This window comes from Rhizobium sp. 10N427 (genome assembly GCF_056394605.1).
Genome location: NZ_JBFTID010000005.1, coordinates 221,544 through 406,354 on the forward strand (window position 1 = coordinate 221,544; position 184,811 = coordinate 406,354).

A 184,811-nucleotide genomic window follows, 5' to 3' on the forward strand; every position below is an offset into this window, starting at 1 on the left:
CTGATCGACATCGGCGAGGCCGAGCTGAAAGCATTGGATGAGATCGCCCGCGAGGAAAAGGTTTCCCGCGCATCGTTGATCCGCGAGGCTGTGGACGACTTCCTGAAACGCCGCGACCGGCTGAAGGATGAGGAGGCCTTCGGTCTCTGGGGCGATCAGGCTGCCGATGGTTTGGCCTACCAGGAAAAGCTTCGCAGCGAATGGTGAAGGCGCTCTTCGACACCAACATCCTGATCGATTATTTGAACGCGGTGCCGGAGGCCCGTGATGAACTATTGCGCTATGAGCAGCAGGCAATCAGCATCATCACCTGGATGGAGGTTTTGATCGGCGCCCGGCCCGAACACGCAACCGCCACTCGCGGCTTCCTGAACAGCTTCGATGTCATAGCGCTTGACGGCAGCATCGCCGAAAGCGCCGTCGCACTCCGCCAGAAGCATCGCATCAAGCTGCCCGACGCCATCATTTGGGCCAGCGCAGACGTTCACGCCATGCTGCTCGTTACCCGCAACACCAAGGATTTCCCGGCAGGCAATCCGGGCATTCGCGTGCCTTACCAGCGCTAGCGCAGGCTTGAAAGCAGCACAGTTTGAGAGCATCATGCATCGCAATTGCAACGCATGGAGCGAGCCATGAAAACCGCAACACTGCCATCCCTTCGCGTCGACCCCGAGCTGCGGGCAGCCGCCGAGAGCGTGTTGAAGGAGGGGGAGACCCTTTCGGCGCTGATGGAAGATTCACTGCGGCGTCAGGTTCACTATCGCAAGACGCAGGCGGAGTTTATCGCGCGGGGGCTGGCGTCGCTGGCCGAGGCCGAACGGACGGGCATCTACTATAGCGCCGAGGAGGTTCTCGGTGAGCTGAAGGACATGCTCGATGCCAAGCGCTCTGGAAAGCCTTCCGCTTGAGCTACAAGGTTCGGCTTACCGCAAAAGCCCGAGCCGATCTGAAGCGTCTCTACGCCTATATGTTGGATAGAGACGAAGAAGCCGCCATGCGAGCGCTACAGACCATAACATCTTCCATGGGCGTCATCGAAGAGTTTCCCTTTTCATGCCGCAAGGCACCCGGCGAAAACTCTCTGTTGCGCGAACTATTGGTGCCGTTTGGATCAGCGGGTTACATTATCCTGTTCAGGATCGATAACAGCAAAACAGTCACGGTAGCCGCCATCCGCCACCAGCGCGAAGACGACTACCACTGACCGTCTATCGGTCGCTCACTTCCCAGCGCGGATTGATCCACGGCTCTTGATTGGAACGGGGCAAGGGCTGCTTTCCGAGAATATGATCGGCCGCCTTTTCGCCGGTCATGATCGACGGGCCGTTGAGGTTGCCGTAGGTCACATGTGGGAAGATCGACGAGTCGGCGACGCGCAGGTTGTCGACGCCGATGACGCGGGTTTCCGGGTCGACGACGGCAAGCGGGTCGTCCTTGGCGCCCATCCGGCAGGTGCCGCAGGGGTGGTAGGCACTTTCCAGGTGCTCGCGCAGGAAGGCGTCGATTTCATCATCGGTCTGCACGCTCTCGCCCGGCTGGATCTCCGGGCCGCGATACTGGTCGAAGGCCTGCTGGCCGAAGATCTCGCGGGTCAGCCGCACGCAATGGCGGAACTTTTCCCAGTCTTCCTGATGGCTCATATAGTTGAAGCGGATGACCGGATCGGCCTTCGGATCGGAGGAGCGCAGCGTGACGTTGCCGCGCGATTTCGACAGGTTGAAGCCGACATGCACCTGGAAGCCATGGCTCTTGGCCGCCGCCTTGCCGTCATAGCTGATGGCCACAGGCAGGAAATGATACTGGATATCGGGCTGCTTGATGCCCGGGCCTGAGCGCAGGAAGGCGCAGGCCTCGAACTGGTTGGACGTGCCCAGGCCCGACTTGGTGAACATCCACTGCGCGCCTGCAACCCCCTGCCAGAACCACGGAAGCCAGGAATAGAGCGACACCGGCTTGGTCGAGACCTGCTGGAAATAGAATTCCATATGATCCTGCAGATTGGCGCCGACGCCGGGCCGGTCGGCCTTCACCGCGATGCCCATCTCCTGCAAATGCGCGCCGGGGCCGATGCCAGAGAGCATCAGCAGCTTCGGCGAATTGAAGGACGAGGCCGAGACGATCACCTCGCGGTTCGCCTTGATCACCTCGACATTACCGCCGCGCTCGATCTCGACGCCGGTGGCCCGGCCGTTCTCGATCACCACCGTGCGGGCGAGACCATAGACCAGCTTGACGTTCGGCCGCTTCAGCGCCGGCTTCAGATAGGCCGATGCAGCCGACCAGCGGCGGCCCTGGAAGATCGTCTGTTCCATCAGCCCGAAGCCTTCCTGCTTCGAGCCGTTGTAATCCTCCGTCGTCTCGAAGCCTGCCTGCTTGCCGGCCTCGACGAAGGCCTGGAACAGCGGGTTGCGGAACACGCCGCGCTGCACATGCAGCGGCCCATCGGTCCCACGCCAGCCTTCCTCGCCGCCATGGCTGTGTTCCATGCGCTTGAAGTAGGGGAGAACGTCGGCATAGGCCCATCCGCGGGCGCCGAGTTCTTCCCAGCGGTTGTAGTCTTCGGCATGACCGCGGACATAGACCATGCCGTTGATCGACGAGGAGCCACCGATCACCTTGCCGCGCGGCGCGGTGATGCGCCGGTTGTTGAGATTGGGTTCCGGCTCGGAGAGATAGCCCCAGTTATACCGCTTCATGCTCATCGGCCAGGCAAGCGCTGCCGGCATTTGGATGAACGGCCCGAAATCCGATCCGCCGGCCTCGATGACGATAACGGTATTCTTGCCGTCCTCCGAGAGACGGTAGGCAAGTGCGGAGCCTGCCGAGCCGGAGCCGATGATGACGAAATCTGCTTGCATTGGATCTCTCTTGTCCATTCTTCCGGGCGGCCCCCTCATCCGGCTGCCGCCACCTTCTCCCTGAGGGGAGAAGGGATGTGCCGCCGCCGTCTCGTGTCCTCTTCTCCCCAGCGGGGAGAAGGTGCCCGTAGGGTGGATGAGGGGGCTACACGGTCAAGCGGGAGAGGGGTCTTTATCTCAAAGTCTCAATAAGGCGCCTGCACCGGCCCCATGCCGACATAGACGGTCTTCAGTTCGGAATAGTGCTCCAGCGCCGCTGCCGAGTTCTCGCGGCCAAAGCCCGATTGCTTGGAGCCGCCGAAGGGGATTTCGACCGGGCAGAGATTGTAGGTGTTGATCCACAGCGTCCCAGCTTCCAGCTGGTCGACCACGCGGTGGGCGCGGGTCATGTCAGCGGTGAAGACACCGCCGGAGAGGCCGAATTCGGTGGCGTTGGCGCGGGGAATGACCTCGGCCTCGTCGTCGAAATCGAGCACGCACATCACAGGCCCGAAGATCTCCTCGCGTGCGATCGTCATCCCGTCGGTGACATCGGCAAACACGGTCGGCTGCACGTAGTAGCCTTCGCCCGCCAAATTGTTCGGAATGCCGCCGCCGGTGAGCAGCGTCGCGCCCTCGGCCTTGCCCTTCTCGATATAGGCAAGCACCTTTTCGCGCTGCGCCCAGGAGACCATCGGGCCGATCTGCGTCGCCTCGTCCATCGGGTCGCCGATTGCCATGGCCTCGGTGCGGCTCTTCAGCCGCTTCAGGAACTCGCCCTTGATCTTCTTCTGCACGAAGACGCGGGTGCCGTTGGAGCAGACCTGGCCAGTCGAATAGAAATTGCCGAGCATTGCGCCGCCGATGGCGCTGTCGATATCGGCGTCATCGAAGACGATCAGCGGCGACTTGCCGCCAAGCTCCATCGTCACATGCTTGAGATGGCTTGCCGCCGCAGCCGCGACGCGGCGGCCTGTCGGCACAGAGCCGGTCAGCGAAACCTTGGCGACATCAGGGTGGTTGACCAGCAGCGGGCCGGTCTCGCGGTCACCCTGGATGACGTTGTAGAGCCCCTTGGGAAGGCCGGCCTCATGCAGGATCTCGGCGATAGCAAGCGCGCCGAGCGGCGTGTTTTCCGACGGCTTGAAGACCATGGCGTTGCCCGCGATCAGCGCGGGCGCGCCCTTCCAGCAGGCGATCTGCTGCGGGTAGTTCCAGGCACCGATGCCGACGCAGACGCCGAGCGGCACGCGCTTGGTATAGGCGAAGTCGCCGCCGAGCGGGATATAGGAGCCGTTGAGCGCCGTTGCCGCGATGCCGCCGAAGAACTCGAAGCTGTCGGCGCCGGAGGTCGGGTCGGCGACGATGGTTTCCTGGATCGGCTTGCCGGTGTCGAGCGTCTCGAGTTCGGAGAGCTCGCGGTTGCGCTCGCGCATGATGTCGGCCGCCCGCTTCAGGATGCGGCCACGCGCCGTCGGGCTCATCGCTGCCCATTCAGGCTGGGCGCGCTTGGCCGCGGCGATTGCCTTCTCGACGATCGCAGGCGTTGCCGCATGCAGCCGGGCGATCACTTCGCCGGTCGCCGGATAGATGCTCTCGATCACGCTGCCCGCGTCATCCTCGACATATTCGCCGTCGATGAAGTGCGATGCTTTCGGCTGGGCTTTCATGGTCTATCCTTTGTACGGTTGGCTGCTGCAGAAACGAGAGCACCTCATTTCTAGAGCAGGAAATCTTTGCGCTCGTGGCCCCCTCATCCGGCCCTGCGGGCCACCTTCTCCCCGCGGGGGGAAGGGAGGTTTGCCGCAACCGTCGACGTCCCCTCTCCCCCGCGGGGAGAGGGCAGGGTGAGGGGGCTCCGGGCGCTGGTATCAACGAGATGCAGAAGGGAGGCATTCGATGTCATCGCTCCATCCCCTTCAATTGCATCGTCACATAATCCTCCGTCAGCCCGATCGAAGCCTCGATACTGATCGGTGCCGATTTCAGACTTTGGCGGATATAGAGCCCGTCGATCATCGCCGCAGCGCCTTCGGCAATGCGTTCTGCGGCATCGGCGGCACAGAGCGGCTTCAGATTGGCGAGCAGGTTGGAGCGCAGCCGCCGCGCATAGATCACGAGGAACCGGCGCGTCTCCTCGGAGCTTTGCGCTTCGGCATAGAAGGCGAGCCAGGCGGCGATCGTCTCCGGCGCGAACTGATCGGCCTGGAAGCTGACGCGGATCACTGCGGAGAGTTTTTCACGCGGCGTAGCGGCCGCCTTCAGCGCTGTCACCGCGTCGTTGCGCAACTGGCGTAGAAGCGAGCGGACCGTCTCGATCAGCAGCTGTTCCTTGCTGCCGAAATAGTGGTGGGCAAGGGCGGGGGACACACCAGCCTGCCGGGCGATTTCGGACATGGTGACGGTCAGCGAACCGTGATCCCCGATCACGCGCAACGCGGCATCGACAAGCGCCTTGCGGCGCACGGGTTCCATTCCAACCTTCGGCATGATGTCCAGCTTTCCAGATTGCTAGCACCTTATTTTTGATTGACTGACCAATCAATAAAAATCTTTCGTGCTCCCGCCTCGAAACACAGCCCTTTCCGGATTGCAATTCTGCAGCATATCAACCGGAACAGGAGGTGCGTCATGGCAAGCGTCTTGGGAATGCCGTCTTCGTCCCTGCAGCCGAAATGGATGTGGTTCGCCGGGCTCGGCGTGTTGCTGATGATCTGCGGCCTCATCGCCTTCGCAAACCTGTTTGTCGCCACCGTCGCTTCGGTCTATTATGTCGGCATGCTGATGCTGGCAGGCGGCATCGTCTATCTCGCCCATGCCTTTCAGGTGCGGGGCTGGGATCACATTCTCTTCTGGGTTCTGAGCGGCCTGCTCTATGTGCTGGCCGGCGTCTTCGCCTTCATCAACCCGATCCTGGCCTCGGCGGCGCTGACGCTGTTTCTTGCCGTCGCCCTCATCATCGCCGGGGTCTTCCGCGTCTTCATCGGCCGCCGAATGAAACCGGTGAAGGGCTGGGGCTGGATCGTCGCCAGCGGCGTTGTCACCGCGCTTGCCGGCTTCGTCATCGCCCTCGGCTGGCCGGTCAACAGCCTCTGGATCCTCGGGCTCTTCCTCGCTGCCGACCTTTTGCTGCAGGGCTCCACCATGCTCGCTTTCGGCCTGGCGCTGCGGCGGAGTTTATGACCGTAATCCACAGGCCCGATCACGGATTATTTCTTTTTTTGACAAGCATATGACGCAGGTCTAAAATTAACGTATACCAAGGCAGCGGCGATTGGACAGCCGGTAAGAATGCCAAGAATGGTCATGCGTCCCCCGTTGGGCAGGTTCTGCCCGGCAAAACGAAGGGAGGAATTTCATGCCGATGGTCACAGTTTCCATATCACCGGTACAGGCAGCAGGCATCCGTGATGCCGTCGATAGCGGCGGTTATGCATCGAGCAGCGAAGTCGTCCGCGAGGCCTTGCGTCTATGGGATGCCGCCCGCAAGCTCGGCGAATACAAGGACGAAATTCTCGATGGCGAAGGCCATGCGGGGAGCGGCCGCTGCGTGGCCGACATGTTCGCGGATCACGAAGCGGTCCGCCGCCGGTCTGCATAGCTAAACGGCTGATAAAATAAGAGAAAGCTGAAATGTTTTGTGGGCGCCACGGGCGCCTGCAGCTTTCACAAAAGTTTCACATTGGCGAAAGGGTTCGTTGACCCTTCTCCTCCATCTTCGCTGCGAAAAACAAGAATTCACAGTGGAGAATGGCATGTCTTTGACTGCCGCCGTCGAGCCCGGCGTCGTTCGCCGCTATGCCAGCGATCAGATCGTGACGCTTGCAAAGCTCGTCGTAGAAAACGCCTTCCAACCGATCGTCGAGGCTGGCACCGGCACCGTATTCGGTTACGAATCCCTCATGCGCGGGCAGGAGCGCATCGGCTTCGATTCCCCGATAGAAATCCTCGACGAGGCCTTTCGCGCCAATCAGCTGCTGCCGCTGGAGCAGATGGTCGCCAGCCGTGCGCTCGCCAAGTTCGCCACCCTCGGCAACTACGCCACCTCGACACTCTTCCTCAATCTCGATGTCCGCCTGATCCCGCATGGCGACCGGCTGATCGAAAACCTGCTGCAGCAGTTGAAGGCTGCAAACCTGCCACCGTCCTCCGTCTGTTTCGAGTTTTCCGAGCGTTTCGACAACACCAGCGTGCCGGAATTCGAGGCGCTGGTGTCCAAGCTGCGCCGCACCGGTTTCAAGCTGGCGATCGACGATTTCGGCGTTGGCCACGGCGAGATGAAGCTTCTGTGCGACTATGCCGTCGACTACTTGAAGATTGACCGGCATTTCGTCGCCGATATCGACAGCAAGCCGCGCAAGCGCCATCTCCTGAAGAACATTGTCAACATCGCCCATGTTCTCGGCACCCGCGTCATCGCCGAGGGCATCGAGACCGAAGCCGAATTTCTGGCTTGCCGCGAATATGGCGTCGATCTCGTCCAGGGCTGGTTCATCGCCCGCCCGACCACGCACATTTCCGAGCTCGTTCCGGCCTTCCCCCATCTGCAGGATCTCGGCAAGAGCAAGCGCAACACCCAGTCGCTCGACGAAATCCTGATCCGCAAGCAGATCGAAATGCTGCCGACGGTGTTCGAAAACGACAGCATCGATACGGTCTTCGAACTCTTCCGCCGCAATCCGCGCCAGGCCTTTTTCCCGGTACTGAACGCCAATGGCGAGCCGCGCGGCATCATCCACGAGCATCATCTCAAGCAGTATATTTACCATCCGTTCGGTCGCGATCTGCTGAAGAACAAGATGTACGAACGCACCATCTCGCAATTCGTCGAGATCGCCCCGATCGTCAGCCTCGACAGCGATGCCGAACGGCTGATGTCGATCTTCGCCAATATGGAAGGCAGCAACTGCCTGATCCTGACGGACAACATGCGCTATGCCGGTGTCGTCTCCGCCGCATCGCTGATCAAGGTGATCAACGAGAAGCAGCTGAAGATTGCCCAGGACCAGAACCCGCTGACCGGCCTGCCGGGCAACCACGCGATCCGCGATTTCATGCGCCAGTCCGGCCGCGACGGCGATGACGTCAGGCATTTCTGCTATTGCGACTTCGACAATTTCAAACCGTTCAACGATGCCTACGGCTTCCATCTCGGCGACCACGCGATCTCGCTGTTTGCCGCCTTGATGCGCCGCTATTTCTTCGCCGAACGCCACTTCCTCGGCCATGTCGGCGGCGACGATTTCTTCATCGGCGTTGTCGGCTGGACCCAGGCCGAGCTTCGCGAAATCCTCGATCGGCTGATCAGCGATTTTCATGAGGACGTGCTGGCCCTCTATTCGGATCAGGACCGCGCCAAGGGCAGCATCCGCGGCCACGACCGCTCCGGCGCCGAGGCGCTGTTCCCGCTGATGCGCTGCTCGATCGGCGTGCTGGAATTGCCCGACGGCCTCGTCATCGACGACATCAACCGCGTCGGCACCGAGATCGCCCAGGTCAAGGCGCATGCCAAGGAAAGCATCGACGGTCTGGTCTTCAATCATCTGGGCGAGGCGAATTGACGCCTTTGCCACTTCCCGCCTTTCCAAGGCGGCAGGGCTGAATTATCTCCTGTGCTTTCGGAATGAGGAGACCGGATATGCCCCTGCCGTCGACCATGCGTTACGTCGATCTTCCAACCTTCGGCGCCCCCGAGGCGATGAAGATCGCCAGCGGTCCGCTGCCGGTTCCGGGCGAGGGGCAGATCCTGGTGAAGACGCTGGCCATCGGCGTCAACCGCCCTGACGTGGCGCAGCGCCAGGGCACCTATCCGGCGCCGAAGGGCGCCAGCCCGATCCTTGGCCTCGAGCTTGCAGGCGAAGTCGCCGCCATCGGCCCCGGCGTCTCGGGCTACACTGTCGGCCACAAGGTCTGCGGTCTTGCCAATGGCGGCGCCTATGCAGAATATTGCCTGCTTCCGGCCGGTCAGGCGCTACCATTCCCGAAGGGTTACGATGCCGTCAAGGCCGCCGCCCTGCCGGAAACCTTCTTCACCGTCTGGGCCAATCTCTTCCAGATGGCGGGCCTGACGGAAGGCGAAAGCGTCCTCATCCATGGCGGCTCCAGCGGTATCGGCACGACGGCAATCCAGCTCGCCAAGGCGTTCGGGGCCACGGTCTATGCGACCGCCGGTTCGGCCGATAAATGCGACGCCTGCGTCAAGCTCGGCGCGACGAGAGCGATCAACTACAAGACCGAGGATTTCGCTGAAGTCATCAAGGCGGAAACCGCGGGCGAGGGCGTCGATATCGTCCTGGACATGATCGGTGCCGCCTATTTCGAGAAGAACATCGCCTCGCTGGCGAAAGACGGCTGCCTGTCGATCATCGCCTTCCTCGGCGGTGCGGTGGCTGAAAAGGTCAACCTGACGCCCATCATGGTCAAGCGCCTGACGGTCACGGGCTCGACCATGCGCCCGCGCACCGCCGAAGAGAAGCGCGCCATCCGCGACGATCTGCTCTCCCAGGTCTGGCCGCTGCTTGAAGCCGGGACGGTCTCCCCGGTCATTGACAAGGTTTTTGCGTTCGACGACTTCATCGAAGCGCATCGGCTGATGGAGACGAGCTCTCACATTGGCAAGATCATGCTGAAGGTCTGAGTGTCACCCGACTGGTGTCATGCTCGGGCCTGCATTTGCACCGGCTGACCTAGTGGTTCGCTAGATCCTTGGGACAAGCCCGAGGATGACGAAGTTGGGTTGGGCGCTCTCGCTGTAGGCGGAGACGATATCATCTGGCCGTCATCCTCGGGCTTGTCCCGAGGATCCAACGACCCCCTACTTCACCTGCAGATATTCAGCCGAGGATGGCCGCGAGAGGCTCAGGCCGCCTTGTCCCGCAACGACAGCGCCGTGATCACCGTCACAATCCCCGGCAAAGCCATCGCAGCGTAAAGCCAGTGCGCCGCCGCAATATCGCCTGCGATCCCACCGGGGTGAACCAGCCCAGTGCTGTTGGCGATGACCCCGGCGATCGCCGCGCCGAAGGCGCTGCCAAGCGATTGCACGGTGGAGATTGCCGCGGACGCCTTGTCCTGTTCGGAATTCTGCACCAGCTGCAGCACCTTGGTCACCAGATGCGCCCAGCCGAGACCGACGCCGAAGCCCATCATCAGCATCGCGAAGGCCGCCGGAGCGAGGATCACGATCTCGGCCGTCTGGTTTTCGCGCGCCAGAAGCAGCGCCAGGGCTGCCGTCGAGAGTGCCTCAATCACGCATCCGGCGATGATCGCCTTGATGGCGGCCGGGCCCTTGAGATTGCCGCTGAAGAAGGCGGCAAAGGTCCAGCCGAGCGCCACCAGCGCCGTCAGATAGCCGGAGATCAGCGGCGTCACGCCATGCAGCGCCTGCAGGAAATAGGGAATGTAGATGTCGCTGGTCAGCACGATCAGCAGCGTGAACATGGTGAGATAGACGCGCGCCACCGGCTTGCTGAGCGTCACCGCGCCGGTGGGCAGCAGCCGTGTCCGCCCCTGCCGCTCGATGACCAGCATCAGCGCGATGGCGATGACGGCGAGAGCGACGAACACCGCCTTGCCGCCGGTCTGTTCCAGCGTTCCGGCAATGCTGACGAGGAGCACCGCGCCGATCAGAAGGCCGATCTGCACGAAGGGTATGCGTCCCTCGGCACGATCATCCGTTGCCTTCGGCAGCAGCCACGGCGCCAGCACGGCCATCAGCACGCCGAGCGGCACCAGGACGATAAAGGCATGCCGCCAATTGCTGCCATCGGCAAACAATCCCCCGGCGCTCGGACCAAGCAGCGTCGCGACACCCCAGATCGCCGCATACAGCGTCGAAGCCTTGGGCCAGAGCGGCTCAGGAAAGGCAAAGCGCACGAAGGCATAGGCAAGCGCTGCCAGAATCCCGGCGCCATAGCCCTGGATCGTCCGTCCCACGAGCACGACTTCCATCACCGGTGCGGCGGCGCAGACGAGGCTGCCCGCGCCGAACAGCACGGCGCCGAACACATAGGCAATCCTGAGCCCCATGCCGCGCGGCCGCATCGCTACCGAGATCGAGCCGAGCACTGCCGCCGCGACATAGAGCGTCGTTACCCAAGAGAGCAGCGGCAGCCCGCCGATATCGCGCACGATCGACGGCGCGATCGTCGCCATGATGTAACTCTCGACCGCATAGAGCGTCACACCGCCGCCGAGCATCAGCGTGGCCGGAAGCAGGCGAGGGGTGAAAAGCTGGAGGACGGAGGATTTGGGCGCGGCGCCCTGTTCGATGCTGGTCATGCCTGTATGCCTTGATGTGTTTTCCCTGGCGGAAGATTATTTTCCAATTTATAAGTTGGAAAATTGCATGCTTGTGTTATTAAAACAAGCGTGGACTTGGAAAAATAAATGCGCCAATCGCCTGCCAACCGTATCCTGCTTCTGCTCAAGACCGAAGGCCCGCAGCTCGGCCCTGCCGTCGGCGGCCATCTCGGCATTTCCGCCGAGGCCGCCCGCCAGCAGCTGACCAAGCTCGCCGAAGAAGGGCTCACCGAGCCGGTGAGCGAACCGTCGTCCGGCCGCGGTCGCCCGAAACAGCTCTGGCAGCTCACCGCCGCCGGCCATCAAACCTTTCCGGATGGCCATGCCGAACTCACTGCAAGCCTGCTTGCCAGCATCGCCGAAAAGCTCGGCCCCGCCGCGCTCGACACCGTCATATCGGCCCGCGAAACCGAGACGCTCGCCCGCTACCGGCAGGACGTTTCGGCTCCAGCGCTTGCCGACCGCGTCAGCCAGCTCGCTGCCATCAGAAGCCGCGAGGGCTACATGGCCGACAGCTGGCAGGAGGAGGACGGCTCCTTCATGCTGGTCGAAAACCACTGCCCGATCTGCGCTGCCGCCACCGTCTGCGCCGGCTTCTGCCGCTCCGAGCTCGAAACCTTCCGCAGCGTGCTTGGCGCCCAAGTCGAGCGCTCCGAACATATCCTGCTCGGCGCCCGCCGCTGCGCTTACCGGATATCGGTCTAGGCTGCGCTCAGCTGCCGCTTGCCACTTTCCAGCACCAGCAGGAAGGCGATCGCCCCGAGCCCGGCAAGGGCGGCGATCTGCGCCGTCCCCGAATAATCCGTCAGCGTCGTGCCGATCGCGAAGATCGTTGCGGCAACACCATTGCTGATGAAGACGCTGACCGAGATCAGCGAGCTGCCGAGCCCCGGCCGGTCGGCGATCAGGTCCTGCAGATAGGTGATCGGTACGCTAAGGATGGCGGCTGCCCCACAGGCATTGATCAGAACCAGCGAATAGATATGCCACGGCGCCGAGGCAAACCCCGCCAGCGTCAGGTAGAGACAGTAGATCAGGCTGCCCGCGGCCAGGATATGGACATTGCGGAAGCGCTTCTGCAGCGCGCCCCACATCATCATGAACGGCATTTCCAGGAAGGCGACGAGGCCCGCCATGAAGCCGACATCGACCACCGTGCCACCGGCCGGATGGGTGATGATCAGCGGCGACAGCATGGTGTTCAGCCGCTGCAAGCCGAGCAGCAGCGACATGGCGATGATGCGCTTGAGGATATAGGGCTGGGCGATCCGCTTCAGCGACGGCAGGAAACCCGGCGCATCGGCGAGCGGCCCCGACGATTTCGGCGTCTTCCCCGCAAAGAAGAAATACAGGCAGAAGCAGGTGAGGCTTGCCGCCCCGGCAATCCCATAGGCCGGCGTCATCGACTGCGCGGTCGCCAGGTAAAGCCCGATCACCCCCGGCGCCAGCGCCCAGGATCCCGAATAGAGCGCCCGAACCGTCGAGGAGATAGATCCTGCCAATCCCCGATCCATCGTGTTGGTCGTCGCGCGGATGCTGGCAAACAGGATCGAATAGGTGGAATTGCTCGCCGGGATCAGCAGCAGCACGCAGAGAATGAACACCGGCGCGGTATGAAAGACAAAGACCGAGCCGAAGCCGATCATGCCGCAGACAGATAACGCCAGCACCAGCGGCCGCCGGTCGGCCATCCGGTCCGACCATATCCCCAGCGTCAGGCTGGTCGCCACATTGGCCAGCGCCGAGAAGAACACCAGCGCCGAATAGGCGCCGTCGCTCATCCCAAGCTCGTTGATGCCGATGATCGACTGATAAGGCAGCGTCGAAGCATAGGTGAAGGCGAGCGCCACCAGTGTGACGGCCGGAATGCGGATTTTCGGTTCGCGGAGGATGACGGAGAAGGCAGAGGGCATGACTGTGATTCCTGATGCGCTACCTCTAATCCTGCCTGCTGCCATCGAAAAACGATTGTTTGTGATACGAGGCTCAAGTTGTGTGATGGGCTGCGACGGTGCGTGATTGAATCACTTCAGCGCCGAATCCATCAAAACGAGGCTATCCCCGGTGCTGGTGACCAGTCAGTCCATGCTGGTGATAGTCGTCGAGCCGAATGAACAGATATGTGAAAACCGAACGCATTCCGTCTCGCGCATTGCTCAAAACGACGCTCAATACCATTAGAATGGCTCCGAGCACTGCAAGCTCAGCCGCGATGATCAACAGAGCCAGAGGGCTTCTGAAAAGTATGCTCTTGGTTGCCGAGTTCAGATACCCATCAAACATTTCGGGGATGCCTTTTCCCACCTTCTCGACCGCGTCCAGCATCTCGTTGTCTCTATCAGAGAAAAGTGACGCGATACCGAGGAAAGGCAGGGCAACTGCCACCAGCCAAGGGGCGAAGCCACGTGAGCTCATGTAATCCTCCTTTGCAAGGAAGGATTTGACCTCGTCAGGAGTGGCTTCGTTAACGAGAAGCTTCTTCGCAAAAGATAGAGCTTCCAATCTCTTCGCTTCCGCATGGCGGCGAAGGATCGAAGTCACGAAAAAATACGCGACTATAATTGCGGTCGCTAAGATGATTAGGTTGGTGTCAGTCATTGATCATCTCGGTTCTTGAGAAAATCCTCTTCGCGCTTCCGCGCATAGCGATGCGGTTCCAAGATTAATATATAGAATGCAAACGCAATTATCATCAGGCAAGCCGTCATCACGGCCCAGTTTGAGATAAAGAACGCGTAAGCGGTTAAGAGAATTGCGAATAAGTAGTCTAGGTATCCCTTGTCGCGCATATCGCGATAGGCAGCTGGAATGTCATTATAGCCACCTGCCAAGCCTGCGATCACTAGGTATAAACTCCAGACGGGAAATACGACAAACCACCATATCCACCGTAAAACCGACACTGCCGCTTCCCTCCCAGCGCCGCGACCTCACAACTTTCCTGCTGCATTTTTAGAATGCTCCGATTGCCTCCTGCTGCGGAGCGTCTGGATGCACGCGGGATAATTGTGGAAGCTATACGTTAATCGCAGCCAGGGTGTAAAGATCGCCATCCGATCGCGCAATTTTATCAGCGGTCACGCATATTTATCTGCGCCATCCCTCAGATCCCAACCCGTCCGAACGCCGGAACCTTCACCCCCGGATTGGCGATATCGACGCCCGCCACCAGTCCCATGAAATGCACCTCGAAGCCGCTGCGCACGCCAGCCGCAAAGCCGATCAGGCCATAGAGCGTCGCATGCATGTCGCGTCCGTCAGGGTCGATCTCGAAGAAGCGCCCGTCGGTCAGGAAATCCCGGCCGACGGCATCGGGGGGCAGCACGGTGCCGAGTTGCGGCACGGCTCGAAGTACATGGGCGACGAAGCTGTTGGAGTTCGGGCCCGGATAGATCCGGTAATCGCCGGTCGCGGCAAACGGATAGGACTGGATCGCCGCCTCGACAGCCGGGATCAGGGCTGCCGCTTCCGGCCCCTTCAGCGCCCGTACGATATGAGGCGTGTTTGAGTACCAGTAGGCATCCGGCTGATAATTGTTGCGGCGGATCGGCGAGCCCCACCCGACCTTGTCGTAGCGGTTATAGGCCTCGTCGCCTGTCCCTTTCGTGACGATCCACGAATGGCTGGCCACAGCACCCTTCATCCCGCCGGTCGCCGCCGAAAGGATGTAGATCGCCGCCTCGCCATCGGCATCCGCTTTGGGCAGTACGCCCGATGACGTCCACTTCGCCTCGCGCCAGCTCTTCGGCCGCTCCTTCAGCGCCCACCATCCGGCCGAAGCCAGCGCCGGAAGCAGGTAGATGACGAGTATCGCCAGAAACAGCCGCTTCAAAAACCGCATAGTCGCCAAAGCCCCCGAACAGCACCGATAGGACGATATTCCCGATCATGATGACGCAATTGCGCCTGACGGCGGGCTGAAAGGCGTTGCTTTATCGGCGGACGGCGCTATGCCTTCAGCATCCCTGTCAACCACCCGGAATATCCCCCATGTCCAATCCCGTCACCGTCGAAGTCACCCGTGGTTCGCTCGTCGAAAGCCGTCATCGCGGCATGGTGGTTGCGGTCGATGGCGATGGCAAGGTGGTGTTTTCGCTGGGTGATGCGGATGCCGCCGTTTTCCCGCGTTCTGCCTGCAAGGCGATGCAGGCGCTGCCGCTGGTCGAAAGCGGTGCTGCCGATGCCTTTGGGTTCGGTAACAAGGAGCTGTCACTGTCCTGCGCCTCGCATTACGGCGAGGATGCACATGTGGCGCTGGCGGCCTCTATGCTGGCGCGCGCCGGGCGCGATGAAAGCGTGCTCGAATGCGGCACGCACTGGTCGTCCAATCAGGATACGCTGATCCATCAGGCCCGCACGCTCGACAAGCCGAACCCGCTGCACAACAATTGCTCCGGCAAGCATTCTGGCTTCGTCTGCACCTGTGTTCATCAGGGTGTCGAGCTGAAGGGCTATGTCGGCTACGATCATCCGCTGCAGCAACAAATCCGCGGCACGATGGAAAGCCTGACGGGCGCCGTGCTCGCCCATGACAATTGCGGCATCGACGGCTGCGCCATCCCGACCTATGCCGTGCCGCTGAAGCGGCTTGCCCATGGTTTCGCGAAGATGACGACGGGCAATGGTCTCGAGCCGATCCGCGCCAAGGCTTCGAAGCGGTTAATGGAGGCCTGCATGGCCGAGCCCTTCTATGTCTCCGGGACCGGCGGCACCTGCACGGCGCTGATGCAGATCGCCCCCGGCAAGATTTTCGCCAAGACCGGCGCCGAGGGCGTCTTCTGCGCCACGCTTCCGGAGCAGGGAATTGCTGTCGCGCTGAAATGCGAGGACGGCACGACGCGCGCCGCCGAAGCCATGATCGCCGCCACGCTCGCCCGGTTTTTCGAGAAGGGCGGCGAAACGCACGCGGCCTTGATGGCGATTGCCACCCGGCCGATCCACATTCGCAATGGCGCAGTGGTGGGCGAGGTGCGCGCCACGGCTGCGTTCGCCTGATCATCCGTGCCGTTGCGGCACATCAGCCCTACAAAAATCAGCAAATACTAATATGGATTAAACCAATTCCGGCGACGGCGCGTGCGGCCGCCGGGATTTGTCCTACAATGGCGCGGCTTTCGAAACGTGGGGTTTCGATCTCGATGCCATGAGGGCAGGATATGTTTGCAGGCCGCTACATCTGGTGGATGCTGATCGCTGTGGCGATCTTCCTGTTCTTCTCCATGTGCTTCGATTACGTCACCTGGATCGTCGTCGCTGTCTCCGGCTGCGCTGAAGTCGCCGGCTCCTGCGGGCCGATCGTCGTCAGCATGTCGGGCGCCATGAAACCTGCCGGCATGGGCCTGGCGAGCCTGATCATGGTGATCTGCACCGTGGGGCGGCTGCGCTATCTGCGGTGCGGATGGGGTTGGGCCGCAGCGGCACTCGTCTGGTTCTATGCCTCGACCGCCTTTCCCGGAATCCTTGCTGCCGGCTGGACTGGCCAGCTGCGACCGGAAATGGTGGCAGAAAGCCTGCCTGCCGCCTTCCTGTTCATCAATGTGCTCTGCGCCTATCTGGCGATCCCCTTCGAGGAAGGGCGCACCGTTCCGTTCGGCGAATGGCGGTGGCTGCGCGCGCTTCTCTGGTTCTGCGCCGCCTATGGCACGCTGACTGCTTTCGCCGAAACGCCGGGCTTCGGCGCCGCGCCCGCCCGCTTCATCGGCATGCCCTGGCTCGCTGAGACGCTCGCCGGGGCGCAGGCGCCGCTGGAAGCGGTGCTTGATCTCGGCACCGGCAGCATGGTCCCTGCCTACGCGGTGCTGGCGATGTTCGCTGCCGGGCTTGGCGCGACGCTGCTACCGCAGGATGCGGCGGTCCTGCGCGAGCGCCTGCTGGAGCCGTTCACGCTTCGAGGATCGCGCCGTTGAGCGCGCGGTAGGGCGCCAGCCGCTCCTCGCCGATCCCTTCGGGGACGATCATTCCGGAGACGTCGCCGATGCCGAGCACAGGGCAGGGCGAGGCGCGGTCGAGCTTGTCTTCCGTCAGCATCACATAGGTCTCCACCGAACAGCGGGCGATATGCCGCTTGATCGCCGCCTCCTCGAAATCGCCGGTCGACAGTCCGTGCACGGGATGGGCGGCGGTAACCCCGAGAAAGAAGATGTCGGGCCGGAGCTGCGCGATCGCACTCATCGCGGCTGCCCCCGTTGCCACCATCGAATGCTTGTAAAGCCGCCCGCCGGTCAGGATCACCTCGGCCGTCGGGTGATGCTCCAGCTCGGCGGCGATCGTCGGGCTGTGGGTCGCGACCGTGAAGGCGATGTCGCGCGGCAGCCGCCTGGCGATCTCCGCCGTCGTCGTGCCGCCGTCGAGAAAGATCATCTGCCCGGCCTTCACCATCGCAGCCGCAAAAGCGCCGAGCCGCTGCTTGGTCTCCGAAGCAACCGCGCGCCGGGCCGAAAGATCAGGCAGATCGGGCGAAACCGGTAGCGCTCCGCCATGCACCCGCCTCAACAATCCTTCGCCCGCCATCTCCCTGAGGTCACGGCGGATCGTGTCCTCGGACAGCGAGAACTCCTCGGCAACTCGCTTGGCAATCACCTGGCCGTCCCGGCGCAGGATATCGAGGATCAGGGATTTGCGTTGTGTGGTCAGCATTGTCCTGCACGAAAATTTACGAAACTCCGCGATAATGCCCATTACGACTCGACATGCAAGCAATTTCGCGCATTATCGTGAAATCCCGTGCATGATGCCGGGAGTTGTGGAGTTTGGTCATGTTGATTTTGATTGCCGGTCCCTACCGGTCGGGAACGGGCGACGACCCGGTGAAAATGGCGACGAACCTGAAGGCATTGGAAGCGCCGTCCTATGTGCTGTTTAAGGCGGGCCATGTGCCGATGATCGGCGAATGGGTGGCGCTGCCGGTCTGGAATGCTGCGGGCGGCACGACGATCGGCGATGCGCTGCACGAGGAAATCTTCTATCCCGTCGCCCATCGTCTGCTTGAGCTTTGCGAGGGCGTGCTGCGCCTTCCCGGCGCATCCAAGGGCGCCGATAACGACGTACGGATTGCCCGGGAGCGGGGCATTCCCGTCTGGCACCGGCTCGAGGATGTGCCGGGCTGCGCTGCGGCGGCGTGACCCGGTTGCCCCTCATCCCAGCGACAAGGATGGGGTGAGGGCGCATTTCGAATGCGTCCAATTTCCCCATGGCTGCCCCCGCGCCGCCGCGATATATCATCTCCCCAAAAGGGAGATCACCATGCTGACATTCTATTTCGGCCAGGGTACCTGCGCGCTGGCGACGCTGATTGCGCTGGAAGAAGCGGGCCTTGCCTATGAGCCGAGAAAGCTCAGCCTCAAGGACGGCGAGCAGCGCTCGCCTGAGTACCTGCAGATCAATCCGAAGGGCCGGGTTCCAGCACTGGTCACCGATCGCGGCGTGCTGACCGAAGGCGTTGCCATCCTTGCCTATATCGCCCAAATCGCGCCGCAGGCAAAGTTGGCGCCTGTTGACGATCCCTTCGAATTCGCCCGCATGCAGGCCTTCAACAGCTATATCGCTTCGACCGTGCACGTGAACCATGCGCATAGCCGCCGCGGCAGCCGCTGGGCCGATGATCCCGCCGCCATTGCGGCCATGGCCGCCAAGGTGCCGCAGACCATGGCTGAGAGCTTCCAGATGATCGAAGACAAGATGCTCGAAGGCCCCTGGGTGATGGGCGGACAATATAGCGTGGCCGATCCCTATCTCTTCACCATGGCCAGGTGGCTGCCCGGCGACGGTGTGGACATGGCGCGGTTCCCCAAGGTCTCCGCTCATCATGCGCGGATGCTGGAGCGTCCGGCGGTCAGGGCGGCGCTGGCTGCCGATCAGGCCTGACGGCTGAAGGTGGCCGCGAGCCTCTTTGGCGCCCGGAACAGCCAGGCATTGATCAGCCGCTGCCGCAATTCGCCGTCGCCGATATTGGCGGCGCGTACCGGCAGCGACGGCCATCCCCTGTAATGGTCCGTCTGGAAATAGATCTCCGGCGCCATCTCGATCAGGTGCTCCTTGTCGGGAATGGCTATCGACAGCACCAGGGTGTCGTTGCTCTTCACCGAAACGAAGGCCTTGCCCGCGACCTTGAGGGCAGGGTTGCCAAAGGACGTGCTTTCTTCCACGCCCAGCAATCCCGCTTCGGCTGCAAGCCGGATCAGGCGGTTAAAGAGGCTGTCCATTGTGTCGGCCGTCATGGCTGCTCCCTATCCGCGGGTCACCGTGCCCGGAGCCCGTCAGATTGCCTGAAGCACTAGATGGGGCACACGCTCGTCCCTTCCTAATGCCACAACTGCAGCCAAAACTCACGCACACCTTGAAAGCCGTGGCAGCTCGTAGCGTGTCGGCTGCGGCGCCGGGAAGGTTGACGGGAGATCGGCGAGTTCGCGCTGAGACATCGCGGCAATCGCGCGATCGGCGGCCGGCTCGTTGATCTCCCGTTCGTGCTTGGAGTCTCTGTCGCTCCAGAAAAACTTCAGCAATGACATGGCTTGCCTCACTTTCTCTATTGCCGGCTTCTCACGATAGCATGCTTGGGAGGCGCTGCTTATGTTGAGGTCCGGTACAAGTTATGCCCCGAGTATCGGCCTCAGCTGTCCTCATTTCAATTGAGTTTACCCGCAGTTCGCTATAGAAAAACTATATGCGAAATCTGAACTCCGTTCATCTGAATGGCCTGCGCGCGCTGGAGGCAGTTGGTCGTCTCGGCTCGCTACAGCTGGCGGCCGATGAGCTCGGTGTCTCCGTTGGTGCCGTCAGCCAGCAGGTGATCAAGGCCGAGGCGCAGCTGGATCAGTTGATCTTCGAGCGCACGCCTAAGGGCATGGTGGTGACAGAGGCCGGTGCGCCGGTGCTGGCGGCGCTGAGCGAAGGGCTGTCGCGCCTCTCCGAAGCCGTGTCGATGGCGCAGAAGACGGACGAGACGACGCTGACGATTTCGGTGGCGCCGGTCTTTGCGGCGCGATGGCTGGTCTACCGCATCGATCGCTTCGCCGAACAGTTCCCCGATATCAACCTGCGGATCGACGCCACGACCAAGCTCGTCAATCCGGCGGCCTCGGATGTCGATCTCGGTATCCGCGTTGGCAATGGCCAGTGGCCCGGCGTCAGGGCCGAATTGCTGCTGGAGCAGGAGGTGTTTCCGGTCTGCGCGCCACGCATTGCCGAAGGCCTTCGTGAGCCGCGCGATATCCTGGAGGTTCCGGCCATCATCGACGGCAAGGCGATGTTCACCTGGGAAGTCTGGATGCGTGAAGCGGGTCTCTCGGGCTCGACGCTGACGACACGCCATGTCTTCAACGACGCCTCGCTCTGCCTCGATGCCGCCATGGCGGGGCAGGGCGTGATGCTCGCCTGGCAGACGCTGGCGGGCTATTCGCTGCAGGCCGGGCAGCTGGTCGCCCCGTTCGGCATCCGCGCCAGGACCGGCTTCGGCCACTATTTCATCACTGCGGAAGGAACGCGCGAACCGAAAAAGGTTCGCGCCTTCAAGGATTGGATCCGCTCCGAAATGCGGGAAACACTGGCGCTGTTTGCCTGATCAGACAGGCTCGTTGGTGCGCCCGGCCTGCATCTTCAGGTAAGCCGGCCGCGACTGGCAGCGCTTGATCCAGGCGTCGATATTGGGACGCACATCGAAGAGCGCCTGCTCGCTCTGCGCATAGCGCAGCACTTCGGCGACGTTGAGGTCGGCTGCCGTGAAGCGATCAGCCGCAATCCATTCCCGCCCGGTAAGATGCTGTTCGAGCACGTCGAGCGGCCGCTTCAGCTGGCGTGATGCTACCGCGATCACCGACTTGCCGCCTTCGGTTTTCTCCAGCGCATTGTCATAGGTCTTGACGAGCTGAATGGTTTGCACCTCGACCTCGGATGCGGCCCAGATGGTCCACATGTTGATCAGCGCATCTTCCTCCAGCGTCTTCGGCGCCAGCGGGCCGCCATGCTTCTTGGCGAGATATTCGGTGATCGCCAGCGACTCGTGCATGACAAGATCGCCGTCCTTGATGCTCGGGATCAGCGCCATCGGATTGATGGCGAGAAATTCCGGCGAGCGCGTGTTCAGCGGTGCGCCCGCCGCTGCCGGGTCGGCAAGCCGGTGAGACTGCAGCACCGGGATGTATTCGAATGGAATGCCGAGCTCCTCGGCCATCCAATAGACGCGCGATGCGCGGGAGCGGTAAACGCCGTAGATCTTCAGCATGTCGATGTCCCCTGATTTGCTGCCGCGAAACTACGGTCGCCCCGGCGCGCCGGGAAGGGGGTGTCCCTGATGAATCGATGAAAGCTTGTGATGGATGTCAGAGGACACGATTGCGCTCGACCGTCAGATGCGGATAGGCACTGCCGTCCGATTGTGTCAGATCGCCCGAAACCTTCTTTTCCCAGGCATAACCGAACACCGCCCCGTCTTTCATGGCTTCGAAGATGTTGTCGGTGATCACCGCCGTTCCCGCACCATCCGCCACCGACACCGCGCAGCCAACGGCCGATTGCCGGATGACGTTTCCGGTGACCACCAGATTGCGCAAATATGGTCCCCAGCCGAGTTGCAGGGCCCAGTAGGGCGCGCCCTCGATGACGTTGCCCGAGATGACCGTATCCGCCTCGGCGGCGATGCCGGTGCCGAAAGCGACATCGGGCTTGTAGGGACCCTTGAGCGTCAGGTTGCGCACCACGTTGCCGGTGATGCTGACCAGCCGCCCGCCCTCGTTGAAATTGGCGATCGAGATGCCGTTCGCGGCACCATCGACAAGATTGCCTGACACCACCGCCCCCTGAAAGGCGAATTCGACATAGATGGCCGTCTCGCCGGAGCGTAGGCACTGATTGGCGCTGATCTGCACGTTGTCGCCAGAATTGGCGCGGATGGCGGTAAAAGCGCAGTCGGAAATATGGTTGTTGGCGATCATCACCCCACCGGCACGGAAGACGTTGATGCCGTTGCCGTTTTCTCCTGTGCCGCCGTCATCGGCGCGGATGCGGGCAATGCGGTTGCCCGTCACCACGCTGTTGTCCTCGCCCTTGTCGTATCGGTGCACGAGAATGCCGCCATTGCCGCAATCGCCAACGGTATTGCCGTCGATGGTCAGCCCCGTCGAATTGACGGCGAAGATGCCTGCCTGCCCGGCACCGGAAAAGCGTGAGCGCTCGACCCGCCCGGCGCAGCCTTCCAGCCGCAGGCCATGCTTGGCCCCGCCCCGGAATTCGCAATTGTCGATCGAGAGCGCGCTGATCCCGGTGAGCTGCACCATCCCGCCGTTCAGCTCGCCGCTGGTGCCGCCGTCGCTCTCGATGACGATGCCTGACAGTTCGATGCGCGCGGCACCCGCGGCTGAATTCACCGATCCCCGGTGCAGGATGCGCGAGGCGCCGGATACGCCGGCTATCCGCGTCCCGTCAGGCAGCATCAGGTTTGTCGCCTTGTAGGTGCCGGGCGGCAGGTAGAGCGGTGCGCCGCTTCTCGCCGCCTCGTCGATCATCGCCTGCAGGCTGCCCTTCGGCAGACTTGAAGCGTCGAGCGCGCCGCGCAGCGCTGGTGCTTTGCTGGCCGCCGAGGCGCGGCTTGCGGAAATCAGGGCAAGGCTGGATACGAAGAGCCCAAGTATAGCCCGGCGGTTGTACATGTCAGACCTTTCGCGCGTTGCCCCTGAAACAGATATCGGCGCATTGGCGCATGCCTGTTTTTGGCACAAAAACCTTGCGCTGTAGTAACCGGGGCGCCGAATGCCAAACTCTTGCGGGTAATTATTTGGCGCCCGTTCACCTTTCCATTTAAGCAAGCCGAAGGAAATCCCGGTTAGCTTGCCCATAGTTTCAATTGTCACTTTTCAAGCGCACCGGCGCCAGGCCGGCCGGAGTGTCGTCATGAATGAAATGAGTGCCACGCAATGGCAGTCTGACGGCGAGCTGGCAGAAGAGACGAGGCGGCTGGTCGCTGCGACGGAAACCATGATGGCCGCCAACGCCCGCCATCACTCCGATGGCATCGAGAACCTGCGTCTCAAGGCGATCGTCCACGAGCTTCCCGATTTTCTCTACGTCAAGGATCGCGACAGCCGTTTCGTCTTTGCCAATGCCGTCGTTGCACGCAGCCACAATTTCGACAATGCCGCCGACATCGCCGGCAAGCGCGACTTCGATCTCTTCGATTTCGATCTTGCCCGCAAATACTTCGATGTCGAGCAGGAGATCATGTCGACGGGCGTCCCGGCACTGGACATGGAGGAAATCATTCCCGTGGCCGGTGGCAAGCCCATGTGCCGCCTGACCTCGAAGATCCCGCTGCGCAACGATCGCGGCGAGGTTGTCGGCCTGATCGGCGTTTCTCGCGATATTACCGAGCGCAAGCGCCAGGAAGACCTCCGCCGCGGCCAGTCGGCGCTCCTGGAAATGATCGCCCGCAACGAGCCGCTGGAAATGATCCTGGAAGCACTGGTGCTGCTGGTCGAGGCGGAGCTTGACGGGATTGCCGGCTCGATCCTGCTTCTCGATCGTGACGGTACGCGTCTCCTGCATGGTGCTGCACCCAGCATGCCCGGCGCCTATAGCAGGCTGATCGACGGCACCCCGATCGGCCCCAAGGTCGGCTCCTGCGGCACGGCCGCCTGGCGCGGCAAGCCGGTCATCGTCTCCGATGTGACTGTTGATCCGCTCTGGGAGGATTTCCGTGGCGTGGCCGCCGAATTCGGACTCCGTTCCTGCTGGTCGGCGCCGGTCCTGACCTCGCAGAACAATGTGCTCGGCACCTTCGCGCTCTATTCGAACACCGTCCGCGAGCCGACCGCCCACGAGATGGAGATGGTGGCGCTCGCCACCCACATCGCCGGCATCGCCATCGAGCGCAAGCGCGGCGACGAGCGCATCTATTTCATGGCTCATCACGACGATCTGACGGGCCTGCCGAACCGTGCCTTCCTGAAGGAGCGCATGGCCAAGACGCTGTTTCAGGCCGGGCGCAACAACCGCAAGGTCACCGTCGCCTATATCGACCTCGATAATTTCAAGGACATCAACGACAGCCGCGGCCATGCCGCAGGCGACGAGGTGCTGAAGGAGCTGGCCGCGCGCATGGCCAATTGCGTCCGCGCCTCCGACATGGTTGTCCGCCTCGGCGGCGACGAATTCCTTGTCGTGCTCGTCCACCAGTCCAGCCACGACGCTGGTATCCTGCGCCGCCTTCGGGAGCTGCAGAAGGCCATCACCCGGCCGGTATCGCTGGATGGCGAGGAGCTGCTGGTCACCAGCAGCATCGGTGTGGCGGCCTTTCCCTCGGGCGGCAGTACGCCCGAAGAGCTGCTCGCCAATGCCGATCAGGCGATGTACCGCGCCAAGGAACTCGGCCGCAACACGCTGCAATATCATAGCGGCGACGGTGAAAACGCCGTCGATATTCCGCTCAGCGAAGAAGAGGAGCTGCGCCAGGCGATCGTCGGCGATCAGCTGCGTCTGCACTATCAGCTGCAGGTCGAGGTCGCCTCTGGCCGAACCGCCGGGCTTGAGGCGCTGGTGCGCTGGCAGCATCCGCAGCGCGGCCTGGTGCCGCCCGGCAATTTCATCCCGCTCGCCGAAGAAACCGGGCTGATCATCCAGCTTGGTCTCTGGGTTCTGAACGAGGCTTGCCGCCAGGCCCGCGACTGGCAGGATCAGGGGCTGAATCCGGTCACCGTCGCCGTCAACGTTTCTGCCAGGCAGTTCGCTGATCCCGACTTTGCCTGCCATGTCCATGAGGCGCTGGAGCGCCACCGCCTCGATCCGCGCTGGCTGGAGCTCGAACTAACGGAGAGCACCGTCATGCAGGATGTCGACAAGGCACTCGGCATCATGGCGCGCCTGCACCGGCTCGGCGTACGCCTGTCGATCGACGATTTCGGCTCCGGCTATTCCAGCCTCGCGGCCCTGAAGACCTTCCCCTTCGACCGCCTGAAGATGGACCGCTCGCTGGTGGAAGCGCTCCCGGCCGACAAGACCGCCGTCGCCATCGCCTCCGCCGTCATCTCGCTCGCCAAGACCCTGAAGCTCACAGTCGTCGCCGAAGGTGTCGAAAGCGACGCCCAGCTGGAATTCTTGCGATGGGCGAAGTGCGAGGAGGCCCAGGGCTACAGGTTTGCCAAGCCGCTGCCTGTCGATGAGGTGGTGAAGCTCTTGAAATAGGCGGCATCCGGCCAATTTCTGGCTGCCTCTGGCTCTTCGCATCATTCCCGCTATCTTCAAGCGGATGATGCGACCCGACGCCTTGCTGTATCCGGCCCCCGAAGGCCTTTTCTGCCCGGAGGGCGGATTCTATATCGATCCCGTCCGGCCGGTCGATCGGGCGCTCGTCACCCACGGACATTCCGATCACGCACGGCCCGGCCACCGCCATGTGCTGGCGACGCGCCAGACGCTCGATATCATGCGGCTGCGCTATGGCGACGATTTCGCCGGCAGCGAACAGGCCGCCGCCTTCGGCGAGGAGATCGACGTCAACGGCGTCAAGGTGAGCTTCCATCCGGCAGGGCATGTGCTCGGATCAGCGCAGATTGCCGTCGAGAAGAATGGCACCCGCATCGTTGCCTCCGGTGACTACAAGCGCCGCCCGGACCCGACCTGCGCCCCCTACGAGCCTGTTGCCTGCGACGTCTTCATCACCGAGGCGACCTTCGGCCTGCCGGTCTTCCACCATCCCGACCCCATGGATGAAATCCGCAAGGTCTTCGCCTCGCTCCGCCAGTTTCCGGAGCGTACCCATCTGATCGGCGCCTATGCGCTCGGCAAGGCGCAGCGCGTCATCCGCCTGTTGCGCGATGCCGGATATGATCAACCCATCTATATCCACGGCGCCATGGAGCGGCTCTGCGCCTATTACCAGGGGCAGGGGATCGACCTCGGCGAACTGCTTCCCGCCACCGTCGAAGGCCGCGACAAGTCCGCCTTCAAGGGCGCCATCGTCGTCGGCCCGTCGTCTGCCTTCGCCGACCGCTGGGCGCGCCGCTTCCACGAACCGCTCCCGGCCTTCGCTTCGGGCTGGATGATGGTGCGCCAGCGCGCCAAGCAGAACGGCGTCGAACTGCCGCTCGTCATCTCCGACCATTGCGATTGGCCGGAACTGACCGAAACGATCACAGAGCTGCACCCTGCGGAAGTCTGGGTGACGCATGGGCGCGAGGAGGCGCTGGTGCGCTGGTGCGAGTTGCAGGGCGTGAAAGCCCGGCCGCTGCATCTGGTGGGCTATGAGGACGAGGGGGATTGATGGTGGAGCTTATGTCCGCCGGCCATCGCGCCCCGCCAGCCCCCCTCTGCCCTGCCGGGCATCTCCCCCACAGGTGGGGAGATTGGCTGGGCGCAGCCGCTCGCCCTAAATTGATTGTTTGGGGAGAATCCAACCACTTGCCGATCTCCCCCCTTGAGGGGGAGATGCCCGGCAGGGCAGAGGGGGGTAACCCACGGCACCTCTGCGAGGTGGCCCCATGAAACCCTTCGCCGACCTCCTCGACCGGCTGGTCCTCACCCCCTCGCGCAACGGCAAGCTCAAACTCCTCACCGATTACTTCCGCGACACGCCCGATCCCGACCGCGGCTACGGTCTCGCCGCCATCGCCGGTACGCTGGAGGTCCGCAACGTCAAGCCCGCCATGCTCCGCGAACTGGTGCTGGAGCGCATGGACGAGGTGTTGTTTCGCTATTCCTACGACTATGTCGGCGATCTCGCCGAAACCATTTCGCTGGTCTGGGATAACGAAAAGGACATCGAGCGCTCCGCGCTCGCCCAGCCTCGCCTCGGCGAAGTGATCAGCCAGATGAATGCGCTGGGACGCACCGAAGTCCGCAGCTATGTCCGTGATCTCCTCGACCGGCTGGATTCTTCCGGCCGCTTCGCCTTCATCAAGCTCGCCACCGGCGCCTTGCGCATCGGCGTCTCGGCCCGCCTCGCCAAACAGGCGCTCGCCGAGCTTGGGGCAAAGGACGTCACCGAGATCGAGACCCTCTGGCACGGCCTCGAGCCGCCCTACGAATCGCTTTTCGAATGGCTGGAAGGCAAGGGCGGCAAGCCGATCCTGGCAACGCCGGCGATCTTCCATTCCGTCATGCTGGCCAATCCCGTCGAGGAAGGCGATCTGACCAATCTCGACCCCAAGGATTACGCCGCGGAATGGAAATGGGACGGCATCCGCGTCCAGCTGTCGCGTGCCGGCGAGACGCGAAAGATCTATTCCCGCTCCGGCGACGACATTTCAGGCGCCTTTCCCGATATATTGGACTCGATCAGCTTCAACGGCGTGGTCGATGGCGAACTCCTGGTCGGCGGCACGGCGCGTTCCAACAATCCGACCCGCACCTTCTCCGACCTGCAGCAGCGGCTGAACCGCAAGACCGTCTCGGGCAAGATGCTGGAAGAATATCCGGCCTTCATCCGCGCCTATGACTTGCTTTTCGATGGCGAGGAGGACGTGCGTGGGAATATCTACACCGAGCGCCGGGATCGCCTCTCTGAGATCATCGAACAGGCGCCGCACGACCGGTTCGACCTCTCGCCGCTGGTTGATTTCACGACCTGGGACGAGCTCGACGAGTTGCGCTCCACGCCGCCCGATCCCGTCATCGAAGGCGTGATGATCAAGCGCCGCGACAGCATCTACCAGGCTGGCCGTATGAAGGGGCCGTGGTTCAAGTGGAAGCGCAACCCCTACAATGTCGATGCCGTGCTGATGTATGCGCAGCGCGGCCACGGCAAGCGCTCCAGCTATTATTCCGATTTCACCTTCGGCGTCTGGGCCGAGATGCCTGATGGAGAGCAGCTGGTACCCGTCGGCAAGGCCTATTTCGGCTTCACCGACCAGGAACTCGAAGTGCTGGACAAGTTCGTGCGCAACAACACGACCGAACGTTTCGGCCCCGTCCGCGCCGTGCGGGCCGACAAGGAGTTCGGCTTCGTGGTCGAGGTCGCCTTCGAGGGCATCAACCGTTCGACCCGCCACAAATCCGGCGTCGCCATGCGCTTCCCGCGTATCTCCCGCCTGCGTCCGGACAAGCCGAGTTATGAGGCCGACCGTCTGGAAACGCTGGTGGCGATGATCGATGCGAAGGCGGCGGAATAGCGGCTGTGCGCAAAATGCCGCAGGATCACATTTTCAACACAATGTGTATTGGCCGCAACAGAGTTTGCAGGCACATTTTGAGGGCCGGGTACATAGAGTGCTGAACAATGACCGATGACCAGAATGCCTTCTTCCGTCAGCGCCGCTCGGTTCTTGCGGGTCTTGCTGGAAGCCTGCTGCTGCCGGGGATGGCCCGCGCTTTCGATGTTCCCCTGAAGCCGAAGCTGATCGCGCACGACTACGCCAAGGTGCGAACCCATTTCCGCACCAAGCTGCTGCAGAAGGGACCGGCCCCGGACAAATACGAAAACCTCGTTGCCCCCGCAGATGGCGATCAGATCTTCTACCGCTCGGGCGCCGGCAGCGAACTTGAGCTCGTCGCCTGGGTCAGCAAATACAAGCGCACCCGCCAGCCGAAACCCGCCGTGCTCTTCCTCCACGGCGGCAATGCCATGGGCATGGGCCACTGGAACCTGATGAAGCCCTATATGGATGCCGGTTTCGTGGTGATGATGCCCTCGGTGCGCGGTGAAAACGGCCAGATGGGCAATTTCTCCGGCTTCTACGACGAAGTGGACGACGTTCTCGCCGCCGCCGATCGCATGGCGCATCTGCCGGGTGTCGATCAGAATCGCCTCTTCATCGCCGGCCACAGCATCGGCGGCACGCTGACCATGCTGGCTTCGATGTCCACCCACAAGTTCCGCGCCGCAGCCCCGATCTCCGGCAATCCGGACGCCTTCCGTTTCTTCAACCGCTACCCGCAGGACATTCGTTTCGACGACAGCAACGAGCGCGAATTCGAGGTTCGCACGGCGCTCTGCTATGCCGAAAGCTTCAAATGCCCGCTGCGCGTCATGCACGGCACCGAGGAAGACCACTTCAACGACCGCGCCGACCTGCTCGCCCGCCGCGCGCGCCGCGCCGGCATCCGCATCGAAACCGATACGGTGGCCGGCAACCACACATCCGCACTCCCGGCCGAGATCGCCCAGAGCATCCATTTCTTCCAGGGCGTGGCAGCGTAAGGGCACCCCGACACCAGCTTCACGCCAGCCGCAAATGCCATCCTCCCGGCAGATATGTTTCTCTGCCGATTTCGATAAGGGTGGATTTATGGAATTCTTGCGCCGGGTGCTCCCTCTTGCCGGGCTTGCTGTTGCTGCCATGTCTCTTGCCGGCTGCAACGTGCTGATCCCCGATACCGGCGCCACCGATCCCGCCCGTTTCGTCCAGGAGACCGCGCCGGTCTTCTATCAGCCGGGCACCAATCCCAATCGCGTCCGCCCAATCGATGCGCCGGTGCCGCAGAGACCCGGCGTTCCGGCGACGATCTACAATCAGAGCTACGGCATCCCCGGCCGGACCTTGGGCGCCGCCGATCCGGGCGTCACCTACGGCATCCCAAGTGCTGCATCCAGCCGGACCTACGGCCTGCCGGTCAGCAATCCGGTGAGCGTCGCGATGTATGCCGAAAAGCAGGATGGCGATTTCCGGCTGCCGGCAATTCCCGTCAGCCGCGTCAGTTCCGAGTACCTGCGCCAGGAAGTCGATTATCCGAGCAACGAGAAGCCCGGGACGATCGTCGTCGATACCCGGACCAAGCACCTCTATCTTATCGAGCCCAATGGCAAGGCCATGCGCTACGGCGTCGGTCTCGGCCGCGAGGGCTATGCCTGGTCGGGCCGTGGTGTGATCCAGTGGAAGCAGAAATGGCCGCGCTGGACGCCGCCCGATGAAATGGTTCAGCGCCAGCCGGACGTGCGCTCCTTCTCCGCCGAGAACGGCGGCATGAACCCCGGCCTCGGCAATCCGCTCGGCGCCCGCGCCATGTATATCTTCCATGACGGCAAGGACACGCTCTACCGTATCCACGGCACGCCCGAATGGCAGTCGATCGGCAAGGCCACCTCGTCGGGCTGCGTGCGCATGCTGAACCAGGATGTCGTTGATCTCTACGACCGGGTTTCCGCCAAGGCTGAGATCGTTGTGATGTAGCAGCGCAACAGCGCCACCGATATCGTGCGCTCACTGCTGGACAAGACTTCGTGAAGCTATGGTTTATTTAGCTGGGGCCGATAGATTTCTGAGAGACGTTCATTGCGTCGAATGAATCAAACGGGGACCGGCCTGCCGTTACGGGCCGGTTCCGCGTCAGAAGGAAGTCCCTCCCAGGCCATGAGCTTCGAAAACCCCATTTCCCGCCGCAGCTTTCTGTCTTTCTCGGCATTGACCGCGGCCTCCGCGCTTGCCGGCTGCGCATCCACATCCAGCGCCCCGGGCGTTCAGCCCGTCGCCTTCCGCGTTCCCAGGCTCTTCCAGACGACGCCGGCTCCCACCGATGCCGAACTGGAAGTCATGTATGGTCCGATCGAAGATGGCGGCTTCCTGATCCCGCCGGTGCCTTACAAGCAGATCGATCCGCGCTTCTATCGCCAGCAGGTCATCGACCCCACCGGCCAGGCGCCGGGTACGATCGTCGTCGATACGCCCTCGCGCTTCCTCTATGTCGTCCAGCCGGGCGGCACGGCAATGCGCTATGGCGTCGGTATCGGCCGCGAGGGCTTTGCCTGGTCCGGCAACGGCGTCATCCAGTGGAAGCAGAAATGGCCGCGCTGGAAGCCACCGAATGAGATGGTCGCCCGCCAGCCGGAGCTCACCAAATATTCGATCGCCAATGGCGGTATGGAGCCGGGCCTCAAGAACCCGCTCGGCGCCCGCGCGCTCTACATCTTCTCCAATGGCGAAGACTCGCTCTACCGCCTGCACGGCAATCCCGACTGGCGTTCGATCGGCAAGGCCGTATCCTCCGGCTGCGTCCGCCTGCTGAACCAGGACATCATCGACCTCTACGACCGCGTTCCCCAGAAGAGCCCGATCGTCGTCTGGCAGTAGGCCAAACGGTCGAAGCGCAAGCGCAAAGCTGGCGCGATAGACTTTAAAAGGCACCCCACAAGGGTGCCTTTTTCTTTGGGCCCACCCACATCTCCCTCATTCCTGTGCCTGTCACAAGAATCCAGCCACCGCGCGTCCGCGCGGTGAATGATCCCCGTTTCCCATTGAGAGTCTCCTGCGCCCCAAGACTGGGGCGCACCGGATTTCTGTGACGAGCACAGGAATGAGGGTGGTCTGATGACGCCGTGTCTACAAAAAAGCTCCCAAAACGGGAGCTTTTTCAATCGTTCGCCTCAACCACCCGAACGCAACGGCCCAAGATTGAGCGATGCGCTGTTATATGCCGGGCGCGGCGTCGGCAGGACGACGCGGGTTGGCGGGGTCAGCACATCGGCGGCGGGCTGCAGCGATGGTGGCTGTAGGGTCTGGGGCGCCGGCTGTGCCTGGAATTGCATCTGCATTTGCGATGCCTGCGGCAGCGAACCTGTGGAGGCGGGCTGGACGGCCAAGGCGGGTGCGGCCTCGCCGGGCATTGCGGCCGGAACCGGACCGGTTTCCGGCAGCAGGATTTCGAACGGCGCCGGTGAATCCGGATCAGCGGAGGCAACCTGCGTATAGGCGACCTGTGTCGAGGATGGCTGCGGCGCGCCGACGGCGGGGGCTGCAGGGGCAGGCTGCGCCGCAGCCGTGTACTGCTCGACGCCGGCGAACTGGACGGCGCCGGAGCGCTGGTCGTTCGCGACGTAATTCATCGCCACTTCATAGGACGGCATCGGGGCGGGCGTCTGCAATTCGCCGTCGCGGCCACGCTTCTCGTAGAAGACGTTGCCGCCGGCAGCCGTCACGTAGTGCATGTTGCCGTAGGGGAATTTCAGGCCTTCGGTGTGGAAGAACATCGCTTCCTTTACGCCCGGATGGCGGGCGCCGCGCAGAATGTCGTCGGCGGCGGCATCAAGCTGCGGCTCGGCAACCGGCTCGACCGTGCGGGTCAGGACGCCGGGTGCGAACTGCTTCTTCTGTCCGACGACGCCGCAGATGGAATCGGAATAGGCCTGCGAGGTCAGCCGGTTCATGACGACCGTACCGACAGCGAGATAGCCGTTGCGATCCGAATGTTCGGATTCGAAATACATTGCGCGCTTCAGGCACTCGCGGTCCTTGGCGGTGTAATTATAGGTGACCTTGCCTGGAGTGGCGGCAACGGTCTTCGCCTTTGGCGTCGCTTTGGCATCGAGCGCATCCGGCTCGTTGGCCGTGCTGCAACCCGTGACGGCCAGTCCTGCGATGAAAATCGCGGAGATGGTTTTGCCCCTCAACGGCAGTGCCTCCCAGTTTTTTCGGTCCAGCCCCAAATCACTCGGCGAGACTTTGTACCTCACGTTACCGATTATGCCAAACACATTTCGTGAACGGCCATTTAACCCAGCTTGGCAAAGAAGTGGTTAAGCCGCCGCTTTCGAGATGCTCATCGTGCATCCGGATGCCTCAAGCGCCGCTGAAGCCACCTCGATTAACAGTTTGCGGAACCATACGGCGCGCCCATCCGCCTGATCGACGCGGCGGTAGAGCATGGTCACGGGATCGGCCGGAAGGTCGAAGGGGAGGCGCGAGATCGACAGCCCATGCAGCTGCGCCATGCAGCGGGCAATCGCTTCTGGAACGGTGGCAATCGCCGGCATCGCTTTCAGCGCCGTCGGCAGCGCCGACAAGCGCGGCACGCTGGCGGCAATCGTCCGCTTCTCGCCGATCCGCGTCAGGGCGATATCCAGATTGGTGGCCGTATCGCCGCTTTCGTAGGAGATGACGATATGCGGATTGCCGGTGAAATCGGCGAGCCCCAGCGGCGCCTTCAGACGCAGCTGCAGTGGGTCGTAGATCGACATCGAGCATTGTTCGAAGAGCGGTTCGCGGACATGCCAGGAGGCCGGCTCGTCATGTACGGCGACACTGAAGTCGAAAGCGCCGTCATCGAGCAACCGTGCGGCTTCGCGCTTTTCGGATGCGACACCGATCAGTCTTGCATTCGGCGCCAGCTGCCGCAGCCGCGCGGCCAGCGGGCCGAAGAAGGCGGTCTCGAGATTGTCGCACATGCTGATGCGGAATTCGCCGTCGTAAAGCGCCGGGTCGAAGGCATCGGGCGGACGGATGGCCTTTTCGATACAGGTCAACGCCTCCTCGACGGCAGGCGCGATGGCAAGGGCGCGCGGCGTCGGCTGCAGCCCGCGCCCGACGCGCACGAAAAGCTCGTCGCCCAAAGCCTCGCGCAGCCGCTTCAGCGCTGCCGAAAGACCCGGCTGCCCGAGCAGCAGGCGCTCGGCGGCGCGGCTGACATTGCGCTCCTGCATCAGCACCGAGAAGGCGACGAGCAGGTTCAGGTCGATCTTTCGAAGGGTCGAATCATTTATCATCGTCAGTAATACCTGGCATGGGTACTATCAATTTGCAATAGGATCAGGACGTGTACATTTTCTCGTTCCCTGCCGCTTTCTCCCAAACCGCGGCAGCCGAAAGGAACGATTTCGATGACACTCTCCCAATCCAGAAGCGGGGCAGGGCTGGCATTGCTGCTGCTCTGTGCCGCGAATTTCCTCGATGCCATGGACGTCTCGACTATCGGCGTCGCGCTTCCCGCCATCCAGGCTGAACTCGGAATGCCCGCCACCTCGCTGCAATGGGCCGTTAGCGCCTATGTGCTCGGCTATGGCGGCTTCCTGCTGCTCGGCGGGCGCGTTGCCGATGTCTTCGGTCACCGCCGCGTCTTCCTGTGGTCGCTTGCCGTCTTCGCGGCCGCCAGCATTGCCGGCGGCTTCGTGGACAGCGGTCCGACACTGATCGCCGCCCGCCTGATCAAGGGCATCGCCGCCGCCTTCACTGCGCCCGCCGCCCTTGCGCTGCTGCTCTCCGTCTTCGGCGAGGGGGCGGCCCGCGCCAAGGCGCTCGGCGTCTTCGCGTCAACGGGGGCAACCGGCTTCGTGCTCGGCATGGTGCTTGGCGGTGCCGCCACCATCATCAGCTGGCGGGCGACGCTGGTCATGGGCGCGCCTGTCGCCATCCTCGCCCTGATCGCCGCGCCCTATGTTCTGCCGCGTGACGTCAAGCTCGGCGGCAAGCGTCCGTCCTTCGACTGGGCTGGAGCACTGACCATCACCCCCGGCCTGCTGCTCTTCGTCTTCGGCATCACCAATGCCGCTGCCGAGGGCTGGAACGCCCTGCCGACCTGGGGTTCCCTGTTGGCCGCGGTGCTTTTGATCGGCCTCTTCCTGGTGGTCGAATCCCGGCATCATGATCCGATGGTGCCGCTCGGTATCTTCCGCAAGGCGAAGCTCAGCCACGCCAACCTGCTGGCGGCGCTCTTCCAGGGCGTCTATGTCGGCTTCCAGTTCATCGCCACGCTCTATTATCAGGATGAACTCGGCTGGTCGGCTTTCGTCACGGGCTTCTGCTTCGCCTTCGGCGGCGTCTGCGTCATGTTCCTCGCACCGCGCTTCGCAACCATCGCCCAGAACCGCGGCACGACGGGCCTGATGACGCTGGGTGTCGCGCTGCAGGCATCGAGCTATATCTTCTGGGTGCTGGCCGCCGGCCACGTCAATCCGGTGCTGCTCGTCGCCCTGTCGCAGATCCCGCTCGGCGTCGGCTATGCCATGACCTACCCGTCGGTGCAGGTCGCGGCTCTCTCGGATGTCGAGGAAGACAAGTCTGGCCTCGCCTCCGGCCTGCTCTTCGCCGCCTTCCAGATCGGCGGCGGCATCGTTCTCGCGGCCGCCTCCGCCATCTTCAGCGCCGCCCCGTCGATGGGCTACGACGCCTACACCGCAGGTGTCACCTTCGTCGCCATCCTCTCGGTGCTGGTGGTCCTCTTCGCAGCACTCGGCCCGCGCGGTTCGCGCACGCCGGTCCAGGCCGCCTATCAGGCCGCCGAGTAAAGCACTCCGGCCCGCGCTATTGGCGCGGGTCTCCCTATGCTGCCGATCTGACCGAATCGATCGCCTGCAGCTCGCGTGTCAGGCTCTCGCTGGACGAGACGAGATCGAAGGTCACCTGCATGTTCATGAACCACTTCGGATCGACATTCAGATATTTGCCAAGCCGCAACGCCATCGGCGCCGTGATGTTGAGGCCGCCGTGGCAGACCCGATTGAGCTGACTGCGCGCAATGCCGGTCGCCTTGGCGGCGGCATAAACACTGATGCCCATAGGCTCCAGGAATTCTTCCTTGAGCACGATCCCCGGGTGGGGAAGAGGAATTTCTCTCGCCATGTCAGGGTTCCTTTCGCCCGCGCGGCGTTAATCCGCCTCGTTCAGATTCGACCGCAGACCCTGGAGCAGGGTGCGGATCTCCGCCATCTCCTCAAGCGTGCAGCCGATCGCCTGGCCGATCGAGCCCATGATCGTATCGACCTCGCCGCGCATCGCATCGCCCTTCGGCGTCAGCGACACCAGAACCTGGCGTTCGTCGCGTACGTCGCGGGTGCGCTTGATCAGGCCGTTCTGCTCCAGGCGTTTCAGCAGCGGCGAAAGCGTGCCGGAATCGAGGTCGAGCTTTTCGCCGATCGTCTTCACCGGCAGTTCGGCCTTGTCCCACAGCACCAGCATCACGAGATATTGCGGATAGGTCAGGCCCACCTTGTCGAGGATCGGCTTGTAGGCGCGGGTAAAGGCATGCGCCGTCGAATAGACCGCGAAACAGAGCTGCCGTTCCAGCTTCTTTTCCTCTGCCGGTATTTTCATTGTCTCTGCCGTCCGCGCTGTCATGATCCTGTTCCTTCGAGGCGCGATTGTCCTCTTTTCAGATTCCGAATGCAATTTGCAAAATTCACTTGCGTACAATTTAATTGCGCATTATATAAATCGCAACCCCAACGCAAAGGAGACTGACATGCCTATTCTCTACACGACCCAAGCATCCGCCACCGGTGGCCGCGCAGGCCGCGCCGTTTCCGATAACGGCGTTCTCGACGTCACGCTCACCGTTCCGAAGGAACTCGGCGGCGACGGCGCAACCGGCACCAATCCCGAACAGCTCTTCGCAGCCGGCTACTCGGCCTGCTTCCTGGGCGCCCTGAAATTTGTCGCAGGCCAGCAGAAGGTCAAGATTCCTGAAGACACGACTGTATCCGCCAAGGTCGGTATCGGCCCGCGCGAAGACGGCGGCGGCTTCGGCATCGAAGTGGCCCTGACGGTCAACATCCCGGGCCTCGACAAGGCTGAAGCCGAAAAGCTCGCAGCCGCTGCCCATATCGTCTGCCCCTACAGCCACGCGCTGCGCACCTCGACCGAAGTTCCGGTCACGGTTGCCTGATTGAGTTTCTCTTCTACCCGAGGGGAGAAGAGAAGCCTGAGGAACGCCTCCACGTGTTCCCTCATTCCTGTGACAGGCACAGGGATGAGGGCGGAGAGTTGGTTTGCCTCCCTGTGCACAAACCACATCTTTTCATATGAAATAAAGTCGCTATATTCTTTCTAAGGAAAGGATATCCGATGCCCGTACCATCGCCCGCTCAAGCGCGCTCCACCCAGGAAGCCGCCGTCATCACCAAGGCCGCGGTCAACGCCGCAGATCGCCTCGGCATCAGCGCCCGCACGCTGTCCGCCGTTCTCGGTGTCTCGGAAGCCACCGTATCGCGCATGAAACGGCAGGATCACCTGCTGGAGCGCAGCAGCAAATCCTTCGAACTCGCCATTCTTCTCGTCCGCCTGTTCCGCTCGCTCGACGCCATCGCCGGCGGCGATGAGTCGGTTGCCAGGCATTGGTTGCGCAACGCCAACACGGCGCTTGGCGCCACCCCGCTCGAAAAGATCGTCAGCATTTCAGGTTTGACCGATGTCCTTGCCTATCTGGACGCCCGCCGCGCTGTCGTCTGAACTGCGCGCCGTCTCCGGCCGCTTCTGGCGACTGGTGGAGGCGCAGCATCAGATATCGACGCTGAAACTCGTCGATACGCTGGAGGAGCAGGCGCTTCTCGAGAATCTGCTGGAAGAGAGCAAGCCGGCGCTGCCGCCAGAATGCGTGGGGCTGGATTATCTGCTGGCGACACCGTTCCGATACGGCGCCGTCTATCCGCATGGCTCGCGCTTCCGGCGGGCAGGGCGGACGCTGGGTGTGTTTTATGCCTCGGAGAAGGTGGAGACGGCGCTCTCGGAAATGGCCTTCTACCGGCTGCTGTTCTACGCAGATTCGCCCGCCACGCCGCTCCCCGCCAATGCCGCCGAATACACCGCCTTTGCCGCGCCCGTCGCGACATCCGCAGCGCTCGACCTGACGCTCCCGCCGTTCGATCGCGACCGGGCGATATGGACCGATCCTCTGAACTACGAAGCATGCCAAGCGCTTGCCGAGGCCGCCCGCGCGGCGGATACGGAGGCCATCCTCTATGAATCCGTCCGCGATCCGCGCCATGGCCGCAATCTGGCGCTTTTGACCGCCAAGGCCTTCAGCGCCCGCGAACCCGCCGAACGGCAGACATGGCGCATCCGGCTATCGGCATCGGGCATTCAGGCTCTGTGTGAATTTCCAAAACAGCGCATTGGCTTTGCGCGCAGCGATTTCGGTGGCGATCCGCGCATCGCAAGCTGATCAGCAAAGTGCCAGCAGCATACTGCGCAGGCCGTCGCCATTGGCGCCTGGCAGCTTGTCTTCCAGTGCGGCATGGGTGCTCTGCCAGATCGGCACGGCAGCGGCCAGTACGGATTTTCCCTCGGCCGTGAGGCTGAGCAGCCGCGAGCGCTTGTCTTTGGCGCCGGGCGTTACATTTACCCATCCACGGCGCTGCAGTGGTTTCAGCGCGGCCGTCAGCGTCGTCTGGTCCATGGCGAGCAGGTTGGCGACCGGCCCCATCGGCGGCGGCTCCGGCCGGTTGAGCGACATCATCAGCGAGAACTGCCCGTTGGTGAGCCCGACAGGACGAAGCGCCTCGTCGAACAGCCGCGCCAAGGCCCGCGCCGCGCGCTGCACATGCAGGCACAGGCAGGTATCGCGCACCAGGAGCGTCGTGGAATAGGGAATCTCGACAGAATTTGACATGGCCAAATTCTATTGATATCAATGTATTTAGTCAAGCAAAGCAGAACGAAATGCCGGTCCTTGCCGGCCGCGCCGGAGGAGGGCGTGCGATCATGCAGAATGCTGTCGTTTCCCGCGAAGAATGGCTCGAGACCCGCCGCGCGTTTCTGGCCAAGGAAAAGGCCCATACCCGCCAGCGTGATGCGCTGCGCGCCGAGCGCCAGGCGCTCCCCTGGGTGAAGGTCGATAAAAACTACGTCTTCGACACGCCGGATGGCAAAAAGTCGCTTGCCGACCTCTTCGAAGGCCGCAGCCAGCTGATGATCTATCATTTCATGATGGGGCCGGAATGGGAGGCAGGCTGCCCGGGCTGCTCTTTCCTGTCCGATCATATCGACGGCACGCTGCCGCATCTCAACAATCACGACGTCACCTGGGTGGCGGTCTCCCGCGCGCCGGTCGACAAGATCGAAGCCTACAAAAAGCGCATGGGCTGGAAATTCCCCTGGGTCTCTTCCGTCGGGAATGATTTCAACTTCGACTACCACGTCTCCTTCACGCCCGAGCATCTGAAGAAGGACAAGGTCTTCTACAACTTCACCGAGATGAAGCCCGAGGACGCCAATGACGAACTGCCGGGCATGAGCGCCTTCTACAAGAACGAGAAGGGCGAGATCTTCCACACGTACTCGAACTATGCCCGCGGCGGCGAAGAGGTGCTGGGCACGCTGATGATCCTCGACTACGCGCCGAAGGGCCGCAATGAGGACAGCACCATGAGCTTCGTCAAGCGTCACGACGAATACGAGGATGCGAAGACGCAGTCCTGCTGTCACTGAGATCTGCAAACATCAGCCGAGGGAGGAAGGATGATGGAACCTGCAAAAGCGATCGAGGAGCAACGTTTCCTCGAAAAGCTCGTCGGCACCTGGAACGTCACGTCCGACGACATCAAAGAAAACGGGCAATGGACAGAGGTCGTCCGCTCGCTTCACGGCGCCTGGTTCGTGGCCGAAGGAAACGGCCAGATGCCTGACGGCAGTGGCGCCGCAACGACGGTGCTGACCCTCGGCTACTCGCCTTCGAAGGGCAAATATGTCGGCACCTGGATCGGCTCGATGATGGACCATATGTGGGTCTATGAGGGCGAAGTCTCGCCCGATGGCAAGGTGCTCAGCCTCTATACGCGCGGTCCCGATTGCATGGGCGGCGGTGGTGAACAGGATTACCGCGAACAGATCTCCTTCATCGACGCCGACCACCGCACCTTCGCCTCCTCGGCGAAACAGCCCGACGGCAGCTGGAAGCAACTCATGGAAGCGCGCTACGCACGCAAGCCGTGATCGCGGCGTCCCCATCAGGGCGCCAGACGGAAATGACATCCGATACTCTTGAAAGGGAAAGATCATGGCTTCGAATACGCATGGCAAGTTCATCTGGTGCGAGCTGATGACGCCCGATACCGCCGCCGCCGCGAAGTTCTACGGCTCGGTCAACGGCTGGACAACCAAGGAAATGCCCATGGGAGACATGGGTGTCTATACGATCTTCGAGGCCAACGGCCGCGGCGTCGGCGGCATGATGACCTTTCCGGCAGAGCTCGAGGGGCAGGGCATTCCGCCCAACTGGACGGGTTACGTCGCCGTCGATGACGTCGATCAGTCCGCCCGCGACTTTGCCGCCCATGGCGGCAGCGTCCGCCGCCCGCCCGAGGATATCCCGACTGTCGGCCGCTTCGCCGTCGTCGCCGATCCGAGCGGCGCCGTGCTTTGCATCATGACGCCGCTGCCGATGGAAAACGACGATGGCTGGGAGCCGGAAATGGGGACGCCAGGTCATGTCGGCTGGCACGAATTGATGTCCGGCGACTGGCAGCAGGCCTTCGATTTCTATGAAAAGATCTTCGGCTGGACCAAGGACCACGACTTCGACATGGGCGAGATGGGCACCTACCGCATCTTCGCCGAGCACGGAAAACAGACCGGCGGCATGATGACCAAGCCTGCCGACGTGCCGATGACGTACTGGGCCTATTACTTCAACGTGCCGGAGATCGACAGCGCCGTCGAGCGGGTAAACGCAGGCGGCGGCAAGATCGTCTTCGGTCCGATGGAGGTTCCGGGTGGCAGCTGGGTGGTCAATGGCATCGATCCGCAGGGCGCATTTTTCTGCCTCGCCGCGCCCCGGCGCTGAGCTCTGAAAACAGGGTGTCCGGCAGCCCCGGACAGCCCCGAATCGCGCCCTTCAAGGTTAACGGCGGCCCCTGAAAAACCGGGCCGCCGTTAACCGTTTTGGGGTCGAAAACCCCTTGCTACTTCCTTAATTTTATTCAAATTTTAGCGTTCTCACCCCAAAAGGCCGTTCCAAGGTTAACCGTCCCTGAACATTTTTGGGTGGAAGCATAATCGGCTATATCTTGGTGGTTAAGGAAGTATTGCAATTAGACCTCCCGCGTAATTGATTGCACCTCAATTGTTCATTGGGGTAAAGTCATGTCTATCGAAGATCTGCGTAATTCGAACGTCGACGGCGAGCACGCTTCTCACGAGATGATCTCGGACGTTCACGAAATTGCAGGACGCGAAGAGGCCAAGCTTCCTGAGGTCGAGCGTGTCGAGCTTGCCCAGGCGCAGAGCTCGCAGACAACAGATCAGACACCGGCCGGCGAACAGTCGCCGAAGACCGACCGCGTCGAAGCCGCCCCGCCGGCTCCGCAGGCCGCCGCCAACCCGAATGAAGTTGTTCCGGATCAGAACAACGTCGCCCACCTCGCGGCCAACGTCTCGCTCGACGACATCCGCATCGAGGGTGCCAATCTGGTACTGGTCCAGCCCGACGGCACCGAGATCGTCATCATCAACGGCGCAGCCCACGTCCCGACCTTCCTGATCGGCGAAGTCGAACTGCCGCGCGACACCGTCATCGCCGCGCTGAACGACAGCCACATCAACGTTGCCGCCGGCCCGGATGGCGGCGACAGCGCCTCGGCCGCAGCCCCGAGCTCCGGCGCGGAATTCCAGGATACCACGCCGGGTGGTGACGACGCGCCGACGGAACTGGCGGCATTGCTGGCTGATACGCAGCAGCTAGATGGTGGTCCCGCTGGTGGCGAAGAACTTCGTATCAACCATGCGCCGACGATCGAGCTCATGGAGTCGGGTCTCTATATCGACACTGAGAACGATGATGAGTTCAAGCCGATAGAGGGCTTTGTACCTGGCCACGACCTCGACCGGAACGATGCGTTACGCTATGGCGTCGAGGGTGGGCAGCCGCTCGCAGGCGATCCGAAATACGATATCGTCAAGGTCGGCACCTATGGTGAGCTGCGCCTCAACAGCGCCACCGGCGCCTACGTTTTCACGCCCAACGACGCTGCGATCGAAGGCCTGAAGGACCATCAGGCCGAAAGCTTCACCTTCACCATCACCGACAAGGCCGGCGCATCGGGCACACAGGTCTGGACCGTCGAAGTCAACGGCGTTAACGACACGGCGTCCATTTCGGGCAATGCAACGGGTTCGGTTGTCGAAGATGGTAAGCCTGGTTCGCAGGGATCTGAGGGCTCGGAAGGCAACATGGCGCTCCGCGTCGAAGCGAACGATGGCAAGATTTCCGCCGAAGGCCAGCTGACCGTCAGCGACCGTGATACCGGCGACGACCACTTCCAGACCCCGGCTTCCGAGGCGCTCGCCGGCAAGTACGGCAACTTCTCCTTCGATCCCGCCACCGGCAAGTGGAGCTATGTGCTCAACAACGACACGGCTGCCGTTCAGGGGTTGAGAGCTGGCGATGCAGTTCATGAGACGCTGACCGTCACGTCGGCCGACGGCACGGCGACGCAGGTCATCGACGTTACAGTTTTCGGGACCAACGACGCGCCGGTGATTGCCGGCGGTACGAATCCGGCCGCGCTCGCCGAGCTTGCCGACGCGTCGCACCAGGATATCGGCGGCGTAACCGGCACGCTGACCGTCACCGATGCCGATGTCGGCGATAACCTGACGGGCTCTGTCACCGGCGAGGCGACGGCTCAGCTGAATGGCGGCGCGCTGCCGGAAGGCGTCGATGTCAAGGCACTGATCGCTTCCGGTGCAATCAGCTTCAACTCGGTCACGACGGATGGCGGCAGCAAGACGCTGACCTGGACCTATGACCCCAAGGAAGCCAATCTTGACTGGCTGTCCGCAGGTGAGACGCTGACGATCACCTACAATGCGCAGGTCAACGACGGCCACGGCAATGTCGGCACGCAGCCGATCACGGTCACCATCACCGGCACCAACGATGCGCCGGTTGTTGCAGCTGGTGTTTCGGCTTCGATCACCGAACAGGCCGGTCAGACGTTTTCGACGGCTTATGATACCGCCCATCTGACGATCGGCTTTACCGATGCTGACCTTAGCAACACCGGCCACACCGCGCAGGTCGCCGGCGTTACGGCGTCCGGCGTCACGAATGGTCTGCTGACCAGCAACTTCGGAAACGCGGTTCTTGAGAACCTGTTGAAGATCGATAGTGTCAGCAAGGCTTCGGGCTCGGATCAGGGCAGCGTTTCCGCAACCTTCCAGGCGCGCGACCTGGCATTCGACTATCTCGGCGTTGGTGAGAAGCTGACGCTGACCTACACGATCCAGGTCAACGACGGCGCTGGCGGCGTTACCAACCAGACGGTCGATGTCGTCATCACCGGCACCAACGACGCTCCGGTTCTCTCGACAGGCCTGTTCGGTCTCGGCAGCTTCGGCTTTGTTGATGAAGCCAATAACACCACCGGCTCGACCAAGCTCGACACAACTAAGGGCACGCTTTATTTTGCTGACGCGGATCTGAGCGATACGCATCATGACGCATCGGTAACAGGTGTTGTGGCGTCCGGTGATACCGCCGGTCTCGACCTGACAAAGCTGACCGGCTTCATGCAGACGTCGGTGCAGAACGGTGCCAACATCGGCACGCTGGATTGGAAATTCGCTGCTGCCGACAAGACTTTCGACTACCTTGGTGCCAGGGATCAGCTGAAGCTGACCTACACCATTCAGATTTCGGATGGCCATGGCGGCACCGACACGCAGACCGTGACGATCATCGTCGATGGTTCCAATGACAAGCCCGTAATTACCGGCTTCTCGAACCCAGTTGCCATTGTCGAAGCGGTCGATGCATCCCACCAGAATATCGGCGGCGTCACCGGCACTCTGACGGTGTCCGATGCCGATATCGGCGACACGCTCACGGGTTCCGTAAAGGGAGCAGCGACCGCTGTCTTCAACGGCGGCACGATCCCGAACAATGTCGATGTCTCGGCTCTGATTGCCAAGAGTGCAATCAGCTTCAACTCGGTCACGACGGATGGCGGCGCCAAGACGCTGACCTGGACCTATGACCCGGCCGCCGCCAATCTTGACTGGCTGCCGGCGGGCAAGACGCTGACGATCACCTACAATGCCCAGGTCAACGACGGCTACGGCAATGTCGGCACGCAGCCGATCACCATCACCATCACCGGCACCAACGACAAGCCGGTCATCGATGGCACGCATGCAACCGGCTCGGTCGTCGAAGACGGCTTCAATGCTAACGGCGGACATGTCGGCCAGAGCACGATCTCCGACACGCTGGTCAAGTCCGACGCGGACGCCGACGACAACGCCACCAACGATCATTGGGCCATTCTGGTCAGCAAGCAGGGCGGCACGTCTGAAGTTCTGAACACCAATGGCAAATACGGTACGTTCTCGGTCGATCAAAACGGCAAGTGGACCTATGCGCTCGACGACGATCGCCAGGCGACTCAAGAGCTCAATCTCAACCAGAAGGTAACCGAAACCTTCACAGTACAGGTTACCGACAGCCACGGCGCGACTGCCACGCAGCAGGTCGTCGTCACGATCACCGGCTCTAACGACAAACCGGTCATTTCGGGTGGCGACACGCGCGCGACTGTGATCGAGGCGGGTATCGGGGCTAACGGTCAATATACGGCAGGAGATGCCAGCGAAAGCGGCACGCTCAAGAAGTACGACGTTGATGACGAGGACGACGCCAGCAACGACACGTGGTCGGTTGCCGTTCCAGGCCATCCCACTCCGGGCGACGTCACGTCGGTTAGCGGCGTCTACGGCTCGTTCTCTGTCAATCAGGACGGCAAGTGGACCTACAACCTGAACAACAGCCTCACAGCGACGCAGGCCTTGGGACGTGGTCAAACAGCGCAGGAAGTCTTTTACGTTCAAGTAAAGGATACCCATGGCGCCACTGCGACCGAAGTCGTCAGAATCACGGTCGTTGGCACCAATGATGCACCGGTCGGCGCAGCCGACGCCTATACCGTTTCGGAGGATGGCAAGCTTACGGTTGAGAAGAGCAGCGGCGTTCTGGCAAACGACACGGACGTAGAGAACAACGCTCTGACCGCCGTCCTCGTTTCCGGTCCCGCTCACGGCACTCTGACCTTCAAGCCCGACGGCTCGTTCGTCTATACCCCGACCACCAATTATCATGGCGACGACAGCTTCACCTACAAGCCGAACGACGGCATGACGAACGGCGAACCAGTCGTCGTCAAGATCACAGTCGGCTCTGTCGAAGACCACGTCTTCACCGATGGTAGCGAAACCCGCGACTTGACCAAGTTCTCGGCCGATCAGACCATGACCAGCCCGAACAATCCCTATTTCGAGGATGGCAACTACCTCAACGCCAAGGATGGCGATGACACCGTTTATCTGCCGAACGCCAGCAATGGTCTCGGACAAAAATACGCCGATCTCTATGCCGCAGGCGGCACCTTCAATGGCGGCGCCGGCAACGACAAGATTTACGGTGGCGATCTCGACGATCGCATCGCAGGCGGCGCCGGCAACGATCTGATCGATGGCGGCAGCAACTCGGCCGTCGGCTTCACCCGTCCGGATGCTCCGGTTTCGGGCGGCGCTACGGCGATCCTGGCATCCGCGCATGGCGGCGATACGGCCGATTATTCCGCTGTCGCGACCGGCATTATCGCAAACCTTGGCGACAGCGCGGCCAACTGGCCGGTGACGATCGGCGCACATGCCGCCTCGGGTGACGGCAACGATACGCTGACGAATATCGAAAATGTAACGGGCGGTGCTGGAGACGACGTTATCTTCGGTGACAACAACGCCAACATTCTTATCGGTGGCGCCGGCTCGGACACGCTGATCGGCGGCGGCGGCAACGACCTGCTCTATGGCGGCGACGACAATGTCGCGGACGGCCTCTATGCAGGCGCCGGTGACGATGTTCTGATCCTCGGCAATGGCGGCGGTACGGCCAAGGGCGAGGCCGGCAACGACCTGATCTATGGCGGCACCGGCAACGATTACCTCTACGGTGACGACGACGGCCCGCATGACGCATCGACCGACGGCAACGACATTATTTTTGCCGGTGCCGGTAACGACTACATCCAGGGCAACGGCGGCGACGACAAGCTCTATGGCGAAGACGGTGACGACACGATCGTCGGCGGAGCGGGCGATGACATCATCGACGGCGGCGCTGGAAACGACACCATTCTTTATGCGCTGGGCGACGGTGCCGACGTCATTGATGGTGGCACCGGCAGCGATACACTGAAGTTCACGACGCCGGATGGCGGTCCGACGCTGATCGAATATATCAAGGCGGTTGATAACAAGCTGCTGATCGCTGCAACCGACAGCACCGATGCAAATCTTCCTCAGGAAAAAGTGCTGACCGCAACGAATGTTGAAACCCTCGATATCGATGTGAAGGGCTACAACTGGCTGGTATTCGGCCATGAGGGCTCCGATCTGAAATCCGCAGGTGTCGACACCGTCAAGATTACCGGTGACGATAACGGCAACAGCGTTTTCTTTGCTGAGGTCAGCTCAGCTACCGCGCTGCAGGCTAATCTGAATGGCGGCGACGATCTTTTCGTTTCCGGAGGTCAGGCTGCAACGCAGCAAGTGGACGGCGGCAGCGGCGTCGATACGTTCGATTTCCGCCAGATCAGCGAGCAGCTGAACATTGACCTTGAAAGTGGCGTCGCCACCCGGTCTTCGCTCAACGGCCAGAATCTGATTGCGACTGACAAGATTACCAACTTCGAAAATGTCGATGGCAGCATCGGCAATGACACGATCCGCGGCACCTCGGGCGCCAACGTTATCGACGGTGGCTCTGGCAACGACGTCATTGAAGGCCGCGGCGGTGCCGACCAGCTTTATGGTGGTGACGGCAACGATCGTATCACGGCGGGCAGCGAGCTGATCGCTAACGGCGGCTTCAACGGTCCTGTTCAGGTCATGGTCGGCAGCGATGGACCAGTTGATCTGGGCCTCGGATGGAAAGTGGAAAGCGGTAGCGTCGATCTACTGTTTACCAACGGTGAGATCCTCAACGCAAAGTTCCCGGCGGGTGTAAATGCCGTCGATATGCAGGGTGTTTCGGCCGGCAAAATCGATCAGACATTTGCGACTGTTGCCGGTCAGACCTATACGATCAGCTTCCTGCAGGCGACCAACCCGGATCTTCTCAAGACCAATTCCGGGACGACGTCCGAAGTGACTGTCAACGTCCACAATGCCAATGGCACGCTGGATGCTTCGCAGCCCTTCGTGGACTATGCCAAGGACGGCATCGATTGGACGACCGTTGGCGGGACATTTGTCGAGCGCACGATCACCTTCACGGCGACGAGCAATTCGACGACGATCGAATTCGCCGCTGGCGGCAACACGCCTTATGGTTCGCTGATTGCCGAAGTCTCCGTGACGCAGTCCGGTTCACCGGCAGCAGGCGCGACGCTTGATGGCGGTGCCGGCAATGACATCATCACCGGCGGTTCCGGCGACGATACGATTTTCGGCGGCACAGGCGATGACCTAATCCGCGGTGGTGAGGGCAACGATACGATCGACGGCGGCGACGGCGACGATTTCATCTCTGGCGGCAAGGGCAACGACACGCTGCGCGGCGGTGCCGGCAACGACATCTTCTCGCTCGGTGCAGATATTGCCGATGCCACAGGCTATGGCGATCGCACGATCGACCTTGGAAACGGTCACTCTGAAACCTACTCGATCAGTGGTCTGGCCGGCACAGGCGATGCCGTCGATGGCGGTAGTGGCTACGACACGATCGTGCTCGACGCCGGCGGCGCCAACGGCTTCGTGCTTGATGCTTCCTATAACGGCACGCCGAACTTCGCGCATGTCGAGGCAATCAGCGGTACCGGCGGCAATGACATCATCCTGATGAACGCCAACTATACGAGCGACGTTCAGGGCGGGGGCATCACCATTGACGGCGGTGCCGGCAACGACATCATCCAGGGTGGAGCAGGCAACGATACGCTGATCGGCGGCATCGGCAATGACCTGATCTCCGGCCTCGGCGGCGACGACACGATCTCCGGCGGCGCTGGCGACGACCGTCTCTACGGTGGTGCCGGTAACGATACGATCAGTGGTGGCGACGGTAACGACTTCATCTCCGGCGGAACCGGCAACGACACGCTTTCGGGCGGTGCCGGCAACGACACTTTCTCCTACAGCACTGGCGACGGCACCGATAAGGTCGATGGCGGCGACGGCAACGACACGCTGCATATCGCAGGCAGCGACACAGGTTCGACCTTCAACATCAACGCAGTGTCGATCGGTGGCGTAAACAATCTCGCGGTCAATATCGAAGCGGGCTCGACGGCCAACGCGGCAACGGCCGGCAATTACGAAGTTGCCACGACCAATGTCGAAGAGTGGGTCATCGATGGCGGCAAGGGTAACGACACCTTCGTCGTCAGCGGCGACCTCTCGGGCACCGGGCTGGCGACCTCGACGATCACCATCAATGGTGGTGCGGGCAATGACTTGATCGTGCTTGACCGCGGTGCAAACAACGCAAATCGCGTTGTCGTGGATGGTGGCAACAACAGCGATGTCGGCGACTCTGTAAAGCTGGACTTCAAGTACACTGAAATCACGCATGTCGTTGCCACGGTTCACGGCTTCGAGATCACCCATAACGGCGTCACCGATGTCTTCACCAACATCGAGAACTTCCAGTTCTCCGATGGCGTTACTCAGACTTACGCTGAGCTCGTTGCTCCTCCTGAGGCGCCGGTCCTGACCGTCATTGACGATCAGCTGCCAAAGGTCGGCGACGTGGCGAATGCCGGCGCCACTAACGACCAGACGCCGACGATCCACATCGCTCTCGCAAATACGGGTGCGCTGGCTGGTGACAGCGTTCAGCTTTATGACAAGGGCCTGCCTGTCGGTGCAGCGCATGTGCTGACCGCCGCAGAAATCAGCCAGGGCTATGCGGAAATCACGACCGGCACTCTGCCGGAAGGAAGCCACAGCTTCACGGCTGCGATCAGCGATCTGTTCAACCACACCGGCGCAACATCAGATGCGTTTGCAATCACGGTTGATATCACGCCTCCGGCAGTCTCGATCGTGACGATCGAGGGCGGCAATGACGTGATCAACGCCAGCGAGGCGCTGAATGGCATCGCCATTTCGGGTCAGGCCGAGATCGGCTCGACCCTGAAGGTAAACGGTGCCGACGTCACGGTTGGTGCCGACGGTCACTGGACGACTTCGATCGTACCGACGGTGCAGGGCGCGCTGACGGTCACGGCGATTGCGACGGACGCGGCTGGCAACAGCTCGACGGCTACTCACAACCTGACGATCGACACCATCGCTCCGGCGGTCTCCATCGTGACGATCGAGGGCGGCAATGATGTGATCAACGCTAGCGAGGCTGCCAACGGCATCCAGGTTTCCGGCAATGCTGAAGCTGGCTCTACGCTGACAGTGAATGGGGCGGCCGTGGTCGTCGATTCGAACGGTCACTGGACAACATCCATTACCCCCACCGGCCAGGGTCCGCTGACGGTCACGGCCATCGCAACAGATGCCGCTGGAAACAGCTCGACGGCAACGCATCAGTTGTCGGTTGATACGGTGGCGCCGACCGCAACGATCGTGTTTGCCGACAATAACCTTACGATCGGCGAAACATCGAAGGTCACGATCACCTTTAGTGAGGCTGTTACCGGTTTCACCAATGATGATCTGACTGTCGAAAACGGTTTGCTGAGCAACGTTACGTCCAACGATAACGGCAAGACCTGGACTGCGACCTTCACGCCAACGGTCAATATGTCGGATGCAGTGAATGTCATCACTCTTGCCGCGGGCGGGGTGACTGATGCAGCTGGCAACACCAACGCACAGACGCAGTCCGACAACTATGTCGTAAACACCGTTCCGCCCAACACTGCTCCGGTTGGCGGCGACGACCACGTCATCACGAACATGTCGTCCGTGGCGATCCCAGATTGGGCGCTTCTGCTCAACGATAAGGACGCAGATGGCGACAGTCTGACCATCACCTCTGCTGGAAACCCGTATGAGGGGTCGGTCACGCATTCACCCGAAAATGCCACGACTACGTTTGTCGATGGTGGACGATATTACGGAGGAAGCTTCGAGTATGTCGTCACCGACGGGACGACGCCTGGAAGCGCCACCGTAAGCGTTGAGACAAATCTGTCCAATTGGCTGGTGGGCACGAACAGTGGCGACATCATCATCGGTGGCAGCGACTATACCACGATCTATGCAGGCGGCGGCAACGACGTCTTGATCGGCGGCGGCGGTAACGATTATCTGAGGGGAGGCACGGGGGATGACGTCTACGCCTTTGGCCTCAATGACGGCAATGACCTGATCGTCGAAGAGGGCGGCACCGACAGGATTCTGATCGCCGCCAACGGTCAGGCACTGGCCTCGCTGGTCGCATATGACAGCAGCACCGCTCAGGGGAAGGGCGATCTCGTGATCGCCCTGGGCAACAACAGCATCACTGTACAGGACCATTTTGAAGGGGGCGACGACAAGGTTGAATCGATTTCCTTCGATGGCGCGACCGTCAACGGCTACAATCTCGGAACCGGAAGCTATGCGATCAGCAGCCAGGATCCCAGCAGCGCAGGCGGCTACCGGACGATTGACCTCTCGTCATCCACCGTCAACAACCTGATCGCAGGAGAATCCGGTGCTGCCGACGCCATCACGGGCGGCAAGGGCAGCGATCTGATCTTCGGGGCGGGAGGGGACGACAGGCTGGATGGCGGCAAGGGCGACGACTACCTCGTCGGCGATGCGGGCAACGACATCGTCAACGGCGGCGACGGCAACGACACGATCGTCTACACGATCGGCGACGGTGTCGACACGATCGACGGTGGTGCGGGCAATGACAGGCTCGTCATACTCGGCACCGGCGCCAGCGAAAATCTGAGTGTCGTCGTTACCAACAACACGATTACGACCCTTGCGGGCGGTTCGGTTGCCGGCATCGAGACCGTGACGCTTGCCCTCGACGGCGGTATCGACACGCTGAGCTATGGAACGACGAGCCAGGGTGTGGTGGTCGATCTCTCGGCCGGTACGGCGACAGGCTTTGCGTCGATCACCGGTGTGGACAATATTGTCGGCGGTGCTGGCAACGATGTTCTGACCGGCGATGCCAACGCAAACAGCATTAGCGGCGGTGGCGGCGACGACATCATCGTCGGCGCGCAGAACGATACCCTGCTCGACGGTGGTATCGGCAACGACACGCTGCAAGTCGGCTCGAACTTCACCGCTTCGTCCGACGGACAGATCGCTAACATCGAGACTGTGACGATGACGTCGGCTTCGACGCTGAACCTGTCCAACCAGAGCGAAGGCTTCACGATCAACGGTTCGAGCGGAAACGACACGATTGCTGGCGGCTCCGGCAAGGACACGATCCTCGGTGGTGACGGCAATGACACGGTCACCGGCGGCAAGGGTGCAGACATCCTGACCGGCGGAGCTGGGAGCGACATCTTTAAGTTTGCTGCCGGTGACTCGACGATCAGTCTCGGTGGCTCGAAGATGGCTGGAACGATTTCAGGCTACGATGTTGTTACCGATTTCAAACCAGGATCAACGCAGGGCCTCTCAGACAGGATCGCCTATACGAACGCATCTGTTTCGACTTCTGTCGGTGGCAATGACTCAGACTTGCAGCTACATACGGGCTATAAGGTTTCAAGCGGTTCCGTATCTGGCGGCGTCGCCACGTTCGTGGATGCTCACGGCAGCACCGTGTCGCTGACATCGATTACTGATGTCGCCGCCGTTGTAGATTTCCTACAAGGTAACAATATCGGCGGGACGGGTTCGACCGTTGCATTCAATGCGACGATCGACGGGATTGCTCATACATTCCTGTTCACGCAGGGCTCAACCACGGGGTCCAGCGACAGCAACGACGTGCTGGTCGATCTCAAGTATGTCACGGCAACGGGTATCACTGCCAGCAACGGCCAATTGACGGTTGCGGGTTCCTCGGCCATCGACCCCATCATCCTCGACCTCGATCACAACGGCGTCGCGCTGACCTCGCTCGATCACGGCGTGCAGTTCGACATCAATGCCGATGGTCACAAGGATCAGATTGCCTGGACGGCCGGTAGCGATGGCATTCTGGCGCTGGATGTGGATGGCAATGGCAAGATCGACAATGGTAGCGAGATCTTCTCGCCGCACTTTGCCGGCGGCAATTATGCCACGGGTCTCGCGGCTCTCGCGACGCTCGATACCAACCACGATGGCAAGATCGATGCGGCCGATGAGGCTTTCTCGAAGCTCACCATCTGGCAGGATCTGAACCATAATGGCCTGACCGATGCCGGCGAGCTTTCGAGCCTTGCCGATCAGCATATCACCAGCATCTCGCTCGATGCTGCTGCGTCCAACACGTCGATCAACGGTCAGACGATCCTCTCGGAAGGCAGCTACTCGACGGCGGATGGCGGTCATGGCAGCTTCGTCGAAGTCGCCTTCGACACCACGCTCGGCGGCAGCGAAGACGGCGCGCATGCCTACTCGCTGATCGGCAGCAGCGGCGACGACGTTCTCTCGGGTGCCGGCGGCATGTACACGCTAACCGGTGGGGCAGGGGCCGACACCTTCGTCCTCGACGCCGACGCTCTGAAGGATGTCAAGCTTGCCGACGTGATCACCGATTACAAGGCAGGCGAAGGCGATACGCTCGATGTCTCCAAGCTGCTCGACAGCCTGCTCGGTCACCAAGCGACGGAAGCCGAAGCCCTTGCCAGCGTCAAGACGACGGTCAGCGGCTCGGATACGGTCGTCAGCGTCAACGCAAATGGTGGCTGGCACGATGTGGCGGTTCTTCAGAACGCCACTGAAGCCGTCAAAATCCTGTTCGACGACAAGCACGATACGACGACCGCCCCGCACGTCGGCTAAGCCGTCGTCACCTCAAACAATCGAAAAGGCGCGAGAGCGCCTTTTCTGCTTTCAGGCAGCCGGCAATCTCCCGATCGCGATCGGCTCGTCCTCGCCGCCGGCCTCCATGGCGAGCTCGCCCGCCATCTGCCGGATACGGTTGAATTCTGCCGGGCCGTCGAAGATTGCGCCGCCGAGTTTCAGGTCGATCGAGAGCGGGTTCTCGTCGGCGGCGAAGGCGGCCGCCGCCACCCGTTCGCGGATGCGGTTGGCGATATCGAGGGCGCTTTCGGGCGCGGCACCCGGCAGGAAGATGCCGAGCTCGTTGGTCGCAAGCCTTGCCACCAGGTCGCCGCTGCGCACCGAGGACTGGATGATCGCCGCCAGCGACTGCATCACCGTATCGGCCCATTGCGGCCCGTAGCGGCGGCTGATGGCATCCAGCGGATCGACGACGGCGGCGATCATGATGCCGCCTGTGTCGGTCGAGATTCGCTTGCGCCGGTCGATGTAATGCTCGACGGATGCGGCAAAAGCAGTGCCATTCAGAGCCCCCGTCGTGGCGTCGTGGCGGGCGGTGTAATTAATCCGTTCGTGTAGCTTCCGGATTTCACCATTTTTGATCCCGATTGCGGCAAGCAGCGGAAATGCAACAAACAAAGAAATTGAGCATGTACTGATTAAACCTACCAAAAATGGTTGGTCCGGCAGAAGAAGGTTTAAGATAAGTAAAGCACCAACGGACCCGGCGAGGCATCCCAATGCACCTGTTGTGGCCGTCCATAGAGCTCTTACTGTTGCTTGGGAGTAACTCTTTCGGAAATTCATGGTGCGCAATGTCCGTTGAAAAACGTACAATGAGCTAATCAGCTGCGGGAGAATCCGGGATTAAAAAATCCTGTAAAATTGTTCCTTTAGTAGCTGATCCCTGTGAATTAACTGTCTTCGGAAGATTGTCCTGCACTGCAGTTGGAGTGTGGAAATGTTGGTGATACTTGTTTGCTGAAGAACATCTTCGGTATATGGGTTTCGCCCGGAGAATCTCAGATGTTGAGGGGCATCAGTCTTGTTTAAAGGCAAAAGAATTTTTGCGGCTCTGTCCGCCACCGTTGCTTTCAGCTTCGCGTTTTCGATGAATGCCGATGCAATGACCTTGCAGCAGGCCGTCGAGAAGACGATGAAGACGAACCCGCAAATCTTGCAGGCTGCAAAAGATCGCGAAGCCGTGGAGTTTGAGCTCCGCCAGGCGCGGGGTCTTTACTTGCCGTCGGTCGATCTGGAGGCCGGTGCCGGCCGCCGCAGACTGTCCAATTCCAGCACAGGGACGCTGACCTCCGACCACGATTACTTGTCGCCGGGCGAAGTTGGTTTGACGGTTACTCAGACATTGTTCGACGGCGGTGCCCGCCGTTCGCAGGTCGAGCAGCAGGCTGCTCGCGTCGATGGCGCTTCCTTCCGCGTTCTCGAGCGTTCCGAAGCGCTGGCCCTCGAAGTCACTCAGGATTATCTCGAATACATCCTGCAGGGTCAGATCGTGAAGGCCGCGCAGGACAACGTCGGCTTCCACAGCCAGATCCTCGGCAATATCGAGCAGAGCATCAAGGGCGGCACGCTGACCGATGCCGACCGTCTTCAGGGCGTCGAGCGTCAGCAGGCTGCTGCAGCCCGTCTGCAGGAAGCCAAGGAAGAGCTGGAAGCCACCCGCATCCGCTTCCTCCAGGCCGTCGGCGAGCCGATCACCAATGCCTCAACCCCGCCGTCGGTTGCCAAGTTCCTGCCGAAGACGTTGAATGACGCCGTCTTCATCGCCGCCAAGAACAGCCCGCGCATCTACTCGGCCAATGCCGATATCGATGCGGCTGACGCCAGCGTGCGTGGCGCCCGCGCCAACTACCTGCCGAAGGTCGATCTCGAAGGCACCGCCCGCGTCGGCGATGACATCGACGGCGACGACGGCAACACCAACGACTATCAGGTCCGCGTCGTTGCCCGCTGGAACCTTTATCGCGGCGGCATCGATACCGCCCGCGAGCAGGAGCAGATCCGCCGCGCCGGTGAACAGCGTTATGCGCTGGCCCAGGTGCAGCGCGAAGTCGAGCAGTCCGTCCGTTCCGCCTGGAACGAGCGCGTCAGCCGCGGCACGCTTGCCGGCATCCTCGGCAAGCAGGCGCAGACCAACGCCCAGCTCGTATCATCCTACCGTCAGCAGTTCGGTGTCGGCCAGCGTTCGCTGCTCGACGTGCTTGACGCGCAGAACACCAATTTCAACACCAGAGTTCTGGCAGACACGGCGCGCGTTGCCTCGCTGTTTGCCGAGTACAAGATCCTGGCTGCCTCCGGCAATCTGCTTCAGACGATGAAGCTGCGGCCGGTCGAGCAGTCCAAGGCTTATGCGCGGGAAGAGTTTGTTGTCCCCGCGGGCGTCGCAAATCCGGGTTATGTCGAGCTGCAGTCTACGCAGAAGGCCGGCATGCCTCTGGATCTTCTGGCGCCAATTCGACAGCAGTAGTCGAAACGGCAATGGAACAATGCTGAACGTAGCGCTCGAGACTTCCAGCGGGACCCCGCTGCAGACATTCAAAGCCGCTTTTAAATCCGTGGCTGCGTTCTATGGCCGTCCCAGTTCCGATACGGTGCTCTTCTCCGGACTTCCGGATGAAGTCACCGAGTCGCTGGAGCTGGACGACATCGAGCAGATCGCCGAACGGATCGGGCTGCAGGTCATCAGGCATGAAGAGCGCGATTGCCGCTCGGGCAATTTCGATTGTCCTGCGATCGTCGCCTTTGCCGATGGCGGCGTGCTGCCGCTGCTCGAAGTCGCCGAAGACGGCTCCTATATCACCGACGTCGTGCCCATCGCCGGCCAGCCGATCCGGCTGACGCGCCAGGAGCTTGCGAGCCTCCAGCCGCAAGCCGCCTTTGCCTTCACGCTCTATTATCAGAACGCCTCGGAAGAGGCGCTCGTCGGCAATGCCGTCGAGATCGAGAAGCGCCATTGGCTGTCGAGCACGCTGGCGCCGTACTGGCGCACCTATGTCCGCGTCATGGTCGCAGCGCTGTTCATCAATCTCATTGCGCTCGGCTCGCCGCTGTTCACGATGAACGTTTATGACCGGGTCCTGCCGAACAAGGCGATCCCGACGCTCTGGGTTCTCTCGGCCGGCATTTCGCTCGCCTATCTCTTCGATTTCCTGTTGAAGACAGCGCGTTCGTCACTGATCGATTATGCCGGCCGTAAGGCCGACCTGCGTCTGTCGCAGATGATCTTCGATAAGGTGCTGAACTCGACGCTCGCCTCGCGGCCGATGTCGACTGGCGAATATGCCAACCGTGTCACGCAATATGAGTTCGTCCGCGAATTCTTCACCTCGAACACCATCGGCGTCCTGATCGACAGCCTGTTCGTGTTCATCTTCCTGTTCGTCATCTACCTCATTTCCGGCTGGCTCGTCGTCATTCCGGCTGTTGCCTTCGTCGCCTCCGTTGTCATCGGCCTCTGGGCGCAGGCGGCGATCGGCAAGCGCATGGCAACCGCCGCCAACGAGGCATCGCGCCGCCAGTCGCTGCTGGTCGAAACCATCTCGACCATCGAGACGCTGAAGAGCCTGCGTGCCGAAGCCACCATGCTGCGCCGCTGGCAGGAGCTGACGAAATATTCGAGCCGCACCAGCGAAGAGATCAAGCACGTCTCGACCAATGCCATCAACCTGACGATGCTGATCCAGCAGATGGTCAGCGTCCTGATCGTCATTGCCGGCACCTATGAATTCTCCGAGGGCCGCATCGCCATGGGCGCCATTGTCGCCACCGTGATGCTGGCGAGCCGCGCCGGTGCCCCGCTCGGGCAGATCGCCATGACGCTGGCCCGCTTCCGCCAGGCCACCATGTCGCTGCGCATCCTCGACAAGATCATGGAACAGCCGGACGACCGGCCCTCGACCGTTGGTTTCGTCAACCGGCAGATCACTCAGGGCAGCTTCAGCTTCCAGAATGTCGCATTCCAGTATCCGGGCTCGGATCACCCTGTTATCAACGGCCTGTCCTTCAATGTCCGCCCGGGCGAGAAGATCGGCATCATCGGCCGCATCGGCTCCGGCAAGACGACGCTCGGGCGCCTGCTCGATGGTCTGTTTGCGCCTGCATCCGGCCGCGTGCTGATCGACGGCGTCGATGTCCGCCAGTATCACATGGCGGAAGTCCGCTCGGCAGTTGCGGTTGCCGGCCAGTCGTCGGATCTGTTCTCCGGCACGGTCAAGGAAAACCTGTTGATCGGCCGGGCCGACGCGACGGATGAAGAGCTGCTCGAAGTCGCCCGCATCACCGGCGTCGATGAATTCGTCGGCAATCATCCGCGCGGTTTCGACATGCCGGTCGGAGAGCGCGGCACCAATCTGTCCAGCGGCCAGAAGCAGGCGCTGACCATTGCCCGCCTGCTGCTTACCAAGCCGAAGATCGTCTTCCTCGACGAGCCGTCGGGCGCCATGGACCTTGCCACCGAACGTCACCTGATTTCGCGGCTGTCGAGCGCTTTCGGTGCCGAAACCACGCTGCTGATCGCCACGCATCGCCATAGCATGCTGGAGCTGGTCGACCGCCTGATCGTCATCGACAAGGGCAAGATCATCGCCGATGGCCCGAAGCAGGCCGTCATCCAGGCCATGCAGCAGCGCCGGCCGGGAGCATGAACATGAGCCGCACGCACATCGACAATCCGCCGCTCTTCGCCCGCGCCATCCTGGCCCTCTGCGCCCTTTTGATCGCCAGCTTCCTGGCATGGGCAGCCTTTGCCAGCATCGATGAGATCGCCCGCGGCGAGGGCAAGGTCATTCCGGTCTCGAAGACCCAAATCATCCAGTCGTCGGAACCCGGCGTCGTCCAGCAGATCGCCGTCACCCTGGGCCAGATCGTTCGCAAGGGCGACCTTCTGGTGCAGCTCGACAATACGACGACCACTTCGACGCTCGGCGAATCCGTTGCCAAGGCGCGTGCGCTTGGCGCCAAGGTCGCCCGCCTGAAGCTTGAGGAAGCCGGTCTTTACGACACCAAGTTCATCTGCCCGGACGAAATCCTGACCGTTGCCAAGCCCGTCTGCGACAACGAGGAAAGCCTGTTCGCCGCCGATCGCGCCAGCTACGAAAACAAGCTCGGCGTTCTCCAGGAGCGGGTCAAGCAGCGCGAGAACGAGCTGAACGAGGCGCATGCCAATATCGCCCGTCTGACCGACAATATCGACGGCGCCCAGCGCCAGTACAACCTGATCAAGCCGCTGAGCGACAAGAAGCTCGTCGCTCAGACCGAGATGCTGAAGGTCGAACGCGACCTGACGGATCAGCAGGGCCAGCTCAAGGTTTATCAGGAAAGCATCGATCGCCTCGAAGCCGCCGTTCAGGAAGCCAAGCTGCAGGTCGGTGATCTGGCGCTGGAGCTGCGCCAGCAGGCGCTGACCGAAAAGGCGACGACGCTCGCCGAACTCTCGGTCGTCGATGAAACCATCCGCGGCGCGTCCGATCGCGTCAAGCGCACCGATATCCGCTCGCCCGTCGATGGCATCGTCAACACGCTCGAGGTCAATACGATCGGCGCCTATGTCGATCCGGGCCGGGTCATTGCCGGCGTTGTTCCGACTGCCGATACGCTTTTGATCGAAGCCAAGATCTCGCCGCGGGACGTCGCATTCGTGCGCCGCGGCCAGCCTGCCGTCGTAAAGGTCACCGCCTACGATTTCTCGATCTTCGGCGGCCTCGAAGGCGTTGTCGAGAACATCTCGGCAGACAGCCTCGTCGAGAAGGAAAAGGGCGACACCTACTACCTGGTGCAGGTCAAGACCGACAAGTCTGAGCTGGAGCGCAACGGCAAGTCCTATCCGATCATGCCCGGCATGGTCGCCTCGGTCGAAATCATGACCGGCAACAAGACCGTGCTTAGCTATCTCCTGAAGCCGATCAACAAGGCGCGCTCGGAAGCGCTGACGGAGCGCTGAGAATGCTGATCAGCAAGGCTGCCGCAACCGATCTGACGAGCGCCGAGCCGCTCGACGATGCGCTGCCTGTCATCGGCGCCGATGAGATCGAGCCGAAGTTCCGCGCCGTTGCCGGCCGGGGCGGAGAGCGCCGCGGGATCCGTCTGGAACGCATCTATTGGGATGGTCTCGGTCGCATGTCGTCGGCGGGCAAGATGACGACGGCCGATCTCGTGCATCATACGGCCGCCCAGATGCCGGAGACCGGCAATCTCGCCTCGCTGCTCCGCGTCCTCAGCTTCAAATGGGCGCTGAAGCGGCTTGATACGGTCGAGGATGTGTCCTCGATGGCCAATTTGAATGCGCTGATCCAGGCCTCGCCGTCGCCGACGATCCTTCTCACGCTGGAGAAGAAGATCCAGCTGTTCAACGACGCCTTCCTGTCGATGCTGCGCCACCGCCTGCCGATGGGCGATGCGGCGCAATTGACGAAGAGCCTGCGCTTTTCGATCGATACGCAGATCGAGGAAGCCATGGCGACGCTCGCCATGAACAAGGGCAAGACCCTGAATACCGGCTTCACCATCGCTGCGGGTTCGCAGACGATGAAGGGCCAGATCAATCTGGCTCTTGCGCCGACCCATGAAAAGCCGATGCTGGTCGGCTATATCTCCCGCTACTGAGAAATTTCAGCCGCCCGTCTTCGGCGCGATCGTCAGCGCCGAGCCATAGGCGCCGCGCATATCCGTTGCTTCGGCCGGATTGCGGTCGTCGGCCTTGTGCAGCAGCGTCGCGCTGTAACCCTCCGCATGCGTGCCCTCGATCAACGTCACGTCGGCATTCCCCGGATTGTCGGAGCGTTCGAACCACTCGACGCTGTGATGCAGGAAGTTCATCTCGAAGGCGCGGTTGGTGACGCCGTGGCCTACAATGATGGCCGTGTCGTTGCCGCCGCCAATATCGTGCATCACGGTCAGCAGGAAAAGCCGCACCCGCTGCGCCACATCGGCCCGGCTTTCTCCATCGGGAGGCCGCGCATAGAACTTGCCGCTGTTGTTGCGCAGCCGCGCCCATTTCTCGAATTCTTCGGGAAATTTCCGCCGCTGCTCGGCGCGGTCGTAGATCTCGGTAAACAGCCCAAAATCCTGCTCGCGCAGCAGATAATCCTCATGCACGTCGCCGACAGCGCCCTCTGGAAGAGCCTCGATGACCGCATCCATCGTCTGGCGCGTGCGCAGATAGGGGGAATACCAGATGCTGGCCCGTGGGGCGGCATCCGGCAGCGCCGCCAGATAGGCCGCAATGCCGCGCCCGGCCGCCAGCGCCTGCCGGTAGCCCCATTCCGTCAGCGGAACATTGTGATCGCCGAACTGCCGGTAGGCGCCTTCGCTGATATTGCCAAGGGATTCGCCGTGTCGAACGAGAAAGATGCGCATGTCGGCCTGCATGTAATGAGTGTCGGCGCATCATGACGGGGGTGGGGGCGGGGTGCAATCAGGAAACTTTGCGTTTGCGGCCCCCTCATCCGCCCTTCGGGCACCTTCTCCCCGAGGGGAGAAGGGATATCCTGAGCTCTACGCCAACTTCCCCTCTCCCCTGGGGGGGAGGGTAGGGTGAGGGGGCTCCGGGCGCGCTGCATTCAAGAAGATCGCCCGCATCAAAAAAAGCCGGCCCACGCGGCCGGCTCTTGTACTCCGCTCGAAATCGCCAGGCTCAGTAGGGGACACCTTCGCCTGGAGCGACCTTTTCGAGCGGCATAGCGGATGCCACCTGCTTGTTGCCGGCCTTGACGCCGTGGAGATAGCCCTTGCCAGCGTTGATCGAGTACAGCGGCTGGTAGTCGGGCAGACGGTTGTCGGTCAGAACCTGGTCTCGCATGTTGTCGAGGATAAAGAAGTTGCCGTTGACCGCGACCGACAGAACGGCGTGGTAGAAATGGCGCTTCTGGTCGAAGAGAACGACGATCGACATGTCCTTCATGTCGACGCCCTCAGCCTTCAGCGCCGCCATTTTCAGGATCGCGAAATCTTCGCAGTCGCCCTGCTGGCGTGACAGCGTCTCGGATGGCGTCGCCCAGTAATCGGCCACCTGATAGGTCTCGATGTCCTTGCGGTAGCGGATGGCGTGGTTGACGGCGGCGTTGACGGTGTTCAGCTTGTCGCGGATCGACGCCTGCGCGGTCTGGCCAAGCGCCGTCTTGATCACCTGCGCTGCATTGGTGCAGCCCTTGGTGCCGCAGGTGATGGCCGCGCCGCTCTGCATTTCGGCAAGCGACGGCGCAAAGCGCTTCAGTGCCGCCAGCCGCTTGAAGGGAATGGTGACCGAGCCGAAGACCGCTTCGTTGGAGGCGGTAAGCTTTGCCGGCTTGTCGGGTCTGATCGATGCCGTGATCTCCGGAGAGGCAACCTGTTGCGGCCGTGCAATGGCGGCAAGATCAATGCGTTGAACGGTGCCCGCAACGCCTACAAACGCCGTCTTCGCCAGACTATAAAGGCCGGATATACTTGCGGTCTCCGCAAGAGAAAGTGCAGTATTGGCAGAGATCACGCTCGCGTGAGACGTCAGGGAAATCTGCGCTGTGGGTATTTCAGTGGCGTTCGACGGTGCGGTGCCAAGAAACGATGCGAAAGATGCGAAAGTAAAAGCTGCAAGTATTTTTGATTTTGTGTTGCGCTTCATCGGATTTTCTCTCTCTGTTTGAGAGGAATGTACCGATGAGCTATAAATATGCCGTGTGTAAGCTTGGAAAACGCAAGTATAAATATTCCGGTCAAAGACGCATAAAACTTTAGCGTTCACGTCAACCAAGTTTGGGGGAATGGTTTGATTTTCGCGCCCGCACGGTGCAGAAATGAGCGCATTCTAAAAAGGCCGCAAACGGCCGCGACATCGCATCCTCGGGGGAAACAGTGACGCCGCATTTGAATTCGAAGATCGCGCGCCTGCATGGTTTACGCAACGGGGTCTTGAAGACGCCTGCTGCCATCAGCCGCGTCGTTCCCGCCCTTGTGCTGATCGCCGGCGGCTTGCTGGCCGGTTGCCAGGCGGATGGCGACAGTCTGTCGAACAGCGTCAAGAACACCGATATCAAGGCGCCCTCCAGCACCGTCGAGGAAAGCTTCGGCGAAACCGGCACGGAGATCACCCTGCTGCTGCCGAAGGGCTCCACTGGCCTTTACGAGGGCGAGGCGCGCGATATCCGCGATGGCGCAGCGCTCGGCGTCGGCGAAGTCGGCAACGGGCAGGTCTTCGTCAAGGTTGTCGACGTCTCCGGCGGCCCGGCATCGGTTGCCGCTGCCGTTTCGGCCGCCAAGGCGCGCAATTCCGCCCTCCTCGTCAGCTTCGCGCCGCAGGCGACCACCGCTGCCGTCGCAGCTATCCCTTCGGCCGAGCGCCTGCCGCTGATCAATCTCGGTGCGCCGGTCCCGGCAACGTCGGGCAATGTCTACAACTTCACCTCCGACGAGGTGGACAGTGCCGTCGAAGGCGCCCGCACATCCGTCTCCGGCGGCCACAAGAAGGTCTTCGTTTTCGCCACCACGGAGCTGACGGCGATCGGCGAAGCCCGCATCGCCGATGGCGTGCGCGCTTCAGGCGGTACCTATCTTGGTTCGGCCCGCTATGCGCTTTCGGATGCCTCGGCCGCCGATGCTGTGACCAGGAGCAAGGCGCAGATGCAGGGCGCCGACACCATCGTCGTGCTGGGCAAATCCACTATCGTCACCACGGTTGCCGGTGCGATCAAGGCTGCGGGCTTCACCAACATCACACTTGTCGGCACCAGCGGCTGGCCGCAGCAGGCCTATACCAGCCCGGCTGTATCAGGTGCGCTGATCGCGATGGTTGATCCGGAAGGTGCCTCGATGATATCGGAGCGCTACCAGCGCCATTATCGGCGTCCACTGACGGCCAATGCGGCCTATGGCTATGATGCGGTGGCAATCGCCTCGGGCATCATCCGCACCAAGGATCCGAAGGCTCTGACGGCCGAAAACCTGACCAGCAAGACGGGCTTCCGCGGCATCACCGGGCTCTTCCGCCTGAATGTCTCAGGCGGCGTCGAACGCAAGCTCAGCCTCTTCACCATCACCGGCGGCAAGCCGAACCTGTTCGTGGCGGCGCCGAAGGCCTTTTGAGGCCATCGGGTCGCTGGCTCGATAAATCAATGCCTGGCGAGTGCCAGGCCGGACGTGTCAAAGGCCGCCGCCGCGGCCATCAGGATGCGCTGCTGGGCGGCGAGCAGGAACATGTAGCCTGCGAGCTCGACGGTTTCCTCAAACACTTCGGGCACGCCGACAAAGGCGTCGAGCGACATTCCCATATGGCGCTCGGCCGCCGTCATCAGGATCAGCGACAGGCCGGCCATCACCAGTTCGAGCGCCGGAAACTGCCGCGCCTTCATCACCGGATCCAGCAATCGCCAGAGCTTGAAACGTGCCGTCACCGTCAGCGTCACCAGCACCAGCAGGATGACGAGCGGCTTTACGGCCGGGTTGAACCAGAGCAGCTTGCCGGAAAATTCCGGCCCGTCCTCTGACATGCCGGATGGCGGATAGAACACCGCACCCCAGCTGATTTCACGTCCCAGGCAGATGATCCAGACCGGTACGAGCGCCAGCCAGAGCCATTTCCATGGCGCCTGGCTGCGGCTCGCCAGTACGATCGCCTGAACGGTGCCGATGGCGAGAACGAGATTGTCGAGGAGCTCGAGCGGTGCGTTTTCCCAACTCCACCAGGCCGGCAGAACGAAAGACAGCGGATATGCCAGGAGGAAAAAGGCGAAGGCCACGAGCCGGAAGGGCAGGGCGGTAGTCATTTCATCTGTACCTCTTCAAGGGAGAGGGTTTTATGAAATAAATATGACTATCGCAATCAAATATGCCCCCCATCAACAGTTAAGGATGAGGGCAGATCGTGTGGGAGAGCCTCGTCTTCCCTAGAGCGGCAGCGGCGCCTCGGGGTTTACCAGACCCGCCTTGCGCAGATCACGCCAGAACTCCGCCGGGATCGTCTCGTTCAATGCCGCCCCGTCCTCGGCGATGCGTTCGGGCTTGCTGGCGCCGGGGATCACGGCGGCGACGGCCGGATGTGCCAGCGAGAACTGCAGGCCCGCAGCCTTTATGCTGATGCCGTGGCGGTCAGCCAGCGCCTTGATCCGCGCCACCTTGTCGAGGATTACGGGCGTTGCCGGCGCATATTCGAAATTCGGCCCGCCGACCAGTGCGCCCGAGCTGTAGGGGCCACCGGCGACGATGCCGAGACCGCGCTCGGCGACCAGAGGCATCACCCGCTGCAGCGCCCGGTCATGGTCGAGCAGCGTGTAGCGCCCGGCCAGCAGAAAGCCATCGGGCCGCGGTGTATCCAGACCCAGCAGCAATTCGATCGGCTCGACACGGTTGACGCCGAGGCCCCAGGCCTTGATCACGCCCTCGTCGCGCAGCCGGTCAAGCGCCCTGAAGGCGCCCTTGCGGGCGGTCTCGAAGACGTCGAGCCACTCGTCGCCATAAAAATCCTGAGCGACGTCATGCACGAAGGCGATATCGATGCGGTCTGTCTTCAGCCGCTTCAGGCTGTCCTCGATCGAGCGCAACGTTGCATCTTCCGAGTAGTCGTTGACGATCTTGTTCGGCCGCCCGTATTTGAACACGTCTCCCTTCTCGCCGAGATCGCGGGCGCTGACATCCTCGATCTCGTCGAGGATCACCCGGCCGACCTTGGTGCTGATCACATATTGATCGCGCGGTTTGGCCGCCAGCGCCTCGCCCATGCGGATCTCCGCAAGACCAGCGCCGTAAAAGGGCGCATTGTCGAAATAGCGGATACCGTCATTCCAGGCGGCTTCGACGGTCGAAAGCGCTTCGGCTTCCGGAATATCGCGAAACATGTTGCCGAGCGGGGCGGCGCCGAAGCCGAGCTTGCTCCGCAGGATGTTCTTGAGTGCCATTGATCTGTCCTCTACAGTGTTTGGTGTCAGCCGATATCGGCCGCGTCGAGAACGAGCGCGGTGCGTTCGGCGAGATCGTTGATCTTCGCGAGATAGGCCTTGAAATGCGGGGTCTGGCGGTGGGCGGCCACCGCTTCATTGTCCTGATAGAGTTCATCGAGCACAAAACGCGTGGCATCTGCCTGATCGCGCCAGATATCCCAGCGCAGGTTGCCCGGCTCCGCCCGGCAGGTGGGTGCCATGCCGGACAGAAGCGCTTCGAGTTCGCCTGCCTTGCCAGGCCGGGCGGCGAGGATTGCCATGATCTTCACGGAATGCGGCATGGCTATCGTCCTTCGTTTCAGGCGGCCGTTGCGCGGTTCAGCGCCTCGACCAGCTTGGCGGCAAGCGGATGATCCGAACGTGGGTTCTGGCCGGTGATCAGTTCGCGATCGACGACGACATTCGGTTCGAAATCGATGTCACCGGTCGTCACGTTGCCCCCGGCAATCTGCAGCGCATCGACCACGTTGAAATAGAGCTTGGCGTGCAAAATGTAGTCCTCGACAACCTTTTCTTCGCTATTGGAGAAGACGGTCATGTTGTACCCGGCATATTGCCAGCCCTTGGCCCATTCTGCCGCCTTTTCAGGCGCGCCGGCAATTAGCGCCGCGCGGAATTCGCGGGCATTCGGCATGGCCGAGGCGACAGCGATCGGACCATGGCAGAGCAAGGCGGTCGGCTTGGCCTTCTCGTGGAAGTGGCGCAGGATTTCGCCGAGATCGGCATCCTGCATCAGATCGACCCCAGGCGCCTGGCCGCCGGGCACGAAGACGCCGGCATAGCCGTCCAGACCCTCGGCGATAACCGCTGCCAAGGTCTTCACCTCGTTCATCGACGGATCCGCGGCATAGAAGGCCTTTGCCTTGCGGTATGCCGCCTCGTCGCCGCCGAAGTGATCCACCTTGTCGGAGACCTCGTCGATATGCGGCTTGGTGCCGTTAGGGGTGGCGAGCACGACATCGTAACCGGCAGCAATCACCGCCATCACCGGAATCACGGTCTCATTCAGATACTGGCCGGTGGCGCCGCTGCGGCCGCCCTTGGTTTCGATGCGCGTTGCGTTCGAACCCACGACGAGAACTTTACCCTTGCTCATTGTCATCTCCTTGGCCTCTGGCCTCGTTTCGATGACTGGATGATGCTCTCTGATGACGTATTTCGGAAATTTATTTGTTCTATTCCAGATATTCACATGGCATTATAACTGAATGCGATATGACCTGAATCTGATGCCGGTGTTCCTGGCGCTCATGGATGAGCGCAACGTCACCCGCGCCGCCGAACGGCTGGGCATCACCCAGCCGGCGCTGTCCAATGCGCTGAACCGCCTGCGCGACACGCTGCGCGATCCACTGTTCATCCGCGAGCGCTACGGCATGCGCCCGACGCAGCTCGCCGAAGAGATGGCGCCGGTGGTTCGCACCGCGCTGGCGCAGTTCGACGAGCTGATCCTCGGCCAGCAACAGTTCGATCCGGCAGAAGCCTCAAGGCTCTTCACGCTTGCGCCAAACAGCTATGCCGAATTCGTGCTGATGCCGGAGGTCGTCGCCCGCCTGCGAGCGCGCGCCGACGGCATCAAGCTCCGCCTCATCCCCTTCGGCAGCGATCTCGCCGAAACCGGCGCGGTATCAGGATCGACCGAGATGGTGATCGGCCGCATCACCGATCCGCCCGACAATATCGTCGTGCAGCACCTGATGGACGATGGCCTCGCCTGCGTCGTCCGCGCCGGCCATCCCGATATCGGCGACAGTATCTCGAAAGAACAATACGAGCGGCTGAAACACGTCAACGTCCTGCCGCCGGGGCGTCTGCGCGCCGGCCTTTTCCAGGCGCTGGAACAGCGCGGCCTGCGCCGCGAGGTGGCCGTCTCCGTCACCCATTTTCTTGCCGTGCCCGAGATGATCGCGGCGACCGACTATTGCACCACGCTGCCCAGCCAGATCTGCCGGCGGCTCGCCCGCGACCCCCGCCTGAAAATCCTGCCCGCTCCCGCCGATCTCGGCACCTTCCCCGTCGAGATCGCCTGGCACGTCCGCTACCGCCACGACCCCGCCCACCGCTGGCTGCGTTCGCTGATAGCGGAAGTGGCGAAGGAGATTGGCGAAGACGCTTGAAGCGCCCGGGCCCTTAATCCGACCAGGGATCGTCCTGCAGCGCCACGCCGTCCTGCAAGCTGTGCAGGATGGCGATCAGCCGTGGGGCGAGCTCACGGATTTCGCTCAGATGGATGGCGGTCAGCCGCTTCAGCGCCGATTCCGCCTTTGCGGTCAGCGCCAAGGTCTGGCGGCGCTTGTCGTTCGGGTCGGCGTTGCGCGACACATAACCGGCGGCGACCAGCCGGCCGACCAGTTCAGTTGCCGAATGCGGGGCGATCAGCAGCCGCTCGGCAAGCAGGCCGACCGACATCGCTTCCTCGCCGCGATGGCCCTTGATCGCCAGCAGCGCCTGATGCTGCTGTGCCGGCAAACCTTCCTCGTGGGCGGCCGAGGCGCTGAAATCCATGAACTGGCGCAGCGTATAGCGCAGGTTGGACAGTGCCTCGTAATCGGCATCCGTCAGATCGTCTATCGGCTTCCTGGCCATCAATCCCCTGCCGTCATTCGCTTGCCACCGGCAAGATCATTGCATCCATGCCGCCATCTCCATTCGCCGGTGATCCTGCAGCGCCCGCAGCGCCTGCATCAGCTCCGGCGCCATTTCCCGGATCTCATAAAGATGGGCAGGCGTCAGCCGACGCAATAGCTCTTCCGCCTGATCTGTCAATCGAACAACGGTGCGGCGCTTCGGCTTGGTGGCGATCGTCAGAAAGCCGCGGTCTCTCAATCCTTCGGTCAGCTCCCTGGCTGCGGCAGGCGCCAGAAACAGTGCATCCGCCAGGTTGGAAACGCTCATTTCGCCATCGATCCCCAGCCCCTTGATGGCGAGAAGCGCCTGATGTTCCGGCGGCGCAAGGCCGAGCCGGCTGGCTGCATCGGCGCTGAACTGGCGGAATTTGCGGATCCGGTATCTCAGGTTGGCAAGCGCCTCATATTCGATCTCCGAAAGGCTTTCTTTGGGCATCGGCCTGCTCCTCAAAGCATGACTTGATTTATATCGTAATACGATATATTTCGCGCTTCATTGCCAGCCTGTCAACAGGAACCCCTATGTCCTCACAAAACACCCACCGGCCGCATGATTTCATGGGCGGCCTTTCCCGGCGCGAGGCCGGAGACTTCACCACCGACAAGCGCGTCATCGCCCTGATCGGCATGGCGTTGATCGTCGGCACCGGCGGCGCCCTTGCTGCCTGGGTGCTGGTCAGCCTCATTTCGCTGGTCACCAACCTCGTCTGGTTCGGCCGCTTCAGCATCCATGCCGTTTCATTGGCAACGGCGCCGCGCTCGATCTGGATGGTCGTTATCCCGGTTCTCGGTGGTCTCGTCATCGGGCTGATGGCCCGTTTCGGATCGGAAAAGATCCGTGGCCACGGTATCCCTGAGGCGATCGAGGCGATCCTGATCGGCGGCAGCCGGATGTCGCCGAGAGTGGCGATCCTGAAGCCGATTTCCTCGGCGATCTCGATCGGAACCGGCGGCCCATTTGGCGCCGAAGGCCCGATCATCATGACCGGCGGGGCGATCGGTTCGCTGTTTGCCCAATGCTTTCACCTGAGTTCGGCCGAGCGCAAGACGCTGCTGGTGGCCGGTGCCGCGGCGGGGATGACCGCGATCTTCGGTTCGCCGATCGCCGCCATCATGCTCGCCGTCGAACTGCTGCTGTTCGAATGGAAGCCGCGCAGCTTCATTCCGGTTGCCGTCGCCGCCTGCGTGTCGATCTGCTGGCGCCCGTTCCTGTTCGAGGCAGGGCCGCTCTTTCCGAAACAGTTCCACATGGATCTCCCCTGGTGGGGCATCCTGCTCTGCGCCGGCATGGGCATTCTCTCCGGCCTGCAGTCCGGCATCCTGACGACGCTGCTTTACAAGATCGAGGACCTCTTCGAAGCGCTGCCCATCCATTGGATGTGGTGCCCGGCACTCGGCGGGCTGATCATCGGCCTCGGTGGCATGATCGAACCGCGCGTCCTCGGCGTCGGTTACGACATCATCGACGGTCTGCTGAACAGCAGCCTGCTGCCGCAGGCCGTGCTCACCATCCTGCTGGTCAAGGCGGCTATCTGGCTCGTGGCGCTCTCATCGGGTACATCGGGCGGCGTGCTGGCGCCGCTGTTGATTTTCGGCGGCGCGCTCGGTTGGCTTGTCGGGCTTGTCCTGCCCGGCGATCCCGGCTTCTGGGCGCTGCTCGGCATGGCGGCGATGATGGGCGGCACGATGCGCGCGCCGCTGACCGGCACCTTCTTCGCCGTCGAACTGACCGGCGATGTCCAGGCGTTGCTGCCGCTGCTGGCGGCAACCGTGGCGGCCTATGCTGTCACCGTTCTCCTGCTGCGCCGCTCGATCCTCACCGAAAAGATCGCCCGCCGCGGCCAGCATATCACCCGCGAATATGGCATCGACCCCTTCGAATTCGCCCGCGCCCGCGACATCATGATCTCCAGGGTCGATAGCCTGAGGGCTGATATGACCGCGGGAGAGGCGATCGACCTCTTCACCACGCAGCCGAAGACGCACCGCGTCTATCCTGTCGTCGATGACCTCGGCATCCTCAAGGGTCTGATGTCGCGCGGTGACGCTCTGCGCTGGCAGCAGGAACACGTTGAGAGCAGCCAGCCGCTCGCCGATCTGGTCTCCGACGGTTCCGTGCCGCTCGCTCACCCCGATGACACGGCCGGCTATGTTGCCGATCTGATGCTGGCAACCGATGCCGGACGCATCCCGATCGTCGACCCCGAGAGCGGCCAGCTCGTCGGCCTCATCGCCCGCAAGGATCTGCTGCGCCTGCGCCATTCGCTCCGGGCAAGCGAAACGGAACGGCAACCGTATTTTGGGCCGGGAGCGAAAGCGCTGCCATAGCATTCTTGCGCAGCCGTGGCATCGATACGCGGCGGCTGCGCTGTATTCCTGAGGGCGTCTGCAGACTGCGAGACCGTCAGCTGGCGGTTGACAGCGCGAACCCGCTGAGATCGGCCGCCATCAGTACGATGTGCTTGTTTGGCTTCTGGTCGGCTCCCCGCGCGTAGATCCGCCGCCGCGTCGGGAAGATGATCCCGCCGAACGGCTGGTGATCATAGAGGTAGTGGGCGGCCGTGCCACCTCCGGCAATATCCACCGAATAGTCATGCCTGCGGATCAGGCCGTTGGCATCGAAATAGAGCACCTGTTCCGAAGAGTGCGTGACGTAGGATTGCGGGAACGTGACCTTGACCGCTCGCCAGGTTTCGTCGCCCTCGTTCCAAGGCGAAATCTCCTCGAGGCGGATGTCGCCGCTGAGCAGGGAGAAAGGCAGGGTCAGGTAGGTCCACAGCGCATATCCGGCGAAGTAGGCAAGCTGTGCCGCAGACCACGGGTGATCGGGCTCGAAAGAACCGCGGGGATCGTGGAGCTCTTCCAGCAGCTGACCTGCGGTGCTCGCGACAGCCGTGCGGTGGGGCTCGAAGATGCCGGTCTGATCAGGCGAAAGGAATGGCGAGAACACCGCGTGCTGCCGCTGCGTCTCGATCGTCACCCGCGTTGGCGACTTCGCAAATGCCGCCTGTCCTCTCTGCTGTAGCGCAAGTCCGCCCGGAACAAGGTCTGCGGAGATCTGGCTGATATCGTTCCACCGTTCCAGCCCGCCATGGGCGTCGATGGACGATCGTATAAGGTCGAGCATGTCATGTCCTCAGTTTGTTGAAACAGCAGCCTGCCCGCGGCAGGCCGCCTTTTATGGGCGGACGCTTACTGCCAGACCGGCAGGTGCTTCTCGACGAATTCGGCAACACTCTGCGGTCGGCGGCCGCTGATCGTCTCGACGACGTTGTTCGTCCCGGCCATCAGCCCGCGCTCATGCATTCCCGCAATCGCCTGGACGTGCTGGGTTAGGAACGGAATATCCTGGCCGGTAACCTCGCGGACCCACTGCTCGCCGCTGATCTTCTCGTAGCGCACCTCTTTGCCGAGTCCCCGGCTGATGATCCCGGCAATCTCCGGCGGCGTCAGTTCGTCGGGCCCAAAGAGTTCGTAGGTCTGCCCCTGATGACCAACGGGATTGGCGAGGATGGCGGCGATGACGGCACCCTGATCCTCGGCCGAGATCGGTGCAAAGCGCCCTGTCGTGCCGAAGGCGACCGCATAGCGGCCTTGGCGGATCATATTGCGCATGTAGAACAACCACTCGTTGAAGGCAGTCGGATGCAGATGCGCGACAGCTGTGCCCGCCCGGTCCAACACCTGTTCGGCCAGCCAATGCTGCAGAGCCGATTCACTCTCGGCATCCGGGCGGGCGGTCTTCTGGGACATGTTGACGATGAATTCTGCGTCCGCCTCCAGCGCTGCCTGGGCGAAATGCGTGGTTGCCTGCACCAGGCCGGGCCGCATCGGATAGACGAAATAGGCCCGCTTGATACCGCGGAAAGCACGCTGCACCGCGCGGAAATCCAGCAGGTCGCCGGCGACGATTTCGGCGCCGCGTGCAGCTAGGTCAGCCGACCGGGCGTCGTTCTTGTGAACCAGAGCTCGCACGGCAAAGCCCTGCTGCAGCAGTAGTTTCGCCGCAACGCTGCCGGTGGCGCCAGTGGCGCCGCCGATGAGGATGGTGGAGTTCATGGACGGCGTCTCCTGCACTTACTTGCCCTGGATCAGCAGACCGAGCGGTGCCAGCGGCCCGACCGGGATCAGTTCGAAGGTCATGAAGCCACCTTCGGTCAGTGGAAGCGCATCGACCGCGGCCTTTGCCTGGTCCGCGGTGTCGACATTCATGAGAAAGATTACGCCGGGACGATCCTGGCGGAACCAGAACTGCTCGATCTTGCCCTCGAGATAAAGCTTCAGGGTGTCGGGGACCTCTTTGGGCATGATCTGCTGCTGTTGCTCCGGTGTCGGAGCCGTCGTGATCGATCCGATCGCGAGTATTTTCATGGCTGATCTCCTTGATGGCCGCCACATGCGGCGATGGGAGGTCTAGCTCCCAAGCAGGCAGGATGGTATCGTCGTAAATGCCAACTTTGAGGTCATTTACGCCATGCGGATTTCCGTTCTCGCGCTCGACGATGTTTTCGATACCGGCCTGACGGTGACGCTCGATGCCTTGAAGCTCGCCAACAAATTCGCCGCGCAGATGATGGGTGGCGCGCCGCTTTTCGAGGTCACCGTTGTCGGCGTGCGCAGGAAGGTTCGCTCCGGCCTCGGGCTCACTATTCCTGTCCAGGCTATCAAGCCGGAGCTCAAGCCCGACTGGGTGATCATTCCGGCTCTGGCCACAGGAACGCCCGAGCAGCTGATACCGGCACTTGGCCGCGCCGACATGGTGCTCGCCAAGAAGCAGCTTCTACGGTGGCATCAGGAAGGCGCGCAGCTGGCCGCTTCCTGCATCGGAACCTTCTATCTGGCTGAAGCTGGGCTTCTCGACAACAGGGAAGCGACGACGACCTGGTGGCTCGCACCGCTATTCCGGCAGCGCTACCCGAATGTCCGCCTCGACGAGAGCCGAATGCTCGTGCCGACCGATATCGGCGTGACCGCCGGAGCGGCGATGGGCCATCTCGATCTGTCGCTGTGGCTGATCCGAAAGGCCAGCCCCGAGCTCGCCAATGTCGTCTCGCGCTATCTGATGGCCGATATCCGCTCCTCGCAGGCGCCCTATATCATTCCCAATCACCTGGCGCAGGCCGACCCGCTGATCCTGCGTTTCGAGCGCTGGGCACGCGATCATCTAAAAGGCGGCTTTTCGCTACAAGAGGCCGCAGCAGCCCTGGCGACCAGTGCGCGCTCGCTGCAGCGCCGCTGCCAAGCCGTGCTCGGAAAGTCACCGCTCGACTATTTTCAAGATCTGCGCGTCGAGCGCGCCCAATCGCTGCTACACGGCAGTGGTCTCGATATCGACGCCATCGCTGCCGAGGTCGGCTATGTCGATGGCGCGACCCTGCGAGCGCTGCTGCGCCAGCGTCTCGGCCGCGGCGTCCGCGACCTCAGAGCAGATTTGCGATGATCTGAGGCCGCTTCTCTGCGCAAATGCGTCATCTGCCTTCCGCGGCCGCGGCAAAGAATCCTTCGGGGCTCTCCACCTCGACCAGCCGCTTCCGCTCGATCTGCCAGAAGCGGTTGCCGGTGGCGCGCACGAAGCTGCGGTCGTGGGAGACCAGCAGGCAGCTTGCCTGATGCGCCATCAGCTCTGTCTCCAGCGCTTCCTGACCGTCGATATCCAGATGGTTGGTCGGCTCGTCCAAGAGGTAGAAGTTCGGCTCGGTCAGCCTCAGCACCAGCATGCCGAGCCGCGCCTTCTGGCCGCCGGAAAGGCGGCCGACCGGCTTTGCCTGCATGTCGATCGTCATCCCGGCACCGGCGAGCAGCGAGCGGGCCCGCTGATCGCCGATATCGAAGCGGCGGATGATCGTCTCCATCGGTGTATCGGCATCTTTGAGATCGGCGAGCGCCTGATCGGCATAGCCGAGGACCAGCGAGGGCGTTGCCTTGATGCCGTCGAATGTGGCTTCGGGAGCACCGATCGCCTTGCGCAGCATGGCGATGAACCGTGATTTTCCGGCCCCGTTTTCGCCAAGCAGCACGATCCTGTCGCCCTGGCAGATGAACTGCTTGCCGGTCCTGAACAGCATCGTGCCATCCGGTGTGCGCACCTCGGCATCATCTAGGGTAACGAGCACCTTGGCGTGGGTGCCGCGATTGCCGAGCTTGATGGCGCCGGCAGAGCGTTCCAGATGCGCAGGCTTTGCCGCGTCCTCCAGCTTGTCGGCCCGCTGCTTCAATTGCTTGGTCTTGACGACCAGCAGATCGCTGCCGGAGTTGATGCCGATATTGTTGAGTTTGGCCGCCTGCTTGCGCAGCCGCTCGGCCGTCTTCATGTCGCGCTCGTAGCGCTTCGCATCGGCGGCATCCGCCTCGTCGAGTGCTGCGCGCGCCTGCGAATAGGGAAGCGAGAAGAGCTGCGAATTCTCCGGCCGCAGAAACAGCGTGCGGTTGGCGACGGCATCGAGAAAGGCGCGGTCGTGGCTCGCCAGAATGACGGGCACGTCGCGGGGCAGGGCGTTCAGCCAGTTTTCCATCAGCGCGATCTTGCCGAGATCGAGATGGTTGGTCGGCTCGTCGAGCATCAGCACGTCGGGTTCCGTCACCCAGACGCGCGCCAGCATCGCCAGCCGCTGCCAGCCGCCGCTGAGCGCATTGAGTGGCCGCTGCCGGAATTCCTCCGGCACGTCGAGCGATTCAAGCACCACATCGACACGCCAGCTTTCGGTCTCTGCCTGTTCGGGCGATAGAGCATCGAGCACTGCGTGGTAGAAGCTGTGGCCGAAGAGGGCGGGTGGCACGTTCTGCTCGACATAGCCGACGGTCAGCCCGCGCGCCTTGGTGATCTCGCCTTCAGTCGCCTCCAGGGCGCCGGCGATGCAGCGGAACAGCGTCGATTTCCCGCGCCCGTTGGCGGCCACCAGGCCGATGCGGTCGCCGGCATTGACGACGAGGTTCAGCTTCGAAAATAGCGGCTGCGACAGCACGATGCCGAGATTGCGTATATTGATCAGTGTCATGGTCGGTCTCTGGTCTTTGCCGCATGGCGCAGTCATCGAGGGCATCGGCCATCATCGATGAACGCACTGTAGCGGCGGATAGGAATATCGGCAGCACGAATCCCATGGGACAGATGCTGCGGGCCACGAAGGGCAGACCAGGAAGAGGTGTCGCGAGAAACGGTCTCTGGTCAGCCCTGCAAACGCATTTGCAGGGCGTTGACGGGGCCACGCTGCCGGTAATACCGGAAATAGAAATTCTGCACGTGACCCTCCTTTCTCTTTGAACGAGTGTCGATTGGATAGCATCACGCGGGCCGCGGCGCAACCGCACGCTGCGGTCCCGGTCTTGCCGCGGCCGGCCGGCTGCTATAAGCGCCGGTCTCATATTGAAATTCCTTTGAGGAGACGCGCCGATGGCTGCCGATGACGACTATGTTTATGACGAAGCTTCAGGCGAATGGCGCCCGGCATCCGAGATGGCCGCTGCTGCCGCCAAGGCCAGTGAAGTCCGTGATGCAGCCGGTAACCTGCTGCAGGACGGCGACAGCGTCACGCTGATCAAGGATCTGAAGGTCAAGGGCGCCGGGCAGACGTTGAAGCAGGGGACGGTAATCCGCTCGATCCGGCTGACGGACAATCCAGAAGAGATCGATTGCAAGCACGATGCGATCAAGGGGTTGGTGCTGCGAACGGAGTTTGTGCGGAAGCGGTGAGGGGCTATCGGCGGAGTGCGTGGGCGCCCCCCTCTGTCCTGCCGGACATCTCCCCCTCAAGGAGGAAGATTGGCTGGGAGCCGCTGCTCGGGCTTCGAAAACTAAGCGGTGCGACCTCCACACGCGTTCCCTCATTCCTGTGCTTGTCACAGGAATCCAGCCACCGCGCGTCCGCGCGGTGAATGACTCGTTTGCCTTTTGAAGAAGTCTCCCGCGCCCCAGGACTGGGGCGCACTGGATTCCTGTGACAAGCACAGGAATGAGGAGGGTGTGGGCACCGACCGCCCCGACCTCGACCTTGTAAGCGAGGAGCAGAGGGGGGTAAACCCCACCCGCCAATGCCGAAGCGTTAGCGCTTCAAACTCCCCAAGATCCCCCGCACCAGCGCCCGGCCGACCTGCGTCGCAACCGTCCGCGCCACGCTCTTCATCGCCGCTTCCACCACCGTCTCGCGCTGGTATCCCGAACGGCCGCGACCCTGGCCGCTCTGCTTGTTGTCGTCATCGCCGCCGCCGAAGCCCGGCAGGCTCCAGCCGGAGGTGGTGCCGGCCTCGGTCGGCTGTGCCTCCTGCGCCTGCTTGGCAGCCTCGGATTCGGCTGCCTTCTTGGCGCGGGCGGCGAGGATTTCGAAGGCGGATTCGCGGTCGAGGTCCTCGTCATAGACACCGAGAACCGGGCTGTGATCCATCACCTGCTGGCGCTCGGCATCGGTCAGCGGGCCGACGCGGCCGGATGGCGGGCGGATCAGCGTGCGTTCGACGATCGACGGCGCGCCCTTGGCCTCCAGCGTCGAGACCAGCGCCTCGCCGGTGCCGAGCGTGGTGATCACGGTGGCGCAGTCGAAGGCCGGGTTCGGACGGAAGGTGTCAGCCGCCGTCTTCACCGCCTTCTGCTCGCGCGGCGAATAGGCGCGCAGCGCATGCTGTACGCGGTTGCCGAGCTGGGCCAGAACCGTTTCCGGCACGTCGAGCGGGTTCTGCGTCACGAAATAGACGCCGACGCCCTTGGAGCGGATCAGGCGGACCACCTGCTCGACACGCTCGGTCAGCACCTTCGGTGCGTCGTTGAAGAGCAGATGCGCCTCGTCGAAGAAGAACACCAGCTTCGGCTTGTCGGGGTCGCCGACTTCAGGGAGCTCCTCGAAGAGCTCGGAGAGCAGCCAGAGCAGGAAGGTGGCGTAAAGCCTGGGGTTCATCATCAGCTTGTCGGCGGCGAGCACCGAAATCTGGCCGTAGCCGCGATTGTCGGTGCGCATGATGTCGGAAATCTTCAGCGCCGGTTCGCCGAAGAAATGTTCCGCGCCCTGCTGCTCCAGAACCAGCATGGCGCGCTGGATCGAGCCGACGGAGGTCTTGGAAATCAGCCCGAACTGGTTGGACAGCTCGCTGGCATTCTCGGCCATGTAGTTCAGCAGCGCCGAGAAATCCTTGAGGTCGAGCAGCGGCAGCCCGGCCTTGTCGGCGATTTTGAAGGCGATGTTGATGACGCCCTCCTGCGGCTCGGAGGCATCCATCAGCCGTGCCAGCAACAGCGGCCCCATCTCGGCGATCGTGGTGCGGACGCGGTGGCCCTTCTCGCCGAAGAGATCCCAGAAGATCACCGGGAAGAGATCATATTCGTAATCGGTAAAGCCGATCTGCTCGGCGCGCTTGGTGAGAAAATCCTTCGCTTCGCCACTGGCGGCGATGCCCGAAAGGTCGCCCTTGATGTCGCCGCAGAAAACGGGAACGCCGGCCTTCGAGAAGCCTTCGGCCAGCACCTGCAGCGTCACCGTCTTGCCGGTGCCGGTGGCGCCGGTGACGAGGCCGTGGCGGTTGCCGAATTTCAGGTCGAGATATTCCGGCTTGTTGATGCTATCGTCAGGATTGCGGCTGGCGCCGATGAAAATCTTGCCGTCTTCGAGCATTGCGAATTCTCCCTTGGGCCAAGGCCGCCGCTAGAGCTGGAATGCGAAGATCAGCCGCATTCATTCTCCTATAGTGTACCTGTTATAAGCAGGGAGTGTGATACCGGCAACTGTTTGCATTAAAAGCAATTCTGGACAAAGTGCCGCCTTGCGAAAGGCCGCTTGAGTTGCCGGAGAAAGTCGATTAACGTTGACGTTAACGTCAAATAAAAGGAGGCCTGACGATGAATGAAGTTGTGACCCAGATCGCTGACCGCGTGGGCATCTCGCCCGACCTCGCCGAAAAGGCGCTCGGCATGATGCTCGGTTTCCTGCAGCGCGAGGCCGATGACGGCCCGGTTGCCAAGATGATCGAAGCGATCCCCGGCGGTTCCGATCTCGTGGCCCAGTTCAACGGCGAAGGCGCCAGCGGCGGCGGTCTGCTCGGCGGGCTGATGAGCGCGCTCGGCGGCGGTGGCGGCATCATGGGCCTCGGACAGCAGCTGATGAGCGAAGGCCTCGGCATGGGCGAAATCACCGCGCTCGCCAAGGAAACGATCGGCATCGCGAAGCAATATGCCGGCGAGGAAGTCGTCGATCAGGTCGTCGCTTCCGTTCCGGGCCTCAGCCAGTTCGTCTGAGACGAAGGTCATTTTGGAAATCGAAGCCTCGCGCCCTGGCGCGGGGCTTTTTGTTTGTGCCGCAGCCTCAGGATCGCCGCGGCAATCCGAGCACGTCCTGCATGTCATATTCGCCCGGCGCCCGGCCGGCGGCGAAGCGGGCCGCAGCCAATGCGCCGCGCGCAAACATGCCGCGATCAAGTGCGGAATGCGAGATCGTCACCACTTCCTCGGCGGCGGCAAAGAGAACGCTGTGTTCCCCGACGATCCCGCCACCCCTGACGACCGAAAAGCCGATCTCGCCAACCGGACGCTCGCCGGTGATGCCGTCCAGGCCGCGGCGCTCGACCGATGCCAGCGGCACGCCACGGCCCTCTGCAGCGGCGTCCCCCAGCATCAGCGCCGTGCCGGATGGCGCGTCGATCTTCCGCCGGTGATGGGCTTCCAGAATCTCGATGTCCCAGGCTTCGGCCGGCAGGGCAGCCGCCGCCTGGGCGACGAGGCCGAGAAGCATGTTGAGGCCGATCGAGAAATTGCCCGAGCGGACGATCGCAATCCGGTCTGCCGCCTTGCGGATCCGGGCAAGCTCCTCCGGCTCGAACCCCGTCGCCCCGATCACCAGGGCCGGCCCGTTTCTTGCGGCACAGAGTTCAGCCAGTTCGGCGGCAGCAGGTGCCGTCGAGAAATCCACGATCACATCGGCCGCTTCGATCGCCGCCGACCGGTCGATCAGGCCGTCGCCGCTGCTGCCCTGACGCCCGAAACTGCCGGCATGCAGGAATGCTGGATCACCGGAGAGCGCCGAAACGATCGCCTGGCCCATCCGGCCCTGCGCGCCGCCGACGGCAATTTTGAGAGGTGAGGTCAAGGCGTCTCCATTTCATGGGATTTGCGGCAGGTCGGGGGTACCGCATACCGTTTTCCGTGGGCGGCGCAAGCCTTGGCGGACAACGCCGTTTTGGGGGAGCGAAGCGTGGCGTGCAGCGGTGGGCTTTTGGGTGGTGACCGCCTGTATCCGTGCCCCCCTCATCCGGCCCTACCGGGCCACCTTCTCCCCGAGGGGAGAAGGGGTGCCGGCGCGAACTTCTCCACTCCCCTTCGCCCCAGCGGGGAGAAGGTGGCCCGACAGGGCCGGATGAGGGGGCCGCGGGCCGCAGCTTCCACCGTCAACGTTCAGAAAAAGCATTGCATTTTCAAGCGCATCCCCGCTCTTCATCGCATCCGGCTCAAACGCGTTGAATCACTTTCTTCACAACACCCCCATCCGCCCGCGCCAAGCCCCGGAATGACACAGCCACAGGCCCGCTTAACCTCACATTTCCAATCGCCAAATATTGATCGCCAGACGCCGCTGACGCAGGGAACAAAACCACCCCGTCGGCTGTTTCAGCCGCGATGATCACACCGGAAGGATAACGATCATGCGCAGGCTCATTTCAATCACATCCATAGTGCTTCTCATTGCAGCCCCGGCCTTTGCCCAGTCGAGCATGGGTGTCGATACCAACGGCCGTTTCGATGGCAGCCCGCCTCCCGGCACGTCGCCGGCCTATGACGCGCAGCAGAGCGGCCTGGAAATACCGCTCGACCCGATTGAAACCGGTGGCATCGCCATCCTGCGCCCGTCGAGCTGGAGAGCGCCGTGCGAGCGCGACAGCACGCATCAGACGCGCCGCGACGGCACCGTCAACGCGGCCTGCCCGGACCGCACAAACTAAGGCTGGCGGCCCGCTTGTTCAGCACCCGCCCGCAGCTTTGCGGGCGGAATGACTGCGTTTGCGCCTAAGCCAAAATCGCCCGCGGCTCCAGGAACGCCTCGAGCCCGAAGGTTCCGAACTCGCGGCCCATGCCCGACTGCTTGAAGCCGCCGAAGGGCGCAAGCGGCTCGTGCGGCGCGCCGTTGATCACCACGCGGCCTGATTCCATCTGCTCGGCGACCCGCCTGGCGCGATCGATGTCGCTGGAATGGATATAGGCCTGCAGCCCATAGCTCGTGTCGTTGGCAATGCGGATGGCATCCGCCTCGTCCTTGTAGGGGATGACCGAGAGCACCGGCCCGAAGATTTCCTCGCGGGCGATGCGCATGCCGTTATGCACATTGGCAAAGATCGTCGGGCGCACGAACCAGCCCCGCTCGATGCCTTCAGGCCGCCCGCTGCCGCCGGTGAGAATCTCGGCACCTTCCTCCTCGCCAAGCCGGATATAGGATTGCACCCGGTCATACTGCTTCTGGCTCACCATCGGCCCGATCTGGACTGTGGGATCATCTGGCTTGCCAGTCTTGATCGCTTCAATGCCCGATTTCAGCCGCGGCAGGATCTCGGGCATCAGGCTTTCCGGCACAAGAATGCGGGTGCCGGCGACGCAGGCCTGGCCGCTGTTCATGAGCCCCATCATCAGCACGGCCGGAATGGCGCTGTCGAGATCGGCATCGTCGAGAATGATGTTCGGTCCCTTGCCGCCGAGTTCCAGCGTCACGCGCTTCATCGTCTCGGCGCCGGAACGCAGTATCTGTTTGCCGACGGCGGTCGAGCCGGTGAAGCTCACCTTGGCGATGTCAGGATGGCTGCTGAACTCGGCGCCGACGACATCGCCGCGGCCGTTGACGATGTTGAACACGCCCTTCGGCAGGCCCGCCTCATGCAGGCATTCGGTGATCAGCTGCGTCTGGATCGCGCTCATCTCGCTCGGTTTGATGACGACGGTAGAGCCCGCAGCCAGCGCGGTGGCCAGCTTGGCGCAGATGAAACCGTAGTTGCTGTTCCACGGGGTGATAGCTGCCACGACGCCCAGCGGCTGCATGGTCACCTCGGCGCGGCCGATCGTGCGGGTGAAGTCGTAAGTCTCCAGCACTTCCGCCATCTTCAGGAATGCCGAGGCAGCGTAGGGCACCGAAAACCCGGTGAAATATTGCGGGGCGCCGTATTCTTCAGCCATCGCCGCGGTCATCTCTTCTGCGCGGGCGGAAACGGCAGCGGCCAGACGCTGCAGCATCTCGATCCGCTCTTCCTTGCTGGTGCGCGAGAAAGCCGGGAAGGCGCGCTTGGCGGCGCCGATCGCGGCGCGCGCATCCTCGCGGTTGCCGAGCCTGACGGTGCCGATCTTCTCCTCGGTCGAAGGATTGAAGAGCTCGGCGGTTTCCTCGCCCTGAGGCGTCACGAAGGCGCCGTCGATGTAGACCTGAGTAATGTTGCGCATCGCTTTTCTCCTTTGTGCGATACGCCCTATCTGGCATTGGCCGATTGATCTGATAAGCTGCTCAATAACGGACGAGCTGATAAGGAGATCAGGACAATGATGCGCGGCACGCTGGCGGAGCTGGAAGCGGTCATCGCCGTCGCTGCCAAGGGCGGCTTCCGCGCCGCTGCCCGCGATCTATCTATTTCCTCCTCGGCTCTCAGCCAGCAGATCGCCACGCTGGAAGCAAGGCTGGGCGTCCGCCTCTTCAACCGCACGACCCGCAGCGTCACGCTGTCCTCTGCCGGCGAGCAGTTCGTCGCCGAAGTGACCCCGGCGCTATCGGCCATCCGCCGCGCCATCGACCAGGCCGACGAACACCGCTCCGAGCCTTCGGGCACGCTGAGGATCAACACCTCCGTCGGTGCCGCCCGGATGATCCTGGCGCCGCTCGCCCTCGAATATCTGAGGCGCTACCCGGCCATGCAGCTCGAAATCGTCACCGAAGGCGCGCTTGTCGATGTCAACGCGAAGGGCTTCGACGCCGGTATCCGCATCCTGGAATCCGTGCCACCGGATATGATCTCCGTGCCGATCAACCGTTTCATCCGCCCTGTCATCGCCGGCTCACCCGGCTATTTCGAAGAAAAGGGCATCCCCAAGACGCCTGCCGATCTCGAAACCCACCGCTGCATCCGCGCCCGCATGGCAAGCGGCACCATTTACCGCTGGGAGTTCGAGCGGCGCGGCGAAGCCTTCACCATGGAGGTCCCGGGCACGCTGATGCTCGACGAAAGCGACCTCATCCTGCGCGCTGCGAGAGAAGGGGCGGGCCTTGCGTACCTCAACGAATGGCAGGTCGGCGAAGACCTGGCGGCCGGCCGCCTGGTCCGCGTGCTTGAGGACTGGACGGCGCCCTATCCGGGGCTGTGCCTCTATTATCCCGGACGGCGGCATATTCCGGCCAAGCTCAGGGCGTTTGTCGAACTGGTCAGGGAAGTCAGATGGGATTGAGGGTCAATCCGCCGTGGCCCCCGATGGCGCTGTTTTCAGAGGCGGTTTTATCAAGGCCATCACCCTTGCGATAAGGGGCGAAAGGAAGGCCTTTATCAGCTTCTGCGCCTCGCCGATCAGTCCGCAGCCGAGTGTGCTCAAGAGGACCACCGGGACAAAGGAGCGAATATCCAACGGGCCCATTTTCGAAATCTGATGGGCAACGATGATGATGACGGTCTGGTGGGCCACATAGTAGGTCATCATCGATCTGTTCAGGAATGCGATCACGCGGTTGGGGCGGTTGGCGATCCTGCCGGCAAAGCCCAGCAATGCGATGATGGCGCACCATTGGAATATCGATCTGGCAATCCGCACCAGCACCACGACGGCATCCGGCCAATCTTCCCGCGGAACGGCAACGACAGCTGCCGCGACGACCAGAAAAGAGATGATGGCAAGAGCGCCGCCAAGCCATCTCTGCCGGTCGACTTCGCGCCAGAACGTCGACTCCTCCATCAGCAGCGAGCCAGGTACAGCCATAGTCTCGAGGCGGAAAGCAGGATGATCGGGATCAGGAAGAGGTTTACGCCTCGGAGCGAATTTGCGAGTGCGGACGGGAGGTTCGGCCAGACCCTCTGAAGGTAAGGCCAGAGAAACGACCAGGCGAAGACATAGATCCAGAGATAGGCCAGGAACCAGAGGTGCTCGAGCGTTAGGCCGGAGACCATGAAGGCTTTCCAGAACTCCCAATAGGAGAGGCCGGGAAAAGGATTGAACTCCGAAAGATAGATTTGCGGCGGGACAACAAGAAGAACGCCGAACGTGAAGGGCAACAGCAATTGCCGCGTTCGCGTCCCGCGGATGTCACTGACGGACCGGTTGCGCAGAAGCGACCGCGTGACGAGCCCCGAGATGAAGAAAAGCAGGCTCATCCGCCACGGATGAGAGGCGGCGGCAATCAGATCGACCAGCCGGCTGCCGTCGATAGAATTGAGCAGCCATGTTCTCGTCCCATAGGCGAGACTTGTATGATAGATAATCAGCGTGCCGAAACACAGGACGCGCAATGCGTCGAGATCGTGGCGCCGCCCGCCCGATTTGATGTCCGTCATGATTGTTTGCCCCAACCTAGGCAATGCAATCATAGGAATGTTTATTAGATCTTAATTTTTCTTCTCAGGTTGCATCGAGCGCCCGCAAATCGCAATTTTTTGCGGCAACCTGAGATATGTGCGCCGGAAATTCGGCTTCGCCGGGCATCCGAACTTCGCGACCGTTGTGTAGGGCAGCCGTCACCGCTTCAGGTCGACCCGGACTTCCCGCTGACACCATCGGTGGATGGCGTAGCATTTCGCGCCGCTTCCTTGAAATATTGGGAAACCGTCAGACGTAGTGCCCTGGCATCGTCAGCTGAAATTCCATGCGGTTCGTAGGTGACATCGGCCACGTCGCGTTTCGAAAAATAGCCGTAGAACATCAAGGCCGAGAGATAGCTGCCATAGATCGATGGATGGTTGCAGTCGTCGTAAAGGGTGAAAGGCTGAGGGCGGCTCTGCAGGTCTTCCCATACGAGCCCGACATTGACCAGATCGACCCCGGTTGATGCCGCAAGGCGGGCATGCTGTTCCTGAATATTGCGGTGCATGTTGGCATAGCCGGCAGGTGAAATCCCGGTTGCCGATTTCGGCATGCCTTCGTTGTCCTTGCACTGATCGGTATAGCGCCAGGTCACGAACATCGCAGGCCTGGACCCTTTGCCTTGCGCTTCCCGGATCAGATCGGCGGCGACATCCCAGGTGTCGCCGGAGCGCTCGGCGCTGTATTGATCGCTGCTCAGCACCTGCAACACGACATGATCCCAGCGCCGTGCCAGCAAAGCCTGCGTATTAGGGTCGTCCATATGGGTCTTCAGACTGACGCCCGGCTCGGCATCCATGACGATCTCAAGCTTGTTGGGATAGCCCGCGGAGTCGGCAATCGAACGCACCATGTCAGGCATGTGGTGATAAAAGGTCCGGCTGTTGCCGATGAACAGCGCCGTCTCCTGCGGCCGCTTGTCAAAGATATCGGCGGCGTCGCGCACATAGCCGCTGAATGGCGGCAGGAAGACCAGTGAGCCGAGTAAAATTACAAACAGGGTGCCTGCCCGAGCGAGTTTAAACAACATGTGTCCTCATGGCCGTCGCGGTGCCCTATGAGGTAGCCATCGATACGTAAAGGATGGGTTGAATAAACTGCGTGATTTTTAGGGCTGCGGGTTTTGGGATGTCGGAAACGCGTCAGCGCCGGTTGGATCTATGGCGTAAGAGCCTTCCACCAGCCCAGCCGGCAATAACGGCCCCGCCCAGGATCGTTCCTGCCGCCGCGAAGAACACTGCCATCGCCGGCACCATATCGGCCCAGAGACCGCCGAGCGCCATACCTGCCGCTCCGCCTGCTGTCAGCATAGCATTGAGGAGTGCCTGACCTTCCGATGTCCGGCCGGGCGGCAGTGCCTGATCGATCATCTGCTGCATGACGAGCAGACCGGGCGAGATGAAGATCCCGGCGAGCGCGAGAATGGGAAGAAGCAGAAACGGCGGGGAGGCCAGCCACAGGCTGAGGCCTGTGGCAGCCAGCCCAAGACCGAAGCCGGAAAGCGACGCGGCAAGCAGCCGATGACCGGCAAGGCGCCATTTCCGCGCGCCGAAGAACAATCCGCCGCCGATGCTGCCGATGGCAACTGCCGCAAACATCAGGCCGAGCATCAGGCCATGGGTCGAGATCGCTTGGGCTGCGGAGGTCAGGGCAACATCCATCTGCCCAAAGCCGACAGACATGGCTGCTGCAACGAGTGCGATGAGCAGCACGCCGGGCTGCAGAACAACGGCCCGTGCCGCGCCTGCCGTCGGCGTATCGGGCTTCTCGCCGCTGGCTTGGCCCGCTGGAGAGAAGGAATAGCCAACCCCGCCTGCCGCAAGCAGGATGCAGGTGGCAATGACGGGAAGCGCCGGGCCACCGCCATATAGGCCCGCGACGACCAAGGGCCCGAGCACGAAAAGCGTCTCCACGGCCACTGCATCGAGGGCATAGGCAGGTGCCAGCAGCCCCGAGCTTTCCGGCACCAGCTGCCGCCAGGCAACGCGCATTGCTGGCGTTATCGGCGGGAAAAACAGGCCAACGCCGAGCGCCAATCCGGCGATAATAGGAAGCCCCCATTCCATCTGCGTGCCGGTCAACGCCAGGGCAAGAAATGCCGCCGATATCACGGATGTCCCGCCGATGATCGGCCGGTGCGGACCTCTATCGAGCGCGCGGCCCCAGAACGGCACGGACGAGGCGCTGCCGAGCGCGAAAGCTCCGGAGACGGCGCCGCCATGCGCGTAGGAGCCGGTTGCCGCCTCGACGAGGATCAGCAGGCTGAGCGGAACCATGGCGATCGGCAACCGGGCGATGAAAGCCGCGATATAGGACCAGCGGGCGGCGGATATCGTGAGGATGGCAAGATATGCGTTCACGGCTCAGGCCACGCCGGTGGTTTCGCATCAACTGTCATCCTGCTCACAAATCCATCCCCCAGAATCGGTGCGTCGCCACCTATACAAACGGCGCCGGAACGAAATGGCAACGCTTCCGCTGATAGGCTGGCCGTTGGCGGCACGCAAGTGGGCAGGATCGAATGGCGGACATCGCTTCGCCGAAAGGGTTTAAGGGCAATGTTCAATCGCGTGATAATCTATGCGGCCGATATCGAGGCAACCGCCAGCTTTTACGAAACGCACTTTCAGTTCACCGTTCGCAGGCTTGAAGGTGACAGGATTGTCGAGCTCACTCCGAACTCGGGTGGTGGGTCGATCTTGCTTCATCCGGCGGCCAAGGGGCAGCGGCGCGGGCAGTCCATCGTAAAGCTGGTGTTCGATGTGCAGGATGTTAGCGCGTTTTGCGGCGAATGCGTAGCGAAAGGGTTGACGTTCGGTCCCGTTCACGTCGCCGACGGCTATGAATTTGCCAATGCCAAAGACCCCTGCGGCAATTCGATTTCCGTATCCAGCCGGGCATACCGCTCGCCTTTGCCGGATGCCTCTAGTTCGCTTATCCGCAAAGGGCTGAAAGCGGAGCGTTGACGCCTCACTCCGGGGGCGCCACCCTCTCAAACAAATGCTCATACATCACCACCAGACCCCACTCATCCACCCTTAGATCGGCCTCGAACCCGATCGAGTTACCAAGATCGACATAGCGCACCCGCCCGGGACCCTGCCTGTCGTAGCGCTGCCTGGAGCGGTGCACCATCATCGCCGGGCCGTCGATAAAGGCGGTGTCGAGGGTCAGGGTGGCGCCTGAGGTTTCCGGGGTGCGGCGGATCGGGAAGGTGTTGCAGAAGGGGGTGACGGAGAGGTCGGGTTCGTCGGCGCCGTCGAGATCGGGGCGGCGAAGGCCGTCGACCGTCCAGCCGCCGGGCACGCGCTCCAGCGTCAGCCTCCGGTGGTCGCGGCCGTTCCAGCGCTCGACGGCCACCGATTGCGCGCTCCAGCTGGCGTCCAGCCGCCAGTGATGGTCGAGCCGGAAGCCGCCGTCTTCGAGACAGAGGACCGTGGAGGATGCCGTGACGCTTTCCTCGCCGACCGACAGGGCGAGACGCTCGAAACCTTCGATATCGGTACGGCGCCAGAACAGGACGGATTTTTCCATGCGAGAGCCTCCCTTACGCGCGTGAATGCGCCTTGCGGAGATCGTGCAGAGGGGGCGTCAGCCGAACTCCCGGCCCTGTGGCCGGGCACAACCTAGCATTTTTACGGCCGCCGTTGAACCATCCGGTTATGAAGGCTTCGCCACGGCGCCGATCTGGTGCCAGTGGCGGTTGTCGCGCTCGATGAGCTCGTCGGCGCAGGCAGGCCCCATCGTTCCCGGCGCATAGGCTTCCGGCTCGCCCTCCTTGGCCCAGAGGTCGAGGAAGGGCTGGACGGCCGCCCATCCGGCCTCGATGCCGTCGGCGCGCTGGAATAGCGTCTGGTCGCCGATCATCAGGTCGTAGATCAGCGATTCGTAGCCGGTCATCTTGCCGATATCGAATTTGTCGGCGTAGCGGAAATCGAGCGAGACGGGCACGGTATCGACCGAAAGGCCGGGGGACTTGATGGAGATTTCCATGCTCATGCCCTCATCCGGCTGCACCTGGATCACCAGCCGGTTCGGCGGCAGGCGGCGCGTCACGTCGGTCTCGCGGAACTGCGCGAAGGGAACCGGCTGGAAGGTGACGACGATCTCGGTATCGCGTGCCGTCATCGCCTTGCCGGTGCGGAGATAAAAGGGGACGCCGGCCCAGCGCCAGGTATCGGCATAGAGTTTCAGCGCCACGAAGGTCTCGGTCTTGCTATCGGGCGCCACCTGCGGCGTGTCGTGGTAGGCGGTGATATCGGCGCCGTTGAGCTTGCCCGCGGTATAGACGCCGCGCACGCCATGGGTCTTGGCTTCCTCGGGCGTATAGACCCGCAGCGCCTTCAGAACCTTGCTCTTCTCGTTGCGGATCGCCTCGGCGTCAAAACTGTTCGGCGGCTCCATGGCGATCATCGCGAGCAGCTGGAAGAGATGGTTCGGCACCATGTCGCGCAGCGCGCCCGTCGCATCGTAGAAGGCGCCGCGGCTGCCGACATCAACGATCTCGGCCGCGGTGATCTGCACGTTGTCGATATAGCGGTTGTTCCACAGCGCCTCGATCATCATGTTGGCAAAGCGCGCCGTCATCAGGTTCTGCACCGTTTCCTTGCCGAGGAAATGGTCGAGCCGGTAGACCTGGTTTTCCGAGACCTTGGCGAGGATCTGCGCATTCAGCGCCTTCGCCGAGGCAAGGTCGGTGCCGAAGGGCTTTTCGATGGCGATGCGCCGGAAGCTGTTGTCGCCTTCCGTGGTCAGCTTGTTGGCGGCAAGACGCTCGACGATCTCGCCGAAGAAGCGCGGCGGAACAGCGAGGTAGAAGGCGGCATTGCCATCAAGCCGCTTGCCGATCTCGCCATAGATTTCGTCCTTGGTGAAATCCCCGGAGAGGTAGGAGATGCGGCTGCGCAGCTTCAGCCAGGCCTCGTCCTTCGACAGCGGCTGGTCGCCGCCGAGGCCGGAGAGAAACTCGTCCAGCTTGCCCCGCAGCATCTCGTCATCGCCGGGATCGATGCCGATCCCGAGAATATGAAGATCGTCGCCGACAAGGCGGCTGCGCGTCAGGTTGATGATCGCGGGAATGAGCAGGCGCCGCGTCAGGTCGCCCGTGGCGCCGAAGATCACAAGCGTGGCGGGCGGGGTGGGCACGGCATCGGTCATGGCGGTCTCGCTCCTTGCGTATGGCAGCGAATATAAGCGAGGGGGCGCCGGGAGCAAGCGGGACGGCGTGACGCAGAGTGCGCTGGCCGCCCGGCATGTCAGGCGCCCTGCGGCGCAGGCGCCAGGATGCCCTGCTCGACAGCCAGCGTGATCAGCCGCGCGCTGAGTTCGCCCAGCCTATCGGATGCCACGCCGATCGGCAGCATGCGCCGTTCGACGCTTGCTGCCGTCACTCCGGCCGAACCCCAGGTGCCGCCCTCGGTGAAGAAATTGTGTAGCAGCGGCTGCATCCGGTCCATGGCATTGGCAAAGCGCGACTCCGCCGTAGCCTTCGCCTCGAACTCGTCCCATAGCGCCCGGAATTCCTTCGCCTGATCCTCAGGCAGCAGCGCGAAGATCCGCTCGGCTGCCTTCAGCTCCCGATCCGCCTGACTGGCGGCAAGCACGGTGTCATAGGCGAATGTATCGCCGGCATCGATCTCGACGATATCGTGGATCAGCAGCATCTTCAGGACGCGCAGAAGCTCGACCTTCTCGCGCGAATGCTCCGAAAGCACCATCGCCATCAGCGCCAGCTGCCAGGTGTGCTCGGCATCATTCTCGACGCGCGAGCGATCCAGAAGCGGCGTCCTGCGTAGTACCGTCTTCAGCTTCTCGACCTCGAGAATGAAGGCCAGTTGCTCCATCAGCCGGCGATTGCCGAGAAAGCCTTCGAGATAATCGGCGGTGATCTGTTGGCGCATGTCAAACTCCTCATGCTGCGAGACGGCAAGGCGGGCGGGTGAGGCCGCCGGTGGCGTAGCATCGAACCCCGGCAAGCGCCATATCGCGATGTCGGGACTGGAGAAATCCGCAGCGCTCCTTATGTCATTCCCGACGGCAACAAGCGGGGAGGAAACGCGACATGGCCAAGAACACCATCTGCCTCTGGTATAACGGCGACGCCGAGGAGGCCGCAGGCTTCTACGCCGCGACCTTTCCCGACAGCGCCGTCACGGCTGTCGTCCGGGCGCCAGGCGATTATCCCGATGGCAAGCAGGGCGATGTGCTGGTCGTCGAATTCACCGTTGCAGGCGTCGCCTGCATCGGCCTCAACGGCGGCCCGGCCTTTCCGCAGAGCGAAGCCTTTTCCTTCCAGATCGCGACCGAAACCCAGGAAGAAACCGACCGCTACTGGAACGCGATCGTCGGCAATGGCGGCAAGGAAAGCGAATGCGGCTGGTGCAAGGACAAGTGGGGCCTCTCCTGGCAGATCACCCCACGCGTGCTGAGCGAGGCTCTGAAAGCCTCTCCCGCCGAAGCCAAGCGCGCCTTCGACGCGATGATGACGATGCGGAAGATCGACATTGCGGCGATCGAGGCCGCGCGGCGGGGGTGAAGGAATAGCAGCCTGTTTGAACAACCCACCGAACCTTGATATGATTTAATCGTATCAAGGAGGCCGGGATGCGGACCACGCAAGCATTGAGCATCACATTGCCGGTTGAAATGGCCCAGATGGTCAAGGACAAAGTGTCATCCGGCGAGTATGCCAGCGAAAGCGAGGTCATTCGTGCCGGTCTGCGTGCCCTGAACGCCCAAAATGCCGCGATCGACAGATGGTTGCAGGAAGAGGTGCTGCCGGCGATCGATGCGCATGACGCCGATCCGGGCCACGCGATCCCCATCGCAGAGACGCGCAAGCGCCTTCAATCCTTCATGGACGCTGAACTTTCAGCCAAGCCCGCTGCCGAATGAAATACAGGGTCGCTTTCGATCCACGGGCCGAAGCGGACTTGCAGCAGATCTATCTTTATCTGGCGTATTTGGCCGGTCACCGGATCGCCAGCGCTTACATCAATCAGATCATCGACTACTGCCAGGAATTCGAGACGTTTCCTGAGCGTGGCCGCCGTCTCGACCATATGAGGCCAGGTCTGCGCACAGTCGGTTTCAAAAGGAAGGCGACGATCGCCTTCCTTGTCCGGGCGGACAGCGTTACAATGCTGCGCATCTTCAATCACGGCAGAAATGCCGTACTGGATGATGATGGTGAACCGTCAGCGGGCTGATCAGCCCTTCACCGCCACCATGAAAATCCGCGGGAAGCGCAGCAGCACGCGGCCGTCGGCCATTTTCGGATGGGCCTTTTCGATGCGTTCCAGGTAATCGGCCAGAAACGCCTCGCGGTTCTCTTCGCCGGCTTGGGCGAGATAGGGCATCAGTCCGGTGCCCTTAAGCCATTCGACGATCGCAGCCGCATCCGCCATCGGGTGGTTGTAGATCGTGTGCCAGATATCGACGCGAGCAGCCTTGGCAGAAAGCCGGCTGTAATAGGTCGAAGCCGGCGGCAGCGGCTTGCGGCGCACGCTCTTCTTCTCGAAATTGGCCTTCCACGGCCCGGCATGGGCGGTGTCCTCCATCGCCAGATGCGTCGGCTCGGAGAGATTGTCGGGCATCTGCACGGCCAGCACGCCGCCCGGCGCCAATCCGTCCATCAGCCGGTCGAAGATGTCGAGATGATCGGGCAGCCATTGGAAGACGGCATTGGCAAACAGCAGGTCGGTCTCGCCCGAAGGCTGCCAGGTGGACAGATCGGCCTTTTCAAAGTGCGTCTGCGGCAAGCGCTTGCGCGCCGCCTCCAGCATGTTGTCGTCGCTGTCGAGACCGGAGACGTTGTTCGCACCATAACGATCGACGATCAGTTCGGTGGAATTGCCGGGTCCGCAGCCGAGGTCGATGGCGTTTTTGACGGATGCCAGCGGCACCTGCGCCAGGAGATCGCGCGCCGGGCGCGTCCGTTCATCCTCGAATTTGACGTATTGGATGGCAGACCATGCCATGGCGGAACCTCCTGCTGATATGTCTTTGCGCGGAGCGCCGATCAGTGCGCCGCGGGCCATCTCTATCAGCAATCCGGAGCCGCTTATACGCGCGCTGCGATGACAAACCAGTGAACATCAGTCAAAAAAGGCGCCCTTTACCGGCGCCTTTCGAGATGCTCAGGCAGCCCGAATCCGCGTGCTTCCGCTATTGGCTGCCGCACCCATCCGCTGTGCTGCCACCGGTGAGCCGGAGGCTTCCGCCGGAGCCGCAAGCTGGCCTGCCGCATCGCTGTCGATGATCGCCGAAAACGCCGCTGCCGTGGCCCCGTCGTTGCAATAGCCATGCGCCTGGCCGGCCGAAATATGAAGGATGTCGCCTGCAGAAACCGCGATCTCCTCGCGGCCCTGATCCGTCATCCGCCAGACCGTCAACCGGCCCTCGATGATGCGCAGCACCTGTTCGCTGCCGATCGTTTGCGCGGTGCCGGAAACACCGGCGGGCACGCTGACATCGACGATGCTCAGCCATGCGCCCTGCAGGCGCACCGTGCGTTCGATGCGCTCGGCAGCGACGAAAAACACCTTGGAGCCCGTCTGAGCAAAGGTTTTGACACTGGAGTTGGACATTAACGTCCCTTTCATTCTTTTTCTTGCGGCAGCCCGTTAGACCTTCGCAGCCGGTTTGGCAACCTCCGAGATGTCGCGGACAACAGTCGCGAAGCGATCGGCGATCTCTGCCAGCGCTGTGCGCTGCACCGTTTCGGCCGGGATGACGCCGCCCAGCGAATCCGGCAGATCGCGGGTCGCCGTGGCCGATGCGACGACGGTCGCCTGCAGCCCGAGGTCGAGGGCAGCCCGTGCGGTGGCCCCGATGCACATATGCGTCATGAAGCCCACGAGGATCAGTTCCGTTCGGCCGGTATCCCCAGCAATCGCGGCTAGGGTCGCCTGGAGTTCGGTTCCGGCAAAGGCGTTGGGCAGCGTCTTCGAAATGATCGGCTCACCGTCGGCAGGCGTCAGCGCAGACATGATGCCGGCGCCATGCGAACCGGCTGCAAACAGCCAGCTGTCGGCTCCTGACAGGTGGACGACATGAACAACCGGAACACCGTCAGCGCGGGCCTTGCCAAGCAGGCTCTGGATTTCCTTGGCGGCCCCGGCGACGCCTGAAAGCGGCAGGCTGCCGTCTGCATAGTCATTTTGCGCATCGATGATGACGAGAACTGCTTTCGTCCAGTCGGCCGCTTTCGCGGTGACGCCGGAGCGCTGAAGAAGGGTGAAGGGAGCCATGCGTTCATCTCCTGTTTTACAGATGGAGAATGATGTAACGCCTTTCCGTGTGACCGAATATTCGCTAATTATTCGCAATGGCTGAGCAAAAACGCACAGATATCGATTGGGAAGATCTCCGCTTCTTCTCGGCGCTCGCCAGGCATCGCAGCCTGTCGGCGGCGGCCCGCGCATTGAAGGTCAACCATGCCACCGTTGCGCGCCGGATATCCGCGCTCGAGTTGAGCCTCGGCGCGCAGCTCTTCGAACGCCGCCCCGATGGATATGTGCTGACGGCGCAGGGGCAATCGATATCGGCAGAGACTGCGGCGATGGCGTCGGCAGCCTCTGCGATCCGTGACCGAGTCGTCTCGCCGGAGGGGCCGGGCGGACGCGTACGGCTGACGACCATCCGTTCGGTTGCCGATCTGCTTCTCGCGCCAAATCTCGGCCAGATCCTTGATGGACTTCCGGGCATCGAGCTCGAAATCCTGACGGATGTTCGCGTCCACAGCCTTGCACATCGCGAGGCCGATATCGCGTTGCGTCTCGGCCGCCCGAAGGACAGCGACCTGACCGGCAAGCGCGTTGCCACCATCACGCACGGCTTCTACGCCAGTGCGGCGATGGCTGCCCGCTGGCGGGCAGGCGAGGCCGTGCCCTTGATCGGCTTCGATCTCGACAGCGAGCAGTTGATCGCCGAGGCGAGATGGCTCGAAACGCACTATGCGCATCATTCCTATTCGGTGCGCTCCGGCAGCACCATCACGCAGGCGGTTGCCGCCGCAAACGGCATGGGCGTCGTCATGCTGCAACGCTTTCAGGCGAGGGAATATCCGTCGCTCGTCGAGATTGATTTCGGCGCTGTCATGCCGGGCCGCGAGCTCTGGATGCTGGCGCCATCGGGCCTCATGGGCGTGCCAAGGGTCAGCGCCGTCTGGGAGCGTCTGGCCATCCTGTTTGCGGGCCTTGGCGATCTCTAGCGCTTCTTCTCCGCCTTGATCCGCTTCACCACCATATCCAGCACGGCGCTGTTGCCGGTGATGAACCGCTCGGCCACGACCTTCAGCTGCTCGATATTCGTCGTGCTGGCATCGTCCAGATCGTCGTTGGCGCCCTGAAGCGCGCCGTCGATGCGGAAATAGGCAAGGGTCTCGGGCTTGGCAAAGCTCATGTCGGTCGAGCCTTCGGCATTCAGCCTGGCGCCCTTGGGGTTCAGCAGCTTGTTCGCCTGATAGGCCGCCGTGCTTGCCTGTCCCTGCATCAGCACGGAGATGAGCGGCGTGCCGTTCTGCGGGTTGATCCAGCCGAAGGCACCCCAGTTCTTGGCCTGCTGATAGGGGATCTTGCGGTTCTGCCGCCCGGTGCCGAGCGACAGCACGACGAAGCTGTCATCCGCCGCCTGCCAGAGTTTTCGCGCTTCGACATAGGCTGCCAGCACCGGATCGTTGGCAAACACGCCGCCATCGATCAGCGGGATCTTTCTTTGCGCGTCGCCGGCCGGCTTGCCGAGGTTCTCGACCAGCGCCGGCTCGAAATAGGTGGGTGCGGCAGAGGAGCCGCGCGCCGCTTCCCAGAAACGGAACTTGGCGTTCTCCATATCGCAATTGGTCATGAACACGGCTTCGCGCTGGTGAATGTCATAGCCGGTGATCAGCACCTTCGTCAGTCCGTCGGCAATCAGCGTGTTGGCCCCGAGACGGGCCTGGAGCTTCTCCTCCAGCGCCGTCGCATCGTAGCGCTCCTCCTGCCATCCGCCGATATTGAGGATGCGGGCGATGATTTTGGAATAGAAGATATCCTGGCCTTCGTCGGCATAGAGCTTGACGAGATCGGCAGGCGTGCAGGCGGCGATCTTCTTGTTCTTCGGGTTCGGGCAGGTCAGCCCGGCGGCGATGATGGCGCCGGTCGAGGTACCGCCGATCAGGTCAAAGGCCTCATGCATGGCCAGGTCCTTCAGGCGCTTGGCAAGCTCGGCGATCACAAGTGCAGGAATGAGGCCGCGGATGCCGCCCCCATCGATCGATAGAATAAAACGAACCGTCATGTTCCCCTCCGCTCCGAAATCATTCCGGGCGGCAGGGATTATGCTTCATGTATTATAAATTGCAACTCGAATAAATACACCAATAAATAGTTAACGATTGCGCTTCGACTGTGCCGTTGCGGCACGCCTAGAATTGCGTGATCACGCTGATACCGAGCCCCTCAGATCGTTCCATCGCGGTAAGGGCGGGCACGGCATCGGCGAGGCTGATCCGCTTGCCGATAAGCTTCTGCGGCGCGATCTTGCCGGCCGAAAGCATCGCCAGCATCGCGTCATAGCGCCAGGCCTGCATGCCGTGGCTGCCGTAGATCTCCAGCTCGTGGCCGATCACCTGCGCCATCGGGATCTGAGGCGTCGAGTGATCGCCGAGCATCAGGCCGATCTGCACATGCCGTCCGCGGCGCCGCAGGTTCTTGATCGAGTTGAAGCAGGTGACGGGGTGGCCGAGCGCATCGATGGAGACATGCGCGCCGCCCTTGGTGATCTCGCGCACCGCCTCGGGCACGTCGCCCACCGTGGCCGCATTGATCGTCGCCACCGCGCCGCATTCGCGCGCAAAGGCGAGCTTCTCGTCGGAGATATCGATAGCGATCGGATTGGCGCCGAGGGCCGCCGCGATCATGATGGCCGAAAGGCCGACGCCGCCGCAGCCGTGGATCGCGATCCACTCGCCGGGTCCGGTGCGGGCCTGATCGGCCACGGCCCGGAACGAGGTGGCGAAGCGGCAGCCGAGGCTGGCGGCCGTCGCATCGTCGATCGTTTCAGGCAGATGCACGAGGTTGGTCTCGGCATAGTCGATCGCCACATATTCGGCGAACGAGCCCCAATGGGTGAAACCCGGCTGGAACTGGTTCGGGCAGACCTGCTGGTTGCCGGAATGGCACTCGCCGCAATGGCCGCAGCCCGAGACGAAGGGCACGGTCACCCGGTCGCCGACCTTGAAACGCATCACGCCCTTGCCTGTGGCGACGATCTTGCCGGCCAGCTCGTGGCCCGGCACATGCGGCAGGCGGATATCGGGGTCGTGCCCCATCCACCCATGCCAGTCGCTGCGGCAAAGCCCGGTGGCGCCGACGGCGATGACGACGCCGTCTTCCGAGGGTGAGGGATCGGCCACGGTCCGGATCTCCGGCAGCTTGCCGAAGGCGTCGTAATACATGGCTTTCATAGTGCTCTCCCGCGTTCGAATCCGGCCCTATGATGGCACGGCGCGCGCCTCGCTTTCCATCATTTTTGCTGATCGATCCATCGCATCGGCGTGAAGGGCGAAGACGGAATGTTGCGGCGGGCAAAGCGCATGCGCCATTTTCTTGCGTCCGCTTTTTGAGCGATAGTTTCTCCTTGACCCCGCCAGTTTGGAAGGATTTTGCTTCTGCAACTTGTTTGAGGAGAAGAAAAATGGCCGTCAACACAGCGCCCCGTTCCACCACCTGGACCTATGTCGATGGCGAGTGGCTGACCGGAAATCCGCCGCTGATCGGCCCGACCTCGCATGCCATGTGGCTCGGCTCCACCGTCTTCGACGGCGCCCGCTGGTTTGATGGCATCGCGCCTGATCTCGACCAGCACTGCCAGCGCATCAACCGCTCGGCCGTCAACATGGGCCTGAAGCCGACCAAGACGCCCGAGGAAATCGAGGCGCTCGCCTGGGAGGGCATCAAGAAGTTCGACGGCAAGACGCCGATCTATATCAAGCCGATGTACTGGGCCGAGCATGGTGCGCCCTTCAGCGTCGTCACCGCCGATCCGGAATCGACCCGTTTCGTGCTCTGCCTCTTCGAAGCGCCGATGGGCGGCCATGGCGGCTCGTCGATCACGGTCTCGCCCTTCCGCCGCCCGACACCGGAGACGGCGATGACCGAGGCCAAGGCGGGCTCGCTCTACCCGAATTCCGGCCGCGCCATCGCCGAAGCCCGCTCGCGCGGCTTCGACAACGCGCTGATGCGCGATACAAACGGCAATGTCGTCGAGACGGCTTCCTCGAACGTCTTCATGGTCAAGGATGGCGTGGTGTTCACCCCGGTCGCCAACCGCACCTTCCTCGCCGGTATCACCCGCGCCCGCGTCATCGGCCTGCTCCGCCAGGCGGGTTTCGATGTCCGCGAGACAACGCTCTCGGTCGAAGACTTCATGAATGCCGACGAGATATTCACCTCGGGCAACTACTCCAAGGTCGTCGGCGTCGTCAGGCTCGATGGCCGTGATTTTCAGGAAGGCCCGGTCACGCGCAAGGCGCTGGAGCTGTATATGAACTGGGCTTATGGGCGGACGGCGAGCGGGGAGTAACGCCCGCTCCACCCTCAACGGCGCGCAGTCACACCGTCAGCATCCGCGCACGCTCATCCTGCGTGATTCCATAATCCTTGCAGGGCAGGCCGTCCGAAACCTCGTCACTGAGAAACGTCATCCCGAGCTTTTCGGCCACCTTGATCGACGCATCGTTGCCCGCGAAGATGTTGGCGACGATGCGTGGCAGGTTCAGCGTTTCGAAGCCGTGATCGAGCACCGGGCGGGCGGCTTCCGTCGCGTAGCCCTGGCCCCAGGCGTGGCGGTTCAGCCGCCAGCCGATTTCGATGTCGGGGCCGATCGTGTCGTAGGGGATCAGCATCACCCAGCCGAGAAACTGCTTCGGAGCGGTCTTGGCAAAGATCGACCAGTAGCCGAGGCCTTCGCCGAAATCGCTTTCCATGCGGTTGATGACGAAGCGCCTGTGCGCGTCCGGATCGGCCCAGGGGCCGGGGATATAGCGCGTCACCTCGGGGTCGCGGTCCATCGCCATACAGTCATCGAGATCGGCCAGCGTCCGCGGACGCAAAATGAGACGGTCGGTGACGAATATCTGCTGCAAGCGCTTCTCCCGTTGCATGCGGTTCCGTTCTGAAACGCAATCATAGCGCCGGGAGTTGCAAACGATAGTCTCAGTTTTCGTCTTTTGGCTTCACAATCCACGTGAAGACCGCACCGGCGGCAAGCAGGACACAGGTTCCCAGGAACACCGAGGGCATGCCGATATGGCCGCCGACGAAACCGCCGAGCACCGGCCCGGCCACCTGGCCGACATATTGCGATGAGACTGAGAGGCCGAGAATGCTGCCTGCCGCGCTGTCGGGCACGCTGTGGCGGATCACCGCCGAGATGCATGGCAGCAACCCGCCGAGCGCGATCCCCATCAGGAAGCGCAGGATGATCAGCTGCCAGGCGCTGGTGACGAAGGCCTGCGGGATCAGCAGAACCGCGGCCACCGCCAGCGCGCCTGCAATCACCGGCCAGTGGCCGATGCGGTCGGCGAGCTTTCCGAGCCGCGAGGCGGAGAGGATGCTGCCGAGCGCCGCTGCCGACATGACAACGCCTGCGATCATCGTCACGCTTGACTGATCCGCAACCAGATCGGCGACATAGACGGTGATGATCGGCTCGATCGACATGTTGGCGAGCATCAGCAGCATGCCGGTCAGAAGCATGGCGATGACGGGGCCCTTGTCGGGGATCGAGCGCCAGCCGCCGCTGGCCTTGGCGGCCTGCTTGCGGGCGGGGGACTTTTCTTCCTTGATCAGAAAAGCGGTGCCGAGGAACGCCAGGAAGATGAAGGCACCGGCGGCCAGAAATGTGCCGCGGATGCCGATCAGCGGCGGCAGCGCTCCGCCGATCAGCGGACCGACAAGATTGCCGGCCATAATGCCTGACGAGAGCATACCGAGCGCCCAGGCAGAGCGATCCTTCGGCGTCTGCGTCGCCACCAGCACCATCGAACCCGAGGAATAGCCACCGGCCAGGCCGACGAACAGCCTGAGCGCTACCAGCTGCCAGACGTCCCCCGCCATGCCCATCAGCGAAATGGCGATCGTCATGCCCAGACTGGCGCGCACCAGCATCAGCTTGCGCCCATAGATATCGCCGAGCCTGCCCCACAGCGGCGCCACGAACGCGGCGGCAAAGAAGGTCGCGCCATAGGCAATACCCGACCACTGGACGATCGCCGCATGATCGGGGACGCCGAGCTCCTCGACATAGAGCGGCAGGAAGGGAAGCAGCAGCGTCATCGCCACGATCGTCGTGAACGAGCCGATCAGCGAGACGGCGAGGTTGCGTTTCCAGTAAACGGACCCGGCCGCGGCGTCGGCTGCGTTCATCGGGGTGTCGGCCATATCAGGGGTTCTCTATGCGTCTTCGGAAGTCTTGGGGCGCGGGCAGCCTACGCCCGGCTTATCCCGGTGCCAAGGACGGATAGCGCCCGAACCGTCGGCTCATTTGCGGCTTTCACTGGTTTCCGCTATAAACTGATTGCAAATCGCAATCGGAAAAGAGGAGGAGGTTTGCGATGAGTGTGACGGACGATCGAGAGCAGATGATCCGCGCCCTGTTCGCCGCCTATCTCGAAGGCCGCCGGGATATCGTCGGCGCGATGCTGTCGGATGATTTCACCTTTTCCAGCCCGCGAGACGATCATATCGGCCGCGCCGCCTATTTCGACCGCTGCTGGCCAGAGCCGCCTGCCTTCCGCGCCATCGAGATCGAGTACCTCACCGTCTCCGGCGACGAAGCCGCCATCCGCTATCGTGCCGTCAAAAACGACAGCGCCGCCTTCCGCAACATGGAAAGCTTCCGCTTCAAGAGCGGGAAGATCGTCTCGGTCGATGTGTATTTCGGACGTGAGGCCAATGATCGATGACGACGAATACTGCGATCGCCGGCCGTTTTTCAGATCTTGCCTGGGGACAATTCACGGCTGGCAGGACCGGTTCCGAAAGCGCCGGGGCCGCCGTGCCATCCTCATCCTGTCCATTAACGGGAAAAACACGTGGGTTTAACCATGTTGCTTAGCCTTTGATTCATCCTCCCAGAGCAGTTTGCGGCCGGGGTGGCTGGGAACCAACCTCGAAGGATCGGAAGCTATGACCTATGCACTTGTGCTCTTCTCGGCCGTGACGGCGATCGTGGTGTCGATTTCGGCGATCGGCACGGCGCCGGCGCCAAACAGCAAGTGGCCGGAAATCCACCCGGAAAAGACCTCCAGACTGGTGCAGGCGCACCGGCCCTGATCCGCCACATTTTGCATGAACGGCGGGTTCATCGCCGGTTCAGGGCAGGGGGCTAAATCTCTCGCCTGGCTGGATTTTTGGAGAACCGCAATGAAGATCATCACGCTGGCAGCAGCGCTCGTTATCGGAGGCCTTTCGGCACTGTCAGCCGAAGCGATGCCGGTTGCGCCGCTTGCCGTGGACAATGCCGCCGCATCCGATGTGACCAAGGTGGATTACGCCTGCGGCCGCGGCTGGCACATGACCCGCTGGGGCGAATGCCGCCGCAACGACTACCGCCGCTATGCACCGCCGGTCCGCTACTGGCACCGTCCCCCGCCGCCGCGCTGGGGCTGGGGCGGCGGCTGGGAACGCCCGCGTCCCTATTACCGCGACCGTGATCGCGGCTGGGATGGCGGCGGCCGTTACGACCGCTACTGAGCGATAGTAAAGCGAATAGCAAACCGGGGCAGAGGCCCCGGTTTTTTGTTTTCGTAGCTCAGCGACGCTTCGGCGATTGATCTCTGTTGATGACAACCGGCGTTTAGTGTATCTCATAAATGAGGTACGTACGTCATTTCGGAACTCAACTGGAACGCGGGAGGCAGGACAGTGGAAACATTCAATCCAAAGCCGGAATTTGCCATCAGAGACGAAGAGGCACTTCGGGGCCTGTTCGAGCCGACCCATGCTCTCGCCATACAGAAGTGCCAAAACACGCTGGGCAGGCACGCGCAGGAATTTATCCGCCGCTCGCCGTTCCTCTGCATCGGCACACAGAGTTCGAATGGCAGCGCCGATGTCAGCCCGCGCGGCGACCCTGCCGGTTTCGTCAAGATATTGGATGAGCGCACCTTGGCGATACCGGACCGTCCGGGCAACAATCGCCTCGATACGCTGGTCAATATTCTGGCCAATCCAAATGTCGGATTGCTGTTCATCATCCCGGGGTTTGACGACACTTTGCGGGTGAACGGGACTGCCACTCTCTCGCGAGACCCCGGCCTGCTTGAGCGCATGCGTGTCAACGATCGTGTGCCGAAGCTCGCAATCTTGGTCACTATCAGCGAAGCCTTCATGCATTGCGCAAAGGCGTTCCGTCGCTCCCATCTGTGGAACCCCGAGCACTTCCAGGACCGCAGCGGAATGCCCTCGCTGGTGAAGATCATTCTGGACGAAACGACCGGGGCTCCTGCCGACGCGTCGGCAATGCGCAAGATCGATGACGATCTCGAAGCCGACTACAAGAGGACGCTCTACTAGCGCCGGGACATTCTGGCGGGCCGCGGCCTCGAGGTCACTTCACCTTCGCGGCAGCCGCGCTGACCTTTTCAGGGGTTGTCACCAGCGCGAATTCCTTCATCTCGGCGGGCTTCAGGTAATAGAGCCGGTCCGGCGGGGTTTCCATCGCGTGGATCCAGAGGCCAGGCTTGATGCCCATGGCGTCGAGATGGCGGGTGACATCGGCGGTGGTGCGCTGCGCATCCGACATGGCACGCTCGGGCGACAACTTTTCTTTCGTGCCGTTGAAGACCTGATGCACGCCGATCACCGCGCCGTCATCGGCGCTGCGGCTGACGCCACCGTAAAGAATGATCGGGCAGGAGGAGGCGCAGAGCGCGCCTTTCGCCACCGTTGTGCCGATCTTCCGCTCGCGGATCAGCTTCGACATGGCGAGCGCATCGCCGACCGCGCCGCCCGGCGAATCCAACGATACCGTCTTCACATATTCGCCACGCGCCTCGATCTCCTTTTGGAAACGGCCGGCGGCGCCGTATTCGATCGCGCCGCGCGCCAGCAGAATGCCGCCTGGTTGAAGCTCGAATGTCATCGGCTGCTTCAGCAGCTCGGCGCTGGTGGTGATCTCGGCAGGCGGGTTTTCAGGCTCGCCATCGGTCAGCGCTGGCGGCAGAACGGGCATGCTGTCAGGGGCGGCGGGATCGAAGACCGGCAGCGTGGCATTGGCGATGCTGAGATCGCGGAAATCGATCACCAGAAAGGCGACCGCGGCGGCGATCAGCGCATGCAGCACCAGCCGCGGCAGCGTCGAGTCGTCGGTGGCAAGCAGCCTGCGCTTTATCTGCTCGCCTGCCGCTTCGATCTTCATGTCTGCGGACCCTTGCGCGGTGGCTTGCCCGGCAGGTCGAGGCTGGTGACGTTGGAGGGTTCTGGCTCATGTTCCCCGGCAGCATGCGCTTCGGACGCCGCTTCGGCATGCCCATCCGCCTTCGCCGCGGCCTTGGCTTCCGCCCGGGCAACGACGGCCTCGATATCGATGCCGCGCGCCTGCAGCGCCCGCTGAACCTCGATTGCCTTAAGAAGCTCGGCGGCGGTGATCCGCTCGGCAAAGGGCATGCTCTGCTCCTGCCGCCGCAGGGCACCGTGGGCGACCGACAGCATCAGCACCAGCACGCCGGGCAGAAGGTCGATCGAGATTGCGCCCGCCCAACTGGGGATGAAGTCCGAGGCATAGCGCAGCACGGCTTCGGCCGAAGACAGCGGCACGAAGCGCCGCTCGCCGACAGGCTCGCGAGCGAGGATCTGGTCGGCAGCCTGGGACAGCACTTTCGATTGCGCGGCGACGGAGGAGCGGATCGTCTCCATCACCTGATCCTGCCGATTGGCGAGATCGACCTCGCGGCCATCGGCGACAGGGGCGATGAAGCCGAGCGACAGGTCCTCGGCGGCGCGCTTGACGGAGGGTGCGATCGAGGTCTGCTCCAGCGAGGTGATGACGCCGGTCAGCGTCACGACTTCGGCTGCGAACTGGTCAGCGCGCTCGTCGATGGCACCGGGCGCCGAAACCAGCGTGCGCATGGTTTCCAGATGCTTGCGCCCGTCATCGAAAAGAGTGGTGACGCGCTCGCGCGAGGCATTGATGTTGTTCTGCAGTTCGGTCAGCTGCGAGGCCATCTGTGACAGGAGCTGCACGACGCTGCCGGCACCCGTGGTGCCGGTCAGCGCGCCGGTCTCGCGCTCCTGATCGGCAAGCCGCTGGAAGCGTTCCTGCGTGCGCTGGATATCGGGCAGCAGGCTTTGCGCCGCCAGCGCATTCTGGTGCGCCCGGTCGAGATCGCCGGTGTAGTCCTCCAGCGTTTCGGCCAGATGCTGTTCGAGTGCTGCCGAACCCGCAAGAGCTGCCGCGTTCAGCCAGCTCGCCATGGCGATGATCATCGCGCAGCCGAGCGCCATGATGCAGAGCAGAGCCGTGCGCGCCGCCACCGTCGTCACATGCGGGTAGAAGCGGGCGAGATAGGTCCAGAAGGCATAGATCGCCACCGAAACCGCAGCCGAATAGATCAGCGCCGCAAAGAAGGTGGAGGTCGGCGAACCGTCGAGCAGGCTGCGCACGCCGAGATAGGTATAGACGCCGGATGCGAGCGCCAGAACCGCCAGCGCAAAGCGCGTCATCGTTTCCACGGCTTCGATGCCGTCGTGCAGGCGGTGAGATGCGCCAAGCGCCATGATATTCCTCCGGCTGGTATCCTCTTAAGAAACCCTTAAAATCCCGGCGAAAACAAGGCCTTCAAAATGAGCGGGCGCTTACTCCGCTGGCGGTACCCGCGCTGGCTCGCCGGAGAATTCCCGCTCACCGCCAAAGCTATCGCCCGAAGAGCGTAGCGACTTCTCGGAGATGTCGATCAGCGGCGAGAAGGTGGCTGCCGGCATGCGCACATCCTCGGGCTCGTCGAACGCAGCAGGTGAAGACCTGTCACCGCGGGCGACCTCCAGCTGGCCGTTCAGGATGGCGCGTTCGGCGCGCAGCTGGCGGATCTCGGATTTGGCGATCTCCAGGCTGGTGCGCAGCTGGCCGATTTCGTGGCGGTCGCTGTCCATGCGGGTGTCGAGATCGCGCCGCATGGCGTCGGCTTCCCGGTCGCGGCGCGTGCGCAGGCTTTCCGCCTCGCGCAGCTTCACCGTCAGTTCGTTATTATAGGCGGAAAGCTCGCGGCGGGCGGTCTCGCTCTCGGTTCCGCTCATGCGGGCGCGGCGCAGCTCTTCCTCGACGCGCTCGGCGCGCGAGATGGTGGCCGCGAGTTCCGATTTCAGCCGCTTCATCTCGCCGCGCGCCGATTGCAGTTCCTCATCGGTCATCTTGTTGCGGCCGTTCGCGGTGATCAAAAGCTTCTCGACCAGCTCGGCTTTGGAGCCGACGGCGTCGCTCTTGGTCGTCAGGTGGGCAATCTCGAGTGCCGAAGAGGTGGTGACCGTATGCAGCTCGACCTCGGCGCGCTTGTGGCGCTCCTCGACCAGCGACAGTTCCTGCTTCAGGCTGGCGACGGCCGTCTGCAGGTTGGAAACCAGCGCTTCCTGCGCCATCAGATTGCTCTTCAGGTGACCGCGCTCTTCCGTCAGCCGCGCGATGTCGCGGGCCTGCACGGCGCTTTCGCGGCGCGACGTTTCGGTCAGCAACTGGTGTGCCGTCGTTTCCAGATCGAGCTTTTCACGCGTGGCGGACAGTTCGCGGCTGCGGCTGTCGAGCTCCTGCTGCGCGCGCTTCAGAAGCATCGAGGCTTCGTCGAACTGCATGATCCGTCCGGCAAGCTCGCGCTCGGCGTCGAGCAGCCGCGTCTCGATGATCGAAAATTCCTCGCAGGTGATGCCGTGGACGTTCTGCAGCTTGGTCAGCTCTTCGCGCACCGCTTCGATCTCGATGCGGAATTGGCCGTTGGCGGTGCGGATGTCCTTGTTCTCGGCGGCAAGCCGCGCATTGTCCTCGTCGGCCTTGCGTCTCGCGCCGCTCTCGTAGTCGAGCAGCGAGCTGATGCGGGCGCATTCGGCCTGCAGCCGTCCGGTCTCGGAAAGCGAATGGTCATGGGCGCCGAGAAGCGTGGTCACGCGGTCCTGCAAAGCGGAAAGCCCCGCTATCAGCTCCTTGGAATTGCGCTGGTTTTCCTCAAGCACCGATCCGAAGGCCTGGAACTCGTTGATCTCGGGCATCTGGTAGGGCTGCGGCGCCGTTGCCTGGGGCGTCATCGGCTGTTCTGTGATGGAGGCCGGCCGGTAGGCCTGGCTGTTCGTGCGGATATCCGTCTTGCCCGGCTCGTCGCCCCGGCGGAAAAAACTCATGACCATCACTCGCGCCCCAAAAGATCGATGTCAAAATGCAGTTTCGAATTATCAATTCACGCTAATTAAGTTCGTCCTATCAAAGGTTGCTCTAACGATCTTTGCCCGGATAACTTGTGGCGCATCTAGGACCGCAAACCCGCCGCCTGTCAAAGCACCGTTCGATGAAATCAACAGTTTTTTAAGATTTGGACGGGCAGCGAGCGCTGCTTATTCTTCCGGCAGCAGGTTCAGCTTGTCGGTCTGCAGCTCGCTGCCGATCTCGGCGGCCTTCGACTGCTTGTCATAGACGCAGATATGGGTGACGAAGCCGTTGGCGCCCTTGGGCCGGCCGGTCACCAGCGCCAGTCCGTAATGTTCGCTGCCGAAGGGATCGACGACGGCGCGTGCCTCGTCGATCGAGACGGTGGCGGCCGCCTTGCACTTGGCTTCGACGTCGGCGGCAAAATCCTTCCAGGCGTCGTCGGAGGAGGCGAGAGCGCTGCCGGCGCACAGCGGCAGCAGAAGGGAGACGGAAAGGCGGATTTTATTCCTCTGCATCAGGGGCCTCGTTCGGTTCGCTGTGGCGTATCGTTCGGGTTTGTCTGCGCATCATCGGTGATTTTACCCCTCAAAGCCAAGCCCGCAATCAAGGCAATTTTTCCTCTGAGGCTGCCTTTTTTGATGTTTCCGCCGTTGCCACTGGCAGGTTCCGCTCCTATGTTCCGCCTCACCTGCCGATCACGCAACCCATTGCCAAGAGGAGACTTACCATGGCTTTTGAATTGCCCGCACTCCCGTACGACTACGAAGCGCTTTCGCCTTTCATGTCGAAGGAAACGCTGGAGTACCACCACGACAAGCACCACAAGGCTTATGTCGACAACGGCAACAAGCTCGCGGCTGAAGCAGGTCTGGCCGATCTCTCGCTCGAAGAAATCGTCAAGAAGTCGTTCGGCACCAACGCCGGCCTCTTCAACAATGCTGCCCAGCATTACAACCACGTCCATTTCTGGAAGTGGATGAAGAAGGGCGGCGGCGGCAACAAGCTGCCGGGCAAGCTCGAAGCGGCCTTCAACTCCGATCTCGGCGGCTATGACAAGTTCAAGGCTGATTTCGCCAATGCCGGCGCCACGCAGTTCGGCTCCGGCTGGGCCTGGGTTTCCGTCAAGAACGGCAAGCTCGAAATCTCCAAGACCCCGAACGGCGAAAACCCGCTCGTCCACGGCGCTACCCCCATCCTCGGCGTCGACGTCTGGGAACACTCCTATTACATCGACTACCGCAACGCCCGCCCGAAGTATCTCGAAGCCTTCGTCGACAGCCTGATCAACTGGGACTACGTCCTGGAGCGCTACGAAGAAGCCACGAAGTAATCGGTTCGAAGCGAACGGATTTGAAGACACCCGGTGCGAAAGCGCCGGGTGTTTTTGTTTGCGCAAGGTGCGCCCGCCGCGGCGGGCGTCAGCGCTCCGGACAGGATTTTCTGTTTCCGCGCCCGCGAACATGCTGGAGCCGCTTGCAATTTTCCGCGAATAGGCTGCTAGCTAGGGTTTCAACAGGAGGAGCAAATTATGGCCAAGGGTCAGGTTCGCAGCAACAAAGAGACACGCAAGCCGAAGAAGGACAAAGTGGCAGCCAAGGCCCCTCCCGCTCTCGGCTCGCAGGTGAAGTCGAGCGAAAGCGACGTCAAGAAGAAGTAATTGGCGCAGAGCGACGCCAATCATCATCGCTGCCGTCGCTGACGGCAGCGATGTTCGCGCGCGCAAAGCCCGCGCCCCGCAGAACATTGCGATCTCTACGGAAGATCCGGCATATCCAACCGCACCAGCGATGGTGCGGCGGGCAATCGTCACGCCCGGCCGGCGACTCACACGCAGCAATTCCTTTACATTTCGTCCTACCGGCACGACGGAGGGTCTCCCGGTGCTTTCCCGCTGCCCGGCATCCGGACCTTTTTTGGTATTTGGTTAAATGACCGCCCGGCGCGATGCGCCATTTCGAAACTGATTAAAGTTTTTAATCATGTTCTGAATGAGGCTGTGCGGCATCAGGTTGCAGGCGATTCTAGCGCATAAATTGCGCTAAAAAAGCAACTTTTTGTAAAGTTCGCACTGAATTGCAACCTTATTGACAGGTGCTTTCCGGCTTGCTCGAAAGCTGTCCGGCCGCCCGTTTTGCGCGGCGGCATGCACAGTATTTCCTTTTTAAGCAATTGAAAAAGCAGGGTGAGCTTTTAACAATGATGACGAACATCACATACCGGTCTAACGCCGGATCCACGGCGCGGCGCCTTCTGGAAACCTCGGCGCTGACGCTGGTCTTCTCCGCCGGATTGCTCGCTGCCGGAATGGGCGCGGCACGCGCGGATAGCATCGATAACGGCTATGGCAGCAGCCATCCGATCAATATCATCTATCCACAAATGGGCGAAGGCCGTAGCGCCGGCATCAGCGGCAATGGAAAGGTTGTCGTCGGTCAAATAGTTACCAACGACTTGGCCGCGCCGCATGCCTTCACTTGGGGAATCAACGATGAATGGACGTTTCTGGATGGGCTTCCCATCGTATCGTTCGTGTCGACGGTTTCGTACACCACGGCTCTCGCCGTCAACTATGATGGCTCGGTCATCGTCGGCACGTCTTCAGAGGGCGGCGGCCGGCAACATGCCGTACGCTGGACGAACGGCACTCCTGAAGAACTCACTGGTGTAACCGATGCGGTCAATACGGTCGCAACCGGCCTCAGCCGAACCGGCTCTGTGATCGTCGGATACTCCGAATTTGATAGCAGTCCCAGCACCAGCCAGGGCATTCGTTGGGAGGGTACCGACATGCGGACTCTCGCCGGACTGAATGGCAGCGAGATGTCGAAAGCATTTGGCGTGAGCGGTGATGGTAGCGTCATTGTTGGTGAAGCCCAAGATGGCAACAATCCCGGCAACAGGTATGCCGTGCGATGGACCGACCAAGGCACAGAGGTCCACGATCTTGGCAGTTTGCTCAGCGGAAACGGAGTGTGGTCCACTGCATCCGCTGTCAGCAGCAATGGTTCTGTTATCGTCGGTTCCTTTGGGCAGGACTCGGGCACCACTCACGCCTTCCGGTGGACTGCCCAAGGCACGGCGGATATCGACAACCGTGGCAGCGAGGCTTATTCCGTTGCCAATGCCGTCAGCGGCGACGGGTCGGTGATCGTCGGTCAGCTTCGGCAAGGGGCCGCCGATCGCGCGTTCCGGTGGGCCAATGGTCAAATGCAAACAGTCGAGGATTGGCTTGAAGACAATGGTGTCGAGCTCGGTGGCAGTGATTTCACCACGACTGCGACCGGCGTTTCCGAAGATGGCAAGGTAATCGTCGGCGATGCCGAGAACGGCCATATGTTCATTGCCCGTGCAATCACTTCGGGCGACACCGACACGCCCGGCACCACCTCCGGCATCATCGACGTCCAGCAGTACAACACCACCCTCGTTGCCAAGCCCTCCGCACAGGTCGGTCTCGGCTATGCCAACACCGTCCTCCAGGGTGCACATGGCGAGCCGATGCGCGATCTGCTCGGTCTCGGCCAGCGCTCCGTCGCCTTCACCTCCGACATCGGCTATGACGACAGCCGCGTTTCGAACGGCGGCGTCGGCATCGGCGACGTGACCTTCGGTTACGGTCTTGCGGAAGGCGTCACCGCCCGCTTTGCCGGTGGCGGTCTCTACACCAAGCAGGATATCGAGACCGGCGGCGACTTCCATCAGGCAGCCTTCTACATGTCGCCCGAAGCCACCATCGCGCTCGGCAGCAGCAACGTCTATGCGACGATCGGCGGCTACTATTCGACTGGCCGGATGAACATCCACCGCGGCTATATGAATGGCGCGGCGATGGACTTCTCGCATGGCGAAACCGACGTCGATACCTACGGCGCCAAGATCCGCTTCGACTGGTTGAACGCGGCGACGATCGCAGGCACCAAGCTGACGCCCTATGCCAGCCTGACCTACGCTCACTCGCATATGGACGGCTACACGGAAGAGGGCGGCTCCTTCCCGTCGGCCTTCGATTCCGTCAACGACCACTCGACGGTCGCCCGCATCGGCGTCGACTTCATTCATGACGTGACGGACACCGTCCGCCTGACGGCCCGCGCCGAAGCCGACTACCGCTTCGAGAAGACCACGGCCGGCACCAGCGGCCAGATCGTCGGCCTCTCGGCCTTCGAATTCGACGGCGAAGACGTCAAGCAGCTCTGGCTGCGCGGCGCCATCGGCACCGAGTTCGACGTCGCAGGCGGCACCGCCTCCCTCGGCATCAACGTCACCACCGAAGGCGACGATCCGAACGTCTGGCTGCGCTCCGGCTGGAACGTCAAGTTCTGATCATTGCCTCGATAGTCCTGAAAAGACACACCCGGCGTCATCGGCGCCGGGTGTTCTCGTTTGCGGCTGCACGCGATAAGCGCCGCGCCGCCGGACCATTTTTGGGCACAAGCCTAAAAGCGGCGCCTTGGCGCTGGTCAATCCAAATTGCGTTAATGCTAAAGCGCTATGGCTTGTTGCCCCAATTTCCAAAGAGGACACTACCCATGAAAATCTTGCTTGCAGGCGTCGTTCTGGCCGCATTGCTGCCCGGCATCAGCCAGGCCAAGACGCTTGAATTTCCAAGCGACGCGCCGATCGCCGAAATTGCCATCCCCGACGCCTGGAACCCTGAAGAGACCGATACCGGCATCCAGGCGACCTCGGCAGACTCCGCCATCTATCTCTCGATCGACATTGCCGACGAGAAGACGACCGACAAGGTCATCGACGATGCCGTCGCCTTCCTTGAAAAGAACGGCGTCAAGATCGACGGTTCGACCCAGAAGAAGTCCGATGAGCAGATCAACGGCATGGACATGACCAATTTCGACTGGACCGGCAAGGACGACGACGGCGCCGTCAATGTCGGCCTGTCGCTGCTGTCGCCGAAAGCCGGAAAGCTCCTGGTCATCACCTATTGGGGCTCCCAGGGCACCCAGGAAGCGCATGCTTCCGAACTGCAGGGTATCATCAGCTCGCTGAAGGCTGCTGAGTAAGTGCGACAGGCGGATGCTTCTCTATGGAGCATCCGCCTGTTCCAGACGGCATCAGGCAACCGCCTGAAACGGCATCGCCTTGATCTCGGTGACATCCCGCTTCGGTGGCGTGCCGAAGGTGCGGGCATATTCGCGGCTGAATTGCGAGGCGCTTTCATAGCCCACTTCATAGGCCGCCGTCGCAACGCTGGCGCCATCCGCCACCATCAGCCGCCGCGCTTCGAGCAGGCGCAGGTTCTTCTGGTATTGCAGCGGCGTCATCGCCGTCATCTCCTTGAAATGCTGATGGAAGGACGAAGGGCTCATGCGGGCTGCTGCCGCCAGCTGCTCGATGCGCATGGGCGTTGTGAAATTGTCGCGCAGCAGGTTGATGGCATCGGTCATCCGCCTTGCGTGGCTGCCGGGCAGTGCCAGCTTGCAGACCTCGCGGCCGTTAGGCCCCGTCAGCAGCCAGTAGCAGATCTCGCGCATGATCGCCGGATAGAGCACCGGGATCGCCTTCGGCGTCTCCGTCAGCCGCACGAGGCGCAGCACGCAATCGGCCAGCACACCGTCGAAGTCCTGCACGAAGACACCGGCAGCACCTTCGCCCGCCGGACGCGGCGGCTCTTCCATCGCCTCCATCACCTCGCGCAGGATCGCCACGTCGAAATCGATGTTGAGGCCGATATAGGGCGCCTCCTTGCTGGCTTGGGTTATCTGCCCCAGCGCCGGCACTTCGAAGGTCACCACCAGCGACTGCATCTCGTGGTAATCGAACACCCGGTCGCCGACCATGATCTGCTTGGCGCCCTGCACGACGACGCAGATCGTCGGCCGGTAGATCATGTGGCGCGGCATGACAGGCTGGCCGACGCGCGAGACGGAGAGGGCAGGGACCGGCGTCTGGAAGCGCCCCTCGGCATCTCCCGCGAGCCGGTCGATATAATCGAGAATGGCATGTCTCAAGGGTGTCAGCATGGAAAGAAACTCCTTGCCTGAAGGTATGCGCCACAGAGGCGCCTCCCGCAACTGGCTTGGAGGAATAGGCAAGAAATTCGAGAGTTCCGGCATCAACAGAAAGCCGTTTCGGGCCTACCGTCAGAGCATCCCATCCAACAGAGGAATGCGAAGATGTCCAGCGAAACGCAAGTGAATTCAAAGCACAAGATCGCAATCGTCACCGGCGGCAGCCGCGGTCTCGGCCGCAACACGATCGTCAACCTGGCAAGGCGCGGCGTCGATGTGATCTTCACCTACCGTGCAAATCGGGCAGAAGCCGATGCGGCCGTTGCCGAGATCGAAGGGCTGGGCGCCAGGGCTTTCGCCTTCCAGCTCGACACCGGCCGCATAAGCGATTTCGATGCCTTCGTCGAACAGGTGAAGGAGGTGCTGCAAACGCTTGGAACCGATCGGTTCGACTACCTCGTCAACAATGCCGGCAACAGCTATCACGCGCCGATATCAGAGACGACCGAAGAGGCCTTCGACGAGCTCGTCAACATCCATTTCAAGGGCGTCTATTTCCTGACGCAGAAGCTGCTGCCGCTGATGAATGACGGCGGCCGGATCATCAATATTTCCAGCGGCCTTGCCCGCTTCACGGTGCCCGGTATTTCCGCCTATGCCTCGGTGAAGGGCGCCATCGAGGTCTTCACCCGCTATCTAGCTAGGGAACTCGGCCCGCGCCGCATCACCGCCAACACGGTGGCTCCCGGCGCCGTCCAGACCGATTTCAGCGGCGGCGTCGTCCGCGACAACCCAACCTATAACAAGATGGTCTCCGACACGACGGCGCTCGGCCGCCCCGGCCTGCCCGACGATCTCGGCCCGATGATCGCCTCGCTTCTCTCTGACGACAACCGCTGGGTCAACGGCCAGCGCATCGAAGTCTCCGGCGGCGCTAATCTCTGAGGCATCAACGCGCGTGGCTGTGGCCAGCCACTCAGCCGCGCGCCGCCCACAGCAGCCCGCGCCGCAGGATCTCGCGCATATGCGGATGCTCGTATTCGGCCGCCACATGGCCGAGGGCCGAATAGAAGACGCGGCCCTGTCCGAAATGCCGCTTGAAGACGACGGGCATCACCACGTTGCGCGCCGCCTCGTCATGTTCGCCGCTGAAGGTCGTCGTCGCCAGCACTTCGACGGTCGGGTCGTAGTGCAGGTAATATTGCTCAGAGCGATAGTCGAAGTCGGGAATGCCCTCGACGACCGGATCGTTCTGCCTGGTGATGTTGACGCGGAAGTCGATGATATTTCCGGGGTGCGAAACCCAGGTGACGCCGGAGACATAGCGGAAGGGCGCGCTTTCCTTGAAGGAGGTTGCCAATGCCCCATGCGGCCCGCCAAGCCCCAGCCCGCCGCGCACCGCCTCGACCAGCGCATCGGCATGCGCCTTTTCCAGCTTCTCACCGGTGATGATGGGCACCAGCAGGTCGGCCTTGGCGATATCGGGTGAGCCGAAGATGCCGAGATCGCCCGTTACTTCAGTGGAAAAGCCGTTCTTCCGCAGGATGTCGCCGACAACGCCAGCGCATTCCTCCGGCTCGTGACCCTTCCATCCGCCCCAGACGACGATTGCCTTGCGCATTCCTCCGCTCCCATGCTGATTCCTCAAAATCTCAGGGCAACATAGGGCGAAGATCGTCTGATGTCAGGCCGGAGGATTGGCCCAGCCGCGCATCCATTCCTCGCGCAGCCGGTCGCCGTCGCCGCGGAAGAAGGCCGCAGCGCTCTCGCAATGCTCCACACGGTCGCTGCGGAAATTGCGGATCGCCCTGCGCAGCTCGCACCAGCCGACGATATTGGCGTATTGAGAATAATAGATCAGCGCGATCGGCCGGATGATGCGCTCGGTCGCGCGGCCCAGTTCGTCGCGATAGTCGAGCGACAGTTTCTCCTCGTCGCGGATCGCCCGCCTGACCATGCCGAGATCGAAACCGGCAGGCGGCTGCGCCACCGAGCCCCAGGCATAGAGCGCCTTGTTCTCCATCGCCTGCCGGAGCGGACCGGGAACGGCACCCGATATCTTCTGGTTCACCCGCCGCGCCGCCTGTTTCAGCTCGTTGTCGCCGGTGCGATCGAGAAGCGCGAGCGACAGCACGATCGCCTCCATCTCCTCGATCGAAAACATCAGCGGCGGCAGGTCGAAACCTGGGCGCATGATATAGCCGATGCCGCGCCCGCCCTCGATCGGCACGCGCATCGCCTGGAGGGCAGCGATATCGCGGTAGATCGACCGGACCGTTACCTCCAGCTGGTCGGCCATCGCCTGTGCCGTCATCGGCTTCTTCGAAAGCCGGAGGATCTGGATGATCTCGAAAAGCCGCGATGCCTTGCGCATTTTGCCCGCTCGTTGAAACGCTCCTGACAATACACTGTCAGTTGCCCTTCCGTATAGCCATTGCTTATCGGGTTGAAATCAAAGGCGGAGAGCGAAATTCTGCCGCCAAACAGCAAACGGGCAACTGACATGACATATAGCGAAAACCTCTGGCTCTATTTCACGCTTCTCTTTGGCATCATCATCGTGCCCGGCATGGACATGCTCTTCGTGCTCGCCAACTCGCTGACCGGCGGCCGGGCACGGGGCATGGCGGCAACGGCGGGCATCATGGCGGGCGGGGCAGTGCATTCGCTCTACGGCGCGATCGGCGTCGGCATTCTCGCCAGCCTGCTGCCATCGCTCTTCGCGCCGCTGCTTTTCATCGGCGCCGCCTACATGGTCTGGATCGGTTTCACGCTGATCCGCAGCTCGATCACCGTCAACGAGGTCGGCGATGGTGCCGTGCGCACCGATTGGCGGGCCTTCCGCCAGGGCGCCATCACCTGCCTGATCAATCCCAAGGCCTATCTCTTTATGCTCGCCGTCTATCCGCAATTCCTGAAGCCGGTCTACGGGCCGATCTGGGTGCAGGGCGTGATCATGGGCCTGATGACGCTCGCCACCCAGTTCGCCATCTACGGCGCCGTCGCCTTCACCGCCGACCGCAGCCGCACCCTGCTGATCGCCAATCCCGGCGTCACCATCATGGTCGGCCGTGTCGCCGGAGCACTGCTGATCATCGTCGCGGTCCTGACAGCGTGGCACGGCTGGGAAACGGAAGTGCAATTCTCCGGCGCCGGCAATTGAGCTATGATCTGATTCTGGCGCGGCCCGTGCCTCCCCCCTCCGAAGGGAAAGTATCGATCATGCAGGGCATCTGATCATCGAACCCACTGTCCGGGCACGACGCATAAGGAGGGAATGCAGCCATTGCCCGTATCAGGAGGTTTATGATGAAACTGTCTGCACCTGTCTATCGCCTGAAACGAAAGGCAAAGCTCCTATCCCGCGAAGAGAACATTCCCCTGCACGAAGCACTCGACCGGATCGCCGCCAGGGAAGGCTTTTCGGGCTGGAGCCTGTTATCCGCGCGATTGGCGGAGGCCATGCCGGCAAGCGAACTCTTCGCCCGCCTCAGCCCCGGTGATCTCGTTCTCCTCGGCGCGCGTCCCGGCCACGGCAAGACGCTGATAAGCCTGGAGCTTGCCGTCGAGGCGATGAAAGCGGGCCACCGCAGTGCCTTCTTCACGCTGGAATATACGGAGAGGGACGTCCTCGACCGCTTCCGCATGATCGGTGCCGATTGGGAGCGCTACAAGGCGCTCTTCGAGTTCGATACGTCGGAGGCGATCAGCGCCGACTACATCGCCGGCCGCCTGTCATCCGCCGCGCGTGGCACGCTCGTGGTTATCGACTACCTGCAGATCCTCGACCAGCGGCGGGACAAGCCGGATCTGATGACGCAGGTGCGGACGCTGAAGGCTTTCGCGCAGGAAAGAGGCCTCATCATCGTCTTCATCTCGCAGATCGACCGCTCCTACGATCCGGCGGTGAAGCCGTGCCCTGATATGACGAATATCCGGCTGCCGAACCCGCTGGATCTCAGCCTGTTCGACAAGGCGTGCTTCGTAAACAACGGGGCGATCGAGTTCCGGGCGGCTTAGCACTATCTCCCTATGTGCCCGCAGCCCCCTCATCCGCCCTGCGGGCACCTTCTCTCCCCGCCTGGGAGAAGGGGACACGAGACGGCGCGGGAACTCCCTTCTCCCCTCGGGGAGAAGGTGGCGGCAGCCGGATGAGGGGGCCACCGATGCCAACGTCGCGCAATTTCGCTAGCTCCCTACCAATTTGAAATCCCTGTCATATCACCCAATTGTTACTTCGCGGCCCGGAGAAACTTGCCATCATGCGGCCGCGAATAAGAGGCGCCGGGATTCTAAGCCCTCGGTATCCAAGAGGAGTCTGCAATATGAAATTCAAAGTGATAGCGGCGGCCGTCATGGTTGCCGGAATGGCGGCCACGGCGGTCTTCGCTCAGGACGGCACGCATGAAGCGCGTGAAGCCATGATGAAGAAGATCGGCGGTTCCGTCGGCGCCATGTCGGCCATTGCCAAGGGCGAAAAGCCCTACGATGCCGAAGCCATCAAGGCGGCGCTGACCACCATTTCGGAAACCGCCAAGGCGTTTCCCGAGCAGTTCAAGCCCGGCACCGAGCAAGGCGACAAGGAAGCCAGCCCGAAGATCTGGGAAAACATGGCGGACTTCAAGGCGCGTGCCGACAAGCTCAGCACCGACGCCGATACGATCCTCGCCCAGCTTCCGGCAGATTCCGCCGGTGTCGGTGGTGCGCTGAAGACCCTCGGCGCCAATTGCGGCGGCTGTCATCAGGCCTACCGCCTGAAGGAATAGCGGTAGGTCTTTCCCATCCTTGAAGCTTTCGGTCCGTTCCCGTCTTGCCGCGGGTGCGGGCCGGTTTATGTTTAGATGCAGTGATTGCAAAAAGGGGAGCGGCAGATGGTCCGCAGGTTCATCCGGTTCTTGCTCTGTCTGATCGGCGTCGCCGTTCTCGGTGGCGCCGTTTTCTATTTCATCACCGCGCCCAATCCGCTGCCCGAGAGCCACTGGGCCGGTCTCGGCGAAGCTGATCTCAAGAATGGCGAAATGGTCTTCTGGGCAGGCGGCTGCGTCAGCTGTCATGCGGCACCCGGTTCGCAGGGCAATGCCAAGCTCGCGCTCGCGGGCGGTCTGGCACTGAAGAGCCCCTTCGGAACCTTCCACGTTCCCAATATCTCCCCGGATGAGAAGGCCGGTATCGGCGCCTGGACGCTGGCGCAATTCGGCAATGCCATGAAGCGCGGCGTCGGCCCGCAGGGTCAGCATCTCTATCCGTCCTTCCCTTACGGCTCCTATGCGCGCATCAGCGACAAGGATGTCGTCGACCTCTTCGGCTACATCAAGACCCTGCCGAAAAGCGAAAACGTCGCGCCGCCGCACGAGCTGCCGTTCCCCTACAATATCCGCCTGGCGCTCGGCGGCTGGAAGTTCCTGTATTTCAACGATCAGCCCCGCGTCGTGCTCGCCAATGCCGACGACAAGCTGAGGCGCGGCCAATATCTCGTCGAGGGCCCCGGCCATTGCGGCGAATGCCACACCCCGCGCGACGCGCTGGGCGGCTTCAAGCCCGACATGTGGCTGGCAGGCGCCCCGAACCCCGAAGGCGAGGGACGCATTCCCAACATCACCCCGGGCGGCCAGGATGTCGGCAACTGGAGCGAGGCCGACATCGCCAACTACCTCGAAACCGGCTTCACCCCCGACTTCGACTCCGCCGGCGGCTCGATGACCGAAGTCCAGCAGAACATCGCGCATCTGCCGAAGAGCGACATCGAGGCGATCGCCGCCTATCTGAAGGCAGTGCCGAAGCGGTGATGCTTGCAAAAAATGCTAGCACCGCTTATCTTGCCACGGGATGAATGGGCGCCACAAACGGACATTGCAGTCAGTCTTTCGCGATCCGGTGTCCGGCTCGATCGTGTGGGATGACATCGAAAGGCTGTTGCTGGCTGCCGGTTGCGTCATCGTCGAAGGAAGCGGCTCGCGCGTGCGGTTCGAAAAGGACGGCAAACTGGCTTTCTTCCATCGCCCGCATCCGGAAAAGGAAGCCAAGCGCTACCAAGTGAGGGATGCCAGGCGCTTCCTGCAGTCATTGGGAGTTGAGCCATGAATGTGATGAGTTACAAGGGTTATGCTGCGCGCATCGAATTCGATGCCGAAGATGAAATCTTCTTCGGCAATATCGCCGGAATTTCCGATGTCATCGGCTTCCATGCCAACACTGTCGAGGACCTGAAAAGCGCCTTTCACGAGGCCGTCGACGACTATCTCGAGACCTGCCGCAAGATCGGCAAGGAGCCGCAGAAGAGTTTCTCCGGCAAGATGATGTTCCGCGTCGATCCGGATGTGCACGCCCGCGCCGCAAGGGCGGCCGAATTGGCAGGCAAGAGCCTGAACCAGTGGGCGGAAGAGGTGTTGGCGAGCGCCGCGGATAAGTCTGCGGCGTGATTCTGTTATTGGACGTCAAGACGTGTCTCAACTTCCCTTGTTCTCGTGACGGGCACAGAAATTAGTGCAGTGAGACAGCACGCAGCCTACATCCCCAGCTGCCTCTCAATCGCCGCCTTGTCGATCACCGACCAGACTTCACGCACCTTTTCATCTTCGAACCGGTAGAACACGTTCTCCGGAAAGCTGAGGCGCCGGCCGTTGACCGGTAGTCCCATGAATATCCCAACGGGCGTGCAATCGAAGGCCAGGCGGGCGGCAATATAAGGCGGATCGGCGGCGAGCAGTTCGATGGTAAAGCGAAGGTCGGGGATTTCGCGATAGTCGTTCTCCAGCATGGCGCGATAGCCGGCCACGCCGAACGGTCGGCCATTGTGTTGGGCATCGGGATGGACGAAGGCGTCGAGCTGCGGCCAATCCTGTGCATTCAGGCAGTCGATGTATTGGCGGTAAATCTCTTCCAGCTTGTCTTTTGTCACAGCGGTGCCATTCCTTGTCTGTCGCCAACTCTCTCCGATCGAGTTAATCCGAAAGGAGTATAGAGGTTCCACATCTTTCCCGTGCGTGGTGCTGCCCGGAAGAGGTTGCAGATGAATATGCAGTCGCGCCATGGTTATATTTAAGTTTAAAAAGTATTATTCCATCCAGAGAGAACAAATAAATGCCGCATTGCAGCACAATTGTTTCCGTGCTGCCCGATGCTTGCCGCCTTGGCGAGATCTCATCCGTGACTGACTGAAGAACGCTCTGGTCTTCTGTAAGAAAAGGATAGTTGAATGCACGGCATATCTGTCTCCCGGAATAATGATCTTGAAGCCGTCGCCCGCAAAGGCGGCAAGCTGCGCCGCATGGCGGTGCGCATCCCGACCTATCTTGCCGATGTCAGGGAGAACCCGGCCTGGCTGCCGATGTTCCTGCTGGCGCGCACCATTCCGGGCCGCCGCGCCCATTGGCTGACGGCAAGGCGCGTCAATGACGGGGAACAGGCGCTGCCGTCGATGTTCGAGGGAGCCGATGTGGAAACTGTCGTTGCCAGCCTCAGGGGCGAGGGGCTGTTCTCGGGGCTCGTGCTGCCGGAGGGCATTCATCGGCAGATCGCGCGCTTTGCTGCGGAGACGCCGTGCTTCGGCAATTTCGATCGCCGCATGGAATTCCTGGCGCCTGAGCACCGCGATGCCGAGAAACGCTTCGGCCGCCCGCTGCTCAGCGGTCACCATTTCGAGCGGGCTCTCGATTGCGATGCCGTGCTTGCTGTCCAGCGCGATCCGCTGCTGTCGGCGGTCGCGAGGCAATATCTCGGCGCCCAGGCGCAGCTGATCACCACCCGCATCTGGTGGAGCTTCCCGACCGAAGCCAGCGAAGCCGATCGCAGCCTCGCCTCGCTCGACAAATATCACTTCGATCTAGACGACTGGCGGATGCTGAAGTTCTTCTTCTATCTCGTCGATGTCGATGAGGGCACCGGCCCGCATGTCTATGTCAGGGGCAGCCACAGAAGGCGTAGCGTCAGGCATCAGCTGACCCTGCTGGTCGGTCATCCGGCGGACGAAATCCTGGATTACTATGGCAGCGATAGCGCCGTGACGCTGACCGGCAAGGCCGGGCAGGGCTTCGTCGAGGATCCCTTCGGCTTCCACATGGGCACAGTGCCTGTCACCGCGCCCCGGTTGATGATGGAGGTCGGCTTCGGCGTCTCCAAGCCATCCCGGCGCCGCTTCCACGGCGAGCCGGTGATCCGCTGAAACGCCGGAAGGCGCTCAGGCGAGCGCCTGCATATAGCGCATGCCGGTCACCGGGCGCGCTGTGAAATCCATGTACTGGTAGAAACGATGGGCCTGGATATTGCCGGTCGCGGCGCTGACCGAAAGGTAGTCGCAGCCGGCGCCCTTTGCCGTCTCGCGGGCGCGGTTGACGAGGTGCTGGCCGATGCCGTGGCCGCGATGGCCGTCGCGAACGAAGAGATGGTGCAGATCCATGCCGCGCTTGCCTTCCTGGGCGCGATAGAGCGGGCAGAGGATCGCGTAGCCGATCAGACCTTCATCGGTTTCCGCCACCAGCGCGGTGATCCACGGCACGGTGCCGAACAGGTCACGCTCCAGCTGTTCCATCGTCGATGCCGAGGCATCGCCATGGTGGATGGCAAGCAGGTTGATCATGTCGTTGAGTTCGGGCAGATCGCGCGGCTTGGCCGTGCGGATGGTCACCACCGGCGGGCGGATCAGCGAAATTTCACTGTCTTCGATTTCAATCATGGCCTTCGCGTCCTTGTGTGTTTCTGCCGTCAGGACGCTGCTGATACAACAAAGCCGCCTGACGGCGGCTTGTTGACAATATGATCTGTCGGGCCGCCCTCTAGAGGTACAGCCAAAAGTACGAGCGGTTGATGTGCGCGTTCTGGATCATGAAATGATAGATTCTCCAGAACGGAAACTTTGTCAATGGCACTTCGGGCAGCCTTTGGAGGTATGCCTGCAATTAGCAGAAGGCATAGATCAGCCCGGCGATTGCCGCGATGCAGATCACCGTCAGCGCCCCGCGCTCGATCCGCCCACTCATCGCGGCCACCATGCGGCAAGCGATGAAAGGCTGAAGATCAAGACGACAAGCGCCATGATCGCGCACCATCCAAGGATCCGGCGGACGGCTGGTGGAGTGCGCAGCAGATAGGTTTTCAACCCGGCCGGCGGCCGCGCCATGGGCTCAGCGGACGTCACATCCGGCCGTTCGTTTTCCGTATTCGCCATATGGGCGACCTCGCAATGCAGCTCAATGTCAGCCGTTGCATCCCCATGAAAGCGCGCCGGAGTGGATGCTACACCGGCAACCCTGTTCTGGCTTTTGCATTTGACATGTCGGCGAAGATAACCGCGCACCAGACGCTTCGCGAATTGCAGGAGCGCGCGCGTGGATGGCCAAGGCAAGTTTGACAAAAGCTATGGATGCAAAGGTCCTCGCAACGATCCCGCGACGGATTCTCTCACCAAGTGGCCCTGATGAAAAACGAGAAGATTTTTGTTACCCGACCCAGCTTGCCGCCACTGGAAGAATTCATTCCATCGCTGGAGAAGATATGGGACAGCAAGATCCTGACGAATGGCGGGCCTTTCCACCAGGAGCTTGAAGAGCGCCTCGCGGAACATCTTGGCGTCGGGTATGTGAGCCTGTTTGCCAATGGCACGATGGCCTTGCTGACCGCGCTTCAGGCATTGCGCATCACCGGCGAGGTGATCACCACTCCGTATTCGTTCGTCGCCACCTCGCACTCGCTTCTGTGGAACGGCATCCAGCCTGTCTTCGTCGATATCGACCCGGTCACGCTCAACATCGATCCGGCACGCATCGAAGGCGCCATCACCCAGCACACGACGGCGATCATGCCGGTTCATTGCTACGGCCATCCCTGCGATGTCGATGCGATTCAGCGCATCGCCGACAACTACAATCTCAAGGTCATCTATGACGCCGCCCATGCGTTCGGCGTCAAAGACCATCGCGGCAGCGTCCTGAACTATGGCGACCTTTCTGTCGTCAGCTTCCACGCGACCAAGGTCTTCAACACGTTCGAGGGCGGCGCCATCGTCTCTCCCGACGCCAAGACCAAGGCACGAATCGACAATCTGAAGAATTTCGGCCATGTCGGCGAAGTGACCGTCGTGGCACCCGGCACGAACGGAAAGATGAGCGAATTCAATGCAGCGCTCGGCGTTCTGCAGCTGAAATATGTCGATGTCGCAATCGAGGCCCGTTCCCGGATCGATGCCGCCTATCGCGAACAGCTTGCAGGCATCAAGGGCATCCATTGCCTTGGCGCATCAACGGAAACTGTCGCCAACTATTCCTATTTCCCGGTCCTCATCCGTCCGGATTTCCCGATGTCGCGTGATGATGTCTACGACCGGCTCAAGGATCTCGGCATTCATGCGCGCCGCTATTTCTACCCGCTGATCTCAAGCTATCCGATGTATCGCAGCCTGCCATCCGCCGGCACCGGCAATCTTCCGGTTGCGACGGAAGCTGCGTCCCAGGTGCTGTGCCTGCCGATCTACCCGGATCTGGAAATGGCGACGGTGGAGAAGATCACCGATTTCCTGCGTTCGGCGTAACCGCTAGCCTCTGTCCAGCATCGCCTTCTCATGGTCGAGAAAGGCGCGGCTGCGTGGCTTCAGGGGGCGGGCCGGATTGCCGGCATAGATCATGAATGGGTCGAGGTTCTTGTTGACGAGTGCCATCGCGCCGGCAGCAGCGCCTTCGCCGATCGTCACGCCGGGAAGAACGACCGCGCCGTTGCCGATGATCGCATGGCGGCCGATCGTCACCCCCTTGGAAATGACGTTGGTGAAATCGGCAGGAACCGTCGGGTTGGTCAGCCATTCGCCGCTGTAGTCGTCGCTTCGGGCATAGATCGAAACGCGTGCCGACAATCCACTGAAGCTCTGCATGGTGATCCGCGCTTCACCCTTGCCGCCATGCAGAGTGCAGTGGCTGGCGATGTGGATATAGTCCTGCAGCACGATCTCGCCGCTGAGAATGGTGAAGTCGTCGATCCGCACGTGATCCCCTAGGCTGATTGCCGGGGCGCCGTAGATGCGGGCAAATCTGCTGACCTTGCAGTTCTTGCCGAACGCTTTCAGGCCCAGCGCATGCAGCTCGTCATGTGACAAAAAGCTATCGGTCATCGCAAATATCCCCATCCCGATCGTCAGATCCAACTTGCCATTATGTCTAACCGATTCGACGCGCGGCTGCGGCATACCCGTGGGATTTCGCATTTTTGCATGACATTCGAATCGGCTAGTGTCGAAGCTGTAGGCCATGCAGCGCCGGGCTTTTGCGGCTCGCATGCGGGTTCAAAGTGAAATTCATCATGGCTGCCGAAATCCGGTTTCGGCCTTAATTTGAGAGCGAAGTCATTCATGAAATTTGTTGCGCTTATCGGACTGATAGACGAGGCCGACTGCATCGGCACTTGCATCGACTATCACCTTGCGATCGGCTTCGACCATATTGTCGTCACCGATATCGGATCGACGGACGGCAGTATCGAGATCGTCAAGGATCGCATCGCGGCCACCTCGCGCGTCTCCCTGTTGCACGCGGGCCTCGATCTCCGCAGCACCAACTGGCCCGGACGGATGCTGGAATTTGCCGTTACCGAGCTCAAGCCCGACTATGTGGCGCATATCGATCCCGATGAATTCTGGATCCCCTATGGCGGAACGCTGGCGTCGCTGCGCGATCCCGGCCAGGCCGATGTGATGAGCGTGCGGCGTTACAATGCCGTCCAGAATGTCGACGAGGTCGTCAACGGCCGCCAGCTCGATCCGGCGCGGTTCCGCGAGCAGATCGTCTATATCGAACGCGCTCCTGTCGATGCTAACAGCCCGATCGGCACGCCGATCTATTCCGGCGCTATCGGCCCCAAGGTCATGCACCGGGGTGTCGGCGCGCAGCTTTCACTCGGCCATCACTCCGTTGCCAGCCCGCAGCTGAAGACGCAGGTTGTTCCGGAAGATCTTCTGATCCTTCATTTTCCGATCTCGAGCTATGCCAAGTTCGAGCAGAAATACCGGAATGCGGCCGCGACGCTTGCGGCAAATCCGCAAATGCACCCGACCGCCGCCTGGCATTGGCGCCGCTTGGCCAAGGCGATCGAGCAAGGCACGCTCGACGAAGAATATCGCCACCAGCTCTTCAACACGGAGCAGATCGAACGCCTTTCGGCATTGGGCCGGGTCGGTCCTCTGGAAGGCGTGTTCGCCCGTCGCGCATAGCTGACGCTCTGCACTGCCGGCGGCCTGTCATCCGGGCCGCCGCTTGTGATCATCACAGGTCAGGCAATGCACAACGCCCGCCCGCACAGCTGTCCTCCAGGTCTGCAGGCAACGTCGTCGCGACCGGAATGGGCGCCGCCAGCGCCATGGCGATCCGGGCGCCGACAGCCATGTCGTCTTCGACACCGAAGGCGTGATGCAGGATGGTGCCGTCGCGGCTGATGAGCACGGAGGAGGGCGTGCCGCGCAGTCCATAGCGGCGCATCGTCACCGGAATGTCCGACTGGCCGTCGGCCAGGTCGACGCCGATCGGCGAGGTCAGGCGGTATTCATGGATAAATGCTTTCAGCGTCACCGGGGTCATCGCCTCGTGATGCTCGAAGACGGTGTGCAGGCCGATGACCTGCAGATCCGTGTGGCCGAAGAGCCGTTCGATCCGGCGCACCTGTGGCAGGCTTTCGGCAACGCAGCCCGGGCAGAGCAGCTGGAAGCTGTGGAGATAGATCACCCTGCCGCACAGGCCCTCGAGGGTGAGCGGCGTTTCGGTATTGAACCATTGGCTGACGGCGAGTTCCGGCGCCTTGATGGCCGTTTCGTTCGGCATTGCTTTGATCCTTTCGTGAGCCGGCCGGCCCCGGCGCGGTTGCAAACGGCGCATTGAGGGGAGTAAGGCTGGGCGGCTTTCTCTTTTCCATTTGCCTGGAGAGAGGAACATGCCGGTCCGCCGATGGCAGTTGGCGGACCGGCGCCTCCGTTTACTTGGCGGGCATCACCTTGCCGGGAAGGCTGAGATTTCCCGAGGCGACCTTGAAGACGTTGTCGACGCAGAGCAGCGGCGAATGCAGGTTGCCGTTGATCTTCAGTCCGGCCGTGACGCCGTCATAGGACGCGCCCTTGATGCCGCCGATCAGCGACAGCGGGATGGTGACATCGACGGTATCGCCCTTGAGCGCGGTCGGATAATCCGGGCTGTCGATCAAAAGCGGCACGCCGGGCCAGGTGGCCGGCAGCTTCGGCTTGCTGCCTTCAGGAATGTCGCTGACCTTCAGCCCGCCGGCGCAGGCCTTGTCCTCGTTCAGCACCACCCAGTGCGGATGCCAGACGGAGCGGTTCTGCTTGCCATAGGCGGCATCGTCGAAATCCGGATGGAAGGTGACGGCAAGCGCGACGATGCCCTTGTCCTTGTCGAAGCCGATATCGCCGCTGTTGAGCGAGGTCGGCCAGACATAGGCATAGACGCCGGATCCTTCGAACTTGCCCGTTGCGGCGGGCTTCTCGCTGCCTGCCTCGCCGCGCACGCGGGTCGAAAAGATGGCGCTATCCCCGGTGGTGGTGATCCGCGTCTCCACGATGTCGAACGCGGCCTTCACCGTCTCGTCGGGCTTTGCATCGACGGAGTGGGCGGTGGCTAAATTCGGCGCAAGCGCGAGCGTTCCGGCGATCAGCGCGCCGCTCAGTATAGGCTTTAACATGGTCATTTCCTTTTCTGTTCCTGTTTGCCTGGAGAGGTCTGCCTATCCCTTTTGAAAGGCGTCCCAGGTGGCAGCCCGGGTTGCCGGATCGGCAGTTTCATGTTCGCGGCAATCGACGCGGAAATCGCGCTGACCGAAGGCCGCATTCACGAAGTCGCAATGATGCGGCTTGGCCGCGTCATCGTGCTGGTAGGGGCGGAAATAGCGGCAGGTGGCGCACATGCGCTGCACCGGTATCGCCTCGGCCTCCTGGAGATGCCGGATCATCTTGACGATCGACATCAGCAAATCTTCCTGTTCCTCAGCGGGCAGCGTGCGTGCCGCCGCCGCAGCCGATCCCTCGGCCGCACTCGCCTCGGCCAGGATCGCGCGTCCCGCGGCTGTCACCGCCACTGCGGCCGCGCGCTTGTCTCCGGCCGCCGCCGCCTTTTCGGCATAGCCCTTGCGCTCCAGCGCCGCGATCGAATCCGTCGCCGTCGGCTGAGAGACGCCGAGATGGACGGCGATCTCCTTGACCCGCACCGGCTGGTCGCGCCCGGCGAGGTAATCGAGGATCGCCAGCTGCGTCGGCTTCAGGCCGGTGGCTTCGGCGCGCGTCCAGTCGTCGCTGCGCATCGCCACGGCCAGGCGCGCAAGCCCTTCGCTGATGCGATGTGAGATCGGGGTCGGGTCCAGAGGTGTTTCCATGATGCTTATATATAGGAGTCCTATATAAATTCAAGATGTGCCTGCGTCAGCTTGGCTCTTTCGTGAAAGCTCAGGCAATGATAGGGTACCCCCCTATATTAAATCGAGAACAGAGATGTCCCACACCCAGCACCAGAAAAAGAAGTTGATCGCCCGTATCAGCCGCCTGAAGGGCCAGCTCGATGCCGTCGAGCGGGCATTGGAGGCCGAGCGGCCCTGCGGCGATATCCTGCAGCTGCTGGCCTCGATCCGCGGCGCGCTGAACGGGCTGACCGGCGAAGTGCTGGACGATCACCTGCACGAACACGTCCTGCACGCCGCCGATGAGAAGGCGCGGGCGGAAGCCGTCGAAGAGATTTCGGAAGTGCTGCGGACCTATATCCGCTAGAGACCTGAGGACTGCGCAATGACTGCGAACACGCTTGAACATGACCACATTTTCCTGGGCGCCGATCACGACCGCAACGAACGCCGCATCTGGCTGGTGATCGCGCTCACGGCCGTCATGATGGCTGTCGAGATCGGGGCGGGGACCTATTACGGGTCGATGGCGCTGGTCGCCGATGGCTGGCACATGTCCACCCATGCCAGCGCGCTGCTGATCTCGGCCTGCGCCTATCTCTATGCCCGCAGGCAGGCGCATAATCCGCGCTTCACCTTCGGCACCGGCAAGCTCGGCGATCTCGCCGGTTTCGCCAGCGCCATCATCCTCGCCATCATTGCCCTGCTGATGGCCTGGGAAAGTTTTCTGCGTATCACCCATCCGGTGCCGATCAGCTTCTCGCAGGCGATCGGCGTTGCCGTTGCCGGTCTCGGCGTCAATCTCGTCAGCGCCTGGCTGCTGAGAGGCGAGGGGCATCATCATGGCCACGCGCACGACCACGGCCATCATCACGGCGATCACGCCCACCACGGTAACCACGGCGCCGACAACAACATGCGCGCCGCCTATATCCACGTCATCGCCGATGCGCTGACCTCGGTGCTTGCCATTGCCGCACTCGCGCTTGGCAGTGTCTATGGCTGGCTGTGGCTCGATCCGCTGATGGGCATCGTCGGTGGCGTGATCATCGCCCAATGGTCCTTCGGCCTGATGAAATCCTCCGGCCGCGTGCTGCTCGATGCGATGGAGGAGAACGAGGATCTGCCCGGCGACATTCGCAAGCTGATCGAAACCGGCGGCGACCGCATCACCGACCTGCATGTCTGGCAGGTCGGCCCCGGCCACCACGCGGCAATCGTCGCCCTCGTCAGCCCCGATCCGCAGCCGCCGGAAACCTACAAGGCTAAGCTTCAGGCGCTCGGCGAATTGTCGCATGTGACCGTCGAGGTCAGCCGCGCAAGGGCTGCAGCCTGATAACTTTATCGAGGCGGCGGGATCGCGCCACAATCGCTCCTTAATTCTGTCCTCCGGTGATTCTGCCGGAGGATTTCATGCCCATTGCCCTGTCCCGCCGGAGCCTGCTCGTCAGCTCTGCGCTTCTCTATCCCTCGCTCATGCTGGCGCCGCCCGCGCGTGCCGATGACGATGATGTCGATCAGCAGCTGGCGGCATTGGAAAAGCGCACCGGCGGCCGTCTCGGCGTCTCGGTCATGGACACCGGCACCAATGTCAGCTTCTCCAACCGCGAGACGGAACGCTTCCCGCTACTCAGCACCTTCAAGGTTCTGGCCGCGGGCATGGTGCTCGCCCGGGTTGACGGCGGCGACGAAAACCTGGAGCGCCGAGTCACCTACGATCAGGACAAGCTCGTCACCTATTCGCCCGAGACGGAAAAGCATGTCGGCGCCGAAGGCATGACCGTCGGCGAGCTCTGCAAGGCGGCGATCACGCTCAGCGACAACACTGCCGGCAACCTGCTTCTCGACAGTCTCGGCGGTCCCGAGGCGCTGACCAAATGGCTGCGCTCCATCGGCGACACGTTGAGCCGTCTGGACCGCATCGAGACCGAGCTCAACGAAGCGAAGAAGGATGATCCGCGCGACACGACGACGCCGGATGCGATGCTCGATACGCTAGGCAACCTGGCGCTTGGCACGGTGCTCTCGGAGCCCTCGCGCCAACAGCTGATCGACTGGATGATCGCCAACACCACGGGCGCTGCGCGCCTGCGGACCGGCCTGCCGGAAGAGTGGAAAGTGGGCGACAAGACCGGCACAGGCAGCAACGGCTCCGCCGCCGATATCGCCATCATCTGGCCTGAGGAAAGCGCCTCGCCAATCCTCGTCGCTGTCTATGTCGCCGAGGCGACGGCTCCGGTGTCCGAACTCAACGATGTCTTTGCCGAGGTCGCCAAGCTCGCCGCCGGCATGCTGCAATAATAAAATAATCAAACCCCATCAAAGAGATCGGGCGGAGATGTGAATCTCCGCCCGATCTCTTTGAATCAGAATCTGAAGTCTGAAAGCGGCGCCTACTTGGTCTCGGAACCGCTCTCGGAGGCGCCCTGTGGCACGTCGGCCACCGCCGTCTTGCCATCGTCGTCGATGCCCGTCAGCTGCTGCTTGATCGCATCGGCGATCTGCTTTTCGATCGCCGTCCGCGCATCCGGATCCATCCCCTTGAGGCTCTCCTCGCTCAGGCCCATCTGGTCGAGAATGCTCTTGCGGATTTTCTCCGCCGGCGTCATGTCGGCGTAATCGTGAAATTCCTGCAGCAGCGCATCGTGCTTCTGCTTGGCCTCGATATCGGCCTGGCTCTCTTCCTTGATCGTCGTATCCGGCGCGCTCTGCATCGACCACATCACGCTGGAAATCGACGGCGCCGTATAACTCGGCGCCATCCCGCCACCGGTCTCCCGCCCGCTGCTTTCCACCTGCAGCGGCGCACCCTGCTGCTGCTGCTTGGCGCGCTGGTCGCTGGAAAGATTATAGGGATTGAAAAGGCTTAGAACACTGCCACCGATTTCCATGAAAAGGACTCCCTTGAATATTGCGGGAACCATCGGTGCCGAAGCCTGCGCGAAGCTGGATCTGCTTATTTAAGGTTGTGGATTTGAGGTTGCTAGGCCGACCCTAAAGCTCTCCCCAGCGGGGAGAGGGTAGGGTGAGGGGGCTCCAGGCACCACGGTTGCTCTACGGCAACGTATACCCGATCACATAGTCCCCCGCCTTCGTGCCCACCGAGCCATGCCCGCCGGCAACCATCACCACATACTGCTTGTTGTCTGATGTCGTATAGGTCATCGGCGTTGCCTGGCCACCCGCTGGCAGGCGGGCCTGCCAGAGCTGCGTGCCGCTGGTGACGTCATAGGCGCGCAGGTAGTTATCGACGGCGGCACCGAGGAACGCGACGCCGCCCTTGGTCATCATCGGCCCGCCGATGCCGGGAACGCCGAGCTTGAAGGGCAGCGGCAGCGGCGTCATGTCGTGCACCGTGCCGTTCTTGTGCATGTAGGCGATCTTGCCGGTGCGCAGATCCACGCCGGCGACATAGCCCCATGGCGGCGCCTGGCAGGGAATGCCGAGCGGCCCGAGGAACGGGCCCATGAACACGCCGTAGGGCGCGCCGTCATTGCGGTTCAGGCCCTGCTCGCTGCCCTTTTCGTCCTGCCCCTTCGGCGGAATATCGGCAGCCGGAACGAGCCTGGAGGTGAAGGCCAGATAGGTCGGCATGCCGAACAGGATCTGCCGTTCCGGATCGACCGCGACCGAGCCCCAGTTGAACGTACCGAAATTGCCGGGATAGACGATCGTGCCCTGCAGAGACGGCGGCGTGTAGCGGCCCTCATACTTGTAGCGGTGGAACTCGATGCGGCAGGCCAGCTGGTCGAACAGCGAGATGCCCCACATGTTTTTTTCCTGCAGCGGATCGGGCGAGAAGGTCAGGTCCGAGATCGGCTGGGTCGGCGCCGTCTTGTCCTCCGGGATCGCCCCGCCGGGCGCCGGGATCTCCTTGAACGGGATGATCGCCTCGCCGGTGCGCCGGTCGAGCACATAAAGATCGCCCTGTTTGGTCGGCGCCACCAGCGCCGGCACGACCGAACCGTCAGGCTTCGTCATGTCGAACAGCACCGGCTGGGCCGGGACGTCCATGTCCCAGAGGTCGTGATGGACGAACTGCTGCACCCATTTCAGCTGCCCGCTATTGATGTCGAGCGCCACCACCGAGGAGGAGAATTTCTCGACATTGGCGCTTCTGCCCATGCCGAGCTGGTCGGGTACCTGGTTGCCCAGCGGGATATAGACCATGCCGAGGCCTTCATCGACCGAGAGCACCGACCAGCTGTTCGGCGAATTCGTCGTATAGGTCTGCCCCTCGGGCAGCGGCGTGGTGACGTCAGGATTGCCGGAATCCCAGTTCCAGAGCAGGGCGCCGGTATTGATGTCGAAGGCGCGGATGACGCCGGATTGCTCCTGCGTCGAGTAGTTGTCGTTCACCGCCCCGCCGATGATCAGCTTGTTGCCGACGGCAACAGGCGGCGAGGTGGAGTAATAATAGCCGGCCGGATTGTATTTCATGCCGGTCTGCAGATGCAGCGTGCCCTTGTCGGCAAAGCTCTCGCAGACCTTGCCGTTGGCGGCATCGAGCGCGATCAGCCGGGCATCGGAGGTCGGCAGATAGACGCGGTCAACGCAGGGCTGGCCTGATACCGTGGCATTGTCGTGATAGTAGGTCACACCGCGGCAGGTCTGGTGCTGGCGGTCGGGGTTCATGCCGGAATTGGCGTCGAACTTCCATTTCTCCTTGCCGGTCTTGGCGTCGAGCGCGATCGCCCAGTTATGCGGCGTGCAGATATAGAGCGTGTCGCCCACTTTCAGCGGCGTCACCTGATAGGTCGTCTCGCCGACATCGTCAGGCCGCTTCACGTCGCCGGTCTGGTATCGCCAGACTTCCTTCAGGTCCTTGACGTTGGTGGCATTGATCTGGTCGAGCGGCGAATAGCGCTGGCCGAAGGGCGTGCGGCCATATTGATGCCATTCGCCGTCAGGCACGTCGCCTCCGAGGGGCGGAGCGGCCGCCACGACATCCTTGGGCAGGTCGCCCGAAAGATCATGAGGATCGGTGGTCATCGAGTAACCGGCGACCAGGATGGCGATGATGACGGGGACGCCGAGCGGCCAGGGATTGGTGCTGTAGACGGCGCCGGTCGGGCTCTTGAAGCCGAGCGGACGGCGGATCCAGGGCGTCAGCAGCCAGAGACCGAGCAGAATGATCAGCCCGCCGCGCGGTCCGAGCTGCCACCAGTCGAAGCCGACTTCCCAGACGGCCCAGATCAGCGCCGCGACGACGAGCGCCGCATAGACCCAGAGCGCCACCGGTTTGCGCATGAGGAGCAGCACGGCGGTGATGATGAACATCAGCCCCGCGAACAGATAGAAGATGCTGCCGCCGAGGATGACGAGCCAGAGCCCGCCGCCGCCAAGCGCGAGGCCGATGAGAAGGAAGAGGATGGAGGTTATGGCGATCGCCATCAAAAGTGTCTCCCGCTGAAAGCCGCCTCCGGGGGGCGGAGCGCGGGCAGGTTCCCGAGGGGGCTCGGGTCGAATTGAGAAAGCGCTTGCGGCCCGCTCCCTAGGGCGCCGCCACAAGCATTCTCAACCACATAGAGCGAGACCCTTGCCTTTCAACCGCCACAATTGCCGCAGTCTGCGCAGGGCAGCCATGCGTCAAACGGGCTGCTGGCGGCGCGCTGCAAAGGCGTCGTTAAAGGCAGCTCACCTGACCGACGGCCTGATAGGCAGCCAAAGTGCAGGCGATCCATCCGAGGGTGAGTATCGTCACATGGCAGGAGGCTGCGAAATATCTGCTTTGCCGAAAGGCCGGAAGAAAGATCGCTGCCGGAACGACGATCAGTCCGTAGCCTGCAAGCAGCATCATGATCCATCCCAGCGGCGGGATGTAGATCGGGAAAATCTGCCAGCAATTCGCGAACTTGTAGGGACCGGCCGTGAGATAGGCGGTGATCGCCAGAGACGCCCATAGCAGGATGTGGGCCGACCACAAAAACCACATCCAGAACTGTCTCATTGCCGCTTCCCGACAGCATGATCGAAGATAGATCCGTCTGCTTATGGCAGTCTTGCCGAAAGACGCAACCAGTCGTGGCAGATTTAGGAAGGGATGATTAATAGAGGCGCGCCTTTCCCTGCCGCGGCGACATCTATAGGCGTCAATGTCGCATTGCGATTTCCAGATCGTGCCGCTATCAGAACCAGGCCTGAGGGCAGGGGTCACATGAAATATCTTGGCAGCAGATTCGAGCAGTGGGCGGTGCGCATTCTATGCGCCATCGCGCTCGTGTCCGTCGGCTTTGCCCATCAGGTGCCTGCCGCCGCGCAGTCCGGCCCCACCGACTATTCCGCCTATGCGCTGCCGGATGGGACGCTGCCGACGCTCTGCGTCACGGTTACCGATGAGACCGGCAAGAGCCAGCATGGCGCCGATCACAATCACGACTGCGAAGCCTGCCGCATCAGTGCCGCGGCGATGCTGCCGTCTCCCGCCGATCTGTCGGGTGCGCCGCTCGGCTATGCCGTTGCCGAAGCCACGCCGCTGGGCGCCGCCGTATTCCACCGCGATCCGTTCCCGCCGAATACCGGGCCGAGAGCCCCGCCCGCAGATCCAGCGACTGCCTGAACCCGCGCCCCGGCTGTGCAGCCAGGCGTGCTTCGCTTTCGGCTGCGCCGCTGACGCCAGCCATCGATCTGGAACTGTCTCATGTCTTCAATCACCTCCACTGAACCGGTGGAGAGCGCCGTTTCAGGCGTCTCGCTCTATCGTGCCATCTGGCGCTGGCATTTCTTCGCCGGCCTGCTCGCCGTTCCCTTCATGCTCAATCTGGCGATCACCGGTTCGCTCTATCTGTTCAAGGACGAGATCAACGATACGGTCTTCGCCTATCGCTATGACGTCACGCCCGCGGGCCAGCCGCTTTCGCCGCAGGCGTTGAGCGATATCGCTGCATCGGCCGTGCCCGGATCGAAGGCCACCACCTATCGCGACCCGGCCACGCCCGAGCGCTCGGCCATCGTCACCGTCGCGGCGGACGATCGGTCGACGCTTGTTTTCGTCAATCCCTATGACGGTAAGGTGCTGGACACGGTCGGCACGACGGAAGAGTTCAACACCGTCGTCAAGCACATCCACAGCCTGGCCTATTTCGGCGGCGCGGCCAACCGGCTGGTCGAGATCGCCGGCGGCTTTGCCATGGTGCTCGTGCTGACAGGCATCTATCTCTGGTGGCCGCGCCGCCAGACGGGCGGCGTGGTCAGCGTCCGCGGCACGCCGTCGCGCCGGGTCTTCTGGCGCGATCTGCATGCCGTGACCGGCGCCTTCGCCGGGCTGCTGATCTTCTTCCTGGCGGCAACGGGCATGCCCTGGTCGGGCTATTGGGGCGCCAATGTCCAGTCGTTCCTCGGCAGCCACGGGATGGGCTATCCGGCCCAGCTCTGGGACGACGTGCCGAAATCGGCGAAAGTGACCGAGGATATCCTGCCGAAGGTCGGCTGGACCGTCGAGAAGGCGCCGGTGCCGCTGTCCGATATCGCCGCCGCTCAATCGAAGCCGCCGATCGGTCTCGACCGCGCCGTCGAGATCGCCAAGGCTGCGGGCATGACGCCGGGCTTCGATATGGCGATCCCCTCGAACGAGGCGGGCGTCTATACCGCCGCCATCTTCCCCGACGATCTCTCCCGCGAGCGCACCCTCCATATCGACCAATATTCCGGCAAGCCGCTGGTCGATATCAGCTATGGCACCTATCCCTTCCTCGGCAAGGCGATCGAATGGGGCATCAACGTCCATCAGGGGCAGGAATGGGGCCGGTTCAACCAGTTTCTGATGCTCGCCACGTGTCTCGCGATCATCCTTTCCTGCGTCACCGCCGTCATAATGTGGTGGAAGCGCCGCCCGGCCGGCCGCGTCGGCGTGCCGCCGCAGCCGCCGCAGCGCTCGGTCTATATCGGTCTCTGGGTGATCGCCGTCATCTTCGGCATCGCCTTCCCGCTGACCGGCCTCGCGATCCTTTCCATGATCGCCTTCGACCAGCTTGTCATCCGCTTCGTGCCGCCGCTCCGGCGCGCCTTTTCGTGAGGGAGATCATCATGAAGCCAGTCTTGATCCTGATCACCGCCGCTCTCTCCCTGTCCGCGCCGATGACGTCTGACGCTGCGATGATGCAGATGCCCGATGGCACGACGATGGACATGCCGATGGATCAACCGCCATCCGGCGATCCGCAGCAGCTGATCTCCGATGTGCTCAGAACCATGTTCGAACCCCCCGACAAACCGCTCGCCATCGGCCCGGTCACGGTCCACGGCCTCTGGGCGATCGCCGGCTGGCAACAGGACGGCCGCGGCGGCCGCATCCTGTTGCAGAACGGCGAGCATGGCTGGCGTCCGCTGCTCTGCAGCGGCGATGCGATCCGGGAGGCCGATGCGCTTGCGAAAGCCGGTGTCCCCGCCGATGTGGCAACGGCACTGGCGGCGGCTGTCAAGGATGCTGAGGCACATGCTGACCCGAAAGCCTTGCAGGCCTTCGCCAGCTTTGAGGGAACGGTGACACTCGGTGCGGCCACTGCGTCAGCCGCACATGCAGGTCACGAAGGTCACGGCAAGTAGGGTAGGTCAGAACGCTTATTGTCCCTTCTCCCCCTCGGGGAGAAGGTGCCCGAAGGGCGGATGAGGGGGCTCCAAGCCGCAGCCTTACCGGAAGACTACGTCCCGCAAAACGTCTGCAGCACCCGCTCTTCCAGCTTCGGCGGATCCATATAGGCCGCAAACCCCGGCTGATCCTGATACGGCTTGGCGAGCACCTGAACCAGCGCCTCGAACAGCGAGAAATCCCCGTCGTCCATCGCGGCATTGATCGCCTGCTCGATCCGGTGGTTGCGCGGAATGAAGGCCGGGTTGACCGAAAGCATCGCACTGCTGCGTTCCTCCGCCGTCTGCGGATCGCGGCTGAGCCGCTCGCGCCAGCCCACCAGCCAGCCCATCGCCTCGCCGATGCCGTCGAATGTCGAGAGAAACTCACCCTCGGCAGCCTCGTCACCGGCAAGTGCCGAGAGACGCCGGAAGGTTAGCGTGAAATCCGCCTGTCCGGCCTGCATGGCCGCCAAGAGCGCCTGGACCAGCGTCAGATCGCCGTCCTCCTCGGACACAAGCCCGATCTTCTTGCGCATGCCATCGAGCCAATGCGCCTGGAACCGCGCGCCGTAACCCTTGATCACGGTATTGGCGAGATCGACGGCCTTGTCCTGATCTTCGTCGAACAGCGGGATCAGCGTCTCGCCGAGCCGCGCCAGGTTCCACTGGCCGATGCCCGGCTGGTTGGCATAGGCATAGCGGCCCTGCTGGTCGATCGAGGAGAACACCGTGCCGGGATCATAGGCATCCATGAAGGCGCAGGGCCCGAAATCGATCGTCTCGCCCGAAACCGTCATGTTGTCGGTGTTCATCACCCCATGAATGAAGCCGACATGCAGCCAGCGAGCAATCAGCCCCGCCTGCCGCTCGGCAATCGCTTCGAACAGTGCCAGATAGCGATTGTCCGCCCCGGTTACGTCGGGATAGTGCCGCTCGATCACATGGTCGGAAAGCGCCCTGACGCCATCGGTATCGCCGCGGGCGGCGAAGAACTGGAAGGTGCCGACGCGGATATGGCTCGCCGCCACGCGCGTGAACACGGCACCCGGCAGCACCCGCTCGCGGTAGACAGGCTCACCGGTCGAAACCGCAGCCAGCGCCCGCGTCGCCGGAATGCCGAGCGCATACATCGCCTCGCTGACGATATATTCGCGCAGCACCGGGCCGATCGCCGCGCGGCCATCGCCGCGGCGCGAAAACGGCGTCTGCCCCGCGCCCTTCAGCTGGATGTCGCGGCGCTTGCCGTTGCGGTCCACCACCTCGCCAAGCAGGATCGCCCGGCCATCGCCGAGCTGCGGGTTGAACTGGCCGAACTGATGCCCGGAATAGGCCATCGCCAGGGGATCGGCACCTTCAGGCACGAGATTGCCCGAAAAGATCGCAGCCCCATCCCGTTTCAGCACCTCGACATCAAGCCCGAGTTCCGCCGCCAAGGGCTCATTGAGCTTGATCAGCCAGGGCTCGGCGACCTGCGACGGCATCTGCCGCGCAAAGAAATGCGAGGGCAGCCGGGCATAGCTGTTATCGAACGGGAATGCGGCGCCATCGGGCGCGGTCTTTGAAGGTGCGGAGCTCATAGGGAATAGGTAGGGCCGGGCCGGGGGAGGCGCAAGCTGCTTCTATTGTTGGCGTTAGGCCGGCACATAGGTGAGCCGCACCACCTCGCCTGCAATCCGCTCATGCGCCGCCAGCCTCAGCGGCGGCCGCGCCCCGGCAAAGAACGGCCGCCCGTGCCCGAGCACGACCGGATGCACGTAGAGCCGGTATTCATCGATCAGCCCGCTTGCCGCAAGACTACCCGCCAGCACCGGCCCCGCGATCGTCATCTCCCCCTCAAGCTCCGCCTTCAGCCCGGCAATCGTCGCCACGACATTGCCGCTGATCAAAGTGGCATTCGGCCCGACCTCCGTCAGCGTCCGCGACACCACCCATTTCGGCAGTCTCCTCCACGCCGCCGCAAACGCCCGGCGCGCCTCGTCCCAGCCTTCCTGATCATCGTCCCAGTAGCCCATCAGCCCGTACATCGTCCGCCCATAGACAGTGGCGCTCAGCTCCTCGGTCCGCTTCACCCAATGCTGAAACAACGGCTCCGGCGCCATCCTGTCATGATCGACATAGCCGTCAACCGACTGGTTCATTTCAAAGACAAGCTTCGCCATGCTGAAAACCTCCACCTTGGGTGGAGTGTAGCGGGAAAGGGTGGCGGGTGGAATGAGGAGCCAACCAAGACATCGGCGCCCGCGATTACGCCACCCTCCTGCACCCTCCCAAGTAGCCATTCGGTTACTTCATGCCAGCATTGTCTAAAATGCATGCCTTTGCCACATTTGCGGGCGTATACACGGTGTTATCTCCCTTGTGGCATCATGCCATTTCACATCTGCGGCCCTGTCGTCCTTCCATGGCTTCGCCGCGTCTTTGCGAGTGATCCCTGCTGATGCCGGATCAGATATTTCACCCCGTTCGCACCGAGCGGGCTGCCCCGAATTTTCGCACGATCGCGCTGATCGTCGCGAGCGCAATGCTGATGGAAAACGTCGATGCCACGGTGCTGGCAACGGCGCTGCCGACCATGGCGCGCGATTTCGGCGTCGATGCGCCGTCGATGAGTATCGCGCTCACCTCCTATCTGCTGAGCCTGGCGATCTTCATCCCCGCCAGCGGCCGCATGGCCGACCGCTTCGGCTCGCGCACCGTCTTCCGCTCGGCGATTGCCGTCTTCGTGGCCGGGTCGATCGCCTGCGCGCTGGCGCCGAATCTCTTCCTGCTGGTCGTGGCCCGCCTCATTCAGGGTGCCGGCGGCGCCATGATGATGCCGGTCGGCCGTCTGGTCTTGATGCGCAGCGTCGCCCGCAAGGACATGGTCAACGCCATGTCGTGGCTGTTGATCCCGGCGCTGATCGGCCCGATCGTCGGCCCGCCGCTCGGCGGCTTCATCGTCACCTATCTCGACTGGCGCTGGATCTTCTACATCAACGTGCCGATCGGCATCGTCGGCTTCATCCTCGTGTCGATCTTCATCGACGAGGTGAAGGGCAAGGCGATCGGCCCCTTCGATACGGTTGGCTTCATACTGTCAGGCATCTCGCTCGGCTCGCTGCTCTTCGGCTTCGAAATGTCGAGCCGTGAAGGCGAGGCCTCGATGGCGGTATTCCTGATTGCCATCGGCCTGCTGTTCGGCATCGGCTATCTCCGCCATGCCCGCAAGCACCCGTCGCCGATCATGGATTTCTCGCTGATGAAGGTGCCGACCTTCGGCACCTCGGTCATCGCTGGTTCGCTGACGCGCATCACGCAAGGGGCGCAGCCTTTCCTGCTGCCGCTGCTCTTCCAGGTCGGTTTCGGCATGTCGGCGGCCACCGCCGGGCAGATCGTCATCGCCACCGCGATCGGTTCGATGGCGATGAAGCCGCTGTCGGGTCCGGTCTTCCGCCGCCTCGGCTTCCGCAACAGCCTGATCATCAACGGCCTGCTCGGCACTTTGGGCTATGGCCTCTGTGCCGCCTTCAGCCCGGCATGGCCCGTCGGCGTCATGTTCGCGGTGCTGACGCTCAGCGCCTTCTTCCTGTCGTTCCAGTTCATGGCCTACAATACGATCGCCTATGACGAGATCAGCCATGAGCGCATGAGCTCGGCCACCAGCTTCTACACCACCTTCCAGCAGCTGATGCTGTCGCTCGGCATCTGCATCGGCGCGCTGGCGCTGCATGCCTCGATGACCGCGACAGGCAGCGAGCAGCCGAAACTGCACGATTTCTCCGCCGCCTTCATCGTCGTCACCATCATCTCGCTCGCCGCCACCGTCTGGAACCTGCGCTTCACGCCGAATGCCGGTTCGGAGATCAGCGGTCACCGCCGCAAGGATGCGGTGGCGAGCGCCGAGCATTGAAAGCGGCGCAGACAAGCGCCGCCTTATTGCGTATAGGGTGATCGAAAATCACCGCAACGCAGTCCACCCATGCTCAGACACACCAAGACCCAGATAGACGCCGGGATCGTCGACCGCGCCGCGGCGCTGTTTGCCCGGCATGACTTCGCCCATACTTCGCTGCAGCAGATCGCCGATGCGGTCGGTTATTCCAAGGCCGGGCTGCTGCATCACTTTCCGAGCAAGCAGGCGATCTACGATGCGGTCATCGCCGCTCTGCGCACCCATATGGAAGAGCTGCTGGAGGGCGTCAAGGCGCTGCCTGCCGGCATCGAACGGGACCGTGCCGTCATTGAGGCCTCGATCGATTTCGCCTTCGAGCGCCCGGGCATTTCGGCATTCGGCAATCGCATCGCCATCAGCCCGGACCCTGCCAACGAGACGCTGAATGCGATCGGCTTCCTGATGTACGAAGCGCTGTCGATCGATCTTCAGAACCTGCAGATGGAGCGGCTGGTGCGCGTCACCAGCGCCTTTGCCGGGCTTGGCATCACCGCAGGGATCGCCGAGCAGAGCAAGCTGTCGAAGGAATGGCGCGGCCTGATCATCGACGCGGCCATGGACGCGCTCGGCCACTGAAAAGACCCGGGCCGCAGAGCGACCCGGGCAGATTTTGTTCTTGAAGAGCGGGCTTTACCAGCGCGAGCGCGGCCGATGCCGGTGGTCCCAATCCTTGCGGTCGTCTTTGGCCGCCTGCGAGATCGCGTAGGCGCCAACCGCACCGGCGGCAACGCCCACCGCCACGGCCGCCGCCGCTTCATCCGATTTTCGCTGGTTCTCGGCATAGACGTTTCGCGTGCAGCGTTCGTGCTGCCACGATCCCGGCTGCATGCCGCTATCGGCGCAGGTCACATAGGCGCTGTCCATCGATTGCCGGGGCGATTGGCATCCGGAGATCAGGAGCGTGGCGGCAAGCGTCAGTATCACGGTCGTCTTCATCTGCATTTAGGGTCCTTTCGGGCATGCGCCATCGGCTGCGCAACATGCGCATTGATGGCGTCGGGTGCGTGGGGAGTTTGGAGGGCTAGAGGAGGCGCGGGATGATGTAGATCGCTTCGAATACCTCGTAGATCGCCCCAACCAGCAGGGCGGCGATGACGGCGGCATAGATCCGCACCGTCGAGACGACGCCCGCTTTATAGGCTTCCCAGTTGGAGCTCAGGCGATAGCGGTCGAACCGCAGAAACGTGCGGCCATGCACATATGCGGCAAAGCCGGCGAGCACATAGGCCTGCCCCTCGATGAAGAGCGTCAGCGCATGCGGGATCAGCATCGCCGGATGCGGACCGACGGGCGCAAACATGATGCCCCAAAGAATGCCGCGCTGAAGCACCGCCAGAATGCCGATGAACGGAATGATCAGCGACGGCACGGTGGTCATGAACACCGCCACCGCAAGGTTGACCGCGAATGTCAGCCCGATGGCGAGCACGATATTCCTGCTGGCATAAGCATCCGCAACCGATCTCAGAATGCCGGGCTTCAGATAGGCCTGGTCGATATCCGGTTTGAAATAGCCCTGCAGTTCAGGCGCCAGCAGCGTCAGCGCCATGGCGAGTACAAAAAGCCCGTAGAAGGCGGCATTGAGCAGGAAATAGGCCCGCCGGTGTCGCCGGATGATCGATATGGGTTCGCTGAGAAGTTTCATGATGGGTCCAGAAATGTGTGAGGTCAAAGGCTCGCCGTCACCAGATCGATGCACGCGGCATCGATCTGGTGTTTCAAACCGAATCGGTAGATATTCGACCATTGTGGTCTAGTTTTGGAAAAGCTCATTGTCAACCGCAGCCTGAATGCCGCGGGCGGGGTGTGGCTGCTAAGCCGGAAGCGGTAAAAGCCGGGCGCAATCCGCGCCCGGTTCTCTCCTTCGCTATTCGCTTGCGCCTTGCTCTTAATCGCAGCCCGAGCGCCGCCCATGCGGGCCGATGCCGATATCGCGGAGCAGGTGGCTGTCGAGGGCCTCGAAGGGCGTCAGACCGGCATCGGCGAATTGCCGGGCCTTGCTCCTGGTCTTCGGCCAGACGGGGTGGTGCAGGATCATCCGCAGCAGCCGCTTCGGCCGCAGCTTCTTGCGCAGCGTCGTCATCGCGTTACCCTCCTTACGCACTCATTGCCTGCGGCAGGCAGGCCTCGCAGATCGCCGCGACATGCCGGTGATCGGTGCCGCAGCAGCCGCCGAGCACCTTCAGCTGCGGCATGGCAGACAGGAGCAGCCGGTAGCGCCGCCCCAGATCGGCGGGGTCGCCGGCATCCAGCGTCTCGCTGCCATCGAGTTCCGCGTGGCTCATGGTGGAGGCATTGGCGCGGATGCCGCCGATCCGCTTCGCCCAGGCGCTGCCGGGATCGAGCGCCGCCTCGAAATGCAGGGGATGGGCGCAGTTGATCATGTAATAGGCCGGCACCCCATCGGTTGCCGCATCGGCCGTTTCGATCGCCTCCTGAATGCTCTTTCCGGTCACCAGCCGCCCGTCGGTCTCGACGGTGAAGGAGATCGCAGACGGCATCCCGTGTGCCTTGGCGGCCCGGATGATGCCGATCGCCTCGTCGATATTGGTCAGCGTGAACGCGCTCACCATGTCGGCCTCGGTTCCGGCGAAGGCAGAGATCTGCTCGCTGTGATAATCCTCCGCTTCGGCGGCGCTCATTGCGCCGGCCTTGTAGCCGTCACCGCGCGGGCCGATCGAGCCGCTGAGCACGACAGGCAGGTTCGGCCGCTGGTAATCCTTCCGCAATGCAACGACCAGAGCCATCGCCGCCTCGTTGGCGGCTTTCAGCCCGGCGCTGGAATAGCCGAGCTTCCCACCCCAGTCGCGATTGGCACGCCATGTCGCGCTGTCGAGCACGAACCCGGTGCCATGGCGCCGGGCAAGATCGAGATAGCGCCTGTAATAGTGGCGCAGCTTGCTGCGGCCGGCTTCCGTCTCCAGGAGCACGAAGGCTGCAAAATGCGGCAGCTCCACACCCTCGTGGAAGATCAGCGTCGTCTCCAGCCCGCCGTCGGTAATGTAGGCACCGCCGCCAAGCTGCGGCAGTTTCCGTCTGTATTGTGCCATTGAAAAACCCACCCCTACACAGCCCGGCGCCACCTGATCTGGTGTCCGGCCGATAGATTTCTCGCGCTTAATCGCATGCGAAACTAGACGACTTGCGGTATACTTCCTGCGGGCCGGGAATATTGCCTATTGAAATCATGATCTTGCTTGCGTTTTTGAAGGCGCGGCCGCAGCCCCGAGATGGCTTCGGCAACTGAAAACTGTACCGGCGGTACAGGAGGGAGCATGAAAAAGGGCGCCGAAACACGCACGCGCATTCTCGATGTCGCTGAAGCCGCCGTGCTGCAGAAGGGTTTCGGCGGCACCTCGATCGAGGAGCTGATCGCCGAGACCGGCATCACCAAGAGCGGTTTCTTCTACCATTTCCGCGACAAGAACGAGCTCGCGAAGGCGCTGCTCAACCGCTACATCGAAAACGACGAGCGCATCTATGACGAGATTTTCAGCCGCGCCCGCGAGCTGACCGACGATCCGCTGCAGTCCTTCCTGCTCGGCCTGAAGCTTCTCTCCGAACTGCTGGCCGATCTGCCGAACGGTCATCCCGGCTGTCTGGTCGCCACCGTCTGCTACTACGAGCGCATCTTCGACCGCGAGATACAGGAGACCAACCGCAACGCCGTGCTCGCCTGGCGCCGCCGCTTCGGCCAGATGTTTGCAGAGATCATGGCGGTCTATACGCCCCGCGAACCACTGGAGGTCGACCAGCTGGCCGACATGGTCTCCACCGTGCTCGAAGGCGGCATCGTGCTGTCCAAGGCGCTGAAGGAGCCGAACAGCCTCGCCGAACAGATCCTCGTGCTGCGCTCCTTCGTCAAGCTGCTGTTCCAGCCGCAGGCAGGCGCTACCTACCGGCAGTGATGCTGCAGGCAAGCCGTCTCCCAGTCCATTGACAGCGCACCGGGCGCACGCCAAGGATGAGCTCTCTCCCGGAGCTATTGATGCTGATTTCCGAAGCCCTTGCCCTTGGTTCCGCGACGTGTATCGCGCTGAGCTCGATGTTCATCAACGAGCTGAACGGCCGGGTGCCGCTGATGCAGCTCGCCCGCTGGCAGCTGACCGCAGCGTTCCTGATGACGGCAACAGCAGCCACGGTCGCCGGTGGCTGGGCGACGCTGGGCGGCTGGCAGTTCATGGCGCTTACCGCATCCGGCGTTTTCGGCATCGCGATTGCCAGCACCACCTATTTCGCGGCCATCTATACCGCCGGTCCACGGGTGACGGCGCTGCTGTTTTCGCTGACCTCGCCCTTTGCGCTCGCCATGGGATATGTCGCGCTCGGCGAAACGATCAGCCTGCTGCAGGCAACGGGCGTCGTGCTTATCCTGACCGGCATCTTGATCGCCATCGCCGCGCGCCGCCGCCGACCGCCGCCGATGATTCCGCTGGCCGATGGTGAGCCGATCGAGGCTCCAGCACCGCAGGAGCGCACGTCACTGACAGGCATCGTGCTGGGTGTCGTCACTGCCTTCGGCCAGGCGCTCGGCAGTCTTTTCGCTCGTCCGGCCATGGCAGCCGGCGTCGAGCCCTTTGCGGCAATGGCCGTGCGCGCAGGCATCGCCGTCATCTTCTTCTGGGCGTTGCTCGCCCTGCCGGTCATCCGCCGCCAGTCCGGCGCGCTGCGCAGGAAGGATGTGTCCCTCGCTGTTGTTTCCGCCTTCTTCGGCACCGCGCTCGGCATGTCGCTGCTGCTCGCAGCCCTGAAGACCGGCAGCGTCGGTATCGTCTCGACGCTGTCGTCGATGACGCCGATCGTCATCCTGCCGATGGTGTGGCTCCGAAGCGGAAAGATGCCGCATGCCTATGCCTGGGCGGGGGCCGCGCTGGCGATCGCCGGGACGGCGCTCGTCAGCCTCGGATAGTCACGAATCCGGTATCAGCGGATCCTCCACCAGATAGAATTCCGCCACCGGCGTCACATCGGTGACGAAGAAGCCGAAACTGGTCGCAACGCCGGGGTCGGAATGGCCGTCATCGAAGCGCAGCCGGTCGAAGCTTTCGAACTGGTTCTGGAAATGCGCGTAGCGGTCGGAGGAGAAGAAATCCGGATTGGGATTGGTCTGGCCGAAGGACAGGCCGTCGTAGAAATCGCTCGGCTTGCCGCGGATCTCCTCGAGTTCGAATTCGAAGCCGATCCAGGCAAGCTTGCTCTGGTTCACCGCCGAGATCTTCATGTGGAACGAGTTCTGCCGCAGCGTATCGAGACTGGCGGCATTGGCGGCGCGGATCACCAGCGTCACCGGCTCGGTCGATGTGAGCGCCTCGGTGATCTCGATCGGATCGGCGCTCGTGCCCTTTCCTTTGATCGACAGGATCCGGAAGCCGCCGAGCTCGTCGGAAAAGGAGAAGTCGCCGGCATACCAGCGGCCGTCGTCGGCCGGACCGGCGCTGACGAGCGCCAGTGAAAGCAGCGCAGCCAGGATCCGCCAGTGACGCCCCATCGCTCTCTCCTGCGCTGAGTATCGCATTGACGCGGCAAATCTCAAAATCATCGTCGGGGCGAACCGCCTGGCGTCAAGGACGGCTTGGCGCCGGAGCCGGAGGCGGCTAGCAAGGGCAGGGGGATGGGGGAGCCGCCGATGAGCCTGGAAATCGCAATTCTGTTGTTTGCCGCAGGCATTGCCGGCGGCGTCATCAATGCGCTGGCGGGTGGCGCCACACTCTTGACCTTTCCGGCAATGCTGGCCTCGGGCCTGCCACCGATCACCGCCAACGCCTCGAATGCGGTGGCCATCGTCCCTGGCCATCTGTTGGCCGTGCTTGCCGATCACCGGAAGCTGCAGCCGTTCGATCTCAAGCTCGGCCTCTCGGTTCTGGTCTGCCTCATCGGCGGCATCCTTGGCGCGCTGCTGCTGCTGGCGCTGCCGGAGCGGCTCTTCGTGCTGCCGGTGCCCGCGCTGATCGGCGCCGCCACGCTGCTTTTCCTGTTTTCACCGCGCATCGCGGCCTGGGCTGAAAGGCGCCGCGGCGGCAGCAAGCCATCACAACTCGCAAGCTCCACGGTGCTGGCATTCGCGTCGATCTACGGCGGCTTCTTCGGCGCCGGTCTCGGCGTCATCCTGACGGCTGTTCTGGCCATCGGCGACCCCAACGATATCCGCCGCGTCAAGGCGCTGAAGAACCTGCTCGCCACCGCCGTCAGCATCGCCGCCGTGACGATCTTCATCCTGCAGGGCGCCGTCCGCTGGCCACAGACGCTGACGATGCTCTTTGGCGCGTTGTTAGGCGGCTATCTCGGCGGCTATTTGGTCCGTATCTTGCCGGGATCCGTTGTCCGGTGGTTCGTGATCGTCACCGGCGCCGTCATGACGGTGGTCTACGCCATGAAATACTGGATGTAAGCGGCTGGCTCATCGCCGTAAATACCGCTCCATTTACGCCCGTGTTACTGTAACGTACTTACCGCCGCACCGGCTTTGCGGAAGGGTGCATTTCCACCATTCAGGAGATGCGCGATGCCTGGACAAACCTTCCTGCAATTGAGACCGCTTCTGTCTGCCGCCGCCGTGGCACTGGCCGTCGTGACCGTGCCGCATCCGGCCTTCGCCGCCGAAGCTGTCACGGTCGATAATTTCGTCAGGGCCGAGAGCGACCTCTATTTCAACAACATCGTCAAGGATGGCGGTTTCGGCAAGCTGATCCATCGCCGTGAACCCGCCGATATCGACAAGCAGACGGTCATCCGTCTGAACCGCGATACGCTCTATACCTCGGCGGTCTTCGATCTCGACGCCGGGCCGGTGACCATCACTCTGCCGGATGCCGGCGGGCGGTTCATGTCGCTCTTTGCCGTCAGCGAAGATCACTATATCCCGGTTGTGTCCTATCAGGGCGCCAGCACCTTCACCAAGGAGCAGGTCGGCACCCGCTATGTGATCGCCGGCATCCGGACCTTCGTCAATCCGGCCGACCCCAAGGATGTCGAAGCGGTCCACGCGCTGCAGGATGCGATCAAGGCCGAGCAGCCGGGCGGCCCCGGCAAGTTCGCGATCCCGCAATGGGATCCGGTGAGCCAGAAGAAGGTGCGCGATGCGCTGCTGGTGCTGGCATCGACAATGCCCAATTTCAACAAGGCGTTCGGCGCCAGGGACGCGGTCGATCCCATCCGCCATCTGGTGGCCAGCGCCGCTGCCTGGGGCGGCAATCCCGACAAGGACGCCACCTATCTCAACATCACGCCGCCGAAGAATGACGGCAAGACCGTCTACAAAATCACCGTCAAGGACGTTCCCGTCGACGGCTTCTGGTCGGTCAGCCTCTATGACGCCAAGGGCTACTACAAGAAGAACAAATACGGCGCCTATGCGCTGAACGACGTCACCGCGAAGAAGAGTGCCGACGGTTCGATCGCCATCCAGTTCGGCGGCTGCGACGGCAAGATCGAAAACTGCCTGCCGACGACGCCAGGCTGGAACTACACCGTCCGCCTCTACCGCCCGCAACAGGCGATCCTTGACGGGTCATGGAAATTTCCCGAGCCGCAGCCGGTGAAGTGACTGTTCCGCAAAAAGGGGAGGGTGTCATGCATCTGACAAAACGTGAATTCACCAAGGGCATGGTTGCGGCCGCAGGGCTGGCGGGTCTCGGACCGGCCGTTGCGTTTGCCGCCGAAGTGAGCGCCGCCGAAGCCCGCGCCATCGCCAAGGAGGCCTATATCTACGGCTTCCCGATGGTCGACAGCTACCGCATCCAGCATGCCTATTTCGTCGATACTCAAAATCCGGAATACAAGGGGCCGTGGAATCATCTGGTCAATATCCCGCGGGTCTACACCCCTGCCGACACCGCGGTGCAGACGCCGAATTCCGATACGCCCTATTCGATGCTCGGCCTGGACCTTCGCGCCGAGCCGGTGGTGCTGACCGTGCCGCCGATCGAAAAGGACCGCTATTTCAGCATCCAGCTGATCGATGCCTATACCTTCAATTTCGACTATATCGGCAGCCGCGCCACCGGAAACGGCGGCGGCAGCTTCCTGATCGCCGGGCCGGACTGGAAGGGCGAGACGCCGAACGGCATCGAGAAGGTGATGCGCTCGGAAACCCAGCTGCTGCTGGCCGTCTACCGCACGCAGCTGTTCAATCCCGCTGATCTCGACAACGTCAAGAAGATCCAGGCCGCCTACAAGGCGGAGCCGCTGTCGAAATTCCTCGGCAAGCCGGCACCGGCTGCAGCGCCGGCCATCGACTTCGCCAAGCCGCTCACCCCCGATGGCGAGAAGACCTCGCTCGCGTTCTTCGGCATCCTCAATTTCATCCTGCAGTTCTGCCCCGCCGATCCGTCCGAAACGGCGCTGATGCAGCGCTTTGCAAGCATCGGCATCGGTGGCGGCAAGCCGTTCGACCCGGCGAAGCTGACGCCGGACATGAAAACGGCCTTCGAGCAGGGCAGGGCCGACGCCTGGGCGGATATCGAGGGCTTGCGCAGACGCTTCGATACCGGCGAAGTCACCTCGGGCGACGTGTTCGGCACCCGCGCCTACCTGAAGAACAACTATCTCTACCGGATGACGGCAGCTGTTCTCGGCATCTACGGCAACTCCAAACAGGAAGCCATCTACCCGGCCTACGCCGTCGATGCCGAAGGCAACAAGCTCGACGGCGCCAACAAATACACCGTGCGTTTCGCCAAACGCGAACTGCCGCCGGTCAACGCCTTCTGGTCGCTGACCATGTACAAGCTGCCCGAGAGCCTGCTCGTCGCCAATCCGATCGACCGCTACCTGTTGAATTCGCCGATGCTGCCGGATTTCGTCAAGGATGCCGATGGCGGGCTGACCTTCTACGTCCAGACCGAATCCCCCGGCAAGGACAAGGAACCGAACTGGCTGCCGGCACCCAAGGGCCCCTTCGTGATCGCGACGCGGCTCTACTGGCCGAAGCCGGACGCGCTGGACGGCAAGTGGAAACAGCCGCCGATGACCAAGGTGACGTAGGCGCGAATGGTGGGTTCAGGCATTCGAGCTTAGCCCGGATCGTCCATCTCCGCCGCCATCTCCAAGAGCTTGCGCACGGTATTGATATTGCGCGAGGTTCCGGCCTTCAGCGCCGCAAGCTTGAGCTTCGATTTCCCTGATCCGATGGGGTAGTGCACATAGATCTCGTGGCCGGAGATCACCGCCTCTTCGCCGTCAGGCGCCACCATGCTTTCGAGCGCGTTTTTGGGCGCGGCTTCGGCCAGGAAATGCACCAGCACGAAGCTCGGCTTGGCATCGGGGAAGGGCGCGTTCCCGGCGACCATTTCCATCTGCCTGCGGCTGCGGATCATCACGCCCGGTTTCTTGCCGAGCCGCTTGCCCAGCGCCTCGTCGAGTTTCTCGCCCGCGGCCTTTTCGCTGTCACCTGAGTGGAAGACGACATTGCCGCTCTGGATATAGGTTTTCACATCCTCGAACCCCAGCCCCTCACAGATCGCCTTCAACTCGGCCATCGGCAAGGCGCCGGTGCCGCCGACATTGATGGCGCGGAGCAGGGCGATGTAGACGGGCATGGGCTTTTTCCCTCGTGAATGCTGCGGCCCGGCCGGCCCCCCTCTGCCCTGCCGGGCATCTCCCCCACAGGTGGGGAGATTGGCTGGGGGCGGCCGCTCGTTCCAACTTCTATTGTTTGGGGAGATGCCAGCCACGGGTCGATCTCCCCCCCTTGTGGGGGAGATGCCCGGCAGGGCAGAGGGGGGTAACCCACCCTCCGAAGCCCTACATCTTCCCCGCAACCTTGATCGCAAACGCATACTCGAACGCGATCTCCTCCAGCCGCTGGAAGCGCCCGGACGCGCCGCCGTGACCGGCATCCATATTGGTCTTCATCAGGATCGGCGCGTCGCCGGTCGTCTTCTCACGCAGCTTCGCCACCCATTTCGCCGGTTCCCAATAGGTCACCCGCGGGTCCGTCAACCCGCCGAGTGCCAGCAGCGGCGGGTAGGCTTTCTCGCCGACATTGTCGTAGGGCGAATAGGCGGCGATCTGCTCGTATTCTTCCTGGCTGTCGATCGGGTTGCCCCATTCCGGCCATTCCGGCGGCGTCAGCGGCAGCGTGTCGTCGAGCATGGTGTTCAGCACATCGACAAAGGGAACGGCGGCGATGATGCCGGCGAATTTTTCCGGCGCCATGTTGGCGATCGCCCCCATCAGCATGCCGCCCGCCGATCCGCCCTCGGCGATGATGTTCGCGTAGGATGTGAACTTCTGTTGATTCAGATAGTCGGCAGCTGCGATGAAGTCCTTGAACGTATTGGTCTTCTTTTCCATCTTGCCGTCTTCATACCAGGCAAAGCCCTTGTCCTTGCCGCCGCGGATATGGGCGATGGCATAGACGAAGCCGCGGTCGGCGAGCGACAGGCAATTGGTGTTGAACCCGGCCGGAATGGTGATGCCATAGGCGCCGTAGCCATAGAGCAGACAGGGCGCCGAGCCATCGAGCACGGTGTCCTTGCGGTAGAGCAGGGTGACCGGCACCGTCTCACCGTCCCAGGCGGGCGCAAAGACGCGGCGGGTGACGTAGTCATCAGGGTTATGGCCCGATGGCACTTCCTGGGTCTTGAGCAGTGTGCGCTCGCGCGTCACCATGTTGTAATCGTAGAGCTGGGAAGGCGTCGTCATCGACGAATAGGAGAAGCGGATGACGTCAGTATCATATTCGGCAGCCCCTGAGAGGCCGAGCGAATAGGCCTCCTCGGCAAAGGCGATCGCGTGTTCCTCGCCGGTCGCCCGGTCGCGGATCATGATCTGCGGCAGGCCGTCCTTGCGCTCCAGCCAGAGCAGATGGCGGGCATAGGCCATGTGATTGATGATGAGCGTGCCCGGCTTGTGCGGCACCACTTCGCGCCAGTTGTCCTTGCCCGGTGCATTGACCGGCGCCTCGACGATCTTGAAATCCTTGGCATCGCCGTCATTGGTCAGAATGTAGAAGACGTCGCCGCCCTCGGTCAGCGTATATTCGATGCCTTCCTCGCGCTCGGCAACGATGACAGGCTCGGCCGTCAGGTCCTTGGTCGAGAGCAGCCGGTACTCGGAGGTCTCGTGATCGTGGATGTCGATATAGATGAAATCGTCGAGCAGCGAGCCGCCGACGCCCATGAAGAAACCTGCATCCGGCTCTTCGTAAACCAGCCGGTCGTCGCTCTGTGGCGTGCCGATGATGTGGTGATAGACCTTCGAGGGGCGATGGTTTTCATCCAGCGCCGAATAGAAGAAGCTCTTGCCATCGGGCGCCCAGACGCCGCCGCCGCCGGTATTCTCGATCACATCGGAGAGGTCTTCGCCGGTCGCGAGATCGCGCACCTTCAGCGTGAAGAACTCCGAACCCTTATCGTCATAGCCCCAGATGCCGCGATTGTGATCGGTGGAGTGATCGAGCCCGCCGAGGCGGAAATAGCTCTTGCCCGCCGCCTCCTTGTCGCCGTCGAGCAGCACGGTGCGGATCGCCTCGTCCTTGGTGTCGCCGTCGCGCGGAATTCGGAAATAGCGCGGCTGCTCGCCGCCGGTCACGAAGAAGGTGCCATAGGCATAGGCGCCGTCCTTCATCGGCACAGAACTGTCGTCTTCCTTGATGCGGCCGCGCATCTCGCCAAACAGCACCTTCTGCAACGGCTTGGTATCTTCCATCGCCGCGTTCATATAGGCGTTTTCGGCCTCCAGATGCTTGCGGATCTCGGGGTCGAGGATACTGGGATCCTTGAACATCGCCTGCCAGTTATCGGCGCGCAGCCAGGCGTAATCGTCTGTCCTGGTGATGCCGTGGCGCGTATCGGAAAGCGGCTTCTTGGCAGCAGCGGGCGGGGTCGGCAGGTTCTTGAAAACGGACAAATGAAAAGCTCCGGATCGGTATTGCGGTGGGGAAGAGATAGAGGTGCTGCGGGACGCAATCAAGCGCCGCGCAAGCCGTCGTGGATAAGCTGCGGCTAAATCGAAGTGTTCCTCACGTTGCCTTGATGTCACCACATTGTTTAAGAAAGTCCGCTAGCATCGCGCGGAACCTGCGCCTTGCCAGATGGAGATGACGGGGGCGTCTGGCTGAGGCTTGTTCCGGATTGAGCAGATAGAGGGATTATTCCTACATGCCGAAATGCCTGGTCCTGTCCGTATCGCTTCTCAGCCTTGCCTCCTCCGCCTATGCCGTCGATCCCGCCATCAAGAAGCAGCTTGAAAAGCTCGATCCGGCCACCCGCCTCGAACAGAGCTGCGATACCGAGGCGATGAGCCGCATCAACAAGGACAAGACCGGCTTCAACCCCGACAAGGTGATTGCCTACACTTTCAAGGATCCGGTTCCGAGCGACGACCGCCTGGTGGCACCTGGCGCCGTCTTCCGCAGCAAGGGCGTCTGGTACCATCTCTCCTATACCTGCATCACCGGCCCGCAGCATATCAACGTCCGCGAACTTCAGTACGAGATCGGCGACAAGGTGCCGAAGGAGAGCTGGACGAAGTATTACCTCTACGATTGAGGCCTCTCGGCTTGATCGGTTGATCAGGCGAGCTTCGGCGGTACCTTGCCCTGATCGATGATCGCCATCTCGGCGATCTGCCGCAGCGTCGTCGCTGCATATCTCTCCAGAAGCTCTTTCTCGGCCGCCGCATGCGCCATCTGCAGCACGGAATTCGAGGCGCGCTCGACAGGGCAGGAGGGGTGATCGCGCGAGAGCGGCGCCGGCAGGATCGCGCCCTCGTTCAGCGCCCGCTGGATATCCAGCACCGTCACCTCGTCGAGCGATCTGACCAGCTTCCAGCCACCACCGCGCCCGCCTTCCGATTCCACGATCCCATGGTCGCGCAGCGCCCCCAGCGTCCGGCGCACGACGACGGGATTGGTGTTAAGCATCTGGCTGATCCGTTCCGACGTCTCCCGGCCGCCGAGCAGGCCCATATGCACCAGCACATGCAGCATCCGGGCAAGCCGGCCATCGGTCTTCATCGCGAACCTTTCCGCAACAATTATTGTTACGCTATCTTGACGGTGCCGGTTATCTGTAACAGATATTGTTACGGATAAAAGGAGCACGCATGCTGCGCCGCCAGTTTCTACTCGCCGCACCGGCTCTGGTTATCTCAGTTTCCGGCGCCAAGGCAACAAATCAGGAGCCCATCATGAATGACACACTCATCGACACCAGGACGATCAGCATGGGTATCCTCGAGGCGGGCTCCGGGCCGCTCGTGCTGCTGTGCCACGGATTTCCGGAAACCAAGCATGCCTGGCGCCATCAGGTCGCAGATCTCGCAAAGGCCGGATATCGCGCCGTGGCACCGGATATGCGCGGCTACGGCAAGACCGCGGCACCCGGCCGCGCCGATCAATATACCGTCTTCCACGCCGTCGGCGATCTGATCGCGCTGATGGATGCGCTCGGCGAAGAGAAGGCGGTGATCGCCGGTCACGATTGGGGCGCGACGATCGCCTGGCAGGCGGCGCTGCTGCGCCCCGACAGGTTCAGGGCCGTCGTTGCCCTCAGCGTGCCGATGATGGGCCTGCCGCCGGTGCCGCCGTCGAAGATCTTTCCGGAGAATGACGAGGCGCTGTTCTACACGCTCTATTTCCAGCAGCCGGGTGCGGCTGATGCCGAATTCGGCCGCGACCCCGCGCTGACGCTCCGCAAGATCATCCACGCGGCAAGCGGCGAGGCGGGTCCCAGAAAGCCCGGCGACGGCACGCCAAATCCTTTTTCGATGGTCAGCCGCAAAACCGGCCTGCTCGCCGATCTGCCCGATCCCGCAGAGCTTCCCGCCTGGCTGCCGCCCACAGAGTTCGAAAGACTGGTCGCTGACTTCAAAGCATCAGGCTTCACCGGCGGCCTCAACTACTACCGCAATCTCGACCGCAACTGGGAACTCCAGCAGGCCAATGCCGGCCAGACCGTCACCATCCCCGCACTGTTTATGACCGGCGAACGCGACCCCGGCCTCGCCATTCCCGGCATGGACAAGATCATATCCGCCATGCCCGCGCTGGTGCCGCAGCTGCGCGGCTCGCATATTATTCCCGGCGCCGGTCATTGGCTTCAGCAGGAGCGCCCCGCCGAGGTCTCGGAACGGATGATCGCCTTCCTTCAGCAGCTCTGAACGCTCCTAGCGATCCACCAGCACCGAGCATTTCGCATGCCGCACCACGCGGTCCGCTGTCGCGCCGATGAAATAGTTGGAGAAATCGGGGATGTGCGAGGCGACGATGATCAGGTCGGCGCTGTGGGTTTCTGCCGCGGCGAGAATGCCGTTGGCGGGCGGCCCGCGGCCGATCTCGACGCTGGCCGGAATGCCGGTCTTCAGCCGCAGCGCTTCCAGCCGCGCCTTGCCGTCCTTGATGGCGTTCTCGACCAGCTCGACCGGCAGATCGATCGCCACATAGGTCGGGATGTCCTCGACGACATTGAGCAGGATGATCTCGCCGCCCTCGTCGAGCAGCGTCGCAGCCTTGCGAAACGACTTCTCGCCGCGGTCGATGGCACCGATTTCGATGGGAACCAGGATTTTCTTGTACATGTCTTTCGTCCTTATGAGATGCATCCAACCTATCGGAGGAAACATAAGGCGCTTTGACGCGGATCAAGCACCGCCTCTCCAGCGTCAACAGATGCTGAACGATTTATCCGCAAGAACGCATCTTCTGCGAACAATCGGAATGCGCCATATAGAATGCAAGTACAGCAGCCGAGGGGACCATGAGATCATGAACCGGCGAACATTCCTCGAGCTTGCCACACGCGGCGCCTTCGCCGCCACCGCCGGTGCAGCGTCGCAACTGATGGCAGGAGACAGATCGATGACAACAGAGACTTCCTACGCGCTGACGCGCCCTGCCCATGTCGGCCATTCGCATCTGGTCGTGAAGGACCTGGCCGCCGTTTCCGGTTTCTACCAGTCGATGCTCGGCCTCAAGGTCATCGAAAAGACCGCGAGCGGCGAAGTGCTCGGCGTATCGGGCCTGCCGCTGCTCACGCTGACAACGGACGGCAACGCGCAAACTGCGCCGCGTAATGCCGCCGGCCTGTTCCACACCGCTTTCCTGATGCCTGACCGCACCGAGCTTGCCCGCTGGCTGCGCCACGCCGCGCATAACAATGTCGTACTCGAAGGCGCGTCCGATCACCTCGTCAGCGAGGCGATCTATCTCTCCGACCCCGAAGGCAACGGCATCGAGATCTATGCCGACCGCCCGCATGACGTCTGGAAATTCCACCAAGACGGCCAGGTGGAAATGGCAACCAACCGCCTCGATCTGCAGGCGCTCTATGACAGCGCCCCTCAGGACACCTGGGACGGCATGGCAGACGGCACCGCGATCGGCCACATCCATCTGCAGGTCGGCAATATCCCGGAAGCCGACACCTTCTACCGCGACGTTCTCGGCCTGAAGATCATGGCCCGCTATCCCGGCGCCAGCTTCTTCGCCACCGGCGGCTACCACCACCACGTCGCCGCCAACATCTGGAACAGCCGCGGCGCCGGCACCCGAAGCCAGAACATGACCGGCCTCTCCGACTACTCGCTGCATTTCAACGACAAGGCAGCACTGGAAACAGCCAAGACCGCGCTGCAAAAGCTCGAGATCAAGACCGAAGCCCGCGACGGCGGCGTCTTCCTCAGGGATCCCTGGGGGATTGGTCTGACGCTAACGGCGTGAGCGGACACGTCCAATTCGTTGCAATTGCCGCCGATACGACTAGCTTTCCCCTTGCGCCGCGCTCTTCCGCGGCGCCGAGCCGAGGAGGAAGCGACCCATGTGCCGCAACATCAAGCCCCTGTTCAACTTCGACCCGCCGGCAACGGAGGCGGAAATCCATGATGCGGCGCTGCAGTTCGTGCGCAAGCTGAGCGGCACCAACAAGCCCTCGAAGCGCAACGAGGCCGCCTTCGATCACGCGGTCCTGGCGATCGCCAAATGTGCGGCGGAATTGCTGACGTCGCTGGAGACCTCGCAACCGCCCCGCGACCGCGAGGAAGAGGCGGCCAAGGCAAAGGCGCGTTCGGCGCTCAGGTTTGCCTGAGGAACTGCCGCTCTGGAAAGATCGTTCCAGGCGCTGCCTTGCTGCAGCATAACGATGCTTGAACACCTGCTAACGCAGCGCTAGGGATCGGTTGACATCCCTCATGCAGCAAGACCCTCCCTCATGTTTCCCTTTTCAGAAGCCGACCCGATCCGTCACTCCAGCCCCGTGCCTGAAAGCTCGGAGGTGGTGATCGTCGGTGGCGGGGTGATCGGCGTTTCGACGGCGCTTTTCCTCGCCGCGCGTAATATCCAGGTCACGCTTCTGGAAAAGGGGCGCATCGCCGCCGAGCAGTCGTCGCGCAACTGGGGCTGGATCCGCAAGCAGGGGCGCGATGCCGACGAATTGCCGATCGTGATGGAAGCCTGCCGTCTCTGGCAGCAGCTGGCGGAAGAATGCGGCGAGGATATCGGCCTCCGCCAGACAGGCGTCACCTATCTGGCCCGCACCGACAAGGACATGGCGAAATTTGCGCGGTTCATGCAGCTCGCCGCCGCCCATGATCTCGATACCCGCCTTCTCGATGGCGCAGAGGTCGCGGCCAGGATCGGCGGCATGGCGCGCACCTATGCCGGCGCGATGACAACGCCGTCGGATATGCGCGCCGAGCCCTGGCTTGCGGTGCCTGCGCTGGCGCGGTTGGCCGCCCGCAAGGGTGTCCGGATCATCGAGAATTGCGCGGTTCGCGCGCTCGATATCACTGCCGGCCGGGTTGCGGGCGTCTGGACCGAAGGCGGCAGGATCGCGACCACCAATGTGTTGGTGGCGGGCGGCGCCTGGTCGTCGCTGTTTCTCAGAAAACATGGCATCTCGATCCCGCAGCTCAGCGTCCGCGCCACGGTTGCCGCAACCGAGCCCTTGCCGGAATTCCACGCCGGTGCAGCGATCGAGAATGACATCGCCTTCCGCCGCAGGCAGGATGGCGGCTATACGCTGGCCCCGGGCGGCAGCAACCTGCTGTTTGTCGGCCCCGATGCCTTCCGTCATGCCCCTAAATATCTTCCGGCGCTGATCGATCACCCCTTCGGCACCCGCTATCTCCCGGCGGCCCCTTCAGGTTCCCCCGACAGCTGGTCGACGCCGCGCGACTGGACGCCCGAGACGACAAGCCCGTTCGAGCGCATGCGCGTCCTCAATCCGGCGCCCGGTCAATCCGATCTGGCCTCGATCAGGCGCGGCTTCGAAAACCTGTTTCCGCAGCTCGGAGAATTGCGCCTGAAAACCACATGGGCAGGCATGATCGATGCCATGCCCGACGTCGTCCCGATCGTCGATCGCGTCAGCGCCATCGCCGGTCTCTTCGTCGCCACCGGCATGAGCGGCCACGGCTTCGGCATCGGCCCGGGCATCGGGCGCGTCATGTCGGATCTGATCCAGGGCAACGCGACGGGCCACAACCTCAACCGCTTCCGCCTGTCGCGCTTCTCCGACGGCAGCCCGATAAGGCTTGGTCCGGCGATCTGAGGCGCCGTCAGCTACTCCGCCGCCACCGCCATCGCCCGCGTATCGTTCCGGTAAAACTTCGGCGCCCGGCCGGTCACGCGCTTGAAGGCGTTGGAGAAGGCGCTTTCCGAGGTATAGCCGAGCGAGCGGGCAAGCGTTGCCACCTGCACGTCGTCTTCTCTCAGCGAGCGTTCGGCCAGCCGCATGCGCCATTCGGTGAGATAGGCAAGCGGCGCGATACCGGCCACTTGCTTGAAATAGACGGCGAAGGTGGTACGCGACATGGCGGCGGCGGCGGCAAGCTCTTCCAGCTGCCAGGCGCGGCCGGGCTCGGCATGCATCAGGCGCACGGCCGGGGCGATGCGGCGGTCGCTGACGGCGCGCAAAAGGCCGGAGGCCAGCGGACCACCGTCATCCAGATGGGCGCGGAGCAGCTGCACGAACATCAGCTGTGCCAACTGCGCCGAGGCGACCGAGCCGCCCGGCAGATCGGCGGTCTGCTCCGAAACGATCTGCGCCACCACCCATTGCAGCACGGCTGCCTGCGGCGATCCGGCTTTCGCATGGATGAAGGGCGGCATGACATCGGTTAGAAGCGCGCCGCGCTCCGGATCGAGACCGGCATGGCCGCCGACGATCTCCACTTCCTTGGCGTCGCCGATATGCTTGACCCGGCCGATATAGGTGGCGAAGAGCGGTTTGGCCTCCACAGGCGTCAGCGAAAGATCGGTGCAGAGCACGAAGTCTCGGGTGGTGACCAGGAACGTGTCGCCCGCTTCCAGCCGCACTGGCCCGGCGCCGCCCTCGACGTCCAGCCAGCAGCTGCCCTTCAGCACCGCATAGAACTTGATCTGCTGTGGCCGGAACTGCAGCGACCACTGACCACCGATGGTGAAGCCGCCCGATATGACGGACTGGGCATTGGTGAGGGTCAGCAGGTCGGAAAAGGGATCGTTCGACATTTTTGAATTCTCGCGCATGTAATCGGAATTTACAAGTATTTGAAATTCGGCGCGCCGGGCGCAGTCTCCGGAGGCAATCACGAATGGAGAATGCATCATGAGCCTCAAGACACGTAAACTCGGCACTCAGGGCCTCGAAGTCTCGGCGATCGGCCTCGGCTGCATGCCGATGAGCCAGTCCTATGGACCGGCCGACCAGGACGAGGCGATCCGCACGCTGCACCGCTCGATCGATCTCGGCTGCACCTTTTTCGACACTGCCGAAGTCTATGGTCCGCACACCAATGAAGACCTGCTCGGCCGCGCCTTCAAGGGCCGCCGCAGCGAGGTGACGATCGGCACCAAGTTCGGCTTCAAGATCGTCGAGGGCAAGCAGCGGGGCGCGGAAACCACCAGCCGTCCGGAAGACATCCGCAAGGCGGTCGAGGGATCGCTGAAGCGGCTGCAGACCGATCATATCGATCTGCTCTACCAGCACCGCGTCGATCGCAATGTGCCGATGGAAGACGTCGCAGGCACCGTCGGCGAGCTGGTGAAGGAAGGCAAGGTCAAGTATTTCGGCCTGTCGGAAGCCGGTATTGCCAATATCCGCAAGGCGCATGCGGTGTTCCCGGTTTCGGCGCTGCAGAGCGAATATTCGCTCTGGGAGCGCAATCTGGAGCCGGAGATCATCCCGGTGCTGCGCGAACTCGGCATCGGTCTCGTGCCGTTCTCGCCGCTCGGCCGCGGTTTCCTGACCGGCAAGGTAATGCGCGCCGAGGAATATCCGGAGAATGACCACCGCCGCAACGACCCGCGCTATCAGGGCGCCAACTTCGACGAGAACGTCAAGGCCGCGGAGATCGTCCATGCGGTCGCCCGCGATCACAATGCAACGCCCGGCCAGATCGCGCTCGCCTGGCTGCTGCATCAGGGCGACGACGTGGTGCCGATCCCCGGCACCAAGCGCCAGAGCTATCTGGAGGAAAATGTCGGCGCCGCCGCCATTGCGCTGAGTGCCGCCGACCTCGCAAGCCTCGACGCTGCACTTGCGCCGGAAAAGGTCTCCGGCGAGCGCTACGCCTCGTGGATCATGGCGACGGTCGATCGGTAAGCGCGCTCACGCGGCCTGAACCTTTCTGAGGCCGATGCTTGCTGCGATCGCCAGTTCGGCGATCGCAGCGGCAAGCAGGATGCCGAGGAAGACCTCGCGGCCGAGATGGACGAGCACCCAGCCGCCGATAACAGGGAAGCCGAAGATGCCGGTGAAGTAGGACATCACGAACCAGGTGAGCGCCGCATGGCGGTAGCGCGGTTCGGTGTTGTTCACCGCCCAGGTCTGGATCACCGAATAGACCAGGCCATAGCCGATGCCGGTCAGAATGGCTGAAAGAATCTGGAAGGCCGGGTGGATGCCGGTGCCGAACATGGCGGCGACGCCGAGGCACATGGAGGTCAGCAGCGCCGTTGCAAGCTGCGCCTGCGGCAGCGCTGCCAGCAAGCGGGCAAGCAGCAGCCGGGCGGCAACCACGGTGACGGCATAGACGGCAAAGAAAGTTGCCGCATCGGCGGAGGTTCCTTCCACCAGCGACGACTGGAAGGTCAGCAGGCCGGAGAAGACGCATGCGCCGAGCGCCACCATCAGGATCGGCCGGACGGAAGCGCTGCGGCCGATCACGCCGATATTGCGCACCCAGGGGCGAAGTCCCGCCGTTCGCGGCCCGCCGGGCGCCATCGAGCCGAAGACCCAGAGCAGCATAGAAGCCGCAAGGCAGGCGGCACCCACCAGCATGAAGGTCGCCTCGACCGAGAGCCCCACCTGCCGCAGCATGAGATTGAGAATGACCGGGCCGCCACCGATGCCCGCCATCTGGAAGGCGCCGAAGCGGGTAAACCAGAAGCCGCGATCGGCATCGGTAACCCGCTCGGACAGCGCCATCGGCGCGCCGATATAAAACATTCCCCAGCCAAGCCCGATGAAGAAACCTGAGACCAGCGGCAGACCAAGGCCGCCGCCCGCCGCAAAGGCGAGCAGCAGGAAGCCGAAGGCGACGGAGCAGGTGGCGATAGCGCTCATCCGCGCGGCATCGATCCGGCCCGAAAGCCAGCCGACCAGCGGCACGCCGGTAAAGGTGCCGGCCATCGCCGCACCCAGCGTCAGCCCGGTATCGACATCGCTGCCGCCATGGGCGCGGTAGTAGGCCGAAAACAGGAAGGTGGCGCCATAGCCTGCCGCAGCAAGCATGGTGCCGGTGAACAGAAAGGGGGCAGCAGAGGGACGCATCTGAAATCTCGGGCATGGTTGAAAGTGGCCTGATAAAAAGGAATAATGGCAAACATATCCAGAGCCACTTCGAGTCAGCCATGCAAGCCACTTCGCCCCGCCAGACCAGCGCCCGCACACTCCGCCGCGAAAGTGCTGCGGCCGGTTTCTTGCCTGATATCGATACGTCCTCGCCGGTTCCGGCAGTCCGCCAGCTTTACCTGCAGCTGCGCGACAGCATCGTCGCGGGAACGCTGCAGACGGACCACCGGCTGCCCTCGACCCGCACGGCATCATCGGAATGGTCGCTGTCGCGCGGGCTGATCGCCGAGGCCTACGAGATGCTGATCGCCGAAGGCTATGCGGAGGGACGGCATGGCTCGGGCACCTACGTCGCCTCCGGCCTGCCGCCGATGCCATCAGGAAGCGGCACCGCGCGGGAGATGGCCGATAACAGCGCCCGGCGCGGCATCTCCACCGCCGCGCGGATGGCGATGCGCACCGATCTGGCACCGCCCGCCCAGGTCGCCTTCGCCACCGGCCGGGTGATCCACGACGCGCGCACCGCCGGTCTGCTAAAGCGGCTTGCCCATCGCCATATCGATTATGCCAGCGACCGCTACCGAGATCCGCAGGGCGAGCTCTCGCTGAGACAGGCGGTGTCGGCCCATCTCGCCGCCTCGCGCGGCGTGCGCTGCCATCCCGGCCAGATCTTCATCACATCAGGCACCCAGCAGGCGCTGGATTTCGCCATCCGCGTTCTCGTTTCCCCCGGCGAAACCGTGATGATCGAAGATCCCTGCTATCCGCCGGCACGGCTCGCTTTTCTGTTGAACGGTGCTGCGATATCCGGCCTGCCGGTCGACGGCGAAGGGCTGATCACCGAGAAACTGTCTCTCTACGATGGCCAGCCGCCGGCGGCGATCTACGTCACGCCGTCGCATCAATATCCCTCAGGCTCGGCCCTGCCGCTGGCGAGGCGTCTGGAATTGCTGGCCTTCGCCCAGGCCCGCGGCAGCTGGATCATCGAGGACGATTACGACAGCGAGTTCCGCTATGACGGCCACCCGATCGCCTCGCTGCAGGGCCTCGATGCGACGCGCCGGGTGATTTATGCCGGTACTTTCAGCAAGGCGCTGCTGCCAGGCTTCCGCGTTGGCTATCTGATCGTGCCTGACGATCTCGTTGCCGCCTTCAGGGCCGTCCGCCCGATCATCGACCGCTTCCCGGCACCGCTCCACCAGCTCGTCGTCGCCGATTTCCTCAACGAGGGCTATTTCCCGGCGCATCTGCGCCGCCTGCGCGAAAGCCACCGCGCCGCCCGCGACAATCTCGCATTCCTGCTGAAGGCGCGGCTCTCCGATCACCTGATCGCCCCGGTCCCCGAACAGGGCATCCACTTCACCGTCTCCAGCACCGGCACATGGCGAGATGACCGCGCGCTGGCCGAAGCCGCCCTGAAGGGTGGCGTGGTCGTCATCCCCGTTTCGCCGATGCGCATCTCCGCCTCGCCGGAACCGCGGCTGCTGCTGGGCTTTTCGGGGCTGACGGCCGAAGAGGCGGATGTGGCAGTGGGGAGGCTGGGGAGGGTGTTGGAGAGGGTGGCGGGGTAAAATTAGCAGCATTTCGCGTTGGCAGCCGGGCTCGACAGCAAGGCGTCAACTCTCTTTCGCGTTGACAAAGCACAGCGCTCCGGGCGAGTGAAGAGCACCTCAAAGTTCAACCGGTGTTTTCATGCTGCCCTTGCATTCTCTTGGCGAGCGCATCGTTGTGCTCGGCCCCTCCAATGCGGGAAAGTCAACTCTGGCGGTTGCCCTGTCAGCAAAACTCGGCATCCCCGCCATTCACCTCGACCAGCTTCATCATCTACCGAACACCGATTGGCAGCCGCGCCCGGAGCCGGAATTCGCCGCGCTGCATGATGCGGCAATTCTTGGGGAGCGCTGGATCATGGAGGGCAATTATACGCGCCTCATGCAGCAACGCTTTGCCCGCGCCACCGGCGCCATCCTGATCACCTCGAACCACTGGCGCCGCTTCGCCCTCTATCTCAGGCGCACGCTTGTCAATCGCGCCGGGCGCGCTGGCCATCTTGAAGGCGCCAAGGACAGCCTCAAATGGGAAATGGTTCATTGGATTCTGGTCAAGACCCGAGATAGCGGCGCGCGATATTCAAGAATGCTCGAGACATCGAGCCTGCCGGTGATCGAATGCCGCACCGCCCGAGCGCTTAATGATCTTTACCGCCAGTGGGATCTGCCCACGCGCCGCTAGGCCGCTCAGTGGTATGTCGCAGTGGCAGTGGCAGGGGCAAGTACGCTCGTCAGAAAATCCCGGAGAACCGGGGTCAGCTGTTCGCGGGGGATCTGATGCCCGCATTCGAACCGGTGCAGCGCCATGGGCACCCGCGCCTGCGAAAGCGCGGCCGCGAACGTCTCGGCCTGCTCGATCGGCGCCCGGTCGTCGTATTGGCCATGCAGAAGCAATGTTTCCGCACGAATCTCGTGTGCGTGATAAAGCGCGGAGCGCTCCAGGAACGCCTCGTCCGAAGTGCCAGCCTCCCGGATGATCGCCTGCTGCAGGCCCGGAGCGCTGTTTTGGTAGGCTTCTTTGAGATCGTAGACGCCGCCCGACAGGATGAGAGCCCTCAGGTCGGCCACCTGCGCGGCGACCATCGCTGACGCAACAGCGCCGCGGCTGTTGCCATAGAGGACGATGCGGGCCGGATCGACGGTCGGTTGCGCCTTGAGGAAGTCGAGGGCCGCGATAATCGCCCGCTGGGTCGCCGGTCCGCAGAAATCCGCCGGTCCGTCCGATGCGCCGAAGCCCGGCTGCGATACGGACGCCGCCGTCACGTTCAGGCGTGAGGAGAACCGCAGCAGCGTTCCGTTGTCGGCAGCCTCCTTGGCCCCCAGCAGCATTCCGCCCTGATTGCCGTGGACGAAAAGGATGGCCCCCCGTGGCGCGCCAACCGGTCCTCCCGCCTGGAAAAGCTCGACGGAGGCGCCGTCGCCGCGATCGATCACATGCCGCTCTACCGCCGCCATCCCTTCACCTGTCCCGCCAGATACGTTCAAAATTTCTTCTTCAGGAAATATCGCCGTCAACGCATCGTCAACATGACAGGCGAGGCAATGGTGCTGCCGATATTACCAAACTTTCAGACTCGACTTGCGCGATTCTTTCTGCAACTTTAACGCTAAGGGTGGGGCGTATGGAAGAGATCACCAATCTACAATTCAACAGATTTCTGAGAGCCAAGGCTCCCGAGAAGCCATGTCCGGAATGTGGCATCAATTCCTGGAGCACCGCTGCCAATGGCGATATGCCGGATGCCCCGATCGAGAAGCTGTTCATTCCCTTCGGCGGCGGCGATCAGGCGACGGCTGTTGCGGCTTTGCTGTGCAAGAACTGCGGATACATAAAACTCTTCTATCGCCACACCATCAGCAAATGGATCGAGGTCAATGGCTGATATTATCCGTCTGAACGCCGAAATCGCTCATCATCATCCGTCAGCCTTGAAGTCCGGCGGCGGCGATGGCACATTTGACGGCATGGAAGCTCGGGTAACACGTCTTGAAGACGACATGACGGAGATGAAGGGTGACCTGAAATCTCTGCTGAAATCGTCTGCGGAGATCAAGGGCAAGATCGACAATCTTCCGTCCGCATACGAGTTCGGGCAATTGAAAGGCCGCGTGGATAGTCTGCCGACGACCGCAAAGCTCGCTTCGCTGCTCGCTGTCTTTGTCGCGGCAATCGCGCTGGTCAACAATTGGGCGGCAATCAAAGCCGTTCTGTTCAGATAAGATCGGATTTCTCGAAAGCTGCGGCGGTGCCCGCAAGGTCGCCGCTTGCTCCCTGCCGTGGGCGCAGAACCCTGAAACGTGTCCGCTCAGCCACACCCGCGCACCCACCCTTCTCCCCCAAGGAACCGAATCCCCCAATCCGCGTTGTCGTCGCGAAGCGCTGGGCTTTCGGGGAACATGGGATATGGGCATCGCCAACGGCATAAAGAAGCATGCGAAGAAGATCGCCATCGGCGAGCGGCGCACCAGCGCCTGGGCCGAAAAGCTTTCGGCGGCCACCGAAGAGATGCAGCAGGCGCCGGTGCGCCGCGTCGAGAAGGATGGTCTCGATGTTAGCATGGCCTGGGCGATCATCGGTATCTTCGGCATTCTCGGGCTTGCCGCCGTCTATCAGATGTCGCTGATCCTGATCCCGCTGACGCTCGCCATTGTCGTCGGCATGATCTTGGGCATGCTCGCCGAAAAGCTGAGCAAGCTCGGCGTGCCCCGCATCACCAATGCGGTGATCCTGTCGAGTGCGGTGGCGCTTGTCATCTTCCTGGTCGCCAATGCATTGGCCGGGCCGGTCGGCACCCTGATGAACGAGGGGCCCGCCTTCGTCGAGAAGACCATCGACAGGCTGATGCCCTATCTCGAGAAAGTCCGCTGGCTGCATATCACGCCCGAGACCTTCCAGAGCGGCCCGATGTCGGCCGACAAGCTGCTCGAAAACACCGGCAACGTCCTGCATGTCGTCACCGCGAACCTGACGCCGGCGCTGGTGCAGGGGCTGATCTTCTTTGCCGCGCTGCTGCTCTTCCTCGTCGGCCGCGTCAATCTGCGCAAGACGATCATCATGACCTTTCGCAGCCGGCCGCAGCGCCTTGCCGCCATCCGCGTCATCAGCTCGGTCGAGCAGGTGCTCGGCTTTTATTTCGCCACCGCCGCCATCATCTATGCCGGCCTCGGGGTGATCATGACGGTGATCGCCTGGGCGGGCGGGCTGTCGGTCCCCATCCTCTGGGGCTTCTTCGCCTTCCTCTCCAGCTTCATTCCCTATCTCGGCATCACCATGATGACCTTCGCCATCGCCGTTGCTGGTATCCTGACCCATGACAGCATGCTGTTCGCGCTGCTGCCGGCGGCCGCCTTCTTCATCGTCCACCTGTTGATGGAAAACCTGATCTTCCCTGCGGTCATGGGCCGTCGCCTCGAGATCAATCCCTTCGTCGTTTTCCTCGCCATCATCTTCTGGACCTGGATGTGGGGCGCCGTCGGTGCCATGCTGGCGCTGCCGCTGTCGCTGATCGTCATGACCATCGTCGATGAACTGTTCATCGAAGAGCGCGTCACGCCACAGCTGCCGAAGTGAGGGGAGACGATGATGGCAAACGGCATCGAATTCGACCCTGCAAGCCAGGACGATCTGCGCAGCGGCCGCAGCCCGTGGGGCAGGGGCGGGCGCCGCCCGGCCTTTGAGCCGCTGACACAGAGTTTCAAAGCCGATGCGCTGGTCATCGGCGGCGGCATCACCGGAGCGCTGGCGGCCGAGCATCTGACGGCCCGCGGCCTGTCGGTCGTCGTCATCGACAAGGAAGAGCCGGGCCTCGGCTCGACGGCGGCAAGTACCGCCATGCTGCAATGGGAAATCGACAGCACGCTTTCGGAGCTCGAGCATTATTACGGCTTCGAGCGGGCGGCCGGCATGTACCGCCGCAGCGCGGCTGCCGTCTCCGGCCTTGCCAAGCTCGTCGCCACCCATGCGCTACCCTGCCAGTTCCAGCCGAGGCAGACGCTGTTTCTGGCGCAGAACCATGAGAGCGCCCGCGATCTCCATGAGGAGCGCCAGCTGCGCCGCCGCGCCGGTCTGCCGGGCGTCTATCTGGAACATTGCGATCTCCTGACCCAGTTCGAACTCGACCGCGATGGGGCAATCCTGTCGCCGGGCTCCGCCGAGGCCGACCCGCTGCTGCTCGCCTGGAGCCTCCTCGATATCGCCATCGCCCGCGGCGCCATGCTGGTGAAGGGCACCGTGGAGCGGCTGCATAGCGAAGGCGGCAAGGTGACGGCCGAGCTCGACGGCCCCTTCGTCATCGAGGCCGATACCGCGGTGCTGGCGACGGGTTATACGATGCCTGGCATTGACATGCCCAAGCTGCATCGCTCCACCTCCAGCTTTGCGATCGCCACCGAGCCGCAGGATCCGGCAACCCTCTGGCGCGGTGAAACGCTGATCTGGGAGGATGCCGACCCCTATCTCTACATGCGCACCACGGCGGACCACCGCATCGTTGCCGGCGGCGAGGACGACGCCACCACCGATCCCGACAGGCGCGATTCCAAGCTCGCCGCAAAGGCGCAGGCGATCCGCGAGAAGATGAAGCGGCTCTGGCCGCAGGCCAATGCGGAAATCGCCACCGCCTGGTGCGGCACCTTCGGTGAGACCGCGGATGGCCTGCCGCTGATCGGCCCGGTGCCCCGCATGCCGAATGTCTACGCCGCCTACGGCTACGGCGGCAACGGCATCACCTTCTCCTTCCTCGCCGCCCAGATGGTCGGCGCCATGGTGGCCGGCATCCACCGCGACTGGTTCGACGACTACGCACTGGACCGCGACGGGCCGGGATTCCGGGGTGTCAGGGCTGGGGAGCGTGGGGTGGAGACGGTGCTGCGGTAGGGGCGGGCGTTGTGCTCGGGGCTTGCAGGGCACAACGCCGTTGGAAGGCCTCAGCGACTAATTCGTCGTCTTGTCATCCCCAAGCCCCTCGGCATCCTCCAGCCGTACGAACTCCACGCCCTTCGCCTTCAAATCCACGATCGCCTTGGCGACCCCGGCGCCGGCGGCATGCGTCGGCTGGTTGATATGCGAGATCACCACGTCGCCGTCCTTGGCAGAACTGATCCGCTTTTCGGTGATCGCCGTTCCCAGCAGCGAGCCGCCGTCGCCATTTACCGAGTAGCCAGCGATCTTGTAGCCCATGGCGCGGATCTGGGCGATTGCGGAGAGATCGTATTTCGCCGTCGAGCCGCGGAACCAGTGCGGCGCGGCAATGCCTGCTGCCAGCATCGCGTCGGCGCCACCCTGCACCTCCTGGTGCACCGCCTCAGGAGATCCGGCCGCGGCAATGCCATAGATCAACGCCGGCTTGTCGACGGCCGGAATATGGTTCTGGCCGTGGTTCTCGAGCTCGAACAGATCGGGATTCTGCAGGAAGATCGAAAGCGCCTGCGGATTGTGCTTCAGCCAGCGTGCCGTGACGAAGATCGTCGCCGGAATGCGTTCGGAAACCAGCGTCGAGATGATCCGGTCATCCGCCTTGCCCATGCAGGCATCGAAGGTCAGCGCGATCCGCGGACGCCCGGGAACCCCTGAGCGCACCACATGCAGCTGCGGTTCGACAAGCTTCGGCCCCTTGGGTTTCGCCACCGGCGCGGCGGCGGCAGGTGCGGTGGGCAGAGCAGGAAGCTCGGCCGCAGAGGCAGCGGAAAGGCAGGCTGCAAGCAGCGGAGCGGCGAGAAGAATGCGGATCATGGGAACTGTTTTCAACGATATCGATGAAGGAATTCTAAGCCTTCGGGCAGAAGGCGGCGATGCGGCCTCTTGCCGCTCGTCTCTTCCGGCCGTGCCTATAGCCGGAAATCCGCGCCCTGCCATCCCCGGCTTCACGAAGTTTTACCGCCTACTGCCTTAGTGTCGGTTGCGCCGCTCTCTGTTCGATGCGAGCATTGCGGCCGATGAAAAACGGGTGTGCATGATGGCCGAGTTCAACGGGATCCGCTGGGCTTACGACAAATACGAACTGATCGCCGACGGCATCGTCCACGGTGTCGGGCTGGCGCTGGCGCTGGTCGGCGCCACCGTGCTGATCTTCTATGCGACGCTGTGGAGCAGCCATGGCGAGCTGGCTGCCGCCTGGGTCTATGGCGTCGGTCTGGTCATGACCATCGGCATCTCCTTCACCTACAATGCCTGGCCGGTGTCGCGCACCAAATGGTTCCTGCGCCGCTTCGATCACTCGTCGATCTTCGTGCTGATCGCCGCCACCTACACGCCGTTCCTCGAAAAGGGCTCCGACGATCCGCTGCTCTTTGCCATGCTGATCGGCATCTGGGCGGTCGCCATCGCCGGGATCGTGCTGAAATGCGTCTTTCCCGGGCGCTATGACCGGCTGGCGATCCTGCTTTATCTGGCGATGGGCTGGAGCGGCGTGCTGGTCGCAGAGCCTGTCGCCTCGCGCATTCCCTTCGCTTCCATGCTTCTGATCGTCATCGGCGGCCTGATCTATTCGGCGGGCGTCATCTTCCATGTCTGGGAAAAGCTGCGCTTTCAGAACGCCATCTGGCACGGCTTCGTCGTTGCCGCCGCCGCCGTGCATTACTCGGCCGTACTCACCTGCTTCAGCATGAGCGCCTCCAATCTCTGATCAGTGGCAGTGCGGTGGCCCCGCGAGCGTCTTGACCAGGTGCGAGACGGTCGGGTCATAGATCTTCGCTTGGGATTTCGGATATTCAAGCGTGAAATAACCGCCGGCGCCCTGGCAGAGCGAGACCGCCCGCACATAGAGGATGCGGTCCTTGCGGGTGCCTGAATAGCTCATCCAGTCCTTGGCCGATTTCTCGTAGGTGATCGTCCAGCCCTCGTCCTTTTCCGATTGCTTCCGGTTGGCGACGTCCTCGCCGAGCGTGCCTTCGGTCACGGTGGAGCCGAACACCAGCAGGGTCGCCTTGCCATCCTTCGATTGCAGCGTGATGCCATCGCCATTGTCAGCCTCGCTGACGGTGCGGAAATCGCCGGGCAGATCGATGACATAGCCGAAACGCGGATTGGCATAGGGCTTCCAGCCGTCAGCAAGGGCAGGCGCCGCTGCAAGCAGCAGCGGAAGAACGAAGAATAGACGCATGAAGGCTCCCTCACAGATCGCCGCAGACTAGCGCAAACCGCAATCCCAGTCGCGGCAAATCTCCGGGTTTACATCCCCGGAATGCCAGCGTATCGGTCCTGCAATATCCGCCGGAATGGAACATGATATGACCGACGCCGTCACCCTTCGCGACGCCACCGAAGCCGACCTTGCTGCGATCCGCAACATCTACAACCACGCGGTCGAGCACACGACGGCGATCTGGAACGAGACGGTCGTCGATCTCGCAAACCGCGTCGAATGGTTCAATGCCCGCAAGGCGAGAGGCTTTCCGGTGCTGGTCGCCGAACGCAACGGCCGGATCGCCGGCTATGCCTCCTATGGCGATTGGCGCGCCTTCGACGGTTTCCGCCACACGGTCGAGCATTCCGTCTATGTCGAGAAGGACAATCAAGGCGCGGGCATCGGCAAGCTGTTGATGCAGGCGCTGATCAAGCGCGCCTCCGAAAACGGCATCCACGTGATGATCGCCGGGATCGAAGCCAACAACACCGCCTCGATCGCCCTCCACGAAAAGCTCGGCTTCCGCAACGGCGGCACCTTCAGGGAAGTCGGCAAGAAGTTCGGCCGCTGGCTGGATTTGACGTTTATGGAATTGCGGGTGCCGGAGTGAGTCCGAAAAAGACCGATTAGACGGTTTTCCCAACCTCGCCGCGTCATGCACGTCAGTAGACGAGCCGCAGCGCTCGTCGTCGAGCGCCTGCGCCGCTGATCACCCCTCCGGCTCGAACACCATCGCATGCCCATTGATGCAATACCGCAGCCCTGTCGGCGGCGGGCCGTCGGGGAAGACGTGGCCGAGATGGGCGTCGCAATTGGTGCAGCGGATTTCGGTGCGCACCATGCCATAGGACGTATCGCGATACTCGCTCACCGCTTCAGGCGAAACCGCCTCGAAATAGCTCGGCCAGCCGCATCCGGCGTCGAATTTGGTGTCGGAGCGGAACAGCGGCTCATTACAGCAGATGCAGCGGTAGAGGCCGGTCTCGAACCGGTCCCAGTAGGGGCCGGTAAAGGCGCGTTCGGTGCCGTGCTGCCGCGTGATGCGGTATTGCTCCGGCGTCAGCTGCGCTTTCCATTCGTCGTCGGTCTTATCGATCTTCAAACTGTCGGTGTCGGACATGGGGGCTTGCTCCTTCGGCGCCGGAGAAGACAAATTTCGACCCGCGGAATGTGGATCGGAAATCGGGCCGGATCAAGGGTAGCCTGAAAAGCTTAGTCCCTATTGCAGGTTTGCGGCTGGCCGCTCCCGCGCCTATTCTGTCGGGTAACGGCGCAACAGGGGGATCTGGAGGTGCTGACCGTTATCTTCGTCATTGCCTATGCCGCTGCCGCTGCGGTCTGCATGGCCGCCACCTCGCTGGAGGGCTGGGTGAACCATGACCGCTTCGGCCCCTGGCGGATCGCCGGGCTGGCTGCCTGCCTGTTCTGGCCGCTGGTTCTTCTGTTGCCGCTGATCCATGCCGCTGCCGGGCCGCGCTTTGCCTGTGCACCCATCCCGAAAAGGCTTGAGGCCCGCCGCCGATTGACCTAAATCTTGGCGACGCACCCGGTTTTTCCGGAATTTTCTAGGGTTCTGGCAAGGGGAGGGCGCATGGGCGATGTCACGGCTTTGACATTCCTTGCCTTGTGCCTGCCGCTCATCGGCGCTGCCGCCGCACCGCTTGCCGTCCGCATCTTCGGCGCCAAAGCCGCCTGGCCGCTGGCGCTCTTTCCGCTGCTCTCCTTCCTGCATTTCACCCGCTTCCTGCCCGAAATCGCCGCCGGCGAAGTCGCGACCGGCGGCTATGTCTGGGTGCCGAGCTACAATTTGAGCTTCTCCTGGTTTCTGGATGGTCTGTCGCTGACCTTCGCGCTGCTGATCACAGGCATCGGCACGCTGATCGTGCTTTATGCCGGGGGGTACCTGAAGGGCCATAGAGATCAGGGCCGATTCTTTTCCTTCATCTTCCTGTTCATGGGCTCGATGCTGGGTCTCGTCGTGTCCGACAGCTTCCTGATGCTCTTCATCTTCTGGGAGCTGACCTCGATCACCTCGTTCCTGTTGATCGGCTTCGACCACGAGCGCGAGGCAGCCCGGCGCGCGGCGCTTCAGGCGCTCGTCGTCACCGGCGGCGGCGGGCTCTGCCTACTGGCGGGGCTCCTGTTCATCTGGAACATCACCGGCGTCACCCAGCTGTCGCTGATCATGGAAGCCGGCGATCTGATGCGCCAGAGCCCGTTCTATCTGGCAACGCTGCTCCTCGTGCTTGGCGGCGCCTTCACCAAGTCGGCGCAGTTTCCCTTTCACTTCTGGCTGCCGAATGCCATGGAGGCGCCGACCCCGGTTTCGGCCTACCTGCACTCGGCAACTATGGTGAAGGCAGGCGTCTATCTGCTGCTCCGCCTCCATCCGCTGCTGGGTGAAACGCCCGCCTGGGAAATCCTGCTGCCGTTCTTCGGCGGCATGACGCTGGTCACCGGATCGGCGCTCGCCATACGCCAGACCGATCTGAAGCTGAAGCTCGCCTATACGACGGTCGCCTCGCTCGGCCTCCTGGTGCTGCTCACCGGCTTCGGTTCGGAATATGCGATCGAGGCGGCGGTGCTCTATCTGGTCGCCCATTCGCTGTTCAAGGGCGCGCTGTTCATGGTCGCCGGCATTCTCGATCACGAGACCGGCACCCGCGATGTGACCCGCCTCAGCGGTCTCGGACCGGCTATGCCACTCACCTGCGCCGCAGCCCTTGCCGCTGCGATTTCGATGGCCGGGCTGCCGCCCTTCTTCGGCTTCCTCGCCAAGGAAGAGATCTATGCCGCGCTTGCGCTCGGCGATCTGCGCTCCATTGTCTTCACCTCGGTTGCGATCTTCGGCAATGCGCTGATGTTTGCGATTGCCTTCGCCGTCGGCCTCAAGCCGTTCATCGGCACGCCCGTTACCACGCCGAAGATCGCCCATGAGGCGCCGCTGCTGCTCTGGCTCGGCCCGGCGCTTCTGGCGCTGCTCGGCCTTGCCGCGGCGATCTTCGCGCCTGCCGTGCACCGCTACATCTCCATCCCCATGGCCTCGGCGATCGAGCACCGGCCGGTGGAGGTCACCATCTCGCTGCTGCCGCATATCGGCGTGCCCCTGCTTTTGTCGGTGGTCACCATCGCGCTCGGCATCGTTATCTATTGGCAGCTCGACCGCTGCCGCCGATGGACGGATGCCCTCTTCCGCGCTGCCGGGCCGGGGCCGGACTGGTATTTCGATCTTTTCATCTCAGGTCTTGTGCGCCTCTCGCATCGCATCACCCGGCTGCTGCAGCCGGGAAAGCTCGAAATCTACGTCACCACCACCTTCGTGCTGCTGGCGGCGATCTTGCTGGTGCCGCTCTATGTCTATGGCGAATGGCCACAGGCGATCGTCTGGCCGCGCGACGTGCGCCTTTATGAATGGGCGGTGTTCTTTCTTGCTGCAGCGGGGCTCGGCGCCGTGCTGGTGGCGCGCGACCGGCTGACGGCGATTGCCGCGCTCGGCATCCAGGGCCTCTCCGTGGCGCTGATCTTCCTGCTCTTCGGCGCCCCTGACCTCGCCTTCACCCAGTTCATGGTCGAGACATTGAGTGTGGTCATCCTGGCGCTGGTGATGACCCGGCTCAGGCTCTCGCCCGCCGACCGGCGCCCGCCCGGCCAGCGTTTTGCCGATGCGGCGATCGCGCTCGCCTGCGGTGCGGGGCTGACGCTGCTCCTGATCCGCGCTACCGCGGGGCCATTCGATGCGACGCTCTCCGATTTCTTCAACACCTATTCGAAGACCATCGCCCACGGCGCCAATGTCGTGAACGTCATCATCGTCGATTTCCGCGGCACCGACACGCTCGGCGAAATCGCCGTCGTCGCCGTCGCCGCCCTGGCGATCATCGCCCTGATCGGCATGCGGGCAGGCGGCGTCCGGCCACTGCCGAAGCGGCCGGGGAGGGAGACGTGATGGTGGTGCTAGTTTTTCCCTTCTCCCCTCGGGGAGAAGGTGGCCCGAAGGGCCGGATGAGGGGGCTACACGGTAAGGCCGTGCCCAGCTTCACCAATCGCTTCGAGCCCGCGGCCCCCTCATCCGCCCTGCCGGGCACCTTCTCCCCGCGGGGGAGAAGGGAAGGCGAGGGCACCCGCCCATGAACACCCTGATCTTCCGGACCATCGCCCCCTTCCTCACGGCCCTGATGCTGCTCTTTTCCGTCTTCATCCTGCTGCGCGGCCACAACGAGCCCGGCGGCGGTTTCATCGGCGGGTTGATCGCGGCTTCCGCGCTGGCGATCTATGGCATCGCCAATGGCGTGCCGGCCGTGCGCCGCGCCATCCGTATCCACCCGCTGGCAATCGCCGGTGCCGGACTGCTGATGTCCACGGCTGCCGGGCTGATATCCATCGCCGCCGCCGTCCCCTTCATGACCGGGCTCTGGATCTATCCAACCATCCTCGGTCTGGAAGTGCCGCTCTCGTCTGTCATGCTCTTCGATATCGGCGTCTATTTCGTCGTGCTCGGCGCCATCACCGCCATCGCTCTGGCGCTGGAAGAAAGGGAGGACGACTGATGGAGCCGCTTGTCGCCATTCTCTCAGGCCTGTTTTTCTCGGCCGCGATCTATCTGATGCTGTCGAAATTCTCGATCCGCATCATGCTCGGCATCGCCATCCTCGGAAACGGCGTCAACCTTTTGCTGTTCACCGCCGGACGCCTGACCCGCGAGGTGCCGCCGATCATCCCTGCCGGTCTCGACACCCTTCCTGCGGGGGCCGCCAATCCGCTGCCGCAGGCCCTCATCCTGACGGCGATCGTCATCTCCTTCTCCTTCCTCGCCTTCCTGCTGGTGCTGACCTACCGCGCCTACCAGGACACCGGCACCGACAATACCGACGAGATGCGGCTGGCCGAGCCGCGCGACGAGCCGGTTCCGCCGGTGGGGTATTGAGGATGGGTGTTGTGCGCGTGGCTACCCCCCTCTGCCCTGCCGGGCATCTCCCCCTCAAGGAGGGAGATTGGCTGGCTGCATCCGCTCGTGCCTCTCTCAGCGAGCCGAAATTGGCGATGTCGCTTGAAGATGATATAGGGAGCCCACCACTCGTGTTCTCCCCCCTTGAGGGGGAGATGCCCGGCAGGGCAGAGGGGGGTACCCCACCCGTAACGCCCACAGCTGAGGCCACACCCTCGACACTCAAGGGAGCCACTACCTAGATGGCCACCCCCACCACCACCCTCGACCTCTCCACCGCCATGCTCACCGCCCCCGTTCCGGCGGCCCATTGGCTGGTCATTCTCCCGGTCGCCCTCTGCATCGTCCTCGGCGCCCTGCTGCTGACGCTACGGTCCCGCATCCATCTCCATGCCCCGATCGCCATCGCCGGCCTGACGGCTCTCGTCGTCATCGATGCACTGCTCCTGCAGAAGGTCATCGCCGAAGGCCCGGTCACCATGGTGATGGGCCGCTGGCTGCCGCCGTTCGGCATTGCCTTCACCGCCGACCTCTTCGGCGTGCTGATGGCGCTGGCGGGGGCGATCGCGGCGCTGGCGGCAAGTCTCTATGCGCTGTCCGATACCGATGCCGGGCATCGCCGCTTCGGCTTCTTCCCGCTGCTGCTTCTGCTCATGGCCGGGGTCAGCGGCGCCTTCCTGACCGGCGATGTCTTCAATCTCTACGTCTGGTTCGAGGTGCTGCTGATCTCCTCCTTCGGCCTGCTGGTCCTGGGTTCCGAGCGCAGGCAGATCGACGGAGCGATGAAATATGCGGTGCTGAACCTGATCGCCACCACGCTGTTCCTCGTGGCCGTCGGCTATCTCTATGCCATCTTCGGCACGCTCAACATGGCCGATATCGCCGAAAAGGCCGCCGGCCTGCGCGACGGCGCGCCGCTGATGACGCTGGCAGCTCTTTTCCTGTTTGCCTTCGCCATGAAGGCCGCCGCCTTTCCGGTCAATTTCTGGCTACCCGCCTCCTATCACACGCCGCGAACCGTCGTGTCGGCGCTGTTTGCCGGCCTGCTCACCAAGGTCGGCATCTACGCGCTGATCCGCGTGATGATCATGCTGATGCCGGTCGAGCGCGAGGAGTTCAGCCTGCTGATCGCCATTCTCGGTGCCGCCACCGTCCTGTCGGGTGCACTGGGCGCGCTGGCCGAGAGCGATATCCGCCGTGTGCTTGGTTATACCGTCATCTCCGGCATCGGCAGCATGCTTATCGGCATCTCGATCGGTACGCCCGGTGGCGTCAGCGGCGCGATCTTCTATGCGCTACAGTCGATCGTGCTGATGACTGCGCTCTATCTGGCAGCCGGTATTGCCGGGCGCCTCGGTGGCAGCTTCTCGCTGGTGTCGCTTGGCGGCCTCTACCGCGCAAACGGCTGGTTTGCAGCCGTCTCGCTGATGCTGTTCTTCGCCGCATCCGGCCTGCCGCCCTTTTCCGGCTTCTGGCCGAAGCTGATGCTGGTCAAGGCCTCGCTCGATGTCGGCGCTTGGTGGTTGGCGGCAGCCTTGCTGACCGGCGGCTTCCTGTCGACGATCTGCTTCGGCCGCCTCTTCCTGCTCGCCTACTGGCGTCCGGCAGCGGCTCCGCTTGCACCAGTGGCGGTCGGCTGGACCGCCGCCGCGCCGCTGATTGCACTGACGGCGCTCGTCACGCTCTTCGGCGTGCTGCCGGAGCAGCTGCTGTCGCTGACGCAGCAGGCCGCCGAAAACCTTGCCGATCCGACCGCCTATATCCATTCGGTCTTCCCGGAGGCTCGCACACCATGATCGCCTTCGTCTTCAACCTGCTGCTCGCCATTGCCTGGGCCGCTGTATCGGGCAGCGCTTCGCTGCACAATCTGCTGCTCGGCTTCGTGCTCGGCGCTGCCGTTCTCGCGGTTGTCCGCGAACCCTTCGGCGGCAGCGGCTATCTGCGCCGCTTCTGGCTGGTTCTGTCGCTGGCTCTGCTCTTCCTGCGGGAGCTCGCACTGTCCGCCTCGGCGGTGGCGCTGACGGTGCTGCGGCCGAAGATGCGGATACAGCCCGGTATCTTCGCCTTTCCGCTGACCGTCGATCGCGATTTCGAGATCACCCTGCTCGCCAACCTGATCACGCTGACGCCCGGCACGCTGTCGGTCGATGTCAGCGACGACCGCAAGACGCTCTATGTCCATGCGCTCGACTGTTCCGATCCGAAGGCGGCCCGCAAGGCGATTGCCGAAGGCTTCGAGCGCAAGATCATGGAGGCCTTCCGGTGATCGAGCCCGCCGTCATCATCCAGCTTGCGGCCGATGCGGCACTGGCCGTGCTTGGTCTGTCGTTGCTGCTCACCGCCTGGCGCATCGCCGCCGGGCCGACCTTGCCCGACAGGATCGCCGGTCTCGACATGCTGACCGGCATCGCCATCGGCTTCATCGCCGTGGTCGCGGTCAAGACCGGTTTCGCGCTCTACATCGACATCGCCGTCTCGCTCGGCCTCGTCGGCTTCCTGGCGACCGTCGCCTTTGCCCGCTTCGTGCTGTCGCGGGGAATGCCGGCCGTCCAACCGGAGCCGGACGCGGCTCCGAAGCAGGGCAAGGCCGCAAAGGCGAAGACAAAAGTGAAAGCCGCCAAACCGGGGAGGGCGCGGTGATGGATTATGCCGTCGCAATCATCGTTGCCGTCCTGATGCTGGCAGGCGCATTCTTCACGCTGGCTGCAGCCATCGGCGTGCTGCGGCTGCCTGAGGTCTATTGCCGCATGCATGCCGCCTCCAAGGCAGGCACGGTCGGTGCCAGCCTCCTGTTGCTCGCTGCCGGGGTCCATTCCGGGGATTTATCAATTTTTACGCGAGCTGTGGCCGGGATAGCCTTTCTGCTTCTGACCGCTCCGGTTGCTGCGCATCTGCTTGCAAGGGCCGCACATGCCACCGGACATGCTTTGTCGGTATTTTCCGTACGTGACGATATGCGCAAACGATGAGAGTATAAAATACAGGGCTTTAAGCAATTTTACGCAAATTTTGTCTCTGCTTATGGACTAAAGTCGGATGCTTGCTTGCAAAATCTTAATGTCGGACAATTTTTTACGTAGAGATCACGCAAATAAGAATTGGACTTTCGGTCAAACGATGCTAATTGAATTGCAAGTAGAGTTCTGATTTCGAATTAGAATCGTTTCGCTTTTTCCATCCTTAACGTTGATATCCAATGTCTAATTAAGGCTGCGGTCGAAGAGTGCGACGTATGATTCGGATTCAGGCAGTATTGGGACAGGTTTCGGCGGCAAGAATCTAGGGGTGGATTCGCGTTTTAGGACATGCTGCTGTAAGCTGGACTTCTACTGTTAGCCTCTACGAAGGCGATCTTGTGCTTTTTGGCACAAAGATCATCCACGCATGCGAACAGGAGATATAAAATATGACGGATACCGCGACCGGCACTGGGCCGGAATTGCTGGTAGAGCTGACGGCCGACATCGTGGCGGCCTATGTCAGCAATCATGTAGTCCCGGTCACCGACTTGGCCAATCTGATTTCCGACGTGCATTCCGCCCTCAGCAACACGTCCGTACCACAGCCCGCCGCAGCGATCGTAGAAAAGCAGAAGCCTGCTGTTTCTGTCCGCAAGTCCGTTCAGGACGAGCAGATCACCTGCCTGGAATGCGGTGGCAACTTCAAGTCCCTGAAGCGCCACCTGATGACCCATCACAGTCTCTCGCCGGAAGAATACCGCGAGAAGTGGGATCTTCCCGCCGACTACCCGATGGTCGCTCCCGCCTATGCCGAAGCGCGCTCGCGCCTTGCCAAGGAAATGGGTCTCGGCCAGCGCCGCAAGCGCGGCCGCGGCTGAAAAGCGCGCAGTCGATGTCAAGAGCCGGGCTTTGCGCCCGGCTTTTTTGTTTTGCGGCTATGACGGGACGGCGGCGGCCTGATCGGCCGGGCGGCGGCCGCGCAGCAAAAGCAGCATGCCGATGGCGCAAAGCGAGCAGAACAGGCACAGGGCCAGCACCGCGCCATTGCCATACGTGGTCATCAGCCAGATCAGCAGCGGCGGCGAGGCCGCCGAGATCCAGTTGAGCGGCAGGGCGATCCGCGACAGGGCTCGCGCAAATTCAGCCTTGTCGTAGAAGGTGAGCGGAATGGTAGAGCGGGCCACGGCCAGTGCGCCGCTGCTGGTGCCATAGAGCACCAGGAAAACCCCGACGGCAACGGGCGAGCCCTGAACGGCGAGCAGGATCAGGAGCGACAGGCAAAGCATTCCGGAGGCGCCGGCGCCGATCGTCACGCCGTCCCATTCGGTCTTGCCGATCAGGTTCACCCCGCGCGCAGCGATCTGGATGATGCCGAGCGTCGAGCCGAAAGCCAGCGCCTGCGAAGGGCTGAGACCTTCGCCTTTCAGGAGTTCGATCAGCACCGAACTGAAGCCATAGGTGATGAAGGCATTGAAGACGATTGCCGCGACAACAAGGTAGAAGGTCCGGTCATAGGCGCGCGCCGCGACCGGCGCGGGAGCCGCCGCAGAAGAGGCGGCCTCGTTGCGCCTGCGCGGCAGCCCGAAGCCATAGAGCGGCAGGCAGACCAAGGCCATGACCAGCGCATAGACCTGGCACGCGCCCCGCCACCCGCCATGCCCCGCCAGAAACGAGGTGAGTGGCCAGAAGATCGTGCTCGACAGGCCTGTCACCAGCATCAGTGTCGCTATTGCCCGCGCCGCCCTGCATCCGGCGATCTCGTTGAGCAGGATATGCGCCGGCATGGTGAGACTGGCGCTGCCCGCCGCCCCGATCAGAAGCCATCCGAGAAAATAGGTGACGGGCGAATGCGCCAGCGACACCAGCATGAGCCCAAAAGCCGAAACCGCCGTCCCGGCCATCATCACCACCCGCGCCCCGATGCTGGCGAAGAACCGCGACAGCAGCGGCGAGCAGGCTCCCATCATCACGTAGAAAGTCGTCGTTCCGGCAAACACCGCCGGCATGCCGATCTGCAGATCAGCCGCCACATCCCGCCCGACCACCGCCGGAAAACCGACGGCACCCCAGCCGATCAGTTGGGCGATCGACAGGACGATGAGGGGAAGGAGGATTTTCGTCTCTGGTTCTGGTCTGGTCATCAAATGCGTTCCGATCTGCAATTGCAAATCATTAGCAAGTGAATTCTATCAGTTTGATGACAGGGGGCGAGGGGCGAGGGGGTGTGTTGGCATCGTGGGCGGGAGAGGAGAGGATTGCGGTCGCAGGCGGAGGCATCTACCCGGGCTTTGTTTGTCATCAAGCCGAAATCGTTGCGTTTGCGCTGAGCGGTCCGCTTTGTAAGCACCTCACCCGGAGCCCCCTCATCCGCCCTTCGGGCACCTTCTCCCCGAGGGGAGAAGGGGAGGGTCGCGACGACCTCTGCTTGCGCGAACCGCGACGGCAGATGGGAACGTCCCTTCTCCCCTCGGGGAGAAGGTGGCCGAAGGCCGGATGAGGGGCCACACGCTCCAACCCTTGCAACCACCCGCACGCACCCCATCTCACCCACCCCGCGCATACCGCGCCGGCGGCACCCCCGCATGGCGGGCGAAGGCCACGCTGAACGTGCTCGCCGACCCATAGCCGACGCGCTCGGCCACCTCGTCCATGGTGAGCTCCCGCCGCCGCAGCAGCTGCTTGGCGAGCGCCATGCGCCAGGCGAGCAGATATTCCATCGGCGCCAGACCGACGACACGGCTGAAGCGGGCAAAGAAGGCGGAGCGGGAGAGGGCGGCTTCGGCCGCAAGATCGGCCACCGTCCAGGGATAGGCTGGGCGCGCATGCAGGGCGTGGAGACTGGCTGCCAGACGCTCGTCGGCAAGGCCGCGGCTGAGCCCGGGTGCCGCGGTGGTCTCGGTCCCGGATCGCAGGGCCTCGATCAGCAGCACTTCGAGCAGCCGCTCCAGCACCAGTTCGCGGGCCGGGCGCCGCGCCCGCGTCTCCTCGCCAAGGAGCTGCATCAGCGTCGCCAGCCGCGGTTCGCCGCGCACGATCACCACGTCGGGCAGCAGCGAGACGAGCAGGGCGGCATCCGGCGCGCCGAAGCTGCAGTGGCCGATCCGCATGCGCAGATCCGCCGGGCCATCGAGGCGCCCGGCGCGAAAGCGGCCGTCGGCGAGCTGCGCCGGGATCGTATCCGGCAGATCGGCTGGCGCATCGAGGCTCTCGTTGACGAGATCGCGCATCGCAGGCACCAGCACGAAATCCCCGGCTTCCAGAATGAACGGCTGATCGCCGCCGAATGTGACGCGGCACGCGCCGTCCAGGATGGCGCAGTAAAACGGCTCGCCGGTGGCCTCGCGGCGAATGCGCCATTCGCCGGCGCATTCCACCAGCTTCGAGAAGCGCGCTGCGGGCTGCAGCAAGGTGACGATGTCGGCAAGCGGATCGATGCTCATGATCAGGACTAACGCTAAAGAAATGGAGACTTCAGCCTATATGAAGTCCTGTCGCCGGTCACTACCATCGCGGCATTCCTTTTCACATGGAGAAGCGCATGCCCACGATATTGATCACCGGTTGCTCGTCCGGCTTCGGCCTGGAGACCGCCAGACTGTTTCTGGAACGCGGCTGGGAGGTGATTGCGACGATGCGCACGCCGGCTGCCAGCCTGCTTCAGCCATCCGATCACCTTCGCGTCCTGGCGCTCGACGTCACCAATCCCGCAAGCATCGCGGAAGCGGTGAAGAGCGCAGGTCCCATAGACGTGCTGGTCAACAATGCCGGTTTCGGCGCGCCGGCGCCGATCGAACTGACCGACCCCGAGACGGCGCAGTCGCTGTTTCAGACCAATGTGATCGGCACGCTGGCGATGATCCAGGCGGTGCTGCCGCAGATGCGTCAACGGCGGGCCGGCGTCATCATCAACGTCACCTCGACGGTCACGGTCAAGGTGATGCCCGTCATCGGCGTCTACCGGGCGAGCAAGGCGGCGGTGAATGCGCTGAGCGAATCCCTGGCGGTGGAGATGGAGCCGTTCGGCGTGCGGGTGCATATCGTCCTGCCGGGCCGCTCGCCCGAGACTCGTTTCGGCCAGAATGCCCGGCCACATCTGCGCGGCGCCGACGACCCGGATTATGCGCCGCTGATCCAGCAATTCGTCAAAAGCGTGCAGGAGGATACCGGCCCGGTCACCCACGCGCCCGATGTCGCCGAAGCCGTCTGGCGCGCCGCCACCGATCCCGCAGCACCGCTGCGCATCCCTGGAGGCGCCGACGCCGAGCTCTGGATGGCCGAAGCGGGGTTGTAACGGCAACCCATCTTCCGCTACCTCTTGTTTTCAACTGGTAGCTTTCCTCCCTCCGCGATCTCGAAACCATGCCCGACGCCTCGATCTTCCTGACCTTCCTCATCGCTCTTGCCGTCCTCGAAATCACGCCGGGACCGGACATGATGCTGGTCATCGCCCGCGGCGTCGGGCAGGGGCGCAGGACCGCGCTGCTGACGGTCGTCGGCATGGTCTTTGTCGCCGGGGCCGTGCAGGTCGGCCTGCTGGTCCTCGGCCTGGCATCGCTGGTGGCCGCCTATCCGTCTGCGCTGCATGTCCTCCAATGGCTGGGCGCGGCCTATCTGATCTATCTCGGGATCAGGATGGTATGGGCAAGCTTTGCCCATCAATCCGCAGCAAGGCTGAAATCCAGGCCGGTGTCAGGGTGGAAGGCCGTGCGCGAGGGAACACTGAACAGCCTGACTAACCCTAAGTCCCTGCTGTTCATGTTCACCTTCCTGCCGCTCTTCGTCGATCCTCATGCCGGGCCGGTCTGGCTGCAGTTGCTGGTCCTTGGATCGATCCAGAAACTGGTCGGCATCTTCTCGCTCGGCGGCGTGGCACTGGCATCGGGAACCGTCGGCAATGTTCTTCACCGCTTTCCGAAACTGCTCTCCTGGCAGGAGCGCTTCACCGGCATCGTTCTTGTCGGCCTCGGCATCCGGCTTCTGCTCTCCGGCAGCCCATCTCCCGCGCCGTCGGCGGCACGATCGATATAGGAAAATAATCCAAATTCAATTTCAGCAGGTTAAGGTTCATCAAGGCCAAAGGCACGAAAAAGTTGCGGCATCGGTCTTCCGCTTCGCGCATTCTTCTCTTATCGTGTGTGAATTAATTCCTATTTCCGGGAGTTTCACATGCCGCACACTCAAATCCCTTTACCGCGCAACCGCCTCGAAACAGCCCTTCGCCCGATCATCGACGACGAGCCGCCGGCTCCACCGCCTGAGCCGCGTCCGCCATCGGTGTCGTTGCCGGTGCGCATCGTCTGCCGCATCGCCCAGAAGATCACCGCCGAGATGGTGATGATCGCGGGCAGCCGCATGCTGGAGCGGCGGGATCGCCGCCGCATGCTCTGCCATGTCCGGCAGATTTCCATGTATGCCTGCCACACCGCGCTGCAATTTTCGCAGCAGGAGATCGCCGGAGGCTTCGGGCGCCATCGCACCACCGTCGCCCATGCCTGCATGATCGTCGAGCAGCGCCGCGACGACCCGGCCTTCGACGATTTCGTCTCCGCCATCGAGCGCACCGTCGTCTCCGTCTTCCGCTTTCCGGAAGGAGCAGCCCATGACTGAGAAAACCACGAGCAGCGACAGGCAGATGCTGAAAATGCTGCGCTTCCTGGCAAAAGGCGAGGTTCGGCTGGAGCGCTTCGGCTCGGAAACCGTCGCCCTCCATCAGGGTGGAGGCCGTCATGAAATCCCGTCCGGCCTGCTTTCCGAAGCCGTCTCCCGCGGCCTTGCCACGATGGCGCGCGACAGCGCCAGCCTGGCGCCGGCAGCGCGCGCCTATCTTCGCCGGGCGCTGGCCGAACGCGACGAGGCCTTCATCGAGCAGCATGGCGATATCGCCCGCGCAACCCGCGACATCGATGGTAGGCCCGAGACGCTCAGGGTCAACGAAGCGGAATCACCGCTTGCCTCGCTCGCCCGCCTGAAGGACAGGAACGGCGAGCCCTTCCTGCCGCGCGAAGCGCTTGCCGCCGGCGAACACCTGCATGCCGATTTCACCCGCGCCCAGCTGCAGCCGCGCGTCACCGCCTCCTGGCAGCCGCGGCTTTCCGGCCGCAGCAAGGGCGAGCGCGGCGGCATGGCCGATCTCGCCGCCAGCGCGATAGCCGCCCGCATCGCCGTCAACCGCGCCATTGAGGCGATGGGGCCGGAACTGTCAGGCGCCGCCCTCGATATCTGCTGCTTCATGAAGGGTCTGGAAACCGTGGAGCGCGAACGCCAATGGCCCGTCCGCTCCGCCAAGCTGATGCTGCGCACCGCCCTCCTGGCGCTCGCCCGCCACTACAACCCGCCGCGGCGAGCCGCGCGGATGCAGCATTGGGGCGAGGAGGGGTATCGGCCGGAAATGGAGACCACCTTCCGCTAGGGCTCGTACCGGCTGATCTCCAGCCCGCTGCCCACAGGCAATAGCACGCTCGAAATCCCCGGCTTGGCGCGGATCGCCCGGCGATAGGCTTTCACATCGTCGTCGCCGGGCCGGATCATGTTGTCGGCGACGATGATCGCGCCGGGATTGAGTCGGGGATAGAAGACCTCGAGGCAGGGGAGGTAGAGATCCTTCCAGAGATCGACGAGCACGAAATCGACGCCCGTCTTGAGCGTGCCGATCATCTTCACGGCATCGCCGATCCGGAAGTCGATATGCGCGGATAGCCCGGCCTTCTCCGCCATTTCCTGCGCAAAGGCGGATTTGTAGCCGTGCATTTCCATGGTGATCAGCCTGCCGCCCGCCGCGCGCGCCGCTTCCGCCAGCCAGATGCCGGAATAGCCGAAGGAGGTGCCGAGCTCCAGGATGACGGGCGCATCGAGGCTTTTGGCCAGAATGTTGAGAAACTGGCCGGTCTCCGGGCCGACGGCGCGCATCCGCCGGTCCTGCCCGCCATCCCGCCCGCCGGGCGGCTCGATGCGGGGGCTGGCGCGCTCCTTGGCGATCATCTCTTCATATGTGTCGAGAACCGTGCGGATCTTGGCGTCCATCGTCTTTTCCATCTGCTTTCGAATGCCTATATGCGCAATATCTGACCCGGATGATCGGCCTTGCAAAAGTTAAATCTTAGTAACATCGGATATTCGCTGCGCCGTCCGTCTTGCTGCGAGGGGCTCTGTCGGTTAAAGCCGGTTCGTCAATGTCCGGGCGCTTGCCCGGTCACGTAAGCGTTAACGTCACTCAACGCGTATGATCGAACGGCTCTGCGGCTTCGATCTGCGCGACCATGTCCTGCGGATCGAGCTCTATGAGCCCCAAGAAGGACAAGATGGATAACAACACCAATTCTGCAAACAACGCCAATGCCGCGCCCGAAATCGAGCGGGTCAGGCATGAATTGCGCCGCCGTTCGCTGGTCGCCGAGAGCGTCACCGACATCACCCCCGGCATGCGCCGCGTCGTGCTCACGGGCGAAGACCTCGCCGATTTCGTCAGCCTGGCGCCCGACGACCATATCAAGGTCATCGTAGCGGGTAAGGACGGCGAGGAGGAACGCCGCGATTACACCCCGCGCCGCTACGACAACGCCGCCCGCAGCCTGACGATCGATTTCGCCCTCCATGAGGCCGGTCCGGTCACCCAATGGGCGATCGACGCGAAGCCGGGCGCCACGCTCGAAATCGGCGGCCCGCGCGGCTCGGCCGTCATCTCCGGCAAGGTGAAGCGCTGGCTCCTGGTCGGCGATGAGACCGCACTTCCGGCGATCGGCCGGCGCATCGAGGAAAGCGGCGAAGGCAGCGTCATCACCCTGCTCGGCGCCGTCGCCGGACCGGAAGAGCAGCAGGTCTTTGAGACGGCAGCCGCGCTGACCACGCGCTGGATCCACCGCCCGCTGTCGGAGGCCACCGATGCCGCGCCACTGATCGCGGCGCTGAGCGGCATCGACATCGCCCCGCAGACGCTCGTCTGGGTCGCCGCCGAAGCCTCCGTCGTCCGCGCCATCCGCGCCTATCTGACCGAGGAGCGCGGCTACCCGCTCGCCTGGATCAAGGCCTCGGGCTACTGGGTGAAGGGCAAGGCCGATACGACCGAGAAGTTCGGCTGATATCCAAATGCAAAGGGGCGGGCTGAGGCTCGCCCCTGCCGCATCACTAGGGCGCAAGGTTATCCGTCAGAAACTCGCCCAGGAATTTCGCCTCCGCCGAAAGCCGCGTCCGTCCCTTGACCAGTGCCAGTTCCGAATTCGGCTGCGGCTCGAAGCCGTCCCTGGCAGAGAGCAGCCGGTGTTCCGGCAGCACCGCATCCGAGGGCAGCAGGCTGATGCCGAGGCCGGAGGCGACGGCGGCCTGCACGCCCATCAGCCCCTGGCTGGTATAGGCGATCCGCCAGCGCCTCCCGCTGCGCTCGATGGCGCGGATTGCCCGGTCGCGATAGATGCAGCCGACGGGAAATACCGCCAGCGGCACCGGGTCGCTCCCGGCGCTCGGCTGCCCGCCTTCCACCCAGATCAGCTCTTCGCTCCAGCTCGCCAAAGCGGCGCCATCGCCGGGCTCGCGCTTGATCAGCGCCAGGTCGATCTCGCCGGCATCGAGCAGCCGCTTGAGTTCCGTGCTCCAGCCGCTGACCGTATCCAGCCTTATATGCGGCGAAGCCGCCAAGAACCCGGAGAGCAGATCGATCAGCCGCCGCCCGGCGAAATCCTCGGGAACGCCGAGACGAACGGTCTTCGGCGCTGCCGGTTTGCGCATCGCTTCGGAGGCTTCGTCGGCGGTCGAAAGCAGCCGTCTGGCATAGCTCAGCATCAGTTCGCCCGCCTCCGTCGTCTGCACCCCGCCCGTCGATTTGTCGCGCAGCAGCAGCGTGTGGCCGAGATTGGCCTCCAGCTTCTTCACCTGCTGGCTGACGGTCGATTGCGTCAGATGCACCCGCTCGGCCGCCTTGGTGAAGCCGCCGCAATCGATAACGGCTGCGAAGGTTCTGAGAAGATCGAGGTCGAATCCGTAGCTCATTCGATTTTTCACTGAGAGAAATTTCCATATTTAATTTCTCAATGACCGCGCGCTTTGTCAATCTGGCGGCACAAACGGAGATGACGCAGATGACGCTTCCAGGCACCCGGCCGAGCTGGCTGACATTCGATTGCTACGGAACCCTGATCCAGTGGGACGAGGGGCTGCTGGCGGCGATGGATCGCATCCTCTCCGCCAAGGGCGGGGATATCGACCAGAAAGCCTTCATCGCCACCTATGACCGCCATGAGCATGCGCTGGAGGAAGAGCGCCCGCACCGCTCGTTCAGAGAGGTGAGCGCCCTGGCGCTGGAAAAGGCGATGGGCGAATTCGGCCTAAGCTTTACGCCTGACGATGCCGAGATCCTGACCTCCTCGATCGGCAAGATGCCGCCATTCCCGGAAGTCGTGGAAACGCTCGGCCAGCTGAAATCGGCCGGTTTCCGCCTCGCCATCATCTCCAACACCGATGACGCGATCATCGCGGGCAACGTCGCCCAGCTCGGCGGCCATGTCGACCGGGTCATCACCGCCGAACAGGCCGGCGCCTACAAACCGTCGCCGCAGATCTTCCGTCACGCCTGGAAAGAGCTCGGCATCGGCATCAATGATCTGGTGCATATCTGCGCCAGCCCGCATCTCGACCTTGCCGCCGCCCGCGAACTCGGCTTTCGTACGGTCTGGGTCGATCGCGGCACGGGGCGCAAGCCGCTCGCCGATTACGCCGCCAACGCGGTGGTTCCTGCGCTCGACAAGGTGCCCGGCGTGCTCGCTGCCGCCGGCTGGATCTAACGGATATTGCGGAGGCAGACATGGCGCACGAACTCAATCTCTCGAAGGGCGGCCCCGCCATCCTGCGCAACATCCCGCTCGATAGCGAGGAGATCTGGAAGGCCCGCGCCGATCTCGCCGCCTGCCTCAGGATGGCGGCCAGGCTCGGCCTGGAGGAGGGGATCTGCAACCATTTCTCGGCCGTCGTCCCCGGCCATCCCGATCTCTTCCTCGTCAACCGCCTGGGCTTCGCCTTCCAGGAAGCCACCGCCTCGTCGCTCTTGATCTGCGATTTCGAGGGCAATGTGGTCGCCGGCGACGGCGTGCCCGAGGCCACCGCCTTCTTCATCCATGCCCGCCTGCACAAGATGTCGCCCCGCGTTGGTGCTGCCTTCCACACCCATATGCCGAACGCCACCGCGCTCAGCATGGTCGAAGGCGAGCCGCTGATCTTCGCCGGCCAGACCGCCCTGAAATTCTACGGCCGCGTCGCCGTCGACGAGAATTACAACGGCCTGGCGCTCGACGAGCGCGAAGGCGACCGCATCGCCGCCGTCCTCGGCGATAACGACATCCTGTTCATGAAAAACCACGGCGTCATGGTCTGCGCCCCCAATATCGCCGAGGCCTGGGACGATCTCTACTACCTCGAACGCGCCGCCGAAGTGCAGCTCAAAGCCATGAGCACCGGCCGCCGCCTGCTGCCTGTTACGCCCGAGGTGGCGGCGGCTGCGGTACGGCAGATGCGCGAGGGCGACCCGGAGAGTGCGCGGATGCATCTGGAGAGTGTCAGGCGGGTGCTGGATCGGGAGGGGTCGGGCTATAGGGATTGAGGAGGATTGCGGTTATGGCCAGCAGATGCTCGTTGGCTACGGCGCGATGGCCGCTTTCGGCCGATATCGTTGAAAAACTCGCCGCATTAGCTGCTCATCCGCCCATTTTGATTTTCCGGGCGGAGTACCAACGCGTTTCTGCCCCGCGCCTCGGCGCAGGGTCTCAATTCATGCCGCTCTCATGCGGCAATGACGCCATATGACGTCG

194 protein-coding genes (1 of these 194 only partly in view) are annotated in these 184,811 nt (G+C 62.6%); 108 read left to right on the top strand and 86 right to left on the bottom strand.

From position 1 onward, the window contains the following. From AC1DIJ_RS13175 to AC1DIJ_RS13190, 4 genes are all read left to right on the top strand, one after another. Nucleotides 1-207, top strand: the 3' portion of a protein-coding gene (locus tag AC1DIJ_RS13175) for a ribbon-helix-helix domain-containing protein (RefSeq protein ID WP_112386395.1). The gene continues 9 nt to the left of window position 1, outside the view; only the last 207 of its 216 coding nucleotides appear in the window; its start codon lies beyond the left edge, outside the window; the stop codon is at nucleotides 205-207. Beyond that, a complete protein-coding gene (locus tag AC1DIJ_RS13180; RefSeq protein WP_112386394.1) occupies nucleotides 201-566 on the top strand; it encodes a type II toxin-antitoxin system VapC family toxin in 366 nt (121 codons plus the stop codon). The genes AC1DIJ_RS13175 and AC1DIJ_RS13180 overlap by 7 nt, the downstream gene beginning before the upstream one ends. Nucleotides 567-632: 66 nt before the next feature. Then, nucleotides 633-908 carry a YlcI/YnfO family protein gene (locus AC1DIJ_RS13185; protein WP_112386393.1) on the top strand — a complete coding sequence of 92 codons (276 nt, stop codon included), beginning with the start codon at nucleotides 633-635 and terminating at the stop codon, nucleotides 906-908. Next, on the top strand, nucleotides 905-1,204 hold the full coding sequence (locus AC1DIJ_RS13190) for a type II toxin-antitoxin system RelE/ParE family toxin (protein WP_112386392.1): 300 nt from the start codon (nucleotides 905-907) through the stop codon (nucleotides 1,202-1,204). The genes AC1DIJ_RS13185 and AC1DIJ_RS13190 overlap by 4 nt, the downstream gene beginning before the upstream one ends. A gap of 4 nt (nucleotides 1,205-1,208) precedes the next feature. Here the strand turns inward: AC1DIJ_RS13190 and betA are convergent, their stop codons facing one another. The 3 genes from betA to betI all read right to left on the bottom strand — a co-directional run bounded on the left by betA (nucleotide 1,209) and on the right by betI (nucleotide 5,327). After that, nucleotides 1,209-2,858, bottom strand: a complete 1,650-nt coding sequence (gene betA / locus AC1DIJ_RS13195; RefSeq protein ID WP_112386391.1) for a choline dehydrogenase — start codon at nucleotides 2,856-2,858, stop codon at nucleotides 1,209-1,211. A gap of 185 nt (nucleotides 2,859-3,043) precedes the next feature. After that, a complete protein-coding gene (gene betB, locus AC1DIJ_RS13200) occupies nucleotides 3,044-4,507 on the bottom strand; it encodes a betaine-aldehyde dehydrogenase (RefSeq protein WP_112444061.1) in 1,464 nt (487 codons plus the stop codon). A gap of 232 nt (nucleotides 4,508-4,739) precedes the next feature. Further along, nucleotides 4,740-5,327: a transcriptional regulator BetI gene (gene betI, locus AC1DIJ_RS13205; protein ID WP_112386389.1), complete on the bottom strand. Its 588-nt coding sequence runs from the start codon at nucleotides 5,325-5,327 to the stop codon at nucleotides 4,740-4,742. Between the two features lie 141 nt (nucleotides 5,328-5,468). Between betI and AC1DIJ_RS13210 the strand changes: the two genes are divergently transcribed. The 4 genes from AC1DIJ_RS13210 to AC1DIJ_RS13225 all read left to right on the top strand — a co-directional run bounded on the left by AC1DIJ_RS13210 (nucleotide 5,469) and on the right by AC1DIJ_RS13225 (nucleotide 9,474). After that, complete coding sequence (locus AC1DIJ_RS13210) at nucleotides 5,469-6,020, top strand: HdeD family acid-resistance protein (protein WP_112386388.1); 552 nt, start codon at nucleotides 5,469-5,471, stop codon at nucleotides 6,018-6,020. Nucleotides 6,021-6,195: 175 nt separating this feature from the next. After that, entirely contained in the window at nucleotides 6,196-6,438 is a 243-nt protein-coding gene (locus AC1DIJ_RS13215) for a ribbon-helix-helix domain-containing protein (protein ID WP_112386387.1), read from the top strand. A gap of 154 nt (nucleotides 6,439-6,592) precedes the next feature. Further along, complete coding sequence (locus AC1DIJ_RS13220; protein ID WP_112386386.1) at nucleotides 6,593-8,398, top strand: EAL domain-containing protein; 1,806 nt, start codon at nucleotides 6,593-6,595, stop codon at nucleotides 8,396-8,398. A gap of 77 nt (nucleotides 8,399-8,475) precedes the next feature. Continuing rightward, nucleotides 8,476-9,474, top strand: a complete 999-nt coding sequence (locus AC1DIJ_RS13225; protein WP_112386385.1) for an NAD(P)H-quinone oxidoreductase — start codon at nucleotides 8,476-8,478, stop codon at nucleotides 9,472-9,474. Nucleotides 9,475-9,695: 221 nt separating this feature from the next. On the opposite strand, the gene AC1DIJ_RS13230 is transcribed toward AC1DIJ_RS13225, so the two are convergent. After that, complete coding sequence (locus AC1DIJ_RS13230) at nucleotides 9,696-11,117, bottom strand: MFS transporter (RefSeq protein WP_112386384.1); 1,422 nt, start codon at nucleotides 11,115-11,117, stop codon at nucleotides 9,696-9,698. A 108-nt stretch (nucleotides 11,118-11,225) separates the two neighbouring features. Here AC1DIJ_RS13230 and AC1DIJ_RS13235 point away from each other — a divergent pair, with 108 nt between their 5' ends. Further along, the gene (locus AC1DIJ_RS13235) at nucleotides 11,226-11,843 is read left to right on the top strand and encodes a helix-turn-helix transcriptional regulator (protein WP_112386383.1); all 618 of its coding nucleotides are present in this window, start codon (nucleotides 11,226-11,228) and stop codon (nucleotides 11,841-11,843) included. Here the strand turns inward: AC1DIJ_RS13235 and AC1DIJ_RS13240 are convergent. The 4 genes from AC1DIJ_RS13240 to AC1DIJ_RS13255 all read right to left on the bottom strand — a co-directional run bounded on the left by AC1DIJ_RS13240 (nucleotide 11,840) and on the right by AC1DIJ_RS13255 (nucleotide 14,979). Further along, the gene (locus AC1DIJ_RS13240; protein ID WP_112386382.1) at nucleotides 11,840-13,051 is read right to left on the bottom strand and encodes an MFS transporter; all 1,212 of its coding nucleotides are present in this window, start codon (nucleotides 13,049-13,051) and stop codon (nucleotides 11,840-11,842) included. The two genes, AC1DIJ_RS13235 and AC1DIJ_RS13240, sit on opposite strands and share 4 nt — an antisense overlap. A 142-nt stretch (nucleotides 13,052-13,193) precedes the next feature. Next, the gene (locus tag AC1DIJ_RS13245; RefSeq protein ID WP_112386381.1) at nucleotides 13,194-13,736 is read right to left on the bottom strand and encodes a hypothetical protein; all 543 of its coding nucleotides are present in this window, start codon (nucleotides 13,734-13,736) and stop codon (nucleotides 13,194-13,196) included. Beyond that, a complete protein-coding gene (locus AC1DIJ_RS13250; RefSeq protein WP_148194306.1) occupies nucleotides 13,733-13,981 on the bottom strand; it encodes a hypothetical protein in 249 nt (82 codons plus the stop codon). The genes AC1DIJ_RS13245 and AC1DIJ_RS13250 overlap by 4 nt, the downstream gene beginning before the upstream one ends. Nucleotides 13,982-14,241: 260 nt before the next feature. Beyond that, entirely contained in the window at nucleotides 14,242-14,979 is a 738-nt protein-coding gene (locus AC1DIJ_RS13255) for a DUF3750 domain-containing protein (RefSeq protein ID WP_112386379.1), read from the bottom strand. A 149-nt stretch (nucleotides 14,980-15,128) separates the two neighbouring features. On the opposite strand from AC1DIJ_RS13255, the gene AC1DIJ_RS13260 reads away from it, so the two are divergent. Further along, nucleotides 15,129-16,133 (top strand): asparaginase, encoded by a 1,005-nt coding sequence (locus AC1DIJ_RS13260; RefSeq protein ID WP_477831418.1) that lies wholly within the window; start codon nucleotides 15,129-15,131, stop codon nucleotides 16,131-16,133. A 161-nt stretch (nucleotides 16,134-16,294) separates the two neighbouring features. Further along, nucleotides 16,295-17,044 (top strand): hypothetical protein, encoded by a 750-nt coding sequence (locus tag AC1DIJ_RS13265; RefSeq protein ID WP_112386377.1) that lies wholly within the window; start codon nucleotides 16,295-16,297, stop codon nucleotides 17,042-17,044. Here AC1DIJ_RS13265 and AC1DIJ_RS13270 read toward each other — a convergent pair. Continuing rightward, nucleotides 17,019-17,774, bottom strand: a complete 756-nt coding sequence (locus AC1DIJ_RS13270; protein ID WP_112386376.1) for a DeoR/GlpR family DNA-binding transcription regulator — start codon at nucleotides 17,772-17,774, stop codon at nucleotides 17,019-17,021. The genes AC1DIJ_RS13265 and AC1DIJ_RS13270 overlap by 26 nt on opposite strands. A 119-nt stretch (nucleotides 17,775-17,893) precedes the next feature. Between AC1DIJ_RS13270 and AC1DIJ_RS13275 the strand changes: the two genes are divergently transcribed. Together AC1DIJ_RS13275 and AC1DIJ_RS13280 are read left to right on the top strand one after the other, a co-directional pair. Next, complete coding sequence (locus AC1DIJ_RS13275; protein WP_112386375.1) at nucleotides 17,894-18,259, top strand: DUF4406 domain-containing protein; 366 nt, start codon at nucleotides 17,894-17,896, stop codon at nucleotides 18,257-18,259. Between the two features lie 121 nt (nucleotides 18,260-18,380). After that, nucleotides 18,381-19,001, top strand: a complete 621-nt coding sequence (locus AC1DIJ_RS13280) for a glutathione S-transferase family protein (protein ID WP_112386374.1) — start codon at nucleotides 18,381-18,383, stop codon at nucleotides 18,999-19,001. On the opposite strand, the gene AC1DIJ_RS13285 is transcribed toward AC1DIJ_RS13280, so the two are convergent. After that, nucleotides 18,992-19,354, bottom strand: a complete 363-nt coding sequence (locus AC1DIJ_RS13285) for an MmcQ/YjbR family DNA-binding protein (RefSeq protein WP_112386373.1) — start codon at nucleotides 19,352-19,354, stop codon at nucleotides 18,992-18,994. The genes AC1DIJ_RS13280 and AC1DIJ_RS13285 overlap by 10 nt on opposite strands. Before the next feature lie 108 nt (nucleotides 19,355-19,462). Further along, nucleotides 19,463-19,645 (bottom strand): hypothetical protein, encoded by a 183-nt coding sequence (locus tag AC1DIJ_RS13290; RefSeq protein ID WP_112386372.1) that lies wholly within the window; start codon nucleotides 19,643-19,645, stop codon nucleotides 19,463-19,465. A 155-nt stretch (nucleotides 19,646-19,800) separates the two neighbouring features. Here AC1DIJ_RS13290 and AC1DIJ_RS13295 point away from each other — a divergent pair, with 155 nt between their 5' ends. Continuing rightward, nucleotides 19,801-20,697 carry a LysR substrate-binding domain-containing protein gene (locus tag AC1DIJ_RS13295; protein ID WP_112386371.1) on the top strand — a complete coding sequence of 299 codons (897 nt, stop codon included), beginning with the start codon at nucleotides 19,801-19,803 and terminating at the stop codon, nucleotides 20,695-20,697. On the opposite strand, the gene AC1DIJ_RS13300 is transcribed toward AC1DIJ_RS13295, so the two are convergent. Together AC1DIJ_RS13300 and AC1DIJ_RS13305 are read right to left on the bottom strand one after the other, a co-directional pair. Further along, nucleotides 20,698-21,357, bottom strand: coding sequence for a glutathione S-transferase family protein (locus tag AC1DIJ_RS13300; protein WP_112386370.1), 660 nt, complete (start codon nucleotides 21,355-21,357; stop codon nucleotides 20,698-20,700). 97 nt (nucleotides 21,358-21,454) lie between these two features. Continuing rightward, the gene (locus AC1DIJ_RS13305) at nucleotides 21,455-22,780 is read right to left on the bottom strand and encodes a TIGR03808 family TAT-translocated repetitive protein (protein ID WP_112386369.1); all 1,326 of its coding nucleotides are present in this window, start codon (nucleotides 22,778-22,780) and stop codon (nucleotides 21,455-21,457) included. A 241-nt stretch (nucleotides 22,781-23,021) separates the two neighbouring features. Between AC1DIJ_RS13305 and AC1DIJ_RS13310 the strand changes: the two genes are divergently transcribed. The 6 genes from AC1DIJ_RS13310 (at nucleotide 23,022) to AC1DIJ_RS13335 (ending at nucleotide 31,126) form a co-directional block, all read left to right on the top strand. After that, nucleotides 23,022-25,307, top strand: a complete 2,286-nt coding sequence (locus AC1DIJ_RS13310) for an EAL domain-containing protein (RefSeq protein ID WP_112386368.1) — start codon at nucleotides 23,022-23,024, stop codon at nucleotides 25,305-25,307. 67 nt (nucleotides 25,308-25,374) lie between these two features. Next, a complete protein-coding gene (locus tag AC1DIJ_RS13315) occupies nucleotides 25,375-26,385 on the top strand; it encodes a ligase-associated DNA damage response exonuclease (RefSeq protein ID WP_112386367.1) in 1,011 nt (336 codons plus the stop codon). A gap of 217 nt (nucleotides 26,386-26,602) precedes the next feature. Further along, on the top strand, nucleotides 26,603-28,231 hold the full coding sequence (locus AC1DIJ_RS13320; RefSeq protein ID WP_112386365.1) for a cisplatin damage response ATP-dependent DNA ligase: 1,629 nt from the start codon (nucleotides 26,603-26,605) through the stop codon (nucleotides 28,229-28,231). Between the two features lie 107 nt (nucleotides 28,232-28,338). Beyond that, the gene (locus tag AC1DIJ_RS13325) at nucleotides 28,339-29,259 is read left to right on the top strand and encodes an alpha/beta hydrolase family protein (RefSeq protein WP_112386364.1); all 921 of its coding nucleotides are present in this window, start codon (nucleotides 28,339-28,341) and stop codon (nucleotides 29,257-29,259) included. Nucleotides 29,260-29,347: 88 nt separating this feature from the next. After that, the gene (locus AC1DIJ_RS13330) at nucleotides 29,348-30,229 is read left to right on the top strand and encodes a L,D-transpeptidase (protein WP_112386363.1); all 882 of its coding nucleotides are present in this window, start codon (nucleotides 29,348-29,350) and stop codon (nucleotides 30,227-30,229) included. A 180-nt stretch (nucleotides 30,230-30,409) separates the two neighbouring features. Continuing rightward, a complete protein-coding gene (locus AC1DIJ_RS13335) occupies nucleotides 30,410-31,126 on the top strand; it encodes a L,D-transpeptidase (protein WP_112386362.1) in 717 nt (238 codons plus the stop codon). A gap of 293 nt (nucleotides 31,127-31,419) precedes the next feature. On the opposite strand, the gene AC1DIJ_RS13340 is transcribed toward AC1DIJ_RS13335, so the two are convergent. Both AC1DIJ_RS13340 and AC1DIJ_RS13345 read right to left on the bottom strand, forming a co-directional pair. Then, nucleotides 31,420-32,448: a cell wall hydrolase gene (locus AC1DIJ_RS13340; protein WP_442208003.1), complete on the bottom strand. Its 1,029-nt coding sequence runs from the start codon at nucleotides 32,446-32,448 to the stop codon at nucleotides 31,420-31,422. A gap of 120 nt (nucleotides 32,449-32,568) precedes the next feature. Then, the gene (locus AC1DIJ_RS13345) at nucleotides 32,569-33,534 is read right to left on the bottom strand and encodes a LysR substrate-binding domain-containing protein (RefSeq protein ID WP_112444065.1); all 966 of its coding nucleotides are present in this window, start codon (nucleotides 33,532-33,534) and stop codon (nucleotides 32,569-32,571) included. A gap of 114 nt (nucleotides 33,535-33,648) precedes the next feature. Here AC1DIJ_RS13345 and AC1DIJ_RS13350 point away from each other — a divergent pair, with 114 nt between their 5' ends. Beyond that, complete coding sequence (locus tag AC1DIJ_RS13350) at nucleotides 33,649-35,052, top strand: MFS transporter (RefSeq protein ID WP_112386360.1); 1,404 nt, start codon at nucleotides 33,649-33,651, stop codon at nucleotides 35,050-35,052. Nucleotides 35,053-35,086: 34 nt separating this feature from the next. Here AC1DIJ_RS13350 and AC1DIJ_RS13355 read toward each other — a convergent pair whose 3' ends face one another. Both AC1DIJ_RS13355 and AC1DIJ_RS13360 read right to left on the bottom strand, forming a co-directional pair. After that, nucleotides 35,087-35,386 carry a HigA family addiction module antitoxin gene (locus AC1DIJ_RS13355; RefSeq protein ID WP_112386359.1) on the bottom strand — a complete coding sequence of 100 codons (300 nt, stop codon included), beginning with the start codon at nucleotides 35,384-35,386 and terminating at the stop codon, nucleotides 35,087-35,089. Nucleotides 35,387-35,413: 27 nt separating this feature from the next. Then, a complete protein-coding gene (locus tag AC1DIJ_RS13360; protein WP_112386358.1) occupies nucleotides 35,414-35,881 on the bottom strand; it encodes a MarR family transcriptional regulator in 468 nt (155 codons plus the stop codon). Between the two features lie 124 nt (nucleotides 35,882-36,005). Here AC1DIJ_RS13360 and AC1DIJ_RS13365 point away from each other — a divergent pair, with 124 nt between their 5' ends. The 3 genes from AC1DIJ_RS13365 (at nucleotide 36,006) to AC1DIJ_RS13375 (ending at nucleotide 37,703) form a co-directional block, all read left to right on the top strand. After that, on the top strand, nucleotides 36,006-36,428 hold the full coding sequence (locus AC1DIJ_RS13365) for an organic hydroperoxide resistance protein (protein ID WP_112386357.1): 423 nt from the start codon (nucleotides 36,006-36,008) through the stop codon (nucleotides 36,426-36,428). Between the two features lie 179 nt (nucleotides 36,429-36,607). Beyond that, nucleotides 36,608-36,991, top strand: coding sequence for an MbcA/ParS/Xre antitoxin family protein (locus AC1DIJ_RS13370; RefSeq protein ID WP_112386356.1), 384 nt, complete (start codon nucleotides 36,608-36,610; stop codon nucleotides 36,989-36,991). Beyond that, entirely contained in the window at nucleotides 36,951-37,703 is a 753-nt protein-coding gene (locus AC1DIJ_RS13375; protein WP_112386355.1) for an RES family NAD+ phosphorylase, read from the top strand. Before AC1DIJ_RS13370 ends, AC1DIJ_RS13375 begins: the two co-directional genes overlap by 41 nt. Here the strand turns inward: AC1DIJ_RS13375 and AC1DIJ_RS13380 are convergent, their stop codons facing one another. Beyond that, entirely contained in the window at nucleotides 37,704-38,150 is a 447-nt protein-coding gene (locus AC1DIJ_RS13380; protein ID WP_112386354.1) for a MarR family winged helix-turn-helix transcriptional regulator, read from the bottom strand. It lies immediately after the preceding gene. A 92-nt stretch (nucleotides 38,151-38,242) separates the two neighbouring features. Between AC1DIJ_RS13380 and AC1DIJ_RS13385 the strand changes: the two genes are divergently transcribed. From AC1DIJ_RS13385 to AC1DIJ_RS13400, 4 genes are all read left to right on the top strand, one after another. Further along, nucleotides 38,243-38,968, top strand: coding sequence for a DUF899 domain-containing protein (locus tag AC1DIJ_RS13385; RefSeq protein ID WP_112386509.1), 726 nt, complete (start codon nucleotides 38,243-38,245; stop codon nucleotides 38,966-38,968). Between the two features lie 30 nt (nucleotides 38,969-38,998). Continuing rightward, a complete protein-coding gene (locus AC1DIJ_RS13390) occupies nucleotides 38,999-39,472 on the top strand; it encodes a DUF1579 domain-containing protein (RefSeq protein ID WP_112386353.1) in 474 nt (157 codons plus the stop codon). A gap of 64 nt (nucleotides 39,473-39,536) precedes the next feature. Then, nucleotides 39,537-40,322 (top strand): VOC family protein, encoded by a 786-nt coding sequence (locus AC1DIJ_RS13395; protein WP_112386352.1) that lies wholly within the window; start codon nucleotides 39,537-39,539, stop codon nucleotides 40,320-40,322. 299 nt (nucleotides 40,323-40,621) lie between these two features. Next, nucleotides 40,622-52,444, top strand: a complete 11,823-nt coding sequence (locus AC1DIJ_RS13400) for a VCBS domain-containing protein (protein ID WP_477831419.1) — start codon at nucleotides 40,622-40,624, stop codon at nucleotides 52,442-52,444. Nucleotides 52,445-52,495: 51 nt separating this feature from the next. On the opposite strand, the gene AC1DIJ_RS13405 is transcribed toward AC1DIJ_RS13400, so the two are convergent. Next, nucleotides 52,496-53,083, bottom strand: a complete 588-nt coding sequence (locus AC1DIJ_RS13405) for a GGDEF domain-containing protein (protein ID WP_477831420.1) — start codon at nucleotides 53,081-53,083, stop codon at nucleotides 52,496-52,498. A gap of 487 nt (nucleotides 53,084-53,570) precedes the next feature. Here AC1DIJ_RS13405 and AC1DIJ_RS13410 point away from each other — a divergent pair, with 487 nt between their 5' ends. The 4 genes from AC1DIJ_RS13410 to AC1DIJ_RS13425 are packed head-to-tail and all read left to right on the top strand — an operon-like array spanning nucleotide 53,571 to nucleotide 59,065. Continuing rightward, on the top strand, nucleotides 53,571-54,932 hold the full coding sequence (locus tag AC1DIJ_RS13410) for a TolC family outer membrane protein (RefSeq protein WP_112386508.1): 1,362 nt from the start codon (nucleotides 53,571-53,573) through the stop codon (nucleotides 54,930-54,932). 19 nt (nucleotides 54,933-54,951) lie between these two features. Beyond that, nucleotides 54,952-57,108 (top strand): type I secretion system permease/ATPase, encoded by a 2,157-nt coding sequence (locus AC1DIJ_RS13415; protein ID WP_112386349.1) that lies wholly within the window; start codon nucleotides 54,952-54,954, stop codon nucleotides 57,106-57,108. A 2-nt stretch (nucleotides 57,109-57,110) separates the two neighbouring features. Further along, nucleotides 57,111-58,403, top strand: a complete 1,293-nt coding sequence (locus AC1DIJ_RS13420; RefSeq protein WP_477831421.1) for an HlyD family type I secretion periplasmic adaptor subunit — start codon at nucleotides 57,111-57,113, stop codon at nucleotides 58,401-58,403. A 2-nt stretch (nucleotides 58,404-58,405) separates the two neighbouring features. Continuing rightward, entirely contained in the window at nucleotides 58,406-59,065 is a 660-nt protein-coding gene (locus tag AC1DIJ_RS13425; RefSeq protein ID WP_112386347.1) for a ribbon-helix-helix domain-containing protein, read from the top strand. A gap of 6 nt (nucleotides 59,066-59,071) precedes the next feature. Here AC1DIJ_RS13425 and AC1DIJ_RS13430 read toward each other — a convergent pair whose 3' ends face one another. Together AC1DIJ_RS13430 and AC1DIJ_RS13435 are read right to left on the bottom strand one after the other, a co-directional pair. Beyond that, a complete protein-coding gene (locus AC1DIJ_RS13430; protein WP_112386507.1) occupies nucleotides 59,072-59,818 on the bottom strand; it encodes a phosphoglycerate mutase family protein in 747 nt (248 codons plus the stop codon). Nucleotides 59,819-60,095: 277 nt separating this feature from the next. After that, entirely contained in the window at nucleotides 60,096-60,929 is an 834-nt protein-coding gene (locus AC1DIJ_RS13435; protein WP_477831422.1) for a transglutaminase-like cysteine peptidase, read from the bottom strand. Between the two features lie 31 nt (nucleotides 60,930-60,960). Here AC1DIJ_RS13435 and AC1DIJ_RS13440 point away from each other — a divergent pair, with 31 nt between their 5' ends. Beyond that, a complete protein-coding gene (locus tag AC1DIJ_RS13440) occupies nucleotides 60,961-61,083 on the top strand; it encodes a hypothetical protein (RefSeq protein ID WP_477831423.1) in 123 nt (40 codons plus the stop codon). 208 nt (nucleotides 61,084-61,291) lie between these two features. Next, entirely contained in the window at nucleotides 61,292-62,518 is a 1,227-nt protein-coding gene (locus tag AC1DIJ_RS13445) for a type 1 periplasmic-binding domain-containing protein (protein WP_477831424.1), read from the top strand. 26 nt (nucleotides 62,519-62,544) lie between these two features. Here AC1DIJ_RS13445 and AC1DIJ_RS13450 read toward each other — a convergent pair whose 3' ends face one another. The 4 genes from AC1DIJ_RS13450 to AC1DIJ_RS13465 form a co-directional block, all read right to left on the bottom strand. Then, the gene (locus AC1DIJ_RS13450; RefSeq protein ID WP_112389767.1) at nucleotides 62,545-63,198 is read right to left on the bottom strand and encodes a hypothetical protein; all 654 of its coding nucleotides are present in this window, start codon (nucleotides 63,196-63,198) and stop codon (nucleotides 62,545-62,547) included. Between the two features lie 120 nt (nucleotides 63,199-63,318). Continuing rightward, nucleotides 63,319-64,326 (bottom strand): aldo/keto reductase, encoded by a 1,008-nt coding sequence (locus AC1DIJ_RS13455; protein ID WP_112389768.1) that lies wholly within the window; start codon nucleotides 64,324-64,326, stop codon nucleotides 63,319-63,321. 26 nt (nucleotides 64,327-64,352) lie between these two features. Then, complete coding sequence (locus tag AC1DIJ_RS13460) at nucleotides 64,353-64,649, bottom strand: putative quinol monooxygenase (RefSeq protein ID WP_112389769.1); 297 nt, start codon at nucleotides 64,647-64,649, stop codon at nucleotides 64,353-64,355. A gap of 17 nt (nucleotides 64,650-64,666) precedes the next feature. Then, nucleotides 64,667-65,464 carry a type 1 glutamine amidotransferase domain-containing protein gene (locus AC1DIJ_RS13465; protein ID WP_112389770.1) on the bottom strand — a complete coding sequence of 266 codons (798 nt, stop codon included), beginning with the start codon at nucleotides 65,462-65,464 and terminating at the stop codon, nucleotides 64,667-64,669. A gap of 112 nt (nucleotides 65,465-65,576) precedes the next feature. On the opposite strand from AC1DIJ_RS13465, the gene AC1DIJ_RS13470 reads away from it, so the two are divergent. Next, nucleotides 65,577-66,485 (top strand): LysR family transcriptional regulator, encoded by a 909-nt coding sequence (locus tag AC1DIJ_RS13470; RefSeq protein WP_112389771.1) that lies wholly within the window; start codon nucleotides 65,577-65,579, stop codon nucleotides 66,483-66,485. Nucleotides 66,486-66,498: 13 nt separating this feature from the next. Here AC1DIJ_RS13470 and AC1DIJ_RS13475 read toward each other — a convergent pair whose 3' ends face one another. Together AC1DIJ_RS13475 and AC1DIJ_RS13480 are read right to left on the bottom strand one after the other, a co-directional pair. After that, a complete protein-coding gene (locus tag AC1DIJ_RS13475) occupies nucleotides 66,499-66,954 on the bottom strand; it encodes a MarR family transcriptional regulator (protein ID WP_112389772.1) in 456 nt (151 codons plus the stop codon). A 36-nt stretch (nucleotides 66,955-66,990) separates the two neighbouring features. Next, the gene (locus AC1DIJ_RS13480) at nucleotides 66,991-67,431 is read right to left on the bottom strand and encodes a helix-turn-helix domain-containing protein (RefSeq protein ID WP_112446101.1); all 441 of its coding nucleotides are present in this window, start codon (nucleotides 67,429-67,431) and stop codon (nucleotides 66,991-66,993) included. An 86-nt stretch (nucleotides 67,432-67,517) separates the two neighbouring features. On the opposite strand from AC1DIJ_RS13480, the gene AC1DIJ_RS13485 reads away from it, so the two are divergent. Continuing rightward, a complete protein-coding gene (locus AC1DIJ_RS13485; protein ID WP_112389774.1) occupies nucleotides 67,518-69,323 on the top strand; it encodes a chloride channel protein in 1,806 nt (601 codons plus the stop codon). A 76-nt stretch (nucleotides 69,324-69,399) separates the two neighbouring features. On the opposite strand, the gene AC1DIJ_RS13490 is transcribed toward AC1DIJ_RS13485, so the two are convergent. The 3 genes from AC1DIJ_RS13490 to AC1DIJ_RS13500 all read right to left on the bottom strand — a co-directional run bounded on the left by AC1DIJ_RS13490 (nucleotide 69,400) and on the right by AC1DIJ_RS13500 (nucleotide 71,366). After that, nucleotides 69,400-70,122 carry a hypothetical protein gene (locus AC1DIJ_RS13490; protein ID WP_112389775.1) on the bottom strand — a complete coding sequence of 241 codons (723 nt, stop codon included), beginning with the start codon at nucleotides 70,120-70,122 and terminating at the stop codon, nucleotides 69,400-69,402. Between the two features lie 65 nt (nucleotides 70,123-70,187). Then, on the bottom strand, nucleotides 70,188-71,054 hold the full coding sequence (locus AC1DIJ_RS13495) for an NmrA family NAD(P)-binding protein (RefSeq protein ID WP_112389776.1): 867 nt from the start codon (nucleotides 71,052-71,054) through the stop codon (nucleotides 70,188-70,190). Nucleotides 71,055-71,072: 18 nt separating this feature from the next. Further along, nucleotides 71,073-71,366: a hypothetical protein gene (locus AC1DIJ_RS13500; protein ID WP_112389777.1), complete on the bottom strand. Its 294-nt coding sequence runs from the start codon at nucleotides 71,364-71,366 to the stop codon at nucleotides 71,073-71,075. 103 nt (nucleotides 71,367-71,469) lie between these two features. Here AC1DIJ_RS13500 and AC1DIJ_RS13505 point away from each other — a divergent pair, with 103 nt between their 5' ends. Then, a complete protein-coding gene (locus AC1DIJ_RS13505) occupies nucleotides 71,470-72,435 on the top strand; it encodes a helix-turn-helix domain-containing protein (protein ID WP_112389778.1) in 966 nt (321 codons plus the stop codon). Nucleotides 72,436-72,463: 28 nt separating this feature from the next. On the opposite strand, the gene AC1DIJ_RS13510 is transcribed toward AC1DIJ_RS13505, so the two are convergent. Continuing rightward, on the bottom strand, nucleotides 72,464-73,990 hold the full coding sequence (locus AC1DIJ_RS13510; RefSeq protein ID WP_112389779.1) for an ABC-F family ATP-binding cassette domain-containing protein: 1,527 nt from the start codon (nucleotides 73,988-73,990) through the stop codon (nucleotides 72,464-72,466). A gap of 395 nt (nucleotides 73,991-74,385) precedes the next feature. Between AC1DIJ_RS13510 and AC1DIJ_RS13515 the strand changes: the two genes are divergently transcribed. Further along, a complete protein-coding gene (locus AC1DIJ_RS13515; RefSeq protein ID WP_112389781.1) occupies nucleotides 74,386-74,685 on the top strand; it encodes an alkylphosphonate utilization protein in 300 nt (99 codons plus the stop codon). 349 nt (nucleotides 74,686-75,034) lie between these two features. Here the strand turns inward: AC1DIJ_RS13515 and AC1DIJ_RS13520 are convergent, their stop codons facing one another. Beyond that, complete coding sequence (locus AC1DIJ_RS13520; RefSeq protein WP_112389782.1) at nucleotides 75,035-76,591, bottom strand: helicase HerA-like C-terminal domain-containing protein; 1,557 nt, start codon at nucleotides 76,589-76,591, stop codon at nucleotides 75,035-75,037. Between the two features lie 224 nt (nucleotides 76,592-76,815). On the opposite strand from AC1DIJ_RS13520, the gene AC1DIJ_RS13525 reads away from it, so the two are divergent. Continuing rightward, the gene (locus tag AC1DIJ_RS13525) at nucleotides 76,816-77,211 is read left to right on the top strand and encodes a hypothetical protein (RefSeq protein WP_112389783.1); all 396 of its coding nucleotides are present in this window, start codon (nucleotides 76,816-76,818) and stop codon (nucleotides 77,209-77,211) included. 67 nt (nucleotides 77,212-77,278) lie between these two features. On the opposite strand, the gene dapB is transcribed toward AC1DIJ_RS13525, so the two are convergent. Continuing rightward, a complete protein-coding gene (dapB, locus tag AC1DIJ_RS13530) occupies nucleotides 77,279-78,058 on the bottom strand; it encodes a 4-hydroxy-tetrahydrodipicolinate reductase (protein ID WP_112389784.1) in 780 nt (259 codons plus the stop codon). Nucleotides 78,059-78,611: 553 nt separating this feature from the next. On the opposite strand from dapB, the gene AC1DIJ_RS13535 reads away from it, so the two are divergent. Beyond that, entirely contained in the window at nucleotides 78,612-78,908 is a 297-nt protein-coding gene (locus AC1DIJ_RS13535; RefSeq protein ID WP_112389785.1) for a hypothetical protein, read from the top strand. Nucleotides 78,909-78,972: 64 nt separating this feature from the next. Here AC1DIJ_RS13535 and AC1DIJ_RS13540 read toward each other — a convergent pair whose 3' ends face one another. Continuing rightward, nucleotides 78,973-80,388 (bottom strand): aldehyde dehydrogenase family protein, encoded by a 1,416-nt coding sequence (locus tag AC1DIJ_RS13540; RefSeq protein WP_112389786.1) that lies wholly within the window; start codon nucleotides 80,386-80,388, stop codon nucleotides 78,973-78,975. Nucleotides 80,389-80,487: 99 nt separating this feature from the next. On the opposite strand from AC1DIJ_RS13540, the gene AC1DIJ_RS13545 reads away from it, so the two are divergent. Then, nucleotides 80,488-81,381 carry a LysR family transcriptional regulator gene (locus tag AC1DIJ_RS13545; protein WP_477831436.1) on the top strand — a complete coding sequence of 298 codons (894 nt, stop codon included), beginning with the start codon at nucleotides 80,488-80,490 and terminating at the stop codon, nucleotides 81,379-81,381. A gap of 3 nt (nucleotides 81,382-81,384) precedes the next feature. Here the strand turns inward: AC1DIJ_RS13545 and AC1DIJ_RS13550 are convergent, their stop codons facing one another. From AC1DIJ_RS13550 to AC1DIJ_RS13565, 4 genes are all read right to left on the bottom strand, one after another. Next, the gene (locus AC1DIJ_RS13550) at nucleotides 81,385-81,903 is read right to left on the bottom strand and encodes a hypothetical protein (RefSeq protein ID WP_148194307.1); all 519 of its coding nucleotides are present in this window, start codon (nucleotides 81,901-81,903) and stop codon (nucleotides 81,385-81,387) included. After that, a complete protein-coding gene (locus tag AC1DIJ_RS13555) occupies nucleotides 81,879-82,475 on the bottom strand; it encodes an acyltransferase family protein (RefSeq protein ID WP_162706063.1) in 597 nt (198 codons plus the stop codon). The genes AC1DIJ_RS13550 and AC1DIJ_RS13555 overlap by 25 nt, the downstream gene beginning before the upstream one ends. 188 nt (nucleotides 82,476-82,663) lie before the next feature. Next, nucleotides 82,664-83,530, bottom strand: coding sequence for a hypothetical protein (locus tag AC1DIJ_RS13560; RefSeq protein WP_112389790.1), 867 nt, complete (start codon nucleotides 83,528-83,530; stop codon nucleotides 82,664-82,666). 112 nt (nucleotides 83,531-83,642) lie between these two features. Further along, nucleotides 83,643-84,860 carry an MFS transporter gene (locus tag AC1DIJ_RS13565; RefSeq protein WP_112389791.1) on the bottom strand — a complete coding sequence of 406 codons (1,218 nt, stop codon included), beginning with the start codon at nucleotides 84,858-84,860 and terminating at the stop codon, nucleotides 83,643-83,645. Between the two features lie 198 nt (nucleotides 84,861-85,058). Between AC1DIJ_RS13565 and AC1DIJ_RS13570 the strand changes: the two genes are divergently transcribed. Continuing rightward, nucleotides 85,059-85,466 (top strand): VOC family protein, encoded by a 408-nt coding sequence (locus AC1DIJ_RS13570; protein ID WP_112389792.1) that lies wholly within the window; start codon nucleotides 85,059-85,061, stop codon nucleotides 85,464-85,466. Between the two features lie 4 nt (nucleotides 85,467-85,470). Here the strand turns inward: AC1DIJ_RS13570 and AC1DIJ_RS13575 are convergent, their stop codons facing one another. From AC1DIJ_RS13575 to AC1DIJ_RS13585, 3 genes are all read right to left on the bottom strand, one after another. After that, nucleotides 85,471-86,034 carry a putative glycolipid-binding domain-containing protein gene (locus AC1DIJ_RS13575; protein ID WP_112389793.1) on the bottom strand — a complete coding sequence of 188 codons (564 nt, stop codon included), beginning with the start codon at nucleotides 86,032-86,034 and terminating at the stop codon, nucleotides 85,471-85,473. 126 nt (nucleotides 86,035-86,160) lie between these two features. Continuing rightward, entirely contained in the window at nucleotides 86,161-87,657 is a 1,497-nt protein-coding gene (gene zwf / locus AC1DIJ_RS13580) for a glucose-6-phosphate dehydrogenase (protein ID WP_112389794.1), read from the bottom strand. Between the two features lie 98 nt (nucleotides 87,658-87,755). After that, nucleotides 87,756-88,400 (bottom strand): HD domain-containing protein, encoded by a 645-nt coding sequence (locus AC1DIJ_RS13585; RefSeq protein ID WP_112389795.1) that lies wholly within the window; start codon nucleotides 88,398-88,400, stop codon nucleotides 87,756-87,758. Nucleotides 88,401-88,561: 161 nt separating this feature from the next. Between AC1DIJ_RS13585 and AC1DIJ_RS13590 the strand changes: the two genes are divergently transcribed. The 3 genes from AC1DIJ_RS13590 (at nucleotide 88,562) to AC1DIJ_RS13600 (ending at nucleotide 89,708) form a co-directional block, all read left to right on the top strand. Next, the gene (locus AC1DIJ_RS13590) at nucleotides 88,562-89,035 is read left to right on the top strand and encodes a VOC family protein (protein ID WP_112389796.1); all 474 of its coding nucleotides are present in this window, start codon (nucleotides 88,562-88,564) and stop codon (nucleotides 89,033-89,035) included. A gap of 68 nt (nucleotides 89,036-89,103) precedes the next feature. Then, nucleotides 89,104-89,394 carry a type II toxin-antitoxin system ParD family antitoxin gene (locus AC1DIJ_RS13595; protein ID WP_112389797.1) on the top strand — a complete coding sequence of 97 codons (291 nt, stop codon included), beginning with the start codon at nucleotides 89,104-89,106 and terminating at the stop codon, nucleotides 89,392-89,394. Further along, on the top strand, nucleotides 89,391-89,708 hold the full coding sequence (locus AC1DIJ_RS13600; RefSeq protein WP_112389798.1) for a type II toxin-antitoxin system RelE/ParE family toxin: 318 nt from the start codon (nucleotides 89,391-89,393) through the stop codon (nucleotides 89,706-89,708). Before AC1DIJ_RS13595 ends, AC1DIJ_RS13600 begins: the two co-directional genes overlap by 4 nt. Here the strand turns inward: AC1DIJ_RS13600 and tam are convergent, their stop codons facing one another. The 3 genes from tam to AC1DIJ_RS13615 all read right to left on the bottom strand — a co-directional run bounded on the left by tam (nucleotide 89,709) and on the right by AC1DIJ_RS13615 (nucleotide 91,751). Then, nucleotides 89,709-90,479, bottom strand: a complete 771-nt coding sequence (gene tam, locus AC1DIJ_RS13605; protein WP_112389799.1) for a trans-aconitate 2-methyltransferase — start codon at nucleotides 90,477-90,479, stop codon at nucleotides 89,709-89,711. It abuts the gene before it with no gap. Nucleotides 90,480-90,638: 159 nt separating this feature from the next. After that, entirely contained in the window at nucleotides 90,639-91,088 is a 450-nt protein-coding gene (locus tag AC1DIJ_RS13610) for a cupin domain-containing protein (RefSeq protein ID WP_112389800.1), read from the bottom strand. Between the two features lie 36 nt (nucleotides 91,089-91,124). Beyond that, complete coding sequence (locus tag AC1DIJ_RS13615; protein WP_112389801.1) at nucleotides 91,125-91,751, bottom strand: cysteine hydrolase family protein; 627 nt, start codon at nucleotides 91,749-91,751, stop codon at nucleotides 91,125-91,127. A gap of 77 nt (nucleotides 91,752-91,828) precedes the next feature. Here AC1DIJ_RS13615 and AC1DIJ_RS13620 point away from each other — a divergent pair, with 77 nt between their 5' ends. Further along, nucleotides 91,829-92,713, top strand: a complete 885-nt coding sequence (locus AC1DIJ_RS13620; protein WP_112389802.1) for a LysR family transcriptional regulator — start codon at nucleotides 91,829-91,831, stop codon at nucleotides 92,711-92,713. On the opposite strand, the gene AC1DIJ_RS13625 is transcribed toward AC1DIJ_RS13620, so the two are convergent. Together AC1DIJ_RS13625 and AC1DIJ_RS13630 are read right to left on the bottom strand one after the other, a co-directional pair. Further along, a complete protein-coding gene (locus AC1DIJ_RS13625) occupies nucleotides 92,710-93,777 on the bottom strand; it encodes a patatin-like phospholipase family protein (protein ID WP_112389803.1) in 1,068 nt (355 codons plus the stop codon). The two genes, AC1DIJ_RS13620 and AC1DIJ_RS13625, sit on opposite strands and share 4 nt — an antisense overlap. A 127-nt stretch (nucleotides 93,778-93,904) precedes the next feature. Then, on the bottom strand, nucleotides 93,905-94,945 hold the full coding sequence (locus AC1DIJ_RS13630; RefSeq protein WP_112389804.1) for a zinc-dependent alcohol dehydrogenase family protein: 1,041 nt from the start codon (nucleotides 94,943-94,945) through the stop codon (nucleotides 93,905-93,907). Nucleotides 94,946-95,175: 230 nt separating this feature from the next. Here AC1DIJ_RS13630 and AC1DIJ_RS13635 point away from each other — a divergent pair, with 230 nt between their 5' ends. Then, nucleotides 95,176-96,063: a branched-chain amino acid aminotransferase gene (locus tag AC1DIJ_RS13635; RefSeq protein ID WP_112389805.1), complete on the top strand. Its 888-nt coding sequence runs from the start codon at nucleotides 95,176-95,178 to the stop codon at nucleotides 96,061-96,063. Between the two features lie 28 nt (nucleotides 96,064-96,091). Here AC1DIJ_RS13635 and AC1DIJ_RS13640 read toward each other — a convergent pair whose 3' ends face one another. Both AC1DIJ_RS13640 and AC1DIJ_RS13645 read right to left on the bottom strand, forming a co-directional pair. After that, on the bottom strand, nucleotides 96,092-96,625 hold the full coding sequence (locus AC1DIJ_RS13640; RefSeq protein WP_477831425.1) for a GNAT family N-acetyltransferase: 534 nt from the start codon (nucleotides 96,623-96,625) through the stop codon (nucleotides 96,092-96,094). 70 nt (nucleotides 96,626-96,695) lie between these two features. Further along, nucleotides 96,696-97,922, bottom strand: coding sequence for an MFS transporter (locus AC1DIJ_RS13645; protein ID WP_112445372.1), 1,227 nt, complete (start codon nucleotides 97,920-97,922; stop codon nucleotides 96,696-96,698). A gap of 173 nt (nucleotides 97,923-98,095) precedes the next feature. Between AC1DIJ_RS13645 and AC1DIJ_RS13650 the strand changes: the two genes are divergently transcribed. The 4 genes from AC1DIJ_RS13650 (at nucleotide 98,096) to AC1DIJ_RS13665 (ending at nucleotide 100,058) form a co-directional block, all read left to right on the top strand. Continuing rightward, on the top strand, nucleotides 98,096-98,446 hold the full coding sequence (locus tag AC1DIJ_RS13650; RefSeq protein WP_112389807.1) for a nuclear transport factor 2 family protein: 351 nt from the start codon (nucleotides 98,096-98,098) through the stop codon (nucleotides 98,444-98,446). A gap of 223 nt (nucleotides 98,447-98,669) precedes the next feature. Then, on the top strand, nucleotides 98,670-98,816 hold the full coding sequence (locus AC1DIJ_RS13655) for a hypothetical protein (protein WP_162698656.1): 147 nt from the start codon (nucleotides 98,670-98,672) through the stop codon (nucleotides 98,814-98,816). Nucleotides 98,817-98,906: 90 nt separating this feature from the next. Beyond that, the gene (locus tag AC1DIJ_RS13660; RefSeq protein ID WP_112389808.1) at nucleotides 98,907-99,236 is read left to right on the top strand and encodes a GCG_CRPN prefix-to-repeats domain-containing protein; all 330 of its coding nucleotides are present in this window, start codon (nucleotides 98,907-98,909) and stop codon (nucleotides 99,234-99,236) included. A 171-nt stretch (nucleotides 99,237-99,407) separates the two neighbouring features. Next, nucleotides 99,408-100,058 (top strand): pyridoxamine 5'-phosphate oxidase family protein, encoded by a 651-nt coding sequence (locus AC1DIJ_RS13665; RefSeq protein WP_112389809.1) that lies wholly within the window; start codon nucleotides 99,408-99,410, stop codon nucleotides 100,056-100,058. Nucleotides 100,059-100,092: 34 nt separating this feature from the next. Here AC1DIJ_RS13665 and AC1DIJ_RS13670 read toward each other — a convergent pair whose 3' ends face one another. The 4 genes from AC1DIJ_RS13670 to AC1DIJ_RS13685 form a co-directional block, all read right to left on the bottom strand. Continuing rightward, nucleotides 100,093-100,902 carry a Clp protease/crotonase-like domain-containing protein gene (locus AC1DIJ_RS13670; RefSeq protein WP_112389810.1) on the bottom strand — a complete coding sequence of 270 codons (810 nt, stop codon included), beginning with the start codon at nucleotides 100,900-100,902 and terminating at the stop codon, nucleotides 100,093-100,095. Continuing rightward, a complete protein-coding gene (locus AC1DIJ_RS13675) occupies nucleotides 100,899-102,260 on the bottom strand; it encodes a hypothetical protein (RefSeq protein WP_112389811.1) in 1,362 nt (453 codons plus the stop codon). Before AC1DIJ_RS13675 ends, AC1DIJ_RS13670 begins: the two co-directional genes overlap by 4 nt. A 78-nt stretch (nucleotides 102,261-102,338) precedes the next feature. Then, complete coding sequence (locus AC1DIJ_RS13680; protein WP_310291527.1) at nucleotides 102,339-103,865, bottom strand: coiled-coil domain-containing protein; 1,527 nt, start codon at nucleotides 103,863-103,865, stop codon at nucleotides 102,339-102,341. 210 nt (nucleotides 103,866-104,075) lie between these two features. Continuing rightward, nucleotides 104,076-104,405 (bottom strand): hypothetical protein, encoded by a 330-nt coding sequence (locus tag AC1DIJ_RS13685; protein WP_112389813.1) that lies wholly within the window; start codon nucleotides 104,403-104,405, stop codon nucleotides 104,076-104,078. Between the two features lie 212 nt (nucleotides 104,406-104,617). Here AC1DIJ_RS13685 and AC1DIJ_RS13690 point away from each other — a divergent pair, with 212 nt between their 5' ends. The 4 genes from AC1DIJ_RS13690 (at nucleotide 104,618) to AC1DIJ_RS13705 (ending at nucleotide 108,911) form a co-directional block, all read left to right on the top strand. Next, nucleotides 104,618-105,220, top strand: a complete 603-nt coding sequence (locus tag AC1DIJ_RS13690) for a superoxide dismutase (protein WP_112389814.1) — start codon at nucleotides 104,618-104,620, stop codon at nucleotides 105,218-105,220. A gap of 198 nt (nucleotides 105,221-105,418) precedes the next feature. Further along, nucleotides 105,419-105,547, top strand: a complete 129-nt coding sequence (locus AC1DIJ_RS13695) for a hypothetical protein (protein WP_310291523.1) — start codon at nucleotides 105,419-105,421, stop codon at nucleotides 105,545-105,547. A 542-nt stretch (nucleotides 105,548-106,089) separates the two neighbouring features. Beyond that, entirely contained in the window at nucleotides 106,090-108,213 is a 2,124-nt protein-coding gene (locus AC1DIJ_RS13700) for an autotransporter domain-containing protein (protein ID WP_477831426.1), read from the top strand. Between the two features lie 206 nt (nucleotides 108,214-108,419). Beyond that, entirely contained in the window at nucleotides 108,420-108,911 is a 492-nt protein-coding gene (locus tag AC1DIJ_RS13705; protein ID WP_112389816.1) for a histidine kinase, read from the top strand. Nucleotides 108,912-108,962: 51 nt separating this feature from the next. Here the strand turns inward: AC1DIJ_RS13705 and AC1DIJ_RS13710 are convergent, their stop codons facing one another. Then, entirely contained in the window at nucleotides 108,963-109,871 is a 909-nt protein-coding gene (locus AC1DIJ_RS13710) for an AraC family transcriptional regulator (RefSeq protein WP_112389817.1), read from the bottom strand. 153 nt (nucleotides 109,872-110,024) lie between these two features. Here AC1DIJ_RS13710 and AC1DIJ_RS13715 point away from each other — a divergent pair, with 153 nt between their 5' ends. Continuing rightward, complete coding sequence (locus AC1DIJ_RS13715) at nucleotides 110,025-110,804, top strand: SDR family oxidoreductase (RefSeq protein WP_112389818.1); 780 nt, start codon at nucleotides 110,025-110,027, stop codon at nucleotides 110,802-110,804. Between the two features lie 31 nt (nucleotides 110,805-110,835). Here the strand turns inward: AC1DIJ_RS13715 and AC1DIJ_RS13720 are convergent, their stop codons facing one another. Continuing rightward, a complete protein-coding gene (locus tag AC1DIJ_RS13720; protein WP_112389819.1) occupies nucleotides 110,836-111,480 on the bottom strand; it encodes a ThuA domain-containing protein in 645 nt (214 codons plus the stop codon). Nucleotides 111,481-111,543: 63 nt separating this feature from the next. Continuing rightward, nucleotides 111,544-112,233 (bottom strand): helix-turn-helix transcriptional regulator, encoded by a 690-nt coding sequence (locus AC1DIJ_RS13725; protein WP_112389820.1) that lies wholly within the window; start codon nucleotides 112,231-112,233, stop codon nucleotides 111,544-111,546. Between the two features lie 129 nt (nucleotides 112,234-112,362). Here AC1DIJ_RS13725 and AC1DIJ_RS13730 point away from each other — a divergent pair, with 129 nt between their 5' ends. The 6 genes from AC1DIJ_RS13730 (at nucleotide 112,363) to AC1DIJ_RS13755 (ending at nucleotide 116,278) form a co-directional block, all read left to right on the top strand. After that, entirely contained in the window at nucleotides 112,363-113,022 is a 660-nt protein-coding gene (locus tag AC1DIJ_RS13730; protein ID WP_112389821.1) for a LysE family translocator, read from the top strand. A gap of 146 nt (nucleotides 113,023-113,168) precedes the next feature. Then, a complete protein-coding gene (locus tag AC1DIJ_RS13735; protein WP_112389822.1) occupies nucleotides 113,169-113,879 on the top strand; it encodes a DNA helicase in 711 nt (236 codons plus the stop codon). A gap of 305 nt (nucleotides 113,880-114,184) precedes the next feature. Next, nucleotides 114,185-114,625: a cytochrome c gene (locus AC1DIJ_RS13740; protein WP_112389823.1), complete on the top strand. Its 441-nt coding sequence runs from the start codon at nucleotides 114,185-114,187 to the stop codon at nucleotides 114,623-114,625. 105 nt (nucleotides 114,626-114,730) lie between these two features. Then, nucleotides 114,731-115,645, top strand: coding sequence for a c-type cytochrome (locus AC1DIJ_RS13745; protein ID WP_112389824.1), 915 nt, complete (start codon nucleotides 114,731-114,733; stop codon nucleotides 115,643-115,645). A 40-nt stretch (nucleotides 115,646-115,685) separates the two neighbouring features. Further along, nucleotides 115,686-115,940 (top strand): type II toxin-antitoxin system HicA family toxin, encoded by a 255-nt coding sequence (locus AC1DIJ_RS13750; protein ID WP_112389825.1) that lies wholly within the window; start codon nucleotides 115,686-115,688, stop codon nucleotides 115,938-115,940. After that, on the top strand, nucleotides 115,937-116,278 hold the full coding sequence (locus AC1DIJ_RS13755; protein WP_112389826.1) for a type II toxin-antitoxin system HicB family antitoxin: 342 nt from the start codon (nucleotides 115,937-115,939) through the stop codon (nucleotides 116,276-116,278). Before AC1DIJ_RS13750 ends, AC1DIJ_RS13755 begins: the two co-directional genes overlap by 4 nt. Before the next feature lie 86 nt (nucleotides 116,279-116,364). Here AC1DIJ_RS13755 and AC1DIJ_RS13760 read toward each other — a convergent pair whose 3' ends face one another. Beyond that, nucleotides 116,365-116,757 (bottom strand): ester cyclase, encoded by a 393-nt coding sequence (locus AC1DIJ_RS13760; protein WP_477831427.1) that lies wholly within the window; start codon nucleotides 116,755-116,757, stop codon nucleotides 116,365-116,367. Nucleotides 116,758-117,054: 297 nt separating this feature from the next. On the opposite strand from AC1DIJ_RS13760, the gene AC1DIJ_RS13765 reads away from it, so the two are divergent. Continuing rightward, nucleotides 117,055-118,020, top strand: a complete 966-nt coding sequence (locus tag AC1DIJ_RS13765) for a phytanoyl-CoA dioxygenase family protein (protein WP_112389828.1) — start codon at nucleotides 117,055-117,057, stop codon at nucleotides 118,018-118,020. A gap of 15 nt (nucleotides 118,021-118,035) precedes the next feature. On the opposite strand, the gene AC1DIJ_RS13770 is transcribed toward AC1DIJ_RS13765, so the two are convergent. Both AC1DIJ_RS13770 and AC1DIJ_RS13775 read right to left on the bottom strand, forming a co-directional pair. Then, the gene (locus AC1DIJ_RS13770) at nucleotides 118,036-118,530 is read right to left on the bottom strand and encodes a GNAT family N-acetyltransferase (RefSeq protein WP_112389829.1); all 495 of its coding nucleotides are present in this window, start codon (nucleotides 118,528-118,530) and stop codon (nucleotides 118,036-118,038) included. 223 nt (nucleotides 118,531-118,753) lie between these two features. After that, nucleotides 118,754-118,903: a hypothetical protein gene (locus AC1DIJ_RS13775; RefSeq protein WP_162698658.1), complete on the bottom strand. Its 150-nt coding sequence runs from the start codon at nucleotides 118,901-118,903 to the stop codon at nucleotides 118,754-118,756. A 368-nt stretch (nucleotides 118,904-119,271) separates the two neighbouring features. Between AC1DIJ_RS13775 and AC1DIJ_RS13780 the strand changes: the two genes are divergently transcribed. Then, nucleotides 119,272-120,381 (top strand): DegT/DnrJ/EryC1/StrS family aminotransferase, encoded by a 1,110-nt coding sequence (locus tag AC1DIJ_RS13780; RefSeq protein ID WP_112389830.1) that lies wholly within the window; start codon nucleotides 119,272-119,274, stop codon nucleotides 120,379-120,381. A 3-nt stretch (nucleotides 120,382-120,384) separates the two neighbouring features. Here AC1DIJ_RS13780 and AC1DIJ_RS13785 read toward each other — a convergent pair whose 3' ends face one another. Next, nucleotides 120,385-120,954: an LbetaH domain-containing protein gene (locus AC1DIJ_RS13785; RefSeq protein WP_112389895.1), complete on the bottom strand. Its 570-nt coding sequence runs from the start codon at nucleotides 120,952-120,954 to the stop codon at nucleotides 120,385-120,387. 237 nt (nucleotides 120,955-121,191) lie between these two features. Between AC1DIJ_RS13785 and AC1DIJ_RS13790 the strand changes: the two genes are divergently transcribed. Beyond that, on the top strand, nucleotides 121,192-122,049 hold the full coding sequence (locus AC1DIJ_RS13790; protein WP_112389831.1) for a glycosyltransferase family 2 protein: 858 nt from the start codon (nucleotides 121,192-121,194) through the stop codon (nucleotides 122,047-122,049). 52 nt (nucleotides 122,050-122,101) lie between these two features. On the opposite strand, the gene AC1DIJ_RS13795 is transcribed toward AC1DIJ_RS13790, so the two are convergent. The 3 genes from AC1DIJ_RS13795 to AC1DIJ_RS13805 all read right to left on the bottom strand — a co-directional run bounded on the left by AC1DIJ_RS13795 (nucleotide 122,102) and on the right by AC1DIJ_RS13805 (nucleotide 124,208). Further along, nucleotides 122,102-122,653, bottom strand: a complete 552-nt coding sequence (locus AC1DIJ_RS13795) for a redoxin family protein (protein WP_112389896.1) — start codon at nucleotides 122,651-122,653, stop codon at nucleotides 122,102-122,104. A 151-nt stretch (nucleotides 122,654-122,804) separates the two neighbouring features. Then, nucleotides 122,805-123,527, bottom strand: coding sequence for a hypothetical protein (locus tag AC1DIJ_RS13800; protein ID WP_477831428.1), 723 nt, complete (start codon nucleotides 123,525-123,527; stop codon nucleotides 122,805-122,807). A 36-nt stretch (nucleotides 123,528-123,563) separates the two neighbouring features. Then, nucleotides 123,564-124,208 (bottom strand): MarR family transcriptional regulator, encoded by a 645-nt coding sequence (locus tag AC1DIJ_RS13805; protein WP_112389833.1) that lies wholly within the window; start codon nucleotides 124,206-124,208, stop codon nucleotides 123,564-123,566. Between the two features lie 115 nt (nucleotides 124,209-124,323). Here AC1DIJ_RS13805 and dmeR point away from each other — a divergent pair, with 115 nt between their 5' ends. From dmeR to bla, 3 genes are all read left to right on the top strand, one after another. Beyond that, on the top strand, nucleotides 124,324-124,596 hold the full coding sequence (dmeR, locus tag AC1DIJ_RS13810; RefSeq protein ID WP_112389834.1) for a Ni(II)/Co(II)-sensing transcriptional repressor DmeR: 273 nt from the start codon (nucleotides 124,324-124,326) through the stop codon (nucleotides 124,594-124,596). 18 nt (nucleotides 124,597-124,614) lie between these two features. Further along, nucleotides 124,615-125,565 carry a CDF family Co(II)/Ni(II) efflux transporter DmeF gene (gene dmeF, locus AC1DIJ_RS13815; protein ID WP_112389835.1) on the top strand — a complete coding sequence of 317 codons (951 nt, stop codon included), beginning with the start codon at nucleotides 124,615-124,617 and terminating at the stop codon, nucleotides 125,563-125,565. A 77-nt stretch (nucleotides 125,566-125,642) separates the two neighbouring features. After that, nucleotides 125,643-126,530: a class A beta-lactamase gene (gene bla / locus AC1DIJ_RS13820; RefSeq protein WP_112389836.1), complete on the top strand. Its 888-nt coding sequence runs from the start codon at nucleotides 125,643-125,645 to the stop codon at nucleotides 126,528-126,530. A gap of 92 nt (nucleotides 126,531-126,622) precedes the next feature. Here bla and AC1DIJ_RS13825 read toward each other — a convergent pair whose 3' ends face one another. The 3 genes from AC1DIJ_RS13825 to AC1DIJ_RS13835 all read right to left on the bottom strand — a co-directional run bounded on the left by AC1DIJ_RS13825 (nucleotide 126,623) and on the right by AC1DIJ_RS13835 (nucleotide 130,179). Next, nucleotides 126,623-127,120, bottom strand: a complete 498-nt coding sequence (locus AC1DIJ_RS13825; RefSeq protein ID WP_477831429.1) for a hypothetical protein — start codon at nucleotides 127,118-127,120, stop codon at nucleotides 126,623-126,625. A 163-nt stretch (nucleotides 127,121-127,283) separates the two neighbouring features. Beyond that, complete coding sequence (locus AC1DIJ_RS13830; RefSeq protein ID WP_112389838.1) at nucleotides 127,284-129,623, bottom strand: glucose/quinate/shikimate family membrane-bound PQQ-dependent dehydrogenase; 2,340 nt, start codon at nucleotides 129,621-129,623, stop codon at nucleotides 127,284-127,286. 232 nt (nucleotides 129,624-129,855) lie between these two features. Next, nucleotides 129,856-130,179: a hypothetical protein gene (locus AC1DIJ_RS13835; protein WP_112389839.1), complete on the bottom strand. Its 324-nt coding sequence runs from the start codon at nucleotides 130,177-130,179 to the stop codon at nucleotides 129,856-129,858. Between the two features lie 207 nt (nucleotides 130,180-130,386). Between AC1DIJ_RS13835 and AC1DIJ_RS13840 the strand changes: the two genes are divergently transcribed. The 3 genes from AC1DIJ_RS13840 to AC1DIJ_RS13850 all read left to right on the top strand — a co-directional run bounded on the left by AC1DIJ_RS13840 (nucleotide 130,387) and on the right by AC1DIJ_RS13850 (nucleotide 132,773). Beyond that, the gene (locus AC1DIJ_RS13840) at nucleotides 130,387-130,788 is read left to right on the top strand and encodes a hypothetical protein (protein WP_112389840.1); all 402 of its coding nucleotides are present in this window, start codon (nucleotides 130,387-130,389) and stop codon (nucleotides 130,786-130,788) included. A gap of 81 nt (nucleotides 130,789-130,869) precedes the next feature. Continuing rightward, complete coding sequence (locus AC1DIJ_RS13845; RefSeq protein ID WP_112389841.1) at nucleotides 130,870-132,243, top strand: PepSY-associated TM helix domain-containing protein; 1,374 nt, start codon at nucleotides 130,870-130,872, stop codon at nucleotides 132,241-132,243. Nucleotides 132,244-132,254: 11 nt separating this feature from the next. After that, complete coding sequence (locus AC1DIJ_RS13850; protein ID WP_477831430.1) at nucleotides 132,255-132,773, top strand: copper uptake system-associated protein; 519 nt, start codon at nucleotides 132,255-132,257, stop codon at nucleotides 132,771-132,773. A 95-nt stretch (nucleotides 132,774-132,868) separates the two neighbouring features. On the opposite strand, the gene AC1DIJ_RS13855 is transcribed toward AC1DIJ_RS13850, so the two are convergent. Continuing rightward, entirely contained in the window at nucleotides 132,869-134,374 is a 1,506-nt protein-coding gene (locus AC1DIJ_RS13855) for a protein adenylyltransferase SelO (RefSeq protein ID WP_112389842.1), read from the bottom strand. A gap of 54 nt (nucleotides 134,375-134,428) precedes the next feature. Beyond that, nucleotides 134,429-134,956, bottom strand: a complete 528-nt coding sequence (locus AC1DIJ_RS13860) for a dihydrofolate reductase family protein (protein ID WP_112389843.1) — start codon at nucleotides 134,954-134,956, stop codon at nucleotides 134,429-134,431. 278 nt (nucleotides 134,957-135,234) lie between these two features. Here AC1DIJ_RS13860 and AC1DIJ_RS13865 point away from each other — a divergent pair, with 278 nt between their 5' ends. Together AC1DIJ_RS13865 and AC1DIJ_RS13870 are read left to right on the top strand one after the other, a co-directional pair. Beyond that, nucleotides 135,235-136,686 (top strand): MDR family MFS transporter, encoded by a 1,452-nt coding sequence (locus AC1DIJ_RS13865; protein WP_112389844.1) that lies wholly within the window; start codon nucleotides 135,235-135,237, stop codon nucleotides 136,684-136,686. Between the two features lie 69 nt (nucleotides 136,687-136,755). Further along, entirely contained in the window at nucleotides 136,756-137,304 is a 549-nt protein-coding gene (locus AC1DIJ_RS13870; protein WP_112389845.1) for a TetR/AcrR family transcriptional regulator, read from the top strand. A gap of 54 nt (nucleotides 137,305-137,358) precedes the next feature. On the opposite strand, the gene AC1DIJ_RS13875 is transcribed toward AC1DIJ_RS13870, so the two are convergent. The 4 genes from AC1DIJ_RS13875 to AC1DIJ_RS13890 form a co-directional block, all read right to left on the bottom strand. Beyond that, nucleotides 137,359-137,670, bottom strand: a complete 312-nt coding sequence (locus AC1DIJ_RS13875; RefSeq protein WP_112389846.1) for a hypothetical protein — start codon at nucleotides 137,668-137,670, stop codon at nucleotides 137,359-137,361. A 79-nt stretch (nucleotides 137,671-137,749) separates the two neighbouring features. Further along, nucleotides 137,750-138,373 (bottom strand): hypothetical protein, encoded by a 624-nt coding sequence (locus tag AC1DIJ_RS13880; RefSeq protein WP_112389847.1) that lies wholly within the window; start codon nucleotides 138,371-138,373, stop codon nucleotides 137,750-137,752. Between the two features lie 243 nt (nucleotides 138,374-138,616). After that, entirely contained in the window at nucleotides 138,617-138,811 is a 195-nt protein-coding gene (locus AC1DIJ_RS13885) for a hypothetical protein (protein WP_112389848.1), read from the bottom strand. 13 nt (nucleotides 138,812-138,824) lie between these two features. Further along, nucleotides 138,825-139,778, bottom strand: a complete 954-nt coding sequence (locus AC1DIJ_RS13890) for a homocysteine S-methyltransferase family protein (RefSeq protein ID WP_112389849.1) — start codon at nucleotides 139,776-139,778, stop codon at nucleotides 138,825-138,827. Nucleotides 139,779-140,003: 225 nt separating this feature from the next. Here AC1DIJ_RS13890 and AC1DIJ_RS13895 point away from each other — a divergent pair, with 225 nt between their 5' ends. Both AC1DIJ_RS13895 and AC1DIJ_RS13900 read left to right on the top strand, forming a co-directional pair. Further along, nucleotides 140,004-140,636, top strand: coding sequence for a TetR/AcrR family transcriptional regulator (locus AC1DIJ_RS13895; RefSeq protein WP_112389850.1), 633 nt, complete (start codon nucleotides 140,004-140,006; stop codon nucleotides 140,634-140,636). Between the two features lie 80 nt (nucleotides 140,637-140,716). Continuing rightward, nucleotides 140,717-141,637: a DMT family transporter gene (locus tag AC1DIJ_RS13900; RefSeq protein ID WP_162706064.1), complete on the top strand. Its 921-nt coding sequence runs from the start codon at nucleotides 140,717-140,719 to the stop codon at nucleotides 141,635-141,637. Here the strand turns inward: AC1DIJ_RS13900 and AC1DIJ_RS13905 are convergent, their stop codons facing one another. Continuing rightward, nucleotides 141,638-142,216: a hypothetical protein gene (locus AC1DIJ_RS13905; RefSeq protein WP_477831431.1), complete on the bottom strand. Its 579-nt coding sequence runs from the start codon at nucleotides 142,214-142,216 to the stop codon at nucleotides 141,638-141,640. A gap of 138 nt (nucleotides 142,217-142,354) precedes the next feature. Here AC1DIJ_RS13905 and AC1DIJ_RS13910 point away from each other — a divergent pair, with 138 nt between their 5' ends. The 3 genes from AC1DIJ_RS13910 (at nucleotide 142,355) to AC1DIJ_RS13920 (ending at nucleotide 145,710) form a co-directional block, all read left to right on the top strand. After that, complete coding sequence (locus AC1DIJ_RS13910) at nucleotides 142,355-143,116, top strand: sulfite exporter TauE/SafE family protein (RefSeq protein ID WP_112389852.1); 762 nt, start codon at nucleotides 142,355-142,357, stop codon at nucleotides 143,114-143,116. A gap of 114 nt (nucleotides 143,117-143,230) precedes the next feature. Further along, nucleotides 143,231-144,271 carry a DUF1254 domain-containing protein gene (locus AC1DIJ_RS13915; protein ID WP_112389853.1) on the top strand — a complete coding sequence of 347 codons (1,041 nt, stop codon included), beginning with the start codon at nucleotides 143,231-143,233 and terminating at the stop codon, nucleotides 144,269-144,271. 26 nt (nucleotides 144,272-144,297) lie between these two features. Further along, nucleotides 144,298-145,710, top strand: coding sequence for a DUF1254 domain-containing protein (locus AC1DIJ_RS13920; RefSeq protein WP_112389854.1), 1,413 nt, complete (start codon nucleotides 144,298-144,300; stop codon nucleotides 145,708-145,710). A gap of 29 nt (nucleotides 145,711-145,739) precedes the next feature. Here the strand turns inward: AC1DIJ_RS13920 and AC1DIJ_RS13925 are convergent, their stop codons facing one another. Beyond that, nucleotides 145,740-146,264 (bottom strand): DUF1697 domain-containing protein, encoded by a 525-nt coding sequence (locus AC1DIJ_RS13925; protein ID WP_112389855.1) that lies wholly within the window; start codon nucleotides 146,262-146,264, stop codon nucleotides 145,740-145,742. Between the two features lie 205 nt (nucleotides 146,265-146,469). Next, entirely contained in the window at nucleotides 146,470-148,578 is a 2,109-nt protein-coding gene (locus AC1DIJ_RS13930) for a S9 family peptidase (protein ID WP_112389856.1), read from the bottom strand. A 251-nt stretch (nucleotides 148,579-148,829) separates the two neighbouring features. Here AC1DIJ_RS13930 and AC1DIJ_RS13935 point away from each other — a divergent pair, with 251 nt between their 5' ends. Continuing rightward, nucleotides 148,830-149,219 carry a DUF930 domain-containing protein gene (locus tag AC1DIJ_RS13935; RefSeq protein WP_112389857.1) on the top strand — a complete coding sequence of 130 codons (390 nt, stop codon included), beginning with the start codon at nucleotides 148,830-148,832 and terminating at the stop codon, nucleotides 149,217-149,219. Nucleotides 149,220-149,242: 23 nt separating this feature from the next. Here the strand turns inward: AC1DIJ_RS13935 and AC1DIJ_RS13940 are convergent, their stop codons facing one another. Next, a complete protein-coding gene (locus AC1DIJ_RS13940; protein ID WP_112389858.1) occupies nucleotides 149,243-149,686 on the bottom strand; it encodes an RrF2 family transcriptional regulator in 444 nt (147 codons plus the stop codon). 173 nt (nucleotides 149,687-149,859) lie between these two features. Between AC1DIJ_RS13940 and AC1DIJ_RS13945 the strand changes: the two genes are divergently transcribed. Continuing rightward, complete coding sequence (locus AC1DIJ_RS13945) at nucleotides 149,860-150,831, top strand: alpha/beta hydrolase (RefSeq protein ID WP_112389899.1); 972 nt, start codon at nucleotides 149,860-149,862, stop codon at nucleotides 150,829-150,831. A gap of 6 nt (nucleotides 150,832-150,837) precedes the next feature. On the opposite strand, the gene AC1DIJ_RS13950 is transcribed toward AC1DIJ_RS13945, so the two are convergent. Beyond that, a complete protein-coding gene (locus AC1DIJ_RS13950) occupies nucleotides 150,838-151,248 on the bottom strand; it encodes a universal stress protein (RefSeq protein ID WP_112389859.1) in 411 nt (136 codons plus the stop codon). 280 nt (nucleotides 151,249-151,528) lie between these two features. On the opposite strand from AC1DIJ_RS13950, the gene AC1DIJ_RS13955 reads away from it, so the two are divergent. From AC1DIJ_RS13955 to AC1DIJ_RS13965, 3 genes are all read left to right on the top strand, one after another. Continuing rightward, complete coding sequence (locus AC1DIJ_RS13955; RefSeq protein WP_112389900.1) at nucleotides 151,529-152,389, top strand: VOC family protein; 861 nt, start codon at nucleotides 151,529-151,531, stop codon at nucleotides 152,387-152,389. Nucleotides 152,390-152,486: 97 nt separating this feature from the next. Beyond that, nucleotides 152,487-152,753: a DUF2277 domain-containing protein gene (locus AC1DIJ_RS13960; RefSeq protein WP_112389860.1), complete on the top strand. Its 267-nt coding sequence runs from the start codon at nucleotides 152,487-152,489 to the stop codon at nucleotides 152,751-152,753. Between the two features lie 123 nt (nucleotides 152,754-152,876). Then, nucleotides 152,877-154,217 carry an NAD(P)/FAD-dependent oxidoreductase gene (locus tag AC1DIJ_RS13965; RefSeq protein WP_112389861.1) on the top strand — a complete coding sequence of 447 codons (1,341 nt, stop codon included), beginning with the start codon at nucleotides 152,877-152,879 and terminating at the stop codon, nucleotides 154,215-154,217. 11 nt (nucleotides 154,218-154,228) lie between these two features. Here AC1DIJ_RS13965 and AC1DIJ_RS13970 read toward each other — a convergent pair whose 3' ends face one another. Continuing rightward, nucleotides 154,229-155,158, bottom strand: coding sequence for an AraC family transcriptional regulator (locus AC1DIJ_RS13970; RefSeq protein ID WP_112389901.1), 930 nt, complete (start codon nucleotides 155,156-155,158; stop codon nucleotides 154,229-154,231). Between the two features lie 97 nt (nucleotides 155,159-155,255). Between AC1DIJ_RS13970 and AC1DIJ_RS13975 the strand changes: the two genes are divergently transcribed. Next, nucleotides 155,256-156,251: an aldo/keto reductase gene (locus AC1DIJ_RS13975; RefSeq protein ID WP_112389862.1), complete on the top strand. Its 996-nt coding sequence runs from the start codon at nucleotides 155,256-155,258 to the stop codon at nucleotides 156,249-156,251. 6 nt (nucleotides 156,252-156,257) lie between these two features. Here AC1DIJ_RS13975 and AC1DIJ_RS13980 read toward each other — a convergent pair whose 3' ends face one another. Next, nucleotides 156,258-157,421 carry an MFS transporter gene (locus AC1DIJ_RS13980; RefSeq protein WP_112389863.1) on the bottom strand — a complete coding sequence of 388 codons (1,164 nt, stop codon included), beginning with the start codon at nucleotides 157,419-157,421 and terminating at the stop codon, nucleotides 156,258-156,260. 80 nt (nucleotides 157,422-157,501) lie between these two features. On the opposite strand from AC1DIJ_RS13980, the gene pdxR reads away from it, so the two are divergent. Both pdxR and AC1DIJ_RS13990 read left to right on the top strand, forming a co-directional pair. Continuing rightward, complete coding sequence (pdxR, locus tag AC1DIJ_RS13985; RefSeq protein WP_162706066.1) at nucleotides 157,502-159,013, top strand: MocR-like pyridoxine biosynthesis transcription factor PdxR; 1,512 nt, start codon at nucleotides 157,502-157,504, stop codon at nucleotides 159,011-159,013. Nucleotides 159,014-159,134: 121 nt separating this feature from the next. Continuing rightward, nucleotides 159,135-159,674: a GTPase domain-containing protein gene (locus AC1DIJ_RS13990; RefSeq protein ID WP_112389865.1), complete on the top strand. Its 540-nt coding sequence runs from the start codon at nucleotides 159,135-159,137 to the stop codon at nucleotides 159,672-159,674. 5 nt (nucleotides 159,675-159,679) lie between these two features. On the opposite strand, the gene AC1DIJ_RS13995 is transcribed toward AC1DIJ_RS13990, so the two are convergent. Further along, nucleotides 159,680-160,447 carry an alpha/beta hydrolase family protein gene (locus AC1DIJ_RS13995; RefSeq protein ID WP_112389866.1) on the bottom strand — a complete coding sequence of 256 codons (768 nt, stop codon included), beginning with the start codon at nucleotides 160,445-160,447 and terminating at the stop codon, nucleotides 159,680-159,682. A 167-nt stretch (nucleotides 160,448-160,614) separates the two neighbouring features. On the opposite strand from AC1DIJ_RS13995, the gene AC1DIJ_RS14000 reads away from it, so the two are divergent. The 4 genes from AC1DIJ_RS14000 (at nucleotide 160,615) to AC1DIJ_RS14015 (ending at nucleotide 163,868) form a co-directional block, all read left to right on the top strand. Further along, the gene (locus AC1DIJ_RS14000; protein ID WP_112389867.1) at nucleotides 160,615-160,875 is read left to right on the top strand and encodes a hypothetical protein; all 261 of its coding nucleotides are present in this window, start codon (nucleotides 160,615-160,617) and stop codon (nucleotides 160,873-160,875) included. After that, nucleotides 160,868-161,212 carry a hypothetical protein gene (locus tag AC1DIJ_RS14005; protein WP_112389868.1) on the top strand — a complete coding sequence of 115 codons (345 nt, stop codon included), beginning with the start codon at nucleotides 160,868-160,870 and terminating at the stop codon, nucleotides 161,210-161,212. The genes AC1DIJ_RS14000 and AC1DIJ_RS14005 overlap by 8 nt, the downstream gene beginning before the upstream one ends. Nucleotides 161,213-161,396: 184 nt before the next feature. Next, nucleotides 161,397-162,563 carry an AI-2E family transporter gene (locus AC1DIJ_RS14010; protein WP_112389869.1) on the top strand — a complete coding sequence of 389 codons (1,167 nt, stop codon included), beginning with the start codon at nucleotides 161,397-161,399 and terminating at the stop codon, nucleotides 162,561-162,563. A gap of 12 nt (nucleotides 162,564-162,575) precedes the next feature. Then, nucleotides 162,576-163,868, top strand: a complete 1,293-nt coding sequence (locus AC1DIJ_RS14015; RefSeq protein ID WP_112389870.1) for an FAD-dependent oxidoreductase — start codon at nucleotides 162,576-162,578, stop codon at nucleotides 163,866-163,868. 57 nt (nucleotides 163,869-163,925) lie between these two features. Here the strand turns inward: AC1DIJ_RS14015 and AC1DIJ_RS14020 are convergent, their stop codons facing one another. Next, nucleotides 163,926-164,723, bottom strand: a complete 798-nt coding sequence (locus AC1DIJ_RS14020) for a polysaccharide deacetylase family protein (RefSeq protein WP_112389871.1) — start codon at nucleotides 164,721-164,723, stop codon at nucleotides 163,926-163,928. A 223-nt stretch (nucleotides 164,724-164,946) separates the two neighbouring features. Here AC1DIJ_RS14020 and trhA point away from each other — a divergent pair, with 223 nt between their 5' ends. Then, complete coding sequence (trhA, locus tag AC1DIJ_RS14025; RefSeq protein ID WP_112389902.1) at nucleotides 164,947-165,615, top strand: PAQR family membrane homeostasis protein TrhA; 669 nt, start codon at nucleotides 164,947-164,949, stop codon at nucleotides 165,613-165,615. Here the strand turns inward: trhA and AC1DIJ_RS14030 are convergent, their stop codons facing one another. After that, complete coding sequence (locus AC1DIJ_RS14030; protein WP_112445360.1) at nucleotides 165,616-166,092, bottom strand: cytochrome c family protein; 477 nt, start codon at nucleotides 166,090-166,092, stop codon at nucleotides 165,616-165,618. It abuts the gene before it with no gap. Between the two features lie 127 nt (nucleotides 166,093-166,219). Between AC1DIJ_RS14030 and AC1DIJ_RS14035 the strand changes: the two genes are divergently transcribed. Next, nucleotides 166,220-166,726 (top strand): GNAT family N-acetyltransferase, encoded by a 507-nt coding sequence (locus AC1DIJ_RS14035; RefSeq protein ID WP_112389873.1) that lies wholly within the window; start codon nucleotides 166,220-166,222, stop codon nucleotides 166,724-166,726. A 99-nt stretch (nucleotides 166,727-166,825) separates the two neighbouring features. Here the strand turns inward: AC1DIJ_RS14035 and msrB are convergent, their stop codons facing one another. Then, nucleotides 166,826-167,236 carry a peptide-methionine (R)-S-oxide reductase MsrB gene (gene msrB / locus AC1DIJ_RS14040; protein ID WP_112389874.1) on the bottom strand — a complete coding sequence of 137 codons (411 nt, stop codon included), beginning with the start codon at nucleotides 167,234-167,236 and terminating at the stop codon, nucleotides 166,826-166,828. A gap of 171 nt (nucleotides 167,237-167,407) precedes the next feature. Here msrB and AC1DIJ_RS14045 point away from each other — a divergent pair, with 171 nt between their 5' ends. The 9 genes from AC1DIJ_RS14045 to AC1DIJ_RS14085 all read left to right on the top strand — a co-directional run bounded on the left by AC1DIJ_RS14045 (nucleotide 167,408) and on the right by AC1DIJ_RS14085 (nucleotide 174,899). Beyond that, nucleotides 167,408-167,647 carry a hypothetical protein gene (locus AC1DIJ_RS14045; RefSeq protein WP_112389875.1) on the top strand — a complete coding sequence of 80 codons (240 nt, stop codon included), beginning with the start codon at nucleotides 167,408-167,410 and terminating at the stop codon, nucleotides 167,645-167,647. Nucleotides 167,648-167,707: 60 nt separating this feature from the next. Then, entirely contained in the window at nucleotides 167,708-170,062 is a 2,355-nt protein-coding gene (locus tag AC1DIJ_RS14050; protein WP_112389876.1) for a putative monovalent cation/H+ antiporter subunit A, read from the top strand. 181 nt (nucleotides 170,063-170,243) lie between these two features. Next, nucleotides 170,244-170,663: a Na+/H+ antiporter subunit B gene (locus AC1DIJ_RS14055; RefSeq protein WP_112389877.1), complete on the top strand. Its 420-nt coding sequence runs from the start codon at nucleotides 170,244-170,246 to the stop codon at nucleotides 170,661-170,663. Further along, the gene (locus AC1DIJ_RS14060; RefSeq protein WP_112389878.1) at nucleotides 170,663-171,040 is read left to right on the top strand and encodes a Na+/H+ antiporter subunit C; all 378 of its coding nucleotides are present in this window, start codon (nucleotides 170,663-170,665) and stop codon (nucleotides 171,038-171,040) included. The genes AC1DIJ_RS14055 and AC1DIJ_RS14060 overlap by 1 nt, the downstream gene beginning before the upstream one ends. A 263-nt stretch (nucleotides 171,041-171,303) precedes the next feature. Next, the gene (locus AC1DIJ_RS14065) at nucleotides 171,304-172,857 is read left to right on the top strand and encodes a Na+/H+ antiporter subunit D (RefSeq protein ID WP_112389880.1); all 1,554 of its coding nucleotides are present in this window, start codon (nucleotides 171,304-171,306) and stop codon (nucleotides 172,855-172,857) included. Beyond that, nucleotides 172,854-173,327 (top strand): Na+/H+ antiporter subunit E, encoded by a 474-nt coding sequence (locus tag AC1DIJ_RS14070; protein WP_112389881.1) that lies wholly within the window; start codon nucleotides 172,854-172,856, stop codon nucleotides 173,325-173,327. The genes AC1DIJ_RS14065 and AC1DIJ_RS14070 overlap by 4 nt, the downstream gene beginning before the upstream one ends. Continuing rightward, nucleotides 173,324-173,701 (top strand): cation:proton antiporter, encoded by a 378-nt coding sequence (locus AC1DIJ_RS14075; protein WP_112389882.1) that lies wholly within the window; start codon nucleotides 173,324-173,326, stop codon nucleotides 173,699-173,701. The genes AC1DIJ_RS14070 and AC1DIJ_RS14075 overlap by 4 nt, the downstream gene beginning before the upstream one ends. Then, nucleotides 173,701-174,030 carry a monovalent cation/H(+) antiporter subunit G gene (mnhG, locus tag AC1DIJ_RS14080; RefSeq protein WP_112389883.1) on the top strand — a complete coding sequence of 110 codons (330 nt, stop codon included), beginning with the start codon at nucleotides 173,701-173,703 and terminating at the stop codon, nucleotides 174,028-174,030. The genes AC1DIJ_RS14075 and mnhG overlap by 1 nt, the downstream gene beginning before the upstream one ends. 437 nt (nucleotides 174,031-174,467) lie before the next feature. Then, nucleotides 174,468-174,899: a Ros/MucR family transcriptional regulator gene (locus AC1DIJ_RS14085; protein ID WP_112389884.1), complete on the top strand. Its 432-nt coding sequence runs from the start codon at nucleotides 174,468-174,470 to the stop codon at nucleotides 174,897-174,899. A gap of 57 nt (nucleotides 174,900-174,956) precedes the next feature. On the opposite strand, the gene AC1DIJ_RS14090 is transcribed toward AC1DIJ_RS14085, so the two are convergent. Beyond that, on the bottom strand, nucleotides 174,957-176,162 hold the full coding sequence (locus AC1DIJ_RS14090) for an MFS transporter (protein WP_112389885.1): 1,206 nt from the start codon (nucleotides 176,160-176,162) through the stop codon (nucleotides 174,957-174,959). 402 nt (nucleotides 176,163-176,564) lie between these two features. Continuing rightward, nucleotides 176,565-177,461 carry an AraC family transcriptional regulator gene (locus AC1DIJ_RS14095; protein ID WP_112389887.1) on the bottom strand — a complete coding sequence of 299 codons (897 nt, stop codon included), beginning with the start codon at nucleotides 177,459-177,461 and terminating at the stop codon, nucleotides 176,565-176,567. A 98-nt stretch (nucleotides 177,462-177,559) separates the two neighbouring features. Between AC1DIJ_RS14095 and AC1DIJ_RS14100 the strand changes: the two genes are divergently transcribed. The 4 genes from AC1DIJ_RS14100 to AC1DIJ_RS14115 all read left to right on the top strand — a co-directional run bounded on the left by AC1DIJ_RS14100 (nucleotide 177,560) and on the right by AC1DIJ_RS14115 (nucleotide 180,430). After that, nucleotides 177,560-178,312 carry an SDR family oxidoreductase gene (locus AC1DIJ_RS14100; RefSeq protein ID WP_112389888.1) on the top strand — a complete coding sequence of 251 codons (753 nt, stop codon included), beginning with the start codon at nucleotides 177,560-177,562 and terminating at the stop codon, nucleotides 178,310-178,312. A gap of 68 nt (nucleotides 178,313-178,380) precedes the next feature. After that, nucleotides 178,381-179,049: a LysE family translocator gene (locus AC1DIJ_RS14105; RefSeq protein WP_112389889.1), complete on the top strand. Its 669-nt coding sequence runs from the start codon at nucleotides 178,381-178,383 to the stop codon at nucleotides 179,047-179,049. A gap of 138 nt (nucleotides 179,050-179,187) precedes the next feature. Continuing rightward, a complete protein-coding gene (locus AC1DIJ_RS14110) occupies nucleotides 179,188-179,628 on the top strand; it encodes a helix-turn-helix domain-containing protein (protein ID WP_442207989.1) in 441 nt (146 codons plus the stop codon). Further along, nucleotides 179,621-180,430: a DUF6456 domain-containing protein gene (locus AC1DIJ_RS14115; protein WP_112389890.1), complete on the top strand. Its 810-nt coding sequence runs from the start codon at nucleotides 179,621-179,623 to the stop codon at nucleotides 180,428-180,430. Before AC1DIJ_RS14110 ends, AC1DIJ_RS14115 begins: the two co-directional genes overlap by 8 nt. Here the strand turns inward: AC1DIJ_RS14115 and AC1DIJ_RS14120 are convergent. Next, on the bottom strand, nucleotides 180,427-181,041 hold the full coding sequence (locus AC1DIJ_RS14120) for a DUF1442 domain-containing protein (RefSeq protein WP_112389891.1): 615 nt from the start codon (nucleotides 181,039-181,041) through the stop codon (nucleotides 180,427-180,429). The two genes, AC1DIJ_RS14115 and AC1DIJ_RS14120, sit on opposite strands and share 4 nt — an antisense overlap. Nucleotides 181,042-181,319: 278 nt before the next feature. On the opposite strand from AC1DIJ_RS14120, the gene AC1DIJ_RS14125 reads away from it, so the two are divergent. Beyond that, complete coding sequence (locus tag AC1DIJ_RS14125) at nucleotides 181,320-182,096, top strand: siderophore-interacting protein (protein WP_112389904.1); 777 nt, start codon at nucleotides 181,320-181,322, stop codon at nucleotides 182,094-182,096. 46 nt (nucleotides 182,097-182,142) lie between these two features. On the opposite strand, the gene AC1DIJ_RS14130 is transcribed toward AC1DIJ_RS14125, so the two are convergent. Beyond that, nucleotides 182,143-183,000, bottom strand: coding sequence for a LysR family transcriptional regulator (locus AC1DIJ_RS14130; RefSeq protein ID WP_112389892.1), 858 nt, complete (start codon nucleotides 182,998-183,000; stop codon nucleotides 182,143-182,145). 89 nt (nucleotides 183,001-183,089) lie between these two features. Between AC1DIJ_RS14130 and AC1DIJ_RS14135 the strand changes: the two genes are divergently transcribed. Next, nucleotides 183,090-183,791: a haloacid dehalogenase type II gene (locus AC1DIJ_RS14135; protein ID WP_112389905.1), complete on the top strand. Its 702-nt coding sequence runs from the start codon at nucleotides 183,090-183,092 to the stop codon at nucleotides 183,789-183,791. A gap of 20 nt (nucleotides 183,792-183,811) precedes the next feature. Then, nucleotides 183,812-184,603 carry an aldolase gene (locus AC1DIJ_RS14140; RefSeq protein ID WP_112389893.1) on the top strand — a complete coding sequence of 264 codons (792 nt, stop codon included), beginning with the start codon at nucleotides 183,812-183,814 and terminating at the stop codon, nucleotides 184,601-184,603. Nucleotides 184,604-184,811 lie beyond the last annotated feature (208 nt).

What these genes read in the sequence shown, in the direction of transcription:
- AC1DIJ_RS14100 (WP_112389888.1), top strand. Translation starts at nt 177,560, where the DNA reads ATGCCCACGATATTGATCACCGGTTGCTCGTCCGGCTTCGGCCTGGAG.
- AC1DIJ_RS13375 (WP_112386355.1), top strand. Translation starts at nt 36,951, where the DNA reads ATGTCCTTGCCTATCTGGACGCCCGCCGCGCTGTCGTCTGAACTGCGC.
- AC1DIJ_RS13970 (WP_112389901.1), bottom strand. Translation starts at nt 155,158, where the DNA reads ATGTCGAACGATCCCTTTTCCGACCTGCTGACCCTCACCAATGCCCAG.
- AC1DIJ_RS13290 (WP_112386372.1), bottom strand. Translation starts at nt 19,645, where the DNA reads ATGTCATTGCTGAAGTTTTTCTGGAGCGACAGAGACTCCAAGCACGAA.
- AC1DIJ_RS13455 (WP_112389768.1), bottom strand. Translation starts at nt 64,326, where the DNA reads ATGGCACTCAAGAACATCCTGCGGAGCAAGCTCGGCTTCGGCGCCGCC.
- AC1DIJ_RS13720 (WP_112389819.1), bottom strand. Translation starts at nt 111,480, where the DNA reads ATGCGCAAGGCAATCGTCGTCTGGGGCGGATGGAAGGGTCACGAGCCG.
- AC1DIJ_RS14065 (WP_112389880.1), top strand. Translation starts at nt 171,304, where the DNA reads ATGGCCACCCCCACCACCACCCTCGACCTCTCCACCGCCATGCTCACC.
- AC1DIJ_RS13955 (WP_112389900.1), top strand. Translation starts at nt 151,529, where the DNA reads ATGACAACAGAGACTTCCTACGCGCTGACGCGCCCTGCCCATGTCGGC.
- AC1DIJ_RS13975 (WP_112389862.1), top strand. Translation starts at nt 155,256, where the DNA reads ATGAGCCTCAAGACACGTAAACTCGGCACTCAGGGCCTCGAAGTCTCG.
- AC1DIJ_RS13400 (WP_477831419.1), top strand. Translation starts at nt 40,622, where the DNA reads ATGTCTATCGAAGATCTGCGTAATTCGAACGTCGACGGCGAGCACGCT.
- betB (WP_112444061.1), bottom strand. Translation starts at nt 4,507, where the DNA reads ATGAAAGCCCAGCCGAAAGCATCGCACTTCATCGACGGCGAATATGTC.
- AC1DIJ_RS13235 (WP_112386383.1), top strand. Translation starts at nt 11,226, where the DNA reads ATGCGCCAATCGCCTGCCAACCGTATCCTGCTTCTGCTCAAGACCGAA.
- AC1DIJ_RS13220 (WP_112386386.1), top strand. Translation starts at nt 6,593, where the DNA reads ATGTCTTTGACTGCCGCCGTCGAGCCCGGCGTCGTTCGCCGCTATGCC.
- AC1DIJ_RS13895 (WP_112389850.1), top strand. Translation starts at nt 140,004, where the DNA reads ATGAAAAAGGGCGCCGAAACACGCACGCGCATTCTCGATGTCGCTGAA.
- AC1DIJ_RS13260 (WP_477831418.1), top strand. Translation starts at nt 15,129, where the DNA reads ATGTCCAATCCCGTCACCGTCGAAGTCACCCGTGGTTCGCTCGTCGAA.
- AC1DIJ_RS13315 (WP_112386367.1), top strand. Translation starts at nt 25,375, where the DNA reads ATGCGACCCGACGCCTTGCTGTATCCGGCCCCCGAAGGCCTTTTCTGC.
- AC1DIJ_RS13335 (WP_112386362.1), top strand. Translation starts at nt 30,410, where the DNA reads ATGAGCTTCGAAAACCCCATTTCCCGCCGCAGCTTTCTGTCTTTCTCG.
- AC1DIJ_RS13270 (WP_112386376.1), bottom strand. Translation starts at nt 17,774, where the DNA reads ATGCTGACCACACAACGCAAATCCCTGATCCTCGATATCCTGCGCCGG.
- AC1DIJ_RS13960 (WP_112389860.1), top strand. Translation starts at nt 152,487, where the DNA reads ATGTGCCGCAACATCAAGCCCCTGTTCAACTTCGACCCGCCGGCAACG.
- AC1DIJ_RS13835 (WP_112389839.1), bottom strand. Translation starts at nt 130,179, where the DNA reads ATGAGACAGTTCTGGATGTGGTTTTTGTGGTCGGCCCACATCCTGCTA.
- AC1DIJ_RS13280 (WP_112386374.1), top strand. Translation starts at nt 18,381, where the DNA reads ATGCTGACATTCTATTTCGGCCAGGGTACCTGCGCGCTGGCGACGCTG.
- AC1DIJ_RS13850 (WP_477831430.1), top strand. Translation starts at nt 132,255, where the DNA reads ATGAAGCCAGTCTTGATCCTGATCACCGCCGCTCTCTCCCTGTCCGCG.
- AC1DIJ_RS13300 (WP_112386370.1), bottom strand. Translation starts at nt 21,357, where the DNA reads ATGCTGAAGATCTACGGCGTTTACCGCTCCCGCGCATCGCGCGTCTAT.
- AC1DIJ_RS13755 (WP_112389826.1), top strand. Translation starts at nt 115,937, where the DNA reads ATGAATGTGATGAGTTACAAGGGTTATGCTGCGCGCATCGAATTCGAT.
- AC1DIJ_RS14070 (WP_112389881.1), top strand. Translation starts at nt 172,854, where the DNA reads ATGATCGCCTTCGTCTTCAACCTGCTGCTCGCCATTGCCTGGGCCGCT.
- AC1DIJ_RS13765 (WP_112389828.1), top strand. Translation starts at nt 117,055, where the DNA reads ATGCACGGCATATCTGTCTCCCGGAATAATGATCTTGAAGCCGTCGCC.
- dmeF (WP_112389835.1), top strand. Translation starts at nt 124,615, where the DNA reads ATGACTGCGAACACGCTTGAACATGACCACATTTTCCTGGGCGCCGAT.
- AC1DIJ_RS13465 (WP_112389770.1), bottom strand. Translation starts at nt 65,464, where the DNA reads ATGAGCAAGGGTAAAGTTCTCGTCGTGGGTTCGAACGCAACGCGCATC.
- AC1DIJ_RS13950 (WP_112389859.1), bottom strand. Translation starts at nt 151,248, where the DNA reads ATGTACAAGAAAATCCTGGTTCCCATCGAAATCGGTGCCATCGACCGC.
- AC1DIJ_RS13630 (WP_112389804.1), bottom strand. Translation starts at nt 94,945, where the DNA reads ATGAAAGCCATGTATTACGACGCCTTCGGCAAGCTGCCGGAGATCCGG.
- AC1DIJ_RS14020 (WP_112389871.1), bottom strand. Translation starts at nt 164,723, where the DNA reads ATGATCCGCATTCTTCTCGCCGCTCCGCTGCTTGCAGCCTGCCTTTCC.
- AC1DIJ_RS13460 (WP_112389769.1), bottom strand. Translation starts at nt 64,649, where the DNA reads ATGCCGCATTCCGTGAAGATCATGGCAATCCTCGCCGCCCGGCCTGGC.
- AC1DIJ_RS13330 (WP_112386363.1), top strand. Translation starts at nt 29,348, where the DNA reads ATGGAATTCTTGCGCCGGGTGCTCCCTCTTGCCGGGCTTGCTGTTGCT.
- AC1DIJ_RS13940 (WP_112389858.1), bottom strand. Translation starts at nt 149,686, where the DNA reads ATGAAGACCGATGGCCGGCTTGCCCGGATGCTGCATGTGCTGGTGCAT.
- AC1DIJ_RS13805 (WP_112389833.1), bottom strand. Translation starts at nt 124,208, where the DNA reads ATGGAAACACCTCTGGACCCGACCCCGATCTCACATCGCATCAGCGAA.
- AC1DIJ_RS14105 (WP_112389889.1), top strand. Translation starts at nt 178,381, where the DNA reads ATGCCCGACGCCTCGATCTTCCTGACCTTCCTCATCGCTCTTGCCGTC.
- AC1DIJ_RS13685 (WP_112389813.1), bottom strand. Translation starts at nt 104,405, where the DNA reads ATGCAGAGGAATAAAATCCGCCTTTCCGTCTCCCTTCTGCTGCCGCTG.
- trhA (WP_112389902.1), top strand. Translation starts at nt 164,947, where the DNA reads ATGGCCGAGTTCAACGGGATCCGCTGGGCTTACGACAAATACGAACTG.
- AC1DIJ_RS13655 (WP_162698656.1), top strand. Translation starts at nt 98,670, where the DNA reads ATGACCTATGCACTTGTGCTCTTCTCGGCCGTGACGGCGATCGTGGTG.
- AC1DIJ_RS14115 (WP_112389890.1), top strand. Translation starts at nt 179,621, where the DNA reads ATGACTGAGAAAACCACGAGCAGCGACAGGCAGATGCTGAAAATGCTG.
- AC1DIJ_RS13570 (WP_112389792.1), top strand. Translation starts at nt 85,059, where the DNA reads ATGTTCAATCGCGTGATAATCTATGCGGCCGATATCGAGGCAACCGCC.
- AC1DIJ_RS13980 (WP_112389863.1), bottom strand. Translation starts at nt 157,421, where the DNA reads ATGCGTCCCTCTGCTGCCCCCTTTCTGTTCACCGGCACCATGCTTGCT.
- AC1DIJ_RS13650 (WP_112389807.1), top strand. Translation starts at nt 98,096, where the DNA reads ATGAGTGTGACGGACGATCGAGAGCAGATGATCCGCGCCCTGTTCGCC.
- AC1DIJ_RS14000 (WP_112389867.1), top strand. Translation starts at nt 160,615, where the DNA reads ATGGAAGAGATCACCAATCTACAATTCAACAGATTTCTGAGAGCCAAG.
- AC1DIJ_RS14135 (WP_112389905.1), top strand. Translation starts at nt 183,090, where the DNA reads ATGACGCTTCCAGGCACCCGGCCGAGCTGGCTGACATTCGATTGCTAC.
- AC1DIJ_RS13545 (WP_477831436.1), top strand. Translation starts at nt 80,488, where the DNA reads ATGCGCGGCACGCTGGCGGAGCTGGAAGCGGTCATCGCCGTCGCTGCC.
- AC1DIJ_RS13395 (WP_112386352.1), top strand. Translation starts at nt 39,537, where the DNA reads ATGGCTTCGAATACGCATGGCAAGTTCATCTGGTGCGAGCTGATGACG.
- AC1DIJ_RS14140 (WP_112389893.1), top strand. Translation starts at nt 183,812, where the DNA reads ATGGCGCACGAACTCAATCTCTCGAAGGGCGGCCCCGCCATCCTGCGC.
- AC1DIJ_RS13900 (WP_162706064.1), top strand. Translation starts at nt 140,717, where the DNA reads ATGCTGATTTCCGAAGCCCTTGCCCTTGGTTCCGCGACGTGTATCGCG.
- AC1DIJ_RS13790 (WP_112389831.1), top strand. Translation starts at nt 121,192, where the DNA reads ATGAAATTTGTTGCGCTTATCGGACTGATAGACGAGGCCGACTGCATC.
- AC1DIJ_RS13320 (WP_112386365.1), top strand. Translation starts at nt 26,603, where the DNA reads ATGAAACCCTTCGCCGACCTCCTCGACCGGCTGGTCCTCACCCCCTCG.
- AC1DIJ_RS13595 (WP_112389797.1), top strand. Translation starts at nt 89,104, where the DNA reads ATGCGGACCACGCAAGCATTGAGCATCACATTGCCGGTTGAAATGGCC.
- AC1DIJ_RS13225 (WP_112386385.1), top strand. Translation starts at nt 8,476, where the DNA reads ATGCCCCTGCCGTCGACCATGCGTTACGTCGATCTTCCAACCTTCGGC.
- AC1DIJ_RS13500 (WP_112389777.1), bottom strand. Translation starts at nt 71,366, where the DNA reads ATGAAAATACTCGCGATCGGATCGATCACGACGGCTCCGACACCGGAG.
- AC1DIJ_RS14055 (WP_112389877.1), top strand. Translation starts at nt 170,244, where the DNA reads ATGAACACCCTGATCTTCCGGACCATCGCCCCCTTCCTCACGGCCCTG.
- bla (WP_112389836.1), top strand. Translation starts at nt 125,643, where the DNA reads ATGCCCATTGCCCTGTCCCGCCGGAGCCTGCTCGTCAGCTCTGCGCTT.
- AC1DIJ_RS13550 (WP_148194307.1), bottom strand. Translation starts at nt 81,903, where the DNA reads ATGGCTGTACCTGGCTCGCTGCTGATGGAGGAGTCGACGTTCTGGCGC.
- AC1DIJ_RS13495 (WP_112389776.1), bottom strand. Translation starts at nt 71,054, where the DNA reads ATGAACTCCACCATCCTCATCGGCGGCGCCACTGGCGCCACCGGCAGC.
- AC1DIJ_RS14010 (WP_112389869.1), top strand. Translation starts at nt 161,397, where the DNA reads ATGGGCATCGCCAACGGCATAAAGAAGCATGCGAAGAAGATCGCCATC.
- AC1DIJ_RS13855 (WP_112389842.1), bottom strand. Translation starts at nt 134,374, where the DNA reads ATGAGCTCCGCACCTTCAAAGACCGCGCCCGATGGCGCCGCATTCCCG.
- AC1DIJ_RS13660 (WP_112389808.1), top strand. Translation starts at nt 98,907, where the DNA reads ATGAAGATCATCACGCTGGCAGCAGCGCTCGTTATCGGAGGCCTTTCG.
- AC1DIJ_RS13885 (WP_112389848.1), bottom strand. Translation starts at nt 138,811, where the DNA reads ATGACGACGCTGCGCAAGAAGCTGCGGCCGAAGCGGCTGCTGCGGATG.
- AC1DIJ_RS13905 (WP_477831431.1), bottom strand. Translation starts at nt 142,216, where the DNA reads ATGGGGCGTCACTGGCGGATCCTGGCTGCGCTGCTTTCACTGGCGCTC.
- AC1DIJ_RS14120 (WP_112389891.1), bottom strand. Translation starts at nt 181,041, where the DNA reads ATGGACGCCAAGATCCGCACGGTTCTCGACACATATGAAGAGATGATC.
- AC1DIJ_RS13730 (WP_112389821.1), top strand. Translation starts at nt 112,363, where the DNA reads ATGACATATAGCGAAAACCTCTGGCTCTATTTCACGCTTCTCTTTGGC.
- AC1DIJ_RS13410 (WP_112386508.1), top strand. Translation starts at nt 53,571, where the DNA reads ATGACCTTGCAGCAGGCCGTCGAGAAGACGATGAAGACGAACCCGCAA.
- AC1DIJ_RS13845 (WP_112389841.1), top strand. Translation starts at nt 130,870, where the DNA reads ATGTCTTCAATCACCTCCACTGAACCGGTGGAGAGCGCCGTTTCAGGC.
- AC1DIJ_RS13795 (WP_112389896.1), bottom strand. Translation starts at nt 122,653, where the DNA reads ATGCCGAACGAAACGGCCATCAAGGCGCCGGAACTCGCCGTCAGCCAA.
- AC1DIJ_RS13770 (WP_112389829.1), bottom strand. Translation starts at nt 118,530, where the DNA reads ATGATTGAAATCGAAGACAGTGAAATTTCGCTGATCCGCCCGCCGGTG.
- AC1DIJ_RS13680 (WP_310291527.1), bottom strand. Translation starts at nt 103,865, where the DNA reads ATGAGTTTTTTCCGCCGGGGCGACGAGCCGGGCAAGACGGATATCCGC.
- msrB (WP_112389874.1), bottom strand. Translation starts at nt 167,236, where the DNA reads ATGTCCGACACCGACAGTTTGAAGATCGATAAGACCGACGACGAATGG.
- AC1DIJ_RS13990 (WP_112389865.1), top strand. Translation starts at nt 159,135, where the DNA reads ATGCTGCCCTTGCATTCTCTTGGCGAGCGCATCGTTGTGCTCGGCCCC.
- AC1DIJ_RS13705 (WP_112389816.1), top strand. Translation starts at nt 108,420, where the DNA reads ATGAAAATCTTGCTTGCAGGCGTCGTTCTGGCCGCATTGCTGCCCGGC.
- AC1DIJ_RS13710 (WP_112389817.1), bottom strand. Translation starts at nt 109,871, where the DNA reads ATGCTGACACCCTTGAGACATGCCATTCTCGATTATATCGACCGGCTC.
- AC1DIJ_RS13285 (WP_112386373.1), bottom strand. Translation starts at nt 19,354, where the DNA reads ATGACGGCCGACACAATGGACAGCCTCTTTAACCGCCTGATCCGGCTT.
- AC1DIJ_RS13880 (WP_112389847.1), bottom strand. Translation starts at nt 138,373, where the DNA reads ATGAAACTTCTCAGCGAACCCATATCGATCATCCGGCGACACCGGCGG.
- AC1DIJ_RS13780 (WP_112389830.1), top strand. Translation starts at nt 119,272, where the DNA reads ATGAAAAACGAGAAGATTTTTGTTACCCGACCCAGCTTGCCGCCACTG.
- AC1DIJ_RS14015 (WP_112389870.1), top strand. Translation starts at nt 162,576, where the DNA reads ATGGCAAACGGCATCGAATTCGACCCTGCAAGCCAGGACGATCTGCGC.
- AC1DIJ_RS13265 (WP_112386377.1), top strand. Translation starts at nt 16,295, where the DNA reads ATGTTTGCAGGCCGCTACATCTGGTGGATGCTGATCGCTGTGGCGATC.
- AC1DIJ_RS13350 (WP_112386360.1), top strand. Translation starts at nt 33,649, where the DNA reads ATGACACTCTCCCAATCCAGAAGCGGGGCAGGGCTGGCATTGCTGCTG.
- AC1DIJ_RS13925 (WP_112389855.1), bottom strand. Translation starts at nt 146,264, where the DNA reads ATGCCCGTCTACATCGCCCTGCTCCGCGCCATCAATGTCGGCGGCACC.
- AC1DIJ_RS13740 (WP_112389823.1), top strand. Translation starts at nt 114,185, where the DNA reads ATGAAATTCAAAGTGATAGCGGCGGCCGTCATGGTTGCCGGAATGGCG.
- AC1DIJ_RS13475 (WP_112389772.1), bottom strand. Translation starts at nt 66,954, where the DNA reads ATGGCCAGGAAGCCGATAGACGATCTGACGGATGCCGATTACGAGGCA.
- AC1DIJ_RS13575 (WP_112389793.1), bottom strand. Translation starts at nt 86,034, where the DNA reads ATGGAAAAATCCGTCCTGTTCTGGCGCCGTACCGATATCGAAGGTTTC.
- betI (WP_112386389.1), bottom strand. Translation starts at nt 5,327, where the DNA reads ATGCCGAAGGTTGGAATGGAACCCGTGCGCCGCAAGGCGCTTGTCGAT.
- AC1DIJ_RS14130 (WP_112389892.1), bottom strand. Translation starts at nt 183,000, where the DNA reads ATGAGCTACGGATTCGACCTCGATCTTCTCAGAACCTTCGCAGCCGTT.
- AC1DIJ_RS13860 (WP_112389843.1), bottom strand. Translation starts at nt 134,956, where the DNA reads ATGGCGAAGCTTGTCTTTGAAATGAACCAGTCGGTTGACGGCTATGTC.
- AC1DIJ_RS13725 (WP_112389820.1), bottom strand. Translation starts at nt 112,233, where the DNA reads ATGCGCAAGGCATCGCGGCTTTTCGAGATCATCCAGATCCTCCGGCTT.
- AC1DIJ_RS13610 (WP_112389800.1), bottom strand. Translation starts at nt 91,088, where the DNA reads ATGTCCAACTCCAGTGTCAAAACCTTTGCTCAGACGGGCTCCAAGGTG.
- AC1DIJ_RS13775 (WP_162698658.1), bottom strand. Translation starts at nt 118,903, where the DNA reads ATGGTGCGCGATCATGGCGCTTGTCGTCTTGATCTTCAGCCTTTCATC.
- AC1DIJ_RS13840 (WP_112389840.1), top strand. Translation starts at nt 130,387, where the DNA reads ATGAAATATCTTGGCAGCAGATTCGAGCAGTGGGCGGTGCGCATTCTA.
- AC1DIJ_RS13245 (WP_112386381.1), bottom strand. Translation starts at nt 13,736, where the DNA reads ATGACTGACACCAACCTAATCATCTTAGCGACCGCAATTATAGTCGCG.
- AC1DIJ_RS13735 (WP_112389822.1), top strand. Translation starts at nt 113,169, where the DNA reads ATGAAACTGTCTGCACCTGTCTATCGCCTGAAACGAAAGGCAAAGCTC.
- AC1DIJ_RS13255 (WP_112386379.1), bottom strand. Translation starts at nt 14,979, where the DNA reads ATGCGGTTTTTGAAGCGGCTGTTTCTGGCGATACTCGTCATCTACCTG.
- AC1DIJ_RS13520 (WP_112389782.1), bottom strand. Translation starts at nt 76,591, where the DNA reads ATGCTCGAAGACGGCAAGATTTTCATCGGCGCCAGCCGCAATCCTGAC.
- AC1DIJ_RS13645 (WP_112445372.1), bottom strand. Translation starts at nt 97,922, where the DNA reads ATGGCCGACACCCCGATGAACGCAGCCGACGCCGCGGCCGGGTCCGTT.
- AC1DIJ_RS13325 (WP_112386364.1), top strand. Translation starts at nt 28,339, where the DNA reads ATGACCGATGACCAGAATGCCTTCTTCCGTCAGCGCCGCTCGGTTCTT.
- AC1DIJ_RS13505 (WP_112389778.1), top strand. Translation starts at nt 71,470, where the DNA reads ATGCGGATTTCCGTTCTCGCGCTCGACGATGTTTTCGATACCGGCCTG.
- AC1DIJ_RS13675 (WP_112389811.1), bottom strand. Translation starts at nt 102,260, where the DNA reads ATGGCGCTTGGCGCATCTCACCGCCTGCACGACGGCATCGAAGCCGTG.
- AC1DIJ_RS13450 (WP_112389767.1), bottom strand. Translation starts at nt 63,198, where the DNA reads ATGACTACCGCCCTGCCCTTCCGGCTCGTGGCCTTCGCCTTTTTCCTC.
- AC1DIJ_RS13830 (WP_112389838.1), bottom strand. Translation starts at nt 129,623, where the DNA reads ATGGCGATCGCCATAACCTCCATCCTCTTCCTTCTCATCGGCCTCGCG.
- AC1DIJ_RS13920 (WP_112389854.1), top strand. Translation starts at nt 144,298, where the DNA reads ATGCATCTGACAAAACGTGAATTCACCAAGGGCATGGTTGCGGCCGCA.
- AC1DIJ_RS13695 (WP_310291523.1), top strand. Translation starts at nt 105,419, where the DNA reads ATGGCCAAGGGTCAGGTTCGCAGCAACAAAGAGACACGCAAGCCGAAG.
- AC1DIJ_RS13875 (WP_112389846.1), bottom strand. Translation starts at nt 137,670, where the DNA reads ATGCAGATGAAGACGACCGTGATACTGACGCTTGCCGCCACGCTCCTG.
- AC1DIJ_RS13230 (WP_112386384.1), bottom strand. Translation starts at nt 11,117, where the DNA reads ATGACCAGCATCGAACAGGGCGCCGCGCCCAAATCCTCCGTCCTCCAG.
- AC1DIJ_RS13935 (WP_112389857.1), top strand. Translation starts at nt 148,830, where the DNA reads ATGCCGAAATGCCTGGTCCTGTCCGTATCGCTTCTCAGCCTTGCCTCC.
- AC1DIJ_RS14095 (WP_112389887.1), bottom strand. Translation starts at nt 177,461, where the DNA reads ATGAGCATCGATCCGCTTGCCGACATCGTCACCTTGCTGCAGCCCGCA.
- AC1DIJ_RS13585 (WP_112389795.1), bottom strand. Translation starts at nt 88,400, where the DNA reads ATGCGCCAACAGATCACCGCCGATTATCTCGAAGGCTTTCTCGGCAAT.
- AC1DIJ_RS13185 (WP_112386393.1), top strand. Translation starts at nt 633, where the DNA reads ATGAAAACCGCAACACTGCCATCCCTTCGCGTCGACCCCGAGCTGCGG.
- AC1DIJ_RS13750 (WP_112389825.1), top strand. Translation starts at nt 115,686, where the DNA reads ATGAATGGGCGCCACAAACGGACATTGCAGTCAGTCTTTCGCGATCCG.
- AC1DIJ_RS13380 (WP_112386354.1), bottom strand. Translation starts at nt 38,150, where the DNA reads ATGTCAAATTCTGTCGAGATTCCCTATTCCACGACGCTCCTGGTGCGC.
- AC1DIJ_RS13635 (WP_112389805.1), top strand. Translation starts at nt 95,176, where the DNA reads ATGGCCGTCAACACAGCGCCCCGTTCCACCACCTGGACCTATGTCGAT.
- AC1DIJ_RS13485 (WP_112389774.1), top strand. Translation starts at nt 67,518, where the DNA reads ATGTCCTCACAAAACACCCACCGGCCGCATGATTTCATGGGCGGCCTT.
- AC1DIJ_RS13370 (WP_112386356.1), top strand. Translation starts at nt 36,608, where the DNA reads ATGCCCGTACCATCGCCCGCTCAAGCGCGCTCCACCCAGGAAGCCGCC.
- AC1DIJ_RS13360 (WP_112386358.1), bottom strand. Translation starts at nt 35,881, where the DNA reads ATGACAGCGCGGACGGCAGAGACAATGAAAATACCGGCAGAGGAAAAG.
- AC1DIJ_RS13345 (WP_112444065.1), bottom strand. Translation starts at nt 33,534, where the DNA reads ATGATAAATGATTCGACCCTTCGAAAGATCGACCTGAACCTGCTCGTC.
- AC1DIJ_RS13785 (WP_112389895.1), bottom strand. Translation starts at nt 120,954, where the DNA reads ATGACCGATAGCTTTTTGTCACATGACGAGCTGCATGCGCTGGGCCTG.
- AC1DIJ_RS13620 (WP_112389802.1), top strand. Translation starts at nt 91,829, where the DNA reads ATGGCTGAGCAAAAACGCACAGATATCGATTGGGAAGATCTCCGCTTC.
- AC1DIJ_RS13800 (WP_477831428.1), bottom strand. Translation starts at nt 123,527, where the DNA reads ATGACCATGTTAAAGCCTATACTGAGCGGCGCGCTGATCGCCGGAACG.
- mnhG (WP_112389883.1), top strand. Translation starts at nt 173,701, where the DNA reads ATGGATTATGCCGTCGCAATCATCGTTGCCGTCCTGATGCTGGCAGGC.
- AC1DIJ_RS13865 (WP_112389844.1), top strand. Translation starts at nt 135,235, where the DNA reads ATGCCGGATCAGATATTTCACCCCGTTCGCACCGAGCGGGCTGCCCCG.
- AC1DIJ_RS13965 (WP_112389861.1), top strand. Translation starts at nt 152,877, where the DNA reads ATGTTTCCCTTTTCAGAAGCCGACCCGATCCGTCACTCCAGCCCCGTG.
- AC1DIJ_RS14110 (WP_442207989.1), top strand. Translation starts at nt 179,188, where the DNA reads ATGCCGCACACTCAAATCCCTTTACCGCGCAACCGCCTCGAAACAGCC.
- betA (WP_112386391.1), bottom strand. Translation starts at nt 2,858, where the DNA reads ATGCAAGCAGATTTCGTCATCATCGGCTCCGGCTCGGCAGGCTCCGCA.
- AC1DIJ_RS13590 (WP_112389796.1), top strand. Translation starts at nt 88,562, where the DNA reads ATGGCCAAGAACACCATCTGCCTCTGGTATAACGGCGACGCCGAGGAG.
- AC1DIJ_RS13715 (WP_112389818.1), top strand. Translation starts at nt 110,025, where the DNA reads ATGTCCAGCGAAACGCAAGTGAATTCAAAGCACAAGATCGCAATCGTC.
- AC1DIJ_RS13425 (WP_112386347.1), top strand. Translation starts at nt 58,406, where the DNA reads ATGCTGATCAGCAAGGCTGCCGCAACCGATCTGACGAGCGCCGAGCCG.
- AC1DIJ_RS13515 (WP_112389781.1), top strand. Translation starts at nt 74,386, where the DNA reads ATGGCTGCCGATGACGACTATGTTTATGACGAAGCTTCAGGCGAATGG.
- AC1DIJ_RS13540 (WP_112389786.1), bottom strand. Translation starts at nt 80,388, where the DNA reads ATGCGCAACATTACTCAGGTCTACATCGACGGCGCCTTCGTGACGCCT.
- AC1DIJ_RS13890 (WP_112389849.1), bottom strand. Translation starts at nt 139,778, where the DNA reads ATGGCACAATACAGACGGAAACTGCCGCAGCTTGGCGGCGGTGCCTAC.
- zwf (WP_112389794.1), bottom strand. Translation starts at nt 87,657, where the DNA reads ATGACCGATGCCGTGCCCACCCCGCCCGCCACGCTTGTGATCTTCGGC.
- AC1DIJ_RS13240 (WP_112386382.1), bottom strand. Translation starts at nt 13,051, where the DNA reads ATGCCCTCTGCCTTCTCCGTCATCCTCCGCGAACCGAAAATCCGCATT.
- AC1DIJ_RS13690 (WP_112389814.1), top strand. Translation starts at nt 104,618, where the DNA reads ATGGCTTTTGAATTGCCCGCACTCCCGTACGACTACGAAGCGCTTTCG.
- AC1DIJ_RS13390 (WP_112386353.1), top strand. Translation starts at nt 38,999, where the DNA reads ATGATGGAACCTGCAAAAGCGATCGAGGAGCAACGTTTCCTCGAAAAG.
- AC1DIJ_RS13215 (WP_112386387.1), top strand. Translation starts at nt 6,196, where the DNA reads ATGCCGATGGTCACAGTTTCCATATCACCGGTACAGGCAGCAGGCATC.
- AC1DIJ_RS14030 (WP_112445360.1), bottom strand. Translation starts at nt 166,092, where the DNA reads ATGCGTCTATTCTTCGTTCTTCCGCTGCTGCTTGCAGCGGCGCCTGCC.
- dmeR (WP_112389834.1), top strand. Translation starts at nt 124,324, where the DNA reads ATGTCCCACACCCAGCACCAGAAAAAGAAGTTGATCGCCCGTATCAGC.
- AC1DIJ_RS13555 (WP_162706063.1), bottom strand. Translation starts at nt 82,475, where the DNA reads ATGACGGACATCAAATCGGGCGGGCGGCGCCACGATCTCGACGCATTG.
- AC1DIJ_RS13470 (WP_112389771.1), top strand. Translation starts at nt 65,577, where the DNA reads ATGCGATATGACCTGAATCTGATGCCGGTGTTCCTGGCGCTCATGGAT.
- AC1DIJ_RS13535 (WP_112389785.1), top strand. Translation starts at nt 78,612, where the DNA reads ATGCGCAGGCTCATTTCAATCACATCCATAGTGCTTCTCATTGCAGCC.
- AC1DIJ_RS13275 (WP_112386375.1), top strand. Translation starts at nt 17,894, where the DNA reads ATGTTGATTTTGATTGCCGGTCCCTACCGGTCGGGAACGGGCGACGAC.
- AC1DIJ_RS14005 (WP_112389868.1), top strand. Translation starts at nt 160,868, where the DNA reads ATGGCTGATATTATCCGTCTGAACGCCGAAATCGCTCATCATCATCCG.
- tam (WP_112389799.1), bottom strand. Translation starts at nt 90,479, where the DNA reads ATGGCATGGTCTGCCATCCAATACGTCAAATTCGAGGATGAACGGACG.
- AC1DIJ_RS13355 (WP_112386359.1), bottom strand. Translation starts at nt 35,386, where the DNA reads ATGGCGAGAGAAATTCCTCTTCCCCACCCGGGGATCGTGCTCAAGGAA.
- AC1DIJ_RS13365 (WP_112386357.1), top strand. Translation starts at nt 36,006, where the DNA reads ATGCCTATTCTCTACACGACCCAAGCATCCGCCACCGGTGGCCGCGCA.
- AC1DIJ_RS13870 (WP_112389845.1), top strand. Translation starts at nt 136,756, where the DNA reads ATGCTCAGACACACCAAGACCCAGATAGACGCCGGGATCGTCGACCGC.
- AC1DIJ_RS13600 (WP_112389798.1), top strand. Translation starts at nt 89,391, where the DNA reads ATGAAATACAGGGTCGCTTTCGATCCACGGGCCGAAGCGGACTTGCAG.
- pdxR (WP_162706066.1), top strand. Translation starts at nt 157,502, where the DNA reads ATGCAAGCCACTTCGCCCCGCCAGACCAGCGCCCGCACACTCCGCCGC.
- AC1DIJ_RS13560 (WP_112389790.1), bottom strand. Translation starts at nt 83,530, where the DNA reads ATGTTGTTTAAACTCGCTCGGGCAGGCACCCTGTTTGTAATTTTACTC.
- AC1DIJ_RS14125 (WP_112389904.1), top strand. Translation starts at nt 181,320, where the DNA reads ATGGATAACAACACCAATTCTGCAAACAACGCCAATGCCGCGCCCGAA.
- AC1DIJ_RS13420 (WP_477831421.1), top strand. Translation starts at nt 57,111, where the DNA reads ATGAGCCGCACGCACATCGACAATCCGCCGCTCTTCGCCCGCGCCATC.
- AC1DIJ_RS13995 (WP_112389866.1), bottom strand. Translation starts at nt 160,447, where the DNA reads ATGGCGGCGGTAGAGCGGCATGTGATCGATCGCGGCGACGGCGCCTCC.
- AC1DIJ_RS13700 (WP_477831426.1), top strand. Translation starts at nt 106,090, where the DNA reads ATGACGAACATCACATACCGGTCTAACGCCGGATCCACGGCGCGGCGC.
- AC1DIJ_RS13910 (WP_112389852.1), top strand. Translation starts at nt 142,355, where the DNA reads ATGAGCCTGGAAATCGCAATTCTGTTGTTTGCCGCAGGCATTGCCGGC.
- AC1DIJ_RS13625 (WP_112389803.1), bottom strand. Translation starts at nt 93,777, where the DNA reads ATGACGGTTCGTTTTATTCTATCGATCGATGGGGGCGGCATCCGCGGC.
- AC1DIJ_RS13305 (WP_112386369.1), bottom strand. Translation starts at nt 22,780, where the DNA reads ATGTACAACCGCCGGGCTATACTTGGGCTCTTCGTATCCAGCCTTGCC.
- AC1DIJ_RS14035 (WP_112389873.1), top strand. Translation starts at nt 166,220, where the DNA reads ATGACCGACGCCGTCACCCTTCGCGACGCCACCGAAGCCGACCTTGCT.
- AC1DIJ_RS13480 (WP_112446101.1), bottom strand. Translation starts at nt 67,431, where the DNA reads ATGCCCAAAGAAAGCCTTTCGGAGATCGAATATGAGGCGCTTGCCAAC.
- AC1DIJ_RS14050 (WP_112389876.1), top strand. Translation starts at nt 167,708, where the DNA reads ATGGGCGATGTCACGGCTTTGACATTCCTTGCCTTGTGCCTGCCGCTC.
- AC1DIJ_RS13525 (WP_112389783.1), top strand. Translation starts at nt 76,816, where the DNA reads ATGAATGAAGTTGTGACCCAGATCGCTGACCGCGTGGGCATCTCGCCC.
- AC1DIJ_RS13180 (WP_112386394.1), top strand. Translation starts at nt 201, where the DNA reads ATGGTGAAGGCGCTCTTCGACACCAACATCCTGATCGATTATTTGAAC.
- AC1DIJ_RS13615 (WP_112389801.1), bottom strand. Translation starts at nt 91,751, where the DNA reads ATGGCTCCCTTCACCCTTCTTCAGCGCTCCGGCGTCACCGCGAAAGCG.
- AC1DIJ_RS13915 (WP_112389853.1), top strand. Translation starts at nt 143,231, where the DNA reads ATGCCTGGACAAACCTTCCTGCAATTGAGACCGCTTCTGTCTGCCGCC.
- AC1DIJ_RS14060 (WP_112389878.1), top strand. Translation starts at nt 170,663, where the DNA reads ATGGAGCCGCTTGTCGCCATTCTCTCAGGCCTGTTTTTCTCGGCCGCG.
- AC1DIJ_RS13385 (WP_112386509.1), top strand. Translation starts at nt 38,243, where the DNA reads ATGCAGAATGCTGTCGTTTCCCGCGAAGAATGGCTCGAGACCCGCCGC.
- AC1DIJ_RS13945 (WP_112389899.1), top strand. Translation starts at nt 149,860, where the DNA reads ATGAATGACACACTCATCGACACCAGGACGATCAGCATGGGTATCCTC.
- AC1DIJ_RS13310 (WP_112386368.1), top strand. Translation starts at nt 23,022, where the DNA reads ATGAATGAAATGAGTGCCACGCAATGGCAGTCTGACGGCGAGCTGGCA.
- AC1DIJ_RS13295 (WP_112386371.1), top strand. Translation starts at nt 19,801, where the DNA reads ATGCGAAATCTGAACTCCGTTCATCTGAATGGCCTGCGCGCGCTGGAG.
- AC1DIJ_RS13510 (WP_112389779.1), bottom strand. Translation starts at nt 73,990, where the DNA reads ATGACACTGATCAATATACGCAATCTCGGCATCGTGCTGTCGCAGCCG.
- AC1DIJ_RS13415 (WP_112386349.1), top strand. Translation starts at nt 54,952, where the DNA reads ATGCTGAACGTAGCGCTCGAGACTTCCAGCGGGACCCCGCTGCAGACA.
- AC1DIJ_RS13490 (WP_112389775.1), bottom strand. Translation starts at nt 70,122, where the DNA reads ATGCTCGACCTTATACGATCGTCCATCGACGCCCATGGCGGGCTGGAA.
- AC1DIJ_RS14085 (WP_112389884.1), top strand. Translation starts at nt 174,468, where the DNA reads ATGACGGATACCGCGACCGGCACTGGGCCGGAATTGCTGGTAGAGCTG.
- AC1DIJ_RS13825 (WP_477831429.1), bottom strand. Translation starts at nt 127,120, where the DNA reads ATGGAAATCGGTGGCAGTGTTCTAAGCCTTTTCAATCCCTATAATCTT.
- AC1DIJ_RS13670 (WP_112389810.1), bottom strand. Translation starts at nt 100,902, where the DNA reads ATGAAGATCGAAGCGGCAGGCGAGCAGATAAAGCGCAGGCTGCTTGCC.
- AC1DIJ_RS13430 (WP_112386507.1), bottom strand. Translation starts at nt 59,818, where the DNA reads ATGCGCATCTTTCTCGTTCGACACGGCGAATCCCTTGGCAATATCAGC.
- AC1DIJ_RS14090 (WP_112389885.1), bottom strand. Translation starts at nt 176,162, where the DNA reads ATGACCAGACCAGAACCAGAGACGAAAATCCTCCTTCCCCTCATCGTC.
- AC1DIJ_RS13210 (WP_112386388.1), top strand. Translation starts at nt 5,469, where the DNA reads ATGGCAAGCGTCTTGGGAATGCCGTCTTCGTCCCTGCAGCCGAAATGG.
- AC1DIJ_RS13745 (WP_112389824.1), top strand. Translation starts at nt 114,731, where the DNA reads ATGGTCCGCAGGTTCATCCGGTTCTTGCTCTGTCTGATCGGCGTCGCC.